Annotated in this window: 210 protein-coding genes, 5 pseudogenes and 1 riboswitch (2 of these 216 only partly in view); of the genes and pseudogenes, 118 read left to right on the top strand and 97 right to left on the bottom strand. The window is 64.1% G+C overall.

What is annotated here, in order from left to right; all coding sequences use genetic code 11:
• From MOE34_RS16505 to MOE34_RS16405, 21 genes are all read left to right on the top strand, one after another.
• Positions 1–549: the 3' portion of an FUSC family protein gene (locus MOE34_RS16505; RefSeq protein WP_009450497.1), read on the top strand. It extends 474 nt beyond the left edge of the window; 549 of the gene's 1,023 nt are visible here — the last part of the coding sequence; the start codon falls outside the window, past its left edge; the stop codon is at positions 547–549.
• A 188-nt stretch (positions 550–737) separates the two neighbouring features.
• The gene (locus MOE34_RS16500; protein ID WP_242218613.1) at positions 738–1,355 is read left to right on the top strand and encodes a TetR family transcriptional regulator; all 618 of its coding nucleotides are present in this window, start codon (positions 738–740) and stop codon (positions 1,353–1,355) included.
• On the top strand, positions 1,352–3,133 hold the full coding sequence (locus tag MOE34_RS16495) for a PHA/PHB synthase family protein (RefSeq protein ID WP_009450495.1): 1,782 nt from the start codon (positions 1,352–1,354) through the stop codon (positions 3,131–3,133). The genes MOE34_RS16500 and MOE34_RS16495 overlap by 4 nt, the downstream gene beginning before the upstream one ends.
• 7 nt (positions 3,134–3,140) lie before the next feature.
• On the top strand, positions 3,141–4,556 hold the full coding sequence (locus MOE34_RS16490) for a bifunctional enoyl-CoA hydratase/phosphate acetyltransferase (RefSeq protein WP_242224101.1): 1,416 nt from the start codon (positions 3,141–3,143) through the stop codon (positions 4,554–4,556).
• Positions 4,553–5,728, top strand: a complete 1,176-nt coding sequence (locus MOE34_RS16485) for an acetate/propionate family kinase (RefSeq protein ID WP_242218611.1) — start codon at positions 4,553–4,555, stop codon at positions 5,726–5,728. The genes MOE34_RS16490 and MOE34_RS16485 overlap by 4 nt, the downstream gene beginning before the upstream one ends.
• 3 nt (positions 5,729–5,731) lie before the next feature.
• Complete coding sequence (gene fabI / locus MOE34_RS16480) at positions 5,732–6,505, top strand: enoyl-ACP reductase FabI (protein ID WP_242218608.1); 774 nt, start codon at positions 5,732–5,734, stop codon at positions 6,503–6,505.
• Positions 6,506–6,758: 253 nt separating this feature from the next.
• Positions 6,759–7,742: an alpha/beta hydrolase gene (locus tag MOE34_RS16475; protein ID WP_242218606.1), complete on the top strand. Its 984-nt coding sequence runs from the start codon at positions 6,759–6,761 to the stop codon at positions 7,740–7,742.
• A 48-nt stretch (positions 7,743–7,790) separates the two neighbouring features.
• A complete protein-coding gene (locus MOE34_RS16470) occupies positions 7,791–8,378 on the top strand; it encodes an HdeD family acid-resistance protein (RefSeq protein WP_009450490.1) in 588 nt (195 codons plus the stop codon).
• A gap of 350 nt (positions 8,379–8,728) precedes the next feature.
• Positions 8,729–9,577, top strand: coding sequence for a universal stress protein (locus MOE34_RS16465; protein WP_009450489.1), 849 nt, complete (start codon positions 8,729–8,731; stop codon positions 9,575–9,577).
• A 76-nt stretch (positions 9,578–9,653) separates the two neighbouring features.
• Positions 9,654–10,184 (top strand): DUF1269 domain-containing protein, encoded by a 531-nt coding sequence (locus MOE34_RS16460; RefSeq protein ID WP_009450488.1) that lies wholly within the window; start codon positions 9,654–9,656, stop codon positions 10,182–10,184.
• A 71-nt stretch (positions 10,185–10,255) separates the two neighbouring features.
• The gene (locus MOE34_RS16455; protein WP_009450487.1) at positions 10,256–11,503 is read left to right on the top strand and encodes a Na+-translocating NADH-quinone reductase subunit A; all 1,248 of its coding nucleotides are present in this window, start codon (positions 10,256–10,258) and stop codon (positions 11,501–11,503) included.
• The gene (locus MOE34_RS16450) at positions 11,500–12,306 is read left to right on the top strand and encodes an RnfABCDGE type electron transport complex subunit D (RefSeq protein WP_009450486.1); all 807 of its coding nucleotides are present in this window, start codon (positions 11,500–11,502) and stop codon (positions 12,304–12,306) included. Before MOE34_RS16455 ends, MOE34_RS16450 begins: the two co-directional genes overlap by 4 nt.
• Positions 12,299–13,117 (top strand): NADH:ubiquinone reductase (Na(+)-transporting) subunit C, encoded by an 819-nt coding sequence (nqrC, locus tag MOE34_RS16445; protein ID WP_009450485.1) that lies wholly within the window; start codon positions 12,299–12,301, stop codon positions 13,115–13,117. Before MOE34_RS16450 ends, nqrC begins: the two co-directional genes overlap by 8 nt.
• Positions 13,114–13,773 (top strand): NADH:ubiquinone reductase (Na(+)-transporting) subunit D, encoded by a 660-nt coding sequence (locus MOE34_RS16440; protein WP_009450484.1) that lies wholly within the window; start codon positions 13,114–13,116, stop codon positions 13,771–13,773. The genes nqrC and MOE34_RS16440 overlap by 4 nt, the downstream gene beginning before the upstream one ends.
• Positions 13,770–14,372 (top strand): NADH:ubiquinone reductase (Na(+)-transporting) subunit E, encoded by a 603-nt coding sequence (gene nqrE, locus MOE34_RS16435; RefSeq protein ID WP_009450483.1) that lies wholly within the window; start codon positions 13,770–13,772, stop codon positions 14,370–14,372. Before MOE34_RS16440 ends, nqrE begins: the two co-directional genes overlap by 4 nt.
• On the top strand, positions 14,369–15,589 hold the full coding sequence (nqrF, locus tag MOE34_RS16430; protein ID WP_009450482.1) for an NADH:ubiquinone reductase (Na(+)-transporting) subunit F: 1,221 nt from the start codon (positions 14,369–14,371) through the stop codon (positions 15,587–15,589). The genes nqrE and nqrF overlap by 4 nt, the downstream gene beginning before the upstream one ends.
• Positions 15,590–15,593: 4 nt before the next feature.
• Positions 15,594–16,568 (top strand): FAD:protein FMN transferase, encoded by a 975-nt coding sequence (locus MOE34_RS16425; RefSeq protein ID WP_009450481.1) that lies wholly within the window; start codon positions 15,594–15,596, stop codon positions 16,566–16,568.
• Between the two features lie 4 nt (positions 16,569–16,572).
• Positions 16,573–16,734 (top strand): hypothetical protein, encoded by a 162-nt coding sequence (locus MOE34_RS16420; RefSeq protein ID WP_167495040.1) that lies wholly within the window; start codon positions 16,573–16,575, stop codon positions 16,732–16,734.
• Entirely contained in the window at positions 16,731–17,126 is a 396-nt protein-coding gene (locus MOE34_RS16415) for a CBS domain-containing protein (RefSeq protein ID WP_009450480.1), read from the top strand. Before MOE34_RS16420 ends, MOE34_RS16415 begins: the two co-directional genes overlap by 4 nt.
• A 31-nt stretch (positions 17,127–17,157) precedes the next feature.
• Positions 17,158–17,820, top strand: a complete 663-nt coding sequence (locus tag MOE34_RS16410; RefSeq protein ID WP_009450479.1) for a nitroreductase family protein — start codon at positions 17,158–17,160, stop codon at positions 17,818–17,820.
• A gap of 70 nt (positions 17,821–17,890) precedes the next feature.
• Entirely contained in the window at positions 17,891–18,859 is a 969-nt protein-coding gene (locus MOE34_RS16405; protein ID WP_009450478.1) for a calcium/sodium antiporter, read from the top strand.
• A gap of 318 nt (positions 18,860–19,177) precedes the next feature.
• Here the strand turns inward: MOE34_RS16405 and MOE34_RS16400 are convergent.
• The 6 genes and pseudogenes from MOE34_RS16400 to MOE34_RS16375 all read right to left on the bottom strand — a co-directional run bounded on the left by MOE34_RS16400 (position 19,178) and on the right by MOE34_RS16375 (position 26,991).
• Positions 19,178–20,287, bottom strand: a pseudogene (locus MOE34_RS16400) (IS3 family transposase).
• 91 nt (positions 20,288–20,378) lie between these two features.
• The gene (locus MOE34_RS16395; RefSeq protein ID WP_242218604.1) at positions 20,379–22,631 is read right to left on the bottom strand and encodes a glycoside hydrolase family 2 protein; all 2,253 of its coding nucleotides are present in this window, start codon (positions 22,629–22,631) and stop codon (positions 20,379–20,381) included.
• A 179-nt stretch (positions 22,632–22,810) separates the two neighbouring features.
• Complete coding sequence (locus tag MOE34_RS16390; protein ID WP_160788203.1) at positions 22,811–23,893, bottom strand: ABC transporter ATP-binding protein; 1,083 nt, start codon at positions 23,891–23,893, stop codon at positions 22,811–22,813.
• Positions 23,894–23,904: 11 nt separating this feature from the next.
• Positions 23,905–24,738 carry a carbohydrate ABC transporter permease gene (locus MOE34_RS16385; protein ID WP_160788202.1) on the bottom strand — a complete coding sequence of 278 codons (834 nt, stop codon included), beginning with the start codon at positions 24,736–24,738 and terminating at the stop codon, positions 23,905–23,907.
• A pseudogene (locus tag MOE34_RS16380) lies at positions 24,735–25,594 on the bottom strand (carbohydrate ABC transporter permease). Before MOE34_RS16380 ends, MOE34_RS16385 begins: the two are co-directional and overlap by 4 nt.
• A gap of 119 nt (positions 25,595–25,713) precedes the next feature.
• The gene (locus MOE34_RS16375) at positions 25,714–26,991 is read right to left on the bottom strand and encodes an ABC transporter substrate-binding protein (protein WP_242218602.1); all 1,278 of its coding nucleotides are present in this window, start codon (positions 26,989–26,991) and stop codon (positions 25,714–25,716) included.
• A gap of 83 nt (positions 26,992–27,074) precedes the next feature.
• Between MOE34_RS16375 and MOE34_RS16370 the strand changes: the two genes are divergently transcribed.
• Together MOE34_RS16370 and MOE34_RS16365 are read left to right on the top strand one after the other, a co-directional pair.
• Positions 27,075–28,013, top strand: a complete 939-nt coding sequence (locus tag MOE34_RS16370; protein ID WP_187593247.1) for a helix-turn-helix domain-containing protein — start codon at positions 27,075–27,077, stop codon at positions 28,011–28,013.
• A gap of 51 nt (positions 28,014–28,064) precedes the next feature.
• Positions 28,065–28,264: pseudogene (locus tag MOE34_RS16365) on the top strand (transposase); the annotation flags it as partial.
• Positions 28,265–28,322: 58 nt separating this feature from the next.
• On the opposite strand, the gene MOE34_RS16360 reads toward MOE34_RS16365, so the two are convergent.
• The 4 genes and pseudogenes from MOE34_RS16360 to istA form a co-directional block, all read right to left on the bottom strand.
• Entirely contained in the window at positions 28,323–28,589 is a 267-nt protein-coding gene (locus MOE34_RS16360) for a conjugal transfer protein TraD (protein ID WP_215281030.1), read from the bottom strand.
• Between the two features lies 1 nt (position 28,590).
• Positions 28,591–28,917 (bottom strand): conjugal transfer protein TraD, encoded by a 327-nt coding sequence (locus tag MOE34_RS16355; RefSeq protein WP_215281027.1) that lies wholly within the window; start codon positions 28,915–28,917, stop codon positions 28,591–28,593.
• Between the two features lie 212 nt (positions 28,918–29,129).
• Complete coding sequence (gene istB / locus MOE34_RS16350; RefSeq protein ID WP_242218600.1) at positions 29,130–29,888, bottom strand: IS21-like element helper ATPase IstB; 759 nt, start codon at positions 29,886–29,888, stop codon at positions 29,130–29,132.
• A pseudogene (istA, locus tag MOE34_RS16345) lies at positions 29,885–31,379 on the bottom strand (IS21 family transposase). Before istA ends, istB begins: the two are co-directional and overlap by 4 nt.
• Positions 31,380–31,426: 47 nt before the next feature.
• Here istA and MOE34_RS16340 point away from each other — a divergent pair.
• On the top strand, positions 31,427–31,666 hold the full coding sequence (locus MOE34_RS16340; protein WP_242218598.1) for a hypothetical protein: 240 nt from the start codon (positions 31,427–31,429) through the stop codon (positions 31,664–31,666).
• Here the strand turns inward: MOE34_RS16340 and arsH are convergent.
• The 5 genes from arsH to MOE34_RS16315 all read right to left on the bottom strand — a co-directional run bounded on the left by arsH (position 31,658) and on the right by MOE34_RS16315 (position 34,793).
• Complete coding sequence (gene arsH, locus MOE34_RS16335; RefSeq protein WP_277955664.1) at positions 31,658–32,386, bottom strand: arsenical resistance protein ArsH; 729 nt, start codon at positions 32,384–32,386, stop codon at positions 31,658–31,660. The genes MOE34_RS16340 and arsH overlap by 9 nt on opposite strands.
• Positions 32,361–32,783: an arsenate reductase (glutaredoxin) gene (gene arsC / locus MOE34_RS16330; protein WP_242218596.1), complete on the bottom strand. Its 423-nt coding sequence runs from the start codon at positions 32,781–32,783 to the stop codon at positions 32,361–32,363. Before arsC ends, arsH begins: the two co-directional genes overlap by 26 nt.
• Positions 32,784–32,785: 2 nt before the next feature.
• Complete coding sequence (gene arsB / locus MOE34_RS16325) at positions 32,786–33,844, bottom strand: ACR3 family arsenite efflux transporter (RefSeq protein ID WP_242218594.1); 1,059 nt, start codon at positions 33,842–33,844, stop codon at positions 32,786–32,788.
• A gap of 158 nt (positions 33,845–34,002) precedes the next feature.
• Positions 34,003–34,443, bottom strand: a complete 441-nt coding sequence (arsN2, locus tag MOE34_RS16320) for an arsenic resistance N-acetyltransferase ArsN2 (protein ID WP_242218592.1) — start codon at positions 34,441–34,443, stop codon at positions 34,003–34,005.
• Between the two features lie 2 nt (positions 34,444–34,445).
• Positions 34,446–34,793, bottom strand: a complete 348-nt coding sequence (locus tag MOE34_RS16315; protein ID WP_242218590.1) for an ArsR/SmtB family transcription factor — start codon at positions 34,791–34,793, stop codon at positions 34,446–34,448.
• A 245-nt stretch (positions 34,794–35,038) separates the two neighbouring features.
• Here MOE34_RS16315 and MOE34_RS16310 point away from each other — a divergent pair, with 245 nt between their 5' ends.
• From MOE34_RS16310 to MOE34_RS16300, 3 genes are all read left to right on the top strand, one after another.
• Positions 35,039–35,869 (top strand): universal stress protein, encoded by an 831-nt coding sequence (locus MOE34_RS16310; protein ID WP_242218589.1) that lies wholly within the window; start codon positions 35,039–35,041, stop codon positions 35,867–35,869.
• Between the two features lie 129 nt (positions 35,870–35,998).
• The gene (locus MOE34_RS16305) at positions 35,999–36,424 is read left to right on the top strand and encodes a sulfocyanin-like copper-binding protein (protein WP_242218587.1); all 426 of its coding nucleotides are present in this window, start codon (positions 35,999–36,001) and stop codon (positions 36,422–36,424) included.
• A gap of 46 nt (positions 36,425–36,470) precedes the next feature.
• Positions 36,471–36,971: a cytochrome b gene (locus MOE34_RS16300; protein ID WP_242218584.1), complete on the top strand. Its 501-nt coding sequence runs from the start codon at positions 36,471–36,473 to the stop codon at positions 36,969–36,971.
• Between the two features lie 46 nt (positions 36,972–37,017).
• On the opposite strand, the gene MOE34_RS16295 is transcribed toward MOE34_RS16300, so the two are convergent.
• Positions 37,018–38,271, bottom strand: coding sequence for an MgtC/SapB family protein (locus MOE34_RS16295; RefSeq protein WP_242218582.1), 1,254 nt, complete (start codon positions 38,269–38,271; stop codon positions 37,018–37,020).
• Between the two features lie 2 nt (positions 38,272–38,273).
• On the opposite strand from MOE34_RS16295, the gene MOE34_RS16290 reads away from it, so the two are divergent.
• A complete protein-coding gene (locus MOE34_RS16290; protein WP_242224097.1) occupies positions 38,274–40,268 on the top strand; it encodes a heavy metal translocating P-type ATPase in 1,995 nt (664 codons plus the stop codon).
• A 27-nt stretch (positions 40,269–40,295) separates the two neighbouring features.
• Here MOE34_RS16290 and MOE34_RS16285 read toward each other — a convergent pair whose 3' ends face one another.
• From MOE34_RS16285 to MOE34_RS16275, 3 genes are all read right to left on the bottom strand, one after another.
• Positions 40,296–40,763 carry a pyridoxamine 5'-phosphate oxidase family protein gene (locus MOE34_RS16285; protein ID WP_242218579.1) on the bottom strand — a complete coding sequence of 156 codons (468 nt, stop codon included), beginning with the start codon at positions 40,761–40,763 and terminating at the stop codon, positions 40,296–40,298.
• Between the two features lie 264 nt (positions 40,764–41,027).
• Positions 41,028–42,209, bottom strand: a complete 1,182-nt coding sequence (locus MOE34_RS16280) for an acetate/propionate family kinase (protein WP_242218577.1) — start codon at positions 42,207–42,209, stop codon at positions 41,028–41,030.
• The gene (locus MOE34_RS16275) at positions 42,206–43,606 is read right to left on the bottom strand and encodes a bifunctional enoyl-CoA hydratase/phosphate acetyltransferase (protein ID WP_242218575.1); all 1,401 of its coding nucleotides are present in this window, start codon (positions 43,604–43,606) and stop codon (positions 42,206–42,208) included. The genes MOE34_RS16280 and MOE34_RS16275 overlap by 4 nt, the downstream gene beginning before the upstream one ends.
• 518 nt (positions 43,607–44,124) lie before the next feature.
• On the opposite strand from MOE34_RS16275, the gene MOE34_RS16270 reads away from it, so the two are divergent.
• Both MOE34_RS16270 and MOE34_RS16265 read left to right on the top strand, forming a co-directional pair.
• A complete protein-coding gene (locus MOE34_RS16270) occupies positions 44,125–46,491 on the top strand; it encodes a phosphoketolase family protein (RefSeq protein ID WP_242218573.1) in 2,367 nt (788 codons plus the stop codon).
• 55 nt (positions 46,492–46,546) lie between these two features.
• Positions 46,547–47,905, top strand: a complete 1,359-nt coding sequence (locus MOE34_RS16265) for an MBL fold metallo-hydrolase RNA specificity domain-containing protein (protein WP_242218572.1) — start codon at positions 46,547–46,549, stop codon at positions 47,903–47,905.
• 15 nt (positions 47,906–47,920) lie between these two features.
• Here MOE34_RS16265 and MOE34_RS25500 read toward each other — a convergent pair whose 3' ends face one another.
• The gene (locus MOE34_RS25500) at positions 47,921–48,262 is read right to left on the bottom strand and encodes a GNAT family N-acetyltransferase (RefSeq protein ID WP_347342763.1); all 342 of its coding nucleotides are present in this window, start codon (positions 48,260–48,262) and stop codon (positions 47,921–47,923) included.
• A gap of 213 nt (positions 48,263–48,475) precedes the next feature.
• Positions 48,476–49,507 (bottom strand): annotated as a pseudogene (locus tag MOE34_RS16260) (zinc-dependent alcohol dehydrogenase family protein); the annotation flags it as partial.
• A 203-nt stretch (positions 49,508–49,710) separates the two neighbouring features.
• On the opposite strand from MOE34_RS16260, the gene arcD reads away from it, so the two are divergent.
• From arcD to MOE34_RS16225, 7 genes are all read left to right on the top strand, one after another.
• Complete coding sequence (gene arcD, locus MOE34_RS16255; protein ID WP_242218570.1) at positions 49,711–51,180, top strand: arginine-ornithine antiporter; 1,470 nt, start codon at positions 49,711–49,713, stop codon at positions 51,178–51,180.
• 20 nt (positions 51,181–51,200) lie between these two features.
• Entirely contained in the window at positions 51,201–52,418 is a 1,218-nt protein-coding gene (locus tag MOE34_RS16250) for an arginine deiminase (RefSeq protein WP_242218569.1), read from the top strand.
• Positions 52,419–52,434: 16 nt separating this feature from the next.
• Positions 52,435–53,436, top strand: a complete 1,002-nt coding sequence (gene argF / locus MOE34_RS16245) for an ornithine carbamoyltransferase (protein WP_242218566.1) — start codon at positions 52,435–52,437, stop codon at positions 53,434–53,436.
• A 1-nt stretch (position 53,437) separates the two neighbouring features.
• Entirely contained in the window at positions 53,438–54,346 is a 909-nt protein-coding gene (gene arcC / locus MOE34_RS16240; protein ID WP_242218563.1) for a carbamate kinase, read from the top strand.
• Between the two features lie 95 nt (positions 54,347–54,441).
• Positions 54,442–55,263, top strand: a complete 822-nt coding sequence (locus MOE34_RS16235; protein WP_242218562.1) for a universal stress protein — start codon at positions 54,442–54,444, stop codon at positions 55,261–55,263.
• A gap of 38 nt (positions 55,264–55,301) precedes the next feature.
• Positions 55,302–57,887, top strand: a complete 2,586-nt coding sequence (gene mgtA, locus MOE34_RS16230; RefSeq protein ID WP_242218561.1) for a magnesium-translocating P-type ATPase — start codon at positions 55,302–55,304, stop codon at positions 57,885–57,887.
• A 59-nt stretch (positions 57,888–57,946) separates the two neighbouring features.
• The gene (locus MOE34_RS16225) at positions 57,947–58,540 is read left to right on the top strand and encodes an NAD(P)H-dependent oxidoreductase (RefSeq protein ID WP_242218559.1); all 594 of its coding nucleotides are present in this window, start codon (positions 57,947–57,949) and stop codon (positions 58,538–58,540) included.
• Positions 58,541–58,551: 11 nt separating this feature from the next.
• On the opposite strand, the gene MOE34_RS16220 is transcribed toward MOE34_RS16225, so the two are convergent.
• The 9 genes from MOE34_RS16220 to MOE34_RS16180 form a co-directional block, all read right to left on the bottom strand.
• Positions 58,552–59,535: a zinc-dependent alcohol dehydrogenase family protein gene (locus tag MOE34_RS16220; protein WP_242218557.1), complete on the bottom strand. Its 984-nt coding sequence runs from the start codon at positions 59,533–59,535 to the stop codon at positions 58,552–58,554.
• Positions 59,536–59,619: 84 nt separating this feature from the next.
• Positions 59,620–60,270: a BON domain-containing protein gene (locus MOE34_RS16215; RefSeq protein WP_242218555.1), complete on the bottom strand. Its 651-nt coding sequence runs from the start codon at positions 60,268–60,270 to the stop codon at positions 59,620–59,622.
• Positions 60,271–60,387: 117 nt separating this feature from the next.
• Positions 60,388–60,591, bottom strand: a complete 204-nt coding sequence (locus MOE34_RS16210; RefSeq protein ID WP_242218553.1) for a hypothetical protein — start codon at positions 60,589–60,591, stop codon at positions 60,388–60,390.
• Positions 60,592–60,626: 35 nt separating this feature from the next.
• Positions 60,627–61,031 (bottom strand): host attachment protein, encoded by a 405-nt coding sequence (locus MOE34_RS16205; RefSeq protein WP_242218550.1) that lies wholly within the window; start codon positions 61,029–61,031, stop codon positions 60,627–60,629.
• 78 nt (positions 61,032–61,109) lie between these two features.
• Entirely contained in the window at positions 61,110–61,697 is a 588-nt protein-coding gene (locus MOE34_RS16200; protein WP_242224095.1) for a helix-turn-helix domain-containing protein, read from the bottom strand.
• 172 nt (positions 61,698–61,869) lie between these two features.
• On the bottom strand, positions 61,870–62,496 hold the full coding sequence (gene fixJ / locus MOE34_RS16195) for a response regulator FixJ (RefSeq protein ID WP_242218548.1): 627 nt from the start codon (positions 62,494–62,496) through the stop codon (positions 61,870–61,872).
• Complete coding sequence (locus MOE34_RS16190; RefSeq protein WP_242218545.1) at positions 62,486–63,994, bottom strand: PAS domain-containing sensor histidine kinase; 1,509 nt, start codon at positions 63,992–63,994, stop codon at positions 62,486–62,488. The genes fixJ and MOE34_RS16190 overlap by 11 nt, the downstream gene beginning before the upstream one ends.
• Positions 63,995–64,140: 146 nt before the next feature.
• Positions 64,141–64,569 (bottom strand): DUF2267 domain-containing protein, encoded by a 429-nt coding sequence (locus tag MOE34_RS16185; RefSeq protein ID WP_242218543.1) that lies wholly within the window; start codon positions 64,567–64,569, stop codon positions 64,141–64,143.
• Between the two features lie 60 nt (positions 64,570–64,629).
• A complete protein-coding gene (locus MOE34_RS16180; RefSeq protein WP_242218541.1) occupies positions 64,630–65,154 on the bottom strand; it encodes an Hsp20/alpha crystallin family protein in 525 nt (174 codons plus the stop codon).
• Positions 65,155–65,503: 349 nt separating this feature from the next.
• Between MOE34_RS16180 and MOE34_RS16175 the strand changes: the two genes are divergently transcribed.
• From MOE34_RS16175 to MOE34_RS16165, 3 genes are read left to right on the top strand one after another with little or no spacing between them, the layout of a single operon-like run.
• Positions 65,504–66,568 (top strand): HlyD family secretion protein, encoded by a 1,065-nt coding sequence (locus MOE34_RS16175; protein WP_242218539.1) that lies wholly within the window; start codon positions 65,504–65,506, stop codon positions 66,566–66,568.
• On the top strand, positions 66,565–69,312 hold the full coding sequence (rbbA, locus tag MOE34_RS16170) for a ribosome-associated ATPase/putative transporter RbbA (RefSeq protein WP_242218537.1): 2,748 nt from the start codon (positions 66,565–66,567) through the stop codon (positions 69,310–69,312). Before MOE34_RS16175 ends, rbbA begins: the two co-directional genes overlap by 4 nt.
• Positions 69,312–70,424 carry an ABC transporter permease gene (locus MOE34_RS16165; protein ID WP_242218535.1) on the top strand — a complete coding sequence of 371 codons (1,113 nt, stop codon included), beginning with the start codon at positions 69,312–69,314 and terminating at the stop codon, positions 70,422–70,424. The genes rbbA and MOE34_RS16165 overlap by 1 nt, the downstream gene beginning before the upstream one ends.
• A gap of 239 nt (positions 70,425–70,663) precedes the next feature.
• On the opposite strand, the gene MOE34_RS16160 is transcribed toward MOE34_RS16165, so the two are convergent.
• The 7 genes from MOE34_RS16160 to MOE34_RS16130 are packed head-to-tail and all read right to left on the bottom strand — an operon-like array spanning position 70,664 to position 77,312.
• Positions 70,664–71,398 carry an ABC transporter ATP-binding protein gene (locus MOE34_RS16160; RefSeq protein WP_242218532.1) on the bottom strand — a complete coding sequence of 245 codons (735 nt, stop codon included), beginning with the start codon at positions 71,396–71,398 and terminating at the stop codon, positions 70,664–70,666.
• Positions 71,395–72,234, bottom strand: coding sequence for an ABC transporter ATP-binding protein (locus tag MOE34_RS16155; RefSeq protein ID WP_242218530.1), 840 nt, complete (start codon positions 72,232–72,234; stop codon positions 71,395–71,397). The genes MOE34_RS16160 and MOE34_RS16155 overlap by 4 nt, the downstream gene beginning before the upstream one ends.
• Positions 72,234–73,130 (bottom strand): ABC transporter permease, encoded by an 897-nt coding sequence (locus MOE34_RS16150; RefSeq protein ID WP_242218528.1) that lies wholly within the window; start codon positions 73,128–73,130, stop codon positions 72,234–72,236. The genes MOE34_RS16155 and MOE34_RS16150 overlap by 1 nt, the downstream gene beginning before the upstream one ends.
• Complete coding sequence (locus MOE34_RS16145) at positions 73,127–74,161, bottom strand: ABC transporter permease (protein ID WP_242218526.1); 1,035 nt, start codon at positions 74,159–74,161, stop codon at positions 73,127–73,129. The genes MOE34_RS16150 and MOE34_RS16145 overlap by 4 nt, the downstream gene beginning before the upstream one ends.
• Positions 74,162–74,165: 4 nt before the next feature.
• Positions 74,166–75,755 carry an ABC transporter substrate-binding protein gene (locus MOE34_RS16140; RefSeq protein ID WP_242218524.1) on the bottom strand — a complete coding sequence of 530 codons (1,590 nt, stop codon included), beginning with the start codon at positions 75,753–75,755 and terminating at the stop codon, positions 74,166–74,168.
• Between the two features lie 52 nt (positions 75,756–75,807).
• Positions 75,808–76,341 (bottom strand): 2-oxo-4-hydroxy-4-carboxy-5-ureidoimidazoline decarboxylase, encoded by a 534-nt coding sequence (gene uraD, locus MOE34_RS16135; RefSeq protein WP_242218521.1) that lies wholly within the window; start codon positions 76,339–76,341, stop codon positions 75,808–75,810.
• A complete protein-coding gene (locus tag MOE34_RS16130) occupies positions 76,338–77,312 on the bottom strand; it encodes an ABC transporter substrate-binding protein (protein ID WP_242218519.1) in 975 nt (324 codons plus the stop codon). The genes uraD and MOE34_RS16130 overlap by 4 nt, the downstream gene beginning before the upstream one ends.
• A 114-nt stretch (positions 77,313–77,426) precedes the next feature.
• Here MOE34_RS16130 and MOE34_RS16125 point away from each other — a divergent pair, with 114 nt between their 5' ends.
• Complete coding sequence (locus MOE34_RS16125) at positions 77,427–78,374, top strand: LysR family transcriptional regulator (protein WP_242218517.1); 948 nt, start codon at positions 77,427–77,429, stop codon at positions 78,372–78,374.
• A 538-nt stretch (positions 78,375–78,912) separates the two neighbouring features.
• On the opposite strand, the gene MOE34_RS16120 is transcribed toward MOE34_RS16125, so the two are convergent.
• The 4 genes from MOE34_RS16120 to MOE34_RS16105 form a co-directional block, all read right to left on the bottom strand.
• Positions 78,913–79,896, bottom strand: coding sequence for an ABC transporter permease (locus MOE34_RS16120; RefSeq protein WP_242218515.1), 984 nt, complete (start codon positions 79,894–79,896; stop codon positions 78,913–78,915).
• An 11-nt stretch (positions 79,897–79,907) separates the two neighbouring features.
• Positions 79,908–80,933, bottom strand: coding sequence for an ABC transporter permease (locus MOE34_RS16115; RefSeq protein ID WP_242218513.1), 1,026 nt, complete (start codon positions 80,931–80,933; stop codon positions 79,908–79,910).
• Between the two features lies 1 nt (position 80,934).
• Complete coding sequence (locus MOE34_RS16110; protein WP_242218511.1) at positions 80,935–82,425, bottom strand: sugar ABC transporter ATP-binding protein; 1,491 nt, start codon at positions 82,423–82,425, stop codon at positions 80,935–80,937.
• 118 nt (positions 82,426–82,543) lie between these two features.
• On the bottom strand, positions 82,544–83,524 hold the full coding sequence (locus tag MOE34_RS16105) for an ABC transporter substrate-binding protein (protein WP_242218509.1): 981 nt from the start codon (positions 83,522–83,524) through the stop codon (positions 82,544–82,546).
• 172 nt (positions 83,525–83,696) lie between these two features.
• Here MOE34_RS16105 and MOE34_RS16100 point away from each other — a divergent pair, with 172 nt between their 5' ends.
• Positions 83,697–84,773 carry a LacI family DNA-binding transcriptional regulator gene (locus tag MOE34_RS16100; RefSeq protein WP_242218507.1) on the top strand — a complete coding sequence of 359 codons (1,077 nt, stop codon included), beginning with the start codon at positions 83,697–83,699 and terminating at the stop codon, positions 84,771–84,773.
• An 8-nt stretch (positions 84,774–84,781) separates the two neighbouring features.
• Here MOE34_RS16100 and MOE34_RS16095 read toward each other — a convergent pair whose 3' ends face one another.
• Positions 84,782–85,483 carry a GntR family transcriptional regulator gene (locus MOE34_RS16095; protein WP_242218505.1) on the bottom strand — a complete coding sequence of 234 codons (702 nt, stop codon included), beginning with the start codon at positions 85,481–85,483 and terminating at the stop codon, positions 84,782–84,784.
• A gap of 124 nt (positions 85,484–85,607) precedes the next feature.
• Between MOE34_RS16095 and MOE34_RS16090 the strand changes: the two genes are divergently transcribed.
• The 13 genes from MOE34_RS16090 to MOE34_RS16030 all read left to right on the top strand — a co-directional run bounded on the left by MOE34_RS16090 (position 85,608) and on the right by MOE34_RS16030 (position 96,107).
• Positions 85,608–87,122, top strand: coding sequence for an aldehyde dehydrogenase family protein (locus tag MOE34_RS16090; RefSeq protein WP_242218503.1), 1,515 nt, complete (start codon positions 85,608–85,610; stop codon positions 87,120–87,122).
• A 123-nt stretch (positions 87,123–87,245) separates the two neighbouring features.
• Positions 87,246–88,196, top strand: coding sequence for a sugar ABC transporter substrate-binding protein (locus MOE34_RS16085; protein ID WP_242218501.1), 951 nt, complete (start codon positions 87,246–87,248; stop codon positions 88,194–88,196).
• Positions 88,197–88,364: 168 nt separating this feature from the next.
• On the top strand, positions 88,365–89,384 hold the full coding sequence (locus MOE34_RS16080) for an ABC transporter permease (protein WP_242218499.1): 1,020 nt from the start codon (positions 88,365–88,367) through the stop codon (positions 89,382–89,384).
• Entirely contained in the window at positions 89,384–90,115 is a 732-nt protein-coding gene (locus MOE34_RS16075) for an ATP-binding cassette domain-containing protein (protein ID WP_242218498.1), read from the top strand. Before MOE34_RS16080 ends, MOE34_RS16075 begins: the two co-directional genes overlap by 1 nt.
• Before the next feature lie 24 nt (positions 90,116–90,139).
• Positions 90,140–90,982: a 5-dehydro-4-deoxy-D-glucuronate isomerase gene (gene kduI, locus MOE34_RS16070; RefSeq protein WP_242218496.1), complete on the top strand. Its 843-nt coding sequence runs from the start codon at positions 90,140–90,142 to the stop codon at positions 90,980–90,982.
• Positions 90,979–91,734: a 2-dehydro-3-deoxy-D-gluconate 5-dehydrogenase KduD gene (kduD, locus tag MOE34_RS16065; protein ID WP_242218494.1), complete on the top strand. Its 756-nt coding sequence runs from the start codon at positions 90,979–90,981 to the stop codon at positions 91,732–91,734. Before kduI ends, kduD begins: the two co-directional genes overlap by 4 nt.
• 8 nt (positions 91,735–91,742) lie before the next feature.
• Positions 91,743–92,069 carry a cupin domain-containing protein gene (locus MOE34_RS16060; protein ID WP_242218492.1) on the top strand — a complete coding sequence of 109 codons (327 nt, stop codon included), beginning with the start codon at positions 91,743–91,745 and terminating at the stop codon, positions 92,067–92,069.
• Between the two features lie 580 nt (positions 92,070–92,649).
• Positions 92,650–92,907 carry a hypothetical protein gene (locus tag MOE34_RS16055; RefSeq protein WP_242218491.1) on the top strand — a complete coding sequence of 86 codons (258 nt, stop codon included), beginning with the start codon at positions 92,650–92,652 and terminating at the stop codon, positions 92,905–92,907.
• A gap of 102 nt (positions 92,908–93,009) precedes the next feature.
• Positions 93,010–93,579, top strand: a complete 570-nt coding sequence (locus MOE34_RS16050; protein ID WP_242218489.1) for a hypothetical protein — start codon at positions 93,010–93,012, stop codon at positions 93,577–93,579.
• 12 nt (positions 93,580–93,591) lie between these two features.
• Entirely contained in the window at positions 93,592–94,374 is a 783-nt protein-coding gene (locus MOE34_RS16045; protein ID WP_242218487.1) for a hypothetical protein, read from the top strand.
• A gap of 22 nt (positions 94,375–94,396) precedes the next feature.
• Positions 94,397–95,053: a hypothetical protein gene (locus MOE34_RS16040; RefSeq protein WP_242218485.1), complete on the top strand. Its 657-nt coding sequence runs from the start codon at positions 94,397–94,399 to the stop codon at positions 95,051–95,053.
• Between the two features lie 65 nt (positions 95,054–95,118).
• A complete protein-coding gene (locus MOE34_RS16035) occupies positions 95,119–95,652 on the top strand; it encodes a hypothetical protein (RefSeq protein ID WP_242218483.1) in 534 nt (177 codons plus the stop codon).
• Positions 95,653–95,654: 2 nt separating this feature from the next.
• Positions 95,655–96,107 carry a hypothetical protein gene (locus MOE34_RS16030; protein WP_242218480.1) on the top strand — a complete coding sequence of 151 codons (453 nt, stop codon included), beginning with the start codon at positions 95,655–95,657 and terminating at the stop codon, positions 96,105–96,107.
• Between the two features lie 81 nt (positions 96,108–96,188).
• Here the strand turns inward: MOE34_RS16030 and MOE34_RS16025 are convergent, their stop codons facing one another.
• Complete coding sequence (locus tag MOE34_RS16025; RefSeq protein ID WP_242218479.1) at positions 96,189–97,208, bottom strand: LacI family DNA-binding transcriptional regulator; 1,020 nt, start codon at positions 97,206–97,208, stop codon at positions 96,189–96,191.
• 280 nt (positions 97,209–97,488) lie between these two features.
• On the opposite strand from MOE34_RS16025, the gene MOE34_RS16020 reads away from it, so the two are divergent.
• From MOE34_RS16020 to MOE34_RS15990, 7 genes are all read left to right on the top strand, one after another.
• Positions 97,489–98,535, top strand: coding sequence for an ABC transporter substrate-binding protein (locus MOE34_RS16020; protein WP_242218477.1), 1,047 nt, complete (start codon positions 97,489–97,491; stop codon positions 98,533–98,535).
• Positions 98,536–98,618: 83 nt separating this feature from the next.
• Positions 98,619–99,437, top strand: a complete 819-nt coding sequence (locus tag MOE34_RS16015; RefSeq protein WP_242218475.1) for an ATP-binding cassette domain-containing protein — start codon at positions 98,619–98,621, stop codon at positions 99,435–99,437.
• A complete protein-coding gene (locus MOE34_RS16010; RefSeq protein WP_242218473.1) occupies positions 99,434–100,678 on the top strand; it encodes a sugar ABC transporter permease in 1,245 nt (414 codons plus the stop codon). Before MOE34_RS16015 ends, MOE34_RS16010 begins: the two co-directional genes overlap by 4 nt.
• Positions 100,679–100,703: 25 nt before the next feature.
• Positions 100,704–101,432 carry an SDR family oxidoreductase gene (locus MOE34_RS16005; protein ID WP_242218471.1) on the top strand — a complete coding sequence of 243 codons (729 nt, stop codon included), beginning with the start codon at positions 100,704–100,706 and terminating at the stop codon, positions 101,430–101,432.
• Between the two features lie 16 nt (positions 101,433–101,448).
• Complete coding sequence (locus tag MOE34_RS16000) at positions 101,449–103,080, top strand: FGGY-family carbohydrate kinase (RefSeq protein WP_242218470.1); 1,632 nt, start codon at positions 101,449–101,451, stop codon at positions 103,078–103,080.
• 429 nt (positions 103,081–103,509) lie between these two features.
• Positions 103,510–104,358: a transporter substrate-binding domain-containing protein gene (locus MOE34_RS15995; RefSeq protein ID WP_242218468.1), complete on the top strand. Its 849-nt coding sequence runs from the start codon at positions 103,510–103,512 to the stop codon at positions 104,356–104,358.
• Positions 104,359–104,443: 85 nt separating this feature from the next.
• Positions 104,444–105,649 carry a M20 metallopeptidase family protein gene (locus tag MOE34_RS15990; RefSeq protein ID WP_242218466.1) on the top strand — a complete coding sequence of 402 codons (1,206 nt, stop codon included), beginning with the start codon at positions 104,444–104,446 and terminating at the stop codon, positions 105,647–105,649.
• A gap of 123 nt (positions 105,650–105,772) precedes the next feature.
• Here the strand turns inward: MOE34_RS15990 and MOE34_RS15985 are convergent, their stop codons facing one another.
• Positions 105,773–106,783 (bottom strand): LacI family DNA-binding transcriptional regulator, encoded by a 1,011-nt coding sequence (locus MOE34_RS15985; RefSeq protein ID WP_242218464.1) that lies wholly within the window; start codon positions 106,781–106,783, stop codon positions 105,773–105,775.
• Positions 106,784–106,962: 179 nt separating this feature from the next.
• On the opposite strand from MOE34_RS15985, the gene MOE34_RS15980 reads away from it, so the two are divergent.
• From MOE34_RS15980 to MOE34_RS15950, 7 genes are all read left to right on the top strand, one after another.
• A complete protein-coding gene (locus MOE34_RS15980; protein WP_242218462.1) occupies positions 106,963–107,505 on the top strand; it encodes a gluconokinase in 543 nt (180 codons plus the stop codon).
• 70 nt (positions 107,506–107,575) lie between these two features.
• Positions 107,576–108,991: an amidase gene (locus tag MOE34_RS15975; protein ID WP_242218459.1), complete on the top strand. Its 1,416-nt coding sequence runs from the start codon at positions 107,576–107,578 to the stop codon at positions 108,989–108,991.
• 201 nt (positions 108,992–109,192) lie between these two features.
• Positions 109,193–110,785 carry an ABC transporter substrate-binding protein gene (locus MOE34_RS15970; RefSeq protein WP_242218457.1) on the top strand — a complete coding sequence of 531 codons (1,593 nt, stop codon included), beginning with the start codon at positions 109,193–109,195 and terminating at the stop codon, positions 110,783–110,785.
• A gap of 84 nt (positions 110,786–110,869) precedes the next feature.
• Complete coding sequence (locus MOE34_RS15965) at positions 110,870–111,805, top strand: ABC transporter permease (protein ID WP_242218454.1); 936 nt, start codon at positions 110,870–110,872, stop codon at positions 111,803–111,805.
• 4 nt (positions 111,806–111,809) lie between these two features.
• Positions 111,810–112,631, top strand: a complete 822-nt coding sequence (locus MOE34_RS15960; RefSeq protein ID WP_242218452.1) for an ABC transporter permease — start codon at positions 111,810–111,812, stop codon at positions 112,629–112,631.
• Positions 112,628–113,539 (top strand): ABC transporter ATP-binding protein, encoded by a 912-nt coding sequence (locus tag MOE34_RS15955; protein WP_242218450.1) that lies wholly within the window; start codon positions 112,628–112,630, stop codon positions 113,537–113,539. Before MOE34_RS15960 ends, MOE34_RS15955 begins: the two co-directional genes overlap by 4 nt.
• Positions 113,536–114,498: an ABC transporter ATP-binding protein gene (locus MOE34_RS15950; RefSeq protein ID WP_242218448.1), complete on the top strand. Its 963-nt coding sequence runs from the start codon at positions 113,536–113,538 to the stop codon at positions 114,496–114,498. The genes MOE34_RS15955 and MOE34_RS15950 overlap by 4 nt, the downstream gene beginning before the upstream one ends.
• 134 nt (positions 114,499–114,632) lie before the next feature.
• On the opposite strand, the gene MOE34_RS15945 is transcribed toward MOE34_RS15950, so the two are convergent.
• The 5 genes from MOE34_RS15945 to lsrA form a co-directional block, all read right to left on the bottom strand.
• Complete coding sequence (locus MOE34_RS15945) at positions 114,633–115,883, bottom strand: class II aldolase (protein ID WP_242218446.1); 1,251 nt, start codon at positions 115,881–115,883, stop codon at positions 114,633–114,635.
• 65 nt (positions 115,884–115,948) lie between these two features.
• Positions 115,949–116,980, bottom strand: coding sequence for an autoinducer 2 ABC transporter substrate-binding protein LsrB (gene lsrB / locus MOE34_RS15940; RefSeq protein ID WP_242218444.1), 1,032 nt, complete (start codon positions 116,978–116,980; stop codon positions 115,949–115,951).
• 2 nt (positions 116,981–116,982) lie between these two features.
• On the bottom strand, positions 116,983–117,996 hold the full coding sequence (locus tag MOE34_RS15935) for an ABC transporter permease subunit (protein WP_242218442.1): 1,014 nt from the start codon (positions 117,994–117,996) through the stop codon (positions 116,983–116,985).
• Positions 117,993–119,024, bottom strand: coding sequence for an ABC transporter permease subunit (locus MOE34_RS15930; protein WP_242218440.1), 1,032 nt, complete (start codon positions 119,022–119,024; stop codon positions 117,993–117,995). The genes MOE34_RS15935 and MOE34_RS15930 overlap by 4 nt, the downstream gene beginning before the upstream one ends.
• A complete protein-coding gene (gene lsrA, locus MOE34_RS15925; RefSeq protein ID WP_242218438.1) occupies positions 119,017–120,519 on the bottom strand; it encodes an autoinducer 2 ABC transporter ATP-binding protein LsrA in 1,503 nt (500 codons plus the stop codon). The genes MOE34_RS15930 and lsrA overlap by 8 nt, the downstream gene beginning before the upstream one ends.
• Before the next feature lie 240 nt (positions 120,520–120,759).
• On the opposite strand from lsrA, the gene MOE34_RS15920 reads away from it, so the two are divergent.
• Genes MOE34_RS15920 through MOE34_RS15910 form a run of 3 tightly spaced genes read left to right on the top strand, consistent with a single transcriptional unit; the run spans position 120,760 to position 123,618 of the window.
• On the top strand, positions 120,760–121,707 hold the full coding sequence (locus tag MOE34_RS15920) for a sugar-binding transcriptional regulator (protein WP_160785049.1): 948 nt from the start codon (positions 120,760–120,762) through the stop codon (positions 121,705–121,707).
• A 4-nt stretch (positions 121,708–121,711) separates the two neighbouring features.
• Positions 121,712–123,274, top strand: coding sequence for an autoinducer-2 kinase (gene lsrK / locus MOE34_RS15915; protein WP_242218436.1), 1,563 nt, complete (start codon positions 121,712–121,714; stop codon positions 123,272–123,274).
• Positions 123,275–123,312: 38 nt separating this feature from the next.
• Positions 123,313–123,618: an antibiotic biosynthesis monooxygenase gene (locus tag MOE34_RS15910; RefSeq protein ID WP_242218433.1), complete on the top strand. Its 306-nt coding sequence runs from the start codon at positions 123,313–123,315 to the stop codon at positions 123,616–123,618.
• 13 nt (positions 123,619–123,631) lie between these two features.
• Here the strand turns inward: MOE34_RS15910 and MOE34_RS15905 are convergent, their stop codons facing one another.
• Positions 123,632–124,537 carry a LysR family transcriptional regulator gene (locus MOE34_RS15905; RefSeq protein WP_242218432.1) on the bottom strand — a complete coding sequence of 302 codons (906 nt, stop codon included), beginning with the start codon at positions 124,535–124,537 and terminating at the stop codon, positions 123,632–123,634.
• 173 nt (positions 124,538–124,710) lie between these two features.
• Here MOE34_RS15905 and MOE34_RS15900 point away from each other — a divergent pair, with 173 nt between their 5' ends.
• Positions 124,711–125,544 carry a transporter substrate-binding domain-containing protein gene (locus tag MOE34_RS15900; RefSeq protein WP_242218430.1) on the top strand — a complete coding sequence of 278 codons (834 nt, stop codon included), beginning with the start codon at positions 124,711–124,713 and terminating at the stop codon, positions 125,542–125,544.
• 127 nt (positions 125,545–125,671) lie between these two features.
• Entirely contained in the window at positions 125,672–127,159 is a 1,488-nt protein-coding gene (locus MOE34_RS15895; RefSeq protein WP_242218428.1) for a M81 family metallopeptidase, read from the top strand.
• 28 nt (positions 127,160–127,187) lie between these two features.
• Here the strand turns inward: MOE34_RS15895 and MOE34_RS15890 are convergent, their stop codons facing one another.
• The 4 genes from MOE34_RS15890 to MOE34_RS15875 form a co-directional block, all read right to left on the bottom strand.
• Positions 127,188–127,880 (bottom strand): DUF899 domain-containing protein, encoded by a 693-nt coding sequence (locus MOE34_RS15890; protein ID WP_242218425.1) that lies wholly within the window; start codon positions 127,878–127,880, stop codon positions 127,188–127,190.
• A 29-nt stretch (positions 127,881–127,909) separates the two neighbouring features.
• Positions 127,910–128,155: a hypothetical protein gene (locus MOE34_RS15885; protein ID WP_242218422.1), complete on the bottom strand. Its 246-nt coding sequence runs from the start codon at positions 128,153–128,155 to the stop codon at positions 127,910–127,912.
• Positions 128,156–128,358: 203 nt separating this feature from the next.
• Positions 128,359–128,910: a DUF3617 domain-containing protein gene (locus tag MOE34_RS15880; RefSeq protein ID WP_242218421.1), complete on the bottom strand. Its 552-nt coding sequence runs from the start codon at positions 128,908–128,910 to the stop codon at positions 128,359–128,361.
• A 149-nt stretch (positions 128,911–129,059) separates the two neighbouring features.
• Complete coding sequence (locus MOE34_RS15875; RefSeq protein ID WP_242218420.1) at positions 129,060–130,028, bottom strand: helix-turn-helix transcriptional regulator; 969 nt, start codon at positions 130,026–130,028, stop codon at positions 129,060–129,062.
• Between the two features lie 153 nt (positions 130,029–130,181).
• Between MOE34_RS15875 and MOE34_RS15870 the strand changes: the two genes are divergently transcribed.
• Genes MOE34_RS15870 through MOE34_RS15860 form a run of 3 tightly spaced genes read left to right on the top strand, consistent with a single transcriptional unit; the run spans position 130,182 to position 134,729 of the window.
• Positions 130,182–132,416 carry a TonB-dependent receptor gene (locus MOE34_RS15870; protein ID WP_242218418.1) on the top strand — a complete coding sequence of 745 codons (2,235 nt, stop codon included), beginning with the start codon at positions 130,182–130,184 and terminating at the stop codon, positions 132,414–132,416.
• A gap of 1 nt (position 132,417) precedes the next feature.
• Entirely contained in the window at positions 132,418–133,680 is a 1,263-nt protein-coding gene (locus tag MOE34_RS15865; RefSeq protein WP_242218416.1) for a RhtX/FptX family siderophore transporter, read from the top strand.
• A complete protein-coding gene (locus MOE34_RS15860) occupies positions 133,677–134,729 on the top strand; it encodes a siderophore-interacting protein (RefSeq protein WP_242218414.1) in 1,053 nt (350 codons plus the stop codon). The genes MOE34_RS15865 and MOE34_RS15860 overlap by 4 nt, the downstream gene beginning before the upstream one ends.
• 79 nt (positions 134,730–134,808) lie before the next feature.
• Here the strand turns inward: MOE34_RS15860 and MOE34_RS15855 are convergent, their stop codons facing one another.
• On the bottom strand, positions 134,809–136,125 hold the full coding sequence (locus MOE34_RS15855; protein WP_242218412.1) for an aspartate aminotransferase family protein: 1,317 nt from the start codon (positions 136,123–136,125) through the stop codon (positions 134,809–134,811).
• Between the two features lie 2 nt (positions 136,126–136,127).
• Positions 136,128–137,192, bottom strand: a complete 1,065-nt coding sequence (locus MOE34_RS15850; protein ID WP_242218410.1) for a phosphotransferase enzyme family protein — start codon at positions 137,190–137,192, stop codon at positions 136,128–136,130.
• 187 nt (positions 137,193–137,379) lie between these two features.
• Here MOE34_RS15850 and MOE34_RS15845 point away from each other — a divergent pair, with 187 nt between their 5' ends.
• The 7 genes from MOE34_RS15845 (at position 137,380) to MOE34_RS15815 (ending at position 145,075) form a co-directional block, all read left to right on the top strand.
• Positions 137,380–138,060 carry a GntR family transcriptional regulator gene (locus MOE34_RS15845; protein WP_242218408.1) on the top strand — a complete coding sequence of 227 codons (681 nt, stop codon included), beginning with the start codon at positions 137,380–137,382 and terminating at the stop codon, positions 138,058–138,060.
• 75 nt (positions 138,061–138,135) lie between these two features.
• Positions 138,136–138,876, top strand: a complete 741-nt coding sequence (locus tag MOE34_RS15840) for an SDR family NAD(P)-dependent oxidoreductase (RefSeq protein ID WP_160785060.1) — start codon at positions 138,136–138,138, stop codon at positions 138,874–138,876.
• A 190-nt stretch (positions 138,877–139,066) separates the two neighbouring features.
• Positions 139,067–140,119: an ABC transporter substrate-binding protein gene (locus tag MOE34_RS15835; RefSeq protein WP_242218406.1), complete on the top strand. Its 1,053-nt coding sequence runs from the start codon at positions 139,067–139,069 to the stop codon at positions 140,117–140,119.
• A gap of 118 nt (positions 140,120–140,237) precedes the next feature.
• The gene (locus MOE34_RS15830; RefSeq protein WP_242218403.1) at positions 140,238–141,305 is read left to right on the top strand and encodes an ABC transporter ATP-binding protein; all 1,068 of its coding nucleotides are present in this window, start codon (positions 140,238–140,240) and stop codon (positions 141,303–141,305) included.
• Complete coding sequence (locus MOE34_RS15825) at positions 141,302–142,480, top strand: ABC transporter permease (protein WP_242218401.1); 1,179 nt, start codon at positions 141,302–141,304, stop codon at positions 142,478–142,480. Before MOE34_RS15830 ends, MOE34_RS15825 begins: the two co-directional genes overlap by 4 nt.
• A 2-nt stretch (positions 142,481–142,482) precedes the next feature.
• On the top strand, positions 142,483–143,265 hold the full coding sequence (locus tag MOE34_RS15820; RefSeq protein WP_242218398.1) for an ABC transporter permease: 783 nt from the start codon (positions 142,483–142,485) through the stop codon (positions 143,263–143,265).
• Between the two features lie 178 nt (positions 143,266–143,443).
• Entirely contained in the window at positions 143,444–145,075 is a 1,632-nt protein-coding gene (locus MOE34_RS15815; RefSeq protein ID WP_242218396.1) for an EAL domain-containing protein, read from the top strand.
• A 610-nt stretch (positions 145,076–145,685) separates the two neighbouring features.
• Here MOE34_RS15815 and MOE34_RS15810 read toward each other — a convergent pair.
• The gene (locus MOE34_RS15810; protein ID WP_242224203.1) at positions 145,686–145,916 is read right to left on the bottom strand and encodes a hypothetical protein; all 231 of its coding nucleotides are present in this window, start codon (positions 145,914–145,916) and stop codon (positions 145,686–145,688) included.
• Between MOE34_RS15810 and MOE34_RS15805 the strand changes: the two genes are divergently transcribed.
• Positions 145,819–147,753: a methyl-accepting chemotaxis protein gene (locus MOE34_RS15805; RefSeq protein WP_242218394.1), complete on the top strand. Its 1,935-nt coding sequence runs from the start codon at positions 145,819–145,821 to the stop codon at positions 147,751–147,753. The genes MOE34_RS15810 and MOE34_RS15805 overlap by 98 nt on opposite strands.
• Positions 147,754–147,876: 123 nt before the next feature.
• Here the strand turns inward: MOE34_RS15805 and MOE34_RS15800 are convergent, their stop codons facing one another.
• Both MOE34_RS15800 and MOE34_RS15795 read right to left on the bottom strand, forming a co-directional pair.
• Positions 147,877–148,140 carry a hypothetical protein gene (locus MOE34_RS15800; protein ID WP_242218391.1) on the bottom strand — a complete coding sequence of 88 codons (264 nt, stop codon included), beginning with the start codon at positions 148,138–148,140 and terminating at the stop codon, positions 147,877–147,879.
• Between the two features lie 698 nt (positions 148,141–148,838).
• The gene (locus tag MOE34_RS15795; RefSeq protein ID WP_242218389.1) at positions 148,839–150,776 is read right to left on the bottom strand and encodes a methyl-accepting chemotaxis protein; all 1,938 of its coding nucleotides are present in this window, start codon (positions 150,774–150,776) and stop codon (positions 148,839–148,841) included.
• Between the two features lie 899 nt (positions 150,777–151,675).
• Here MOE34_RS15795 and MOE34_RS15790 point away from each other — a divergent pair.
• The 3 genes from MOE34_RS15790 to MOE34_RS15780 are packed head-to-tail and all read left to right on the top strand — an operon-like array spanning position 151,676 to position 156,274.
• Positions 151,676–153,793: a putative bifunctional diguanylate cyclase/phosphodiesterase gene (locus MOE34_RS15790; protein WP_242218387.1), complete on the top strand. Its 2,118-nt coding sequence runs from the start codon at positions 151,676–151,678 to the stop codon at positions 153,791–153,793.
• Between the two features lie 22 nt (positions 153,794–153,815).
• A complete protein-coding gene (locus MOE34_RS15785) occupies positions 153,816–154,301 on the top strand; it encodes a hypothetical protein (protein WP_242218386.1) in 486 nt (161 codons plus the stop codon).
• Positions 154,298–156,274 (top strand): GGDEF domain-containing protein, encoded by a 1,977-nt coding sequence (locus tag MOE34_RS15780; protein WP_242218384.1) that lies wholly within the window; start codon positions 154,298–154,300, stop codon positions 156,272–156,274. The genes MOE34_RS15785 and MOE34_RS15780 overlap by 4 nt, the downstream gene beginning before the upstream one ends.
• Before the next feature lie 5 nt (positions 156,275–156,279).
• Here MOE34_RS15780 and MOE34_RS15775 read toward each other — a convergent pair whose 3' ends face one another.
• Positions 156,280–157,146, bottom strand: a complete 867-nt coding sequence (locus tag MOE34_RS15775; protein ID WP_242218381.1) for a LysR substrate-binding domain-containing protein — start codon at positions 157,144–157,146, stop codon at positions 156,280–156,282.
• Positions 157,147–157,426: 280 nt separating this feature from the next.
• Between MOE34_RS15775 and lysA the strand changes: the two genes are divergently transcribed.
• The 4 genes from lysA (at position 157,427) to MOE34_RS15755 (ending at position 160,330) form a co-directional block, all read left to right on the top strand.
• Positions 157,427–158,671: a diaminopimelate decarboxylase gene (lysA, locus tag MOE34_RS15770; RefSeq protein ID WP_242218377.1), complete on the top strand. Its 1,245-nt coding sequence runs from the start codon at positions 157,427–157,429 to the stop codon at positions 158,669–158,671.
• Positions 158,672–158,830: 159 nt separating this feature from the next.
• Positions 158,831–159,310 carry a helix-turn-helix domain-containing protein gene (locus MOE34_RS15765; RefSeq protein ID WP_242218374.1) on the top strand — a complete coding sequence of 160 codons (480 nt, stop codon included), beginning with the start codon at positions 158,831–158,833 and terminating at the stop codon, positions 159,308–159,310.
• A complete protein-coding gene (locus tag MOE34_RS15760; RefSeq protein WP_242218372.1) occupies positions 159,298–159,723 on the top strand; it encodes a hypothetical protein in 426 nt (141 codons plus the stop codon). The genes MOE34_RS15765 and MOE34_RS15760 overlap by 13 nt, the downstream gene beginning before the upstream one ends.
• A 91-nt stretch (positions 159,724–159,814) precedes the next feature.
• Complete coding sequence (locus MOE34_RS15755; RefSeq protein WP_242218369.1) at positions 159,815–160,330, top strand: L,D-transpeptidase family protein; 516 nt, start codon at positions 159,815–159,817, stop codon at positions 160,328–160,330.
• 32 nt (positions 160,331–160,362) lie between these two features.
• On the opposite strand, the gene MOE34_RS15750 is transcribed toward MOE34_RS15755, so the two are convergent.
• From MOE34_RS15750 to MOE34_RS15740, 3 genes are all read right to left on the bottom strand, one after another.
• Positions 160,363–160,794, bottom strand: a complete 432-nt coding sequence (locus MOE34_RS15750) for an ABZJ_00895 family protein (RefSeq protein ID WP_242218366.1) — start codon at positions 160,792–160,794, stop codon at positions 160,363–160,365.
• Positions 160,795–160,917: 123 nt separating this feature from the next.
• The gene (locus tag MOE34_RS15745; RefSeq protein ID WP_242218364.1) at positions 160,918–161,880 is read right to left on the bottom strand and encodes an HD-GYP domain-containing protein; all 963 of its coding nucleotides are present in this window, start codon (positions 161,878–161,880) and stop codon (positions 160,918–160,920) included.
• Between the two features lie 195 nt (positions 161,881–162,075).
• On the bottom strand, positions 162,076–163,173 hold the full coding sequence (locus MOE34_RS15740) for a hypothetical protein (RefSeq protein WP_242218362.1): 1,098 nt from the start codon (positions 163,171–163,173) through the stop codon (positions 162,076–162,078).
• A 185-nt stretch (positions 163,174–163,358) separates the two neighbouring features.
• Here MOE34_RS15740 and MOE34_RS15735 point away from each other — a divergent pair, with 185 nt between their 5' ends.
• The 3 genes from MOE34_RS15735 (at position 163,359) to MOE34_RS15725 (ending at position 165,647) form a co-directional block, all read left to right on the top strand.
• Positions 163,359–163,976, top strand: a complete 618-nt coding sequence (locus MOE34_RS15735) for a TetR/AcrR family transcriptional regulator (RefSeq protein WP_242218359.1) — start codon at positions 163,359–163,361, stop codon at positions 163,974–163,976.
• Positions 163,977–164,005: 29 nt separating this feature from the next.
• Positions 164,006–164,854, top strand: coding sequence for a DUF6920 family protein (locus MOE34_RS15730; protein WP_242218357.1), 849 nt, complete (start codon positions 164,006–164,008; stop codon positions 164,852–164,854).
• A 91-nt stretch (positions 164,855–164,945) separates the two neighbouring features.
• Complete coding sequence (locus MOE34_RS15725; protein ID WP_242218355.1) at positions 164,946–165,647, top strand: META domain-containing protein; 702 nt, start codon at positions 164,946–164,948, stop codon at positions 165,645–165,647.
• 15 nt (positions 165,648–165,662) lie between these two features.
• Here MOE34_RS15725 and MOE34_RS25460 read toward each other — a convergent pair whose 3' ends face one another.
• From MOE34_RS25460 to MOE34_RS15695, 4 genes are all read right to left on the bottom strand, one after another.
• The gene (locus MOE34_RS25460) at positions 165,663–168,359 is read right to left on the bottom strand and encodes a bifunctional diguanylate cyclase/phosphodiesterase (RefSeq protein ID WP_277955654.1); all 2,697 of its coding nucleotides are present in this window, start codon (positions 168,357–168,359) and stop codon (positions 165,663–165,665) included.
• A 31-nt stretch (positions 168,360–168,390) separates the two neighbouring features.
• Positions 168,391–169,491 (bottom strand): TRAP transporter substrate-binding protein, encoded by a 1,101-nt coding sequence (locus tag MOE34_RS15705; RefSeq protein ID WP_242218354.1) that lies wholly within the window; start codon positions 169,489–169,491, stop codon positions 168,391–168,393.
• 163 nt (positions 169,492–169,654) lie between these two features.
• Positions 169,655–170,851, bottom strand: coding sequence for an amidohydrolase family protein (locus MOE34_RS15700; RefSeq protein ID WP_242218352.1), 1,197 nt, complete (start codon positions 170,849–170,851; stop codon positions 169,655–169,657).
• A gap of 23 nt (positions 170,852–170,874) precedes the next feature.
• Positions 170,875–172,242 carry an amidohydrolase family protein gene (locus tag MOE34_RS15695; protein WP_242218350.1) on the bottom strand — a complete coding sequence of 456 codons (1,368 nt, stop codon included), beginning with the start codon at positions 172,240–172,242 and terminating at the stop codon, positions 170,875–170,877.
• Positions 172,243–172,398: 156 nt separating this feature from the next.
• On the opposite strand from MOE34_RS15695, the gene MOE34_RS15690 reads away from it, so the two are divergent.
• The 11 genes from MOE34_RS15690 to MOE34_RS15640 all read left to right on the top strand — a co-directional run bounded on the left by MOE34_RS15690 (position 172,399) and on the right by MOE34_RS15640 (position 186,485).
• On the top strand, positions 172,399–173,973 hold the full coding sequence (locus MOE34_RS15690; protein ID WP_242218349.1) for an ABC transporter substrate-binding protein: 1,575 nt from the start codon (positions 172,399–172,401) through the stop codon (positions 173,971–173,973).
• 156 nt (positions 173,974–174,129) lie between these two features.
• Positions 174,130–175,095 (top strand): ABC transporter permease, encoded by a 966-nt coding sequence (locus MOE34_RS15685; protein ID WP_242218348.1) that lies wholly within the window; start codon positions 174,130–174,132, stop codon positions 175,093–175,095.
• Positions 175,095–175,991 (top strand): ABC transporter permease, encoded by an 897-nt coding sequence (locus MOE34_RS15680; RefSeq protein ID WP_242218346.1) that lies wholly within the window; start codon positions 175,095–175,097, stop codon positions 175,989–175,991. The genes MOE34_RS15685 and MOE34_RS15680 overlap by 1 nt, the downstream gene beginning before the upstream one ends.
• Before the next feature lies 1 nt (position 175,992).
• Complete coding sequence (locus MOE34_RS15675) at positions 175,993–177,711, top strand: dipeptide ABC transporter ATP-binding protein (protein ID WP_242218344.1); 1,719 nt, start codon at positions 175,993–175,995, stop codon at positions 177,709–177,711.
• A gap of 12 nt (positions 177,712–177,723) precedes the next feature.
• On the top strand, positions 177,724–179,166 hold the full coding sequence (locus MOE34_RS15670) for an amidohydrolase family protein (protein WP_242218340.1): 1,443 nt from the start codon (positions 177,724–177,726) through the stop codon (positions 179,164–179,166).
• A 33-nt stretch (positions 179,167–179,199) separates the two neighbouring features.
• Complete coding sequence (locus MOE34_RS15665) at positions 179,200–180,678, top strand: amidohydrolase family protein (RefSeq protein WP_242218338.1); 1,479 nt, start codon at positions 179,200–179,202, stop codon at positions 180,676–180,678.
• 435 nt (positions 180,679–181,113) lie between these two features.
• The gene (locus MOE34_RS15660; RefSeq protein WP_242218337.1) at positions 181,114–182,430 is read left to right on the top strand and encodes an FAD/NAD(P)-binding protein; all 1,317 of its coding nucleotides are present in this window, start codon (positions 181,114–181,116) and stop codon (positions 182,428–182,430) included.
• Between the two features lie 226 nt (positions 182,431–182,656).
• Positions 182,657–183,682 carry a sulfate ABC transporter substrate-binding protein gene (locus MOE34_RS15655; protein WP_242218333.1) on the top strand — a complete coding sequence of 342 codons (1,026 nt, stop codon included), beginning with the start codon at positions 182,657–182,659 and terminating at the stop codon, positions 183,680–183,682.
• Positions 183,683–183,687: 5 nt separating this feature from the next.
• Positions 183,688–184,551, top strand: a complete 864-nt coding sequence (gene cysT, locus MOE34_RS15650) for a sulfate ABC transporter permease subunit CysT (RefSeq protein WP_242218332.1) — start codon at positions 183,688–183,690, stop codon at positions 184,549–184,551.
• Positions 184,541–185,401 carry a sulfate ABC transporter permease subunit CysW gene (cysW, locus tag MOE34_RS15645; RefSeq protein WP_242218329.1) on the top strand — a complete coding sequence of 287 codons (861 nt, stop codon included), beginning with the start codon at positions 184,541–184,543 and terminating at the stop codon, positions 185,399–185,401. Before cysT ends, cysW begins: the two co-directional genes overlap by 11 nt.
• Positions 185,402–185,420: 19 nt before the next feature.
• Positions 185,421–186,485, top strand: a complete 1,065-nt coding sequence (locus tag MOE34_RS15640; RefSeq protein WP_242218328.1) for a sulfate/molybdate ABC transporter ATP-binding protein — start codon at positions 185,421–185,423, stop codon at positions 186,483–186,485.
• A gap of 54 nt (positions 186,486–186,539) precedes the next feature.
• Here MOE34_RS15640 and MOE34_RS15635 read toward each other — a convergent pair whose 3' ends face one another.
• Positions 186,540–187,244, bottom strand: coding sequence for a GntR family transcriptional regulator (locus tag MOE34_RS15635; RefSeq protein WP_242218326.1), 705 nt, complete (start codon positions 187,242–187,244; stop codon positions 186,540–186,542).
• A gap of 216 nt (positions 187,245–187,460) precedes the next feature.
• Here MOE34_RS15635 and MOE34_RS15630 point away from each other — a divergent pair, with 216 nt between their 5' ends.
• Positions 187,461–188,972, top strand: a complete 1,512-nt coding sequence (locus MOE34_RS15630; protein ID WP_242218325.1) for a malonate--CoA ligase — start codon at positions 187,461–187,463, stop codon at positions 188,970–188,972.
• On the opposite strand, the gene MOE34_RS15625 is transcribed toward MOE34_RS15630, so the two are convergent.
• Positions 188,969–189,817, bottom strand: a complete 849-nt coding sequence (locus tag MOE34_RS15625) for a LysR family transcriptional regulator (protein WP_242218323.1) — start codon at positions 189,815–189,817, stop codon at positions 188,969–188,971. The genes MOE34_RS15630 and MOE34_RS15625 overlap by 4 nt on opposite strands.
• A gap of 136 nt (positions 189,818–189,953) precedes the next feature.
• Between MOE34_RS15625 and MOE34_RS15620 the strand changes: the two genes are divergently transcribed.
• A complete protein-coding gene (locus MOE34_RS15620; protein ID WP_242218321.1) occupies positions 189,954–191,144 on the top strand; it encodes a cyanate transporter in 1,191 nt (396 codons plus the stop codon).
• A 63-nt stretch (positions 191,145–191,207) separates the two neighbouring features.
• On the opposite strand, the gene MOE34_RS15615 is transcribed toward MOE34_RS15620, so the two are convergent.
• On the bottom strand, positions 191,208–192,044 hold the full coding sequence (locus tag MOE34_RS15615; RefSeq protein ID WP_242218320.1) for a bifunctional allantoicase/(S)-ureidoglycine aminohydrolase: 837 nt from the start codon (positions 192,042–192,044) through the stop codon (positions 191,208–191,210).
• A gap of 44 nt (positions 192,045–192,088) precedes the next feature.
• A complete protein-coding gene (locus MOE34_RS15610; protein WP_431522445.1) occupies positions 192,089–192,676 on the bottom strand; it encodes an ankyrin repeat domain-containing protein in 588 nt (195 codons plus the stop codon).
• 230 nt (positions 192,677–192,906) lie between these two features.
• Here MOE34_RS15610 and MOE34_RS15605 point away from each other — a divergent pair, with 230 nt between their 5' ends.
• Positions 192,907–193,827: a cation diffusion facilitator family transporter gene (locus MOE34_RS15605; RefSeq protein WP_242224091.1), complete on the top strand. Its 921-nt coding sequence runs from the start codon at positions 192,907–192,909 to the stop codon at positions 193,825–193,827.
• 69 nt (positions 193,828–193,896) lie between these two features.
• Here MOE34_RS15605 and MOE34_RS15600 read toward each other — a convergent pair whose 3' ends face one another.
• The gene (locus tag MOE34_RS15600) at positions 193,897–194,334 is read right to left on the bottom strand and encodes a pseudoazurin (RefSeq protein ID WP_242224089.1); all 438 of its coding nucleotides are present in this window, start codon (positions 194,332–194,334) and stop codon (positions 193,897–193,899) included.
• 140 nt (positions 194,335–194,474) lie between these two features.
• Positions 194,475–195,188: a fumarylacetoacetate hydrolase family protein gene (locus MOE34_RS15595; RefSeq protein ID WP_242218316.1), complete on the bottom strand. Its 714-nt coding sequence runs from the start codon at positions 195,186–195,188 to the stop codon at positions 194,475–194,477.
• A gap of 146 nt (positions 195,189–195,334) precedes the next feature.
• Here MOE34_RS15595 and hpaR point away from each other — a divergent pair, with 146 nt between their 5' ends.
• Complete coding sequence (gene hpaR, locus MOE34_RS15590) at positions 195,335–195,814, top strand: homoprotocatechuate degradation operon regulator HpaR (protein ID WP_242218315.1); 480 nt, start codon at positions 195,335–195,337, stop codon at positions 195,812–195,814.
• A 90-nt stretch (positions 195,815–195,904) separates the two neighbouring features.
• Positions 195,905–196,426 carry a tRNA (N6-threonylcarbamoyladenosine(37)-N6)-methyltransferase TrmO gene (gene tsaA / locus MOE34_RS15585; RefSeq protein WP_242218310.1) on the top strand — a complete coding sequence of 174 codons (522 nt, stop codon included), beginning with the start codon at positions 195,905–195,907 and terminating at the stop codon, positions 196,424–196,426.
• 96 nt (positions 196,427–196,522) lie between these two features.
• Here tsaA and MOE34_RS15580 read toward each other — a convergent pair whose 3' ends face one another.
• Positions 196,523–196,735, bottom strand: coding sequence for a TOBE domain-containing protein (locus MOE34_RS15580; protein ID WP_160785110.1), 213 nt, complete (start codon positions 196,733–196,735; stop codon positions 196,523–196,525).
• A 73-nt stretch (positions 196,736–196,808) separates the two neighbouring features.
• A complete protein-coding gene (locus MOE34_RS15575; protein ID WP_242218306.1) occupies positions 196,809–198,086 on the bottom strand; it encodes an L-fuconate dehydratase in 1,278 nt (425 codons plus the stop codon).
• Between the two features lie 134 nt (positions 198,087–198,220).
• Here MOE34_RS15575 and MOE34_RS15570 point away from each other — a divergent pair, with 134 nt between their 5' ends.
• Complete coding sequence (locus MOE34_RS15570) at positions 198,221–199,015, top strand: IclR family transcriptional regulator (protein ID WP_242218303.1); 795 nt, start codon at positions 198,221–198,223, stop codon at positions 199,013–199,015.
• Positions 199,012–199,857, top strand: a complete 846-nt coding sequence (locus MOE34_RS15565; RefSeq protein ID WP_242218302.1) for an amidohydrolase family protein — start codon at positions 199,012–199,014, stop codon at positions 199,855–199,857. Before MOE34_RS15570 ends, MOE34_RS15565 begins: the two co-directional genes overlap by 4 nt.
• Before the next feature lies 1 nt (position 199,858).
• Here the strand turns inward: MOE34_RS15565 and MOE34_RS15560 are convergent, their stop codons facing one another.
• The 15 genes from MOE34_RS15560 to MOE34_RS15490 form a co-directional block, all read right to left on the bottom strand.
• Positions 199,859–200,464: a thiamine phosphate synthase gene (locus MOE34_RS15560; protein WP_242218300.1), complete on the bottom strand. Its 606-nt coding sequence runs from the start codon at positions 200,462–200,464 to the stop codon at positions 199,859–199,861.
• Entirely contained in the window at positions 200,461–201,234 is a 774-nt protein-coding gene (locus MOE34_RS15555) for a thiazole synthase (RefSeq protein ID WP_242218298.1), read from the bottom strand. Before MOE34_RS15555 ends, MOE34_RS15560 begins: the two co-directional genes overlap by 4 nt.
• Before the next feature lies 1 nt (position 201,235).
• On the bottom strand, positions 201,236–201,433 hold the full coding sequence (gene thiS / locus MOE34_RS15550) for a sulfur carrier protein ThiS (protein WP_242218297.1): 198 nt from the start codon (positions 201,431–201,433) through the stop codon (positions 201,236–201,238).
• On the bottom strand, positions 201,430–202,404 hold the full coding sequence (gene thiO, locus MOE34_RS15545; protein ID WP_242218295.1) for a glycine oxidase ThiO: 975 nt from the start codon (positions 202,402–202,404) through the stop codon (positions 201,430–201,432). The genes thiS and thiO overlap by 4 nt, the downstream gene beginning before the upstream one ends.
• Positions 202,405–202,406: 2 nt before the next feature.
• Positions 202,407–204,218 (bottom strand): phosphomethylpyrimidine synthase ThiC, encoded by a 1,812-nt coding sequence (thiC, locus tag MOE34_RS15540; RefSeq protein WP_242218293.1) that lies wholly within the window; start codon positions 204,216–204,218, stop codon positions 202,407–202,409.
• Between the two features lie 92 nt (positions 204,219–204,310).
• A riboswitch (TPP riboswitch) is annotated at positions 204,311–204,427 on the bottom strand.
• A gap of 134 nt (positions 204,428–204,561) precedes the next feature.
• Positions 204,562–205,278, bottom strand: a complete 717-nt coding sequence (locus MOE34_RS15535; protein WP_242218291.1) for a Bax inhibitor-1/YccA family protein — start codon at positions 205,276–205,278, stop codon at positions 204,562–204,564.
• A 31-nt stretch (positions 205,279–205,309) separates the two neighbouring features.
• Positions 205,310–206,083, bottom strand: coding sequence for an anti-sigma factor family protein (locus MOE34_RS15530; RefSeq protein ID WP_242218289.1), 774 nt, complete (start codon positions 206,081–206,083; stop codon positions 205,310–205,312).
• Entirely contained in the window at positions 206,070–206,633 is a 564-nt protein-coding gene (locus MOE34_RS15525; protein ID WP_242218286.1) for a sigma-70 family RNA polymerase sigma factor, read from the bottom strand. The genes MOE34_RS15530 and MOE34_RS15525 overlap by 14 nt, the downstream gene beginning before the upstream one ends.
• Before the next feature lie 53 nt (positions 206,634–206,686).
• A complete protein-coding gene (locus tag MOE34_RS15520; protein ID WP_242218284.1) occupies positions 206,687–207,124 on the bottom strand; it encodes a YqaA family protein in 438 nt (145 codons plus the stop codon).
• 177 nt (positions 207,125–207,301) lie between these two features.
• Complete coding sequence (locus MOE34_RS15515) at positions 207,302–207,517, bottom strand: hypothetical protein (protein ID WP_242218282.1); 216 nt, start codon at positions 207,515–207,517, stop codon at positions 207,302–207,304.
• Between the two features lie 290 nt (positions 207,518–207,807).
• Positions 207,808–209,616 (bottom strand): hypothetical protein, encoded by a 1,809-nt coding sequence (locus MOE34_RS15510; RefSeq protein WP_242218281.1) that lies wholly within the window; start codon positions 209,614–209,616, stop codon positions 207,808–207,810.
• A 6-nt stretch (positions 209,617–209,622) separates the two neighbouring features.
• On the bottom strand, positions 209,623–210,072 hold the full coding sequence (locus MOE34_RS15505; RefSeq protein ID WP_242218280.1) for a helix-turn-helix domain-containing protein: 450 nt from the start codon (positions 210,070–210,072) through the stop codon (positions 209,623–209,625).
• Between the two features lie 134 nt (positions 210,073–210,206).
• Entirely contained in the window at positions 210,207–210,968 is a 762-nt protein-coding gene (locus MOE34_RS15500) for an amino acid ABC transporter ATP-binding protein (RefSeq protein WP_242218276.1), read from the bottom strand.
• Positions 210,965–211,645: an amino acid ABC transporter permease gene (locus MOE34_RS15495; RefSeq protein WP_242218275.1), complete on the bottom strand. Its 681-nt coding sequence runs from the start codon at positions 211,643–211,645 to the stop codon at positions 210,965–210,967. The genes MOE34_RS15500 and MOE34_RS15495 overlap by 4 nt, the downstream gene beginning before the upstream one ends.
• Before the next feature lie 105 nt (positions 211,646–211,750).
• Positions 211,751–212,524 (bottom strand): amino acid ABC transporter substrate-binding protein, encoded by a 774-nt coding sequence (locus tag MOE34_RS15490; protein ID WP_242218273.1) that lies wholly within the window; start codon positions 212,522–212,524, stop codon positions 211,751–211,753.
• 259 nt (positions 212,525–212,783) lie between these two features.
• Here MOE34_RS15490 and MOE34_RS15485 point away from each other — a divergent pair, with 259 nt between their 5' ends.
• Entirely contained in the window at positions 212,784–213,923 is a 1,140-nt protein-coding gene (locus MOE34_RS15485) for a gluconeogenesis factor YvcK family protein (protein WP_242218272.1), read from the top strand.
• On the opposite strand, the gene MOE34_RS15480 is transcribed toward MOE34_RS15485, so the two are convergent.
• Positions 213,901–216,564 (bottom strand): bifunctional diguanylate cyclase/phosphodiesterase, encoded by a 2,664-nt coding sequence (locus MOE34_RS15480; RefSeq protein WP_242218270.1) that lies wholly within the window; start codon positions 216,562–216,564, stop codon positions 213,901–213,903. The two genes, MOE34_RS15485 and MOE34_RS15480, sit on opposite strands and share 23 nt — an antisense overlap.
• 417 nt (positions 216,565–216,981) lie before the next feature.
• Here MOE34_RS15480 and osmF point away from each other — a divergent pair, with 417 nt between their 5' ends.
• The 4 genes from osmF to MOE34_RS15460 are packed head-to-tail and all read left to right on the top strand — an operon-like array spanning position 216,982 to position 220,782.
• Positions 216,982–217,893 carry a glycine betaine ABC transporter substrate-binding protein OsmF gene (gene osmF / locus MOE34_RS15475; protein WP_242218268.1) on the top strand — a complete coding sequence of 304 codons (912 nt, stop codon included), beginning with the start codon at positions 216,982–216,984 and terminating at the stop codon, positions 217,891–217,893.
• A 53-nt stretch (positions 217,894–217,946) separates the two neighbouring features.
• Positions 217,947–219,107: an ABC transporter permease gene (locus MOE34_RS15470; protein WP_242218266.1), complete on the top strand. Its 1,161-nt coding sequence runs from the start codon at positions 217,947–217,949 to the stop codon at positions 219,105–219,107.
• A complete protein-coding gene (locus MOE34_RS15465) occupies positions 219,104–220,042 on the top strand; it encodes an ABC transporter ATP-binding protein (protein ID WP_242218253.1) in 939 nt (312 codons plus the stop codon). The genes MOE34_RS15470 and MOE34_RS15465 overlap by 4 nt, the downstream gene beginning before the upstream one ends.
• A complete protein-coding gene (locus tag MOE34_RS15460) occupies positions 220,039–220,782 on the top strand; it encodes an ABC transporter permease (protein WP_242218251.1) in 744 nt (247 codons plus the stop codon). Before MOE34_RS15465 ends, MOE34_RS15460 begins: the two co-directional genes overlap by 4 nt.
• Here the strand turns inward: MOE34_RS15460 and MOE34_RS15455 are convergent.
• The 6 genes from MOE34_RS15455 to MOE34_RS15430 form a co-directional block, all read right to left on the bottom strand.
• Positions 220,779–221,096 carry a Dabb family protein gene (locus MOE34_RS15455; RefSeq protein ID WP_242218250.1) on the bottom strand — a complete coding sequence of 106 codons (318 nt, stop codon included), beginning with the start codon at positions 221,094–221,096 and terminating at the stop codon, positions 220,779–220,781. The genes MOE34_RS15460 and MOE34_RS15455 overlap by 4 nt on opposite strands.
• Positions 221,097–221,105: 9 nt before the next feature.
• Positions 221,106–222,761 carry a GMC family oxidoreductase gene (locus MOE34_RS15450; RefSeq protein WP_242218249.1) on the bottom strand — a complete coding sequence of 552 codons (1,656 nt, stop codon included), beginning with the start codon at positions 222,759–222,761 and terminating at the stop codon, positions 221,106–221,108.
• Between the two features lie 158 nt (positions 222,762–222,919).
• Entirely contained in the window at positions 222,920–223,696 is a 777-nt protein-coding gene (locus tag MOE34_RS15445; RefSeq protein WP_242218247.1) for a 3-ketoacyl-ACP reductase, read from the bottom strand.
• The gene (locus MOE34_RS15440) at positions 223,693–225,201 is read right to left on the bottom strand and encodes a GMC oxidoreductase (protein ID WP_242218245.1); all 1,509 of its coding nucleotides are present in this window, start codon (positions 225,199–225,201) and stop codon (positions 223,693–223,695) included. Before MOE34_RS15440 ends, MOE34_RS15445 begins: the two co-directional genes overlap by 4 nt.
• 9 nt (positions 225,202–225,210) lie before the next feature.
• Complete coding sequence (locus MOE34_RS15435) at positions 225,211–226,326, bottom strand: ABC transporter ATP-binding protein (protein ID WP_242218243.1); 1,116 nt, start codon at positions 226,324–226,326, stop codon at positions 225,211–225,213.
• A gap of 5 nt (positions 226,327–226,331) precedes the next feature.
• Positions 226,332–226,518 carry the 3' portion of a carbohydrate ABC transporter permease gene (locus MOE34_RS15430; RefSeq protein ID WP_242218241.1) on the bottom strand. 695 nt of this gene lie beyond the right edge of the window, so the window shows 187 of its 882 coding nt (coding positions 696–882); its start codon lies off the right edge, out of view; its stop codon occupies positions 226,332–226,334.

The raw sequence follows: 226,518 nt of genomic DNA, 5'->3' as shown, positions 1-226,518 counted from the left end.
CCGCCGGCTACCCAGGAGAAAATGATCGACGAATATACGCCCGCACCGGGCAATCACGTGCGATCGGCGCTCATCCGGGCGGTCGTCCTGCTCGGGCTCAGCTTCTGGCTCTACAGCTTCATCGATATGTCCAACATGATGATGGCGATCGCCGCGATATTCGTGCTGTGTTTCCCGACACGCGAGCAGTTGTTTGCAGAGGCCCGGGAACGGATCTTTGCGACGGTGCTAGGTGCATCCGCAGCGGGTGTCGCCCTGTTCCTGATGACCCTGAACGCCCATTTCTTCATGCTGGTCGGTCTGGTCTTTCTCACGGTGCTATATTTCGCCACCATGATGATGATCGGCCGCCATCCTCCGATGGTCTACCAGTTCAGCGCATCGGCCGCTCTGTCACTGATCGTTGGTGCCCTTACCACGCAGGAACCTTCCTATGCAGCGTTAACCCGCCTGGCACTGACCTTCGTCGGAACCGCAGTCGCAGCGCTGATGACGGCGACGCTCGAAAGCATGGCCAATGCGTGGGAACGACCAACCCTGCGGCGCTGAACGAAAGCAAGGGTTTGAACATTTTTAATGACTCGCGATCAAGCGCTCCTCTCTCAAGGTAATTTGGCGCGATTACTCCGAGTTTGTGAAAAAACGCGAAACGAAGAGCACATCACAGCGTCGGTCATCGGCTGTTGACTGCCTTTCGTTGCGCCGATAGACTGGACAACCGTTTATTTGGAGAAATTATGCCCAACCGAATGATCCGGCCCGTCCCGGAAGACACCACCCGTGAGCGCATCCTGAAAGCCGCGATACTTCGCTTCTCCACCCACTCCTATGAGGAAACCGGGTTGCGAGACATTGCCGCCGATGTCGGTGTCGACATGGCCTATGTTCATCGTTCCTTCGGTTCGAAGGAAGAGCTGTTCCGGGCAGCAGTCAAGGCGAAACTTCAACCGGAGGCCTGGCTCGTCGGCGAGGCGAGCGAGTTGCATATGACGCTCGCGCAAGACATCCTCGCTGAGAAGGGCGCCAACGAAATCCGGCCTTTTGACATCCTTGCCCGTTCGTTTTCCAGTCCCGAGGCCTCGCGTGTTTTTCGCGAGCTTATAGACGACGGGTTTGTCAAGCCGTTTGCTTCCAAATGCCTGCTCATGTCCGAGCAGCGCGCGTCCATGGTCGCCGCGTTCCTGGCCGGCGTCAGCATCCTTCGTGACGTCATCGGTACGCCAGCGCTGCAGAGTGGTGGAAATGATCGTGAACTGATGGCTCTGGTCTCCCAGGTCGTCGAGTTCATCATGAACGAAGACAAGGGATGTCAAACCATGACGACCGCCGTGCCGATCAGTCGGGAGCCGCAATGAATGATTTGAGCCGGCGAGACATCAAGGCGGCGGACGCCCGCCACGACACTTTCGACACGGAAACCTACCGCGCAATCGATCGGATGCGCGAGGCGCTGAGCGCGCGGATGACTGGCGGGCTTTCTCCGGCGGCACTGGCGCTGGCCTTGTTCGACTGGTCGATCCATCTGGCCTCGGCGCCTGGAAAGCGTCTGGAACTTACCGACAAGGCCGTGCGGAAAAGCGCCCGGCTGTCGGGTTATCTCTGCGCCGCCAGTCTCGATGACGACACTCCATGCTGCATCGAGCCCTTGCCGGGCGACTACCGCTTCACCGGGGAGGCGTGGAAGGAACTCCCCTATGCGGCCTATGCTCAGGCGTTCCTGCTCGCCCAGCAGTGGTGGCACAATGCGACACGGGAGGTGCCAGGCGTCGCTCCTCACCACGAGGACGTGGTCTCCTTCGCCGCGCGGCAAGTGCTCGACATGTTCTCGCCATCCAACAATCCGTTCACCAATCCCGAGGTGATCAACAAAACCATCGCCACTGGTGGGGCAAACTTCCTCGCGGGGTTTCAGAACTGGTTCGAAGATATCAACAGGCTTGCGGGCGGTCGCCCGCCCGCGGGCACGGAAGGGTTCGTACCGGGGCGGGATGTCGCGGTCACTCCCGGAAAGGTCATCTTCCGAAACCATCTGATCGAACTGATCCAGTACAGTCCCACAACCGACACCGTTATGGCGGAGCCGGTGCTGATCGTGCCTGCCTGGATCATGAAATACTACATCCTTGACCTGTCGCCGGAGAATTCCCTGGTGCGCTATCTGGTCGGGCAGGGGCACACGGTCTTCGCCGTTTCCTGGCGAAACCCTGGGGCAGACGATCGCGATCTCACGCTGGACGATTATCGCCGTTTGGGTGTCATGGCCGCGCTCGACGTGATCGCCGCCATCGTTCCCGACAGCAGGATCCATGCGACGGGCTATTGCCTGGGTGGCACGCTTCTCGCGATCGCGGCGGCTGCGATGGGGCGCGCCGGCGACGGGAGGCTGGCAACGCTCACCCTTTTCGCAGCCCAGACGGATTTTTCCGAACCCGGCGAACTGGCGCTCTTCATCGACCCGAGCCAGATGCATTTCCTCGAAAGCATGATGTGGGATCGGGGTTATCTGTCGGCGGACCAGATGGCGGGTGCCTTTCAGATATTGAAGAGCAACGACCTCGTCTGGTCGCGACTGGTCCACGACTATCTCATGGGCGAACGCACGCGGATGAACGACCTTATGGCGTGGAATGCCGATTCCACGCGCATGCCCTATCGGATGCATGCTGAATATCTGCAACGCCTCTACCTCGACAACGAGCTTGCAACCGGCCGCTTCATGGTCGATGGCCGTCCGGCGGCGCTGCAAAATATCCGCGTGCCGATGTTCGTCGTGGGAACGGAACGCGATCATGTCGCGCCATGGAGATCGGTCTACAAGATCCACCAGCTAGCCGATACCGATGTTACCTTCGTTCTCGCCAGCGGCGGGCACAATGCAGGCATTGTCAGCGAGCCGGGCCATCGCGGTCGCCGTTATCGCATCGCGACCAGACTGGCAGTCGACATCTGCCTTGGCCCCGGCGAATGGGCAGCAGAGGCTGAGGCCCGGAACGGTTCCTGGTGGGAGGCCTGGCTGCCGTGGCTTGCCGCGCACTCAGGTAAGGATCGTGTTGACCCGCCTTCACTCGGTGCCGCCGACAAGGGCTTTCCTGCCATCGCCGAGGCGCCCGGCGCCTACGTATTCCAGAAGTGAGAGGGTGATGACCGACAGCTTGCTGACAAATCATACCTTCGCCGATTTACAGGTCGGCGATACCGCAAGCCTCACACGGGTCGCAGGGGATAACAACATCGATCTGCTGGCGGCGATGGCCGGTGGCAACAGGCTGGCTCCCGGTGACGCGGCAGCGAAGGCAACGACCCTCTTCAACGATATCGTTGCCAACGGGCTTTGGACGGGCGCGCTGGTCTCGCGCGTGATCGGGACAAGGCTTCCGGGGCCTGGGACGATCTATCTGGGACAGGATTTTCGCTTCGTGAAGCCGGTCGCCTCCGGCGACACGATCACGGCAACCGTGCGGGTTGTTCGCAAGAACCCCGAAAACCGGACGGTTGCGCTGGAGACAATCTGCGCCAATCAAAAAGCCGAACATGTCCTAACCGGCACGGCCATGGTGATCGCGCCCGACAAGTCGATCGAATGGACCGAAGCGTCGTCCTCCGTCGCATTGCCGGATACGAAACGTGCAAGCCGCTATGAAGGCTTTGTGGCGGAAGCCCACGGTTTGCCCCCGGTGCGGGCGGCCATCGTTCACCCATGCTCTGCCGGAGCAATCCTGGCTGCGGTCGAGGTCCGCCAACAGGGCCTGTTCGACCCGCTGCTGGTCGGGCCGGAAGCGAAGATCCGCGCCGCGGCCGAAGCCGCAGGGATCGATCTCGGCGACATGGCGATCGAGGATGTTCCCCATAGTCATGCCGCAGCCGCGCGCGCTGTCGAACTCGCGGTCGGCCGTGCGGTATCGGTTCTGGTCAAGGGCAGCCTGCATACCGACGAGCTTCTAGGTGCCGTCATCGCCACCGGGTCCGGTCTCAGGACGGAGCGGCGCATCAGCCACGTCTTCGCGTTCGACGTCCCGGCCTATGGCAAGCCGCTGATCGTCACCGATGCCGCGATCAACATTCAGCCGACGCTCGACCAAAAACGCGACATCTGCCAGAACGCCATCGACCTTCTTCGGACTCTTGGTGTCGATGAGCCGCGCGTGGCGGTGCTCGCAGCGGTCGAGACCGTCAATGCGAAGATGCCGTCCACTCTTGATGCGGCCGCGCTGACGGTCATGGCGGCGCGCGGTCAGATCACGGGCGGGCGTGTGGATGGCCCGCTTGCCTTCGACAATGCCATCGACTTGGATGCGGCGAAGACGAAGGGCATCGTCTCCCCGGTCGCGGGTGAGGCCGACATCCTGCTCGTGCCGGACCTCGAGGCCGGCAACATGCTGGCCAAGCAACTGATCTATTTCGCGGGGGCGACCGCGGCCGGCATCGTGCTCGGCGCGCGCGTGCCGATCGTGCTGACCAGCCGCTCCGATCCGCTGTCGGCGCGCATCGCCTCGGCAACGCTCGCAAGGCTGCTCGTCGCCCGCAACCAGGTGCCTGGAACGGGGTCCACGATATGAGCCAGCAATTGCTTGTCACCTTCAATGCCGGCTCGTCCACGGTCAAGATAGGTCTGTTCGCCGTTGAAGACGGGGGGCTCACACGCATCGGCAAGGGAATGATCGATTTCCGCAAGGCGCCATTGCGCTTCGAGCTTTCCGAAGGCCCGGACCGCTTCGATGTCGAACTGGAAGCCGAAGCAGAAGAAGAGCTGGACGAGGTTTTGCGCGAAGCTTTCGACCGGCTGTCATGGCATTACGATTTGTCCGGCACCGTCGCGATCGGTCACCGCGTGGTGCACGGCGGCGATCTGTTCGACGGGCCAGTGCTCATCGACGATCAGGCGTTGGCACAGATGGAAGCCCTGATAACGCTTGCGCCGCTCCATCAACCCCAGGCGCTGCGCCTTGTCCGGGCGATCACGCGCCTTCGTCCGGAAATCAGACAGACCGCCTCCTTCGACACGGCATTCCATCGCACGCAAGACGAGACCGTACGCCGCTTCGCCCTGCCGCGGCAGCTCTACAAAAAGGGCATCAAACGCTACGGCTTCCACGGCCTTTCCTATCGATCGATTGCCGACCAGCTTCTCAAGAACTGGCCAGAGCAGGCTTCGGGCAAGGTCGTCGTCGCCCATCTCGGCTCCGGCGCCAGCCTTTGCGCGATGGACAACTGCGTCAGCCGTGACACCAGTATGGGTTTTTCGACGCTGGACGGCGTGCCGATGGCGACGCGCTGCGGGGCGCTCGATGCCGGCGTGGTCATACACCTTTTAAAGGCCGGTCGCGATCCCGACGAAATCGAGGATCTCCTTTATCACCGCTCCGGTCTCTTGGGCGTGTCCGGCATCAGCGCCGACAGCCGCGTGCTCCTGGAAAGCGATGAGGGCCAGGCGAAGGAAGCAATCGAGCTGTTCACCTTCAGGATCGCCGGCGAGATCGCCCGGCTTGGCACGACGCTCGGCGGTCTCGACACGCTGGTGTTCACGGCCGGCATCGGCGAGCACCAGCCGGCAATCAGGGCCGATATCTGCACGCGGCTGATGTGGCTGGGCATCGACCTTGATCCTGAAGCAAACGCCGACAACCGGACGGTCATCAGCAGTCCTGCCAGCCGTCTGACCGTCCTCGTGATTCCGACCGATGAGGAGCAGGTGATCGCCACCGAAGCCCTAAGAATCGCGGGAGGCTGAGCGATGGCGGCAATCGTCGATCTGTTCGGAAAGCGTGGCCTCGTGGTTGGCATCGCCAACGATTCCTCTATCGCAGCTGGCTGTGCAGCCGCGTTCAAGGCCGCCGGCGCGGATCTGGCGGTCACCTATCTCAACGACAAGGCGGTTCCGTTCGTGCGCCCGGTCGCCGATGCCCTGGGCGCGTCGCTGTTCATGCCCTGCGACGTTCGCATTGAGGGGCAGCTCGAGGCGGTGTTCGACACGATAGGAGTTGAATGGGGCGGTCTCGATTTTCTGCTTCACTCGATCGCTTTCGCGCCGCGAGAGGACTTGCGGACGAGCATCGTCAACTGCTCGGCCGAAGGCTTTGCCCAGGCCATGGATATATCGTGCCATTCCTTCATCCGGATGGCTCGCCTCGCCGTCCCGCTGATGAAGGAAGGCGGGTCGCTGATAACCGTCAGCTTTTTCGGAGCTGAGCGCGTCGTCGACAACTACAATCTGATGGGACCGGTGAAGGCCGCGCTGGAAGCAAGCGTACGCTACCTGGCCGCGGATCTCGCAGCGCAGGACATCCGCGCCCATTGCCTGTCCACCGGGCCGATCGCCACCAGGGCGTCCTCGGGTATCGAGCGTTTCGACGAGCTCATCGACACGGTGCGGGAGCGCAGGCCATCGCGCCGCCTTGTGAGCATCGCTGAGGTCGGGCGTATCGCCGCCTTCCTGGCAAGCGAGGCGGCAACGCCTCTGTCGGGGTCGGTGGTCTACGCCGATAACGGCTTCCACATCACGGCCTAGCCAGAAGACTGGCTGCCGGCAGACTACATCGACGTCGCCGCTCGCGCGGCGGCAGAACGAACTCTGTCGTACCGAGAGGCGCGATGGTTCCAACGCCTCTCAGAAATTGGTTCAGTCTATGCGTGAATTCAGTCTTCGCCTTACGTTACTTCTTCTCACGAGCCTGCTTGCAGCCTGTGCCGGCCGCCCCGGCCCGGAACTGCTTGCCCAAACGGCCGAGACTCTTCCGGGCGCGAAGCTCACGACGGTCTATGTGGCGACCACGCGAAAGCGTGACGAGAACGGTGTCTATTCGTCCGGGCGGTCCCGCGAGGTCAGCTATATCCGCTACACGATATCCATCCCGCCGGGCCACAAGGCCGGCAATGTGGAATGGCCGAAATCGAAGCCGAACCCGAAGACGGATTTTGTCACCGTCGACCAGCACATTCTCGACGCGGCGACATTCGAGGCGGAAGTCACGCGTAAACACAACGGCAAACCGCCGAGTGTCGGCGTGTTCGTGCATGGCTACAACACCAATTTCACCGAGGCCGTGTATCGCATAGCCCAGATGACAGCTGACGCCGGCGTCGATGCCGCCCCGATCCTGTTTGCCTGGCCGTCCGAAGGCGCTTTGAGCGGCTACGTCGCCGACAAGGACGCGGTGACGTTCTCGCGGGACCAGTTGGCGGATCTGCTCAGCACCCTGGCGCGCAAACAGACCCAGGGTCCCATCACGCTCGTCGGCCACAGCATGGGGGGATGGCTGACGACGGAAGCCGTGCGCCAACTGCGGCTTACCGGCAAGGACGCGGCGATCCGTCGACTGCAGGTCGTGCTTGCGGCGCCCGATATCGATGTCGACGTGTTCCAGGCACAGCTTGCGACGATCGGGACACTGAACCCGCCGATGACAATCCTTGTTTCCAAGGATGACAGGGCGCTGAAGGTCTCGGAATTTCTATCCACAGAACGTCAGCGCCTGGGCAGGATTGACGTGACGGATCCGAAAATCGAGGAGGCGGCGCGCAGGGCGAATGTGCAGGTGATCGATATATCGGATATCGAGGCCTCAGACAGCTTCCGCCACAATCGTTTCGTCGGTCTCGCTGCCTACTATCCGAAGCTTTCGGGCCGGGATGGAACGAGCGACCCCCGAAATCTCAGGCAAGCCGGAGCGTTTGTATTCAATTCGGCTGGCGCGGTCCTTTCCAGCCCGTTTGTCCTTGCCGGCAAGATCGTCGGCGGAAACTGACACGACGCGAAGCAGCTTTCTTCACGCAACTATCGCAGGAGAATACTTATGATATTCAATTACACCGCAAGCCTCGACGCCGCCGACCTGCAACTGTTGCGATCGCGATGGCGATGGCTGCTGGTCGCCGGCATCGTGCTCGTGTTGATAGCTCTTGTCGCCCTCTCCAACCTGTTGCTGGCCACGGTCGTTTCCGTCCTCTTTGTCGGTGTCACGATGCTACTGGCGGGTGCGGCGCATATCGTCTTCGCATTTCAGATGAAGCGATGGGGCCAAACTGTCGGTTTGCTCGTTGTCGGTGTGCTTTATGTCGCGGCCGGTGTGATGACATTCTGGAACCCGGTCCTGGCATCCACTTTCCTGACACTACTGATGGCTCTCAGCATGCTCGTCGCAGGCATTGTCAGGACTGCCGCCGGTCTGGCGATCCGCCCGGCTTCCGGTTGGCTATGGCTCGCGGCGGCCGGCGCCGCGACGGTGCTTGTTGCACTTGTCATCCTTGCGGGCTGGCCGGTCAACAGTTTGTGGATCATCGGCGCACTGCTGGCGATCGACGTCATGGTGACCGGCTGTGCCCTGAGCGCATTGGCGCTCGCGCTGCGACGGTCCCTCAGGATCGACCGCAATCACGAATAAGAACCGGAGGTTGGAAACGACAATGAAGCAAACAACACCGTTCACCGTGGAGGTCCGAAAGAAACGCCGGATGCAACAGCACGAACTCTCTCCAAGCCGCGCCCTGAAAAAGACAGACGAGACCAGATCCGCGCCGGAAGGGGAAAACACAGCCCCGAATGAAATCACGCCTCAGAACGACCCTGCGGCCCACCGTCCCCGCACACGGTAAGGCTGAACGCTGGCCCGCCGGACTCCCTGACACAATCGTGAGGCACAAGAAAAAGGATTTTCGCCCTCTCAATCATCAGCTGTTGACTCACGGAGTATGTTCATTAGGGTAAAGCTGATGTTTGGTGACGAGGGGGGGAATGAAGACGCCAAAAGATATTGTCGTTTATATCGATACAGCCGATGTTTCTGTTTGTCGGGTTTATATTGATTATGCTGTCTCACTCGCAAGCGCATGGGATGCGCATGTCGTTGTGGCCTTCGTGCCGGAAGATTTAATCGCCACTCCCTCCCATGGCTTCGCCCGAGGGCAGGCGATCAACAGCATGATAACCTCCTTCGAAGGGCGCCGGCATGACGCCGAAGAGCAGCTGCGGGGGCTCCTTTCGGATGTAGCGTCCGCTACCGGCGTGAATTGCGAGCTTCGCATATGTTCCGGTGAAACGGGCGAGGCGCTGATGCTGCACGCCCGCCACGCAGCCTTGGCGATCGTCGGAACGGGGCGTGACCCGGACCGCGCTGAGACGGCTCTCACCGTCTCGGAGGATATCATCTTCGCCTCCGGTCGCCCTTCGATCCTTTTGCCCACATTCTGGCAAAGCGATGGCGCCGTGCCCGAGACGATCGTGGTTGGATGGAATGCCAGCCGGGAAGCGGCCCGCGCCATTGCCGATTCGATGGCGTTCCTGGCCACCGCTCGCGCCGTCCACGTCGTCGTTGTTCCCGAGCCCAAGGTCGCGCGGCTTCTGGGGGAGGACCCCGGAAGCGATATCTCTCTCCATCTCGCGCGCCATGGGATCAGGGTGACGCTTGACCGCCTGGAAGGCAGCAATGCCGGTGATCTGATCCTGTCGCGCGCGGAAGAGGTTGGCGCCGACCTGGTGGTCATGGGCGCCTATGGGCAGTCCCGGATCACCGAGTTCGTTTTCGGCAGCGCAACACGCACCATTCTGGCCAATCCGAAAATCCCGATCTTTCTTTCGCGATAAGACGTGATCGTCCAACAGGGTGGGTGGGCCCCGCAGGCCGTCGGCAAAAAGAGATTACAACACAGGAGAAGAAAACATGTCCGATCTGGTCGTCGTCGGTTTCGATACGGTTGATGAAGCCGACAAGGTGCTTCTCAAGCTCGCTGCTCTCAGAAAAGAATATCTGGTCGATCTGGAAGATGCCGTCGTCGTCGTTCGTGACGGCGAAGGCAAGGTCCATCTCAAGCAGAGCCTTAACCTGGCGGCTCTCGGCGCCACATCGGGCCTTCTCTCGGGAACGATCTGGGGCGGCCTTGTGGGCCTGCTCTTTCTCAATCCGCTTGCCGGCATCGCCATTGGCGGCCTGACGGGAGCGGGTGTCGGCGCCTTGTCCGGCTCCCTTGCCGACTATGGCATCGACGATACGTTCATCAAGTCTCTGGGCGAGACCATTCCAAGCAATTCGTCTGCGCTGTTCGTTCTTGTCCGCAAGGTCCAGCCGGAAAAGGTGCTGGCGGAGTTCGAAGGCCTGCGTGGTCGAGTTCTCAAGACGTCCCTGTCGCCAGAGCAGGAAGAGAAGCTGAGGATCGCCTTGTCCGAAAATGTAACCGGGTCAGGCAACGCCTAGGTGGCCACGCCCGGTTGATGTCCGATCGGGAAGGGAAACGTCCAGCATCGCTTACGTGGGAGGGGTATTTTTTGCAGGTACATATCAGGGGCGGGATCGATCTTCGATGGGAAGGCAAGCCGATAGACACGATTGAAGATGCGGTCGTGGCTCGCTCGGTTGCGCTTATGGGAGAAGATTACCCGCGCCTGCGCCCGGTTATCGATGTCGCGATCGGACAAGCCGTGCGAGCCGGCGAGCGGCTGTTTACGGATCGTCACCGCCCTCATCTGACGTTTACAGCCCCTGTTGCTGGAACAATCCGCGCAATCTCGCGCGGCGCGCGTAGAAGCCTCGATTCCATTATTATCGACGTCGAGGACGAAGCCGCCGTCGAATTCGACAGGCCCTCACGGCCAGATCGCATGACCATGCAGTCGCTCCTGCTCCAAAGCGGTTGCTGGCAGTCATTTCGCACCCGGCCATTCGGTCGGCTCGCCGATCCCCGGCAGGCTCCTGATGCGATTTTCGTAACAGCCACCGATACCGCGCCGCTCGCAGGTGATCCGGCCCCCGTCATAAGGCGCTTCGAATCATGGTTTCGTCTCGGCGCGGAGGCGCTGCGTCACCTGACCGACGGTCCCGTTTACGTCTGTCACGGGGCCGATGCCTCCCCGGCCGTTCCCGAAGCCGTCAAGGCTGTCTGTTTCGCGGGCAGGCATCCGGCGGGTCTGGTTGGAACCCATATCCATCATCTCAATCCTGTCGGTGTAAACAGGATGGTTTGGCACATCGGCTATCAGGACGTAATCGCGCTGGGATGCCTGCTCGATACGGGCCGGATATGGACACGGCGCGTCGTTGCGCTGACCGGACCGGGGACGTGCAGTCCGCGCCTCGTTGTCGCTCCCGCAGGCGCGAATCTGAAAGATCTTTTCGGCGCCTCGCTCACCGGTCCCTCGGTTCAGTTGCTTTCGGGCTCTCCGCTCGGCGGAACGGTCGAGCATTTCCTGCGGCGTTATGACGTGCAGGCCACCGCCATCCCACACAGGCATCCGCTCCGGCGCTCCTTTCTCATGCGCTACCTGACCTCATTCAACGAGCAATTTCCGGCGCCGCTCATTCCCAATGCCGTTCATGAACGGGCCGCGCCTTGCGGGATCCTGCCCGCGCCGTTCCTGCGCGCCATCAGCACGGGCGATGTGGAAACCGCCGCGAAACTTGGTGCGCTGGAACTTGTGGAAGAGGATCTGGCGCTCCTGAGCCATGTCGACGGGTCGGGCACGGATTATGGCGCCCTGTTGCGTGCGACGCTCGATGAGTTGGAGGAAGCGATATGATCGCCTTCTTCCATGACCTGCAGGCGGGCCGCGTCGGCCGCACCTTGTTGTCCGACAGCGCCACGCCCGCGCTGCTCGGCGTGATCGTCCCGGTCGTGTCCGCGCTTGTCGCAGATACGGAACAGTTCGCAGCGCGGCTGCTGATCTCTGTCAGCCTGACCCTTGCGTGGCAGCATGTCTTCACACGTGTCCGGGGTCTCAGGCCGGGACTTGACGGTATTGTCGCCGCCACGCTGATCGCCCTTCTTGTCCCGGCCGATGCGCCGCTCTGGCAGCTCGCTTTGGGCGTCAGCTTCGGCGTGGTGATCGCCGAACAGGTGTTCGGTGGGCGCGGGCGCAATTTCGTGCATCCTGCCGTCGCCGCCCTTGCCTTCGTGATGTTCTCCTTCACTGAAATCGACTATCGAGCCGGGCCAAACATTCCTCTGGCGGCATTGCTTCCGGCTTTGGTTCTCCTGCTCCTCAGCGGCCAGGCGTCATGGCGATTGCTGCTTGCGGCCTACTGCACGATGGCCCTCATGGTTTGGGCGCAGGGAAGCGATCCGTCGGTCAACCTGCTTTCGGGTGCGATCGGCTGCGCGATCCTCTTTCTGGCGGCAGATCCTGTATGTTCCTGCACGACAAATCCAGGTCGTTTTGCACAGGGCATTCTGACCGGCGTGCTCATCGGCCTGTTCTCGCAGGCCGGATCGACTTTTGGAGCCGCGATCTTCGCGATCCTGATGAGCAGCATTTTCGCACCATTGATCGATTACGTGGTCGTGGCGATCCATGTAAGGCGGAGGGCAAGGCGACATGGCTGACGCTCGTCCTCCCAGCCCGCGCCCGGGCATGTGGCGCCGCTTTCTGAACCGTCCGAACACCGATGGCGTCAAGACGATCGGCATGTCGCTTCTGGTGGCCATTGGCTGCGGCTTTACCGTCTCCATCGCAGCGGTCGTCCTGCGGCCGATCCAGCAGGCCAATATCGTCGCCCAGCAACAGGGCCGCATGGTGCAGATGCTGGAAAACGTTCCGGGCATCGGGGAGATATTGAAGGAATCTGGCGCAAGCGGCGTCGAAACGCTCGTCATCGACCTCGCAAGCGGAACGGTCGCCGCCGATGTCGATCCGGGAAGCTTCGATCAGCGAGCGGCGGCGGCGGACGCAGAGCGAAGTTCGGCCCTGCCGCGCGCTGACGACCTCGCTGGTCTCAGCCGCCGCGAAAACCACGCGCTTGTCTATCTTCTGCGCCGCGGCGAGGAACTGGCGCTCGTTGTGCTTCCGGTCCGCGGCGCCGGCTACCAGTCGACCATCCGGGCCTATCTGGCGCTGGAGGCCGATCTCGACACCGTTGCCGCCTTCACGGTTTATGAGCAGGGTGAGACGCCCGGCCTCGGCGCCCGCGTCGCCGAGGACGGTTGGCAGGCGCAATGGGCAGGCAAGCGCATCTTCGACGATGGCGATTTCGCCATTTCCGTGGTGCGCGGCAATGCCAGCGGCCCCAATGAAGTCGACGGCATCTCCGGCGCCAGCGTCACGAGCTATGCGATCTCGGACATGCTCGAATTCTGGATGGGCGAGCACGGCTTCGGGCCGTTTCTCGACAGGCTGAAGAAAGGCGAGATCGAATGACTATCCCTTTCCGCAACCTGACAGATCCGCTCATCGACAAGAACCCCGTCACCGTCCATATCCTCGGCATCTGCTCGGCACTGGCGGTCACGACATCGATGTCCACCGCTCTCACCATGTCGATCGCCCTGACCGTCGTGCTCGGCCTGTCGGCAGGCGTCATCAGCGCCATCCGCCGACACATCCCGTCCTCCGTGCGCATCATCCTGCAGATCACCATCATCGCCTCGCTGGTCATCGTCGCCGACCAGATGTTGCAGGCTTTTGCCTATGAGATGAGCCAGCGGCTGACGGTGTTTGTCTCGTTGATTGCCACGAACTGCATCGTGCTCGGGCGCACCGAAGCCTATGCGCTGCACAATCCGGTCGTTCCCAGCATCGTGGATGGCGTCGGCAATGCACTCGGCTACAGCCTGGTGCTGCTCACTGTCGCCGCCATCCGCGAGTTGTTCGGCGCCGGAAGCCTGTTCGGCGTCGGCCTGCTGCCACTCGTGGCCGACGGTGGCTGGTACCAGCCACTCCGTCTTATGCTGCTCGCGCCGAGCGCATTCATCATCCTTGGCCTTCTGGTCTGGGCTGTTCGCAGCCTGCGCCGGGGCCAGAGGGAAGCGCCTGAATTCGAGTTGCGCGAGCAGCAAAGGACGACTGAGACATGATCGAACTGTTCCAGCGCTCCATTTTCGAAGAAAACCTCGCGCTGTCCTTCTTCCTCGGCATGTGCACCTTCCTCGCCGTCTCCAAGCGCGTGGAAACAGCCTTCGGCGTGGGTGTTGCGATGATCGTCGTGCAATCGCTCAGCGTGCCGGTGAACTACCTGCTGCACGCCTATATCCTGAGTGCCGGGGCGCTCGCGTGGATGGGGCTGCCGGATGTCGATCTCGGTTTCATGCGGCTGATCACCTTCATCGGCATCGTCGCGGCGATGGTGCAGATCATCGAGATGCTGCTCGATCGTTACGTGCCCGCCCTCTACGGCGCGCTTGGCATCTACCTGCCGCTGCTCGCCATCAACTGCGCCATTATCGGCGGCAGTCTGTTCATGGTCGAGCGGCAATATGATCTCACTGAAAGCACGGTCTATGGGATCGGCACCGGGATCGGCTGGGCGCTGGCCATCGTCGCGCTCGCGGCGATCCGCGAGAGGCTGCGCTATGCCAATGTCCCCGAAGGATTGCAGGGCCTCGGCATTGCTTTCATCGTCACCGGTCTCCTGTCCATGGCGTTCTCCGCCTTTGTGGGAGTGCGCGTGCTATGACGGAGATCCTGCTCGGCATCGGCTTCATTTCCTTGCTGCTCGTCGCGCTGGCAGCCGTTGTCCATAAGGTTCGGGAGTATCTGCTGCCGTCGCGACCCGTGGCGGTCACCGTTAACGGCGGGCGTGAGATTGGCGCTCTGGCGAATTTCAAGCTTCTCGATATTTTGAATTCCAACGGCATCGCCGTGCCCTCGGGCTGCGCCGGCGCGGGAACGTGCGGCCTGTGCCGCGTCAGCGGCGTCACGGGTACGGGAGAGCCGTTGCCGACGGAACGCGCCCGGCTTTCTCCTGCCGACGTTCGGGCTGGAATGCGGCTCGCCTGCCAGATCGTGGTGCGAAACGACCTCGCCGTCACCGTCCCGGACGAGGTGCTCGGCATCACCACGATGAACTGCCGCGTGGCATCGTCGCGCAGTGTCACGCCTTTGATCAAGGAAATCGTGCTCGCCTTGCCGGAGGGCGCGGAATTCGACTTTCGTGCGGGCAATTTCGTGCAGGTCACCGCACCGGCCTATCGTCTCGACTTCTCCGGCATCGCGCTTGAACCGCAGCATGCCGCCGAATGGAAAAAACTCGGAATTGACAAGCTCTCGTCGCAAAGCCCTCAGCCCGTCTCTCGCGCCTATTCGGTTGCCAGCCGACCCAAGGATGTCGGCATGATCGTGCTCAACATCCGTCTGGCCACGCCACCGCCAGCCAAACCGCATGCACCTCCCGGCATCGTCTCGTCATGGCTGTTCGGTCTGCGCGAGGGCGACCCGATCGAAGTGGCGGGCCCGTATGGTCACTTCGGGGCGCAGGATACCGGGCGCGAGATGGTGTTTATCGGCGGCGGCGTCGGCATGGCGCCCTTGCGCGCCATCATAACGGACATGCTCGAGCGTCAGGGAAGCCGCCGCAAGATCAGCTTCTGGTACGGCGCGCGAAGCCGTGGCGAACTGTTCTACGCCGACGAATTCGACGAGCTTGCCCGGCGTCATGAGAACTTCCGCTGGGTGCCAGCCCTCTCCGAACCAGCCAGAAACGACCCCTGGGACGGTGAGTTAGGCTTTGTCCATGATGTCGTCTTCCGCGCCTATCTGAAGGATCACCCGGCGCCGGAGGACTGCGAATATTATCTGTGCGGCCCTCCGCTCATGATCGAGGCCATCTACGCGATGCTCGATGAATGCGGTGTGGAGAGCGAGAGCATCTTCAATGACGATTTCGGGATCTAGGAGCATGACGACAAGGCGCGAGATCGTATTTGGACTGGGAGCCCTGGCCGGACTGATGTCCTTGCCGTCTTTGGCCCGAGCCGGTGCCGATGATCTCACGCGCATCTCCGGGCGCGCTTTCGGCACACGATGGCAGGTCACCGTTCCGGCCGATGCCGATGCCCGCAAGATTGGCGCGGATCTCCGGCACTTACTGGCCGGGATCGATCATTCGATGAGCCCGTTTCGTGCGGGTTCGGAGCTTTCGCGCTTCAACAGCCGTTCGGAAATCACACCGTTCGCAGCCTCCGAGCCGCTTCGGACGGTTGCTAGCAAGGCACTCGAGATTGCGCGATTGACCGGCGGCGCGTTCGATCCGGCCGTCGGGCCCGCTGTCCATCGTTACGGTTTCGGGCCGATCGCTGCCGGGCGGTCCGGTCGCTACACCGCTTTTGCCGTCAGTGCCGAAGGCCTCTCCAAAGCAGAGCCGGAACTTTCGCTCGATCTGTGCGGCATAGCCAAGGGCTACGCCGTCGACCGGCTTGCAGGACACCTGAGAGATCAAGGGCTGCCGAGTTTCCTGATCGAGGTGGGTGGCGAAGTCTATGGTTTCGGTGCGCGCCCTGACGGCCGTCCATGGCGCGTCGGCATTGCGGACCCGCTTCGCACCGGTGTCCACACGACGCTTCCCCTGACAGGCGTGGCGATGGCGACCTCGGGCGATGCGATCAATGCCTATGAGATCGCGGGCCGCCGCTACAGTCATACGATCGATCCCGCAACCGGAGAGCCGGTTCGCAACAGCGTCGCCTCGGTTTCCGTTCTGGCCCCGACAGCGCTGGAGGCCGACGCGTTTGCGACCGCCCTTCTGGTAATGGGTCCTGAAGGCGGCCTTGCATTCGCCTCCGCCAACCGTCTGCCCGCGCTTTATCTGCTTCGCGAGGCGGGAGGTCTTAAGGCCAGAGCCAACAGGTTGTTCATCGACCAGGGGAGGGCATAAAGCCATGCAGACCATTTTCGCCGCTGTTCTTCTGACCGGGCTTGCCATGCTCGCGCTGGCCGCCGGCCTTTTTGCCGGCCGCGCACCGCTCAAGGGATCGTGCGGCGGCGCGGCCTGCGGCGGCAAATGCCATGCTTGCGAACGATCCGAAGGAAGCGGGACATGAAACTCGACACGGTCGCCGATCATATGCGCACGGACCTGATCACGCTAACGCCGGACATGGAGATAGTACGGGCCGTGTCCGTGCTCATGCAAAACGGCGTGTCGGGTGCATGCGTCATCGACGGCGCCGGCGATCTCGTCGGCGTTCTGTCCAAACGCGATTGCCTGAAGGCCGCACTCAACGCCTCCTACTACAAACAATGGGGTGGCAGTGTCGCCGACTATATGAGCACCGAACTCGAGACGCTCGATGCGGGTATCGACATCGTCGAAGCGTGTGAGCGCTTTGTCGCAAGCTCGTACCGGCGGTTCCCCGTCACCCGCCATGGCCGACTTGTCGGCCAGATCAGCCGTACCGACGTCCTCAACGCCCTTTCACGGCAGTGGACATAACAAAGCCCCGGAAAAGAAAAGGACCGATATCATGACACGACAGCTCTCCAGAAGATTGTTTCTCGCAGGAACCAGTGCGGCAGCGTCCGCAGGTATCGTCGGGACAGCCAATGCGCAGGTGGCCTCCGGCGGCGCTGCAACCGTCTCCGTGCAGGAAGCCCTGAAACAGCGCCGCTCTACCAAGCGCTTCGGGCGTGGTGACGTTGCGCGCGAAAAGGTGCTCGAAGCACTGTGGGCGGCCAATGGTGTCAACCGCGCGGACGGTGATGGACGCACAGCGCCCGCCTGGCACGGTGCGAAGAACGTCGATATCTACGTCGCGCTGGAAGATGGCGTCAGTCTCTACGACCCCGTGGCAAACGCTCTCAACAAAGTGGCCGATACAGATATTCGCGCGGATGTCAGCCCCACGGCTTTCGTACGCAGGGCGCCCGTGGTGCTGATCTATGTCTCTGATGCCGAGAAACTTGCCGCTGCCGCCGGTGACCTGGCCAAGTCTGCGCCCGAAGAACTGGTTATCGCCGCACGCGTCAACTCAGCCATCATGGCCCAGAACGTCTATCTGTTCTGCGCTGCCGAAGGGCTCGGCACATGCCTCCTCGGTACGGTGGACCGCGAAGCTATTAAAACAGCGCTGAAGTTCCCGGATCATCTTTCGGTGACATATATCCAGCCCTTAGGCGAAATCGGCTGATCCGGAGCGTGGTCATAGAGCGGCATGCAGGCCTTGCCGCATATCCGGTGCTTCTGCAGAGACACAAGCCTTGACGGCCGCAATTCTCTGGTGCGCGCTTGGCCTCCTCGCTTTGGTCGGCGGAGCGGATATACTGGTGCGCAGCGGGTCGACGCTCGCGCGCCGGCTGAGCATATCCCCGCTCGTCATCGGGCTCACATTTGTTGCGATCGGGACAAGCACACCTGAGCTGGCGGTGGGCATCAATGCCGCGTTGACGGGAGAAGGAGGGTTGGTCGTCGGGAACATCGCCGGCACCAACACCTTCGGTCTGCTGTTCATCCTTGGACTATGTGCTATCGCTCGGCCCGTTGTTTTGGAACCGGTCTCCGTTGGGCTTGAACTCCCTGCAATGATAGCCGCCGCACTGGCGTTCTGGGTGTTTGCAGCTGATGGTTATCTGTCGAGAGCCGAGGGCCTTGTGTTCCTGCTTGGTGGTATCGGCTATATCGTCCTGGTCGTTCGAAGCGCGCGCTTAAGAAGTTCGCCACCCGACAAAGAGTTGCCAGTCCTGCCACGCCCGATGCGCGACGCTCCGCGGAGCGGATGGTTGAACGTCGCCGTCATGATTGGTGGTATTGCGGTCATCACAATAGGCGCGGATTGGCTCGTATGGGGATCCTCCGATCTTGCTCGCAGGTTGGAGGTCTCCGAAGCTCTTATCGGACTGACCATAGTTGCAATCGGCACATCGAGCCCTGAACTGATCACGACAATCGTCTCGACCGTACGCAATGAGCGCGAGATCGCGGTAGGCAATCTTTTGGGCAGCAGTGTCTATAATATTGCAGTCATTCTTGGGCTGACGATGCTGGTTCCGAGCGAAGCGATCACCGTGGAAAGAACGCTCATCGCCGTCGACATTCCTGTTATGGCTGCGGCAACTGTGCTTTGCGTTCCAGCCTTCCTCACGGGCAGAACTCTGTCGCGGGCCGAAGGGGCAGCATTTGTCGGTTGCTACATAGCTTACTTCGCCTACCTTATGCTCGCTCGGACTTAACTCTGGCGCAGGCAGGGTAATGAAACTGGACGCATCGATTTGCTCCGCGAAGGTTGTCGCTTCCGTTCGAAAAATTGACGGATACAGCGCGCAATAGGTCACCCACGAGTAGGTTATGCAGCTGTTTCGAATAGCAAGTTATGATGGCTGCCCGTCCCCGCAACCATCTTTACTTGCTCGGGCAGCAAGTAAAGATTAGATCCTGCCCCCGCAACCACTTCTGTCATAATTCGCTAGAAATCGAAGTGTAACAACAGCTTACACCGAAATCGGCAAACAACACAAAGCCCCGTGACGTTGCCCCCGATCAGCCCTCGTTCATAACTGGACTCTGTTCTCCTTGTGGTTCGATCTGGACCGGGTTGCAAACTCGTTTGGCGTGAGGCCACGCAGGCTCGTGTGCGGCCGGTGTTCGTTATAGTCGATCCTCCATTGTTCGATGATACGGCGTGCAGCAGCCATGCCGCGGAACAGGTGCTCGTTGAGACATTCGTCGCGGAAGCGGCCGTTCAGGCTCTCGACGAAGCCGTTCTGGGTGGGCTTGCCGGGCGCGATGTAGTGCCACTCGACGCGATGGTCCTCCTGCCACTGCAAGATCGCTCGCGACGTCAGTTCGGTACCGTTGTCGGAGACGATCATCAGCGGCCGACCGCGCGTCTCGACGATGGAGTCCAGTTCCCGCGCCACCCGCATGCCCGACAGTGACGTGTCGACCACGAGCGCCAGGCACTCGCGGGTGAAGTCGTCGACCACCACCAGGATGCGGAAGCGTCTGCCATCGGCGAGCATGTCGCAGACGAAGTCCAGGCTCCACCGCTGGTTCGGTCCCTGCGGCAGCGTCATCGGCGCCCGCGTGCCCAGCGCCCGCTTGCGACCACCGCGCTTCTTCACCGTCGTCAGCCTCTTCCCGGTAGAGCCGGAACAGCTTCTTGTGGTTCAGCTCGATGCCTTCCCGCCGCAGTAGGATGTGCAGCCGCCGATAGCCGAACCGCCGCCGCTCAAGCGCCAGCTCCTTCAGACGCGTCCGCACGGCGGCATCGTCCGGTCGCCGCGACGCATAGCGGTAGGTCTTCGGGTCGAGCCCGATCAGACCGCAGGCACGCCGCTGCGAATAGCACTTCTCTTCGATCGCCCAAGCCACGAAGCGCTTCCTTGTCCTGGGCGTCAGAACCTTCCCAGCGCTTCTTTCAGCGTCGCGACGTCCAACATCGATTCCGCTAGCAGCTTCTTCAGCCTGCGGTTCTCGTCCTCGAGGCTCTTCAGCCGCCGGGCGTCCGACACTTCCATGCCGCCATAGCGGTTACGCCAATTGTAGAAGCTTGCCTCCGAGATCCCGTGCTTGCGGCACAGCTCTGCAGTCGGGATTCCCGCCTGGTGCTCCTTCAGCACGCCGATGATCTGATCTTCCGTGAACCGGCTTCTCTTCATCTCCGTCTCCTTTCGACGGAGTCCAGTTCAAACCGAGGGCATTCAAGGGGCAACGTCACCCGGACAGGAAAGCGCCGGGGTGTTTGCCAAGCTACAGTCCGACGGACACAACACGGATGCGTTCCCCGCCCAAACCCGGCCAGTAAACACCAATATCGATGTCTCCCGGCTCGCCATTCGCCTGTAGCCAGAACCCGACGATGCCACCACGAATGGGAACGATATTCGGTCCAAGAAGTATTGCGGGACCCGCAACATCGACCTCCATCGACCCTTCGAGATACGGCAGGACATTGCCGGTCTGATCGAGAACGCGCGCGATAACGCGCACAGTATCTCTTTCCATTGCGTTCAGACTGGTCTGATCTGCCTCGACCTGCAGCGTCGTCGGCACAGGAGCTGAAGACATCTGAACTGCCTTGACTGCCTCGCCGTTTATGTAGCCAACCAATGTTCCGTCCTGCCAACTCGAACCCCAAAGGCCCATCTCTTCAGGCCGGAAGTGGCGCTCGTCAAAGACAATCGGCGGGTGCGGCAAATGCGGATAGTTCTGGCGATCAGGCCCTGCCCGCTTGGACAACTGGTTGCCGTAGCGAAACTCGATCTCGTCGCAATTGGTCAAAATGATCAACGGCAGCACGCCGCCAATATTGCGCTCTCCTCGCGCCCAATAGGTCACAGGCTTCAAGACGACTTCATCGGAGGGGTCACATTGGCTTATGTAGGCATAGGCCGCGAACTTCGGCTCGCGGAACATGTCCATAACGCCATGATAACAGATGCGATCGCCTGAGCCGAATTCCTGGTGGGTGTTGTAGTCGAACATGCACCAGCCGATGCAACCTGAAACGTTCGGGTCGCCATGCATCGCATCAAGCACACGCAAATGGCGTGAAACATGCTCGGCCTGACGCTGCTCCTGGTCAGTTCGTTTCGTTGGATACATGTGGCCGTTGAATTCGGTCACCAGATAGGGAACCACCTTTGATAGTCCGGTTACCTCGCGCTGGTTGCGCAGCGCGACGTGTGGGCGGTTGTTGCCGGGCAGTTCTTCGGAGCCCTGACTGAAGTCGTTCATCGTATAAACGTCTTCAAGCAACTCGCTTTCATCGATATAGCGAACACCGCCCGTCTGGCGGGTCGGGTCAAGTTCGCGAGCAAGGCGATTGGTCTCGGTATAGAAGTCATGATCGTCCTGCGATTCATTGATGCGAACGCCCCAGATAATGATCGAGGGATGGTTCCAGTCGCGCTCTATCATACGGCGGACATTCTCGACCGACTCCGCCTTCCAGGCGGGGCCGCCAATGTGCTGCCAGCCCGGGATCTCTTCGAACACGAGCAGACCAATGCGGTCGCAATGGTCGAGGAAGTAAGTGGATTGTGGGTAGTGCGAGGTGCGCACGACATTGCACTTCAGCACCCGCTTCACCAGTTCGGCATCCTGTTCCTGTGCTGACCGGCCCATGGCGTAACCAACATAGGGAAATGACTGATGGCGATTGAGTCCCATCAGCTTCAGAGGCTTGCCGTTCAGAAGAAAGCCGTCCGGGGTAAATTCGGCAGTCCTGAAACCAAACTTGCTCGAAATCTGATCGGTGCCGGAGGTTGTCGTAAGTTCGACGGAAATCTCATAGAGAACCGGATTGTCGATATCCCACAGAGCAAGACCGGTCAGGTTATCAAACCGCAACAGCGCCGATGCGCCGTCGAGCGGAGCCGATACGGCAACTATAGCGCTACCCTCTCCATCTTTAAGCGTCGCAACGACAACGCCTTCAAGTGGGAGGTCTTGAGGATTGTCAAACCAGCAGCGAACCGATGCCGACTTGGCCGCTTCAAGCACATTGCCTGTCTCGACCTTCATCTTGGCAATCGAGACTGAGGACCGGATTTCAAGCCACACATCGCGGTAAATGCCAGCATAGGTCAGATAGTCGATCATCCCGCCGAACGGCGGAATTTCCGGGTTCTCGCTGCCGTCGATCTTGACCGTAATCAGATTATCGCCGTTCACCAGCAGGTCAGTCAGCCTGGCCTCGAACGGCGTATAGCCATCTTTATGTGCGGCCACTTGTTTGCCGTTCAGGCAGACGACGGCGTCGGCCATAGCGGCATCGAAACGCAGGACAACTTCCTTACCTTCGAACGCCGTCTGCCATGGCAGCTTCTTCTGATAGATGAATGCGTGCTGATAGCACTTCTCGTCAAAATAGTTGAAGGGAAGTTTCACTGCATTGTGTGGCAATGAAACTGCCTCACCATCCCACAGTTCCGCGATCAATTCAGGAACGAAATGATCGTGGAATACCCAGTCATCAGATATTTTTTGCACCGCACGCATAGTATCTAATTCATCCCTTCATGTTTTTTGCAGACACAAGAGTGCCATGGCAGAACTACTCTGCATGGCAAAGAACGCATTTCGAATAGGTAATGTTTTGATCTTCGTATCTATTATGACAGTGCCATAGTCGATGCGAAAATGCTGGACGATGCCCTGCTCTCTAGGCTCGTCCTTTGTTAGTAGAGGCGCGCGCCATTCTTGGCGAACAATAGAGCGCGTTTCGCCGGGATACCAACCGTGAGGCGCTTATCGTCGACGTAACGGAATTCGTGGCGTTCGATAATCAGCGGCTCTTTTGTTCCCGTGCCAACATAGACATAGCTTGTGGCGCCGAGATGCTCGGCAACATCAACGTTGAGCACGATGTCACAATCACCCGCGCCGGCAGAAGCAAAATGCTCCGGCCGCAGCCCCAAAATTACATCCGTTCCCGGCGTCGGTATGTCCTTCAGAGGCAGGGTCAGGTGTGCGCCGCCTTGGTTGACCAGCTCAACGGTCACAGCGCCGGCAGCCGCATTGACTACTCTCGCGGCAAGGAAGTTCATCTTCGGCGAGCCGACGAAACCGGCAACAAACATGTTGGCCGGATTGTCATAAAGGTCTAGCGGGCGGCCAATCTGCTCTACATTACCACCGCGCAGGACGACGATCTTATCCGCCAGCGTCATCGCTTCGGTCTGGTCGTGGGTAACGTATATCATGGTCGCGCCCAGCTCCTTGTGCAGCCTCGCGATCTCGACGCGCATCTGCACCCTGAGCTCCGCGTCAAGGTTGGACAACGGCTCATCGAACAAGAATACTTGCGGCTCCCGCACGATCGCGCGTCCGATAGCAACTCGTTGGCGCTGGCCACCTGATAGCGCTTTTGGGCGGCGCTCCATTAAGTGACCGATCTGCAATATCTCTGCGGCGTGCTTGACCCGGCGATTGGTGTCTTCTTCCGGGTTACCGTTCATGCGCAGACCGAAGGCGAGATTCTGGCCGACGGTCATATGCGGGTAAAGCGCATAGGACTGGAACACCATGGCTATACCACGGTCGGCCGGCTCGACATCATTGACGACGCGATCGCCGATGCGCATCTCGCCGCTACTAATATCCTCCAGGCCCGCGACCATGCGCAACAGAGTAGACTTGCCGCAGCCAGATGGGCCGACGAAAACAACGAACTCACCAGAGGCGATCTCGATATCGACACCCTTGACTATTTCTATCGCGCCGTAGCGCTTAACGACTGATTTGAGCGAAAGACCAACCATGGTTCCAATCCCTACTTGACCGCGCCTGCAGTGATGCCGGCCACGAAATGACGTTGCAAAAGAAGAAAAACGGCGATCATCGGAGCGGTTAGAAGCACTGCTCCTGCCATGATGCCACCCCAACTGACCTTGCTCGGCCCAATGAGGCTACCCAGTGCGACCGGCGCAGTGAACATGGTACGATCACTGGAGATCAGCAGCGGCCACAGATAGTTGTTCCAGCTGTAGAGGAAGAGGATGATCGACAGCGCCGCCATCGTTGGTCGGGCCAGAGGCAGAGCGACACGGAAAAAGATGCGCCATTCGCTGACACCTTCGACACGAGCTGCGTCGAAAAGCTCGGCGGGCATCATCGTGAAAGCCTGTCGCATGAAAAGAACGCCGAGCGAGTAGAATAGCGGCGGACCGATCAAAGCAAACCAAGTGTTGCCCAGCCCGAAATCGCGCGCAACCATCACAAACTGCGGGATCACGACGACGAAATAGGGCAACGTTATCGTGCCTAGAAGAATGGCCAGTACCAGTGATTTGCCAAAGAACCGGTACCGCACCAGTGCCCACCCGGCCATGGCCGTCAGCATGACTGACAGTATGGTATAGATGATGCCGACGACAATCGATACGAACATGGCGCGCAGAAAATCGGTATCTGCCTGCAGGTTGCTGATATTGTCGAAGAAGCTTGTGCCAAACCACAGAACAATGTTGGGCGAAAAGATCGCGTGGTCGGGCAATGTGGCGAACACTGCCATCATCCATAACGGGAACACCCAGATTAGCGCGAGCGGGATGAGTAGTGCGTGCAGGCCAATGGCCCGCAGTCGCTGTTGTCTAGACTTGCTCATTTCGGTTCCCTAGTCAGCCAAAGTTGAACCATTGAGATCACCACAGCCAACGCAGCGATTGCATACGCGATGGTTGAGGCATAACCAAAGTTGCCCGAGGTGAAGCCTTGCCGATAAAGCAGCACACCGAGCGTTTCGGTCGCTGACCCTGGTCCGCCACGGTCCGTGATCAGGAAAGGTTCGGCAAAGAGCTGCATAGCGCCAATGATCGACATCACAGCGCAGAAGGTGATAATCGGTTTCAGTAGCGGCAGCGTGATATAGAAGAACTGTTTTACCTTGGATATCCGTTCGAGCGTTGCCGCTTCGTAGACGTCTTCAGGAACAGATTGCAGACCAGCAAGGATGATGATCGCGTTATAGCCTGCCCAGCGCCAGGTGACCGCCATAATAATGACAGCCATTGCTGCGGTTGGGCTCGTAAACCAGCTAATGCCGCCGATCCCTACTGTTTCAAGCAGTTTGTTGACGACACCGAAATCGTCGGTGAACATGAGCCTGAAAACAGCCGCATACGCGACTTCACCAACGACGATTGGCGCAAAAAAGCAAAACGGAACAGACCGCGGGCCTTGAGCGCCTGCGAATTCAGCAGCACCGCCATCAACGTCGCCAGCGCGATCATTATCGGAACCTGGATAACCAGGATCAGCAGCGTGTTTTTCAGCGCGTTAAAAAAGTCTGGATCATTGAACAGCCGCGACCAGTTTGCCAGCGGCGCAAACCTCCAAGGGTTCACCCGCGTCACGTGTAGCGAGATAATAAATGAATTGATGATTGGCCAAACCCAGAAAGCCAAGAAGATCAATAGGTAGGGCAGCAGAAATGCGTAAGCTGTGCGGTTGTTGCTGCGCATGTCGTCTCCTTTAGTTTTTTGAGCCCAAAGGTTATTTTCTGCAGCACGCTGCAATCCCGCAAAAATGCGGGATTGCGCGGCTAGGGTCAGGCGGGAGAAGACCTGACTACCCAACAAACCTAGTGGGCGATTTCCAGTCCGGTAGCGGACGAGATCTGCTTGGCCGCATCGTCGAGCGCCGTCTTGGCATCAGGGTATCCGCCTTCAAGATATTTCACCTGAACAGTGCGGTAGGCCGACTTAGCGTCCTGATAGAAAGCCGTGCCGCGCGACGGCCTGATCCTCGGCAGACCGGACAGGATGTCTACCCATATGGCTTGGTCACCCCAATAGGGCTGCTTCTCGTGCACATAAGGATCGTCGAGGGCCGAGATCAACGAAGGCACAAGCCCATAAGCCTTGAGCATGGAGATCTGCCCTTCGTTGGTGCCAAGCGTGTAATTCAGATACGCATAGGCAGCTTCCTTGTTCGCGGAAATCGAGGTGATACCCAGAGCCGATCCACCAACGTTGGCCGCATGCAGGCCATCGGCGGTCACGCTCGGCATGGTATAGACGCCCCACTTGCCCGCCAAATCAGGAGCATTGGTGCGCAACGTGCCCTCATACCAGCCACCATACATTTGGGTGGCCACTTTGCCGGCGACGACCGACTGGATTTTCTCATCCCATTTTGCGGCAGAGATGGTTCCAGTATCCTTGAGCTTTTTTATCGTATCCAGCGTTGAAACACAGGCAGGCTGGTTGATCGTGATTTCGCTCCCGTCATCCGAGAAGTAGTTGCAGCCCTGCTCGTTACCGATCATGCGCATGAATTCGTCGTCGCCATTCAGGTCGGCCTGACTCATCACCACGCCCGGATTGGCTTCAGATATCTTCTTGCCGGCGGCGATAAAATCATCCCAGGTAACGATCGTGGCGGGATCGACACCAGCCTTTTCATAAAGATCGCGCCGGTAGAACATAACGACAGGACCAGTGTCCCACGGCATGGCATAAGCCTTGTCTCCAACTTCCAGTTCGGTCCGCTTGAATTGCGGAAACTTGGCCTGAACCTCAGGCGTATAACCCAAAGCCTTCAGGTCGGTGAAGCAGTCTGGAAACTGGCTCCAGAAGCTTTCCGCGTCGCCATTCTGAATGGTGACGATATCAGGCAAGCCAACACCGCCTGCGGCGCATCCAGCCAGCGTCTTGTCAAAAACCTGCGCGTTGCCATAATCCTCGACGATGATCTTCACGTCTGGATGTTGCTTCATGTACTCGGCTGCGGTCGTTTTCAGCGATGATGCCGCGATATTCCAGCTCCAGATCCTGATTTCCGTTGATTGTGCGAATGCCGTGCTCGCGCTAAAATTGGTCAAAAGTGTCAGCGCGGCACACCCGATGATGGTGCGCATGATTCCTCCCATTTCGATTGCTCTTCCTCTCGGAGCGCCTGAATTTTACGGGATGGGCAACGGCTGTCTTGGCCGAAAGGGCGATAAACTTGTCCAAAGGTAAGGTTAGCGGACGCACCTACTATCAGCTAAACGCCAACAGTGTGGAGGGCACTCCGAGCGTACTGCAGACGTTTCATCACCCGCCGTTGGTTATGCGCCAACCCCATTGGCATGCGCAGGTCGAGGTCAATTTTATCATGCGCGGTTGGGTGCACTATCGCATGGCTGACTATGACCTGCGTCTGGTCGCTGGCGATATGGCGCTGTTTTGGGGCGGACTGCCGCATCATATGGACGACGCTTCCACTGATCCGATCTACGCCGGCGCGCATCTTCCTCTGGTGCATTTTTTCCGGCTGCGTTTGCCAGGCGAAGTCCAACGCCGGCTGATTGCGGGCTCTACCCTGCTCATTAAGGCAACAGACGCTTCAGATGTCGCCAATTTTCCACGCTGGGACCGTTACAATAGATCGGGTGATCCGCTACGAGCGCAACAGGCGGTGAGCGAGTTACTGCTTCGACTGGAGCGGGTGCGTTTCGAACCTTTCCAATTGGTCCCCCGCGTCAAAGATGATATTTCTCCGGCTCAAACTGCGGAGCAATTTTCGTCCCGCAAAATCAGTCTGATGTCTGCTTTCATTGCGGAACATTTCCTCGATAACATCGAATGTAACGACATTGCTGCTGCCGCCGGCCTACATCCGAAATATGCGATGAGCCAGTTCAAGAAGTCGACTGGTATGACATTGAACGATTACTTGAACCTCATGCGCCTTTCTTATGCTCAGGCAAGGCTGCTCAACAAAGACGCCAACATCTTGCATGTCGCTATGGATAGCGGTTTTGGGTCTCTCAGCGCCTTCAACAAAAGCTTCCGCAAAATTGCTGGGATGTCGCCCTCTGATTTCCGCAAGCAAGGAACGGCCTTGGTGCCTCAGCTCTTTGACAAATTAGTGTCTGCTCCAAAAAGAGGTGAGTGATTTCAGCGGGTTGTGATTCTGTCGGATTGCTGAGATTCGACGGAGATCATTATGCCCTGGACCGAAACCGCTCGCCCTCACTATGAACCGCGCTGCCGTCGCTACGCAAGCGACCTGACGGACGCGGAGTGGGCGCTGGTCGAGCCGTTGATGCCGACGCCGAGCGGATCGGCCGCCCCCGCAAGACGGACCTGCGCGAGGTCGTGAATGCGCTGCTTTACATGGCGTCATCGGGCGGAGCATGGCGGCTTGCCGCGCGATGGCGGTCGGCGCTGCGATATGTTGGGTCTCCGCGCCGCCCGCCATCGGTCATGCCCGATCCTGCGGCGGCTGGATTCCGTCATGTGTATCCGCCGGAGGTTCCACCGCGAACGCCTCTTTCCCCTTTTCGGCCCACAGTTCGCGCGCCCGTTCACCGTCCTCGCTGTTGAGCTTTTCGGCCATCCAGATCATCGCGCCGTAGATCATGGCGCGGTCGTCGCCGGTCAGGTCTACGATCCCGGCCTTGACGACAAGGCCGCCGAGTTCGATCAGATGCCGGGTGCGCTTGCGGCGTTCGACCTGCCATGTGCGCATGTCATGTCGCGCCCGCGCCGCCTGATGCCGATTGCGCGCCGCCCGGTTGCGTTTGAGCGCCGCCACTGTCGCGGTCAGGCGCTGATGAAGATCGCCGCGACTTGCCGCGAAAGAAAGCCGCGCCGCGCTTGGCCCACGCCTCCCTCTTCCCGGCGTCCTTGGTTTCGGCCAGCACGACGAGCGCACCGGCCAGTTCATCGGCGGTGAGGGCATCGGCTCCGGTAGCGATCACCAGTTCGCCAAGCCCTGTCACCTTGAGCGCTTTCAATTCCCGCGCCCTGTCTTCCAGCGCCTTCAGTTCCGCGTCATAGTCCCGTGGTTTGCGCATTGCGGCCTCCATCATCCCTACAAGCTGTTGATGCAACGATGATAGTTGCGCGGACAGCAGAAGGCAGTAATGTTGCCGGGTGTCAACGGCGGAGTAAAAACCGGCCACGGGGCGGAGCAAAAGTCGGCCACCTTGGCGCGCGCCTGAGACCGCCGGGAGGGCGTAGCCCGAGCGGGGGTCTCGGGCGCGCGCGGCGATTTTCAGAGAAGGCTTCAGCCGGCCTTTCGGGCGCGGCTTTGGGCGAGACGGTAGCTGTCGCCGTTCATCTCGAGGATGTTGACGTGGTGGGTGATGCGATCGAGCAGGGCGCCGGTCAGACGCTCGGACCCCAGAGTTTCTGTCCATTCGTCAAACGGAAGATTGCTGGTGATCAGAGTGGCGCCGCGCTCGTAGCGCTGGGAGATAAGCTCGAACAGCAACTCCGCTCCGGTCTTCGACAGCGGCACAAAGCCCAGTTCGTCGATGATCAGCAGCTTGTAGGCTGCCATCTGCTTTTGGAAACGGAGCAGACGCCGCTCGTCACGCGCCTCCATCATCTCACTGACCAGGGCGGCGGCCGTGGTGAAGCCGACGGACAGCCCCTTCTGGCAGGCAGCCAGTCCGAGGCCGAGTGCGACATGCGTCTTGCCCGTGCCGCTGGGTCCGAGAGCGATCACGTTCTCGCGGCGGTCGATCCACTCGCAACGTGCCAGCTCCAGCACTTGCATCTTGTTCAGCTTGGGGATGGCTGTGAAGTCGAAGCTGTCGAGGCTTTTGACGACCGGGAATTTGGCCGCCTTGATCCGGCGTTCGACCTTGCGGCGATCGCGTTCGATCATCTCCCGTTCGGCAAGCCGGAACAGGTAGTCGATGTGGTCGATGCCCTCGGTGGCGCATAACCGGGCCAGCTTCTGGTGCTCGCGCTGGAAGGTCGGCAGCTTCAGGGCTTTGAGATAATGGGCGAGTAGGATGTCGGGTGCTTCGGTGCTCATGCCGCTTCTCCCGCATCAGACGACAGAAGGCGCATATATGCCTTCGCCGAGGTCTTCTCGACCGTCGTTCTCGGCAGGTAGGGATAGATCGCCAGGTCCAGCCGCGGCGGCCGGCGCTCGACCCGGCACAGGATCAGATGCTTGACGGCATCGAATCCGATTGCGCCGAGCTGGATTGCCTGCTTCACCGCCGCATGCAGGTCGGCGAGCTCGAAGCTCTCCATCAGGCGCAGAACCTGAACGTATTCCCGCCGACCATGCCTGGCCATGCGGCCTTCCATCAGCCGGCGCAGCGTAGCGAACTCTTCCGGCAGGTCCCAGCCTTGCAGAGGGGCGGCCTGATCCAGGGAATTGATCTTCTGCTCGATCAGCGGCAGGTAGTGGATAGGGTCGAAGACGACGTCTTCCCGATCCCAGCACCGCGGATGGCGAGCAATGATCTCGCCACGGCAGCCGATCACCACCTCGTCGACATAGCCCCGCACCCAGACGTCCTGATGACCGTAGGCGACCGGCACGGAATAGTCGTTGGTCTTGTAGCGCACCAGAGACTGGGCCGTTACGCTTGTGCTGGCCTGATCGCAGGCATCGAAGGGTGATGCCGGCAATGGACGCATGGCCGCCAAATCCCGCTGCAGGCGCTCGCCGATCGTCTCGCTCTCGCCGCGCAGCCTGTCGCGCTGGCGTTTGCGGCACTGCTCCTCCAGAAAGGCGTTGAACGCATCCCATGTCGCAAACTGCGGGATCGGCACCATGAAGTTGCGCCGGGCGTAGCCCACAAGGCCCTCGACATTCCCTTTGTCATTGCCCTTTCCGGGACGGCCATATCGATCGCGGATCAGGTAGTGGGACAGGAAGCCGCTGAACAACGCCGCCCGCTTGCGGGTGCCGTCGGGCAGGATCTTGGCAACAAGGCAGCGATCGTTGTCATAGACGATCGATTGCGGCACGCCCCCGAAGAAGGCGAATGCATGGATGTGACCGTCCACCCAGGCCTCGGCCACCGCCGCCGGATAGGCCCGAACATAGCAGCCATCACTATGCGGAAGATCCAGCACGAAGAAGCGGGCCTTCTGCTCTATACCACCGATCACCACCATCGCCTCGCCGAAATCGGCCTGCGCGTGGCCCGGCGGATGGGCAAGTGGCACGAACACTTCCTGCCGGCGCTGATCCCGCTCGCATGTAGTCCTTGATGATCGTGTAGCCGCCGGTGAACCCGCACTCGTCGCGCAGGCGGTCAAATACCCGCCTGGCGGTATGGCGCTGCTTGCGCGGCACCTTCAGGTCCTCGTCGAGCCAATGCTCGATCGTCGAAACAAACGCATCCAGCTTCGGGCGCCGGATCGGTGATCGCCGCTGGTAACCGGGTGGCGTCGAATACGACACCATCTTCGCCACGCTGTCGCGCGATATGTTGAAATGCTTCGCCGCCTGACGCTGCGTCATCCCTTCCGAAACAGCCAGACGAACCTTCAGATATAGTTCCACGGTGTAGATCCCCTGTCCCTCCTGCGATCATTGCAGAAGGAAGATAGGTGGCCGGTTTTTACTCCGCCCGCAGCAGCATTATGCCGCCGCTACCGTGGCCGACTTTTGCACCGCCGCTCTCAGGCGCTGCGGCCCCCTTCGCGTTCGCGGCAACGATGGAGCGGTTCGGCATAGGCACATCGCTCGTTCTAAGCGCCGCGCTCGGTTCCGTCGGCATTGCGGCGTTTGTCGCGGTGGCGATGGCGACGAAGCGGACCCTCGTCGCCAGCCCAAGGCTGTTAAATTGAGCGCAGCGACACGCGCTTCTCAAGTTCGGCCGCCTGTTCCTTGCGTTCGCTGTAACGGTCGGTGAGATAGGCGGACGCATCCCGCGTCAGGAGGGTGAACTTCACCAGTTCCTCGCACACGTCCACGACCCGGTCGTAATAGGACGAGGGTTTCATCCGGCCATCGGCGTCGAACTCCTGGTAGGCCTTTGCCACGGAGGATTGGTTAGGAATGGTGATCATCCGCATCCAGCGGCCGAGGATACGCATCTGGTTCACGGCGTTGAAGGATTGACTGCCGCCGGAGACCTCCATGACGGCGAGTGTCTTGCCCTGCGTCGGCCGGACCGAACCGACAGAAAGCGGAATCCAGTCGATCTGCGACTTCATGATACCAGTCATCGCGCCGTGGCGTTCCGGACTTACCCAGATTTGCCCCTCCGACCATTGCGATAGTTCACGCAACTCCTGCACCTTCGGGTGACTTGCGGGAGCTTCGTCAGGCAGCGGCAGGCCCTTTGGGTCGAATATGCGAACCTCGCATCCGAGCCGTTCGAGCAGCCGGCGGGCCTCGAATGCAAGCAGGCGGCTATATGAAACATCGCGCAGGGAACCGTAGAGGATCAGAATGCGCGGCTTGTGTGTCGAAAATGCCGGGCGCAGGGCATCGTGATCGGTCGAGTGCAGGTGGTCGTCCTGCAGTGCGGGGAACGTATCAGGCAATGCGCTTTCCTTCTTGATCGAGAACCGGCTCACCGTCTTCCTTGAAGAACGGCCCCTTGAAGTTATCCGGCAGGATGTCGAGCACAGCTTCGGACGGACGGGCGAGCCGGGTGCCGAGCGGTGTCACGACGAAGGGACGGTTGATCAGGATCGGCGTTGCGATCATCGCATCGAGCAACTGCTCGTCGGTGAGGTTCGGATTGTCGAGGCCGAGTTCTGCGTAGGGCGTGCTCTTCTCGCGAACGGCCTCCCGGACCGTCAATCCAGCGTCCGCGATCATCGTCGCGAGCTGCTCGCGTGTCGGGGGATGTCGCAAGTAGTCGATGACAACGGGTTCGATCCCGGCAGCGCGGATGAGCGCCAGCGTGTTGCGGGACGTTCCGCAGGCGGGATTGTGGTAGATGGTGGCGTTCATGGTCAGTGCCTTTCGGTGAGGGTGGTTCGGCAAACGGCAGGGGCGGCCTCGTACCAGTCCTTCGAGCGGTTCACGATCCAGACGACCGACAGCATGACCGGTACTTCGATGAGAACGCCAACGACGGTGGCCAGCGCCGCACCGGACTGGAAGCCGAACAGACTGATGGCGGCGGCGACCGCAAGTTCGAAGAAATTGCTGGCACCGATCAGGGCCGACGGGCCGGCAACGCAATGCCGCTCGCCGGACATCCGGTTGAGCAGATAGGCAAGTCCGGAATTCAGATAGACCTGGATCAGGATCGGCACGGCGAGCAAGCCGATGACGGCCGGCTGGGCGATGATCTGCTCACCTTGAAAGGCGAAGAGAAGAACAAGCGTCGCAAGCAGCGCCACCAGCGAGATCGACTGCAATCTTGCAAGTACGCCATCCAAGGCTCGCGTCGTTCCATCAGCCGTGAGGCGGCGGCGGATGACCTGCGCGATAATGACAGGCACGACGATGTAGAGGGCGACGGAGAGAACCAGCGTAGCCCATGGCACCGTGATGGCGGACAGGCCAAGCAGAAGGCCGACGATCGGCGCGAAGGCGACAACCATGATCGCATCGTTCAGCGCGACCTGCGACAGCGTGAACAAGGGCTCCCCGCGCGTGAGGTTGCTCCAGACGAAGACCATGGCCGTGCAGGGGGCTGCGGCGAGAATGATCAGTCCGGCGATATAGGAATCGATCTGGTCGGCAGGCAGGTAGGGGCGGAACAGCCAGCCGATGAACAGCCAGCCGAGCAGCGCCATGGAGAACGGCTTGACGGCCCAGTTGATGATCAGGGTCACGCCTATGCCGCGCCAGTAGGTGCCGACCTGCGCCAGCGAGCGGAAGTCGATCTTGAGCAGCATCGGGATGATCATCAGCCAGATCAGGATGGCAACGGGAATGTTCACCTTGGCAACCTCGGCCGCGCCAATGATCTGGAATATACCGGGCACGAAATGGCCGAGGGCGACACCCGCAACGATGCACAGGAACACCCAGATGGTCAGATAACGCTCGAATTTGGACATCAGGCGGACTTTCCCTGTAATGAAGTGAAACCTTCCATCGTGCCGATCTGACGAAGCTTCATCAAGCGCCATGCGGTCGATGGATGCCAGCGGCAGGCTGCCGAAAGCTGCGATCCGGTTCTTGAGGAAACGCGCGGCCTCATGGTCGTGGTCCGTGGCTAGGTCGGCGGCGCGGTGAGCCTCATGATGGTCGCAGAGGATTGGCAGATGGTCGAAAGCTGGCGGGTCGCCAGCACTGCCGCGGGCACGCTGTCCCGCTGGACTTCCGAAAATCCGATGCGCGTGAAGAACGACGCTGCACGCGTTGTCGCGAGGTAGACGTCGCTGGCTTGATCGAGGCCCGCCAGCGCCTGCTTGACCAAGGCGATCCCAAGGTGCTGTCCGCGGTGATCAGGAAGCACGACAACCGAACGCAGGAGGACGTCGCCACCGCAGCGCTCGACACCGTAGAAACCCACGATTTGGCCATCCGATGACAGTGCCTTGAAGAAGGTCCGGCCATGATCCTCGATGTCATCGGTTGGAAGATACGCGTCCGTCAAAGCCGCCTTGAGGTCGGCGTCGCTCCCGGCAATTTGCTCCAATCGGATTGCGTTCATGACTACTTCGTCTCCGGGGTGCAGCACGGCATCAATTCTGCGATGAGCGGAGCACAAAGTTCCGTCGAGCCACCGCAGCAGTCCTTCAGAAGGAACAGGGTCAGGTCACGCAGGCCATTGAGGTCTGCCCGATAGATGATCGACCGGCTCTGCCGCTCGTTCGTGACCAGGCCGGCCCGCGAAAGTGTCGCGAGATGCGCCGACATGGTATTTTGCGGCACGTCGATGAGGCGGGCAAGTTCGCCTGCTGGAATGCCATGGGGCTCGTGTCGCACGAGGAGACGGAAAGTCTCCAGCCGCGTGGTCTGCGCCAAGGCCCCGAGCGCCGCTATTGCCGCAGTGTTATCCATATATCCAGATTAACGGATATAATTTGCCTGTCAATTCTCTTGTTTCCGCGCATCTGGCTTATTCATGGTAGATCGCGATCCTACACGTTGGGTGCGCACAAGATTGTCGAACACAATCACGCAACTGGAACCCAGCCATGCCTGAGGAGCCAACTATCCTCTTTTGACGCAGATCATCGCGGCATATGGGTGCCGAGAGCTAGCTTACCTTCACTGCAAGACCATTCTGGTGAAGGAGTTCAGACATGCCGTTCAAGACCATACTCTCGCTCATCGGCACGACAAACACCGATGCGGATATCGATAAGACTGTAACGTTGGCGGTGGAAATCGACGGGCATCTCTCCGTCATGGCGCTGAGAACCGCGATTTCGCCGTTCGGGGCCGACTACCCTGCCGCAGCCGCCTGGCTGAACGAGCGCCAAAAGGAAATCGACGAGGTGGTGGATGTTCGACGCATCGCTGACGAGCGCTGCAGGAAAGGTGGCTTGTCATTCGATGTCGACCATATCTACGATGACCGCTTCATCATCGAAAGCAACATCGGCACCCGCGCGATGTACGCCGATCTGGTCGTCGCCGGGGAAGGAATCCGTTCGGATTCCGAGCTTCGAAAGGCAGCCATCGCGGCGACAGCCTTCAACGCCGGTACGCCTCTGCTCTTGATGCCGAAGGCAGGTCGCGCCACCCTGAAGCCGAAGAACGTCCTTCTGGCCTGGAATTCGCGCCCGCAGGCGGCCAGTGCCGCAAAGGCAGCGCTTGGGATGCTGAAAGGTGCCGATACCGTCCGCCTCGTCATCGTCGATCCGGATTCTTCGTACTTCGAGAATGGCGGGGAGCCGGGCGCGGACATGGCGGCCTTCCTGTCGCGTCATGGCGCAAAGGTCGTGATCGAGCAGATCGCGAGCGGCCAGAGACCGACGGAAGACGTGATCCGCCAGCATGCGCTCGAACTCGGCTGCGATATGATCGTCATGGGGGCCTACGGTCATTCGCGCCTGCGCGAGCGCGTTTTCGGGGGCGTCACCGCTTCGATCCTCGAGACCTGCGACGTGCCTGTCTTCATGGTGCGGTGAGATCTGGAGCGCCCCGATGCGTTGTGAGCATCGGGGCGCATCCTGATCCCTGGTCGTTTTCGCGCCGTTCAGGCACCTGTCAGCATGGCGCCTTATTGCCGGATGCATCTCCAGCAGAAGGAAGCCGACATGAACATCCGTCGCAATATCCTCGCAGCGCTTGCTATCGTTGCAATCACCTCGCCGGCATGGGCCGCGAATACCGTCAAGGTCATCGAAAGTGGCGAAGGCGGTGGTCCGATGACCCTCACGCTCGACCGGCCTACGATAAAGGCCGGTGAGACGACCTTCGTGGTGCACAACAATGCGCTCACGGAAGAGCACGAAATGGTCCTGGTCAAGCTGAAGTCAGCCGATCAGAAGGTCGATGTCGTCGCCTCCAAGCATCGGGTGGACGAGAAACATTTGAAAAGTCTCGGTGAAGTCGCGGATCTGAAGCCGGGCAAGGACGGCCAGATGAAGGCGCGGCTTGCCCCGGGTTCCTATCTCCTGCTCTGCAACATCAAGGGCCACTACGAGGCGGGGATGCACACCCTGCTGACGGTGACGAAGTGATTGCATCCTCCTGATGCCGCCACACGAAAGAAGGCGAAACACGTCCATGGCTACGACCGCATCGCTCTCGTTTTCCCTTCCGCAGCGCATCTTGCACTGGCTCACGGCAGGGCTCGTCTTCTTCAACCTGTTGTTCCCGGACGGCATGAATGCCTGGAACAGGAGCATGAAGCAAACCGGTGCGGCGAGCGCCGAACAGGTCGCAAGTGCCAATATCCACGCCTATGCCGGCATCGCGATCCTTGTTCTCGTCGCCGTTCGACTTCTGCTCCGACAGGTCCAGGGCGTGCCGGCTGCGCCCGCGGGCGAACCAGCGATATTCAGGTCGGTAGCCAAGATATCCGAATGGACGCTCTATCTCCTCCTGCTCGCGATGCCGCTCAGCGGCGCCGCCGCCTATTATCTCGGATACAAGGGCGCAGGCGACCTCCATGCCGACGTTCTCAAAGCCATTCTGTGGGCGGTTGTGGGGCTTCACGTCCTGGGGGCGTTGGCGCATCATTTCTATTGGAAGACGAATGTGCTTCGGCGGATGACGGTCGGCTGATCGTTCCATCCTGCGCTCGCTTGGCCCGCGCCGGTGAAAGTGTTCCTCACTGCATGGGAAGAACGATGTGGGCGGCAAAGGCCGCGGTGCCGGCGGCGACCGTGAGGGCGGTAAACGGCGCGCTGAAAGACGGCGCCCCAAGCAGGATGGTAATGCCGGCGCGGCACAGGGCATTCGTTGCCATGGCGACAAGGATTGCCTTTCCGATGACGTCGAGTGGCAAGACATCCCGGCCCGCTTGCAGGGCGGCCAGTACGGCGACATCCACATCGACCGCGCCCGTCAGGGCGGTCGTGGCCAAAAGTCCGGAGCTGCCGAAATGTGAGACAAGAACCGCGCTGGTGATGGTGGCTGCTGCGAAAATCGCCGCGAAGACCAGCAGCGGGCCTATCTCGAAGGGATTGCTGGTCGGCACGTCCGCGAAGGGTCTGTCTTGCGGCCAGTAGAACAGCGCGAACCCGGAACCGGCGAAGACGACAGCGGCCGTGGCGGCGGCCGGACCGGTGGGAATGACCGCGGCCGGGTCTATCAGCAGGATCAGGCTCATCACGCGCAGGATGGACACGGCCGCACCGAGCGCTGCGGCCCCGGCAAGCGGAAGCGGATCGCCGGAGCCTTTCACGCTTCGCGCCAGAACCATGGTAACGGCCGTGGATGAAACGAGCGAGCCGGCAATCGCGCTCAGGATGAAGCCCTTCCTGGCTCCGAAGATCCTGACGGCAATGTAGCCGAGGAACGAAAGACTTGCGGTCAGGACGGTGAAGAACCAAACCTTCCACGGATTGAGTCCTCCCCAGGGATCTATGGTTTCGTTCGGCAGGATCGGAAGGATAACCGCCGTCATGACAGCCAGCATCAGCGCGGAGCGCAGTTCTACCCAGGTCAAGCGCTTCAGAAAGCGATGCAGGACGTTGCGGCTTGCGAGCGTGGCGGCGAGTGCTGCCCCTCCCGCCGCCGCGGCCTGCGCGTCGCCGGCGACAGCCAGGCCGCCGAGTGCGAAAACGCCAAGACCCGCCATGACGGTGGTCACGCTATAGTCTGAATCCGAACGTGCTTCGCGCAGCTTGAAGATAGCCAGCGTGGCGGCGAAGCCCAGAAACGTGATCGGAAACACCATGGGATAATCGAGGGTATGAGCGACCGCCACCAGCACGCCGCCAAGAAGCCCCGATATCCCGAAGGTTCGTATGCCGGCGGTTCTGCTGCCTTCGGGAGCATCTCGCTCCTGCCAGCCGCGTTCAAGCCCGACCAGAAGGCCGATCGATAGCGCGATACCCAATCTGGTTATGAGTGTGTCCATTGATGGAACCATCGGGAAAGGCCCAGTCGGCACCAGGCGCGGCGGTGTTCATTCCCATTCTAGAGAAAACGACGCTTCCGGAATTGATCCTGCGCAAGGTGGGAGCGGCCGTTTGCGGGCTTATTCAGTGGCATCCTGTCGATAGGGAGGGCAACGTGCCGCAAGCGAGCGAAGGCATCTGGCAGAGACGGTCGAGCATCATCCTGGTCGGTATTGCCGCCGGGGGGCTGGTGATCGGTCTGGTCTTGTCGTGGCAGGGCCCCCGCTACGCCCCTCTTGTCTGGAGTGCGGCGACGCTGACGATTCTCATCAGTCTGTCCATTCAGGTCTTCGGCGCCTTGCGCCGGGGGGATGTCGGGCTTGATATCGTTGCAGCGCTTTCCATGTCGGCCGCGATCGTGTTCGGCGAGCCGCTTGCCGGAAACGTGGTCGGCTTGATGTATGCGGGTGGCCAGCTCCTTGAGGCCTTTGCCGAAGGGCGCGCGCGTCGGGAGATGACGGCCCTGATGGGGCGCATTTCGCATTTTGCCATGCGCCATGGCACGTGCGGACTGGAGGAGATCGCGATCTCCCGGATACAGCCCGGCGACCGGTTGCTGATCCGACAGGGTGAAGTGCTGCCGGTGGATGGGATCGCTTCCGGCGAAGGTGCGGCGCTAGACATGGCGGCCTTGACCGGAGAACCTTTGCCGCAGCCCACTCCGTCTGGAGCCGAGGCGCTGAGCGGTTCGACCTGCGTGGGCGCGCCCTTCGATCTGGTTGCCAGTAGGACTGCCGCCGAAAGCACCTATGCGGGGATCATCAGGCTGGTTGAGGCCGCGCAGGCGAGCAAGGCGCCCATGGTCCGCATGGCAGACCGTTTTGCGGTGGGCTTCCTGGTCCTGACTCTCATTATCGCGGGCGGCGCCTGGTATTTTTCGGAGGATCCGATCCGCGCGCTTGCCGTTCTTGTCGTTGCAACACCCTGTCCCCTGATCCTTGCGGTCCCGGTCGCCATCATTTCCGGCATGTCGAAGGCGGCCGGAATCGGCGTTCTCGTAAAGAACGGCGGCATGCTCGAGATGCTGGGGCGCGTGCAGACCGCGGTTCTCGACAAGACCGGCACGCTCACCCATGGTCAGGCGGCGGTGATCGACATCAGGACGGTATCGCCCTTCACGGCAGAAGCGGTGCTAGGGGCGGCGGCGAGCCTGGATCAGGCTTCCGGCCATGTCGTTGCCGCTGCCCTCATCCGTGCTGCAACCGAAAGCGGCCTGTCTCTGTCGAAGCCGGAGGGTGTGCGGGAAGTGCCCGGCACCGGCATCGAAGGTTATGTCGAGGGACGACGGATTGTTGTCGGCGGGAGTGGCTTTGTGCAACGCATGTCCGGTTGCGAGGACCCGCATGACCTGATCACGCCCGAGATGCGGGCTTCCATGACCGTGGCCGTCGCCATCGATGGAGCGCTCGCGGGCATGATCGTTCTCAAGGACCAGGTGCGTGCAGATGCGATGTCGGTTCTGGCGGATCTTCGGACGTCGGGCATCCGGAGGCTCGTGCTGGCGTCGGGTGATCGCGCGGAGATTGCGCATGTCGTCGGCCAGGCGCTTGGCATGGATGCCGTCCTCGGCGACCTGACGCCGGAAGCCAAGGTCGATGCGGTCAGAAGGGAGACCGGAAACGGCCCGGTGATGATGGTGGGGGACGGCGTCAATGACGCCCCGGCGCTCGCGGCGGCCGATATCGGCGTTGCCATGGGCGCCCGCGGCACGGCCTCGTCTTCTGAAGCCGCGGGCGTGGTGGTCCTTGTCGATGAGCTTGCGCCACTCGCCAAGGCCATTGCAATCGCGCGCCGAAGCCGCAGGATCGCGTTACAGAGCGTATCGGTCGGACTTACGCTTTCAGTCGGGGCAATGGTTGCGGCAGCCTTCGGATATCTCCAGCCGGTCGAAGGGGCGATCCTCCAGGAGGCGATCGACGTGGCTGTGATCCTCAACGCGCTGAGAGCTCTTCGATGACGTGAACCCGTATGCCCGCTAAGGATGTTAGTGCGAGACCTCGCTCATGTCGTTCGTCGCCTCACGCCCGCTCATCGCGAGGATTTCGAGTTCAAAGAATATATGGGGCCAGGTGGTCACCACTGGTTGCGGCTGAGGCTTGAATGCGCCTGGTTCCCACCAGTCGACGTCCTTTGCAAGGAGTGTCCAGGCCCTTAGACGCTCGTCGTGCAGGTCTTCGGTATCGGGAAGTTCATGAAACAGGGCGTCCACGATGACGCACTTCCATCGATGTCTTGTTTCCAAAGCGTCTATGAGCACGCACGCCTTGGGATTGGCGCGCAGGATTTCGAGCTTCTTGCCCGGCATCGAGAAGACAAAAAGCCGGTTTGCCGAATAGGCATAGCAGATCGGGACGACGTAGGGGTTGTTGTTGTCGGCGCAGGCCAGCCGTGCCAGCCGCTGGTCGGCAATCGTCGCGGTGCATTCGTTGTGCGTCATTTCGCGGATCATCATCGGGAACTCCTCCTTCGATCCGTGCGGGATTGGCGATACTTTCTTCCCCTTCAGTTCCCGGCACATTGACGCAAGGCAAAGGAACGGACGGGCCGATCGCTCCGTTATCTTCAGTCAGCGAATGGCGAGAGTCGGCAATAGCGGAGAGCGTTGGGGCGGCTCGTCAGCGCTACGCAGGTCTGCTCTTGCGGTCGACCGTACCCGCTGAAACGGCGGTCGGCTGTGCTGCTGGCAACCGTCTTCCAAGAGTGCTCCTGGGCTCAGTCATTTTCCTGCGCTCCCCAGCAGCGAGACGGTTTCCTCGGCGATCACCTGTTCCTCGTCGGTGGGGATGACGAAGGCGGCCATGCGGCTTTCCGGTGTGCTGATGAGGACCGCGTTCGCGGCATTGGCGATGGGGTTGAGGTCGAGGCCGAGCCAGCCCAGCCGGCCGCAGACATTGGCCCGCAGCTTTGGCTGGTTCTCGCCGACGCCGGCCGTGAAGACGACGGCGTCGAGACCGCCGAGCGTGGCGGCCAGCCGGGCGATCTCGCCGGCGATCCGCAGAGCGAAGAGGTCGATCGCCTCCCTCGCTTCAGGCGCATCGCTCTCCAGAAGATCGCGGCTGTCGGCACTGATGCCGGAAACCCCGAGGAGCCCGGACTTGTGGTAGAGGAGGTCTTCCATCGCACGTAACGCCAGCCCCTCCTGCCCGAGGAGATGCAGCACCACGCCCGGGTCGAGCGCACCGCAGCGCGTCGCCATCGGAATGCCGTCGAGCGTCGAAAAGCCCATGCTGGTGTCGCGGCTGATACCGTTGTCGAGGCCGCAAAGGCTCGCACCGCTGCCAAGATGGGCGACCACTACCTTGCCGCCAGCCTTTTCTGGTGCAAGGCGCGCGAGTTCGCCGGCGATATATTTGTAGGAGAGGCCGTGGAAGCCATACCGCTTGATGCCCCGGTCATGGAGGGCGCGCGGGATGGCGAAGCGGCGCACCAGCGCATCGTTCGTGCGGTGAAAGGCAGTGTCGAAGGAGGCGCCCTGCGGCAGGTCCGGCAGCACGCTGCCGATCGCGCGGATGAGGCGCAGGCTCTGCGGCTGGTGGAGCGGCGCGAGCACCGTCAGCGCCTCGATGGCCGCGATGCTTTCCCTGTCGAGGCGAGCAGGCCCGGCGAAGTGGTCGCCGCCATGTACGACGCGATGCCCGACGGCCGCGACCTCGCCAAGATCGAAATGGCGGCCGAGGACGGCGACGGTCTCCGACAGGATGCCGCTCAGGTCCGCATCCGGCCGTGCATCCAGCGCGACCTCGATCCGCTGCTCCCCCTCGCTCACCCGCAAGGTCAGCGGTTCGTGGCGGAAATCGATCACGCCGCGGGCGAGCCGGACGGGACCGCCCGCGTGAAGCGCAAACAGGCCGATCTTTACGGTGGAAGAGCCGGCATTGAAGGTCAGCAGGGTCTTCATGCGGGCAATCCCTCCACGGGATAGGGTGCGGCGACCATCTTGGCGAGCGCCGCCGAAGCGATGCGGGCCGAGAGCGGATCGGCGCGGCTCGTCAGCACGATGGGCACCCGCGCGCCGAGCACGAGGCCGGCCGCCGTCGCGCCGGCAAAGTAGATGAGCTGCTTGGCCAGCATGTTGCCGGCTTCGAGGTCCGGCACGAGCAGGATGTCGGCCTCGCCCGCGACGGGGGAAACAATGCCCTTCGTGCGGGCGGCGTCGACGCTGATGGCGTTGTCGAAGGCGAGGGGGCCGTCAACGCTCGCGCCGGTTATCTGCCCACGCGCGGCCATTACGGTCAGCGCCGCGGCGTCGAGCGTCGCCGGCATCTTGGGGTTTACGGTTTCCACGGCGGCGAGCACCGCCACCTTCGGCCTCTCCATGCCGAGCCGACGCAGAAGATCGATGGCGTTCTGGCAGATGTCGCGCTTGTGCTCAAGCGTCGGCTGGATGTTGATCGCCGCGTCGGTGACGATGAGCGGCTTGCCGTAGGCGGGGATGTCCATGGCATAGACATGGCTGATGCGCCGTTCGGTGCGAAGGCCGGAGCCGGGCGCGACGACGGCCTCGAGAAGCTCGTCCGTATGAAGGCTGCCTTTGACCAGCACCGAAACGGTCCCAGCAACGGCAAGCTCGACGGCGCGGTCGGCTGCGGCGTGGCTGTGGGCGACGGGAATGATCTCGATACCCTGAAGCGAGACCTGCGCGAGCTCGGCTGCTGCGCGGATCTTGCCTTCCGGCCCGACGAGGACCGGTTCCATGAGGCCTGCCTCGCGTGCTTCGAGTGCGCCAGTGATGGCCGCGACCGAGCAGGGATGCACGACGGCGGCGCGGATCGCCGGTAGATCGCGCGCCTTTTTCACGAAGGCCTCGTAACGGTCGTGCTGTCGGAGCGATGCATCTGGCAGCCGTGTGCGCGGCCACTCGACGCGAGCTTCCGGTGCGATCACGGTCGCCGTCCCCTTCAGCACGGTTTCTCCGTCGCGATTGGTGCAGACCGTGTCCAGCAGGACGATGCGCTTTTGCGGCTGTTTCTCCTTCACCGTGACGGTAGCGGTGATCGTGTCGCCCGGGGCGACGGGCTTGAGGAAAAGGAGGTCCTGTCCGAGATAGATCGTGCCGGGGCCGGGCAGGCGCGTGCCGAGCACAGCCGAGATGAGGGCGGCGGTCCAAATGCCGTGGGCGACCCCATGGCCAAGGGGCCCGGTTTTTGTGCAGGCCGCATCGAGAGGGGCCGGGTTCTGGTCTCCGGAGATGGCGGCGAAGAGGTCGATGTCATCGTCGCCGACCAGCCGCGTGATCGCTTCGGTATCCCCGGGCTTAAGCTCATCGAAAGTCCGGTTACGGAGGAAGTCATCCATCGGCTCTTCACCTTTGCAAAATGTCACCGTCAGGCGTATCGGCAAGCGGCCTGTAGCGGGCAGGCGCGCGGCCATGGTCGGCGGGCCGATCCGTTCGGATGTCGCATGTGCGCAACGCCAGCCCGTCCAGGGCTTCCACCACAATCGGTTTCGCGCCTCCGATATCCTCGCCCATTCGTGCGCGTTGAAGCAAACGCATTCGCATCACGCTCTCCTGGATGGCGGATCGAGCGACACCCTATACAGGGTGGTCTCCGCCTCCGTTGACGCAGATCAAGATTCATTGCGCGAAACCACCTAGAGTAAGGTTATGATCCAAACGGGGTAAGAAATTCGCCATGTCAGCGAACAACGCGATGGATGCGGGCGAATTGCGGCCGTCTTCGCTTCCGTGGGGCCGATCCGCCTCTTTTGGCGCCAGTCAAGATCGGAATGGCGATGTACGGGCACTGGCTGGGAGCGACGTCCCGTCTGCATGGGTGTTGCCGTTCTGAAACCGGCGGCATGGAGTGAAGGATATGGCAAACGAGCCTTATACTGGGAACCTCGCACTGCTCGACCGTTACTGGCGGGCGGCCAACTATCTCTCCGTCGGCCAGATTTACCTGATGGACAATCCGCTTCTGCGCGAACCGCTGAAGGCGGAGCATGTGAAGCCGCGCCTTCTCGGCCACTGGGGTACGACGCCGGGCCTCAATTTTATCTATGTCCATCTCAACCGGATCATCATGGCCCGCGATGCGGACATCCTCTATATCTGCGGCCCCGGCCATGGCGGGCCGGGCATGGTGGCCAACACCTATCTGGAAGGCACCTATTCGGAGATTTATCCGGAAATCGGTGAGCATGAGACAGGGCTGAAGGCTCTGTTCCGGCAGTTCTCCTTCCCCGGCGGTATTCCGAGCCATGCGGCCCCCGAAACGCCGGGATCCATTCATGAGGGCGGCGAACTCGGCTATGCGCTGGTGCATGCCTATGGTGCGGCGTTCGACAATCCTGACCTCGTCGTCGCCTGCGTGGTTGGAGACGGCGAGGCCGAGACCGGCCCACTCGCTGCCGCCTGGCATTCCAATAAATTCCTCAGCCCTGTCAGTGACGGCACAGTGCTGCCGATCCTCCATCTCAACGGCTACAAGATCGCCAATCCCACCGTGCTGGCGCGGCTACCGGACGAAGAACTCGCCCATCTCTTCACCGGCTATGGCTACGATCCGATCTTCGTCGCGGGTCACGAGCCGCAGGCCATGCACCGGGACATGGCGGGGGCGCTCGATCGGGCCTTCGACCGCATCGCGGCCATCCGCGCCGCGGCGAAGGACGATCCCGCCCGCAGGCCGCGCTGGCCGATGATCGTGCTGCGCAGCCCGAAGGGCTGGACGGGGCCTAAGGAGGTCGACGGCAAGGTCGTCGAGAACCATTGGCGCTCGCATCAGGTGCCAGTTTCCGAGTGCCGCACGAACGCTGCCCATCGCGGCATCCTCGAAGCCTGGATGCGCAGCTACGATCCCGAAGACCTCTTCGATACGGATGGCCGCCTGAAGCCGGAGTTGCGGTCGCTGGCGCCGAAAGGCGCGCGCCGCATGGGCGCCAGTCCGCACGCCAATGGCGGCGTCCTTCGCAAGGAGTTGCGCACGCCGGACATCGGCCTCTATGCGGTCGCCGTGGAACGGCCCGGCGCGGTCGAGGCGCAGGCGACGAAGGTTCTCGGCGACTATCTGCGCGATGTGATCCGGCTGAACGCGACCGACCGCAATTTCCGTGTCTTTGGGCCGGACGAGACGGCCTCCAACCGGCTCACAGGTGTCTTCGAGGCGACGGATAGGGTGTGGATGGCCGAGAGACTGCCGACGGACGATCACCTCGCGCCGGAAGGCCGCGTCATGGAAGTGCTCAGCGAGCATCTGTGTCAGGGCTGGCTTGAGGGCTACCTGCTCACCGGACGGCACGGTTTCTTCTCCTGCTACGAGGCCTTCATCCACATCGTCGACTCCATGTTCAACCAGCATGCCAAGTGGCTGAAGGTTGCGCGCGGGCTGTCCTGGCGCAAACCGGTTTCCTCGCTCAACTATCTGCTCACCTCCCATGTCTGGCGGCAGGACCACAACGGCTTCTCGCATCAGGATCCCGGCTTCATCGACCTCGTCGCCAACAAGGGATCGGACATCGTGCGCGTCTACCTGCCGCCAGATGCCAACACGCTGCTCTGGGTCGGCGACCATTGCCTGAAGACCTGGAACCGCATCAACGTCATCGTGGCCGGCAAGCAGCCGGCGCCGCAATGGCTGACGATGGACGAGGCGGCCTCCCATTGCGAGGCCGGACTTGGCATCTGGGACTGGGCGGGCACGGAAGGGGGACTAGATCCGGATGTGGTGATGGCCGCAGCCGGTGACGTACCGACCATGGAGATGCTCGCGGCGGTCGATCTGCTTCGACAGGCGGTGCTGGGGTTGCGCATCCGTGTCGTCAACGTCGTGGACCTGATGGCATTGCAGTCGCCGCAGCACCATCCGCACGGTGTTTCGGACGAGGATTTCGACCGGATTTTTACCCGAGACCGGCCGGTCGTGTTCGCCCATCACGGCTATCCGTATCTTATCCATCGGCTGGTCTACAAACGCACCAACCATCCGAATTTCCACGTCAGGGGCTTTGTCGAGGAGGGCACCACGACCACGCCCTTCGATATGACGGTGATGAACAAGCTCGACCGCTATCACCTCGCCATCGAGGCGATCGAACGCCTGCCGGCTCTTGCCGAGAGGAAACCGGACCTCGTCGCCACGCTCAAGGCGAAGCTCACCGCGCACCATGCCTATGTGCGTGAGCACGGCGAGGACATGCCCGAGATCCGCGACTGGAAATGGCCTTATGTGCGGCAATAGACATATCCGGCCCGGTGGCGACGTGGGCAAATGCGGTCCGTGAGAGGAGGGAACCATGCTGTCACTGAAATCGCTTGGTGCTGCCGGAACCGTTACCGGCTCGAAGCATCTGCTCACCCTGGGGGGACACCGCATCCTGATCGATTGCGGTCTTTTCCAGGGTCTGAAGAACCTGCGTGACCTCAACTGGACGCCCCTGCCGGTGTCACCCCGCGAGATCGACGCGGTGATCCTGACGCATGCACATCTCGATCATTGCGGATATTTGCCGCGCCTGGTGCGCGAGGGCTACCGCGGCAAGATCTATGCGACGCCCGCCACCCGCGATGTCGCCGAGCTGATCCTCATGGACAGCGGCCATCTGCAGGAAAAGGACGCGGAATTCCTCAACCGGCACAAGCTGTCCCGCCACCAGCCGGCTCTTCCACTCTACACCGTCCATGATGCGCAAAACGCCGTGGAGCACTTCTCGACCGTTGCATTCGACCAGACCGTGCGGCTTTCCAATGGAGCATGGTTCCGTTTCCACCGCGCTGGTCACATTCTCGGTGCGGCATGGGTGGAGATGGCCTGGGGTGGGCAGAGGATCGTCTTTTCCGGCGATATCGGCCGATACGGCGATCCGCTGATGCCGGACCCGGCCCGGCCGGTCGAGGCAGACTACGTCATGATCGAATCCACTTACGGCAATCGCATCCACGACAAGACCGACCCCGAAGAGGCCTTGCGGGCGGTCGTGGAGCGCACGATCAGACGTGGTGGGACGCTCGTCGTTCCGGCCTTTGCTGTCGGGCGCGCGCAGGAATTGCTCTATTATTTCTGGAAGCTGAAGCAGGCGGGGGTTCTCGGGGACGTACCCGTGTTCCTCGACAGCCCCATGGCCATCGATGCAACCGGGCTCATGGGCCGGCATCCGAGGGATCATCGGCTTGACCCCGAAAGCTGCAAGAGGGTGTTCGGCATCGCGCACTACACCGATGACGTCGAGGCATCGAAGGCGATCAGTTCAAGCCGGGTTCCGAAGATCGTCATTTCCGCCTCCGGCATGGCGACGGGCGGCCGTGTCCTGCATCATCTGAAAGCCTTCGCGCCGGATGCGCGCAATACGATCCTGCTCGCCGGCTTCCAGGCCGCCGGAACGAGAGGCCGCTCGCTGCAGGACGGCGCGAAGGAACTGAAGATTCATGGCGCCTGGATTCCGGTCAATGCGGAGGTGGCCCATCTCGATATGCTCTCGGCCCATGCCGATGCCGATGAGCTGATGCGCTGGCTTTCCGGCTGCCCGCGTCCGCCACGCAAGGTCTTCATCGTGCACGGCGAGGCCGAAGCATCGGAAGCCTTGCGCGTGCGCATAGGGCGCGAACTCGGTTGGGAGAGCGTGGTACCGCGCCTCGACCAGGAATTCGTGTTATGATTTCGAAACTCCGGTTCAGGCGGACCCAAGGTCCTTGCGGATGAGGACAAGCGTTGGATCGTCGGGGTAGGGGGCGGCGACGAAACCCTGTTCCCGTTCGAGTTCGATGGCCTCGTGGTTTTCGCGGCTTTCCAGCGACTCCAGCGTCTTTGCGCCACGGCTTTGTGCAAAGCGGGCTGCCAAGCGCAGCATCTCCCAGCCGACGCCCTTGTGTTTGTCGTCGGCGCGAACGGAAATCGCCACCTCGGCCTTTGTCGTCGATGGATCGCAGGCCACCATCGCCGCTGCGACGATCGCGTCGCTGCCGCCGGCGAAGGCAAGAAAGTGCTCCGTGGTGGTGTGATCGATCTTCGTCATGGCGAGCAGACGGTCGTGGCTCACTTCCCGGACACCGCCAAGAAACCGGAAGCGCAGGTCTTCCGGCGTCACATGCCGGAAGAATTCCGCCAGAAGCGGTTCGTCCCCCGGCTTGACTGCGCGCACATGCAGCATGAGCCCGGTATGGGTCATGAGGGCGGTACTGAGATTGTTGTCGGTCGTCCTGGCCGGGATCGTTTCCACGGCGTCTGTCTCGATGATCACCTTGAGTGCCCTTGTGTCGGCCGCGTGGGAAAAGGTCTCGTAGGCCTCGGCGATCCGGTCGAGGCTGAACCGATGTGTGATCAGCTTCTTCGGATCGATCTTGCCGGCCTGTACCGTCTTCATGAGCATTGGCGTCGTGACGGTGTCCACCAGCCGCGTCGTGATGGCGATGTTCTGCGACCACAGCTTTTCCAAGTGCAGATCGGCCTTCACCCCATGAACGCCGATATTGGCGATGACGCCGCCGGGTGCGACGATCTCCTGGCAGAGCCCGAAGGTGGCGGGAAGGCCGACCGCCTCGATTGCCGTGTCGACGCCCTTGCCGCCGGTAAGGGAGAGAACCTTGCGCGCCGCCTCCTCGCCGCTTGCCTGGACGGTTTTCGTTGCGCCGAAGCGTTTGGCGACGGAGAGCCGGTTTTCATCGAGGTCGATCATGACAACCTCGGCGGGAGAATAGAACTGCGCCGTCAGCAGCGCCGCGAGCCCGATGGGGCCGGCGCCGACGATGGCGACGGTGCCGCCGGGCTGCACCTTTCCGTTCAGCACGCCGCATTCGAAGCCGGTCGGCAGGATATCGCTCAGCATGACCAGCGCCTCCTCGTCGGCCCCGTCGGGGATCGGATAAAGGCTGGTGTCGGCGTGCGGGATGCGCACATATTCGGCCTGGGTGCCGTCTATCGTGTTGCCGAGAATCCATCCGCCGGTCGTGCAATGGGAATACATGCCGCGCCGGCAATAGTCGCACTTGCCGCAGGAGGAGATACAGGAGATCAGCACGCGGTCGCCCTTGGCGAACTGCGTCACGCCGGCGCCCGTTTCCTCCACCACGCCTACGCCCTCATGGCCAAGGATGCGGCCCGGCTGGCAGCTCGGCACGTCGCCCTTGAGGATATGCAGGTCTGTTCCGCAGATCGTGGTGCGCGTGACCTTGACGATCACGTCCGTCGCCGCTTCGATCCGGGGCCGCGGCCGTTCCATCAGGGATTTCCGTCCCGGACCTTCGTAAACGAGCGCCTTCATCACGTTCTCCTTCATGGGTTCGCAATCATCGTGGATGTGAATGACGATGAGCGGTTTGCGCGCGACAGGCTTTGACCCCCGTCAACGGCGGCGCTTTCCGGCGAGAAATTTCAGGCCCCGGGGGCGCTTTGACGCCGGTCAAGGCGATCCGCGGGGACGGGGTGCAGTCTTTTCCGATGTGTACGAACTCCGGGAGACCAGCCATGACTGCCGCAGATGTTCATTCCGCTTCCACCACCTCCGCTCCGGCGGCAAAGCAAACCAAGCTGCATCTGGGCGCATTGACCGCGCTCGTCATAGGCTCCATGGTCGGTTCGGGCGTCTTCAGCCTGCCGCAGAACATGGCCGCCGGGGCCGGGCCGCTCGCCATCATGATCGGCTGGGCGATCACCGCCGTGGGCATGCTGGCTCTGGTCTTCGTCTACCAGTCGCTGGCCACCCGCAAGCCGGATCTCGATGCCGGACCCTATGCCTATGCCAAGGCCGGGTTCGGACCGTTCATCGGCTTCAACAGCGCCTGGGGTTACTGGATCAGCGCATGGGTGGGCAATGTCTCCTACGCGGTGGTCGTCTTCAGTGCACTGTCCTATTTTGTCCCATCGTTTGGCGACGGCAACACTTGGCAGGCGGTGCTCGGCGCTTCCGCCCTCCTCTGGGTGATCCACTTCCTCATCCTTGCCGGCGTGCGTCAGGCGGCGATCGTCAATCTGGTCGTCACCGTCGCCAAGATCGCGCCCATCGTGCTTTTTGCCGGCCTCGTCGCGGTCGCTTTCAAGGTGGATGTCTTCAACGCCGATTTCACCGGTCTCGGCAATGCTGGCCTCGGTTCGATCATGAACCAGGTGAAGAGCACGATGCTTGTGACGCTCTGGGTGTTCATCGGCATTGAGGGCGCCAGCGTCTTTTCGGCCCGCGCCGAGCGGCGTAAGGATATCGCCACGGCAACCGTTCTTGGCTTCTTCACCTGCCTTGCGCTCTATGCGCTCGTCTCGCTGCTCTCGCTCGGCATCCTGAACCAGCCGGAACTCGCGGCCCTGAAGAACCCGTCCATGGCGGGGGTTCTGGAGGCCGTCGTCGGGCCGTGGGGTGCGGTGCTCATCAATCTGGCACTCGTGGTTTCCGTCATCGGCGCCTTCCTGAGCTGGACGCTGCTTGCCGCCGAGGTTCCGCATGTCGCCGGGCGCGACGGCACCATGCCGAAGTTCTTCGGCCACGAGAACGCACGTGGCGTGCCTTCCACCTCGCTGCTCATCACCAATCTGCTCGTGCAGGTTTTCCTCGTCATCACGCTGTTTGCACAAAGCACCTATCAGGCGCTGTTCTTCATCGCCTCGGCCGCAATCCTCGTTCCCTACATCTTCTCCGGTGCCTATCTGGCAAAGCTTGCGATCACAGGCGAAAGCTATCGCGAGGGCGAGGGCCGGAACGGTCCCATGCTGATCGGCCTTCTGGCGACGGCCTATGGTCTCTGGCTCGTCTATGCGGCCGGCCTCTCCTACCTCTTCATGTGCGCCATCCTCTATGCGCCGGGCATCGTCTTCTTCGTCTGGGCACGGCGGGAAAATGAGGAGCGGGTCTTCCATCCGGTCGAGGCCATGCTCGCCGCTGCGCTGGTCGCGGTGGGGATTTATGCCGCCTACGCCATGTGGACCGGTGCGGTCAGCGCGCTGTGAACCCGTCGAAAGGAATCGTCATGGCCACTCTTGGCGCTCATTCTGAAGTCGGCCGGCTGCGCGAGGTGATCGTGCACCGGCCTGACCTCAGCCTTCGCCGCCTCACTCCGGACAATTGCAGGGCGCTGCTCTTCGATGACGTGCTATGGGTCAAGCGCGCCCGGCAGGAGCATGATGTCTTCGTCGACGCCCTTCGCGAGCGCGGCGTCACCGTGCACCTGTTTGGCGATCTGTTGGCCGAGACGATGGCGCTGCCGGACGCCCGCGACTGGCTGCTCGGCCGGCGTGTCGATGCCTCGGTGGTCGGCTACGACATGGTGAGCGAGCTACGCGGCTGGCTGGACGAGGTGCCGGCCGACAGGCTCGCCACGCTGCTGGTGGGCGGCATCGCCCGCGCCGAACTGCCCTTCCAGCCGGCGGGTCTCACCGGCCGGACGCTTTTGCCGCAGGATTTCGTGCTGCCGCCGTTGCCGAACCAGCTCTTCATGCGCGATAGCTCCTGCTGGATCTACCGTTCGGTATCCGTCAACGCCATGTACTGGGCTGCGCGCAAACCCGAGGCGGCGAATGTCGAAGCGGTCTACCGGTTTCATCCGCGCTTTCGCGACGCGGGCCTGCCTTTCGTCTCGCCGGACAATCCCGGTCCCGGCGTGAGCCTGGAAGGCGGCGACGTCATGCCGGTCGGTGGGGGTGTCGTGCTGGTCGGCATGGGCGAGCGCACGACGCCGCAGGCGGTCGGCGGGCTGGCGCGCCGCCTGTTTTCGGCGGGCGAGGCAACCCATGTCGTCGCCGCCCTGATGCCGCGCGACCGCTCGTTCATGCACCTCGACACCGTTTTCACCTTCTGCGACCGGGATCTCGCGACCATGTATCCGCCGGTCGTCGAGCGGCTGCGGACCTTTTCGCTGCGGCCGGGCGAGGGCGAGGCTGCCGTCGACGTCATCGAGGAGACCAAACCCTTCGTCGAGGTGGTGAAGGAGGCGATGGGATTGAAGACGCTGCGCATCGTTTCAACTGGCGGCGACGCCTATGAATCGGAGCGCGAGCAATGGGACGACGGCAACAATGTCGTCGCCGTCGAGCCGGGCGTGGTCATCGGCTACGACCGCAACGTCTACACAAACACGCTGCTGCGCCGCGCGGGCATCGAGGTCATCACCGTGGAGGGCGCCGAACTCAGCCGAGGGCGTGGCGGTGGCCATTGCATGACCTGCCCCATCGCGCGCGACCCGATCTGACGAAGGAGGAACTGACATGCCCGTAAATCTGCATGGTCGCAATGTGCTGACGATGGACGATTTCTCCGGCGCGGAGATCCGCTACCTGCTGCGTCTTGCGGCCGAACTCAAGGCGGCGAAGCAGGCGGGAACGGAGGTGCAGCGGCTCGTCCGCAAGAACATCGCCCTGATCTTCGAGAAGGATTCGACACGCACCCGCTCAGGCTTCGAAGTCGCCGCTTACGACCAGGGAGCGCATGTCACCTATATTGGTCCTTCCGGCAGCCACATCGGCCACAAGGAAACGATGAAGGACACGGCGCGCGTACTGGGGCGCATGTATGACGCCATCGAGTTCCGGGCCTTCAGTCAGCACCAGGCGGACGAACTGGCCGCCTATGCCGGGGTTCCAGTCTATAACGGGCTGACCGACGAGGCGCACCCGACCCAGGTGCTCGCCGATTTCATGACGATGCGTGAGTTCTCGCACAAGCACCTTTCGGACATGACACTCGTCTTCGTCGGTGAGGGGCGTGACAACGTCGCGACGTCACTGGCGATCGGTGCGGCGAAGGTGGGCATGGATATGAGGATCGCCTCGCCCCGTTCTCTCTGGCCGGATGATGGGTTCTGCGATCACGTCCGCAGCCTGGCCGAAACGAGCGGTGGCAGCTTCCGGCTGGACGAGGACGTGAACGCTGCGGTGCTCGGGGCCGATTTCGTCTACACGGACGTCTGGCTTTCCATGGGCGAGAACGAAAGCGCCTGGCGAGAGCGCATCGAACTTCTGACGCCCTATCGCGTGACCCGCGACCTCATGGCGGCGACGAGAAAGCCGCATGCCAAGTTCATGCATTGCCTGCCCGCCTTCCATAATACGGAGACGGAGGTCGGGCGGGATATCGCCAGCAGCTTCGGTATCGATTGCATGGAAGTCACCAATGAGGTTTTCGAATCCGCCGCATCTGTGGTTTTCGACCAGGCGGAGAACCGCATGCATACGATCAAGGCGATCCTCGTCGCCACCATCGGAGGCTGACATGCGGATCGTCGTCGCTCTCGGCGGCAACGCCCTCCTGCGGCGCGGCGAGCCGATGACGGCAGAAAACCAGCGCGCCAACATTCGCCGTGCGGCGGCGGTGCTGGCGAAGCTGATCGTTGCGGGCCATGCGCTGGTGATCACCCATGGCAACGGGCCGCAGGTCGGGCTGCTGGCGCTCCAGGCGGCAACGACGCCCGATGCGCCCTTTCCCCTGGATGTGCTCGATGCCGAAAGTGCCGGGATGATCGGTTATGTTCTTCAGCAGGAACTCGGCAATGTCGTCCAAGATCGGCTGTTCGCCACGCTTCTGACGCAGGTTCGAGTCGATCCGCGGGATTGTGCCTTTACAACGCCGACGAAGCCCATCGGCCCCGTCTACGACGAGACGACGGCGCGCCGGCTGGCGGCGGAGCGGGGTTGGCAGATCGCGCCCGACAGTGACAGATGGCGCCGCGTCGTCGCCTCGCCGAAACCCCTGGCGATCCTCGAAGCGGAGGTGCTCGGCCTGCTCGTCGAACGCGGTGTCATCGTTATTTGCGCCGGCGGCGGGGGCATCCCCGTCGTGGAACGGGAGGATGGCAGCCTTATCGGCATAGAGGCGGTCATCGACAAGGATTTTGCTTCCGCACTCCTCGCGCGTCAGCTTCATGCCGACTTTCTTCTCATGTTGACCGATGTCGACGCCGTTTATCGTGGCTGGGGCACGGATGCCGCCGTTCCTCTCGGCATCGTGAGGACATCGGATCTTGCACCGGGCGATTTTCCCGCCGGCTCGATGCGGCCGAAGGTCGAGGCAGGCATCGCGTTCGCCAGCGCCGGCAAGCCGGCCGCGATCGGCCGGCTCGAGGATGCCGTGGAGATCATCGCAGGCATACGCGGAACATGGATCGAACCGGTGGATGGGTGAGGCATCGGGAGGGCCACGTTTGACCCGCGTCAAGGTGCCGTGCGTCCAAACGACTATCTTCTCAACAAACAGGCAGCAAGACGGAGGACAGTCCAGTGAGCTACAAATCCATTCTTGTTAATCTGGATGTCGAAGGGCCGATCGTTCCGGTCGTGAAGGCAGCAAGCGAGCTGGCTCAACGTTGGAACGCCAGGTTGACCGGCTTCTGCGCGACCGATGCCTACCTTCCGGTCACGGGGCCGGAAGGTGCGGAACTGGCGGCGGAGGTGTGGCGGCAGATGCGTGACGACGACGAGCGCCGTTTCAAGGACCTGCGCAAGGAGTTTGAGGCGCTGGTTGCCGGTGTTGTCGCGACCGACTGGCGCGTCGCGCAGGAAAGACCGACCTATGCGCTGGCCCAAGCGGCGAGGATCGCCGACATCGTCGTCACCGGAGCTGCCGACGGCGCGGCGACGAAGGATACGGCGCGCCGGGTTGATCCGGGCAGCGCGGTGCTGCAACTGGGCCGGCCCCTCCTGGTGGTCGGGAACGATATGGCTCACCGCGTCGGCCGGAAGATCGTCGTCGCGTGGAAGGATACGCGGGAGGCCCGGCGTGCGGTCGCCGACGCCATGCCGCTGTTGCAGGCGGCCGATGACGTCGTGGTTGCGACGGTGGCTCCGGCCATCGATCAGTGGGCCCGCGAGAGCTTGGGCGATGTGGTATCCTTCCTGGCTGCTCACGGGGTGACCGCACGCAGTGAAACCGTTGAAAGCGGTCGGGAAACCGACAGTCTGATCGAGCTCATCGATCGGCACGACGCCGATCTCGTCGTATCTGGCGCCTATGGGCACAGCCGCCTCAGGGAGTGGGCATTCGGCGGTATGACCCGATCGCTGCTCGACGAGATCCGGATAAGCCGTTTCATGTCGAATTGACGGGGCTGGAACAGGCGACCGCAGGCGGAGACACGAAAATGCAGCCGGAAACGTTGCCGCCGCAGGCCGTGGATTCGGTGCCGGCTTATTGGTCCATTTCTGCCGAGGCTCTCCTTGCCCGGCTGGATACCCGCACAAGCGGGCTTTCGAGTGAGGTCGCGAGGACCCGCCTCGCTCGCGTCGGGGTCAATATGATCAGGGCGGGGCACGAGGGTTCGGCGCTTGCGGCTTTCGCGCGGCAGTTCCGCAGCCCGCTTGTCCTTATCCTCATCTTCGCTGCCATCGTATCGGGTGTCGTCGGTGAGGGCAGTGAGGCGGTCATCATCGGCGTCATCGTGCTGGCGAGCTGCGTTCTTTCCTTCTCGCAGGAGTATGGCGCCTCCCGCGCCATGCAGGCGCTCACCGCCCGCATCGCCCGCAAGGCTCTCGTGCTGCGCGACGGGCGGGAAACCCTGCTTCCCGTCGAGGAGATCGTGCCGGGTGATATCGTCCGGCTTTCGGCGGGAAACCTCGTCCCGGCCGACGGCATTCTCCTGGAGACGCGCGACTTCAATGTCAGCGAGGCGGCGCTGACCGGCGAGACCTTCCCGGTGATCAAGACGGCGGGCATCTGCCCGCCCGAGGCCCGCCTCGGCCAGCGGACGAACGCGGCCTTCACCGGCACCTCCGTGCGCAGTGGCACAGCGACGATGGCGGTCGTGAAGACGGGCGGCGCGACCGAGTTCGCTTCCATCGCCGCGACCATCGCCCATGTCGCGCCGGAGACGGATTTCGCGCGCGGCATTCGCCGCTTCGGCTATCTCATGACGGAGATCATGCTGGTCATCGTCATCCTCGTCTTCTTCGCCAATCTCCTGCTGCATCGCCCGGCGGTGGATTCGCTGCTGTTTTCTCTTGCGCTCGCCGTGGGGCTGACGCCGGAGCTGCTGCCGGCGATCATCAGCGTGACGCTGGCGCGTGGTGCCCGCACGATGGCCGCGAACGGCGTCATCGTGCGTCGGCTCGACGCCATCGAGAACCTCGGCAGCATGGACCTTCTGTGCACGGACAAAACCGGTACCCTGACCGAAGGTGTCATTCATCTCGACGCCTGCCTGGACGTTGCCGGGACCGATGCACCACAGGTGCGGCTTTGGGCGCTGCTGAACGCCACATTGCAGACGGGAATGGCGAACCCGCTGGACGAGGCCATCGCCTCCGGCAAGGACGCGCGGGACGACATTGCCGCCTATGCCAAGGTAGACGAGATCCCCTATGACTTCATCCGCAAGCGGCTCTCGGTCGTCGTCCGCCAGACGGGGGAGCCGGAAGACCTGATGATCTGCAAGGGCGCGGTGCAGACCGTTGTCGCAGCCTGCTCTTCTGTCCTTGCCCGGGGCGCACCGGTGCCGCTCGATGCAGCCGCGGCTGCGGCGATCGACGAGAAGGTGCAGGCTTGGAGCGGACAGGGATATCGTGTCCTCGGGCTTGCTGTGCGCCGCTTCGCGCAGCAGGACAGCTATCGCCGGGAGGACGAGGCCGATCTTGTCCTTGCCGGCTTCCTGTTGCTCTTCGATCCGCCTAAGGCGGGCATGGCGGAAACGCTGAAGGCCCTGGCCGCCCGTGGCATCAAGGTGAAGATCATTACGGGCGACAATCGCTATGTCGCTGCCCATCTTGCCGAAACCGTGGGGCTGCCGAACCGCCGCGTCCTCACAGGAACCGAGGTGAGTCGACTGACGAAGGAGGCACTGGTGCGCCGCGTCTCCCAGAACGATATCTTCGCGGAGATCGATCCGAACCAGAAGGAGCGCATTATCGCGGCGCTGCGCAAGCACGGCCATGTCGTCGGCTATCTCGGCGACGGCATCAACGATGCGCCGGCGCTGCACGAGGCCGATGTCGGCATTTCCGTCGAGGGTGCAGTGGACGTGGCGCGCGAGGCGGCCGACATGATCCTGCTTCAGCGCGACCTCGGCGTGCTGCTGCGCGGGATCGACGACGGACGGAAAACCTTCGCCAACACGATGAAATACATTTCCATCACCACCAGCGCGAATTTCGGCAACATGATCTCGATGGCCTTCGCTTCGCTGGCCTTGCCCTTCCTGCCATTGCTCGCGCCACAAATCCTGCTCAACAACTTCCTGTCGGACGTGCCCTCGCTTGCCATCGCCACCGATAATGTCGATGCCGATCAGGTCCGAACGCCGCGGCGATGGGACATTGCCTTCGTACGCCGCTTCATGGTGACGTTCGGATTGGTCAGCTCGTTCTTCGACGTCATGACCTTCGCCTTCCTGCTCCTTGTCGCCGGAGCGACGGCCTCCGCATTCCAGACGGGATGGTTCGTCGAATCCCTCATCACGGAGCTGGCGATCGTTCTCGTCGTGCGGACCCGCGCGCCCTTCTGGCGCAGCCGTCCGAGCGCGCTGCTTTCCTGGCTGACGCTGGCCGTCGCCGTGTTTGCCATCGCGATCCCCTATCTGCCCGGCGCGGACTGGTTCGGTTTTGTCGCCCTGCCGCTACCGGTCGTCGGTGGCCTGATCGCGATTACGCTTGCCTATCTGGGGGCTTCGGAAACGGCAAAATACTGGTTCTTCGCGCGCGAGCGTCACCGCAGGCAAGCAAGGCGTCGCGTTTGACCCGGGTCAAGGCACCGGCGCGGTAAAGGCGTTTGATGGTGGTTCATCAGGAGATCGCCATGCCGCGCCGCATCCTCGTCATCATCGGCCATCCCGACCCGGAACCGAAACGGCTTTGCCGGGCGCTCGCCGCCAGCTATGCCGATGGAGCCCGTTCGGCTGGACATGAGGTGCAGCTTATCGATGTCGCGGCGCTTGACTTCCCTCTGCTTCGCACGATGGAGGAGTTCGAACGGCGACCCCTTCCAGTGACGCTGGAGGCTGCAGTTGAGGCAATCCGGCATGCCGAGCACATCGTCTTCGTCTTTCCGCTATGGCTCGGCACGATGCCGGCCCTGCTGAAAGCCTTTCTGGAGCAGGTGATGCGCCCCGGCGTCGCATTCGCCTATTCCGAAGCGGGCGGCGGCGGTTTTGCGCGAACGCTGCTCAAGGGGCGTTCCGCGCGGGTCATCGTGACCATGGGCATGCCGGCCTCCTTCTATCGGTTCTGGTATCTCGGCCATGGCGTTGCGGGCCTGCGCCGTAACATCCTGAACTTCGTGGGCATCAGCCCCGTCCGGGAAACGCTGTTCGGCATGGTGGATGGCGCAAGCGCCGAGACGCGCGCAAAATGGCTTGCGAAGATGCGGGCCCTCGGTGCGCGCGCCGGCTGACCGGCAAAGTCTCAAGGCACCAGCACGGCCGCGCCGTTGAGGCGGCCCGCCCTGAGATCCGCGAGAGCTTCGTTGGCGGCGGCGAGGGGATAGGTCGTGGTGTGCGTGCGCACGCCGGCGGCATGCGCCACCGGAAAGAACGTCTCCGCGTCGCGCCGCGTCAGGTTGGCCACGGAGACGAGCTCCCGCTCCCCCCAAAGCGTGGCGTAGGGCATCGCCGGGATGTCGCTCATATGGATGCCGCCGCACACGACGATGCCAGCCTTGCGAACCGCGCGCAGGGCGGCGGGCACAAGGTCTCCGACCGGCGCGAAGATGATCGCGGCGTCGAGCGGGGCGGCCGGCGTCGCGTCCGAGCCGCCGGCCCATACTGCCCCGAGGCTGAGCGCGAAGCGTTGTGCTTGCGTGTCGCCCGGCCGGGTGAAGGCGTGGACGGCGCGCCCCTGCCAGACGCAGACCTGTGCAATGATATGGGCCGCGGCGCCGAAGCCGTAGAGCCCGATGCGTTTTCCGTCGCCTGCCTTGGTCAAGGCGCGCCAGCCGATCAGCCCGGCGCACAGCAAAGGCGCGAGTGCGACCGGATCGGCGTCGGGGTCGAGATCGAAGGCGAAGTTTGCGTCGGCCACCGCATGCGTCGCGAAGCCGCCATCGCGGGTGTAGCCGGTAAATTGCGGCGCGTCGCAGAGGTTTTCAGCGTCGGACCGGCAGTAGGCGCACGATCCGCAAGCATGCCCGAGCCAGGGCACGCCGACGCGCTTTCCGAGGCGCGAGGGCGCGACATCGGGGCCGACGGCATCGACGATGCCGACGATCTCATGTCCCGGCACAAGGGGCAGTCTGGGCTGTGCGAGTTCACCGTCTATGACGTGGAGGTCCGTGCGACACACGGCGCAGGCTTCGACCTCGATCCTTACTTCTCCTGGCCCTGGGACCGGATCGGGGTGCTCGACCGCGACCAGCCTCGTTCCGGGTCTTTCCAGCACCATTGCCCTCATCGCGCCTCTCCTTTACGCAATGCTGAAAAAGCGTGAGGCGGAAGCATTGCTCCCGCCTCATCGGCTGTCGTTGGACGTGTCACATTATCCGACGGAAATGTGGTCCTCGACAGCATGGACGCCGGCGGCGGCCCAGGCGGCCTGTTCGGCGGCACGGCGTTCGGACCACGCATGTACCCGACCGTCCAATCGCACCTTGCCGCCGTCGAGCACCGCGACCTTTATCGCCCGCGCCTCCACCTCTGCATTGCGTTTCAGCGCATCTTCGATCCGTTTCTTCACGTCGAGCGCCGAGACGTGGTGCTTGATCTCGACCTGGTTCGTCACGCCGATGACACCGGCGAGGTCACGCACCGCATTGGCGGCTGCGATCCGCTGATATTGCCAGTCGACCTTGCCGCTCAGCGTGATCCAGCCCTTCTGGACTTTCACCTGCACGGCGTTGTCGGGGACCGATGTGTTCCAGGCGATCGAATTGATGGCGCGCTTGGCGATTTCGTCATCGGCCGTGCGGTTGGTTCCGAACGGCCGTACTTCGATCTCCTGGGCGATGCCCTTTACGCCCTTGACCCGCCCCACGACGTCCTCGATCTTGAGTTTCTGGCTGTAGGTCGGGACATGCCCGGTCAGCGTGATGATGCCGTTTTCCACCGCTACGCCGATATCGGCCGCGTCGATGCTGGGTTCGAAGTCGAGTTCGTCCAGGATATCCTGTCTCAATGTGCTGTCATTCATGACTTTCACCTCGTTCTTCCGGCGGGCACCATTCCCGCCCTGAGCCTGTTCATTCTCTGACGTGAAGGGCCTGCAAGCGTTGACCGGCGTCAAAATCGGCATTTTTTGAACGCTCGCCTACCTGCCGTCGGCAGTTTTCTCGCCATCGTCCCAAGGCCGCCAATGGGTGGGAGACACATCGACACGTTCACGCGTGCCCGATTTCACCCACCCGACCAGCGTGCGCCTGCAGGGAAAGACCAGCGTATGCGTTCCGTCGCGGTCGATGACCGCCAGTTCGATATCCTGATTGTAGGGTGCTGTGGAAACCGGTTGCCACATCAGGCGTATCTACGAGGAGCCGGGTGCGAAGGCGCTCAGGCCGTTCGAACAGCAGCCTCGATCTCCGTTCTGGAGTGTCCGGTCATGTCCTTGACGATTTCGCCAAGCAGTCGTTCCTTCAGGCTCCTGTGAAAGTGTTGGCGCATTTCCCCGAGGGTTCGTGCGTCCGCGATGATGAGCAACTCGGTGATCTCGCCGGCGACAGCCGCCCGGTTGAGCGCGGCGCAAACCGTGGCGGCGAAATCGTCTTCCAGAAGGCGTATCTTGTCCGGGTTGGCGATACTGTTCCTGTGGCGTGCGCCGGAGCCGCCATGTCCTTCTGGCAGGTGGGGCGGGGGCAGGGCGAGGAGTTCGATGCCGGGTTCGTGGGCCATGTTCCTGAAGAGAAGCAATCTGTGGCCGTCAACGACCGCCACTGTCGCGCCATTGGGTAGGATCATCGTGGTTCTCCCTGTTGGCCGTGCCCTTTCTCGTTGTCGGGGCCGGCGGATGGACGACCTGCTCGCGGTCGTTGTGCATCAGGCGGCGAGATCGTGCAGCGCCTGCCTCTTGACGATCTCCACGCCGCGCAGGTTCGGCAGCCGGATGACGCCCTTCTGGCGGAGCCTCGAAAACACGCGGGAAACGGTTTCGATGCTGAGGCCGAGATAATCGCCGATATCGGCGCGCGCCATTTGCAACTCGATCAGCCGCAGGCCGCCCTGGCGCTCCGACATGTCGAGAAGGAAGGCGGCGACGCGTTCCGTCGCGTTCTGCCGGCCGAGTACGAGCAGATGCTCCTGCGCCCGCACGAGGCATTGCAGGGCCATGGGCAGCAGTGCGCCGGCATGATCACCGTGGAGCAGCGTGGTGCGTTGCATCCTTATGCCGGTCGCGCATGTGGCTTCGGCAAAGAAATGGTGGTTGGCGTCGGTCTCGAACCCGAACATCTCCCCGGCAAGGTGAAAGGCGGAAATCTGGCGGCGTCCGTCCGCCAGCAGCCGGTAGACCCGCACGGCTCCGAACTCCACGGTATAGAGGCTGCCGCACTTTTCCCCCTGGGCATAGATTTCCGCGCCGGCGGGAAAGAATGCCGGCGCGTCGATTGCCGAGCGACGATCGGCCATCCCTGGATCGAATGCTGCCCTGCGATGAAACGATGTCAGAATCTCGTCATGAACGGTCATGATCTTCTCCCTGGAGTCGATGGAAGATCATCGCGCAAATCCTGCGAAACGAAATTCGGTCATGTCCGTAGGGGAAAATGCGTAGTGGTCGCCCGGCCGTTGGCCGCTGGCCTCAATGACGGGTGCTGGCGACCTTGAGAGCTATGGCCATTCGCACGAGTTCGGCAAGGCTTTTCGCCTGCATCTTCGACATGATGTTGGCGCGGTGGACCTCCACCGTGCGCGGGCTGATGTCGAGATCGTAGGCGATCGTCTTGTTGGGCAGACCGGAGACGACCGCCGAGAGAACCTGGCGCTCTCGATCCGAAAGGCTGTCCAGGCGTGCCCGCAACGCTCCCGTATCGCTGGAAACCTCGATGGTGTCTTCCAGCCGGCTGGCGGCCCGAATGATTGCGTCGATCAGGGCTTGATCCTCAAACGGCTTCTCGATGAAATCGACCGCGCCTGCCTTCATGGCCGAGACTGCCATCGGCACGTCGCCGTGTCCGGTGATCACGACTGCCGGGGGGAGGGCTTTGATTGCGCCGAGCTTCTCCAGCAGCTCGATGCCGCTCATATCCGGCATACGCAGGTCAGTTACTAGGCAGGCATTGGCGAGCGTTGGTGCGACGGCGAGGAAATGGGTGGCGGACTCGTGCACGCGCACCGTGAAACCTGACATGGTCAGAAGAAAGGCCAGCGACTTGCGCACTGGCTCCTCGTCGTCGACGATATGCACGACATAGCTGTCAGGCTTCATATTCAGCCCCCTGTCCGGCAACCGGCAAGGAGAACCGGAACGTCGTTCCGCCATTCTCGTTGCGCTGCGCCGATATCTCGCCCCGGTGGGCCTCCACGATGCGCTTGGATATGGACAGTCCTATGCCCATGCCGCTTGCCTTGCTGGTGACGAAAGGCTGGAACAGGCGGGCTGCGATCTCGTCGGAAATACCCGGCCCCGTATCGGCAACTTCCACGACGACGTGATCGGCTCCGTCCGGCAGGGTGCGCACGACCAGTTCGCGTCGCCCGCTGTCGCGCATGGCTTCCATGGCATTGCGCATCAGATTGATGAGAACCTGCTGAATCTGGACGCGATCGACAAGCACCGCTTTGGTATTAGGCGAAAAGGCGAAAACCGACCGGACGCCGAGTTCCCTTGAGCCGACAAGGGCGAGCGCCCCGGCTTCCTCGATCAGCTTGCGCATGTCATGCGGCGTTTTTTCCGTTTCTCCGCGCGTGACGAACTCGCGAAGGTGACGGATGATTTCGCCGGCGCGCAGTGATTGCTTCGCGATTTCCTCCAGCGCCTCCCGCATCTGGATGGCCGATTCCTTCGTCATGCCGTCGAGCAGCCGGATGCAGCCCTGGGAATAGTTGGCGATGGTCGCCAGGGGCTGGTTGAGTTCGTGCGCGAGTGTGGAAGCCATTTCCCCCAGTTCGTTGAGACGGGCAAGCCGTGCCAGCTCGTTCTGGACCTCCTGCAGCCGCGCCTCGGACTCCTCGCGTTCCGTCAGGTCGCGGACGAAGCCCGTGAAAAAACGGCCATTCGAAGATTGCACCTCCCCGACCGCGAGCTTCATGGGAAAGGTCGATCCGTCCCGACGAAGGCCCACGACCACGCGGTCCACCCCGATGATCCGCTTCTCACCCGTGCTGACGTAGCGTTCGATGTAGCCGTCATGTTCGCGATGATAGGGTTCCGGCATGAGGATGTTGACGTTTCGGCCGAGCACCTCGGCTTCGGTATAGCCGAACTGTCGAACCGCGGCCGCACTGAAGGAGGTGATGAGGCCTCGCTCGTCGATGACGACCGTCGCATCCGGTACTGTATCGAGGATAGAGCGAAGATGCGCTTCCCGCGTTCTCAAGGCCACTTCGGTCCGGTCAATGGCCCGACGCGCGTGGTGCAGCATCTCGCCCATCCATGTGATGGTCAGCCCGACCAGGGCGAAGATGCCGACCTGGAGCCAGACCGTCCCATTGGGACCGGCAACATAGGTCGCGCTGGCAAGCGAAAGGGCGAGGGCAAGAAGCCCTGGCCCCATGCCACCGGCGATTGCGGCGACGAGGATGACGGGAATGAAGAGAATGAATGTGGCGGTATTGCCGAGCACGCTCTGGAGCAGCCAGCGTAAGCCGAAAACCCCCGCTACGGAAACCAGCGCCAGCAGGTACCCGGCGCTTCCTTCGAAGCGGCGTGAGAAGATTGCCTGCAGGAAGCGCCCCTGCAGTCCGGGTAGGTCGCGCGCCGGCATGGTGTTCCTATCGGGGACGCCAGCCCGGGCGCCATCGGGAAGACAGGTTTAACCAGCGGCGAGAATACAACCGCCCGAGCTTGAAAGGAAGGGCGGTGCGGCGCGGACTCCGCTGGACACCGGCCTCCTGAAGCGGCGCAAGACGGTTACGCCGCCGGCCACAGGTCGCGCAGCGGTTTCTTCATCGAGTTCCTGACCTGCATGATCTCGCCATGGGAAACATGCCTGTCGAGCAGGCGGAAAACGGCGCGTATCGCCTCATCGGGATCGACCAGCATGTCGCCGGCAAAGGCGTCCTCGATGCGGGCAATGAAATCCTCTTTCCTGCGGTCCCATACGGGCGTCTCGAGAGGCTTCCAGTTCTCGAAATAGATACCGCGGACCAGAACGGGCAGTTGCGAGGAGAGGTCCGTCATTTCCTCCGGCGAGAGCCAGTCGCGCAGGGCATGCAGCACGCACCGAAGAAGGTGGTAGGCGCGCGGCTGCGTCCAGTCGAGATCCTCGGCAAGTTCGTTGACCCACTGCTGTGCCTGCTGCGCAGCCTGGGTGAAATGGGTTATCGATGTGCTACTCATCAGGCGTCTCCCTGGAAAATCCGGTGCGCCATCGGGCGCACCGGTGACTGTCGGCTTCGGTCACGCAGCCTTGACCGCGATGGTCTTTTCCGCCTGTCTTGCCTGGGCGGTCTTGGGCAGCTTGATCGTCAGTACGCCCTTGGTGAAGGCGGCGTCGATCTTGTCGGTGTCCACCCCGTCGGGAAGCTGAAAGCTGCGCTGGAACGAGCCGTAGCGGCGCTCGGAGAGGTAGTAGTCCTTCTGCTTCTCTTCTTTTTCTTCCTTCTTCTCGCCCTTGATCGTCAGCGTGTGGTTGGAGAGCTTGATCTCCACGTTCTTCTCGTCGATGCCGGGAAGCTCGGCCGTGATCTCGTAGGCGTCGGTCTTCTCCACGAGGTCCATGGCGGGCAGCACCGGCCATTCCTCGCGCGAGACGCGTGGTAGTTCGAAACCGAGGACGCTCGACGGCAGGCGCCAGTCGAAGGGATGGAAGCTTTCGAAAAGCTGGTCGATCTCGCGCCGCAGGCTTTCGAGCGGGCGGCGCTCGTCGCGCTTGGCAGGGGCAGTCGTCTTCGTGACGGGCATCTTGGTGGCAGCTTCGGCCATGATTGGTCTCCTTCGCGTTGGATAATCGTCTCATTGCAGTCGCCCCGGTTTTTCCATGCAAGCCTCGACACAACGAGGCGAGAGGGCGGCGGCGCTTCCTGCAGGAACGTCGCATGCCGGCGCGCTGCCGCGTCCGGCCCTGCTTCATCCGATTGGCTCGTTCCGGCAGGCATTCCAGCAAACGCCGCCCGCCGTTTTGCCGCATTGACGCGGATCAAGGTCGTGGCGGCGGGCTTCTGATTTTCATTTGAGGGCTTTTAGGATGGAGCGCCGCCATGATCGCATCGCCAGGCATGGGCAATGAATTGAGCGGGCATAGTGCCAACCCGGCGGCTGGGGGAGAGGGGCGATGATCGGTATCGGCCGTCTCTGGCTTGTCGTCGTGCTGGCCGTGCTTGCCATCGCCGGATTTTATGCCTGGCAGCAGGCGGGAAACGGCGCACTGCCGGAAGGGTTTGCGAGCGGCAACGGACGTATAGAGGCCGTCGAGATCGATGTCTCGGCGAAATCGCCGGGGCGGATCAAGGATATCCTTGTCGACGAAGGCGATCTCGTGAAGGCAGATGACATTCTTGCCCGCATGGACACGGCGGAACTGGCGGCCCGTCGCCGGCAGGCAGAGGCGCAGTTGCAGCGCGCGTCCATCGGTGTGGGTACCGCGAAGACGCTGATCGTTCAGCGCGAAGCCGAGAAGACGGCCGCCGCCGCCGTGGTGGCGCAGCGCGAGGCAGAGCATGACGTCGCAAAACGCACGCTGGCGCGCTCTGAACAGCTCGCCGTCAGCAACACCGTCTCGCAGCAGATTCTCGACAACAGCCGCGCCGCCGAACGCAGTGCCGCCGCCGCGGTGGCCGCCGCCGGGGCACAGCTTGCGGCGAGCGAGGCGGCCATCAACGCGGCGCGGGCGATGGTGGTGGATGCGCAGGCCGCCGTCGATGCGGCGCGCGCCGCCATCGAGGCCATCGACACGGAAATCGACGATGCGACGCTGCGGGCGCCGCGTGACGGGCGCGTGCAGTATCGCGTTGCCCAGCCCGGCGAGGTGGTCGGCAGCGGCGGGCGGGTGCTCAGCCTCGTTGATCTCGGTGATGTCTCGATGACGTTCTTCCTCCCCACGGCCGAGGCTGGCCGTGTCGCGATTGGCACGGAGGTCCGCCTCGTGCTCGATGCCGCTCCGCAATATGTCATCCCCGCCCGGGCGACCTTCGTCGCCGATGTGGCGCAGTTCACGCCGAAGACGGTCGAGACCGAGGAGGAGCGCCAGAAGCTGATGTTCCGGATCAAGGCGAAGATCGCGCCGGAACTGCTGCGCAAATATATCCAGCAGGTGAAAACCGGCCTTCCGGGCGTCGCCTATATCCGTCTCGATCCGAAAGCCGAATGGCCTGCCGCCTTGGGAACCGTCCTGCAATGACCCCGGAGGCGACCGCGCAGCGCCGGGCGGCCCGGCTGGAGAATGTCGGGCTCTCCTACGGCCCGACGCGGGCGCTCGACGCCGTCACGCTGGACATTCCGGCCGGTTGCATGGTGGGTCTCATCGGGCCTGATGGCGTCGGTAAATCCAGCCTGCTGTCGCTGATCGCCGGAGCGCGGACGATCCAGGAGGGGCGCATCGACGTGCTCGGCGGCGACATGGCGCGGTCTACGCACAGGCGCCGCGTCTGCCCGCGCATCGCCTATATGCCGCAGGGCCTCGGGCGCAACCTCTACCCGACCCTCTCCGTTTGCGACAACATCGACTTTTTCGGCCGTCTCTTCGGCCATGGGCGGCAGGAGCGGGAGCGCCGCATCGCCGATCTTCTGGACGCTACCGGGCTGGCGCCCTTCGCCGACCGGCCCGTCGCCAAGCTTTCGGGCGGCATGAAGCAGAAGCTTGGCCTCTGCTGCGCGCTGATCCACGATCCCGACCTCCTTATCCTCGACGAACCGACGACCGGCGTCGATCCGCTGGCCCGCCGGCAGTTCTGGCAGTTGATCGAGCGCATCCGCCGCAGCCGCGAGGGCATGAGCGTGATCGTTGCCACAGCCTATATGGAGGAGGCCGCCCGCTTCGACTGGCTGGTGGCCATGGACGGCGGGCGGGTACTGGCCTGCGACGCGCCGGCCGAGCTTCTGCGCCGCACGGTCATGCCCGATCTCGACGCCGCCTTCATCGCCCTGTTGCCCGCCGAAAAGCGCGCGGGGTATCGCCCGGTCGTCATTCCGCCGCGTCCGGCCGGCATGGACGGCGAGATCGTCATCGAGGCCGAGCATCTCAGCCGGTGCTTCGGCGAGTTCATGGCCGTGGACGATGTGAGCTTCCGCATCGCGCGTGGCGAGATATTCGGCTTTCTCGGCTCGAACGGCTGCGGCAAGACGACCACCATGAAGATGCTGACTGGCCTTCTGGAGGCAAGCGGCGGCCGGGCGAGGCTGTTCGGCAAGGAGATCGATCCGCGCGATATCGCGGTGCGGCGGCGCGTCGGCTACATGTCGCAGGGCTTTTCCCTCTATTCGGAACTCACGGTCCGCCAGAATATCGACTTGCACGCGCGCCTCTTCGGTATTCCGGCAGCCGAGATCGCAGCGCGGGCCGCGGAGGCGGCCCGGCAATTCGCGCTTGCCGGCTATATGGACGCGCTGCCCGGCGCCTTGCCGCTTGGCATCCGCCAGCGTTTGTCGCTGGCCGTCGCGACCATCCATTCGCCCGATATCCTGATCCTCGACGAGCCGACCTCCGGTGTCGATCCGGTTGCGCGGGACGGCTTCTGGCGCATCCTCGTCGATCTGTCGCGACGCCAGGGCGTCACGATCTTCGTCTCGACCCATTTCATGAATGAAGCCGAGCGTTGCGACCGCATTGCGTTGATGCATGCCGGAAAGGTTCTTGTCAGCGACACGCCGGCGGCCATCGTCGCCAGCCGCTCCGCCGATACGCTGGAAGCCGCTTTCGTCGGCTATCTGGGCGATGCCGTATCCGTCGAAGCGGTTGCTGCTCCTCCGCCCGACGCACCACCCTTGCAACGCCAAGGCCCCCTGCTGCAGACCCGCTTTTTCGATATCCGGCGGATGTTCGCCTATACGCGGCGCGAAACGCTCGAACTGCTGCGCGACCCGATCCGCGCGATGCTCGCCACCATCGGCAGCCTGATCCTGATGATCGTCATCGGCTATGGCATCAACATGGATGTCGATAACCTTTCCTTCGCCGTGCTCGATCAGGACGACACCGCCATCAGCCGGGACTACGGTCTCCATCTTTCGGGATCGCGCTTCTTCACCGAAAAGCCGCCGCTTGCCGGCTATGCCGACATGGACCGTCGCATGGAAAGCGGAGAGATCAGTCTGGCGCTGGAAATCCCCTCCGGTTTCGGGCGCGATCTTGCTCGGGGCCGGCCGGTCGCCATCGGCGCGTGGATCGACGGTGCGATGCCCACGCGCGCCGAGACCGTCCGCGGCTATGCCGAAGGCATGCATATGGCCTGGCTCACGCAAAAGGCGCGCGAGATCTACGGCAAGAAGGCCGCGGAGGGCGATTTCCGGCTCGAGGTGCGCTACCGCTACAATCCCGATGTGCGCAGTCTCGACGCCATGGTGCCGGCTGTCATTCCCATGCTGTTGCTGATGATCCCGTCCATGCTGGCGGTGCTGAGCGTGGTCCGCGAGAAGGAGCTCGGCTCCATCGTCAATTTCTACGTGACGCCGGTGACGCGGCTGGAATTCCTGGTCGGCAAACAGATCCCTTATGTGCTTGTCGCGATGATGAATTTCATCCTTCTGACGGCCTTCGCCGTCTTCGTCTTCGATGTGCCCTTCACCGGCAGCTTCGCCACCTTCGCGGCGGCGGCCTTCGTCTATGTCGTCGTCGCGACGGCGATGGGGCTGGTCCTCTCCACCTTCCTGAACAGCCAGATCGCGGCGATCTTCGCGACTGCGCTCGTCACCATGCTGCCCGCCTCGCAATATTCCGGCCTCATCGATCCCGTGACGTCGCTTCAGGGGCTGGGCGCCTTCATCGGCCGGATCTACCCCACCACCCATTTCATCACCATCGCGCGCGGTACCTTCTCCAAGGCGCTTGGGTTTTCGGACCTCGCCGGTGCCTTCCTGCCGCTCCTCATCGCCGTTCCAGTCCTGATCGGCCTCGGTGTGATCTTTCTCAGAAAGCAGGCGCGGTGATGCGGGCGGCGAACATCCTCCATCTCGGTATCAAGGAACTGCGCGGCCTCGGGCGCGATCCGGTGCTTCTCATCCTGATCGTCCATGCCTTCACGCTCGCGATCTACACTGCCTCAAAGGCGATGCCGGAAACGCTCAACCGTGCGCCGATCGCCATCGTCGACGAGGACCGCTCGGCCCTGTCGGCGCGCATCTCCGGCGCCTTCTATCCACCCTATTTTCTCGCGCCCTCCCTCATCTCGCAGCAGGAAATGGACAGCCGCATGGATGCCGGTCTCGATACGTTCGCGCTCGACATCCCGCCGAATTTCCAGCGCGATCTTCTCGCCGGCCGTGCGCCGACCCTACAGCTCAATATCGACGCGACCCGCATGTCACAGGCTTTCACCGGCGGTGGCTACGTGCAGGCGATCGTATCGGGCGAGGTAGGGGAATTCCTCGCCGGCCACCGCACGGAGACGATCCTGCCCGCTTCCCTCGACCTGCGCGCCCGCTTCAATCCGGAACTGGACAAGGGTTGGTTCGGCGCGATCAGCGACGTCATCACGTCGATCACCATGCTGTCGATCGTGCTGACCGGCGCGGCGCTCATCCGCGAGCGCGAACACGGCACGATAGAGCACCTTCTTGTGATGCCGGTGACCGCCTTCGAGATCATGGTGAGCAAGGTCTGGTCGATGGGGTTGGTCGTGCTGACAGCATCCGCCCTCAGCGTTGTCTTCGTCGTGGAAGGGCTACTGGCCGTACCCGTCAACGGCTCGCTCGTCCTGTTCCTTGTCGGCGCGGCGCTCGACATCTTCGCCATGACCTGTCTTGGTATCTTCCTCGCCACAGTCGCCGGCTCGATGCCGCAGTTCGGGCTCCTGCTCATGATGGTGCTGATGCCGCTGCAACTGCTATCAGGCGGGGTAACCCCACGCGAAAGCATGCCGGAAGCCATCCAGTTCATCATGCTCGCCGCACCCAACACGCATTTCGTCATGCTGGCGCAGGCCGTGTTGTTTCGAGGCGCCGGACTGGATGTGGTCTGGCCTCAACTTGCCGCCATGTCCTTGATCGGCGGAACTCTGTTCGCCTTCTCCCTGAGCCGCTTTCGGCATTTCCTGCAATAGAGTTCACGTTCGTGATTATGCATGGGGCGGGTCAAGATCGGGTCGATAGTTTAATTCTTTTTAATGCCATCACATTGCAAATCTCGATGGTCATGGGCTCGTGGCTCATTGGCCGGTAACGATGCAACGGTGGCATCGCGGGGAAGCCTCTTTCAGCCTTCAATTCTATCGGGCGCGCGTGGGACAAATCGATATTGCGGACGGTTGCGTTGGCCCCGCAGGCCCCGCAGGGCCAACGCCTAAAGGGAGGCCGACAGCAGTTCCCTGGTATAATCGTCCTTCACGTTCTGGTGGATCAGGTCGTCACTGGTGATTATCTCCCGCACCGTGCCCTTGTGCATGATGGCCAACCGGTCGCACATATGGGCGACGAGCGGCAGGTCGTGGCTGATGATGAAGAGCGTCAGCCCTTTCTCTCGCTGCAGGCGCATGACGAGGTTGACGATTTCCGCCTGGATGGAGACATCGAGCGCCGAGGTCGGCTCGTCGAGCAGCATGACCTGTGGCTCGATGGCGAGGCACCTTGCGATCGCTACGCGCTGGCGCTGGCCGCCGGAGAGTTGGTGCGGGAAGCGGAAGCGATGCTCCGGGCCGAGGCCGACATCCTTCAGCGCCTGCAGGATGCGCTTTTCCGGGTTGTCGAACCTGTGGATGGCAAGCGGCTCGCCGATGATCTGGTCGACGGTGTGCACCGGATTCAGCGAGGCGTAGCAATCCTGCATGACCATCTGCACGCGGCGACGGAAGGCGAGCGACGGGTTCTGCCGCACCTCTTCGCCGGCGATCGTCACGCGCCCGGAACTGGTGGCGGTCAGTCCCATCATGGCGCGCAGCAGCGTCGTCTTGCCGGAGCCGGATTCGCCGACGAGGCCGAAGACACTGCCTTGCGGCACGCTGAGGGAGACCGCGTTCAGCGCGCGGACGGTGCGGGTCCTGGTGTGGAAATCGACGCAGACGGCTTCGATCTCGATCATGACTTTGCCTCCAGCCAGGCGGGATCACGGGTGAAGGTGCGCAGTTCGGGCAGCCGCTCGGTAAGCGAGGGACGGCAGGCGGCGAGCGCGCGCGTATAGGCGTGACGCGGACTGGCGAGATCGGCGGCCGTGCACTCCTCCATCACCTGTCCGCCATACATCACCACCACCCGGTCGCAGAAATTGGAGACGAGGTGCAGGTCGTGGCTGATCAGGATCAGCGACATGCCGCGTTCCTTGATGATCTGGTCGAGCAGGCCGAGGAAGCTGGTGCGCACCGAGGCGTCGAGCGCCGAGGTCGGCTCGTCGGCGATCAGCAGCTCCGGCTCGCCGGCAAGGGCGATGGCGATCATCACGCGCTGGCCCATGCCGCCCGACACCTGATGCGGGTACTGGTCGTAGACCATGCCGGGATCGTTGATGCGCACGGCGGCGAGCAGGTCGAGCGCCTTGGCTTTCGCCGCCCTGCCGACGATGCCGTGATGCAGCTTGAAGCATTCGGCGATCTGGGCGCCGACCGTCATGACGGGGTTCAGCGCATAGCGCGGATCCTGCATGATCATGCCGATGCGCCGGCCGCGCATCGCCCGTTTCTGGGCGGGCGATGCCTTGAGCATGTCCTGGCCGGCAAATTCGAAGCGCCGCGCCGTGACCGAGGCGGTCGCGGGCAGAAGGCCCATGATGGCGCGGCCCATGGTGGATTTGCCCGAGCCGCTTTCGCCGACGATGCCGAGCCGGCCTCCGTCGACCGACAGGTCGATGCCACGCAGCGCGGGAACCGGGCCGGTGCGGCTGGCGAAGGAAACGCGCAGACCTTCTATATCGAGCCGGGACATTACGAGGACCTCGCATCGAAGACATCGCGCAGGCCGTCGCCGAGAAGGTTGAAGCCGAGGCTGGCGATGAAGATGGCAATGCCGGGAATGGTGGCGACCCACCACTGGTCGAGCACATATTGCCGGCCGGCGGCAACCATCAGGCCCCATTCCGGTTGCGGCGGCTGCGCGCCGAGGCCAAGGAAGCCGAGGCCGGCGGCGACCAGGATCGTCCCGGACATGTCGAAGGTGAGACGGACCACGACCGAGGCGAAGCAGAGTGGCGCGATATGGTTGAAGAGGACACGCAGCGTCGAGGCGCCCTGCAACTGGGCCATGCGGACGAAATCGCTGTTGCGGATGCTGAGCGTCTCGGCGCGGGCAAGGCGGGCATAGGGCGGCCAGCTCGTCACCGCGATGGCGATGATGGCATTGTTGATGCCGGTACCCAGCGCCGCGACGAAGGCGAGCGCCAGCACGAGCCGGGGCAGCGACAGGAAGATATCGGTGATACGCATCAGTACCGCATCTACCCAGCCGCCGAAATAACCGGAGACGATGCCGATCGTCAGTCCCACCGGGCCGACGATCAGTGAGACCATGAGGACGATGCGCACGGTGATCTGCGAGCCGTGCACGACGCGCGCAAGAATGTCGCGACCAAGCTCGTCCGTGCCGAACCAGTGGGCGGCGCTCGGCGGCAGCAGGCGGTTCGCCAGCACCTGCTCGGTCGGCGAGCCGACGAAGAGCGGGCCGATAAGCGCCATGACGACAAGCGCCATGACGACGAGGAGGCCGACGAGTGCCAGCCGGTTGGCGACGAGCGCGCGGAACGAGAGGGTGAGGCGGACGAGCCGGGCCTGCGCGCGGCTGGCGGGCCGGTCGGTGGTCAGCCATTGGGCAAAGGTGGTGCTCATGCTGTCCTCGGATCTGCGAAGCGGTAGACGATATCCGCCAGCGCGTTGAGTATGATGAAGACGGCGCCGATCAGGATCGTGCCGCCGATGACGGCGTTGAGATCGGCATTGAAAAGCGCATTGGTCATGTAGAGACCGAGGCCCGGCCAGGAGAACACCGTTTCCGTCAGCACCGCGCCCTCGAGCAGGAAGCCGTAGGAGAGGAAGCAGACGGTGATGATCTGCACGCGGGCGTTCTTCAGCGCGTGACGCCAGATCACCGTGCGTTCGGATGCGCCCTTGGCGCGGGCGAGGGTGACATATTCCTGGCTGAGCTGCGTCAGCATGAAGCTGCGCGTCATGCGGGCGATATAGGCGAGCGAGGAAAGCCCGAGCAGTGTCGCTGGTAGGATCATGTGCGACAGCGCGTTGTAGAAGACGTCCATGTCGCCGGCGCGCAGCGCATCGATGGTGAGAATGCCCGACCATTCCTCGACGAGACCGTCATAGGCGATATCGATGCGTCCCGGCCCGGCCACCCAGTCGAGCTGGCCGTAGAAGATGAGAAGCAGCACGATGCCGAGCCAGAAGACCGGCACCGAATAGCCGGTGAGACTGAGCACGCGCACCACCTGGTCCGGCCAGCGTCCGCTGTTGGCGGCCGCGATCACGCCGAGCGGCACGCCGAGCAGTACGCCGATCAGGATGCCGATGGTCGCAAGCTCCAGCGTCGCTGGAAAGACGCTCGCAAGATCCTGGACCACCGGATGGCCGGTGAAAGCTGAATCGCCGAAATCGCCATGGGCGACCTTGCCGACATAGGTGAAGAACTGTTCGTAGACCGGCCTGTCGAGGCCGAGTTCCTTGTAGACCTTGTCGTAGACGTCCTGCGGGGCCTTCTCGCCGATGACGGCTACGACCGGGTCGATCGGAATCAGCCGGCCAACCGCGAAGGTGACGAAGATCAGGCCGACGAGGGTGAGCGCGATCGAAATCGCGCTTCCCGTCGCAAGGCGCAGGGCGGTGTAGAACCGTTTGGCCGGGCTGTGCATGGGACTACTTCCGGACCAGCCGGTAGAAGATCGTCGCCGGGCCGACCGTATAGCCCTCCACATTGCTGCGCATGGCCGTCTGGCGGATGCGCTGCACGAGGCCGATATAGGGGCCGTCGGCCAGCACCTTGCGCTGCAGTTCCTTGTACATGTCCGTGCGCTTGGCCTCGTCGGGTTCCTTCACCGCCGCTTCCGTCAGCGCGTTGACCGCATCGTCCTTCCAGCTATTGCGCCAGGCCACGGTCTTGTTGCTCGCGTCCGGGCCGTTGTCGGGGTTGAAGGCGAAGGTCGCCGCGTTGGCGTGCGGATCGAGGAAGTCCGGTTCCCAGGTGCCGAGCACCGCCTCGAACTGGCGGCCGCGATAGGCGGTGATGAACTGTTTCTGGTCGGTCTGCACGATATCCATCTTGACGCCGGCTGCCGACATGGATTGCTGCACCGCCTGGGCCATGTCGATGGCCGGGCTGACATTGCGCACCGAGAGCTTGAAGGAGAAGCCGTCCTTGTAGCCGGCTTCCGCCAGCAGCGCCTTGGCCTTCTCGACATCGTAGGTATAGGGATTCTCGCCGAGCGAGGCGTCGAAGCCGGCGGGCCAGAAGGATTGCAGCACGGTGAACTCGCCCTTCAGTAGCGATTCCGTCATGCCCTTGTAATCGACAAGGTATTTCAGCGCCTCGCGCACCTTCGGCTTGGTGAACGGCTCGACCGTCTGGCTGAGACCGATATAGAGGTTGCGGGCCGTGGTGTCGCGCTGGACGGTGATGTCGGGGTTGCTCTCCACCGCCTTGATCTGGTCGCCCGGCAGGTTGTCGGCGATGTCGACGTCGCCCTTTTCGAGCAGCAGGCGCTGCGAGGCGGCTTCCGGCACATGGCGCAGGATCACCCGCTTCATCGCCGGCTCGCCCTGGCGATAGGCCGGATTGGCCTGCATGACGATCGTCTGGTTCGGTTTCCAGGTCTTCAGCACGAAGGGACCGGAGCCTTCTGACTTGTCCTTCAGGTAGGCAAGGCCGAAATCGCCGTCCTTCTCGTTCGCCATGACGGTCTTGGAATCGACCACCGAGGCATTGATGGACGAGAGGATGTTCAGGACGAGCGACGGCGCGTAGTCGACGGCGATCTTCATCTCGAAGGTCCCGTCGTCGACGGCCTTGACCATGCTGTCGATATTTTCGGCCGTCCAGCCGAACTGTTTGAGCAGGAAGGCCGGCGACTTGCCCGCCTTGACGACGCGGGTGAAGGAATAGACGATGTCGCTGGCGGTCAGCGGATTGCCCGAGGCGAAGGTCTGGCCGGAGCGTAGCTTAAAGGTGGCCGTACGGTTGTCGTCGCTGAAGCTCCAGCTTTCGGCGATGAGGCCGGTCATCCTGGACATGTCGGTCGCATCGTTGCCGACGAGGGTCTCGTAGACATTGTGCAGCACTTCCGTTCCGGTATCCTCATAGGACTCGGCCGGGTCGAACGAAATGGCGTCGTCGATCACCCTGGCGATGACCAGGGTATCGGCGGGCGTTTCGGCGAACGCCATGCCGCCCGTCATGCTCATGAAAAGCGCTGCCGCGGCCACGCTTCCAAGGAACTGTCTTCTTTTCATTTCGCTCTCCTCCCGTAGAGCCTGGTCCACCAGGTCGGTTACGTCGTCGCTACTACAATCCTGCAAATCCGTGATCGGCCACTCGCGCGGCAAGCCGGTAGCGGGTGATCCAGGTGATTTCCTGCAACGCGGCATCCAGCTCGCCGTCGCGTGTACCGTTCATGCGCGTGCGGATGGCTGCCAGCGCCGAGGCCTGGTCGTGCCGGCGCACGCACAGGATGAAGGGGAAGCCGAAGCGGGCCTTGTAGGCGGCGTTCAGTTCGTCCCATTCGGCGATCTGCGCGACGGTTAGCGCGTTGAGGCGGATCGAACCCTGTTCGGCATCCGACTCGGCCGTCACCCGGCCGGCGCGCACATCGGCCCCGCCAAGGTCGGGATGGCGGTTGAGGAAGGCGAGAAGCTCGTCTTCCGGCAGCGCCTTGACCAGTGCCAGCATCGCATCGTGCAGGGCGGCCGCCGACATGAAGGGTCGGTCGCGCGATACCTTCTCCGCCACCCAGTCGGCATTTTCCCAGACGGGCGCCAACGCGGCTGCGAAATCCCCCGGCGGTAGCGCGTTGAGGTCTGCGATCGGCCGCGTGTTCATGCGTTTTTCGCCAGGCTGGTGACGCGCTCGCCGAGCGGCGGCAGGAAGCTGCGATCGAACACCTCGCTGGGCGCCGGCACGCGGGGCAGGCCCTTGGCCTTGGCGATCAGCGCGGCGCCGGCGACGATGCGTGCATCATCCGCATCGCCGATGCCGATGCGCCCACCCTCTTCGCCCGCCATTTCCAGGCCGAGCGTGCCGACGAGGCGCGCATGGTTAGCCTTGATATCGACCTGCGGATTACGCCGGGCGACAGCCGCGATAGCCGCGTCCGGATCGGCGATCGCATCCTTGAGGCCGCAATTGATCGCATCAAGCAGGCCGCGCACCGCTTGCGGATGCCTTGCGGCGAAATCGCGGGTGACCATGACAGCGCCGCCATAGAGTTCCGGCAGATAATGACGGAATTCGAGATGGCGTAGCACCTTGTCCGGGTCGAGGCCAGCTTCGATCGTGTGGGCGCGCACGGTGTTGACGAAGCCGAAAATGCCTTCCCAACGGCCGGTGTCGCGCATGATCGGGACCATTTCCTCATGGCCGAGGTCGGATGCCTCCACATCGACCGTCGAGATGTCGAGGCCGGTGGCGATGCCGAATTCCTTGAAAAGCTTCCAGGCGGCGTCTTCCGGATGGGAGACCAGCTTGCGGCCGGCAAGATCGGCGGGGCTGTGGATCGGGCCGTCCGCATCGACGGCGATCGTATAGGGCGAGCGGTTGTGCATCGCCCAGACGGCGAGCGGCGAGCTGTCCGGATCGACCGATTTCATCTCGATCAGCGTGTTCATGTCGCCATAGGCGACATCATAGCCGCCGCCGGCCAGAACCGGCACAGACCATGCGAGGGACGCGCCCTCGGTGAATTCGACCTCTATGCCATGGCGCGAGAAATGCCCGTTGTCGGCCGCCAGGAAGAAGGGCGCCTGCGGCCCCGAGAAAAAGCTGTTCAGGAAGAATTTTACTTGCTGGACCACGCCATCGCCCCCTGTTGGTTGGTTTGCCTGCGAATAATGTGCGCCCCGAATGCATTGCCGTCTATATCAAACTATGAAACAAGCTATTGCCGAAATTAGAATGGTGAGGCCCGCATGTCCCGTTCGCTGATCCCCGCCGCCCTGCATTATTTCGACCGCGTCGCCTCGACCGGCTCCATCCAGGCTGCCGCCCGCGCGCAGAACATCGCGGCCTCGGCCATCGATCGACAGATCATCGGGCTGGAGGAGCGCCTGGGCGTGAAGCTTTTCGACCGGGTGCCGAAGGGCATGCGGCTGACGGCGGCCGGCGAAACCCTCGTACGCCTCGTCCACCGCTGGCGGGCGGAGGAGCGCAATGCCGTGGCCGAGATATTCCAATTGCAGGGCGTGCAGCAGGGCCAGGTGAACATCTTCGCCATGGACAGCCACGCCACGACCATCCTGCCGCAACTGGTGCAGGACATCGCCGCCGCCCATCCGCTGATCGGCCTTTCCATCCAGATCGGCTCGACGGACGAGGCGGTCGCCGCCCTGCTGTCCGGCCAGGCCGACCTTATCGTCGCCTTCAACCTGCCACAGCGCAGCGACATGCGTACGATCTGGAGCCTGCCGCTACCCTTCGGCTGTATCGTCGCCCCGCATCATCCGCTGCTGACGCGGCCTGACGTGAAATTCCAGGACGTGGTGACCTATCCCATTGCCCTGCAAAGCCGTTCGCTGCTGATCCGCCGTTTTCTGGAAGTGCAATATAGCTGGCTTTTCGCCGAGCCGCACGGTCGCGTCGAGACCAACTCGCTGCACCTCGTCAAGAACCTCGCCCGCAGTGGCAACTACGTCGCCTTCACCTCCGAGCTGGACGCAGCGACCGAGCTTGCCGAAGGTACTCTGCGCTTCCTCCCTTTGACCGAGATCGACGCCCTTCCCCAATCGTCGGACATCGCGATCGACGCATCCAAGCCCCTCAACACCCTCGTCCAGATCGTCGCCGACACCGCGTCACGCATCATCGAATCCGTCCTGGAGTCAACGCGGATGAATGCTTATCCTTCGCCCATCCGGTGAGTTGCCGGCAGAAACAACCGATGCCTGATCCCATTGGCGTGACACCACCCCTTTTCGCCTATCATCGATGGCGGCGTGTAGCGGGCGCAATAAACCTGTGCCATGAGTTGAATCCGGCTGGCCTTACGGGAAGAAAGACGACTTTTTGGAGATTTCGCCATGTCGTCCACGAAGGTCGCCCTGCCGGCAGCGCTCGGCGTCGGTAATGACGCTTTGTCCTGTTCAATTCGCAGGACGGCTTATCAGCCAGCGACAATATTTCCCTGACCTTCGTGCCCAGCGAGGAATTCACGATCCTCTCCGACAAGCCGGGGGTATTATCACCAACGGATTGGTCATCAGGATCTCCGAAGATGCCATCGAACTCGCCGGTCCGGGTCCATACTGCGACGATGTCAGGGCGCTTGCAGCGCAGATGCCGTGGGTGAAGGGCGTTACATGTGACGTTGAAGCCAAGTGACAGGCCTTGCGGCCCGTACGAAGCCGTTCCTCACGACGGTCGCCTGCATGGGCGCACGAATGGTGAAGCCAGGCCCATTCAGGTGCCGCGATGCCGTGCCATCAATTTTGCCTGCAGTACGACGACGACAAGCAGGAAGGTGCCGCGGATGACGGATTGCCAGTAGGCGGAAAGCGAGATCCAGCCGAGGCCGTTTTCGAAGTTGAGGATGTTGAAGACCATGGCGAGCAGCAGGGCGCCGGCGAGCGTTGCGCCGACGGAACCCGAGCCGCCGGTCAGCAGCGTGCCGCCCACGACGACGGAGGCGATGGCGAACAGTTCCCAGCCCACACCCTCCGTCGGCTGGCCCGCGCCGAACTGCGAAGCGAGGATGACGCCGGCAAGGCCGGCGAGCGTGCCGGAGGCGAGATAGACGGCGGCCAGCGTCCGTTCGACCTTGAGGCCCATCAGGCCCGCTGTGGCTTCACCGTCGCCGATGGCGAGGATATGCCGGCCGACAGGAAGCTTTTCCAGCACCAGCCAGCCAAGGACATAGGCGCCAAGGCCGATCCACGCGGGGATGGGGAAGCCGAGGAAATCGTCCTGGCCTATGACGGTGAAGCCGGTGTCGTAGGAGACGGAGACGGACTGGTTGTCCGCAAGCAGCAATCCCGTGCCGTAGGCCGCCAGCATCGTCGCAAGCGTGGCGATGAAGGGCTGGATGCGCATTTTCGTGATGATGAAGCCGTTCAGCGCGCCGATGGCGAAACCGGCCGCCATGCCACCGAGAAGCCCGGCGGCCCAGTGATAGGGCGAGAGCAGAGCGGCGACCACGCTTGCCATCGCCGCCGTGCCGCCGACCGAGAGATCGATGCCCCCGGTGATGATGACGAAGGCCATGCCGAGCGCGATCAGCGCGAACATGGAGTTGTAGCGCAGGAAGCTCAGGATGTTGAACGGTGAGAGGAAGTTGTCGTAGCGCAGGGCGCCGAACAGGATGAGTCCTGCGAGCGCGAGGATGACGCCGGCGCGGGCGAGATCGCCCGAGGACTTGATGGCGAAGGGGCGGAGGAGGGTATGCATATCGGATCTCCTCAATGCCTGTCGGCGCGCTGCTGGATGAAGACGGCAAGCACGATCAGCCCCGCCTTGACGATGAGGGCGGCGGCATCCGGCACGCCATTGGCAAGCAGCGTGTAGCGCACAAGCTGGATGACGAAGGCACCGAGCACGGTGCCGATGATGTTGGCCCGCCCGCCGGTCAGCAGCGTTCCCCCGACGGCGGCGGCGGCGATGGCGTCGAGCTCCATGCCGAGGCCGACGAGATTGGCGTCGCTCGCGGAATTGCGCGCGACCACGACGAGACCGGCAATACCGGCGAGCGCCCCGCTGATCATGTAGACGAGCAGCTTGACGCGCCTGACCGGGATACCCGTCAGCCGCGCCGCCTTCTCGTTGCCGCCGACGGCGATGATCTGGCGTCCGATGACGGTATAGCGGATCATCGCCGAGGCGAGGATGACGATGACGATCATCAGCACGACCTGCGCCGGAATGCCGGCGATCCGGCCCATGGCGATGAACTGGAAGCCCTCGTTCTTGAAGACCTGCAGATTGCCGTTGGTCATGACCTGCGCGATTCCGCGTCCGGCGATGAAGAGCACGAGCGTCGCGATGATCGGCTGGATTGAAAAGCGCGTTACGAGGAAGCCGTTGAAGAGGCCGAAGAGGCTGGCGACGAATATGGGGACAAGCAAGGCGAGCAGCACGGCAAATGCCATGTTCTCAACCTGCCAGAACTGGCCCATGAAGATCATGGGAGCCAGCGCGCCCGCGATTGCCATTAGCGAGCCGACCGACAGGTCGATGCCACCGGTGGCGATGACCAGCGTCATGCCGGTGGCGACGATGACGATCGTGGCCACCTGCGTGAGGTTTACGTTGAGCGTTTGCCAGGACAGGAAATTCGGCGTCACCGCGATATTGAAGACGACAAGCGCCAGGAAGGCGACGAGGGTGCCGTAGCGGCTCGCCAGCGTGAACAGCCGGCTGCCGGAGGACAGCGTGCCGGAGGACAGTGTGCCGGAGGGCTGCGGGGCGGGGGTCTCGACCGTCGTCATGTCATTCTACCTGATGGGCCATGGCGGAAAGGAGGGCCGCCTCGTTCAGATCCTTTCGCGGCAGGGTCGCGACCGATGTGCCGTCGCTGAGAACCGTCACGCGGTCGGCGGCGGCGAGAAGCTCTTCCAGCTCGGAGGAGATCATCAGGACACTCAGCCCTTCATCGGCAAGGCTGCGCAGCAGCTTGAGGATTTCCGATTTCGCACCGATATCGATGCCACGGGTCGGCTCGTCGATGATGAGGACGCGCGGATCCGTGGCGAGCCAGCGGGCGAGCAACACCTTCTGCTGGTTGCCGCCGGACAGCTCCTTGATCGGCTGGTCGGGTGAGGCGCATTTGATGCCGAGCGCGCGGATGTAGCGCGTGACGATCTCGTCCTGTCTGGCACGGTCGACGATGCCGGCCTTTTTCAGCTTCGGCAGCAGCGCCAGCGTCATGTTCTCGCGAATGCTCATGTCCGGCACGATGCCGTCGATCTTGCGATCCTCGGAAACGAGACCGATGCCATCGGCAATCGCGTCCGCCGGTTCGCGATAGGTGCGCTCCTTGCCATCCATCCGGATCGTACCGCGCTGCATCCGGTCCGCGCCGAAGACGAGGCGGGCGGTTTCGGTGCGGCCGGAGCCGAGAAGGCCGGCAAGGCCGGAGATTTCGCCCTCGCGCACGTCGAGGCTGACATCGCGCACGCGCACCCCCGCGCCCGCATGCCGGACGGCAAGGCGTTCGCGGCGTTCAGGTATGTCCCGATCGGGCGCCATGGCCTGGAAGGCGGCGAGTTCCTTGCCGAGCATATGGCGCACCAGCGCCATTTTGGGCATGTCGGCCATCGGGCTCTTGGCGACAGTCTGGCCATCCCGCATGATCGTCACGCGGTCGCAGATCGCATAGAGTTCGTCCAGCCGATGGCCGATGAAGATGACGGCGACGCCGGAGCGTTTCAGCGTACGGATCGTCTCGAAAAGGACGGCGACCTCGCGTTCGTCGAGCGATGAGGTCGGCTCGTCCATGATGACCAGGCGGGCCTTCTGGGTCACGGCGCGGGCGATTGCCACCATCTGCCGGGTCGCGGCATCGAAATGCGCGACGGGACGGTCGACATCGATGGAGAGATTGAAGGTTTGCAGGACGGCCGCCGCGCCGCGCCGCATGGCGGCGTGATCGATCATGCCGAAGCGTTTCGGCTCGCGGGAGAGGTAGATGTTCTCCGCCACGGAGCGCTGCGGGGCGAGGTTGATTTCCTGGTAGATCGTCGCGATGCCGGCGCTCTGCGCCTCGGCGGGCATGGTGAAGTCCACTTGCCTGCCGTCAAGGGCGATACTTCCCTCGTCCCGGCGATAGACGCCCGTCAGGATCTTGATCAGCGTCGACTTGCCCGCGCCGTTCTGGCCGACAAGCGCCATGACCTCCGCCGGCTCGACCTCCAGCGAGACGGATTTCAGCGCGGCGACACCGGCAAAAGCCTTGGAAATGCCCTGCATGGACAGAAGCATCGGGTTTCTCCTTTATCCCACCCGCATGACGAGCCTACACCCGCACCGGACGGAGGTCGTTCAAAAACGGCCGAGACGGCGGTGCCGCCCCGGCCGCAAAGGGCTTGGGAGTCTTGCGTCAGTAAGCGTTGGCGAGTTCGGCGGCCGCGTTGGACGCGTCGTAGAACTTGTCTTCGTTCACGAGGGTCGGCTCGATCTTCTCGCCCTTGGCATGGCGCTGCATCGTTTCGAAGGCCTTCGGCCCGAAGCGCGGGTTGCATTCGACGACCGCCGCGATCTTTCCGTCGACCACCGCCTGCACGGCCTCCTTGCCGCCGTCGATGGAGAGCACGAGCACATCCTTGCCCGGCACCTTGCCGGCCGCTTCCAGCGCTGCGATAGCGCCCATCGCCATCTCGTCGTTGTGGGCGTAGATGATGTCGGCATCCGGATGCGCCTGAAGGAGGGCCTCCGCGACCTGACGGCCCTTGTCGCGGGCAAAGTCGCCGGTCTGCGAGGCGACGATCTCGAAGCCGCCGGCGGCCTGGATCGCCTCGTCGAAGCCCTTCTTGCGGTCGTTGGCAGGCGAGGAGCCGGTCGTGCCTTCCAGCTCGATGATCTTCGACTTGCCGTTTGCGTTCTTCGCCAGCCATTCGGCGACGCGCTTGCCTTCCTCGACGAAATTGGAGCCGATGAAGGTCAGGTAGTCCTCGCCGGCCTTGGCGAGCGACGGATCGACCGAGCGGTCGAGCAGGATGACCGGGATGCCGGCCTTCTTGGCGGCCATGACGGCGGGGATCAGCGGCTTTTCCTCGCGCGGCGCGAGGAAGATGACGTCGACGCCCTGGGCGATCATCGAGTTGACGTCGGCGACCTGCTTGGCGGCCGAGCCGGCGGCATCGGTGTAGACCAGCTGATAGCCGAGCTTTTCAGCCTCGGCCTTCATGCTGTTCGTCTGGGCGATGCGCCACGGATTGTTGGATTCGGTCTGCGCGAAGCCGACCTTGTAGGTGTCTTTCTGCTCAAGCTTCGGCACTTCGGCAATGGCGACACCGGTGACGGCAAGAGCGCCGATGGCCGTTGCCGCAAGCATGAAGGCGCGACGGGAAATGGTGGTCATGAGCGGGTTCTCCTCCCTGGTTCTGGCCGGTACTCCTCTACCGGACGTGAGCAAATTCCTGCTTCACATGTGCAAATCTTGCGCTAATAATATTAGCAGTCAAGAGCCAAAATTATGAGCACTTGCAAAAAATCGCGTGCGGTGCAAAGCATGTCGGGGCGAGGAATGATGCATGGCCAAGGGAAACGGGCGCAATACGGGCAAAGAGGGCAGTGGACGCCCGACAATGACGGATATCGCCCGCATAGCCGGCGTATCCCAATCCAGCGTTTCGCTCGTGCTCAACGAAATGTCCGGTTCGCGCATTTCGGCGGAGACGCAGCAGAAGGTGCGTGAGGCTGCTCATAAAATTGGTTATAAATTACCCGCGACGCGCAGCCCCGTCGCCGCTACCCCAACGGTCGAGAAGGATACGATCGCCTTCATCGTCGATGAAATCTCCACCAGCCCCCATCCGGTCGTCAGCCTCGACGGCATCCGCGACTACGCTTTCGAACAGGGGCTGCTGGTCTCTGCCCATGCGACGCGCTCCAATCCGGACCTCGAGGAGGCGGTGCTGCGCTCCGTGCTGCGCGACCCGTCGATTGCCGGCGTCATCTATGCGACGATCTTCACGCGAAAGGTCTCGGTTCCGAAGGCGCTGAAATCCATCCCGACCGTCCTGCTCAACTGCTACTGCGAGCCGCGCCAGCATGTGGCCATCGTGCCCGGCGAAGTGGCGGGCGGTTTTACGGCAACGGCGCATCTGACGGCGCTCGGTCACAAGCGCATCGGCTTCATCAACGGCGAGCCGTGGATGGATGCGGCGATCGATCGCCTCAAGGGCTACAAGCAGGCGCTCGCCACCGCCGATATCGCCTTCGACGAGACCCTGGTGCGCGACGGGGACTGGTTGCCGCTGCGCGGTTACGAGGCAGGGCTGGACCTCCTTTCCATGGACAATCCGCCGACCGCGATCTTCTGCGGCAACGACCTGATGGCCATCGGCGTCATGGAAGCGGCACAGGAGAAGGGGCTGCGCGTGCCGCACGATCTTTCCGTCATGGGCTACGACGACCAGGAGCTGGCCCGCTACACCCATCCCCCGCTCTCGACGCTGGTGCTGCCGAACTATGAGATGGGCCAGAAGGCAGCCGAAATCCTTATCGACATGGCAATCCACGGCAAGCAGACGCGCGCGATGACCATCAAGGTCGATGGCCCTCTTGTCGTGCGGGACACGACGGCGGTGAAGACGGCGCCTCTCTAGATCATGCGCTACTCGAAGAGGTCGGGATTGGCGGCCTCGATCTGCGGCAGGTCCGTGAGGATGCCGTTGAGGTGGCGGCGCATGGCGGCTTCGGCGGTATCGGCGTTGCGCGTGTCTATGGCGTTGATGATCGCTTCGTGCTCGGCGACCAGCCGCGTCATGGAATCGGGGTGGCGGAGCTGCAGATTGCAGACGCGGTCCATATGCGCCTTGATGTCGGAGATCGCGTTCCAGGCGAGGCCGCAACCGGCGCCCTCGGCGATGGCGATGTGAAACTGCTCGTCCTCGCGGCGGAAGGCGTTGTGGTCGTCCGCGTCCCGCGCGGCAATCTGGCGGGCGAGGATCGCATCGATCTTGCGGCGGGTCCAACTGTCGAAGGATTCGCTCGCGCGGCGGGCGACGGCGGTCTCTATCGCCTCGCGCACGAAGCGGGCTTCCATCATCTGGCGCGCCGAAATGCGCACGACGACCGTGCCGCGGTTCGGGCGGATATCGACCAGCTTCGACTTGCCGAGGGCGATCAGCGCCTCGCGCACCGGCTGGCGCGACACGCCCATGCGGGTCGCGATCTCCTGCTCGGAAAGCCGCATGCCGGGAGCGAGTTCCAGTCGGATGATGGATTCACGCAGGTCCCGTTCCACCTGTGCTGCGGCGGTTTCGCCGGTATCGATTTTCAGGGATTCAAGGTTCACGTCTTTTCCCGCCGTCATGCGTTGACATCCAATAAGAGCCACCATACAGTACCATACAATTCATGCGCAACAGAAATCCGGCGGCTTGAAAACCGGAACAACAGGGAGCGGCTGGCGCCACATTGCCGGCCGGAAGACGATATTGCTGTCCAATTTTATAGCACCCGACGCCCATGATCCCCGGCTGAATATTAAATCCCGCTATCGGATGCTTGTCGATGGCAAGTCGGTCGATGCGGCATCGGGAAAGACCATCGACCGTATAAGCCCCGGCCATGCCGGCGCCTTGGTCGGCACCTGGCCGGAGGCCTCGGCGGATGACGTGCGTCTGGCGATCGCGGCGGCACGCCGCGCCTTCGACACGGGCCCCTGGCCGCGCATGTCGGGCGCTGAGCGCTCGCGCCTGATGTTCAAGGTGGCGGACCTTATCCTTGTCCATCAGGAGGAACTGGCGCTCGCCGAGAGCCTGGAGGTCGGCAAGCCGATCGCGCAGGCGCGCGGCGAGATCGGTTTCTGCGCCGACCTCTGGTCCTACGCGGCCGGGCAGGCCCGCGCGCTGGAGGGCCAGAGCCACAATAATATCGGCGACGACCGCCTCGGCCTCGTGCTGCGCGAGCCGGTCGGTGTCGTCGGCATCGTCACGCCCTGGAACTTCCCCTTCATCATCGCTTCCGAACGCGTGCCGTGGGCCATCGGCGCCGGCTGCACGGTGGTGCTGAAGCCCTCGGAGTTCACCTCGGGCACCTCCATCCGCATGGCCGAACTGGCGCGCGAGGCGGGCATTCCGGATGGCGTCTTCAATGTCGTCACCGGCTATGGCGATCCCGCCGGACAGGTGCTGGCCGAGGATCCCGGCGTCGATATGGTGGCCTTCACCGGCTCCGTTCGCGTCGGCACGAAGCTCGGCGAGATCGCGGCACGCAGCGTCAAGCGCGTCGGGCTGGAACTCGGCGGCAAGGGGCCGCAGATCGTCTTTGCCGATGCGGATCTGGAAGCGGCCGCAGACGGCATCGCCTATGGCGTCTATCACAATGCCGGCCAGTGCTGCATTTCCGGCAGTCGCCTGCTGGTCGAGGAAAGCATCCGCGATGCATTGATGGAGCGGCTGCTGGATATCTCCCGCAGGGTCACATTCGGCGACCCCTTGAATGAGCGCACGAAGATCGGCGCGATGATCTCCGAGGCGCATGCGCAGAAGGTGCATTCCTATGTGGAGGCCGGCGTCGCCTCCGGCGCGAAGCTTCTGCTCGGCGGTGAAAGGGTTGGCAGGGAAGCCGGCCTCTATTACGCGCCGACGGTCTTTGCCGGCGTCACGCCCGGCATGTCGATTGCCCGCGAGGAGATCTTCGGTCCCGTGCTTTCGACACTGACCTTCAGGACGGCGGACGAGGCTGTGGCGATGGCCAATGCCACGGAATTCGGTCTGTCGGCCTCCGTCTGGTCCAGCAATCTCGAAAACGCCCTGCAGAGCATCCGCCGCATTCGCGCCGGCCGCTGCTGGATCAACAGCGTGATCGACGGCACCCCGGAGCTGCCGATCGGCGGCTACAAGAAGAGCGGCCTCGGCCGCGAGCTCGGTCGCTACGGTTTCGACGAATATTCGCAGTTCAAGGGCGTGCATGTCACGCTCGGGCGCCCGGCGCCCTGGTTCGCATAATCCGCTGCTTTCGTGGCGCGAGGAGGAAAATCTCGGCTGGCGTGATCTTTGGTCGGAGCCCGCCAGCCGAGACTTGTTGGGTCTTTTGGACCCGCATTGCACATCCAAAGGGAGGATACGCAAATGAAATTGACCAGGTTGAAAGCCGCGGCGATGGCCGCGGGCGTTGCTACCATGATGGCGTCGACGGCGCTTGCCGCGGACGTCAAGGCCACGATGATCATCTACCTCGATCCGAGTGTCCAGTTCTTTAATCCGGTGGTGAAGGGCGCGCAAGACGCCGCCGCCCAGTTCGGCGTCGATCTCGACGTGCAATATGCCAACAACGATCCGGTGCGCCAGAACGACCTGATCGAAAGCGCGACCGCAAGCGGCGTGGACGGCATTGCCGTTGCGATCTCCTCGTCGGACGCCTTCGACGAGAGCATCTGCGCGGCCGTCAAGGCCGGCATCATTGTCATCGGCTTCAACAACGATGACCTCGACGGCGCCAAGGGCAATTGCCGCCAGGCCTATGTCGGCATGGACGAATTCGCCTCCGGTTATGAGCTCGGCAACCGGATGATCAAGGAATTCGGCCTGAAATCCGGCGATGTCGTCTTCAACCCGCGTGAAATTCCGGAGGCGAGCTTCGCCGTCGCCCGTGGCGGCGGCATCGAGAAGGCGATGACGGAAAGCGGCATCAAGGTGGAGACGGTGCGCGCCGGCCTCGATCCGGCCGAAGCGCAAAACATCATTGCGCAGTTCCTCATCGCCAATCCGAATGTAAAGGCGTTGTTCGGCACGGGTTCCGTCACCTCGACGGTCGGGGCGGGTGCGATCAAGGATGCCGGCGTCGATATCCCGTTCGGCGGCTTCGACCTTGCCGTCGAGATCGTCAATGCGGTGGAATCGGGGGCGATGTTCGCCACGATGGACCAGCAGCCCTACCTGCAGGGCTACTACCCGATCGCCCAGATCGCGCTTGCCAAGAAATACGGACTGACCCCGACGGACGTCGATACGGGGCAGGGCGCCTTCCTCGACAAGTCGCGCATCAGCTCGGTCAAGCCGCTGATCGGCAGCTTCCGCTGACCGGACCTGCGGGAGCCTGCCGGCACGTTCCGGCGGGTTCCCCATTCCCGGGAGCGGCTCCACCTTTCCGGGAATGGAAAGGCCGCTCCAGCTCCTTGTTTTTACGCATTTCAGCAAGGCGCCCTTCGCGCTCTTGCCGGAAATGCTCCAGCGATCGAGTGCCAGACCGTGACACCCATCCTTGCCGACAGTGCCGCGCCCCGTTCGCGCACGAAAAGACAATCCATCCTCAAACAGATCATGGGCATGCCCGCCGGTGCGATCTTCCTCGTCTTCATGGCGTTGCAGATCGCCTGCATCCTGGGCGCGCTGCTCTATCCCGATGAGTTCCGCTATCTCTCACCCCAGAATCTGACGATCCTGATGAAGGCCGTACCGGTGCTCGGCTGCCTGGCGCTCGGCGCCGGCGTGCTGATGATCGCGGGTGAGTTCGACCTGTCCATCGGTTCCGTCTACACCTTCACCGCCGTGTTGATGGCGAGCCTCGTCGGTGCCGGCGTCAGCGCCTTCGTCGCCGCTCCGCTCGGTATTCTTGCGGGTGTCCTGATCGGCCTTCTCAACGGCCAGATCACGATCCGCTTCGGCCTGCCGTCCTTCATCGTCACGCTGGGTGGCCTGTTGTTCTGGCGCGGGGCCGTGCTTCTCTACAACGGCGCGGTGCAGGTGCGCTTCGATCCCGAACCGATCTTCACCAGCCTCTTCGCCGGCACGGTCTTCGGCATCAACGCCGCCTTCGTCTGGATCGTGCTTTTCGTCGTCGGCTTCCATTTCCTGTTGCACCGCCATCGCTTCGGCAATCATGTCTTCGCGACGGGGGGCAACCGGGGCGCCGCCGAGGCGATCGGCATCAACACGAACCGAGTCAAGCTCATCGCCTTCGCCATTGCCGGCGGCATGGCCGCCATGGCGGGCATTCTTGCCACGGCGCGGGTCGGCAGCGTGCAGCCGGGGCAGGGTGCCGGCCTCGAGTTGCAGGCGATCGCCGCCTGCGTCATCGGCGGCCTGTCGCTGCGCGGTGGACGCGGCTCGATCGTCGGCATCTTCCTTGGCGTGCTGCTGATCCACACCATCACCGACGTGCTGCTTCTCCTGCGTGCACCCGGCTTCTATCTCGACATGTTCATCGCGACGCTGATCGTGCTGGCCGCCATCTTCAACCATCTCATCGAGCGGCGAGGCGTGGCGTGATGTCCAATCTTCTCGAACTGCACAATATTTCCAAAAGCTTCGGCGCGCTTACGGCGCTGCGCAATCTCAGTTTCCATATCGGTGAAGGCGAGGTGGTGGGCCTGCTCGGCGATAACGGCGCCGGCAAGTCGACGACGGTCAACCTGATCTCCGGTATTCACAAGCCGACGGACGGCTATCTCAGCGTCGATGGCAGGAAGACGCTTTTCACCTGCCGCTCGGATTCGGCCGATGCCGGCATCGAGACGATCTACCAGCACACCGCGCTGGTCGACAGCCTCTCCATCACCCGCAACATTTTCATGGGCCGCGAACTGACGGACCGTTTCGGCTTCCTTCGGCAGGGCGAGATGCGCGACATCGCCATGGAGGTGTTGCAGAACGCCGTGCATATCTCGGGCATCGATTCCCCGGATACGCTGGTCGGCAATCTCTCGGGCGGGCAGAAGCAGGCCGTCGCCATCGCGCGCGCCGTCTATTTCAAGAAGCGGGTGCTGCTGCTCGACGAGCCGACCTCGGCGCTCTCCGTGCGCGAAACGGAGGCGCTGCTGAACCAGGTGCTGAAGCTGAAGGCGGAGAACGTCTCCAGCGTGCTGGTGACGCACAACATCTACCACGCCTACCAGGTCTGCGACCGCTTCGTGATCATGAGCCACGGCACCAAGGTCTTCGATGTCGCCAAGGCCGACACGACGATCAACCAGCTCACCGAATATGTCGTGCTCACCTGAATTCCATTCGAGAAAGGCAATGCCGTGACCATTTCCGTATCTGTACGCCAGGTCGTAGGACCCGAGGACGCCGCGAAGCGCAACACACAGGGCCTTCGCGATGGCTTCGTCATCGAGGGGATGTTCCAGCCCGGCCGGGTCAATCTCACCTATAGCCATCTCGACCGCATGATCGTCGGCGGCGTGGTGCCGACGGACGATAAACTCGAGATCGGTCACATAGCCGAAACCGGAACCGATCGCTTCCTCGAGCGCCGCGAGGCAGCGATCATCAATATCGGCGGTGCCGGCGTGGCAAGCATCGGCGGCAAGGATTATCCCCTCGGCTTTCAAGAGGCGGTCTATGTTGGCATGGGGGAGGGGATGCTCGGTTTTACGAGCGACGATCCGACCACTCCCGCGCTGTTTTATGTCCTGAGCGCACCGGCGCACCGGACATGCCCGACGGTGCACATCACCCGTGACATGGCCAAGAAGGTGCATGTCGGCTCGGCGGAGGAATCCAACCACCGGACCATCAACCAGTATGTGCATCCGGATGTCTGCGAGAGTTGCCAGCTGCTCGTCGGCCTCACCATGTTCGAGCCGGGTTCCGTCTGGAACACCATGCCGGCGCATGTGCATGACAGGCGCATGGAGGTCTATCTGTATTTCGGCATGCAGGAGGCGACGCGCATCTTCCACTTCATGGGCGAACCCGGCGAGACGCGCCATGTCGTCTTGAAGAACCATGAGGCCGTGCTTTCCCCCGGCTGGTCGATTCATTCGGGTGCTGGTACCGGGTGCTACGCCTTCATCTGGGCCATGGCGGGCGACAACATGAGCTTTACCGATATGGACAAGGTGCCGATGGAAACGCTGCGATGAGCCTGTTCGATCTCTCCGGCCGCTGGGCGGTCGTCACGGGCGCCAATACCGGTATCGGCCGGGCAATCGCGCTCGGACTTGCCGAGGCCGGTGCCGATATCGTCGGCGTCGGTCGCTCGGCCATGACGGAAACCGCAGCGGATGTGAAGGCTGCTGGCCGGCGGTTTGTCGCCATTGCAGCGGATCTTTCCCAGGCCGGCAGCGCCGCGGCCGTCATCGGCAAGGCTCTGGCGGCCGGTGCGTTGCCGGATATCCTCGTCAACAATGCCGGCACCATCCGCCGGGCGGATTCGCTGGATTTCACGGAGGAAGACTGGGATGCGGTGCTCGACACGAACCTGAAATCGGTTTTCTTCCTCTGCCAGGCTTTTGCAAGGGCCGCGCTTGCGGCGGAACGGCGGGCGAAGATCATCAATATCGCCTCCATGCTCTCTTTCCAGGGCGGCGTCCGGGTTCCATCCTATACGGCGGCGAAGAGCGGCCTTGCCGGCATCACCAGGCTCCTGGCGAATGAATGGGCGGCGCGAGGTATCAATGTGAACGCCATCGCGCCGGGCTATGTCGAAACCAACAATACCGCCGCGCTCCGCTCCGATGTTGAACGCAATGCCGATATCCTCAAACGCATTCCGGCGGGCCGTTGGGCGCGACCGGAGGATATGGCCGGGGCGGCGGTTTTCCTTGCGAGCCCGGCATCCGATTACGTACATGGCGCCATCCTGCCCGTCGACGGCGGCTGGCTTGCCCGATGAGAGGTCTCATGAAGCACTATACCTTGCCCGAAGACACCGTCTGGACCGAGGTCGCCCCCGGCAGCCATCGCGCGGTGTTGAGCCACCGCCCCGAAATGATGCTCGTCGCCTTCCGTTTCGAGGAAGGTGCCATCGGCGCCCTGCATTCCCATCCCCATACACAGGTCAGCTATGTCGCCGAAGGCGCATTCGACGTAACCGTGGACGGCGTGACGACCCGTCTCGAGCAGGGAAGCAGCTTCATCGTCGCGCCCGATCTCCTGCATGGGGTGGTCGCGTTGAGGAAGGGCATGCTGATCGACACGTTCACACCGCGGCGCGACGACTTCCTATGAGGGCATGGCGCCATTGATCGCTGCCCAAGCGCCGCTTCGTTGCCGCTTTATTCGCGCATCCCTGCCTCTCGCAATGAGGTCTGTCTCATTGGCGGAGGAGAGGAAAATGGGCTGTATCCGTCATCTGTCGCTTGCCGCGACCGCTACTTTGCTCGCCACCGGCGTGCACACCGCCGATACCCGGAACGAAGAGCTTCAATAAGTCTCCGTGCGCTCAGGTACTTCGCAACCAAATCAAAAAATGCGGACAGAAATGTCGCGAGGCTTTTCGTGACGGAAGCAGCATGCCGATCATGCTGCAGGCAAGGAGCGCGAAGAAGCCTTCCTTGACGTTGAGGTAGAGCCGCCAGCTTTGCCGAGAGTGTGCGACCGGAAGGGTCGGGATAGATGGAAACGTGCTGCAAGGCAGCCTCCAGCGTCTGCCGCACAGCGGGAGCAGGGCCGAGTGGGTTCTCGTTGAGTCGAGTTTGGCGACCCGCCACGGAACCTGTTGGACGGTCGGGGAGAGGGCTTGCCTTTATGAGGATTTTCTGAAATTCTTCTCAAAAATATAATTTATTAATAGACAAGGAATTTTCAGGTGACCCTTTCCGAGAGCCGCCCCACGTCCGCAATATTTCTGACCGGAATTTATGCGGCGCTCTTTCTCTTCGGCTGCGTGGTGTTTCTGACGATCAATCATTTTTTCCCGTCATTTGATCACTCCGTCTCCGGCATCATCGTCATGGTGGTTGCCGCCATGATGCTCATGCTGATCCTGGGTCTGCTCGTGCTGGCCCTCGACCTTGTCATCGCCCGGCTTTCGATCTCGCTCGGCCCCAAGTTCAAGTTCATCTGATTGCCGGGAAGGCAGTCTTGCCTGAATCCCGCACCGTCGAGAGACGAGGGTGAAGTCGGGATTCCGACCCCCAGGGGCATGGCATCGAGAAGACGAGTACACATGTCCATTACGCAGAACATATTGTCCCCCGGGATCATCGCCCAGCTCGCCGCCCCCCGCGACCTTTACCATTCATGGCCGAAGCTGCTGGTACGAACGCTGTTTGCCGCCGTTTTCGCGGCGTTGTTCTGCTGGGCGGCGTGGAAGCTGACCGTCATCGACCCGGCCGATGAGGACAGGATCGGCTACTGGGCCGGCGTCGTGGCCGGTCTGTCCTTGAGCTGCCTCAGCATCATTCCCGCTCTGCCGGGTTTGCGCGCTGGCGGTCGGCCTGCCGTGACGATATCCAAGGCAGGGCTTGCCTTTACCGGCCAACCGCTGGTTCCCTGGGCCATGATCGCCGAAACCTCCTGGCATACGGTAACGTTCCTCGGGTTCCTGCCGATCATGTCCGCTATCCGGCTCCACGGCGCGGATGATGGCCCCATCCCTGTTTTGGGGAAGATCAACTACACGTCGATCGGCGGCCGCTTCCACTCCTTCGACAGCTCCTGCCTCGCCTTCGGCAGCAAGGCATTTCTGGATTACTGCAACCTCTATGAGGCTGCCGGGCGGCAAGAAGCGGCCTGAAGGAGCACTGTCATGCTCTCCATCCCAACCGCAGAACCTGGCGGGCCGAACGGGCCAGCCGAAGCGATGGAGATACGCAGCCGCCCGCCTTGGGCAGCGCTTGCATGGTTGGCGGGCGGCGGGCTGGCCGTCCTCGGCGCAGGTGTGCTGTTTGCGCTGTATCGGCTCGCCTTACGGGACGCTCTTGACAGCCTGCCTGTCGATAAGAGGCTGATTGCTCTTGCGTCTTTCCTGCCCCTGCTGGCCATTCTCCAGCTTCCGACGATCTGGGCCTGGATGACCGGCCCGAGCGCTCTCGTGCTCGGGCCGGCGACCTTCAGCCTGGACGCACGCACAGTCCCCTACGAACACGTCGCCTGTTTGCGCCATGATCACGGCAGGCACCTGACCGATATCGTGCTGCGGGCCGGCCGGCCTATCCGTCTTCACTGGTCGATTTGGCCATGCCACGAACAATGGATCGCCCTGCTGTCCGATCGCACGGCCGGACGACTTCTGTCCGACGCCCGACAAAGGCTTCGGCGGGGCGAGGAACTGGAATTCGGCAGGGCGCTACGTCTCAACCTGCAGGTTCTGACCATCAAGGGACGCCCTATGCCGGTACGCGATATCGCCTTCGTGCACAGTCTCACCGGCTCGGCGGGCAGCGACTGCCGGCATATTCGCATCGGAACACTGGAAAAGACGGCCGAACTCAACATGAGCAAGGTCACCAATCCGCACGTCTTCTTCGCGTTGATGCAGGAACTCGTCGGCGTGGGCGACCCGCCCCAGCGGAACGCAGCACATGGATAATGGAGTAAATATGATGACACCCATGAAGAAGAATACGGCAGGACACTTGGCTAGCCTGTGCCTGGCATCCGCGTTGCTGTCTTCGTCCGGTGCGCGCGCCGATTGCGCGGGCGACTTCGCGCGCGACAACGCCTTCAAGCCGGAAGCCGGCGCCGTTCGGATACTTGAGCGCAAGCTGCCGATGTCTCTGTTGGACGATGGCCGCTGGGTTCCGACATTGAAGCAGGAGACCGTGAACACGGTGTCCGAACTGGTGCCTCCGAATGCGGTGCGCATCTCGTCCGATGCGCTCATTGGCATGGTGGGCCTGGTCGTTCTTGGCGACAAGGGCTGGATCCAGGACGGCAGGGATAGCCCCTGGGAAGCGCTTGATGCTGCACAGAGCAAGGAAGTGGCGGCCGGAGCGTTCAAGACCTACCTGAACACCGATGGCATGAGCGACCTGACATGTTCAAAGCAGGAGCGGGACGGCAAGCCGGTTCGCGTCTATCGCTACAAGACGCCGGGCGACGGTTTCAGCAGCAGCATCAGCACGGTGACCGCCTATTTCGACGACGAGACCGGCCTGCTGCTGGGCGCCGATATCGAAGGCAGCCTAAAAAAGTCGAAGGTGACGCAGACCCTCACAGTCACATTTGATGGCGCCATCAGGATTCAGCCGCCCGCAGGCATCGACTAGGCCGGGCCGCGGCAGAACCGCATTCGTTTTGCTTAAATACAGTCAATTTCAGGAGAACCTTATCGATGGCCGCCGCCGCACCTCAAATTTCCCGCAGAACCGCGTTTCTGATTTTTCTGGCCATGGTGATTGTCGCCGCGCCGGTTCTTTATGCCTACATCGCTTTCTCGGGCCGCTTCTTCACCGCATCACCGGATTGGTGGGCAAAATGGCTGGTCCCGACGGCGATCGCCGCCGCTGTGCTGGCCCTTGCCTCCATTCCTCTCTTTCGCAAGCTTGGCGCGCCCTGGGCGGCGACGTTCGGCGGGTTTCTGTGCGTCATGGGCGTGATCGCGGGCCTCATGCTGTGGTATGTGCCGATGATGCTGACCTTCATGGTGCGCGACGATGTGAGCTGGCCCGCGACCGTGGCGAGCACCGAACGGAGCGGCAAGGACATCAAATGCGACTATCCTTTCTCGATCGACGAAATCTCGCAGAGCTTCTGCGCCGCGAGCGCGGAAGCCTATGCCGAGCTGCGCATAGGCCGGAAAATCGAGATCATCGGGCAGGGGAGCCGGTACGGGATGTTCATAGAGGGGTATAGGCTGGCGGAATAGCATTGCCGCAGCTTGCGTCAGGCGACATGGGGCGAGAAAAGTCGTTGAGTTTGCAACACAAGAGAAGCCTGGCATTCGGGGGCTTGATCGGTCCGCTGGTTGTACCGCTGGGTATGCTGCCCATCATGATTATCGGTGAGCTTTCGACCGCTGATCCGACCGGCCCGCATCTTGCCATGATTTTCGTGGCCCTGCTCGTTTTCGCGTTACCCTTCACCTATGCGGTCACGTGGGTGCTTGTCGTGCCCGCCGCGATTTGGCTGCGGCGCAGACAGGCATTGTCCGCCTTCGGGTTATGCGCATGGTGCGCCCTGATCGATCCCGTCACGGCAAATGTTTACTTACGGCCCTTGCCGGTGAAATCGGAAGCGTCGAGCCTGTTACCTACCTCATATGGGCCAGCTTCGGGCTGGTGTCAGGCGCCGCTTTCTGCCTGGCCTCCGGCATCCCGTTGACGGCGCGGAAATCCTGACGTCCGAGATGGCGCGGCTTGCCGAAATGCCAGCCTTTCCGTTTTTCCTGTCACGCCCCGGCGTTCAGCCGACCTTCTCCATGATCGGCGGCACCTGCACGATCCTGAGGTCCGTCGCGCCGGAATCGATGATATCGAAAACGGCTTCGAGCATTTTCGGCACATCCTGCCGCACCATCTCGATATGGTCGCCGAGCATGGCGACGAAGGGATCCCAGTCGAAGCATCCGAGATGCGGCATGCGCTCCGCATAGTGGCCCGAACGGCGGATCCACCGCATCACGCCTTCCAGCGAGATCGTGGAATTGACGAACATGCCGCGTGGCAGGTCGCTCGTTCGCTCGGCAAGCTGCCGCATCGCGCTTTCCGCCTTTTCCGGTGCGTAGCCACAGGTCTGCACCAGGGCCTCATCGACCGCGATGCCGGCCTGCGCGTGAGCGTCGCGGAAACCGCGCACGCGTTCCATCGTGTTGTGATCCGTGCCGCGGCCGCCGACGAAGAGGAGAGGGGCCTTCACGCCGTATTCCCGTTCGCAGTTGGCCAGCACCCGCCGCGTCAGCTCCAGGGCGCCGCCATAGTTGTCGGAAATGACCGAGGGGGCGCGGGACCCCGGCAGGTCGAGATTGATGGTGCGCACGCCGGCAGCGGCGCAGAGGTCGACGATGCGGTCGGGGTCCGTCGCACCCGTCGCGATCAGGCAGTCGACCTGGTAGGAGAGCATGGCGCGCGCCGCCTCCACCTCCAGCGCCGGATCACGCCGCGTGCAGGTGATGATGGGGAAAAGGCCGCGCTCGCGCGCCAGATTTTCGAACTGTTCGACGATGGAGCCGAAATAGCGGTTGTCGTATTTCGGCACGAGCATGCCGATGATTTTCGAGCGCTCGCGGCGCAGCACGCTCGCCTGCATGTTGAGCGCGTAGCCCTGCTCCTCGGCGAGTTTCGTGATCTTTTCCGCAAGCTTGGCGCTGATGCGCCGCTTCTTCCAGTTGCCGTTGAGGACGGCGCTCACGGCGCTGGCCGAGGTGCCCGCCAGTTGCGCCAGATCATAGATGGTCGTCCTTTTCGTGGGCGTCGTTCTATTCACATGCAGTCTCCGTTTCGAAAGCCACCTTGACACCAATGGGGATTGGTGGCAATTCTTGCTTCATCGATTGAGCAGATGTGCTCAATCGATGAAGTTGCCTGAACAGCAAGGCTGACCCAAGGGAGGAGTCAGACGGAGCATCGACGAACCGGACGTTGTGGCCTCGCCGCAGCGAGCGATGATCCGTGCGCTCATGGCGTGCGGAGGCGGTCGAGCCTGTCGCCCTTGGCGGCTTGAGGTCGCCGGCGAATGAACTGAAATTCAACCGTGGAGGAACCCAATGAAGACGCTTACCATCCTGCTCGCATCGACCGGTCTTGCCCTGTCGCTCGGCAGCGCCGCTTTTGCCCAGGAAAACGCGACCGTCGCCTTCCTGATGCCCGACCAGGCTTCGACCCGCTACGAGCAGCATGACTACCCCGGCTTCAAGGCGGAGATGGAAAAGCTCTGCCCGAGCTGCACGGTCATCTACCAGAACGCCAATGCAGATGTGGCGCTCCAGCAGCAGCAGTTCAACTCGGTGATCGCGCAGGGCGCCAAGGTCATCGTGCTCGACCCGGTCGATTCCGCCGCCGCCGCCGCGCTTGTCGAAATCGCGCAGTCGCAGGACGTCAAGGTCATCGCCTATGACCGTCCGATCCCGGACAAGCCGGCCGACTACTACGTCTCCTTCGACAACCAGGGCATCGGCAAGGCCATTGCGCAGTCGCTGGTCGATCATCTGAAGGCCAAGGGCGTTCCCGATGGCGCCGGCGTGCTCCAGATCAACGGCTCGCCGACCGATGCGGCCGCGGGCCTCATCCGCGACGGCATCCACGAGGCACTTTCCGCTTCGCCCTACAAGACGCTCGCAGAATTCGATACGCCGGACTGGGCGCCGCCGAAGGCGCAGGAATGGGCCGCCGGCCAGATCACCCGCTTCGGCGACGAGATCAAGGGTATCGTGGCTGCCAACGACGGTACGGGCGGTGGCGCGATCGCTGCGCTCAAGGCCGCCGGCGTGAAGGAAATGCCGCCGGTGACGGGCAATGACGCGACGATCGCGGCGCTGCAGCTCATCATCTCGGGCGACCAGTACAACACGATCTCCAAGCCGTCCGAAATCGTGGCGGCGGCTGCGGCGAACGTTGCGGTCAAGCTGCTCAAGGGCGAAGCCCCGGAGGCGACCCACAAGCTCTACGAAACGCCTTCGCAGCTTTTCGTTCCGGCGGTCGTGACGGCGGAGAACATCAAGGCCGAGATCTTCGACAAGGGCATCAACAAGCCGGAAGAAGTCTGCACGGGCGAGTATGTTGAAGGTTGCCGCAAACTCGGCATCATCAACTAATTCAGCCCATCGTGTCCGGCCGTGGCCTCCCGCGGCCGGACACTTCGATCCGTCGTAAGGTCTTTCTGAAGGTTCTAGGGGCCATGACAGCCACGCATAGTCTGCCCGCCAAGGGGCAATCGGTGATACGTCTCAGCGGCGTATCCAAGAATTTCGGGGCCGTGTCCGCGTTGACGGATATCGAGCTGGACGTGAAAGCCGGCGAGGTCGTCGCGCTGGTCGGCGATAACGGCGCCGGCAAGTCGACGCTGGTCAAGGTGCTCGCCGGCGTGCATCAGCCGTCGTCCGGCACCATCGAGTTCTGCGGCCGGCAGGTCTCGCTCGACAGCCCCGCCAAGGCGCTGGACATGGGCATCGCCACCGTCTTCCAGGATCTCGCGCTCTGCGAGAACCTCGATGTCGTCGCCAATCTCTTCCTCGGCCATGAAATGTCGCCCTGGGCGCTCGACGAAGTGGCGATGGAAGTGCGCGCCTGGACGCTGCTGCGCGAGCTTGCCGCGCGCATCCCCTCGGTTCGCGAACCCATCGCCTCGCTTTCCGGCGGCCAGCGCCAGACCGTCGCCATCGCCCGCTCGCTGCTGCTCAATCCAAAGCTCATCATGCTGGACGAGCCGACCGCCGCCCTCGGCGTGGCGCAGACGGCCGAGGTGCTGAACCTCATAGAGCGCGTGCGCGATCGCGGCCTCGGCGTCATCATCATCAGCCACAACATGGAGGACGTGCGCGCCGTAGCGGACCGCATCGTCGTGCTGCGGCTTGGCAAGAACAACGGCGTCTTCACGCCTGAATCGTCCAACCAGGACCTCATTTCCGCCATTACCGGCGCCACGGACAACTCCGTCTCGCGCCGCGCCGACCGCAAGGCCGGTGAAGCACAGGAACATCACGGGGGCGCCGCATGAGCCAGAATTCCTCCCAGCCGATGCTTGACCGCAGCGATGAGCGCGTGCGCCACGACGACAGCCTCGCCGCGATGGCGAGAGGCTTTGTCGACCGCGTGCGCTCCGGCGACCTCGGCATGCTGCCCGTCGCCGTCGGCCTTGTCGTCATTTCCATCGTCTTTTCCGCGCTGAACCCGATCTTCCTCGCGCCGAATAACCTCGTGAACCTCCTCTTCGACTGCGCCACCGTCGGCGTCATCTCGCTCGGCATCGTCTGCGTGCTGGTGCTCGGCGAGATCGACCTGTCGGTCGGTTCGATGAGCGGTCTGGCCTCGGCCATGGTCGGCGTGCTGTGGGTCAACCAGGGCTGGCCCATCGTCGGCGCCATCCTCGCCGCCCTCGTCGTCGGCGCAGGCGTCGGCCTGCTCTATGCGACGCTCTATAATCGCCTGGGCATGCCGAGTTTCGTCGCCACGCTTGCCGGCCTGCTCGCCCTGCTCGGCATGCAGCTTTACATCCTGGGTCCCACCGGATCGATCAACCTGCCCTACGCTTCCGCGCTGGTGCGCTTCGGCCAGATCCTGATCATGCCCGACTGGCTGTCCTACTCGCTGGCCCTGGTGCCCGGCCTGGTGATGGTCGGCCGCGGCCTTCGTACCCGCAGCCAGCGGCTCGCCGCCAATCTGTCGGCCCAGCCGATGCGCGCGCTGATCCTCAAGGCGGCCGTGCTGACGGCCGCGCTGGAGGCCGCCATCTTCTATCTCAATCTTGGCCGCGGCATTCCGTGGATGTTCGCCCTCTTCGTCGCGCTCGCCGTCATTCTCAACTATGCGCTGACGCGCACGAAGTGGGGCCGCTCGATGTTCGCCGTCGGCGGCAACAAGGAGGCGGCGCGCCGCTCGGGCATCAATGTACGCCGTATCTACATGAGCGCCTTCATGCTGTGCTCGACGCTGGCGGCGCTCGGCGGCATCCTGTCGGCCTCGCGCCTTGCCTCCTCCAGCCAGCAGGCCGGTACGGGCGACGTCAACCTCAACGCCATCGCCGCAGCCGTCATCGGCGGCACCAGCCTCTTCGGCGGACGCGGCAGCGCCTATTCGGCGCTCCTCGGCATCATCGTCATCCAGGCGATCTCGAACGGCCTGACCCTGCTCAACCTCTCGTCCTCGCTGCGCTACATGATCACGGGCGGGGTCCTTGCCATCGCCGTGATCGTCGACTCGCTCGCCCGCCGCTCGCGCGTCAGCCACGGCCGCGCCTAACAACACTGGAATGGAGTTTTCGACCATGGCTGACCTCATGAAGGGAAAGATCGCCGCCATCACCGGCGCCGCCTCCGGCATCGGTCTCGAATGTGCAAGGACGCTGCTGGCCGAAGGCGCGAAGGTGGTGCTCGTCGACCGTGCGCAGGACAGGCTGGAGCAGCTCTGCGCGGAACTCGGCCCCAATGCCCTGCCGCTCGTCGTCGACCTCTTGAAACCGTCCGAAGTCTCCGGAATGCTGCCGCGCATCCTCGAGATCGCCGGCGGTCTGGATGTCTTCCATGCCAATGCCGGCGCCTATATCGGCGGGCCGGTGGCGGAGGGCGACCCGGACGCCTGGGACCGCATGCTGAACCTCAACATCAACGCGGCCTTCCGCTCGGTCCATGCGGTGCTGCCCTACATGATCGGGAAGAAGACGGGCGACATTCTCTTCACGTCGTCGATCGCCGGCGTCGTGCCCGTCGTCTGGGAGCCGATCTATACGGCCTCGAAATTCGCCGTGCAGGCCTTCGTGCATTCGACGCGCCGGCAGGTGGCGCAGCATGGCGTGCGCGTCGGCGCCGTCCTGCCGGGACCGGTCGTCACGGCGCTGCTCGACGACTGGCCGAAGGAGAAGATGGACGAGGCGCTGGCGAACGGCAGCCTGATGCAGCCGAAGGAAGTGGCCGATGCCGTGCTCTTCATGCTGACCCGGCCGCGCAACGTCACCATCCGCGACCTCGTCATCCTGCCCAACAGCGTTGATCTCTAAACGAGCGGGGAGACCCATGAACACGCCTTCCTCCGCACGCCCCGCGGGCGGCGACCGCTACCTCGTCGGCGTCGATGTCGGCACGGGCAGCGCAAGAGCCGGCCTTTTCGATCTCTCGGGCCACATGCTGGCCTCGGCGAAACGCGATATTTCGCTGTTTCGCGAACCGGGCGCGATGGTCGAGCAATCCAGCACGGAGATCTGGGCCGCCGTCTGCGCTTCGGTGCGCGAGGCTGTCGGGAAGGCAAATATCGCGCCGGATCAGGTGGCCGGAATCGGCTTCGATGCAACCTGCTCGCTGGTCGTGCTCGGGGAAGGGGGCAGGCCATTGCCGGTCGGCCCTTCGGAAGACCCGGCGCGCGATATCATCGTTTGGATGGATCACCGTGCGGTGGAACAGGTCGAGCGCATCAATGCCGGTGGCTATGACGTGCTGCGCTATGTCGGCGGCATTATCTCGCCGGAGATGGAGACGCCGAAGCTGCTGTGGCTGAAGGAAAACCGTCCCGCGGTCTTCGATGCCGCCTGGCAGTTCTTCGATCTCGCCGATTTCCTGACCTGGCGCTCGACGGGCGACCTTGCCCGCTCCACCTGCACCGTCACCTGCAAATGGACCTATCTGGCGCATGAGAGGCGTTGGGACCCGAGTTATTTCCACGGTATCGGCCTTGGTATCCTCGCCGATGAGGGGTTTGTCCGCATCGGTCAGCGTGTCGTCGAACCCGGCACGCCCCTAGGCAAGGGCCTGACCGAACAGGCGGCCGCGGAGCTCGGCCTTGCCGTCGGCACGCCCGTGGCCGCCGGCATGATCGACGCGCATGCGGGCGGGATCGGCACCGTCGGTGTGGACGGGCCGCCGGAAAACAGCCTTGGCTACGTTTTCGGCACGTCCTCCTGCACCATGACGTCGACCCGCGAACCGGTCTTCGTGCCCGGTGTCTGGGGGCCGTATTTCTCCGCCATGGTGCCGGGCATGTGGCTCAACGAGGGCGGCCAGTCGGCGGCAGGCGCGGCCATCGAGCAGCTCCTGTCCTTCCATCCCGCCGCAGGCGAGGCCGCCGCGCTGGCGAAGGCGCGGGGCCTTGCGCTGCCGGTGCTGCTGGCGAAGCTTGCCGAGGAGAAGGCAAAGACGCTTTCGGACGTGGCGGCGCTGGCCGAGGGCCTGCATGTCGTGCCGGAATTCCTCGGCAATCGCGCGCCCTTTGCCGATCCCCATGCCCGCGCCGCCATCGTCGGCCTCGGTATGGAGCGCGATCTCGACAATCTCGTCGCGCTCTATATCGCCGGCCTTTGCGGCATCGGCTATGGCTTGCGCCAGATCATCGATGCGCAGGCTTCGGTCGGCGCATCCATCGACAAGATCGTCATCAGCGGCGGTGCCGGCCAGCTCGATCTGGTGCGCCAGCTCCTCGCCGATGCCACCGGCAAGCCGCTGCTTGCCACGCGTGCCGAAGAGCCTGTCCTTCTCGGCGCCGCCATTCTCGGCAGCGTCGCCGGCGGTGCGTTCCCGGATGTGGGGGCGGCCATGGCGGCTCTCTCGGCGACCGACCGCACTTACCAACCCGCCGGTGCCGAAACTGCCGCGCTGCACGCCAGGCGCTATGATGCCTTCCGGCGGCTGCAGAGCCTTGCGCGCGAAATCCGTTAGCCGTTGAAGGCACCGGTGCGCCGGTTGTTTTCCGGTGTGGATCCTGCCCTGCCGGGCGTTCTCGAGATCGGTGACCGCCGAGGCACAGCCTCGCCAGTGTGCCATCAGCGCAGTTACCGCTGAGGCCGATTGACAATTCCCGTTACTTGATGCTTCATACATGAAAGCGCTTGCATTGTATGACTTCCGGAGAAAATTGTCCGAATGTCATAAATGTGCCCGCAAATGTGCACTCCTGTTCAGGATGATTGGTGAAGCGACGTGCGGCGCGACGAAAAAGTAGCGCTTTCATGCGATTTACCCTTGATGCGGACAGGCGCCATTGCAGGCGGTCTCTCGGTCAAGGCGCGGAAGTGATACAGCTCGCGGACCGCAATGGCGGGAGCGTGGATTTCAAGTGAAGATGAGTAACTCTCAAAGGAAGAGATCATGCGGAAATGGGTAAGTGGGGTTGCGGCTTTTGCGTTGGCGCTGTCGGCGGCCGCATTCGCGAATGCCGAGGAAAAGACGCTGACGATTGCGACGGAAGGCGCCTTCCCGCCCTTCAACATGACGCGATCGGACGGCACGCTGGACGGTTATGAAATCGATCTTGCCAAGGATCTGTGCGCCCGCATGGAAGTGAAGTGCGAGATCGTCACCCAGGATTGGGATGGCGCTATTCCCGCCTTGCTGGCGCGCAAGTTCGACGTGCTCATGGCCGCCATGTCGATCACCCCGGAACGGGAAAAGATGGTCGATTTCTCCATTCCCTACCAGCTTGGCCTGATGGGCTTCGGCGTCATGGCCGGTACGCCGCTCGCCGATCTGCCGGGCACTGGCGAGGCCGTCAACATCGGCTCCAACCCGGAAAAGTTCGCTGAAGTCATCGAGAAGTGGAAGCCGCTTCTTCAGGACAAGATCATCGGCGTGCAGAGCGGCAGCAGCAACTCGATTTTCCTGGAAAAGTATCTGAAGGATGTCGTCGAGGTCCGTGAATATCCCTCGACCGAGGAACATGACCTCGATCTTCTGGCGGGACGCGTCGATGCGGTCTTCGCGGCATATCCCGTGCTGATGGGCGATATGGAGAAGCCGGAATTCAAGGATATGAAAATCGTCGGCACGGGCGTACGCGGCGACGTGTTCGGCAAGGGCGCGGCGGCCGCCTTCCACAAGGGCGATACCGAGCTGAAGGCGAAGTTCGACAAGGCCATTCAGGCCGCTATCGACGACGGCACGATCAAGGCGCTCAGCATCAAGTGGTTCAAGAGCGACCAGACGCCTTCGAACAACTGATCGACGGCGCAACAGAGCAGGACAGAAGCCCGGTATTTGCATATGCCGGGCTTCATCTTTGAAAACACCCGCAGGATTTCCCTCCATGTCCACGCATATCAACGACACCGACCGCCTTATTGCTGACCTCGCAGCGAGGGAAGAGCCGCATCTGATCGGAATCCGGCGGGACATCCACGCCCATCCCGAAATCGGCTTCGATGTCGAGCGCACGGCGGGTGTGGTGGCGCGGGAGCTTTCGCGCCTTGGTATCGACCACGAGACCGGCGTCGGCCGGACCGGCGTCATGGGCATCATCGATGGCGGCCGGCCCGGCCCGACGCTTCTGCTGCGCGCGGACATGGATGCCCTGCCGATTCTTGAGGAAACCGGCCTGCCCTATGCCAGCACGATCGAGGGGCGGATGCATGCGTGCGGCCACGATCTCCACACCTCGACGCTGATCGGCGTGGCGGCCGTGCTGAAGGAAATCGCCCCGCGCCTTTCCGGCAGGGTTAAGCTGATGTTCCAGCCAGCGGAGGAGACGCCGGAAAGCGGCGCCAAAGCGATGATCGAGGATGGTATTCTGGAAGGCGTCGACATGGCGCTCGGCTTTCACAATCATCCGGACGAGCCGACCGGCATGTTCAGCTATATCGATGGCAACGCGAACGGCTCGTGCGATGAATTCGAGATCACCGTCCATGGCCGCTCCGGCCATGCGGCTCACCCCGACCAGGCGGTGGACCCGGTCGTGGCCTCGGCGCATCTCGTGCTCGCACTGCAGACCATCGTGTCGCGCGAAACCAATCCGATGCATCCCGCGGTGCTGACGATCGGCGCCATCCACGGAGGCGACGCATTCAATGTCATCCCTGAAAGCTGCCGGTTGAGCGGCACGGTGCGGTGCCAGGACCGGGCGGTGCGCGTTGCCATCGACGAGGCGATTCATCGCCAGTGCCGGGGGCTGGAAGATCTGTTGCGCGTAAAATGCAGCGTGAACTACATGCGCAACCTGCCGTCGCTTCATCACGACGACAGGATCGTCTCGACCGCCATGGCGGCCATTGCCGATCATTTCGGCAAGGATGCGATCATGAGGCGCGCGCCGAGCCTCGGTGCCGAGGATTTCTCGCTTGTCGGTGAGAGGGTGCCGGCGTTCCAGCTCGGTATCGGCTCACAGGCCAGGGGGCGGAACGATTTTCTGCACAACGGGGATTATCAGCCGGATGAGGCCTGTATCCGCCTTGGCGTCGTGGCGCTCTCCTGCGCCGCCGTCCGCCTGCTCGACGATGCGGGTGCAAGGGGGTAGACGCGGCTCTTGGGGCCGGCAGATGCCGACTGGCCCTGGAGGATGCTCTGCCGTCTCGAAGTGAAGGCCGAAGCGGGGGATGACGTCCGCGCTTCGGTTCCTGACATGCCGTGCGCGAGGGCGCTATTGGCGGCGTGAGCTTCGCCGCTTGATCAGGTCGAAACCGATGTCCACCCGGGTAACGCTCGGCCGCTTCCCGGCGATCGTGTCCAGCAGCATCTGCACGGCCTGCGCGCCCATCTCGTGCCGGAAGGTTCTTACGCTGCTGATCGGCGGGTTCGTGACGCTCATTATCTCCAGGTCGTTGAACCCGCAGATGCCCAGCCGGTTTGGTACGTCGATATGCCGGCGCTGGCTCTCGAAGAGGACGCCGAGCGCCAGGTCGTCGTTGTTGCAGAACACGGCATCGACATCCGGCGCTATCGAGAGCAACTCGCTGAACAGTACGCAGCCAAGCCCGACCGTCGAGGGCTGCGGGGTCGTTACGATCAGCTGCTCTTCGTAAATCCCGGCTTCCTTGAGCGCGTCGGCGAAGCCATCCAGACGCCGCTGGGTACGCGGGTCCATGCGTGCGCCGATAAAGGCGATCTTTCTATATCCCTGCTCGATCAGGTGGGTGGCCGTGGCTCTGGCGCCCGCCCAGTGGGAAAACCCGACCATCATGTCCACGGGATCGTCGTCGATCTCCATGATCTGCACGATGGGGCACCTGGCGCGCTCGAGCAGCTTGCGCGCGGCGGGGGACTGGTCGATGCCCGTGACGATCAGGCCGGCGGGACGCTGGCTGAGGAAGACCCGCAGGAGCTTTTCCTCCTGCAGCGGCGAATAGTGGGTATTGGCCAGCTGCACGTCCATGGAGGAGTTGCGCAGCACGGAATAGATGCCGCGCAGCACATCGGAAAAGACGTTGTTGGTGACGGACGGGATGAGGACGCCGATCACGTTCGTCGCGGCGGAGGCGAGCGCCCGCGCCGCCGGGTTGGGAACGTAGCCGAGCTGGTCGATGACCTCCTGAATCCGGCCGCGCAATTCGGCGGAAACCAGATCGGGCGCGCTCAGCGCACGCGATACCGTCGCCGTGCTGACGCCCGCCAGCTTGGCGACATCCGCCAGCGTCGCGTTGCGTTCTCCCACGCGCTCCCCCTGTCGATGCGGTTTGTCCAAATCAGTCCGCCCTGTGTGTCCAATTTCGCGGCAAGAGTCCATGGTGCTTCGCTCAAAAGTATTTTGCATTGACAAGGCCGCATGCTTGCGACATTAAATGTAAGCGCTTCCATTTGGGAGGGCGAAGATATTTTCATGCGGGGCCAGGTATGACGCAGGTTGGGAGAGTCGGTCGTCGTTTCGACCATATCCTGGTCATGGGGGTGAGTGGTTCCGGGAAAACGTCTGTTTCTCAGGCTATTGCCGCAAGGCTTGGTGGTGTTTTCGTCGAGGCTGACGACTATCACCCGCAGAGCAATGTCGCCCTCATGTCTTCGGGGCGCCCGCTGACGGATGCACATCGCTGGCCTTGGCTGGAAGCGGTTTCAGGCGCGGCTGCGGATGCGCTGGCGATGTCGCGGGGGCCTGTCGTCGTGGCCTGTTCCGCGTTGAAGCGGGCCTATCGCGACCACCTGCGTTCGGTCCTCGGTCCATTGACGATCGTGCATCTCGACGGACCGGCCGATCTCATCGGCCGCAGGCTGGAATCGCGGCACGGGCACTTCATGTCCGCGAGCCTGCTGCCGAGCCAGTTTGCCACGCTGGAGGCGCTCGGAGAGGACGAGACGGGTGTCGTCGTTTCTACCGACGAGCCGGTCGAGAGGATCGTTGACCGGGTCGTCGCATGGCTGGCCGAAGGGCGTGCGGCCTGACGCGTATCGAATAACGGGTGCTGCGCGCACCCTGGCAGGAATGATCGGCCCGAGGGGCCAGGAGGATACTATGAGTGGGGAACTCTGGACGTGGACGGCCACGCAGATGGCGGCGGCTATTCAGGCGCGGCAGGTCTCGTCCGTGGAATGCGTCGAAAGCTGCATCGGGCGCATCGAAGCCGTCAATCCGTCGGTGAACGCGATCGTCGATCCGCTTTATGACGAGGCGCGGCGCGGCGCCGAGGCCGCCGACAAGGCGCTTGCCCTCGGTGAGGGCGTCGGGCCGCTGCATGGCGTTCCCGCCACCATCAAGATCAATATCGACTATGCGGGGCGGCCGACCACCAATGGCGTGGCGCAGTTCCTGGAGCGTATTCCGGCGGCCGACGCGCCGCTCGTGCGGAAATGGCGCGAGGCGGGCGCGGTCATCCTCGGCCGCACCAATGTGCCGGCCATGTCCTTCGGCCTCTATACCAACAACAAGCTCTACGGCCGCACTTACAATCCGTGGGATCGCGACGTCGGTCCCGGTGGGTCCAGCGGCGGCGCGGCCGTATCCGTCGCCACCGGCATGGTGCCGCTGGCGCACGGCAACGACAGCGGCGGCTCCATTCGCTACCCCGCCTACTGCTGCGGCGTCTTCGGCATGCGTCCGACTTTCGGCCGCGTTCCCCACTACAGCAGCACCGCGCCCAGCGAGTCGGCGATCATGTCGCAGCTTGCCGTCTGCAATGGTCCTTTCGCCCGCTCCGTCGATGACCTGCGCATCGCGCTGAACGCCATGTCCGGTCACGATCCGCGCGATCCCTGGTCGTCCTTCGCGCCGATCCCGGAGAAGGCGGCGTTCGAGCCGTGCCGGGTCGCCGTCCTGGCGGAGCTTCCCGGCGTGAAGAGCGATCCGGAAGTCGTGGCCGCTGTCCGGCAGGCCGCGGGCTGGCTGGCCGACGCCGGCTACGAGGTCGAGGAATGCGCGCCGCCGCACTACGCCGAGGCCTCTGTGCTGCGCGACAAGCTGCTTATCCACGAGCTGCGCATCCACAGCCTGCCGATGATCGAGGCCAGCGCGCCGCCGGAGGAAGTCAACGAGGCGCGGGCGCTGCTGGCCGCGACGCCGACCGTCGATTTCGAGGAGTTCCGCACCGGGCTCGCCCGTCGCACGACCATCCTGCGCGAGTGGCTCGCCTTCATGCAGACCTATCCCATCGTGCTGACGCCGACGACCTGGCGCAAGCCGCAGCCGCTCGGCCTCTATGACAACCCGGTGACGATGACGCCCGAAGAGGTGCTGGAGCTGTCGCCGCTGCATGTGGTGCCGCTGCTCGGCCTGCCGACGCTGGCGGCTCCCACCGGATTGGTCGACGGCGTGCCGATGGGCGTCCAGCTCATGGGGTCGCTCTACCAGGAGGAGCGCGTGTTCGCCGCCGGCCAGGTGCTGGAGCGGCACTGCCTTGGCATGATGCCGACCGATCCCGTTTCGAGCCGGTGACCGTCGGCGCGGGTAGCTCGATTTTCGAGACAACGACCGGACCCCGGAGGAGGGGTTCCATGCATGCGACGGCGGTACGTCCGCCGGAGCGCTCAAATTCACTGCAGGTGAACAGGGACTGGAACAGGCGCCGTCAGTGACGACGGTTCCGGAAAGACCAGTCTAAACGGAGCCGGAAACGGCAGGAGAGAGGGAACGAGAATGCTGAAAAAACTGACACTGGCCGCAATGCTCAGCCTTGGCGTGGCCACCGGGGCGCTGGCTGCGGGCGAAATCCACGGCGGAACGCTCGTCTTCACCGCGCCTTACGGATCGAGCTTCGCGACGCTCGACGTGCATGCAAGCGCGAACACGCAGGAAGAGTTCATCACGCAGGCCATCCACCGCGCGCTCTATAGCTGGAACTCCATCGAGAACAAGCCGGTGCTGGAGCTGGCGGATTCGGAGGACGTTTCCGAGGACGGCCTCGTCCACACCTATCATCTGCGCAAGAACGCCGTGTTCCACAACGGCAAGCCGCTGACGGCCGACGACATCATCTACAGCTACAAGCGCATCGCCAATCCGAAGAACGCCTATGCGGGCGCAAGCGTCATCGCGACGATCAAGGGTGCGGACGACTATATCGCCGGCAAGGCCGACGAGATCTCCGGCCTCAGGAAAATCGACGACAACACGCTCGAAATCACCCTGGCCGCTCCGGTCAATCCCGGCTTCCCGCTGATGCAGAACACGACGGTCATCTATCCGTCGAATGTCGAGGACGAATCCGTCTTCGGCAAGACCCCGATCGGTCTCGGCGCCTTCGCCTTCAAGGAATATGTGCCGGGTTCGCAGGTCGTCGTCGAGAAGTTCGACAAGTATTACGAGGAGGGCAAGCCCTATCTCGACCGCATCAACATCGTGCTGATGGGCGAGGACGCCGCCCGCGACGTCGCCTTCCGCAACAAGGAAATCGACGTCTCCATTCTCGGGCCGGCACAGTACCAGGCGTACCAGGCCGAAGAAGGGCTGAAGGACCACCTCCTCGAGGTCGCCGAGGTCTTCACCCGCCATATCGGCCTCAACCCGAATTTCGAGCCTTTCAAGGACAAGCGCGTGCGCCAGGCGATCAATCACGCCATCAACACGCCGCTGATCATCGAGCGCCTCGTCAAGAACAAGGCCTATCCGGCGGTGGGCTGGCTGCCGATCTCCTCGACGGCCTTCGACAAGAACAAGGCCGCCTATGCCTATGACCCGGAAAAGGCAAAGGCCCTGCTGGCCGAGGCCGGCTATCCCGACGGCTTCGAGTTCGAGGTGACCGCGACCTCCAACGAGAGCTGGGGCGTGCCGATCGTCGAGGCCATCCTGCCGATGCTGAAGAAGGTGGGCATCACCATCAAGCCGAAGCCGGTGGAAAGCTCCGCGCTCATCGAGGCGGTGACGACCGACAACTTCCAGGCTTACATCCTGTCGAACCTGACCGGCCCCGATCCGCTGAACACCATGCGTTGCTTCCATTCCAAGACGACGCAGGCGGCCTGCAACTATACGAAATATGCAAGCCCGGACTTCGACAAGCTCTACGAAGCGGCCCGGCAGGAGCGTGATCCGGCCAAGCAGATCGAACTGCTGCGCCAGGCCAACAACCTCGTGCAGGACGACGCGCCGGTCTGGTTCTTCAACTACAACAAGGCGGTCATGGCCTATCAGCCTTGGGTGCACGGCCTCGTGCCGAACGCGACGGAACTCGCGGTCCAGCCCTATGACGAGATCTGGCTCGACGAGAGTGCGCCGGACTCGCGCAAGTAAGCCCTGAAAGGTGCGGAGGCGGCGTCACGGCGCCGCCTCCGCATCGATTGCCATGCCCGAAGGGCGACCGGAACGGAACCGCTCATGCTTCGATTTACCCTGCGCCGTATCCTGCAGATCATACCCACGGTCATCGTGGTGGCGCTGCTCATCTTCGTCATCTTCTCCGTGGTGCCCGGCACTTTCGCGGCGAGCCTCTTCGCCGACGGCAAGCGCGCCGCCGACCCGCAGTTGATCGCCCGCCTCAATGAGGAATTCGGCCTCGACAAGCCGCTGATGGGACGCTTCGTGAGCTATGTCGTGGATCTTGCGCATTTCGATCTCGGCACGTCCTTCCGCACCCGCCAGCCGGTGCTCGACCTCATCAACGACCGCATGTGGGCCTCGCTGCAACTGGCGGTCGCCGCCATGGCCTTCGCCCTCCTCATCGGCGTGCCACTCGGCTTCCTCGCCGCACTGCGGCCCGGTTCGCGGCTCGATACGGTGACGATGATCGGCGCCGTTTCCGGCCTCTCCATGCCGCAGTTCTGGCTCGGCCTCCTGCTGATGTATCTCTTCGCCCTGCAACTGAACTGGCTGCCGAGCTTCGGTTATGGCGACGGCTCGTTCCAGAACCTCATCCTGCCCGCCGTGACCCTCGGCGTGACGCCGCTCGCGCTTCTGGCGCGCACGACGCGCGCGGGCGTACTTGACGTCCTGAACGCCGATTTCATCCGTACCGCCCACTCCAAGGGTATGAGCGAGGCGAAGGTCGTGCGCTGGCACGTGGCGCGCAACGCGCTGGTGCTGATCGTCACCACGGTCGGCCTGCAATTCGGCTCGCTGATCGGCCAGGCCGTCGTCATCGAGAAGCTCTTCGCCTGGCCGGGCATCGGTTCGCTGCTCGTCGACAGTGCGGCGATGCGCGATATTCCCGTGGTACAGGGCACGATCCTCGTCATCGTGCTCTGGTTCCTCGTCATCAACACCGCCGTCGATCTGATCTATGCCGCGATCGACCCGCGCATCAAGCAGGAGTGACGCGATGCGCCTCGGTTTCAATTTCTGGCTTGGCGCGGGGCTGACGATGCTGGTCATCCTCGCCGGCATCCTCGCTCCCTGGATCGCGCCCTTCGACCCCGTGCTCGACGCGGACCTGATGAATTCCGAACTGCCGCCGGACGCCACCTTCTGGCTCGGCACGGACGGGCAGGGGCGGGATATCTACTCCCGCATCCTCTACGGCGCGCAAATCTCGCTGACGGTCGGCATCGTCTCGCAGGTGATCAATTCGATCATCGGCGTCACGCTCGGCATGACAGCCGGCTATTGGGGCGGCTGGTGGGACGACCTCGTCAACGGCCTCACCAACGTCATGCTCGCCATTCCCTCGCTGATCTTCGCGCTCGCGGTGATGGCGGTGCTCGGCCCGGGCCTGCCTTCGCTTCTCATCGCGCTCGGCTTCACCAACTGGAGCTGGACCTGCCGCATTGCCCGCTCCTCCACGCTGTCCCTGAAATCGCAGGGCTACGTGCAGGCGGCGCAGACACTCGGCTACGGGGACCTGCGCATCATGTTCACGCAGATCCTGCCCAACATGATGGGGCCGATCCTCGTCATGGCGACGCTCGGCATGGGATCGGCCGTGCTGTCGGAAGCCGCTCTCTCCTTCCTCGGCCTTGGCATCCAGCCGCCGTTCCCAAGCTGGGGTTCGATGCTGACGGATGCGCGCCAGCTCATCCAGCTCGCGCCCTGGGTGGCGCTCTTCCCCGGCCTCGCCATCTTCCTGTCCGTGCTGGGCTTCAACCTTCTGGGCGATGGCCTGCGCGACAGCCTCGACCCGCATATGAGGACACGCAAGCCATGACCGCCCCGCTGCTCGATATCAGGGATCTGCGTCTCGGCGTCGCTGCCGGCGGCGCGGCGCCCCGCCCGCTGCTCAAGGGCGTCTCCTTCCAGATCATGCCGGGGGAAGCCTACGGGCTGGTTGGCGAAAGCGGCTCCGGCAAGTCGCTGACGTCGCTTGCCGTCATGGGGCTTTTGAAGAAGCCGCTCGCCGTCTCCGGCGGGGAGATTCTGTTCAAGGGGCAGAACCTGTTCGCCTTGCCCAAGCGCGAGATGCGGCGCCTGCGCGGCAACCGCATCGCCATGATCTTCCAGGAGCCGATGACGGCGCTGAACCCGCTTTCAACCGTCGGCCGGCAGATCGCCGAAATGTTCGTGCTGCACCAGGGGAAAAGCTGGGACGAGGCGCAGAAGCTGGCGGTCGATGCGCTCGCCAGCGTGCGGGTGCCCAATCCCGACCGGCGGGCGAAGAACTATCCGCACCAGATGTCGGGCGGTCTTCGCCAGCGCGTGATGATCGCCATGGCGCTCGCCTGCAACCCCGACCTCCTGATCGCCGACGAGCCGACCACCGCGCTCGACGTGACGGTGCAGGCCGAGGTGCTGCGCCTCATCAAGGAGCTTTGCGCCGAGCGCGGTACGGCCGTGCTCTTCATCAGCCACGATCTCGGCGTCATCGCCGGCACCTGCCAGCGCGTCGGCGTCATGTATGGCGGGTGCCTCGTGGAAGAGAACGAGACGCAGGCGCTGTTTGCGAACCCCCGCCACGAATATACCCGCGGCCTGCTCGGCGCCCTGCCGCGCCTCGGCAGCCGCAGCCAGCACGGCCGACAGCGGCTGGTCGATATCGACAGCATCATAGCCGACCGTTCGAAACTGACCGAGACCCGCTTCATTGCGCCGCGCGGCGCGGAAGGGAGCCAGCCATGACCGCCCCTCTGTTGCAGGTGGACGACCTGCATGTGCGCTTTCCGATTTCCGGCGGCGGCTTCTTCGGCGCGGGCAAGCGCATGCTGCATGCCGTCAACGGCGTCAGCTTCACGCTCGAGAAGGGCGAATGCCTGTCCATCGTCGGCGAATCCGGTTGCGGCAAGTCCACGACCGCGCTTTCCATCCTCGGCCTTCAGGAGCCGATGGAAGGCACGATCCGCTATCGTGGCCAGCCCCTTTCAGGCCCCGGCGGGCCGGGCCGCATGCAGCGCGCCAAGGCGGTGCAGATGGTCTTCCAGGATCCCTATGCCTCGCTCAATCCGCGCCAGTCCGTGCGCACCTCGCTTGCCGCGCCGCTGCGCCTGCACGGCATCACCGCGTCCTCGGAGATCGAGGGCCGCATCGAGGCGATGCTGAAGAATGTCGGCCTGACGCCCGAGCAGGCGAGCCGCTACCCGCACGAATTCTCCGGCGGCCAGCGCCAGCGCGTCGGCATCGCCCGGGCGCTCATCCTCGAGCCGGAGATCGTCGTGCTGGATGAGCCGGTCTCCGCGCTCGACGTGTCGATCCGCGCGCAGATCATCAACCTGCTGCTCGACCTTCAGGAAAAGCTCGGCCTTTCCTATCTCATGATCAGCCACGACCTCAGCGTGGTCGAGCATATGAGTGACCGGGTGCTGGTGATGTACTTCGGTCAGGTCGTGGAGGAGGGCGGCTGGCGGGAGATCTTCGAAGCGCCGACCCACCCCTATACCCGCCGCCTGATCGCTGCCATTCCCGATCCCGATGCCGCGCTGAACCCGTCGGCGGCGGAGGATCGTTCTGCCGACATGCCCCCGCTTGCCGGCCACCGCTTCGTCTCCGACGGCAGCACGGCGCCGGATGTCTTCACGGTGCCGGCCGCGTCAGAGTTGGTCGAGATCGCGCCGCGGCATCGCGTCAGGCTCGCACGGGCCTGACCGGGGGGCCGGACTGGCCCCTAGTTCTCCGCGCCGCTCGCCTTCCTCGAAGGTGATTAAGTCGAGCGGGCGGAACACAGCGCAAGGCTTGAAGGTGGGGCAGGGTACCCCGCCTGCTCTGGGACGGTCGTGGGCTACGAAGCGCCGACGGCCAGTTTGGCCTGTTCCAGCGACCAGTATTCCATGTCGAAGAGATCGGCCTCGCCGATGGGCGTGAAGCGGCCGTAGGCTTCGGCGGCGTTGATGGCCCGTGTCGCCTGTTCGCAGAGGTCGCCGCCGATCTTCGCCGCCTTCGCGGTCGCCCCAATGGCGTAGACGCCCTTGCCGAGGACCAGAACGACGCGCGGATAGACGTCCAGCATGCGCTTCGGCTCGTTGGTGCGCGCGGCATTTCGCGTGAAGTAGGCCTTGTAGCGGTCGGCATAGGCGGCGAGGGCCGCGGCAATGGCGTCGCCGTCCGCCTCCGGGCCGACAACCATCGGCCAGGGTTTGATGCGGATGACGTGGTCCGGCGTCACCGTGCCGCGCAGGCTGATGGCCTCGACATTGCTTTTGGCGGCATGCTCGCGGATTGCGGCGGTGGAGCGGTAGTCGAGGAAGACGCCTTTGGCGAAGGGGGAGCCGTCGCGGGCAAGGGCCGTTTCCAGCCGAGCACGGAGCGCCACGTCCTCCACACCGTCGCTTTGCTGCGGGCCGGTGAGTGCGACGCCGGCGCGCGCAAGCTCGTCTTCCGCCATGGTGACGAACTCGATCATCAGCTCATAGGAGGCGCGGGCGTCGTTGGCGAAGGTGAAGAGGCCGTGGTTCTCCAGCCAGAGGCCCTCGCAGCCGGGATGGTCGCGGTAGATGCGGTCGGCGACGATGGAAAGGTCGAAGCCGGGCATAACATAGGGCACATAGGCAAGGCGGTCGCCGTAGATGCGCTTGATCGTGTCGCGCATGTCGGGCTGGTCGGCGAGCGCCAGGATAGCGGTTGCGTGGGTATGGTCGACGAAGGCGAAGGGCAGGAAGGCGTGTAGCAGCGCTTCGACCGACGGATTCGGCGCATCCGCCTCGATGAGGCTGGCGCGCAGCAGGGCGACCATGTCCGGGTCGGAAAGTTTCGGCCCGTCGCGGGCCTCGAGCAGCGGGGCAAGGCGCACGGCCGGCAGGCCCGGCGCCTCGATCGTGTCGAGGTCCCAGCCGCTACCCTTGATGTGCATGAGCGCTTCGCCGTCCGCCGTCACCTTGACGGAGGTGTTGCCGCCGCCGTGCAGGACGAGGTCCGGGTCGCCGCCGATGATGCGGGAGGTATAGATGCGAAGGCCGAGGGCTTCGCTCTGTCCGGCCGCGCGCGCGGCCTCCACGTAACGGGCTGCGTCCTCGTCGTTCCAGCGGCTTTTCATGCGGATTGTCCTGTTCTTGAAGTGAAAGCGGCGGGCAGCCGGAGCCGCCCGCCGTTCGTGCGTTATCAGAAGTCGAAGTTGGCGATGTTGTCCTTGGTGAAGACGGTGCGCTCCGGCAGCAGGATGATGCCGTTGCCATCGGCTTCGTAGTCGTAGCCCTGTACCTTGTTGGCCGAGACCTCGACGGTGCCGACGCCGGGGATTTCCAGCTTGTCGCCGACCTTCATCGGGCCGTTCTTCAGGACGTGATCGGCGACGTAGACCGAGATCTTGCCCTGCTGCGTGACGTCCCACAGGCCGAAGCGCTGGATCGTGCCGCGTTCGATATAGGGGCGCATGACGTTCGGCGTGGAGAAGCCGACGATGGTGACGCCCTCGGCGCGCTTCAGGTTTTCCGCTGCCTGCGCTGCGGCCGGCAGGGCGTTGGCGTCGGGCGCGATGATCGCGTCGAGGTCCGGATAGGTCTGGAGGATGCTTTCAGCCGTCTGCAACGACTTCTGCGCATCGTTGTAGCCGTACTGGGTGGTGACGATCTCCCAGCCCGGATGCTCCTTGGCGATCTTCGCCTTGGCCGCTTCCGCCCAGGCGTTCTGGTCGGTCACGGTGGGGCTGGAATAGAAGAAGGCGACCTTGGCCTTTTCCTTCGTCACGCCTTCCGCCGCCATGTCGACCAGCAGGCCGCCGAGCTGCTCGGGCGTGCCCTGGTTGATGTAGTAGCTGCGGCAATCGGGGTTGACATCGCTATCCCAGGTCATGACGAGCACGCCGCGCTCCATGGCGCGCTTGAGCGCCGGGCACAGACCGTCCGGCGAGACGGAGGAGACGATGAGGGCGTTGTAGCCCTGGTTGACGAAGTTGTTGATGAACTGCACCTGGGCGGAGACGCTGGGCTCCGTCGGGCCGTCATAGGTTACCTTCGCGCCGAGCTCTTCGCCGGCCTTCGTCGCGCCGGCACCGCCGGACGTGAAGAAGCCGACGCCCACCAGCTTGGGGATGAAGGCGATCTGATTTTCGGCATGGGCCGTGCCCGAGGCGAGCATGGTGCCGGCGAGAAGCGCCGCGGCGACGGCGCCGGATTTCATGATGTTCTTGATCATTCTCATTCTCCTCCTGAAGTGACTGCCACCCGGTTCTGTCTTCTTTGCCGGGCGACGGCGATGAAATCGGCCAGCATTGCGCTTCCGTGGCGCAATGCGACCGCGATAACCAGCAACCCTCCCGAAAGTGCGCTGGAAATCTGGCTGGGTACGCCGGCCGCCTGCAAACCCTGTTGCAGGTAGCCGATGACGAAGGTGGCGATCAGGGTGCCGAGGATGGATCCCTGGCCGCCATAGATGGAGGCGCCGCCGAGCACTGCCGCCGTGACGGCGGGCAGCAGCGTCGCCGAGCCGAGGTCGACACGGGCCGAGCCGAAATAGGCCGACATGACGAGGCCGGCGATGGCGGCCGCGGCGCCCGTGATGACATAGGTGACAGTCTGCACGCGGGCGACCGGGATGCCGGCGAAGCGCGCCGCGCTTTCCGACTGGCCCGAAAGGAACACGGCGCGGCCGAAGCGGGTGAAGTGCAGGAGCACGACCAGCACGAAGGCGAGCGCGAGGAACAGCGCGAACGGGGCCGGAAGACCGAGGACTTCCGCATAGCCGAAGGCGTTGAAGGCTTCCGGGAAGTTGCCGATGCCCTCGTAGCCGCCTGCGCCGACGAGGCCGGAGGCGACTGTCGCCGTACCCTGGAAGAGATAGAGGCTGCCGAGCGTGACGACGAGCGGCTGGATCTTCGACAGGTGAATGACGGTGGCGTTAAGAAGGCCGCAGAGCGCGCCGGAAACGAGCGCCAGCGCGATCGAGAGCGGCAGCGGTACGCCGTAGAAGGTGGCGACGCCGAAGACGATGGCGGCAAGGCCGATCACCGAGGCGAAGGAGACGTCGATGCCGCCGGCGATGATGACGAGGGTCAGCGGCAGGGCAACGATGCCGATCTGCACGAAATCCGAGGTGCCGTAGATCAGGTTCGCGACATTGAGGAAGCGCGGATTGACGATGCCGAAGATGGCAAGTTCGGCGACGAGCATGGCAAGGAGCGCCGTTTCCCAGCGGAAGATGAGCTTCTTCATCGGCCGGCCTCCACGGTGCGCGCCGTTGTCGTTTCAGCGGATTGGGCGGGGCCGCGCTCGTGCACGGCATAGCGGCGGGCGCGGATGCGGCGGTCGATGATCTGGCGGATGCGCCCGTCGAGCAGCAGCACCGAGAGCAGGATCGCGCCGGCGATGAAGTCGTTCCAGTAGGCGGGGATTTTCAGGAAGACGAGCGCGCTGTCGATGGAGGTGATGAAGATGACCGCGGAAAAGACGCCCGCGACCGAGCCGGTGCCGCCGAGCAGGCTGACCCCGCCGAGCACGTTGACGGCGATGGCCTTCAGCTCGATGCCGTTGCCGGCCTGGTTGGGAATGAAGCCGATCTGCGCGGCGAAGACGAGACCGGCGAGCGCGGCACAGATGCCGGTCGCGACGAAGGCGGTGAACTGCACGCGCTTCACCGGTACGCCGAGATGGTGCGCGGCGGCGCGGTTGTCGCCGACGGCGTAGAAATAGCGGCCGAAGCGCGTTTTGCGCAGCACGAGCCATGCAAGCACGACGAGAACGAGCACGACGACGGTGAGCGCGGAGAAGCCGGGGCCGAGATTGCCGGCCAGCGCCTTGAGGTTCTGCGGCAGGTCCTCGATCCAGCGCCCACCGGTCAGAACGAGCATGATGCCGCGATAGAGGCCGAGCGTGCCGAGCGTGGCGACGATGGAGGGAATGCCGAGATAGGCGACCATCAGCCCGTTGAAGGCGCCGGCTGCGGCCCCCGTCATGAGGCAGAAGACGATGGCGAGCGGCAGGCCGAGGCCGGCATTGAGCGAGAGGCCGAGCACGGCGGCGCTGAGGCCGAGCACCGAGCCGCTGGAAACGTCGATATTGCGCGTCAGGATGACGATCATCGTGCCGAGCGAGATCAGCATCAGCACGAGGCTGTTGGAGAGGACGACCGAGGCCGTCGCGCCGGAGAGATAGCCCGGCGCTGCCGCGCCGATGGCGGCATAGGCGACGACGAGAACGGCAATGAGCGTTGCGACGCGGTTGCGCGCGAAAAGGTCAAGCATGGCGGGCCTCCGAGGCGCCGAAGGCAAGGCGCGCGATGGCGTCCACCGAGATGTCGTCCGTCAGTTCCCCGCCGGACTGGCCGAAGGCCATGACCTCGACGCGGTCGGCGAGCTGTTCGATCTCGTCGAAGTCCGAGGAGATGAGGACGATGGCGACGCCCTCGGCGGCGAGCTTGCGGATGAGGTCATAGATGTCGTTGCGGGCCGCGACGTCGACGCCGCGCGTCGGCTCGTCGAGGATCAGCACCTTCGGCCGGGCGGACAGGCACTTGGCCAGCAGCACCTTCTGCTGGTTGCCGCCCGAAAGGCCGCGCGCCTCCTGGCCGGGACCGGTGCACTTGATGCCCATGCTGGAGCGGAAGTCGTCGAACGCCTTCCGTTCCGCGCCGGGGCGCAGGAAGAAGGGCAGGCGGTGCACGAGATAGGAAGAGACGTTCCAGAAGAGCGGGGCTTCGAGGAAGAGGCCATGCTGCTGGCGGTCTTCCGGCAGGTAGACGAGGCCGCGATCGATGCAGATGCGCGGCGAGCGCTTCTTCAGTTCCGCGCCGTCGAAGACGACGCTGCCCGCCGTCTGGGGGCGCAGGCCGAAGAGCGTTTCGGCGAATTCCGTGCGCCCCGCGCCGACGACGCCGGCAAGGCCGAGGATCTCGCCGGCCCTGACGTCGAGGCTGATATTGCGGAAGCCCTCGCCGCTGAGGCCGCGTACGCTGAGGCGCGGCTGGCCGATCTGCGAGACCTTGCGGCCGGAGCGATCCTTGCCCGAGGTCTCCGTGATCTGCACGCGGCTCATCGCGTCGATGATCTCGGCGTCGCTGTAGCTGTCGAGCGGGCCGGAGAGCACGATCACGCCATCGCGCAGCACGCTGATCGTGCCGCAGATCTCGCGGATCTCGCGCAGCTTGTGCGAGATGAAGAAGATGCCGACGCCCTGCGCCTGCAATTTGCGCACGCGCTGGAAGAGCGCGCTCGTCTCGAAGGGGGTAAGCGCCGAGGTCGGTTCGTCGAGGATCAGCACGCGTGCATCGCGCACGAGGCCGCGCAGGATCTCGACGATCTGCCGCTCGGCGATTTCGAGGGCAGCGGCCTGGGCGTCGAGGTCGAGCGAGACGGAGAGCTCGGCGACGAGCTGCTCGACGCGCGGGCGCAGGGCCTTGGGCGAGGCGGCAAGGCCGAGGCAGATGTTCTCGAGGACGCTCTGGTTGGGCAGGATATGGGCTTCCTGCGGAACCAGATAGAGGCCGAGTTCTTGGGCATGGGCGGGGGAGGCGTGGGTGAGCGGCCGGCCATTGATCTCGATGGCGCCGGAATTGGCCGGGATGACGCCGGACATGATCTTCATGAGGCTCGACTTGCCGGCGCCGTTGCCGCCGAGAAGCGCGTGCACTTCCCCGGCCTGCAAGGCGAGCGAAACGCCCTTCAGCACCGGAACGGCGCCGTAGGACTTCCAGATGTCCGTCAGCTTCGCGACCCTCCCGGCCGCCGGGCTACCCGTCATTCTGCACCTGTTCATATGTAATTCGTGCCAATCATGTGATCATAGTGATGCGAGGCCGTCAATATGCTCAAATCACACGATGCGGCCGCACAAGGCCGATATTGCGCTGCAAAATATGATTTATCTGCGGAAGTCAAGGAATTGCGGCCGCAAAGAATTTTTCGCCGCTCGGATACGTTGACGTATCAAAAGTTTTTTTGTTATTCAAATGATCAGAAATCGACCGAAAGGGCCGCTTGCATGGCGACGGACAACGGGGAATGGAGCTACGCCGATACGGATGAGGAGATTCTCACCCGTATCGCCTGGTATTACTACAACGACGGGCTGACGCAGAACGAGATCGGCGAAAAGCTCAACATGTCGCGCATCAAGGTCTCGCGACTGCTCGAAAGCGGCCGGCGCTCGGGCATCATCCAGGTGCGCATCAATTCGCGCTACCAGGGGTGCCTTGCCTTGGAGCGGCAGATCAAGGAGCGCTACGGGCTGCTCGAGGCCTATGTTGTGCCGCAGCTTCCCGATCAGGACCCGAGCGACCGGCTGGGGCAGGCGGCCGCGCAGTTCCTCATGCAGCGGCTGCAGACGGACGACCTTCTGGCGGTCGGCTGGGGCGCTACCGTATCCAACACCATCCAGCGGCTCGGCCATCTCGCCAACGAGCGCAATATCGGCCTCGTCAGCCTTACCGGTGGCGTGGGCACCTATGTCGACGGCATGCGCACGGCCAATTGGGGCAGCGGCGTGCATCTGGTGCCCGCGCCGCTCGTCGTGCGCGACCCGGACGTGGCGCGCAACCTCTCCTCGGAGCCGGCCGTCGCCAATCTCCTGGACATGGCGCTCAACGCTACCTACCAGCTCGTCGGCATCGGCGAGCTTTCCGCCGCCTCCACTGTCGTGCGCTCCGGCTATGTCAGCCCCGACGAGGTGGAGCCGCTGCGCCGCAAGGGCGCGGTCGGCGATATCCTCTGCCAGTTCTACAACGAGCGTGGCGAACCGCTCGACCTGCCGCTGCACGACCGGGTGATCGGCGTGAAGCTCGCGGCGCTGTCGCGCGCGGAAAAGGTCGTGGCGGCGGCGGGCGGCATCCAGAAGGTGCAGGCCATCCATGCGGCGCTGCGCGGAAAATTCGTCGGCATCCTCATCACCGACGAGACGACGGCCGCCGGCCTCATCGAGATCAAGGACTGAACCCATGACGACTTCCTATCTGCTGGCCGTCGACGCCGGCACCGGCAGCGGCCGCGCCGTCATCTTCGACGAGAACGGCAACCAGATCGCCAGCGCCCAGCACGAATGGTGGCACAAGGCCGATCCGCGCTTTCCCGGCTCCATGGATTTCGACGTGGAAGGCAATTGGTCGCTGCTCTCGCGGGCGATCCGGCAGGCGATGGCCGAGGCCGGCATTTCGGCTGCTGACATCCGCGCAGTCAGCGCCACCAGCATGCGCGAGGCCATCGTCGCCTACGACCGTGCCGGGAGAGAGATCTGGGCCTGCGCCAATGTCGACAGCCGCGCCGTCAGCGAGGTGCGCGACCTCAAACGCGAGTTCCCCGGCCTCGAACGCGACCTCTATGCCGAGAGCGGTCAAACCTTTGCGCTCGGCGCCCTGCCGCGCCTTCTCTGGCTGAAGCGCAACCTGCCGGACGTCTATGCCCGCATCGACAAGATCAGCATGCTCTCCGACTGGGTGCTGGCGCGCCTTTCCGGTGTCATTGCCAGCGACCCCTCCAATGCCGGCACGACCGGCCTCTATAGTCTGACCAAGCGCGACTGGCTGCCGGAGGCCATGGCGAAGGCCGGCATGCGCGACGACATCTTCCCCGAAAGCGTCGAGCCGGGCACGGTCATCGGCCGCGTCACGGAAAAGGCGGCGGACGAGACCGGCCTTGCCGCCGGCACGCCCGTCGTCATGGGCGGCGGCGACTGCCAGAGCGGGGCTGCGGCCATCGGCGTCGTCAACGAGGGCGACTGCGCGGTGCTCGGCGGCACCTTCTGGCAGCAGGTGGTCAATGTCGGCCCCTCCGTCTCCGACCCGTCGATGGACCTGCGCATCAACCCGCATGTCGTGACCGGTCTCAACCAAGCCGAGGCGATCAGCTTCTTCGTCGGCATCGTCATGCGCTGGTTTCGCGACAGTTTTGGCGCGGAGGAGGTGCTTGCCGCGGGACCGGGCGGCGATGCCTACCGGCTGCTGGAGGAGAAGGCGGCGGGCGTGCCCGTCGGCGCCTACGGCATCATCCCGGTCTTTTCCGATGTCATGCATTACGGCAACTGGTATCACGCGGCCCCGTCGCTCCTGAACCTGTCCATCGACCCGGAGAAATCCGGCAAGGCCGCGATCTTCCGCGCCTTGCAGGAAAACGCCGCCATCGTCGCGGCCCGCAACCTTTCGGCCATCTTCAAGCTCTCCGGCAAGACACCGGACAAGATCGTCTTCGCTGCCGGCGCGTCGAAATCGGCCCACTGGTCGCAGATCCTGTCCGACGCGACGGGCCTTCCGGTCGTTACGCCCGTCGTCAAGGAAGCGACGGCGCTCGGCTGCGCGGCCGCCGCCGCCATCGGCATCGGCCTTCGCCGCGATTTCGTCGAGGCGGCCGAGGGCTGGGTACGCTGGGACAGGCGCTTCGAACCGAACGTCGATCACAAGGCCGTCTACGACGAGGCCGGCGAGCGCTGGGCACGCGCCTATGCGCTGCAGCGCCAGCTCGTCGACGAGGGCGTCACCACGGCGATGTGGAAAGCGCCAGGCCTCTAACCTTTTCATCCGAGATTTAACACAGCAGGGATCAAGACATGCTCATCCAGATGGTCAGCATCAACGTCAAGCCGGGCCATGCCGCCGAGTTCCTGGAGGCATTCCGCATCAACTATGAGGGCACGCGCCAGGAGCCGGGCAACCTGCGCTTCGACGTGCTGCGCAACCCGGAAGACGAGCACAGCTTCGTCATCTACGAAGTCTTCAAATCGCCGGAAGCGCTCGACGACCACCGCAAGACCGCGCACTATCAGGAATGTGTGCGCCGCATCGATCCGATCCTCGCCGGCCCGCGCACCAAGACCTTCTACAATGTCGAGATGGCGGACTTCCTCGGCGCCTGACGGCTAGACGGCGCTAGCGTATGGCCGCCACCTCTTCGAGCAGCCAGTCGCAGAAGCGCGCGAGGGCTGGATTGGTGGCCATGCTCTCCTTCGGGCAGATGAACATGTAGCATTCCTCCGGCTGGAACATATCCTCGGACAGGACGCAGAGTGTGCCGCGCGCGATATCCGCCTCCACGAAGGCGCGGTGCGAGAAGCCGATGCCATGGCCGGACCGGGCCGCGGCGAGCAGCGTGTGCTGGTCGTCGAAGAAGAGGTTCGCGTTGGTGCGCGTTTCCTGCAGGTTGTTGTGGGTGAGCCAGTTCTTCCAGTCGCTGGCATTGCGATAGTGAAGGCGCGCGACGCTCTGGCTGAACAGGAGGTCCTCGCCGCGCGCGACGCTTGCCAGCAAAGCCGGGCTGCACACCGGCACGAGGCGTTCACGCAGAATCTCGATCGCATAGTGGCCCGCCGGCGGGTGGAGGCAGTACTTGATCTGCGCATCCTCCCGCTCCTGTCCGCCGCTGCGTTCCTCCAGATTGCTGAGATGAAGCTGGATGCCGGGATTGCGCTCCAGGAAGCCGGCCATGCGGGGCACAAGCACCTCCATCGCGAAGAAGGGGCCGGTGCGGATGCGCAGGATCTGTGTTCCGTTCTCCTGCCCGATCAGCGACAGGGCGCCCGCGATCTCCTCGAAAGCGCGCGCGCAGACATCCAGAAGGAGGCTGCCCTCTGAGGTAAGCCCGACGCCGCGCGCATTGCGCTCGAGCAGGCGCCGGCCGAGCCGTTCCTCGAGCTGCTTGATTTGGTGGCTCACGGCGCCCTGGCTGACGGCCAGCTCGTTCGCCGCCGCCGTGAAGCTGCGGTGATGGCCCACGGCCTCGAAGGCCCGCAGGGCGCGCAGGTTCGCTAGAAGCTTTCGGCGTTGGCGATCGGTCATGGCATCATGAGGAAAACTAATAATCAGCAATATATCTTTTGCATTGTTGCGCCGCGCCCTCAACAGTAATCCTATCGGTGCAGAATGAAAAACCGGGTGTCCCGTCCGCTGCGATCCAGGAAATTCAAGGTTCTTTCCGATTCCGGCGCCTTGCACGCCGGACGGTGCGTGCGATGGGCAAGCTCGAAATGAACAGCAACGAGGGAACGACGATGAGAAAAATTGCGCTTTATGCATGCGCCGCGATGACGCTTGTCCTTGCCGGCACCGTTTCGGTGAAGGCGGAGACGATCCGCATGGGCGCGGAGGGCGCCTATCCGCCCTTCAACTACGTCGCCGAGGATGGCGAACTCAAGGGCTTCGACATCGATATCGGCAATGCGATCTGCGCCGAGCTGAAGGCCGAGTGCGAATGGAGCGTTAACGAGTGGAGCGGGATCATTCCGGGGCTTCTGGCGAGCAAGTTCGATATCATCGCCTCCTCCATGGCGATAACGGAAGCGCGCATGGAGAAGGTCAGTTTCTCCGATCCCTACTATTTCAACGCCATGCGCTTCGTCGCGTCGAAGGAGCTGGGGCTTGCCGATATCAAGCCGGACCTCGTGAAGGGGCTGGTCATCGGCACGCAGTCCGGCTCCATCGCCGTCGACATGCTCAAGCAGTTCTTCCCCGATAATGAGGTCAAGCTTTACCCGACGCTCGGCGAAGCGTTTCTGGACATGCAGAACAGCCGCCTCGATCTTCTCGTCGAATCCAAGATCGCGAGCGCCGACTGGCTTGCGCAAGGCGAGGAATGCTGCGCCTTCGTCGGTGAGGAGTTCCTTCAGGACGGTACGCTCGGTGCAGGCCTCGCCTTCCGGAAGGAGGATGACGCTCTGCGCGAGCGCGTGAACGCGGCGCTCGCCAAGATCGTCAGCGACGGCACCTACGATACGATCCGCAAGAAATACTTCGACTTCGATATCCGCCAGAAGCCGAGCAATGCGAGCGCGCTTTTCGGCAAGTAGCCGATCCGGCCTGGAAGGGCGCGACGGCAAGGCCCTGTTGCCGGGTCTTGCCGTCGGCGTTTTCGCCGGGTCTGGCTTTCGTGTCGTTTCCGTTGTCGTCCGCCCCCAGGGGCAGGGAAGAATCCGCATGTCCTATCGCGTTGCCATCATCGAGTTCATCAACGAGTCCAATACCTTCACCCTGAAGCGGACCGGCATCGGCGATTTCCATGCGTCGCACTATTTCAAGGGCGACGAGATACCGCGCAATTTCGAGGGGACCGGCTCGGAAGTCGGCGGAGCCATCGAGGTCGCGCGTGCGAAGGGCTGGACGCCGGTCTACATCGTGGCGGCCCATGCCGAGCCGAACGGCATCGTTCGCGAGGAGGCGCGGGCGGAGATCACCGAGGCATGCCTGCACGGCCTCCGTGAGGGCGGTCCTTTTGACGGGGTCTTCGTCGCGCTGCACGGCGCGATGGTCACGGAGACGGACGAGGACGGTGACTGCCAGTTCCTGCGCGCGGTTCGCTCCGTCGTCGGAAACGAGGTCCCGGTGGCCATCACCCTCGATCTCCACGCCAATGTCTTCGACGAGCTTGCCGGCCTTGCGCAGATCTCCATCTCGTTCCGCACCTATCCGCATGTCGATATGCGCGAGGTGGGCATCCGGGCCTGCGAATTGCTGCACGAGACGATGGCTGGGGCGATTGCGCCGAGGCTCGCTCTTTCGCGTCCCCCCATGCTGCTCGGCTGCGACGACGGGCGCACCACCGACAATGGCCCGATGTGCCGCCTGCTGGAGATCGCGGATGCGGAAGCTGTCGCCCCCGGCATCCTCAATGTCTCGATCAATGCAGGCTTTACCGATGCCGATGTCTGGGCGGCGGGACCGAGCGTCGTCGTCACCTATGACGCGGCCGTTGCGCCGGCGGCCCTCGCGGAGGGTATCGGCGGGCGGCTGTGCGACGCCATCTGGTCGTACCGCCACAACTGGGCGCAGCCGGTGCCGCTTGCCGAGTGCATCGCCGCGCTGAAAACCGCCGATCCGGCGGACGGTATCGTCGTGGTGGCCGATTTTTCCGACAATCCCGGCTCGGGTGCCTATAGCGATTGCACCGCCCTGATCGCCGCCCTGCTGGAGGCGGGGGTTGCCAATGCCGCGGCCGGAGCGCTGCTCGATCCCGAGGCCGTGGCCGAGATCGCCGCGGCCGGCGTCGGTGCGGAGGTGACGGTGACGATCGGCGGGCGAACCGACCCGGGGGTCGGCGGCGGGCCGCTGACGGTGACGGGCACGGTGATGGCCGTCAGCGACGGCCGGTTCGTCTTCGAGGGGCCGATGTTCACGGGCCTGCCGGGCACCTGCGGCCGGAGCGTCTGCCTGCGTGTCGGCGGTCTCGATATCATGATCGTTTCCGAGCGCATGCAGATGCTGGACAAGAACATCTTTCGCGCCGTAGGCATCGAGCCGACCGACAAGGTGATCCTTGCGGTGAAATCCATGCAGCATTTCAAGGGCGCATTCGGCCCGATCGCGGCGCGCATGATCGTCACGGATGCCGGCGGCCTCAGCTCGCCCGACCTGACGCGCCGCGACTATCTTCGCCTTCGCCGGCCCGTCTATCCGCTCGATTGCTGACGGGCCGGCTCGTTCCTCCACACCCGCTTCAATATTGGTCGTGCAGCTTCACCCAGCTCATGGTGCCGTTCTCGTTGCGGCCCTTGGGGGCGAGGTCCAGCCAGTTGAAGGCGCCCATCAGCAGCTCGGTGCCGCGATGATAGGTCGAGTAGGTGTGGAAGATGTCGCCCTCGTCATCCCGCGTGAAGACGCTGAGGCCGAACATGTCGGAGGCGTTGCGGATCGTCGTCAGTCCGTAATTGTACGCCGCGCGCCCGGCGGCGCGGTCTTCGGGGGTGAAGGACACGCCGAAATCGTAATTGAAGTCGCGGTCGCCCGCCGAGACCCATGGAAACGTCCAGCCCATGCGCTGCCGGACCTCTTCGATGCGCCGGATGGGGGCGCGCGAGACCGCGACGAAGGCGAGGTCCGCCTGCTCGAAATGCTGCCGGGCCGCATCGGCGTGATCGACCGTGAACGCGCACCCCGGGCAGATATGGTCCGAACCCGGCGTCAGCATGAAGTGGTAAAGGGCAAGCTGGCTGCGATCCCCGAATAGGTCGCCCAGCGTGCATTCGCCCTCCGGGCCGTCGAAGATATAGGGCTTGTCGATCTTCACCCAGGGCAGTTGCCGGCGCTCGGCACGAAGCGCGTCGAGCTGGTGGGTGATGGCGCGCTCCTTGGCGAAAAGCCCCTTGCGGGCCGTGAGCCATTCGTCGCGTGAAACGATGGTGTGTTCCATGGTCAGTCTCCTTGGGTTTGTGTGCGGGGTCAATGAGCGGCCGCATGGCGGCGGGACGCGAGCCTCAGCCAGGGCGGCAGATGAAAGAGGCTCATCAGCAGGTACATCCAGGCCATGCCGTCCATGGGAAGCATGCCGGCGTCCGATACGCAGATCGCCGCCGGGGCGTCCGCCATGACCCATGCCATGGCGGCAAAGGTCGGTGCGGCGGCAAGGGCGAGCCAATCGCCGATATGGCCTGTCTGTGTATCCTTGGTCTTGGCGAGCGTTGCCATCCTTGTGCTCCCGGTCATGTGCGGCGGCTACAAGGCAAAGCTAGATCGGAACGCGCGCGACTTGGGAGTGACAAATGTGACGGGATTCCGGTGTGCGTGCCGGTCACGGCCAGGGCGCCTGCGAAGGCGGGCCGCCAGCGTGCAGGAGTTCAGGCAGGATCGAGAGGCTGGGAGAGACAGCGTCGATAGCCCGGCCGTCGCACCTAACGTCCGATCAGCACGGAGGTTTTGAGCATGTCGTTCATCGTCGACTCGTCGCCGTCGGCATATCCGTCCGGGCAGTTCGGCGCGATCAGCTTTGCGGTGCGTCTGGCGTGGTCGCCCGCCGGGCTGATGTCCTTCACCTCGTCCATTGTGTAGGCCGTGGCGATGTCGCCCGTCAGCGTTCCCTTGGTCGTGACGCTGTCCATGCCCGGAACGCCGCAGACGGTCGTGTAGGCGTAGCCCTCCGCGGTTTTCTCGAAGCGCTTGCTGCTGCACGAGGAGCCGGAAATCTGGTCGAACGCGGAATAGACGGCTTCCGACTTGTCGCCGACGCATAGATGGGTCTTGGTCAGTTCGTCGCCATTCTGCGCCACGTCGGTGAATTCCCACCAGCCGGCGTTCCGTTTCGGCCCGGCGATATGGGCCGTCAGCATGTCGCCCGTCTCGGAAGAGGCTGAGAGCACTTCCTGCGCCATCGCGGGCGCTGCCGCCGCGCACCCGGCGAGAAGAATAACGGCGATACGGGAAACTGCCCATGCCTTCGAAGTCATCGTCCGTTCCTCCTGCGGGGTGCCATCGTCTTTCCGCAAGACTAGCGCGCGCCCGGCTTCGCCGCCAGCCCCGATTCCGGCGCGAGCGTCGCCCGGGAACGGGCGATGGGGAGGGGCACTCCCTATGGCCTCGCTTGGTGTCGAAGGCGCTACGGGAATGTCGCGGCGGCGTTGGCGCTGCGGGCCGACTGCCTGAGTTCGCTGGGGCGCAAGCCATAGCGCTTGCGGAAGACCCGGCTGAAATAGGCGGGATCGTCGAAGCCGAAATCGTAGGCGAGCTGGGTGATCGACGCTTCTCCCTGGCGCAGCATCAAGGCGTCCTTGGCCGCGTCCAGCCTGCGTTCGAGGAGATAGCGGGAGAAGGTCGTGCCGGTGCGCTGGAGGCGTTTCTGGATCGCCCGGGGGGACACGCCCTGGAGGCGGGCCACGTCGGCGATCGAAAAGGTGTTGTTCGACAGGTTGGCGGCGATTGCGGCCTTGATCGCGGCCAGCCGGTCCGGGCTGTCGGCGCGCGCCGCGTCGGCGGCCAGTTCGGCGACGAGGACAGGCAGCAACTGATAGAAGTGGCGGACCATCATGTCGGCGTGGGTGTCGTTCTGCCGCTGCTGCTGCAGCATGTATCCGGCATAGGTGATGAGAAGCTGCAACGGCAGGCAGGTTTGCGAGATCGGCCGCATGAGGACGGCGGCAAGCTGTTTTGCCGACATGTTGAGGACATGCGCCGGCAGATAGGCGCAGTCCAGCCGGCCGCCTTGCGGCAGCGCGATCGTCAGGGATGAATCCGCCGTTGCGAAGATCACGTCTCCCGCGGATGCCTCGGTGCGCCGTTGCCGCTGCTCGACGACAAGGGGGCCTTCCATGGCGCGCATGATGGCAAGGCCGGGATCGACGAGGCCGTTCGTCCAGAAGCGGACAGGCATCGCCGGCAGATAGAGCGTCGTCAGGGAAAGGCCGAGGCGCGCGAAGAAAAGCCCGGGCGTGTCGCTGAGCGTGCCGTCACAGGCAAGCTCGACATCTCCCAGCATTTCCCGAAGGACGAGCCGCCACAACTCCTTCGGGTTTTCCTTGTCCGTCTTCGCGCCGAATTTGAGGGGCGTGATTTCCTGGTTGCGCTGCACTGTGCAAAAAACCTGTTCCGTTCGTTTTCGTCCAGGTCAGGTTCGCCTCAATCTGTGCGCCCGGACCTCTGCCCCTATAAACATGACTAAATTAATCCTGTTTGACAACGGGTCCGAATGTATGCAGGCGGTCAGCGACTTGGGGGTAGAATCATGCGTTTGGAACTTCGGCTCGGTGTATCCCTGCTCGCTTTGACGGCGGCGGTTTCCGCTCACGCTCAGGAACCGGAGAATGGGACGGAAGCGACCCGGCAGGCGCCGGCCCGGGGGGCGACCGTTCTGGAGGCCGTCACGGTGACGGGCAGCCGCGCGCCGCAGCAGATTTCCGAAACGGCAAGAACGATCCATGTCGTGCGGGGCGAGGACATTCAAGCGCGGGCGCGAGCCGGGGAGAACCTGCAGCAGATCCTCGCCCAGGAGATCCCGAGCTTCGATGCGGCCAGTTTCGGCGCTCGGACATCCTACGGGCAGAACCTGCGCGGGCGCACGGCGCTCGTGTTGATCGACGGCGTATCGCTGAATTCGGCGCGTGCCGTCAGCCGCCAGTTCGATTCGATCGATCCCTTCAATATCGAGCGTGTGGAGGTTCTTTCCGGTGCTACCGCGATCTACGGCGGCAATGCGACGGGCGGCATCATCAACATCATCACCAAGAAGGGCAAGCATGCCGAGGAAGGCCTGCACGCCGAGGTCATGGCGGGCGCCAGGAGCGGCTTCAACGGCGACGGCGACTTCGACAAGAACGGCACCGCCGCCGTGACCTACCGCAGCGACGACTGGGACGCGCGGTTCGCCGTTGCGGGCCTTGGCACCGGTACGTTCTACGACGGGCGCGGCAACCAGTTGATGCCGGACATCACGCAGACCTCCACTGCCGACAACCGCAGCCTCGACATCATGGGCTCGCTCGGCTTCCAGATCGACGCCACCCGGCGGCTGGAGGTCAGCGGCCAGCATTTCGATAGCCGGCAGGATACGGACCATGGCATCTATTTCGGGCCGTTCCTGTCCGCTCTCGCCAATCCGAGCCTTTTCGAGGTGCGCAGCGGTTATCGCTCGGATTTCAATCCGGAAACGAGCCGGACGATGCTGAACGCGACCTATACGGACGACGACGTTTTCGGCCAGAGCCTGCTCCTGCAGGCGTTCTACCGCTCGGAAGCCGTTCAGTTCCACCCGTTCCCTGCCTCGACCTATTTCTACGGCAGCTCTCAGGAAACGGATTACTACGGCCTCAAGGCGGCGATGGTCGCCGAGCCGACCGACAGCCTGCGCATCACCTACGGCATCGACGCCGACCGCGATTCCTTTTCGTCCCGGCAGAACATCTTCGACCGCATGAAGGCGCTGACATCGGGTGCGATGGAGTTCGAAACGGTCGGAATCACCGGCCTCTATCCTGCCATCGACGTCAGCACGGTGGCGGGCTTCGTGGAAGCGTCCTACGAGATGACCGACGCACTGACGCTGAACGGCGGCGTTCGCTATCAGTATGTCGACACGCAAGTGGGGGACTTCGTTGGCGCCCAGCAGCAGATCGCGATCCTGCAGGGCCTTGCCACCTCGGCCGACGTCATCCCGGGCGGTTCCGTCAACTATGATGCGTTTCTGCTCAATGCCGGCGCCACCTACAGCATAACGGACACGCAGCAGGTCTATGCGAATTTCAGCCAGGGCTTCGAGCTGCCTGACCCGGCGAAGTATTACGGCCTCGGCGCCTATACGCTCGCCGGCGGCCATTTCACGCTGATCAACAGCGTTAACGTCGCCCAGTCCGCCCTGGAGGCGATCAAGACGAACTCCTTCGAAATCGGCTACCGCCAGGACGAAGGCGACTACACCTTCGACACCGCGGCCTTCTATTCGATTTCGGATCGCTCGATCACCCTCAACCGGACGACGCTCGCCGTCGAGATGCAGGATCAGGAACGGCGTGTCTACGGTATCGAAAGCAAGGTCGGTGTCGAACTCGCCTACGGCTTCGATGTCGGCGCGCTCGGGCAGTGGGTCCGCACCGAGGTCAAGACGCCGGCCGGCTGGGATACCGACAGCGTCGGGGCCGCCAGCACATCGAAGCTCGGCGGGCATATCGGCTGGCGGGGCGAGGCGCTGAGCGTGCGCCTGCAGGGGCAGCACGTCTTCGACCTCACCGACAAGGACGACTACAGGATCGAGGGCTATACGCTCTTCGACCTCGTCGGCGCCTATCGCTTCGAGGATGCGAATGCCACCTTGAACTTCGGCATCCACAATCTGTTCGACAAGGACTACACGACGATCTGGGGTTCGCGCGCCAAGGCCCTCTATGGCGCCCTCGCGAGTGAAACGATCTTCGACTACAAGGGCCGTGGCCGGACCTTCGCCGTCTCCCTGACGAAGTCCTTCTGAGATGGCGGGGGATGCGAAGGTGCTTGCCGGCGCGCCGGCGCCGGCAACGGATGCGCGGGGACGGCTCTATGCCGTCCTCGGCGGGCTTTATCTCGCCCAGGGGATTCCAACCTACCTGCTTCTCGTCGCCCTGCCGCCGCTGATGCGGGAGGCGGGGGCGTCGCGTACGGCCATCGGCCTGTTCTACCTGCTCATGCTGCCGATGATCCTGAAGTTCGTCGCCGCGCCGTTCGTCGATCGCTTCTCTCCTTTCGCCCGGCTGGGGCACCGGCGCGGCTGGGTCATTCCCACGCAGGTCCTGGTCAGCGCCCTTATCGCGGCGATGGCATTGTTCGATCCGTCGCGCGCCGTGCCGCTTTTCGTGCTCGGTCTTGCGATAGCGGTCCTCTCCTCGCTGCAGGACATCGCGACGGACGGCTATGCCGTGCGTCACCTCGATGACAGGTCGCGCCCATTCGGCAATGCGATCCAGGCCGGCGCGGTCGCCCTCGGCGTCATCCTCGGCGGCACGCTGGCCCTCGTCCTGTTCGAGAGGATCGGCTGGAGGCCGACCATCCTGATCGTGGCGGCATTGTCGCTGCTGCCCGTGGCGGCCGCCCTGTGGATGTGGGAGGATGCGGAGCGGGCGACGGGCAAGCCCCGGGCGACGTTGCGGGGGTTCTTCGCCCGTCCGAATGCCTGGATCGTGCTCGGCTTCGCCCTGACATACCGCGCCAGCGAGGGGCTGGTGCGCGGCATGGAGGGCGCCTATCTCGTCGATATCGGCCTGCCGGTCGCCTGGATCGGCTATTTGAGCGGCGGTGCCGCCGCGACGGCGGGACTGCTCGGCGCCGTGATCTGTGCATTCCTCATCCGCAAGGTTGGATTGACGGTCGCCCTCGTCCTGCTCGGGCTTCTCAGAACGGCCTGCTTCCTCATCTTCGCGCTCAACGCGGCGCAGATATTGCCCGGCACCGCGATCGCCATGGGAGCTTCCGCCTTCCAGGCGCTCATCCGCTACATGGAACTGGTCGCCATCTATTCGCTGTTCATGAAGGCCTCGTCCAAGGATCAGCCCGGAACGGACTTCACCATCCTGACATGCGCCGAACTGATCGTGTATCTGATCGGCTCTTCCATCGCCGGCCTGCTGGCGGATCATCTCGGCTATGCGTCGCTGTTCGGCATAGCCACGCTGGTCTCCGTTCTCGGCATCCTGCTTGCCTATCGCCAGCTCACATGGCTGGATCGGTCGGAGGCGGCGGCTGGAGAAGCCGTATCATGAAGCCGTCGTTCCAGGCCACGGCGAGCGTGCATCTGGCCGATCCCGCCCCCTTCGTCGCCGCCCTGCTGGATCATCTGGAAACCCACGCAGAGATCGAGCGCGGGCCGGATGGCGCGACGATCCTCAGTCCCTACGGGAGGGTGCGGTTGCGTCACAAGCCGTGGGGGGTGGAGGTGGCCGCGGCCTCCGGCTCGGTAGAAGCGCTGGCGACCGTCAAGACATTCATCGCGGATCATGTCTTCGAATTCGCCGAGGACGCGCGGATCGACTGGTCCGGACATGGGGCAGGGGATACCGTTCCTCCGCATTTTCAAAAGATGACCGTCGTCGATGCGTTTGCCGTGGCGCCCAGGATGCGGCGCGTCGTTTTTCGCTGCGACAACGTTTCCGCCCTTGCCACGGCGCATCATCACCATATCCGGCTGCTCATTCCGCCGCCGGCGCGCGCGCCGCGCTGGCCGCGCCTTTCGGCCGATGGCCGGATGACCTGGCCGCAGGGCGAGGATGCCCTTGCCAGCCGCGTCTATACGGTCCGCTCAGCCGATTTGCAGGCTGGAACCTTTGCCGTCGATTTCGTGCTGCACCATGAACAGGCGGCCGGTCCCGGGGTGGCTTTCGCCCGCCGGGCAACGCGCGGTTCCGTCGCCGGCCTTCTCGGACCCGGCGGCGGCGGGATGCCGGGCGCGCGCAACCTTCTCCTGCTTGGCGATGAGACGGCCCTCCCCGCGATTGCGCGGATAGCCGAAACCGCGGATGCGCAGACCCGCGTCACGGCAATCGTCGAGATCGAGGACGCGGCGGAGCGCGCCTATCTCGATCCAAGGCCGGGTTTTGAAATCAACTGGCTCTGTCGAAGCGGGAGCCGGGCCGGGGATTCCGGGCCGCTCGCGCAGGCGCTGGATTCCCATCTGGCCGACGAGGACGCCGAGCTGGTTGTGTGGGCGGGCTGCGAGCTGGCTGTCGCCGCCGAGCTGCGCAAGCGCCTTGCGTCCCGCGGCGGGATGCCTGCGAAATCCCAGATCACGGCCTACTGGAAACGCGCTACCTGATATCGCCCTGGCGTATCGGGGTAGGACCGGGCCTCCTCGACGAGGCCCGGACGATGATTGCTATCGGACGGATCCCTTCCTAGAGCGTCTTCAACACATCGGCGAGCGCATCCACCAGCATGTCGGCATTCTCGCGGGAAAAGACGAGCGGCGGGCGGATTTTCAGCACGTTGGCGCGCGGGCCGGAGGCGCTGATCAGGATGCGGCGGTCGCGCAGGCCGTTGACGATACGGGTGGTGCGTGCGGCGTCCGGGCTTTTCTCGGCGGGGTCTGCGACGATCTCGACGCCGATGAAGAGGCCGGAACCGCGCACGTCGCCGATAGCGGGGTAGCTGGAGGAAAGCTGTTTCAGGCCGTCCATCAGATAGCGGCCGACATCGAGCGCGTTCTGCTGCAGGCCTTCGGTGCGGATCGCGTCGAGCACCGCCTTGCCGGCGGCCGCGGCGACAGGGTTGCCGCCGAACGTATTGAAATAGCGTGCCTTCGGGCCGAATTCGGCGATGACCTCCGGCCGCAGCACGATGCCGGCCATCGGGTAGCCGTTGCCCATCGGCTTGCCGGTCGTCACCATGTCGGGGGCGACGCCGTGGCGTTCGAAGCCCCACATGGTCTCGCCCGTGCGGCCGAAGCCGGGCTGCACCTCGTCGGCGACGAAGAGGCCGCCGGCCTCGTGGATCGCATCCACGGCCGGCTTCAGGAAGCCCTTCGGGCCGGCGAAGATGCCGTCGCTGGAGAAGATCGTGTCGGTGATCAGCATGGCTGGCTTGATGCCGTGCCGCTTGAGATCGGCGATGGCGGCGCGGACATCACGGCCGAATTTCTCCATCATCTCTTCCGGCGAATGGCGATAGCTGTCCGGCGCGGGGACGGTGCGCACATGCGGGCCGAGCGTCACGGATTCGCCGAGCGAGGGCGAGAATTCGGCGACCGCGCTCGTGAGGCCGTGGTAGGCAAGCTCGGTGGCGATGATGCCCGTGCCGCCGGTGACGAAGCGGGCGATGCGCACCGCAAGGTCGTTCGCCTCGCTGCCGGTGCAGGTGAACATCGCCTGGCTGAGCGCCTCCGGGAAGGTCGCCGTCAGCGTCTCGGCATAGTCGACGATGCCTTCGTGCAGGTAGCGCGTATGGGTGTTGAGCACGGCGGTCTGGCGGGTGATCGCTTCCACCACGCGCGGATGGCAATGGCCGAGCGAGGCGACGTTGTTGTAGGCGTCGAGGTAACGCTCGCCCGCCGTGTCGTAGAGGAAGACGCCTTCGCCGCGCACCAGATGCAGCGGCTTTTCGTAGAACAGGCGATAGGCCGGGCCGAGCACCTTTTCACGCCGGGCGATCAGCGCCCGCTCGCTCTCGCCCAGCCGTTCGAAATCCTCGCGCGAAAACGCATTCACCATCGACATGATCAGCCCTCGGTCAAGTTGGGCGCGAGCCGTTTCAGCCCGGCCGCAGTAAGATCGGCAATGTTTTGCAGGCCGCCCCAGGCGGCGGCGTGGTTGCGCATGATATAGGCCCGGTTCTCCGGGAAGCGCGCGGACCGCCACTCCGCGATGATGATGGACATGGCGAGGCGGCAGCGCATCAGAAGCGGCAGCAGTTCGATCTCCTCCGGCTTCAGCGTGCGTGCCGATACGAACCCGTCGAGGAAAGCGCCGGCGCGGGCCGCCCAGTTCCCGGTGGCGAGGTGATAGGAGATGCCGACGGCGAGATCGTTGATCAGGGGGGCATGCACCATGTCGCCGAAATCGATGATGCCGGCGACCCTTGTCGGCTCGGCGGGGTCGAGCAGGATGTTGTGCGGGTTGAAATCGTTGTGGATGATCTGCCGGCGCTCGAGCGCGGCGATGGCCGGCAGGGAGCGCTCGAATTCGCCGAGAACGGCTTCCGCCTGCGCGCGGCGCTCTTCGGCGACGTCGCCGACGACGGCCGCAAGATCGAGGGTATGGGAGATATCCCACATCAGCTTGCCCTCGGGCGGGCGGCCGTCATAGTGCTCGAGGCCGAGCCCGAGTTCGGCCAGCGCCCGGCCGACATTGCGGCTCTGCGCTTCCGAGGCCGGCGTGCGATATTGCAATTCGCCGTCGAGGAAGGTGAGCAGGCGCATGATGCGCGGTCCGTCGATTGTCGACAGCGTGTGGCTCGGTTCGCCCGACTGTGTCGGCACAAGCCGCGGCACGGGTACGGCCGGGGCGGCGGCTTCGAGATGCAGCAGGGCGCCGTCCTGGAATTCGAGGGCGGCCGGATCCTCGGCGGGATTGGCGATTTTCAGAATGAAATCGGTGCCGTCGGTCCGGGTAAAGAGGAAGGTCTCGTCCCGCTCGCTGGAAAGGCGCTTCACGACGCCCGCAAGCCCATAGACATCGGCGACGGCGACCTGCGCATCCTCGATGGCGGTCATGCTCCATGTCGCCGACATCGAGTCCGGCTTCGGGGAGTCCGGTTTCGGGGCGGCGGGCGCTGGCTCCGTCATGCTTGCTCCGTTCTGGCGGTCTCCCGCGGCGGTGTCGAGGAAGGCTTCGGCGCTGTTGACAGCGCTTCGACCGGCATTGCCATGGCCGTGCCTTCCCCAGAAGATGCCGTCGATGGCCGGCGATACTTGAAACACGTCAAAAAAGATGCATCAAGTATCTTGTTACTCGATTTTGCGGATCAGTTCCATGCCTGAATTTACGACACTGGAACACGAGAACCTCAACAGCGTGGTCTATGGCGCGCTGTGCGACGCGCTGATGCAGGGGCGTTTCCAGCCGGGTGACCGGCTGAAGATCCGCGACCTCGCCGAGCAGTTCGGCACCAGCGTGACGCCGATCCGCGATGCGATCCTGCGCCTTGCCAACGACGAGGCGATCACCTTCCGCTCTCCACGCGACATCCGCATATCCGGTCTCAGCCAGGACCGATACCGGGAGATCCGCACGATCCGCGTCCGTTTGGAGGGGCTTGCGGCGGAAACCGCCGCGCAGATGGCGACGGGCGCCGATATCCATGAAATGGAGCGGATTCTCACGGAAAACGAGGCGGCAATCGCGGCGGGCGACCGACTGAAAGGCACCCAGCTCAACCAGGCGTTCCATTTCATGTTGCCGCGGATCGCCGGGCTTCCCGTGCTCACCACCATCCTGCGCCGCCTCTGGCTGCAGATGGGGCCGCATATTTCCGATGCCTATCTTGCCGGCGGACGCGCGATGATCGATCATCATTATCCGGTCGTCGAGGCATTGAAGCGGCACGATTCCGCCGCCGCCGCCATGGCCATCATCGATGATATCCTGCTCGGTGGAAAGCCGATCCTCGACCGTATCGAGCATGGCGCGGAGGGGAAAACGCGCCGGGCCTGACATGCCTGCGAACGGGGCTTGCAATTCATTCACCGCAGATTACGATGTATCAAGCATCAATGGAGATTGCTCCGCATGACCGAAGAACGCCGCTACATGTTGCTGACGGGAGCGAGCCGCGGCATCGGCCATGCGACGGTCAAGCTCTTCCAGTCGAAGGGCTGGCGCATCTTCACCGTCTCGCGCCAGGCTTTTTCCGAGGAATGCGCCTGGCCGTCCGCCCGGGAAAGCCACATCCAGGCCGACCTTGCCGACCTCACGCAGATCGACCGCCTTGCCGCCACCGTGCGCGAGCGCCTGCCGAACGGCAAGCTGCACGCGCTGGTCAACAATGCCGGCATCTCGCCGAAGGGGCCGGGCAAGAGCCGCCTCGGCGTGCTGGGCACCGATGCGGATGTCTGGACGCAGGTGCTGAACGTCAATCTCGTCTCGACCGCGTTGATCGCCCGCGCGCTGATGCCGGAGCTGGAGGCGGCGAAAGGCTCGATCGTGAACGTCACGTCGATTGCCGGCTCGCGCGTGCATCCCTTCGCCGGTGTCGCCTATGCGGCCTCCAAGGCGGCGCTCGCGGCGCTGACGCGCGAGATGGCGCATGAATTCGGCCGGCGCGGCGTGCGCGCCAACGCCATAGCGCCGGGCGAGATCGAGACCTCGATCCTCTCGCCGGGAACGGACGCGCTGGTGGCGGCGGAAGTGCCGATGGGACGGCTGGGCGAACCGCGCGAAGTCGCGGAGACCATCCATTTCCTCTGCACGGAGCAATCGTCCTACATCAACGGCGCGGAAATCCACATCAACGGAGGGCAGCACGTCTGACAACGGTCAAGAAGCGGGAAAAACCCGTTGACCGGCAATGACTGGAATGCATCAATCGGCTGAAACGCCCAGGGGAAAGGGCGCGGCGGCCGGAAGCCGCAGCCGCTGCCGCAAAGGCGGGGCAGGCGGCCCGCATCAATCGTCATCGGAGCCGTACGGCTCCTTCATAAACGAAGAAAAGGGGAGTGCCATGAAGTCAATTCTGAAATCGGGTGTCCTGGCGGCTGCCGCCATCGTGCTGACGGCCGGCATCGCCGCGCCGACATTCGCGCGGGACCTGACCGTCGTGTCCTGGGGCGGCAACTATCAGGACGCCCAGCGCAATATCTACTTCAAGCCGTTTGCCGAAAAGACCGGCAAGCCGGTGCTCGACGAGGCCTGGGACGGCGGCATCGGCGTCATCCAGTCGAAGGTCAAGGCCGGCGCGCCGAACTGGGACGCCGTGCAGGTGGAAGCCGAGGAACTGGCGCTCGGCTGTGCCGATGGCCTCTACGAGAAGATCGACTGGGACAAGATGGGCGGCAAGGACAAGTTCCTCGACAGCGCGGTCAATGACTGCGGCGTCGGCGCCATCGTCTGGTCGACGGCCATCGCCTATGACGGCGACAAGCTGAAGGAAGGCCCGGCCTCCTGGGCGGACTTCTGGAATGTCGAGAAATTCCCCGGCAAGCGCTCGCTGCGCAAGGGACCGAAATACACGCTGGAATTCGCCCTGCTCGCCGATGGCGTCTCCAAGGACGAGATCTATGACGTGCTCGGCACCGAGGAGGGCGTCGCGCGCGCCTTCAAGAAGCTCGACGAGCTGAAGCCGAACATCGTCTGGTGGGAGTCGGGCGCCCAGCCGCTGCAGTTCCTCGCCTCCGGCGAAGTCGCCATGACCTCGGCCTATAACGGGCGCATCACCGGCATCAACCGCTCGGAAGGCAAGAACTTCAAGGTCGTCTTCCCGGGCAGCATCTATGCCGTCGATAGCTGGGTCGTGCTGAAGGACGCCGAGAACAAGGATGCCGCGCAGGACTTCATCGCCTTCGCCAGCCTGCCGGAAAACCAGGCCAAGCTGCCGGAATTCGTCGCCTACGGCCTGCCAAACAAGGATGCCGCCTCCAAGGTGCCGGCGGAATTCTCCAAGGACCTGCCGACCGATCCGGCCAACATGACGGACTCGATCCCGCTCAACGTCGATTTCTGGATCGACAACGCGGAAACGCTGACGGCGCGCTTCAACGCCTGGCTGGCGCAGTAACGCGGATATGGTGAGGGGCGGGTTCGCCCCTCATCCCGTTTGGCGGCCTTCTCCCGGTCGGGGAGAAGGCTTCGCCGGGGCAATCCCGCCGCTGCGACCCTTGCGTTGGAGTCCTCACTTGGCCGAATTCATCCGCTTCGACCGCATCACCAAATTCTACGGCCCGCTCTGCGTGGTCGAGAATCTCGATCTTTCCATCGACAAGGGCGAGTTCGTCAGCCTGCTCGGCCCGTCCGGCTCCGGCAAGACGACGCTCCTGATGATGCTGGCTGGCTTCGAGCAGCCGACCTCCGGCAACATCCTGCTCGACGGGACCGCCATCAACGCCGTGCCCACCCACAGGCGCGACATGGGCGTCGTCTTCCAGAGCTACGCGCTCTTTCCGCACATGTCCGTCGGCGATAACATCGCCTTTCCGCTGCAGATGCGCGGCATCGCCAAGGCGGAGATCGGTGCGCGCGTCAAGCGGGCGCTCGACATGGTGCAGCTCTCGGCCCTCGTCGACCGCCGCCCCTCGCAGCTTTCCGGCGGCCAGCAGCAGCGCGTGGCGCTCGCCCGCGCGCTGGTCTTCGAGCCGCGCGTGGTGCTGATGGACGAGCCGCTTGGCGCGCTCGACAAGCAACTTCGCGAACAGATGCAGCTCGATATCCGCGATTTGCACCGTCGCCTCGGCCTCACCATCGTTTTCGTCACGCATGACCAGTCCGAAGCGCTCACCATGTCGGACCGGGTCGCCGTCTTCAACAAGGGCAAGATCGAGCAGATCGGCACGCCTCGTCAGGTTTACGATGAGCCGGCGACGCGTTTCGTCGCCGAGTTCATCGGCGAGACCAATCTTGTCGAGGGTGTCGTGGAGGCCGTGCAGGGCGCGGAAGCGACCGTCCGCCTTGCCTCCGGCGCGCAGATCGTGTCCGCCGTGTCCGGCACCGTCGCCTCCGGCCAGCCCGTCTTCCTATCCATCCGGCCGGAACGCGTCGATCTCAGCGAGACGCGCGGCGACGCGCGCAACGTGCTCGAAACGGAGGTCACCGACAGCGTCTACCAGGGCGATCATCTGCGCGTACAGCTGCAGAACGCCACCCATCCGCTGATCGCCAAGCTCGGCCGCCGGTCGCGGGAGTTTCCGCCGGGCACCAGGGTCTTCGCCGCCTTTTCGGCCGGCGACTGCCGGGTCATCGCGCCATGAGCGCGGCGTCATCGCGCACCGGGCGGTCGCTTCTCCTGCTGGCGCCGCTGCTCCTCTTTCTCGTCGGCTTCTTCGTCTGGCCGCTCTTCAGCATGATGTCGCAGGCCGTCTCGGATCCGGCCGTGCTCCGGCTCCTGCCGCGCAGCGCCGAGGTGCTGAGGGACTGGGACCGCACGTCCCCGCCGACCATCCCCATGCAGGCGGCGCTGATGGAAGACCTGAGGGCGGTCGACGATGACCAGGCGCTCGGCGACATGGTGCGCCGGCTCAATAGTGCCCGCTCCGGCTTCCGCACCCTGATGGGCAAGACGACGAGCGCGCTCGCCGACACCGACAACCCGCCCGCCGACCTCGTCTCCATCGACAAGCGCTGGGAGAAGCCGGAATTCTGGCTTGCCATCGCCGATGCGCTCTCGCCCTATACCGACCGCAACCTGCTCGCCGCCCTCGATCTCGGCCGCAATGCGGCGGGCAGCATCGAGCATTTGCCGCCGGACCAGTCCGTCAACCGGGTGATCCTCGTGCGCACCTTCTGGATCGCCGCGCTGGTCACCTTCGCCTGCGCCTGCATCGGCTATCCCTATGCCATCATCGCCGCCTCGCTGTCCGGCTGGAAACGCGACCTGATGCTCGGCGCGGTGCTGCTGCCGCTCTGGACGTCGCTCCTGGTGCGCACCGCGGCCTGGTTCATCCTCCTGCAGGAGCAGGGGCTTATCAACGATCTCCTGCGCGGCATCGGCCTCATCGATGCGCCGCTGGCGCTGATCTTCAACCGCACCGGCGTCATCATCGCCATGACCCATGTGCTTCTGCCCTTCATGGTGCTGCCGATTTATTCCGTGCTGATCACCATTCCGAAGAACCTGATGCCGGCCGCCGCCTCGCTCGGCGCCCATCCGCTGCGCGCGTTCCTGCGCGTTCTCTTACCGCTCAGCCTGCGTGGCGTCGCTTCCGGCAGCCTGCTCGTCTTCATCTCGGCCATCGGCTACTACATCACGCCGGCGCTGATCGGCGGGCCGGGCGACCAGATGATCTCCTCGATCATCGCCTTCTATGCGACCGGCTCGGCGAACTGGGGCATGGCCGGCGCGCTCGGCGTCGTGCTGCTGGTGGCGACGCTCCTGCTCTACAGCGTCTATGCCCGCCTCTCCAGCGACGAACCGGGGAGGCGCTGACCATGCCGATGAAAATCGCCAAGGCCACCTTCGCCACGCTGACGATCCTCTTCCTCGTCGCGCCGCTCATCGCCATCCTGCCGCTCGCCTTCACATCGAGCGTCATCCTGACCTATCCGATCCCGTCCTGGTCGCTGCGCTGGTTTGAGGAGCTGTTCTTCGCCGACGCCTGGCGGCGGGCGATCGTCAACAGCCTGATCATCGGCACCGGCACGACTCTGCTGGCGACCGTGCTCGGCACCGCCGCCTCGCTCGGCCTGCGCAACCGGCTCATCCTCTTCCGCGGTACGGTGCGCACGCTCTTCCTGCTGCCCATGGTCGTGCCGGCCGTGGTGCTGGGGGTCGGCATGCAGGTTTTGCTGGCCCGTTTCGGCCTGACGAACAGCTATCTGGGCGTGATCATCGCCCATACGGTCGTCGCCGTGCCCTTCGTGGTGGTGAGCGTCACCGGGGCGCTGGCCGGCATCGACGAGCGCGTGGAGCTTGCCGCCCAGAGCCTCGGCGCTTCGCCGACGACGGTCTTCCGGCGCATCACCTTGCCGCTCGCCATGCCCGGCGTGCTTTCCGGCGCCGTGCTGGCGTTCGCGACCTCGCTCGACGAAGTGGTTCTGACGCTTTTCGTCGCCGGCCCCAACCAGCGCACGCTGGCGCGGCAGATGTTCTCCAGCATCCGTGAGAATATCAGCCCCGCCATCGCCGCCGCGGCCTTCCTCTTCATCGTCGCAACGGTCGCCATCGGCCTCGTGGTCGTGCTATCGCGCTCGATGCTGGCGAAACGTCGCTAGGAGAGACGCCGCCGCGGTGGTCCCGCGTGTGAGCCGGTTGCGCCTTAATGTCGGGTAGCCGCTGGGCTGACACGCGCGCCAAGCGACGCTCCTGCGATGGCATCCATCTGCTAATATGACGCACCTTCACAGCAACGTTAGATCAACCTTGAGCAACTAAGATGACTCCAGTTCGGCTATGGTGACAGGCAAAAGGGGCTGGAAGGGGTTGAAAAAGGGATTGGCAAAGCGAAGGCAAGGGGCAGGATGGGCGATGCCGAGTCGGGAGGGAAAAGCCCGCGGCCCTCTGGTTGTGCTGCTGTTCGGGATATTGCCCCTGCTTCTGGGGTTGCCTTTCCTGATCTTGCAAGCCCGACAGTCCCTCGACGACGAGGCGGCGGCCATTCAGGAATTCGTGGTCGAGCGGATCGACGCCATCCTTGGGCATGCGAGCAATGCCGCCGTGGAAGTGGCGGGCCTTGTCGGTAGTCCATGCCCTTCCGCCGGCTTTGACCTGCGGCGGGGAGTGACGGCTCATCCCTTCGTCCGCTCGTTGAACCTTACCGAAAACGGCAGGATTTATTGCTCTTCCCTTGAGGGGACGGTGGACTATGCCGAGGATAGTGCGGCCTATGCGGACGGCCGCCTGCAATTGATGTTCGGGAACCTCGTCACGCCGAACCGGGCGCTGCTCGTCTACCGGCATGCCACGGCATCCGGCTCGGTACTGGTCGGCATCGACGGGCAGCATGTCTTCGACGTGCTCAGCCTCGGTGCCGAGGCATTCAGGGTAGAGATCGGGATCGGGCAGAACTGGGTCGGGAAGGAGGGAACGGTCACCGATGCCTTCTCGGAACCCGGCAATGCCATTGCGAGCCTTGCCCCTTCCGCAGCCTATCCGTTCACTGTCGGCGTGGCCTATAGCCACGGCCTTGTCTGGCGGCACCTCGTTTTCAATTATTGGCCGTCCTGGTTGCTTCTCGCCTTGCTCGGGCTTCTGTCGGGCTATGCGGCCCGTCGGTTCCTTTCCCAGCGCAACTCCTTGACAGCCGAGCTGCGGCGCGCGGTCGACGCCGGTGAGTTCGTGCCTTTCTATCAGCCTGTCGTGCTTGGAGAATCCGGCGAGCTGGCCGGCGCCGAAGTTCTTGTTCGGTGGATGCACCCGATCGAGGGTATCATCCCCCCGAACCAGTTCATCCCGCTTGCCGAAAGCTCGGGCCTGATCGTGAAGATGACCTATCAGCTCATGGACCGCGTCCAGGCAGAGCTGCTCGGGCAACTGCCGAGCCTTCCGGGACGCTTCCACATCGGGTTCAATATTTCGGCGGCGCATTGCACCAGCATGGAACTGCTCGACCGGTGCCGCGCCTTTCTGAAGCCGTTTCCGCCGGAATCCGTCGTCCTCTTCCTGGAACTCACGGAGCGCGAGGCGATCCCCGCGACGCCAATGACCGACGAGCTTTTCCGGCAACTTGACGAGATGGGCGTTCAAGTTGCCCTGGATGACTTCGGAACGGGCAACTCCAGTCTCGAGTATCTGCAGCGGTTCACGGTCAATGCGCTGAAAATCGATCAGAGCTTCGTCGCCAAGGCGGGCACGGAGACGCTCTCCAGCCACATCCTCGACATCATCGTGGATCTTGCATCGAGGCTGGAGCTTTTCGTTGTCGCGGAAGGCGTGGAGACCGCGATGCAGCGCGAATATCTGAACAAGCTCGGCGTCGAATATATGCAGGGATACCTGTTCGGTCGGCCGGTTCCCTTTACGGAGTTCGCCGCGACGCACCTTCCCCCGGCGTCGAATGGGGCCGGCGACCGTACGCCGATTTGACGAAGGCCAGGCGGCCCATGACCACGTCGGCCCTGACCGATCCGTCTCGCCCGCGCCGGAAATGAAAAGGCGTCCGCCGGAGTAGGTACAGCATCCGGCATATGTCTCAGTTCGGAAATCGCAGGCCGGCCGCAAAAGGTCGCCAGGCGCGATATTCAGCCTATTGCAGCAGAGACGATAGAAAGACGCCGATGATGGTTGCCGGCGCTGCGGCGTCGCTTGTGCAAACGCCAGCCCGACTTTCGTTCAGCCAAGCCAATGAGCGCTGGCGCGTGCCGTGCATGCGGGAGGCTGCGCCGGAATATTGTCCTTGAGTTTGCGCTGCGCATATGGTTAACGATCTGCTTCAGATAAAGTAATTATCGCGATATTTTCCGCTACATAGAGAATGATATTGTTCTGTATCGATACGTTTACTTGTATCATGCTCGAATGCCCGAGAATATTTCGGGATTTTTATGTGACCTAATTATTCATCTCATGTAAATTAGTGACATTTTAAGCAAATATTCCCAGAATTTGTATCGACGGAACTGGTTTTTCCCGTGTCGGGAGACCCGTGCGCCAGGATGGCGGTTGCTCTGTCATGTTTCCTGAATGTTGACACTCGTTACCAGGCGAGGCCCTTGAAGGCGTCAAGGCGCCGCATCGTGAAACCGTAGGGTTTCGGCGCGGCCGAAGGCATGCCTTCTTCCCGGGCGACCAGCCAGACAGCGATGCGTCGTTTATCCGTGGAGCCGGGTATGTCCTTTCTTACCAATGCCAGGATCAGAACGAAGATTCTCGCGCCCCTCATCGGCATTTGCGCCGTTGCGGTTGCGGGCATGTCGATCATGGCCATGCAGTTCAAAAAAACCGACGATCTCTATTCGGAGTTCGTGGCGCGAGACAATGCAGCGGTCGCGCGCATGAACAACCTGCGCGGCGGGGTCAATGTCGCCGCCTACAAGGCGTATATTGCCGCCACGGCCGATGCTGCGACCATGGCCGATGGCGAGATCGTCCGGAGCTACGAGCGCACGCGGCAGGCGGTGAAGGAGGGGTTCGGCGAGATCAGGTCGTTCCTGCCCGCCGCCTCCCCGGAGTTGGATGCGTTCGAGAGGCGTTTCGACGATATTCTTGTCATCACGGACGAAGCCGTGGCGCTTTCCAAGAAGGGTGAGTTTGCAGCGGCAGTGGCGCGCAATGTCGGTTCGGACGATCCTGTTCGCGTGCTCGGCGATGAAATGGGGGCATGGAGCGCGAAGCTGGCCGAGCGCGTTGCGGCCCGGAGCGACGAGCTGAGCGCCGCCACCGCCTCGACGATCTTCTATTCCCTCCTCGTTCTCGGCCTTGCGATCGTCGCCGGCATGGCTGGTTCTCTTCTGATCGCCTCGCGCGGCATCACCACGCCGATCGCGACGTTGCGCTCGCGGATGGAAACGCTTGCGGCAGGACAGACCGAGGAAGCGGTTGCCGGCATGGAGCGCCGTGACGAAGTCGGGCAGATGGCCGCTGCCGTCGCCGTCTTCAGGGACAACGCCATCGAGCGCCTCCGCCTCGAGCAGGAGGCGGAGAATGGCCGCAGCCTGTCTGAACGGGAGCGCCGGGAGCGCGAGGCGCAGAAGGCCCGCGAGGCCGCCGAGATCCAGCATGCCGTCGACGCGCTTGGAACCGGTCTGACCCATCTTTCCGACGGCGATGTCTCCTACCAGATCGTGACGCCCTTTGCCGCGCATCTCGACAGTCTTCGCGAGAACTTCAACCAGTCCGTCGGCAAGCTGCAGGCGACCCTCCGGTCGGTCGGGGAAAATGCCAATGCCATCGATGCCGGCGCGAGCGAAGTGCGCGCTGCCGCCGACGATCTTTCCAAGCGGACCGAGCAGCAGGCGGCGTCCGTGGAAGAGACAGCGGCCGCGCTGGAAGAGATCACCACGACGGTCCGGGATGCGGCCAAGCGCGCGGAAGAGGCCGGCCAGCTCGTGGCGCGGACCCGCGCCGGCGCCGAGAAGTCAGGGGAGGTCGTGCGCCGCGCGGTCGAGGCGATGCGCGAGATCGAGCGGTCCTCCGGCGAGATCACCAACATCATCGGCGTCATCGACGATATCGCCTTCCAGACGAACCTCCTCGCCTTGAATGCCGGCGTGGAGGCCGCACGTGCCGGCGAGGCCGGCAAGGGTTTTGCCGTGGTCGCCCAGGAAGTGCGCGAGCTGGCCCAGCGCTCGGCGCAGGCCGCCAAGGAGATCAAGGGCCTCATCACGGCATCCAGCTCGCAGGTGCAGGCCGGCGTGGCACTGGTCGGCGAGACCGGCGCGGCGCTGCAGACCATCGTGACGGAGGTGCAGGACATCAACGCGAACGTCAATGCGATCGTTGAATCCGCCCGCGAACAGTCGGTCGGCCTCGGCGAGATCAACCAGGCGGTCAACACGATGGACCAAGGCACGCAGCAGAACGCCGCGATGGTCGAGCAATCGACCGCGGCCAGCCACAGCCTTGCGAAGGAGGCGTCGTCGCTGAAGCAGCTTCTCGCCCAGTTCACCCTCGGCAACGGCAGCGTCGGACATGCGCCGGTGCGCCTTGCCGGCCCGGCATCCGCGCCTGTTGTCTCTCCCGCCCGTGGTCTTGGCCGTAAGGTCGCATCCGCCCTCGGCGGTGCCGCCGCGGCCACGGCAGCGCAGGATTGGGAGGAGTTCTGATCGTCGCGGCCACCTCTGCGGGCAAATGAAAAAAAGCGCGCCCCGGCCCCGGGGCGCGCTTCCGTCATGATCCGTTCGGCGGGACGCGCCATCGTGGGCGCGTAGGCCGCAGGGCCGAGCGCATTATTCCTTGATGGAGGCCAGAAGCTCGTCGATCGCCTTGCAGGCTTCCTTTTCGTCCGCATTGGCGTATTTCGTCGTCATTTCCTGCATCTTCGTCAGGGCCGCCGCGCCCTTGGTCGGGTCCTTCGTCACGATTTCCTGAATGGTCTTGGTCAGCTCCTCGGTCTTCTTCTGGGCAAGCTCCGGGGTGCATTCCTCGCTCTTTCCGCAAGCGCCGAGCGCCAGCAGCGGAACCATCGCAACCGCGACAAGAATCTTTCTCATTTCATTCTCCATATCGTTTGGGCAGGGCGTGAGCGCGCCCCCTGGCTCCGGGGGCGCACTCTTCTCGAAGGAAAGGCGGGGATGGGGGGAGCCTTTCCGGTTAAGCGGCTCATGGGGGAAGGCCGCTATCTCGGGTATGACGGAACCGGGGAATCCTTCGCTGCCGTTGCCGGCGCGGTTGCAGATTCATCCGTCTGTTCAGGAGATGCCGGCGCGGCGCTCCATACGTTGTCCGCGCCATCGATCCGGTATTCGGAGGGGTCGCCGCTGCGCGCCGGCGAGCCTCTAGCCATAGGGTTACGCTAGGTCAATCGACCGGCGCCTTCCGTAACGATACGTTCGGGATGCCTGATCTATTCGCTGACCGTGAGGAACCGGCGATCCGGGGACGCTTCCCCGCTCCCGCCGTCTCGTCGGCCGCCTCGCCGAGGCGTTCGGCGCCGGCAGCGCCGCCTGCGTGACTTCGGCGTGACGGAGTCAAATACGACACGTGATTGCGTAAACGTTTCTTTTTGCCCGACTTTATTTTAGTCATAGTGAACATGTTCGATGCAGCTGGCGTCCCCCCGGCGTCAGTTCCTCTGCATCGGCATTTTCTCTGGCTCATGAGGCCAGACGTTGGAAAGCCCCGGTTTGCGCCGGGGCTTTTTTGTTTTCGGCCAGTGGCCAGGGGAGGGATGGCGTGCCGGGCCGGTGGCTCAGAACTCCTCCCAGCTATCCGCCTTGGAGGCGGCGCTGCCGGCGCCGAGCGCCGAGGTGATGCGGCCGACGAGACGCCGGGCGGGCGAGGGAACGGAGGTCCGGTCGGCCGAGGCCGCGACGGGTGCGGAACGGCTCTCATCCCGGCCGCCATACTGGAAGCCCGAGACGAGGTGACGCAGCGTTTCGGCTTCCGAGGCGAGCGAGGCGCTCGCGGCCGTCGCTTCCTCGACCATGGCGGCGTTCTGCTGGGTCACCTGGTCCATCTGGTTCACCGCCACATTGACCTCGCTAAGCCCGACGGACTGCTCCTTGGCCGAGACGGCAATGGCGTCGAGCTGGCTGTTGATCGAAACGACATGCATCTCGATGACCTTCAGGGCCTCTCCCGTCTCCGTCACCAGCTTCACGCCGCTTTCGACTTCATCGGCGGAGGTGCGGATGAGGTCCTTGATCTCCTTGGCGGCCTGTGCCGAGCGCTGCGCCAGCTCGCGCACTTCCTGCGCCACGACGGCGAAGCCCTTGCCGGCTTCACCGGCGCGCGCCGCTTCCACGCCGGCGTTCAGCGCCAGCAGGTTGGTCTGGAAGGCGATCTCGTCGATCACGCCGATGATGTTGGAGATCTGGCTCGACGACTGCTCGATACGCTGCATGGCGCTGACGGCGCGGGCAACGACCATGCCGGATTTCTGCGCCGACTGGTTCGCCTCGATGGCGACCGAACGGGCTTCCTCGGTGCGCTGGGTCGAGTTGGCGACATTGCTGGTGATCTGGTCGAGGGCGGCGGCGGTTTCCTCGAGGGAGGCGGCCTGCTGTTCGGTCCTCCGGGACAGGTCGTTCGCACTCTGGCTCAGCTCGCGTGCGCCGCTGTCGATCGCGCTGGTCGAGGCGGCGACGGAGGCGATGGTTTCGCGCAAGGTCGAGACGGCGGCGTTGAAGTCGCTGCGCAGCCCCTCGAAGTCGGCGGCGAACGGCTTGGTGAGTTGGGAACTCAGGTCCCCGCCGGACAGGCGCTTGAGGCCTTCGGCAAGCCCGGCCGTCGCCTCGCTCATTTCGGCGGCGCGCTGGCGGTCGAGTTCGGCGACGCGGGCGCGCTCCGTCTCGCTCTGCGCGCGCGCGTTTTCCGCCTCGCCTTCCAGCTGGCGCGCCTTGAGGCCGTTCGTCTTGAAGATCTCGACGGCACGCGCCATCACGCCGACTTCGTCGCGGCGGTCCGTGCCGTCGATGGTGGCGGTGAGGTCACCGTTGGCCAGTGTCTCCATCGTGTCGGCAAGGCCCCGGATGGGACGGGCCAGCCAGGAGCGGATCGCCACATAGCCGACGGACAGGACGACAAGGAAGCCCGCCACGACCGCGACGACCGAAATGATGGCGATCGAATTGCTGCGCTCCGTCAGTATGTCGCTCAGCTTCAGATTGCCCTCGTTGATCGCATTGGCCGTTTCGGCGAAGCGTGTGGTCACGCCGTTGAAGACCGGCCGGCATTCGGTATTGAAGATCTTCTGCGATGCGGTGACGCCGGCGGGATCGAGCGCCACGCGGCCGAGGTCGATCGCGCCCTTGCAGTCCTTGTCGAAAAGCGCCAGGCCATCGGCCTTCAGCGCCGGAAGGCGCGTGTCGGACGGCAGCAGCGATATTGTCTTGTCCATCAGGGCGGCGTAGTCGGCCTTGATCGCCTTCATTTCGGCGTCTGCGGATTCGGTGTCTTCCCTGGTGGCGGCCATGACCATGTCGGCGATCGCGGCGCGCCCGTTCTGCAGTGCCCTGCCGGCATTGACGAGGATAAGCGCAGCGCTGCTCTCATTGGCAAGAACGTCGCTATACGCCGTGTCCACGCTCTTGATCTGCATGGCGGAGTATGCGGCTATCGCCAGGGCAAAGACGCCGAACAGCGCGAAGATCGCCAGGAATTTTCCAATAATTGGAACGTGCTTCATTATCTGTCCCCAAAGGATGAAAGGTTGAACCCCCATCATAGGGTCGATGAAACCGCCTCATGCGATTACGATGAGATGCCCGCCGTTTCATGTTTGCGGGCCGGGATTTTGTCTTCAGCCAGCAAGATGGCCCGGTGGCTGATGTATTCGGTGCGGGCTTGCGGGAACTCTCCGTCCCGGCAAACTATTTTCCGGGCGTCTGACCCAGCTCGGTCTGCGTGATCGTTGATTCCTGCCGTGCGTTTTCGCGCAATACATCAAGCATTCGTTCGAGTTGCTGGGTGACGACCGCCATCGAGCGCAGGACTGTATCGGCATCTCTGCCCTCTTGGTCTCCGCCGATGGGTGGCTCCTTACGTGTAAATTTCAATATATTCTGCATCGTCCGGCCTGTTGCTGGAGTTATTACGCATAATACTCGAATAGAACGAGATATTTTGGTTAATTATGAATTAATTATAAAGTTTCCCCTGAATATGTATTGATAATAAATGCTACAAGGGCCATTTAACATTGATAAATTAGCGGTCGCTTCTGGATTTGCTTGGATTTTTTACCTCATGTTAATGTCCGCCACCGACGATCGGCCTCACTTGCCGGACGTGACCCAGTGCACCGGCGGCAGAGCAGGCGGGAATGAGCTTCCGCCCCAACCAACACCTTTGCTTCATGATGGCGCGAGGTGCGTCTTGCGATCGCAAGGGGCGCGCCGTTCCCGGACCGGCAACCCCAGGCGACCAGCGGAATGCCCCGGCGGATGCAGGCGGATGAACGCCGGCAGAACGGTTCCCGCCCGGCATCCGCCGATCGAGTGGAGCCTTGTAGATGTGGAATAAGCAGCTCTTCATCGCCGTCTCCCGCCGCAGGCGCGTTCCCGAACCGGCAGGGAGAATTTGAGCGTGCGCGTGAAAACAACGGAAGCGAGCCGTCCGCAGGACATCGAGTTCGCAGAGGCCGGGCTACTCGACCAGATCGTCAGTGTCTTTCGCCGGACGAGCGAACAGGGCGAGCGCGAGGAGCTGGCCATCGCCCAGTACCAGTCGCTCAGGAAGCAGATTCCGCTTCTCTATCTGATCCTGCTCGCAAATGCCTGGATGGTCGCCTATTCCTACATGGACGTGGAGCCGCGGCTGCTGACGATCTACGTTCCCGGCGTCTTCACCCTGCTCTGCTCGTTTCGCTTCATCAAATGGATTCGGCGGGCGGGTACGGTGCCGACCTATGCCGAGGCCCGGCGGATGCTGGCAGGCACCACGCTGCTTGCCGGTCTGCTTGCGGCGGTCTTCGTCTTCTGGGGGCTGGCGCTCTATTCCTACGGGACGGCGCATATGCAGGGCCAGGTTGCCTTCTTCATCGGCATCACGGTGATCGGCTGTATCTTCTGCCTCATGCACCTGCCGCGCGCGGCGCTCCTGGTGTCGGCCGTCGTCAATATCCCCTTCGTCCTTTTCTTCGCCGATAGCGGCAACCGCTCCTTCATGGCGATCGCGGTGAACGTCGCCCTCGTCTCGCTCATCATGATGATCATCCTGGCCATCAACTACGCGGCCTTCGCCAGCCTCATCCGCTCCCGGCGCAGCATCCTCGACAAGCAGGCTGCGATGGAGGTGCTCGATGCGCACAATCTCTGGCTCGCCAACCATGACACGCTGACCAAGCTGCCTAATCGCCACAGCTTCCTCGTGGAAATCGAGAGCCGCTTTCGCGACCTTGAGCAAGGCGCCGGCGATCTCTTCATCGGCGTGCTCGACCTCGACGGCTTCCATGTCGTCAACGACGCCTTCGGTCATCGCGGGGGCGACCAGGTCCTGATCGAGGTGGCGCGGCGGTTGCTGGAGGGCGCGGGGGAAAGCTTCGCTGTCTTCCGTCTGGCCGGCGACGAATTCGGCCTCGTCGGTGTCGCGCCCTGGGCCGCAAGCGCCGGGATGCTCGAGCGGTCCGAGGCGATCTGCGCCGCGCTCGAGGCGCCTTACTGCGTCAATGGCGTGACGGCCCATATCACCGCGACCATCGGCCTTGCCTCGTCGGCCACCGTTTCCGGCGGCGCGCAGCAGATCCACGAAGCGGCCGAATATGCGCTGATCAGCGCCAAGCAGAGCCAGCGGCGCGGCCATACCAACCTCTTCTCCTTCGCCCATCAGGATACGATCCGCCGGCACTCGCTCGTCGAGCAGGAGCTGCAGACGGCCGACCTGGAGGAGGAACTGAGCCTGGTGTTCCAGCCCATCGTCGCCGTCGCGACCGGCACGCCTATCGGCTTCGAGGCGCTGGCGCGATGGAACAACCGGCAGCTCGGGCGCGTCAGCCCGGTGGAGTTCATCCAGATTGCGGAGCGGGCGGGGCTGGCCAACCGTCTGACCTGCGTGCTGCTCTCCAAGGCGCTCGCCGCCGCGGTGGCCTGGCCGCCGCAACTGCGCCTCTCCTTCAACCTGTCCATGCAGGACATCTGTTCGCCGGACAATGTCCTGCGGCTTGTCGGCATCCTCAACAACAGCCCGCTGGATCCCAAGCGCATCGATTTCGAGATCACGGAAACCGCCGTCGTCGGCGATTTCGACCAGCTCGTCACGGCCGTCACGACGCTGAAGGCCCTCGGCGCCGGAATCTCGCTCGACGACTTCGGGACGGGCTATTCGACGCTGTCGCAGGTCAACAAGCTGCCGCTCGACAAGATCAAGATCGACCGCAGCTTCGTCAGCAATATCAGCACCGTGTCGACCGGCTACAAGATCGTCAAGTCGGTCATCGCGCTCTGCCGTGACATGAAGATCAGTTGCATCATCGAGGGCGTCGAGACGCAGGATGAACTGAACACGCTACGCAAGCTCGATTGCAACCTCGTGCAAGGCTACTTCTACTCCAAGCCGCTGCTGGCCGACGAGATCACCGACTATATCGAGAAAGCCGGCGCGCAGGCCCTTTACGATGCCGTTGCCGCCGCTCCCGTCGTTCCCTTCGAGACACCGCGTCGCCGCTCGTCCGGCGAACGGAAAACCGCGCGGCACGCCGCGACATGATCCCCCAACCCAGGAGAAACGCATGCTTTCCATGACCAAGTCCCTTGCGGCCCTTGCCGTCGGCCTGGCGCTGACCTGTACGACCGCCCTTGCAAATGAGCCGTATTTCACGATCCGCTCGGCCGATGGCGCCAAGACGGTCGAGATCACCGCCGAGGCCATCGAGAAGGCCGGCAGCGTGACCTTCAAGACCACCTTGCCCGGCACGGACGGCGAGGAGCTGCATGAGGTGCGCGGCCCGCTGATGCAGTCGCTGCTCGACCAGGCGGGCTTCGCCTCGGCGGAATATGTCGCCGTCGCGCTCGACAATTACGAGATCGACGTGCCGGCCGAGGATTTTGCGACGCTCGGCGCCATCGCCGCGGTGGAGGTCGACGGCAAGCCGCTGACCGTGCGCGACAAGGGGCCGACCTGGATCGTCTATCCGCGCAGCGACAACGCGGCGCTGACCGACCCGATCTATGAATCGCGTAGTGTCTGGCAACTGAAAGAACTCGTCGCAAAATGAACCTGCTCGGCAAGGTCTTGGGAAGGCTGCCCCTGCTGCGCTTCCCGATCATCCTATCGCTGTTCCTGATCATGCTTCCCGTCAGCTATCTGAGCCTTGCGCAGATATCGGACGGGATCAACGACCGGCTCCACTTCTCCGCCCGATTGGAGGAGGCGAGCCGGCTCGAACTGGAGGCGAACACGCTCTTCAGCAAGGCGGAGCTTTTCGCGCGGGGCGATCCGCGCGTCGCGGCCAAGGACGTGCAACTGGCGCTGGACCTCCTGTGGTCCCGCGTCAATGTCATGGGCACGAAGAGCTACCGGAAGGTTCAGGCGGATGACGACCTTGACGAGGCGCTGATCGGCGAGCTGCTCGGCGCCATGCCGCGGCTGGAGGCTGCGGTCAACACCTTGCAGCCCGGCGTCGCCGGCAGCTATCGCGGCGTCGATCTCTTCGCCACGCAATATCGCGAGCGCGTCATCGCCTTCAGTGACGCGGCGAACAAGGCGCGCCGCCAGCGGCTCAACATGGCGGTGCAGACCCAGTTGCAAAGCGTCACCAACCTCAAGCGCATCCAGATCGCCTATGTGGCGCTCGGCGTCATCGCCGTCGTCTATGTGCTGGTCGAGCTTTTCCTCACGCGCCGGCTTAACCGCCGGCTCAACGAGAGCATCGAGGAGAAGCATGAGCTGCTGTGCACGGATCACCTGACCGGCATCGGCAACCGCGCCAGTTTCGAGGACATGCTGCGCACGCTGAAGGCGATCTCCGGCGCGGATTTCGCCGTCATCTATTTCGACCTCGACGGCTTCAAGCAGGTCAACGACACGCTCGGCCACGGCATGGGCGACATGTTGTTGAAGCACGTCGCGGCGATCCTCCTGGCGGTGCGCCAGAGCGACCACGCCTTCGCCTTCCGCTTCGGCGGCGACGAATTCGCCGTGGTGCTCACCGGCAACCGCGAGACCGCACGCCACTATGCCGCCCGCGCCGTGCAGAAGATCGCCGCGCCGGCGACGCTCGACGCCAATGTCGTTCAGGTCTCGGCGAGCGCCGGCTATTCGCATGTCGAGGACCTGCGCTCCGTCGAACCGGTCGACGCGCTGATGCGCAATGCGGATCTTGCGCTCTACGCGGCCAAGTCCGCGGGGCGCAATTGCGTCCAGTCGTTCAATGCCGGCCTCCTGATCGAATACGAGCGGCGAACCTATCTAGAGGATGCGCTTTCCCACGCCATTGTCGAGGGAGCCGTCGAGGCCTCCTTCCAGCCGGTGTTCGATCTGCAGTCGCGCCGGCTGTGTGCGGTGAAGGTCGTGCCGCGCTGGTCGCACAATGCCTATGGCGCCATCGCACCTGCGGAGGTGATGGAGGTCGCCGACAGCATCAACCAGGGCGCGGCGCTTCTGCTCTCCCTGCTGCGCTCGACCTTCAACCTGCTCGGCCGCCTCACGACGCAGGCCGAACTGCGGATCTATGCCGAGGCCTCCGAAAACCTGTTCTCCCAGCCCGGTTTCGCCCAGTCGCTGTTCGAGCTGCTGGAACGCCACAGGGTTGGCCCCGGCCATCTGCAGATCGAGCTGACGGGCAAGCGCAGCGCCACCTATGGCGAGGCGTTCCTCGTCAGCATCCGCTCGCTGCGCGATGCCGGGGTCATCTTCGCGACCAGCGATGTCAGCCGCGCGATCGACAGCCGCAACCGCCTCGCCAATCTCGATTTCGGCACGCTGAAGCTGGAGCGCACGCTGGTGGAGGAGGCGACGCGCAGCGAGCGCAGCCGTGGCATCATCCAGGGCCTCAGCGCGATGGCGGTGAAGATGGGCGCAGAGGTGATCGCCGAGGGTGTCGACCGGCGCGAGGACGTGGAACGCTTGCAAAGGCTCGGCATCGCGCTCGGTCAGGGCGATGCGCTCGCCCCGGCCATGACGCCGGATGATCTCCTGCGCTACCTTGCCGGTTGGGCCGGCCCTTCGGTCGTCGCCTTCCGACGCTGATGGGGCTAGCTGTGGAGCAGCGCCTCGCGGACCTTCGCCCTGATCTCCTCAAGGGCGGTCTCCAGGTCCTTGGTAAAGCGCGTGGCGAAGGTCGCGCGCGGCGCCTTGGCGGTCCGCCAGAGATGGATGCGGTACGGGATCGGCACGGAGAACTTGCGAACCACCAAGCCACGATTGAGGTTGTGTGCGGCGGTCAGCGGGTTGACGATGGAAATGCCGGCGCCGCGCGCGACCATCGCGCAGACGCTTGACGCCGTGGTCGTCTCGACGATGAAGCGCCGTGTGACGCCCGCCTTGTCGAAGACGTCGTCGAGCTTGCGCCTGTAGGGATCGTCCTTCGAGAAGTAGACGAATTCCCTGTCCTCGAAATCGGCTGGTGTGAGGACCTGCTTTGCCGCCAGCGGATGGCCCGCCGGCAGGATGCACACGACCTCGCCCGCATCGATCGCCTCGGTGGCGACATCGCCGAACTGCTGTTCCTGCTCGACAAGCCCCAGATCGAACATCGCCGCGGTCAGTTCGTTCTGCAGGGCCGTCTCCTCGATCGAATGGATCGAGATCAACGCGCCGGGATGCACCTTGAGGAAGGCCTCGACGGCGACGGGCAACACGGTGTCGCCATAGGCCGGCAGGGATGCGATGCGCAGGTTCGCCATGCTGCGCCCGCCGATCGCCGTCGCCGCGCGGCTGATTTCCTCCAGCCCTACGAAGGAGCGGTGAATGACCGTATAGAGTTCCTGCCCCTTTTCGGTCGGCGTGATGCGCTTGCCGAAACGGTGGAACAGGTCGTAGCCGAGATATTTCTCAAGATCGCGCAACTCACGGCTGATCGTCGGCTGGGAGGTGCGCAGCGCCGCGGCCGCGGCCGTCACGCTTTTCTCCATCATGACGGCATGGAAAATTTCGATCTGTCTCTGATTCAGCCGCATCTTGCCCGCTTCGGTTCATATCGATTTCGAATAAAACAATTCTCTAATGGATTTCACAGTTACAAGTGTACATGCGATGTTACTTATCAAGGTAGCAGGCTGCTACATGGGTATGGAGTGGTTGACCGCCATGAACAAGCACATCGATGTAAAGAACCCTCGGGTCCGTGGCGCCGGTTCGGCAAAGAACACAGAGATTGAACTTGATACGGATTGTATATCTATGGTGGCGGACGCCGTCGGCACGCCGTTCTATTGCTATTCGCCGGAAGTAATCGCGCAGGCCTATGAAGAATTGTCCACCGCGCTTGCGCCGGTCGGTGCATCCATCTGTTACGCGGTGAAAGCTAATGGGAACCTTTCCATTCTTCAACTGCTTTCCCGTCTGGGATGCGGGATGGATATCGTCTCCGGCGGCGAGATGGAGCGCGCGCTGGAAGCGGGCGTACCGGCCTCCAGAATCATCTTTTCCGGCGTCGGCAAGTCGCCGAGCGAGATCGCCAAGGCCCTGATCGAGGGCGTTCACCAGATCAATGTCGAATCGCCCGCCGAATTCCATCTCGTCGCCGACATCGCCGCCTCGCTGCGGTTGCGCGCGCCGGTCGCATTGCGGGTCAATCCGGATGTCGACGCGCAGACCCATGCGAAAATCTCCACCGGCAAGAAGGGCGACAAGTTCGGCGTCGCGCTCGACGATGTCGCCGGTCTCTTCGAGGTGGCGGCCGGGCGGCCGGAAATCGAGATGGTGGGCCTTGCCGTCCATATCGGCTCGCAGATCCTCGACCTTTCCCCCTATCGCAGCGCTTATGGCGTGCTTGCGGCCCTCGTTCGCGATCTTCGGGCGAAGGGGCATGCGGTGCAGCGCCTCGATCTCGGCGGCGGTATCGGTATCGCCTATGGCGACCAGCACGCGCCCTCGGTGTCGGAGCTTGCCGCGATCATCGCCGAAACGGTCGGTGGCCTGGGCTGTGCGCTGACGGTCGAACCGGGACGCTGGCTGGTCGGCCGCGCGGGCGCGCTCGTCACGACGGTCCTCTACACCAAGGAGGCGGGCGAGCGCACACTGGCGATCGTCGATGCCGGGATGAACGATCTCGTTCGTCCGGCGCTCTACGGTGCCGTTCATCCGCTGGGCGTGGTGCGCAGCGCGCTCGGCGGGGAGGGGCGATCCTACGGCGTCGTCGGCCCCGTCTGCGAAAGCTCGGATATCTTCGGCGTCTATGCGGGCCTGCCGCAGCTATCGTCCGGTGACCTCGTCGCCTTCCTGTGCGCCGGCGCCTATTCGGCCTCTATGGCCTCCACCTACAATGCCCGCGATCTCGTTCCCGAAGTCTTCGTGAGCAATGGTCGCTTCCGTATCGTCCGGCGTCGTCAGACCACGAGGGAACTCATGGCGCTGGAGAAGGATGCCGTCTGGCAGGATATCCAATCCGGCCGGATGCCTGAAAACCGCAGAGGAGCTGCATGAGGTAACTCCCCGCGTCGATGGCCGACCGCTCTTACGACCGGCAGGAAATCCCTGTTCCCAGTGAGTATCCGTCCCATGGCGCATCCGCGCCGGGGCGGCGGCGTATACCTGCATGCCTCCAGAGCGAAACGACAGAGCGCGAGAAGCGACATGAACATAATGGCTAAACCCGAGTTTGCGATACGGGAGCGCGTCCTGACGACGCTCGATTCCGTATGTGCCTCCGAGGCGCTGCGCAAGTCGAAGCGCATGCGTGAACTGCTGCGTTACCTTGTACAGGAATCCATCGAGCGGCCGGGCGAGCCCGTCACCGCCGAGGCGATCGCCGCCAGCGTCTTCAACCGGACGAACGGCTTCGACGCGATCGACGATCCCATCGTGCGCACCACCGTCAGCCGCCTGCGCGCGGCGCTTGCCACCTACTACGAACAGGAAGCCTGCGAGGACGAGATCGAGATCCGCATCCCGCGCGGGGGCTACATGCCCGAGTTCCTGCCGCGAATGGCCAAGCCGCCCAAGCGTGATCGCTGGGAGTGGCTGCGCGCAAATCTCTGGATCCTGAATGTGGCCAGCGCCGTCGTTGCGCTTGCCGCGCTTGCCATTGCCCTCTCCCTGGGGACGGATGCATGCAGACCGTGACCGCAAGGCAGGTTCTCGACGTGCATCCCGCCAGGCCCGTCGCTGTCCGCTATCTCGACGACGACGATAGCGAGGCTCTTTCTACCTTCTCATCGCTGGCGGTTGCCCTGCTGGCGTTGTGCTACGACGCGGGTGTCCGGCGCGTGCTGGCGGTGACCGTTCATGCGACGGACGGTCCTCTCGCCCTGGCGAGGCATGAGATCGATCTCCTGATGGAGAAGCTCTACGCCCCGCAGGGTGACGGCGCAGCCAGCGACAATGGATTCCCCGATCTGGGGAGCCTGGCGGACCATGTCGCGACACTTGCGCGTAGCCCCGATCTCGCCCGGTCCCTGATCGTTCCTGTCGGCGGGACATGTGTTGCGCCACCGGACAGCGCAGAAATCTGGCGCGGCGCCAGCAGGCGCGCATAGCGGCTCGTGCCGGGAGCGGTTTCGCCTTGCAAGCCCGTGCCGTCCTTATACGATGCCCGGTATCTGCCGCTGGATTTGCAAGGAAGAAACGTTGATAGACTTGATCGTAACCGCCGCCGGCAATGGCTGGCAGGCGCACCATGGAGACCGGAGCTGGCGTGCGGCCGTCGGGCGCGGCGGCATAAGGATGGAGAAGGCGGAAGGCGACGGAGTCAGCCCCGTCGGTCGCTGGCCGATCCGCACGGTGTATTACCGCGCCGACCGCATCGGAAAGCCGGCTTCCCCTTTCCCGACCAGGGTGATCGGCGAGCTGGACGGCTGGTGCGACGATCCGGCCCATACCGACTACAACCGTCCCGTCACCCGCCCGTTCCCGGCGAGCCACGAGGAGATGTGGCGGGAGGACGACCTTTACGACATCGTTGTCGTGCTCGGCCATAACGACGATCCGCCGGTGCCCGGTGCCGGCAGCGCCATCTTCCTGCATATCGCGCGACCGGATTACGCGCCGACGGAAGGCTGTGCGGCTCTCGCCAAGGAGGACCTGCTGGCCTTTCTTGCGGATGCGCAGCCCGGAACGCATCTCGAGTTCCGGGCGTCGGCCTGAGAGGTTGACAACGCTCGCCGTCGCGGGTCCGGTCAGAGGCGCTTTGCGGCAGACCGGCCGGTCATCCACAGGCCGAGACGGATGACGAGGAAATTCAGTGCGAAGATCCCGAGGGCAACGACGCCGATCATCAGGGCGCCTTCGTTGGCGAGGTCCTGGAACACCATGCCCTCGGCCTGCAGGACGAGGGTGGCGACGGCGGCCATGATGGCGGTCGTGACCACCGCGCAGAGCGCTGCGACCTGCCAGGCCCGGCCGAAGGGCGGCGCTGCCCGCTCGCGTGAGACCCAGATCTGCGCCATGCCGGAAGCGGCGGCAAAGGCGATGATGAGGCCCATCGCCGAGTTCTCGAAGTTCAGGAAAAGCGTCACCAGCAGCGCCAGGACGGCAAGGCCGACATAAAGTCCGCTATAGATGCCGACGAGCTTAAGGGTTGATATGGGGCGGGCGACGGTCTCGGCCATGGTGGTTCCGGTGCTTGTTGATATCGATTGTCCGTGGCGATACATCAGCGCGCGTTGACGGGAAGTTAAGTATCGATACGCCTGCCGGATTACCGGGGGCCGCCGCCTTTGCGCACCGCAGGGCTATTGTAGGCTTCCCTTGACGACGAGCTGCGAAACGAAGCGCTTCAAGAGGTCCCGGTCGAAGTGTCCATGCGAGTTCAGCATCATCTCGACGGTCTGGGCCTGCGACCAGCCGCGCTTGTAGGGGCGGATCGTCACCATGGCGTCGTAGACGTCGCAGATCGCGGCGATGCGCGCGGCCAGCGGGATCCCGTCTTCCTTCAGGCCGAACGGATAGCCGGTGCCGTCCAGTTTCTCGTGGTGATAGAGGCAGACATCCAGCACGGTCTGCGGCAGGTCGCAGGCCCCGCGCAGCAGTGCCGCCCCGCGAGCCGGATGCTGCCGCACCAGGGCAAACTCGGCGGGCGAAAGCTTGCCCGGCTTGTTGAGGACGGCGTGGGGAACGGTGGCCTTGCCGAGATCGTGCACCAGGCCGCCCAGCCCGAGATCGCGGATCGTCTCTTCGCCGAGACCGAGGCTCCGGCCGAAGGCGATCATCAGCGCGCTGACGGCGAGACAATGCAGGAAGGTGCCTTCATCGCGATCCTTGAGCTTGGTCATGGCGATCAGGGCGCCGGCGCTCTCCAGCGCATCCGACATGACAGCCTCGACGATCCCGTGCGCGCCGTCGAAATCGAAGCTTCCGTCCCGGTGCGCACTGGAAAGCATCTGCCGGATCATGGGCCGCGTGGATTCGATGCATTCGCGTGCCTGCCTGATTTCGCCCGCATGGAAGGAGGATTCCAGCTCGGCCTCGAAGCGGGCGCGTATCAGCTCCCAGGACGGATCGGCAGCCTCGCAGACATCCTTGCCTTTCGCCGTGTCGATGATGGCGCTCATCGCGTTGCTGGCCAATATGATGCGAAGCTCGGCCTGGGACGTGATGAGGAGGCGGCGCTTGTCAAAGCCGTTTATCGAGCTGTCCTCAAGCTCTTCTATGTACATCCCCACGCAAATGTTGCTGAGATGAATCCTCTTTTTCATCTGCCTCGCGCCTTCCGACCGAATATATACTCGCATGGGAGATGGTTGCTTAGGAATATTAAGCATTCCTGATGATCGCCACGTATCTCGCGATAAATATCGTGTTGTATCGGGTGTGCCCGGATCGGTGGGATTGCACGTGCAGCCGGCCTAGAAGGCCCATGGCGGCGTGTTCTGCCGCCATGGAGGGCGGCGTCATTTCCAGCTCTGGTAATCGGCCGCCACGCAGCCATAGGGCGCGCGGTCGTCGCCGAAGCGCTTCTTCAACTGTTCGCAGCCCCAGCGGTTCAGGGATTCCGGCATCGCGGCGTTGATGTCCATCGCCGGCGCGGTGAATGCCGAGGACGCGCTGGTCACGTACCAGAGCCAATAGCCGAAATACGCCGCGACGACGAGAAGGCCGATCAGCAGCGCAAGGCCGATCCGCCGCGCGAGCGAGGGGCCGGCCTTCGCCACTTCGGGCACCAGCGGCGCCTGTCGGTCCTCGGGGGCCATCGCCGCTTCCAGGGGTGCGAGGGCGTCGGCGCGCTCCTTCGCTGTCATGTCGATCCGCATCAGCCGGCTGTCGAGGAGGACGGGCAGGGTCGCATCGCCATGCCAGACCGCCAGCGCGACCGCATTGCCGCCGGTCCTGCCGACGATGAGCGGTTCCTCGCCCTGCGCGAAGCGTGTGTGGGCCGTCCGTCCGGTTTTGCGCTCGCTCAGCGTATCGGCATAGGTGGCCGACAGGCGCCTTCCCTTGTTCTCCATGGCGGTGATTTCCACCGGCACGGGCGTGAGACGCGCCGGACGGGCGAACTGTCCGCGAGCGCGCAGCACGCGGATCGCCTGGAAGATCGGCGCCAGGAACAGGCCGGTAAACGCGACCGTAAAGGCCGCGAAGATGAAGATGCGGCTCCAGAGCTTGTCCAAGGCAAGGCTGATCGTGGCGAGCTCGGGCTGGTCGGCGGAAATGACGAGATCGGTCTCGTAGTCGCCGCTGTGCATGTCGACGAACATCACGTCGATGTTCTTCTCATATCGCTGGCCGTCATAGTCATAGGTGAGGGTGGCCTCGCAGGAGGTGACCACGGCCTTGCGGGTCTGGCACTCGCCGTCGATGTTGCCGTCTATCGTGAGAGGATTCTGGCTGATCTTGTAGTCCTGCAGGATGCCGGGGCCTTGCATGACGATGAGGAAGACCGCGACGAAGAGCATGATCGGTGCGGTGAGAAAATGGATTCGCGGTATCGAGAGAACGCCGCGCGCAAGCGCGAGGGCGCGGGAGGGAAGCGTGATTGTGGGGAAAGTCATGATGTGCCTGATTGATTTCGAAAAGCGGTCGCCCGCATTGCAGAAACGGTGCAGCAGAGCCGAAAATTCGATCCGGCGGCCGATTTGCCGTGGGTGACGCCCGGCGCATTCGCCTGCTTGATTATTTAAATTAATTGATTTAAATTAATTCCATTAAATATTTTGCGCCTTCTCATCGAGTTCCCATGGCCCGACCGCGAAAAGACCAGCAGATCGATATCCGGCCCGTCGCCATCGCGCAGACGATGCATCTGCTCGATAGCCGGGATGCCGCCGACATCACCATGTCGGATGTCGCCGATGCGGTCGGCTGCCGGGCGCCGGCGCTCTATGCCTATTTCGCCGGCAGGGATGCGCTGCTGCGCGCCGTGCATGACGAAGGGTTCCGCCTCATGCTGGAGGAGAAGATCGCCGTCGCGGCGCGCAATGCGGACGATGCGGTCGAGAGGTTGCGGGCCGGCGGCCTTGCCTATCTTCGTTTCGCCTTCGAGCGTCCGGGCCTCTATCGGCTGATGTTCTCGCCGCCACCGCTCGAAGGCCTTCCGGCCAATCCCTTCGCGGCCGATCCGGCCGGAAAATGCCTCGCTATGTTGCGGGGCGCGGTCGAAGCCTGCCAGGCGGACGGCTATCTGCCGGATGTGGAACCCGGGCAGGTCGCCTTCATGCTGTGGTCGGCCGTCCATGGCGCCGCCGCGCTGGCCTTGCGAGGGTGCGCGCCGCTTCAGGCCGGACACGATCCCCGGGCCGCCGCCGTCGCGACGGTCGAGACCCTCATGGGCTTCATTTACGCCACGCGCCCGTAATGCTCCTCCCTCCTTGTGAAAGGCACTTCATGCGTCGCCGCCTACGCCTTACCCTTGTCGTCTTTGTGCTGTCGCTCGCCGGCCTTGCTGCATGGGTCGGGATATCGTCGATCCGGACGGAACGGGAAATCGCCGGCCATGCCGGGACGGTGCGCCGCATTGCCGGCGCACATCCCTCCGTCGTCGTGGACCCGGCTGCGATTGCCGCTCTGCCCGCGCCGGTGCGGCGCTATCTCGCCTTCGCCCTGCCGGATTCGAAGGTCCGCTATCGCACCGTGACCCTCACGCAGGAGGGCGACTTCCGCCGTCCGCTGAAGGAGGATTTTGCGCCGACGACCGCCACGCAGACCGTCGCCGCCGGCACGCCCGCCATGATGTTTGCCGCCACCACGCCCATCGTCCCGGGGCTGTGGGCGAGAGCCTACGACTTCTTCGCGGAGGACCGGATGGAGATGCGTGCCAAGATTGCCTCGACCCTGACGGTCGTGGATGAAAGCGCCACCGAAGCGTTGAACCGCACCTCGCTTCGCCGCTGGCTTCTGGAAAGCCCGCTCTATCCCGTGGCGCTCCTGCCCGGCGGCCCGGTGCGCTGGGAAGCGATGGACGATAACCATGCCCGCGCGACCGTTACCGGCTTCGGCCTTCAGGCGTCGCTTGTCGCGACATTCCGGCCGGACGGGAGCCTCGAGAGTTTCCATGCGGAGGAAGACGGCGATCTCGCCACGCCTTATCACGGCTCTGGCGAGCACGCCCTTCGCGGCGACTACCGCCCGGTTTCCGGCATGATGATCCCGCATGAATTCGTGATATCCCGTGCCGCCGGCGGCAGGATCTTCCCGTTCTGGAAGGGTCGCGTCACGGCGCTCGCCTATGAGTGAGACGGCTTGCGGCGGGCACGGCAGGCTGTTGCATCGGTGCGGTCCCTGCCTTAGTCCATACAGGCAGCTATTCGTCCGGAGGCAAAGAACCATGAGCAAGACCGCCCTGACCCCGCGCATTCTCGGCATGAGCGCGGCTTTCGTCCTGAGCTTTTCCGCTGTGCAGGCAGCGCGGGCGGAAAGCTTCAGCGCCCGGGGCAACGAGCCGGGTTGGCACCTGGAGATGACGGAAAAGGCCATCACCTTCCGCACCCAGGAGGGCGAGACCCTTTCCGTCGAGCCGGTGCCGGCGGCGCAGGAGACGGAGGCCGGGCGGACCTATTCCGCCGTCGCCGGCGGCAAGCCTTTCACGCTGACGATTGCCGACAGGATTTGTTCAGACACGATGGCGGACATGCCGTTTCCGAAGACCGTCTCCCTGGTTGTCGGCGAGCGCACTCTTTCGGGCTGCGGCGGCGATCCGGCGAGCCTTCTGCATGGAGACTGGAAGATCGATGCCATTGGCGGCAAGCCAATCGTCGAGAAATCCGAGCCGACGCTGGCCTTCGCCCCGGATGGCAGCATTCACGGCAACGGTTCCTGCAACCGCTTCTTCGGCGGTTTCACGCTGTCCGGGGAAGGGCTGAAGCTTTCGCAGGTCGGCGCGTCGATGATGCTGTGCGATCAGCTCGTGATGGAGCAGGAGCATGCGCTTCTGGCCACCTTCGAGGGTATCACGCATTTCGAGATCGTGTCGCCAACACAGATCCGGCTCATGGGTGCGAGCGGCGTTCTGGTGAGCCTGCGGAAATAACGCTTCGGGTTACCGTCACGACGATGGCTGGCGTGCCCTCGCTGTCTTGAGCCGTTTGCTGAAGAACGTGCTCGAAGCTGCCCGGAGGATTGGCTGGGGCTTGCCAAGCAGGTAGCCCTGCGCCTCCGTGCAGCCGGCCCGGCCGACGGCTTCCAGTTGCTCCAGGGTCTCGATGCCCTCCGCTGTGGTCGCCAGGCCAAGCTCGCCGGCAAGCGCCGCGATGGCGGAGACGATGGACGCGCTGTCGCGGCGGGCGGTGATGTCCCGGACGAAGGAACGGTCGATTTTCACCTTGTCCAGCGGGGCGAGGCGCAGGTGGCTGAGGCTCGAATATCCCGTGCCGAAATCGTCGAGCACGATGCGCACGCCCAGCTTTTTCAGGCTTCGCAGCGCCGCGAGGGTCCGGTTGTCGTCGTCGAACAGCGCGGTCTCGGTGATCTCCAGTTCCAGCCGGGCGGGATCGAGGCCCGTCTCGTGCAGGATGTCCTCGACGGTAGCCACCGTGTCGCCGAAGGCGAGTTGCACCGGCGACAGGTTCACGGCGATCCGCGGGCTTCCCGGAAGCTGCACGGCGTCCCGGCAGGCCCGCCGCAGGACCCATGCGCCGATCTCGACGATCAGTCGGGTCTCCTCGGCAAGCGGAATGAAGTCTCCCGGGCCGACGACGCCCCGTTGCGGGTGCTGCCAGCGCACCAGTGCCTCGAAGCCGCAGAGCTGCTCGGATTCAAGGTTGTAGATCGGCTGATAGGCCAGCTCGAACTGCTCCTCGGCGATCGCGTGCCGCAGGTCCGCCTCCAGCGCGATGCGCTCACGCAGCCGCTCGTCCATTTCCGGCGTGAAGATGCAGAAGGTGCCGCGCCCCATGGACTTGGACTGGTAGAGCGCCAGGTCCGCCTGCTTGAGCAGCGCGTCGGCATCTCCGCCCGCGCCCTCGGCCACGGCGATGCCGATGCTGGTCGATATGGAGATCGTCCGCCCCTGGATGACATAGGGCCGCCCCAGCACCTCGATGATGCGGTTGCTCAGCGCCTCGGCGGATTGCGGCTGGTCCCGGTCGAGGCACAGGACCGCGAATTCGTCGCCGCCGAGCCGGGCGACGCCGTCCGTCTTGCGCACGCAGCCTGCCAGCCGCCTGGCCACCTCGCGCAGGAGCTGGTCGCCTACGGGATGGCCGAGCGTATCGTTGATGTCCTTGAAGCGGTCGAGGTCGAGGAACAGGAGGGCGATCCGGTCGCTATCGCCTTCGGCGCCCAGCAGGGCGTCGGCGATCTGGGTGCGGAAGGCCAGGCGGTTCTGGAGGCCCGTCAGGTCGTCGTGATGCGCCAGGAAGCGGATGCGGCTTTCCTGCCGGGTGAGGGCCGTGTTCTGCCGCCGGGCTTCTTCCACCGCCGCATTCGCGCGGGTGTGTGCGGCGGCGAGCTCGGCATGCGCGGTCTTGAGTGCGGTAATGTCGGTGCGGATGCCGACCCGGCCGCCATCGGCGGTCTTGCGCTCGCTGATCAGGAGCCAGCGTCCGTCCGGCAGCAGGCGCTCGATCGTTCCGCTGTCTTCCTGCCGCCAGGCGGCGAGATTGTCGACGAAGGCATCGATGTCGCCGGTGATCTGCGGATATTGCCCGCGCTTCGCCCCCTCCCGGACGATGTCCTCGAAGTGCGCGCCGGGCTGGATGAAATCGGCGCTGAGCGCGTAGAGTTCGCGGTAGCGCTTGTTGCAGGTGACCAGACGGTCGCTCTCGTCCCACATCACGAAGCCGTCGGACATGGCGTCGATGGCGTTATCGAGGACGGCGGCGGCGCGCTCGCGCGCGGCACTGGCCTTTTCGCGCTGGCGGATGGCGACGAGGATCGCCGCGGCGAAGGCCAGGACGAACAGTGAGGTGATCGCGGCGGCCAGGACGAGGCGGTCGCGGGTGTCGCGCCATTCGGCGAACAGGGCCGCCTTCTTCGCCACCAGCACCACCTGGATATCGCCGTAGAGCGATTGCCTGACGACGGTGAGGGCGCCGTCGTCCATCCCGTCGCCGCCTGTCGCGAAGGCGACGCCGTTTGCCGCCGCCTGCTGGTCGCCCGACTGCTGGACCTTGCCGACCAGAAGCTCGTTATGCGGCAGCGATGCGATCACCGTGCCGTCGGCCCGTTTCAGGAAGATCTGTACGCCCGTCCCGACATTGGCTTCCGATACCAGCTTCATCAACGTTTGCAGCGGCACCTCGGCAATCGGCACGATGCCGACCCATCCGGCGATCGTGCGCGCGACATAGAGGGACCAGTCGCCGGTGACGGGATTGCGGAGCGGGCCGATCAGGGTCGTAGGGTTGCGGCCGACAAGCGCGACGTCCACCGGCAGGGAGTGGCGTGCGGCGCGCGATTGGGCGGAGGCGGCGACGCTGCCGTCGGGCGCGACCAGCATGAGATCGCGGAAGGCCATCGTCTGGAAGCTGAGGCCGTTGAGCAACTGGCTGGCGGGGCCGGACTGGCCGGGCGCGATGCGCGCCGCCTTGAAGAGTGCCGGAAGGCTCGCAAGCGCCCCGTCGACCTGCAGCAATTGCCGGTCGAGGGCGTTTTCCACCGCCTTGGCGGCGCTTTCCAGGGCGTGCCGGGCGGTCTGCCAGGCGATCCGCTCCGTCCGCTCGACGACGTTGACCGTGCCGAGGGCGATTATCGTCAGGATGGCCGCCGTGCCGGCGCCGATCACGATCTTGAGACGATGCATCACTGGGGGCCACCCCGACAGTTTACAGTCATCATGGAGCGTGCGGCTCCGTCGCGAAAAGCGGCTTGAGGTAGATGTTCCAGGTTCGTTCGCATTCCCGGCCGCAGCGTGTGAACCAGCGGGGCAGCACGACGTCCGTCAGGAGCTTGCGCCGGCGGATCTCGTCCTCCGGCGATGTCGGTACGACGGTCATGGCCTTGCGGGCCTTGCCGGAGCAGTCCGCGGCGCCGGCATTGCAGGCCAGGCCCCGCTGCGTATCGGTCCCGGCCTGCGACCAGATCCGCTTCTCCAGCGTGAGAACGCCGCTGCGGATGGTCTCGCGCGCATCGGCGGGCAGGTTTTCCCAATAGGGGCGGTTGACGGCGAAGATCGACACCCCCCAGCTCAGCGCCATGGCATGGACATAGGACGTCACGTCCGGCAGGCCGATTTCGTAGCCGCTGAGGGTTCCCGTGATCGCGCAATCGACGACGTCGTCGCGCAGGCTCGGCATGATGTCGGCAAAGGGAATGCTGACCGGCACCGCGCCCAGCGCCGTCATCAGTTCGGACTGCGCGACCGAGGAGGTGCGGATGCGGCGGCCGTCGAGATCGTTCAGCCCGGTGAACGGCTTGACGCAGAACAGCACCTGCGCCGGATAGGCGTAGACGCCGAGAAGCTGGATATCGTAGCGATCCCGCAGCACCGCTTCCAGATGGGGCCGGTACGCGCCGACCGTGCGCCGCAGCGTCGCCACGTCGGGGTTCAATGCCGGCAGGTCCACGGCGCTCAGTTCCGGCTCGTCGCCGGCGGTGACGCTGAGCAGCACGGTGCCGAAGGAGACGACACCGAGTCGCAGGAGCTGGAGCATTTCCTGGGTGCGCAATCCGCCGGCATCCAGCGGCCGGATGGTTGCGCTGATCCGGCCCTGCGAGAGCTGCCCGATCTCGGTTTCCCAGAAGGGTCGCTCGATCTTGTTGAACTGGGTCACGCCGGCCAGCCCGCCGATGATCTGGAGCCGGACCGGCTCTTCGTCGGTTTGCTGGGCGAAGGCGTTGCCGGCAAGGCCGAAGGCGGCGGCAAGCAGGACGCCCGCCAGCCGTGCAGGAGAGAAGCGGCGCGCGGCAGCGCTCCCACAAATTCGCCCGCTCATTCGTGATCCTCCGGTCGGGGCCTCTCCCCGCGGAAAATCTTCCACTACAGAAGTTAACGGACTTTATGCCGTTTCAGTAGAATGGCATCCGAAACCGTTTCACGGATATAGCGACACTTCTTGATGAACGTCCAATTTCGCGGCAAGAAGGGCGCGGCCGGCGTCACGCTATCGCTGACAGGTCTTCGCTGAGCGTCCCGTCGCGCACGAGAACGCGGCCACGGCGGATCACGGTGCGCTTGTGCGGCGTCAGGGCCACGGCCTCGGCCAGCGTGCGCGCCGGCACCAGCACGAGGTCGCCGAAATCGCCTTCGGCAAGACCGTAGCCGGCAAGGCCGATCCCCTCCGCGCCGCCATAGGTGCAGATACGCGCGGTTTCCATGAGGTCGGCGTCGTTGGTCATGCCGTTGCGCTGAGCGAGATATTTCGCCCGCTCCAGCATGTCGCCGTTGCCCCAGGGTTCCCAGGTGTTCTGTATACCATCCGAACCCGAGGCGACCGTCAGGCCGCATTGCCGCATCAGGCGGAGCGGCAGCGCGGGGGCGGCGGGGCTGCCGACGGTCATCACCGCGATGCGCTCGGCCGCCATGGCTTCGACCAGTCCCTGTTGGCGTGCCGGCTCCAGCATGCCGAGGCAATAGGCGTGGCTGACCATCACGCGGCCCTGCAGGGAGAGGGCGCGGGTGCGCTCGACGATAAGTTCCAGGCAGAAGGCGCCAAGCTCTCCGAGTTCGTGGAGGTGGATGTCGATGGGTTTTTCATGACGGTCGGCAAGGGCGAAGATCGCGTCGAGGTGGCGTACCGGGTCGCGGTCGATGGTGGCCGGGTCGATGCCGCCGACGATATCGGCCCCCGCCCGCATCGCCGCGTCCATTAGGTCGAGGGTGCCCTGGCGGGGCAGCATGCCGCTCTGCGGAAAGGCGACGATCTGGATATCCGCGATCCCGCGCAGCGCCTCGCGGGTTTCGAGCACGCCTTCGATATTGGCTATGCCGATTTCCGTATCGACGTCGACATGGCTGCGGATGTGCAGCACGCCATAGGAAAGTGTCTGCAGGACCTGCCGCGCCGATTGCCGGCGCGCGTCGATGCCGAGTTCGCGCTTGGCCTTGCGGTCGGCGAGGATCCGGTGATTGCGCGTCGGGCCGACGCGGTTCTCGAACCAGTCCATGCCGATCAGCGTCTTGTCGAGATGGGTATGCGCCTCGATGAGGCCCGGCAGCGCGATCTGTCCGGCGGCGTCGATTTCACACGCCGGACGATCGCTGCCGCGCGGGGTGAAGCGTCCGTCGCGAATGAGGAGATCCACGGGAGCGCCGCCCATGGGCCGGGCATTGCGGATAAGAATGTCTGCGGTCATGGCCTTCTCCCGTTCCTTGTTTCTCATGCCAGCCCGGCGCGCTGCATCGCCAGGCGGAAGGCCTTTTCGGCGCGGTCGAGGATGGCGCCCTCGTCGTGTCCGGTCAGCTTGCGTCCCCGCATCAGCACGCGCCCGCCGACGATGGTCGTGTCCACGTCCGCGCCGTTGGCGAAGCGGGCGAGGCGCTGCACCGGATCGACCGGCGGCCACAGATGCGGCTGGCGCATGTTGACGAGCAGGATATCGGCGCGCTTGCCGGCTTCGAGCGAGCCGATCTCGCCTTCCATGGACAGGGCGCGCGCGCCCTCGATGGTCGCCATCTCCAGGAGCTGGAGTGGCGGCAGGACGGTGTCGTCGCGGAAATGGCGGGCGTGGTAGCGATGGGCCTGGAACATGTTGCGGAACATGTCGAAGGAACGGTCGGGCGCGGCGGCATCGGTGCCGAGCGAGACGGTGACGCCTTCGGCCATCAGTTCCGGCGCGGGGCAGCGGGCGGAAACGGACATCAGCGCGCTCGGATTGTGCGCCACCTTCGCGCCCGTGCGCTTCAGCACGGCGCGGTCCGCTTCGGTGAGATCGACGCAATGGGCCAGCAGCGAGTGGCCGTCGAAGAGGTCGAGGCTGGCGTCGTTCGCCGCGACGGAGCCGTCGCGGTGGCCGTCCTGCACGAGGAGCACGCCCTTTTCCCGCGCCAGCCGCCGTGCCGCCCGGCAGAGGTCGAGCACCTGCGCATCTTCCAGTTCCACGGCGTTGAAGACGGGGAGGGAGATGGCAAGGCGGAGCCGGTCGTCGCGCCCCGCCCAGGCATCGATCAGCGCGGCACTGACGGTAAGCTGTTCTGTGGGCGAGACGACGATTTCCTTATACGATCCGTCCTCGTGGGCGCGGTAGACGCTTTCGGCCGAGGGGCGGTTCGGGCCGACCGCGAGTATCTCGCGCACGCCCATCGCGGCGATGGCGGCAAGATGGGCCTCCGCCGCTTCCGCCGCTTCAGTGCGCATGATATCCGGCCCGCCGCCGAACAGCAGGCAGGCGGTGGTCGTGCCGCAGCGGATGCGCTCGGCTGCCGAGAGTGCGGCTTCCGCCGCCCAGAATTCCGGGTCGGCCGCCTCGGCGTAGATGCGGCCGGTGACATTCATCCAGTCCTCGGAATCGTCGCCAAGTCCCTTCGTCAGCATGTGGCCGGCATGGGCGTGGGTGTCGATCAGGCCCGGGATCACCACCATGCCGGTCGCGTCGATGCGCTCGGCGGCGGGAAAGGCCCCGGGCGTTCCCGCGCCGATGGCGGCGATCCGGCCGTTCTCCACCAGCACGTAGCCGTCTTCGAGAATGCGGCGCTCCGCGTCCATGGTGAGGATCGTGCCGTTTTCGATCAACAGGGCCTTCGTCATCCATCTCTCCCGTTATGATTGCATACACCGTTGGCCGGGTAATGCGTGCGAATTCCGATTCCGGTGTCTTGATATTATATGTACGTTATGTACATTCATATTGAAATAATCGTATGCATATTATCGGGAACACGCATACAAATTAGGGAGAGCCTTGTGAAGACCTATATGAAGACCCTCTTGGCGGGCCTTGCCGTGCTGGCGCCGCTATCCACGCCGGCGCTGGCCGAGACGTTCCGCTGGGCGGCCTCCGGCGACGTCATCACCTACGACCCGAACGCCCAGGTCGACAGCTTCACCCAGAGCGTCCAGCATATGGTCTTCGATCCGCTGGTGCGCCGCAACAAGGAGCTGAAGCTGGAGCCGGCGCTCGCCACATCCTGGGAGGTCGTCGAGCCGACCCGTTGGCGCTTCAAGCTGCGCCAGGGCGTGAAGTTCCACGAAGGCCAGCCCTTCAACGCCGACGACGTCGTGGCGACGATCCAGCGCCAGATCGATCCCGGCGCGCGCAACCGCGAGAACCTTTCCGCCGTCACCGGCGTCGAGAAGGTGGACGACTACACGGTCGACCTCATCCTGCGCGGTCCCTATCCGCTGCTTCTCAACGACCTTGCCGCGATCTACATCATGAGCAAGCCGTGGATGACGGAGCATGACGCGCTGAAGCCGGGCAACACGGCGACCGGTGTCGTCACCTACGCCAACAACCACGCCAACGGCACCGGCCCCTTCAAGCTGAAGAGCTACGAGCCGGATTCGCGCTCGGTCTTCGAAGTCAACAAGGAATGGTGGGACACGCCACAGCATAACCTGACGGAAGTGGAATTCCGCCCGATCGCCTCCGACGCGACCCGCGTTGCGGCGCTCCTGTCCGGCGAAGTCGACATGATCGCCCCGGTTCCGCTGCAGGACGTCGACCGCATCGCCGCGACCGAGGGCCTGAAGGTCGTGCAGGATCCGTCGCTGCGCACCATCATGCTGGCGCTCAACTTCAAGAAGGAATTGCATGCCGCGCCCGGCGTGCCGAACCCGATGCTGAACGTGAAGGTGCGTCAGGCGCTCTGGCACGCCATCGATCTCAACACGATCCAGAAGCGTCTGATGCGCGGCAAGTCGCGCGTCGCCGGCATGCTCGTCGCCCCGGCCGTCACCGGTCATGACGACGCCATCGACGTGCCGCTGGAATACGATGTCGACAAGGCGAAGGCGCTGCTGGCGGAAGCGGGCTACCCAGACGGCTTCAAGACGGGCCTTGCCTGCTCGAACGACCGTTACATCGCCGACGAGCAGATCTGCCTCGCCATCTCCTCCATGTGGGCGAAGATCGGCGTGCAGGTCGACCTCAGCGTCGAAAGCAAGACGACCTACTTCCCACGCATGGATAATGGCGAACTCGACGTCTACATGCTCGGCTGGGCCTCGCTTCCGGCCATGGACGGCTATAGCGTCCTCCAGGCGCTGCTCGCCACCAATGACGGTACCTATGGCGGCTCCAATCCGAACGGCCTCTCCGATCCGCGCATCGACGCGCTCACCCGCTCGGCTTCCGTCGAGCTGGATGAGACCAAGCGCGTCGACATGCTGAAGGAAGCCTTCCGCATCACCCATGACGAGGCACTGTTCATTCCGCTGCACCAGCAGCCGGTCGCCTGGGCGATGAGCAACAAGGTCGATATCCCGCAGTTCCCGGACGAATACGTTCGTCCCTGGTTCGCGCAGATCAAGAAGTAAGGGTTTCTCCCGAGGCATGGTCCCGGCTGGCGCGAGCTGGTCGGGACCATCCGCAATCCGGCCGACCCCTGCTGCCCGTGGTGCAGGGAAGATGGAGCGAACGGCCCGGTTTTCCTCCCTTTCGGGCTTGAACGCTCCCTTGCAAGGACCATTGCGATGCTCAGACTTTTCTCGGTGCGGCTGCTCCAGGCCATCCTCGTGATGATCGCCGTGACGGCCATCGCCTTCATCATGTTCCGCTTCGTCGGCGATCCCGTCTCCGCCATGGTGCGCGAAGGCGCCACGCAGGCGGAAAAGGATGCGCTGCGCCTGGCGCTCGGCCTCGACAAGCCGATCCTCGTGCAGTTCTTCGATTTTGTCGGCAAGGTGCTGACGGGTGATTTCGGCACGAGCTTCCGCTACCAGCAGCCTGTCGCCGGCCTGTTGATGAGCCGCCTTCCCGCAACGCTGGAGCTTGTGATCGTCGCCACCGTGATGGCGCTTTCGATCGGCATCCCGCTCGGCGTCCTCTGCGCGCTGAAGCCGAATTCCTTCCTCTCGCGGCTCACCCAGGCGACGACGCTGGTCGGCGTTTCGATGCCCACCTTCGTCACCGGCCTGCTGCTCATCCTCGTCTTCGCGGTCAACCTGCGCTGGCTGCCGTCCTCCGGGCGCGGCGACCTCGTGGACCTCGGCCTCTGGCAGACGGGCTTCCTTACCGTCTCCGGCCTGAAATCGCTGATTCTGCCGTCGATCACGCTGGCGCTCTTCCAGCTCACGCTGATCATGCGGCTGGTGCGCTCGGAGATGATCGACGTGCTGTCGTCGGACTACATCCGCTTCGCCTTCGCCCGCGGCCTGCCGCGCGCCTATATCTACGGCCGCCTTGCGCTGCGCAACGCGCTGATGCCGGTCGTTACCGTCACGGGCCTGCAGATCGGCCAGCTCGTCGCCTTCGCGATCGTCACCGAGACCGTGTTCCAGTGGCCGGGCATGGGCCTGCTCTTCACCAATGCCGTCGGCTATCCCGACGTGCCGGTGCTGGCCGCCTATCTCCTCTTCGTCGGCTTCCTCTTCGTGATGATCAACATGATCGTCGATATTCTCTACACTCTCATCGATCCGCGCCTGAGGACACGATAATGGCCACGCAATCCCTGATGCGCCGGCTTCCGCCGGTTTCCGTGATGATCTCCGGGCTGGTGCTCGCCATCATGCTCGTGCTCGTCGTCTTCGCGCCGCTGATCGCGCCGATGGACCCGCGCGACGTCTCCTCCTATTCGCTCATCGACATGGAGATTCCGCCGGTCTTTATGGAGGGCGGCGATCCGCGCTTCCTGCTCGGCACCGACAACCAGGGCCGCGACCTTGTCTCGGTCATCCTGTTCGGCCTGCGCATCTCCGTCGTCATCGGCCTCGGCGCGGTGTTCTTCGCCGCCGCGCTCGGCGTGATCCTCGGTCTCGTCGCCGGCTTCTTCGGCGGTCTTGTCGACAGCGTCGTCATGCGCATCGCCGATGTGCTCGTCAGCTTCCCGACCATTCTCGTCGCTTTGCTGATCAGCGGCATCGCCCGCGCGCAGCTCAGCGCCGATGCGATGCTCGCCTGGGCGCCGCTGGTCCTCATCTTCTCCATCGCCGTCAACGAGTGGGTACAATATGCCCGCACGGTTCGCGCCTCGACCATGGTGGAAGTGGCGCGTGATTATGTGCGTGCCGCCAAGGTGATCGGCCTGCCCTCCGGCCGCATCATGGGCCGGCACATCCTGCCGAACGTCATGAGCTCGGTCATGGTCATCGCCACGATCAACCTTGCGGGTGCGATCCTGACGGAAGCGACGCTGTCCTTCCTCGGTGCCGGCATGCCGCCGACCTATCCCTCGCTCGGCACGCTCATCCGCATCGGCAACCAGTTCCTGTTCTCCGGCCTCTGGTGGATCGCCGTGATGCCGGCGGCCGTGCTCGTCATCCTCGTGCTCGCCGTCAACATCATCGGCGACTATCTGCGCGACCGCTTCAACCCGAAACTGATGGCCCGCTGAGATGACCGAAACAAAGACCCCCGTTCTCGACATCCGCAAGCTGCGCGTCGAATATCCGCTCGCCAATGGCGGCACGCTGACCGCCGTCAAGGACATCGACCTCCTGATCCGCCCCGGCGAGATCCATGCCCTCGTCGGTGAATCCGGCGCCGGCAAGACCACCGTCGGCAATGCGCTGATGGGCCTTCTCCAGGCCCCGGGCAAGATCGTTTCCGGTTCCATCGAGATCGCCGGCAAGCCGATCGACCTGCGCACCGGCCGCACCGAGGGCATCGTGCCCGGCCGCGATGTCGGCGCGATCTTCCAGGACCCGATGACGAGCCTCAACCCGCTCTTCACCGTGGAAAGTCAGCTTTGCGAAGGCATGCTCGCCCATCTGAAGCTCTCCTCAAGGGAAGCGAAGGCGCGTGCGCTGGAGCTGATGAAGGCCGTCGGTATTCCCGAGCCGGAACGCAGGCTCGGCTCTTATCCGCACCAGCTTTCCGGCGGCCAGCGCCAGCGTGTCGTCATCGCGACGGCACTCGCCTGTAATCCGCAGCTTATCGTCGCCGACGAACCGACCACGGCGCTCGACGTGTCCGTGCAGGCGCAGATCCTCAAGCTGATCCGTGACCTTGCCGACCAGCGCGGCGTCGGCGTGCTGCTCGTCACGCACAATATGGGCGTCGTCGCCGAGATCGCAGACCGCGTCACGATCATGCTGAACGGTGCGGTGGTGGAAAGCGGCTCGGCGCGTGACGTGCTGACCAATCCGCAGGCGCCCTACGCCCGTACGCTGATCGCCGCCGTGCCGCCGATCGAGACGCGGCTCGAGCGCCTGCCGGTGCCGAGCGAGGAAACGAAGGTGACGCTCGATGCGCGCGCCAGCGTGCGCGCCAAGAGCACCAGGAGCGAGACGGGCAGCAAGGACGATGTGGTTCTCTCCGTGCGCGACCTTGCGGTGGAATATGGCGGCCGCTCGATCCTTCCCGGCCGCAAGTCCGCCGTCTTCCGGGCAGTGAAGAGCGTTTCCTTCGATGTTCGCCGCGGCGAGATCTTCGGTCTCGTCGGTGAATCCGGTTGCGGCAAGACCACCGTCGCCAACACCATCGCCGGTCTCGTCACCCAGAGTTCCGGCACCATCGATTTCCAGGGCACGGCGCTTGGTGCGAAACGCGAGAAATCCGTTCGCCAGTCCTTGCAGATGGTGTTCCAGGATCCCTATTCGGCGCTCAACCCGCGCCTGCGCATCAATTCCGCCATTGCCGAGCCGATCCTGTTCTACAAGCTCGCCTCCAACGCGGAAGAAGCCCGGCAGGATGCGAAGACGCTGCTCGAGGCGGTGGGCCTGCCCGCCGATGCGGGCGCGCGCTTCTCGCATGCCTTCTCCGGCGGCCAGCGCCAGCGTATCGCCATCGCCCGCGCGCTCGGCCCGCGCCCGTCGCTGCTGATCTGCGACGAGCCGACTTCGGCGCTGGACGTGTCGGTACAGGCGCAGCTTCTCAACCTGCTCAAGGACCTGCGCGACCTTGCCGGCCTCTCCATGCTGTTCATCAGCCACGATCTCGCGGTAATCCGTCAGATGTGCGACCGCATCGCGGTCATGAAGTCGGGCGAGATCGTGGAGTTGGCGGAGACCGAGACATTGTTCACGGCGCCGAAGCACGAGTACACCAAGGAACTGCTGCGGCTCGCGCCCTCGCTCGACCGCATCCTTTCGCGGCAGACCGCTGCGGAGTGACAGGAGACAGCCATGGCCGACATCCTCATCAAGAACGGCACCGTTATCGCCATCGATCCGGAACGCCGGATCATCGCCGACGGGGCGGTCGCCATCACCGGTGACCGCATCGTCGCCGTCGGCCCGACCGCGGAGGTGGAGGCGGCCCATCCGGCCGGCGAGGTCATCGATGCGCGCGGCATGGCGATCATGCCGGGCTTCGTCGATGCGCATGCCCATGCCGGCCATGGCCTGATCAAGACGCTGGGCGGCGGCAAGAGCGACCCGTGGTATCAGGCGTGCCGCGGCGCCTACACGGTCGGCTCCACGCCGGAATTCTGGTTTGCCGAGGCGCAGCTTGCCGCGCTGGAACGCCTGCGCTTCGGCGTCACGACAGGCGTCTCGCTGCTCGGCGGCGGCGATTCCATCATGCGCACGGACGAGCCGGTCTATGGCGATGCGCATATGGAGGGCGTGCTCGGCATCGGCACACGCTCCGTGGTCGCCGTCGGCACCACGCGCCCGCCGCACCCGCTGACCTATGCCCGCTGGGATGGCGAAACGCGGACCGACTATCCGGTTTCCTTCGACCAGCAGTTCGCCACCTGCAAGACGCTTATCGACCGCTGGCACGGCAGTCATGACGGCCGCCTGCACCTTGCCCTGCTGACGCCGACGCTGCATCGCGGGTATCGGGATGCGGCAGGTGCGGATGAGGCCGTCGAGCAGTCACGCGCGGTCAAGCAGTTCGCGGAAGAACGTGGCCTCGTCTTCACGCAGGACGGTCATACGAAAGGCAGCGTCCGCATCGCGAACGAGATCGGCATTCTCGGCCCGCGCACGCTGCTGTCGCATGCAACGGGGCTGGACGAGGAGGAGATCGCGATCTGCGCCGAGACCGGCACGACCATCGTGCACAATCCGAGCGCTGTCGCCGCCATCCTCGCGCGCTGCCCGGTGACGGAGCTGATCGATGCAGGCGTCACCGTCGTCATCGGTTCGGATGCGACCGCGCCGGATCGTTCGGCGGACATGTTCCGGCACATGCAGCAATGCATGCACTACCACCGCACCCATTTCCACGATCCGAGCTGGCTGCCGCCGGGCAAGGCGCTGGAAATGTGCACCATCGACGCCGCCCGCGTGCTCGGCCTCGAAAGTGAGATCGGTTCGCTGGAGCCGGGCAAGAAGGCCGATGTCATCCTCGTCGACCTGCGCCGCCCGCATCTCTATCCGGTCCATATGCCGGAATTCCGCGTCACCTATTTCGCCAACGGCAACGACGTGCACACGGTCCTCGTCGGCGGCAAGGTGCTGCTGCGTGACCGCAAGCCGCTCCATGTCGATCAGGATGCGGTGCTCGATGCCGCCCAGCGCGAGGCCGATCTGATGATCGACCGTCTGGGCCTGCGTTATGCGCTGGAGACGCCCCGCATGTTCTGGGGCCATAGCCGCGATCTCGACGTTATTGAGTAGTTCCAAATCCGATTGCCAAGACTGGATAGACCCATGACCCTTTCCGACCTCGTCCTCGGCCGCCGCCCGGAAGGCCGCACCGCCCTTTCCGCCCGCTGGATCGTCGCCCATGAAAACGGCCGTCACCGGCTTCTGACCGATGGCGAGATCGTCATCGAGGGGCAGGAGGTCATCTATGTCGGCCCGCGCTTCCCCGGCGAGGTGGCGCGGCGCATCGAGCTTGGTGATACGCTCGTTTCGCCCGGCTTCGTCGATCTCGACGCCCTTTCGGACCTCGACACCACGCTGCTGATGGTCGATTACGGTCCCGGCTGGGCGACGGGTCGCGTTTGGCCGCGCAGCTATGTCGAGCGTGGCCCCTACGAGATGTACACGCCCGAACAGCTCGTCTTCCAGAAGCGCTTCGCCTTCGCGCAACTCCTCCTGAACGGCATCACCTCGGCGCTGCCCATCGCCTCGCTGTTCTACCGCCAATGGGCGGAGACCGTTGCCGAATTCGAAGGCGCGGCGGACGCTGCCGGCGATCTCGGCCTTCGCGTCTGGCTCGGCCCGGCCTACCGTTCCGGCGGCATGATCTGCGAGGCGCCTGGCGTTCTGGAGCCGGTCTTCGACGAGGCGCGCGGCCTCAAGGGGCTTGAGGACGCCATCGCCTTTGCCGGCCGCATCGCCGGTCGTCATGAGGGGCTGGTGCAGGGCATGCTCGCGCCGGACCGGGTGGAGACCTCGACGCTGGCGCTTCTCCAGCGCACCATGGCCGCGTCCGCCGAAATGAGCCTGCCGGTGCGTCTGCACATGGCGCAGGGCAAGATGGAGCGCCAGACCGTCGCCCGCCTGCATGGCACCACGTCGCCTCAATGGATGGCGCGGCACGGTCTGCTCAACGAGCGGCTGATCGCGCCCCATGCGGTGGAGGCCGAGCCGGAAGACCTCGACCTCTACGCCAAGCATGGCGTGACCATCGCCCATTGCCCGCTGGTCTATGCCCGCGGCGGCGAATATCTCAACTCCTTCCGCCGCTGCCGCGATCTCGGCATCCGCATCGGCATGGGCACCGACACGACCCCGCCGGACATGGTGCTCAACATGGCCGTCGCGCTGATGACCGGCCGCATCGCTTCCGGTGAGACGGGCCTTTCCACGGCGGAAGTCTTCGATGCGGCGACACTCGGCGGTGCCGATGCGCTGGGCCGCTCGGATATCGGCCGCCTGCAAGCCGGCTCCAAGGCCGATATCGCGATCTTCGATCTGTCCGATCCGCGCTTCGCGCCCACGGTGGACCCGGTGCAGTCGCTGATCTTCGGCGCGAGCGGGCGGGTGACGCGCGCCGTCTTCGTCGACGGGCGGCTTTCCATGCGCGACGGCGAGGTGGCCGGCATCGATATCAAGGCCGCGCGGCGAGAGGCGCAGGCGCAGTTCGAAGGTCTCCTCGCCAAATATCCGGAGCGCACCTGGGGCCATCCCTCCGTTGAGACGATGTTCCCGCCGACCTATCCGCACCTGAAGGCCGAGTGAGTGAGGAAGCGGTGCAGCATTTGCATAGCTGCATTGCACAATAAATGTTTTCCATCCGATCAAGAAATAGGCATATTGCATACAGCTGATGCACATGGCGGCTTCTCCTCCCAGTGCCGCTGCACCAGCTGTTCCCCTCTGGAGGTTTTTACCTTCACACCTATATGGGCCGCGGTTTTCGCAGGCCCATTTTTTTTGCCTTCCCTACAGGAACAGTGCGCGATAGCTGCGGGGCGACATGCCCGTGCAGGCCGGAGACGACGAGGGCGGCGGTTTTCAGTGCGTGCCCTGTCTCTTCGAGCATTTAGAGGCATGGGCGAGGCGCGGCTGCCGGGATCGTGTCAATAAATAGACCACTAAAAAGGTAGAAAATTATACGCGCCTGCGTTATTCTCTCTCCGGCTTCTCGCTCCGCCTAGAGGGAAAGGACATCGCATGTTCTTCGAAAGGGTCGTAAGGGAAGATGCCTTGCTTGCCGGGGCGCTGCCGATGATACGGATCGCGGTGATCGGTGCCGGACCGTCGGGCCTTGCCACCGTGATCGCCCTGATGCGCCGCTTCCATCATCCTTTCGAGGCGTGGATGATCGATGCCGGCGACGCGCCGGGCGCATTCGGCGATGGGCCTGCGGGCAAGGCTTTCACCACGGAGCCGGCGCGGGACCTTTCCGTCTTCCCGGACCGGCCGGACGATTTCTCCCGCTGGCTGAAGGACGGCTTTCTGGCGGACGGTGCTGTCGCGGCGCTGCGCGGCCCGCAGGACATGCATGTGCCGCGCGCCCTCTTTCGCGACTATGTGATGGCCCGTTTCGGTGAGGCGCTCGCGCGGCGCAAGGATGTGCGCCTTCGCACGCTCTGCGGGGTCGCACACCGTATCGACGGCGAGGGTGAGCGCGTGCGCATCGGTTTCGGTGATGGAGAAACCGCGGTCTTCGACCATGTCTTCGTCGCCACCGGCTTCGGGGTCGTGCAGCGCGAGGCGGCCTCCTGGGATGAGGCGGTTGTGGCCGCGGCGCGGCTCGTGCAGCAGGAGCGGCCGTCGCCCCTGACCCTCATCGGCAACGGGCCGCGGCTTGCCGCCATCCTGCTCGATCTGCGGGCGCGTGGATTCTTCGGCGCGATCCATATTGCTTCGGCAAGCGGCGGGTTGCCGCAACCGCATGGCCGGACGCATGACGGCGTGCGTTTCGGCGAGCCGCCAGCCGGGCGCTCGCTCCGGGATGCCTTCCGATACATCCGGCGGGAATGTAGCATCGCGGAAGCGCGGGACGGCGGCCAATGGCAGACCGTCGTCGATGCCGCTTCCGCCCGCCTTTCGGTGGTCTGGCGCAATCTGCCCCAGGCCGAGCGCAACCAGTATCGCCGCCACCTCCTGCGCCTGCACCGGCATTTCTCCATCCGCATCGCAGGCGATATCCACCGCCGTCTCATGGCGGAATTCGAGACCGGCCGAACCCGCTTCGTGCGTCCGCGCGACCTGAAGCCCGCCGACGAGAACACCATCGACTGCCGCGAAGCACCGTCCGCCCATGCCCTTGCCGGCATGCTCGGTTGCGATGTCGCGGCGCTCTCCGTCGACGATTGCGGTCATCTTCTGCGGCATGGCGAACCCCTGCAGGGCCTCTCCATCGTCGGGGCTATTGCCTCCGGCCTGCGACCGGGCCCGTTCGTCTTCGCCGAGACGGTCCGTCAGGTCTATCGCAGCGTCCTGTCCGCTCCCCTCAGCGGTCTGGCGCGGGTGTCGCGCGGTTGAAAAAAAGTTTCGGCGCGGGGCTGGAAAGGATGATTTTCCGCGGATGCATTTTGCGTTTCCGTGGCCATTTCGGAGATGAACTATGCGCTTCCTGCCGGGCCGGGCAGTTCGCGTATTGCGCCGTTTCGACCCGTTTTAAACCCGTTTTGCGAACTATCCGGCTGTTGTTGACTAAGTCTACTAATTCTCTAGGCTTTTCGGCGAGGCAGTGACCAGGAGGTTGGAAATGTCTGGATTTACGAAGCGGCTCGGGGCGATTGCCCTTGGTGTGGGACTGGTGTTCGGCGGGGTCTCGGGGGCGCTGGCGCAGACGGCGCTGCTCAATGTCTCCTATGACCCGACGCGCGAACTCTACAAGGACTACAATGCGGCCTTTGCCGCGCACTGGAAGGCAGAGACCGGCGAGGACGTGACGATCCAGCAGTCGCATGGCGGCTCGGGCAAGCAGGCGCGCGCCGTCATCGACGGCCTTGAGGCCGATGTGGTGACGCTGGCGCTGGAAAGCGACATCAACGCCATCGTCGAGAAGACCGGCAAGATCGCCAAGGACTGGCGCACGCGCTTGCCGAACAACTCGGCGCCCTATACGTCGACCATCGTCTTCCTCGTGCGCAAGGGCAATCCGAAGGGCATCCATAACTGGGGCGACCTCGTGAAGGGCGACGTGCAGATCGTCACCCCGAACCCGAAGACCTCGGGCGGTGCGCGCTGGAACTATCTGGCAGCCTGGGCCTGGGCCAACCAGGAATTCGGCGGCAACCAGGACAAGATCAAGGCCTACATCGCCGAACTCTACAAGCGGGCGCCGGTTCTCGATACGGGTGCGCGTGGTTCGCTGACCACCTTCGCCCAACGCCAGATCGGCGACGTCCTGCTCGCCTGGGAGAACGAGGCCTATCTCGCCGGTGCCGAATTCGGCGCGGACTCCTTCGACATCGTCGCACCGCCGATCTCGATCCTCGCCGAGCCGCCGGTCGCTGTTGTCGACGGCAATGTCGATGCCAAGGGCACGCGCAAACAGGCGGAAGCCTATCTCGAATATCTCTACTCGGAAGAAGGCCAGAACATCGCGGCCAAGCACTTCTACCGTCCCTCCAAACGCGAGGTGGTGAAGCCCGAGTTGCTGCAACAGCTTCCCGAGATTAAGCTGGTGACGATCGACGACCCGATCTTCGGCGGCTGGGCGAAGGCACAGCCCGAGCACTTCGGCGACGGCGGCGTCTTCGACCAGATCTACAAGCCGGGGAACTGAGCAACGTGACGACTTCTGCCGCCGCTTCCGTGCGGTGGCGACTGAGACAGCCAAGCGTCATTCCGGGCTTCGGACTGACGCTTGGCTTTTCGCTCGCCTACCTCACGCTCATCATCCTGATCCCGCTCGCCGGCCTCGTCTGGCGTTCCGCCTCGCTGTCGGGAGCCGAGTTTCTCGCCATCCTCGCCGACGAGCGCACGCTGAATGCGCTCAAGGTCTCCTTCGGCACCGCCTTCCTCGCCGCCCTCATCAATGTCGTCTTCGGCGTCATCGTCGCCTGGGTCATCGTGCGCTACGAGTTTCCCGGCCGGCGCATCGTCGATGCGGTCGTGGATCTGCCCTTCGCCCTGCCGACGGCGGTCGCCGGCATCGCGCTTGCCGCGCTCTATGCGCCGAACGGCTGGGTCGGGCAGGTGCTGAACGTTTTCGGCATCAAGGCCGCCTTCAACCCGACCGGCATCGTCATCGCCCTCGTCTTCATCGGCCTGCCCTTCGTCGTGCGCACGGTGCAGCCGATCATGGAGGAGATCGACAGTGAGGTCGAAGAAGCGGCTGCGACGCTCGGGGCAAACCGCTTCCAGACGGTCTTCCGCGTGCTGTTGCCGGGCCTTGCGCCGGCGATCCTGACGGGCTTCGCGCTCGCCTTCGCCCGCGGTGTCGGCGAATATGGCTCGGTCATCTTCATTGCCGGCAATATCCCCTATGTCTCGGAGATCGCGCCGCTGCTCATCGTCATCCGGCTGGAGGAGTTCAACTACGGTGCGGCGACGGCCATCGCCACGATCATGCTGGCGCTGTCCTTCGCCATGCTGCTCGTCATCAACCTGATCCAGGCCTGGAGCCGCAGGAGGTACGGTCATGGCGCATAAGCCCCGTTCCCTCCGCTCGCCGACGACGGAATCGCCGGCCGCCCGCTATACGCTGATGGCGGTCGCCTTCCTGTTCCTCGCGCTCTTCCTCCTCCTGCCGCTGGCCGCCGTCTTCGTCGAGGCGTTCCGCAAGGGGCCCGGGGAGTTCCTCACTGCCTTCGGCGACCCCGACACGCTGGCCGCCATCCGCCTCACGCTGCTGGTCGCGGGCATCGCAGTCCCGCTCAACCTCGTCTTCGGCGTGGCGGCGGCCTGGGCCATCGCCAAGTTCGAATTCAAGGGCAAGGTGTTCCTCACGACCCTGATTGACCTGCCGTTCTCGGTCTCGCCGGTCATTTCCGGCCTTGTCTACGTGCTGCTCTTCGGCGCGGGAAGCGTACTCGGACCGTGGCTGAAGAGCCATGGCGTCGAAATCCTTTTCGCCGTGCCGGGCATCGTGCTCGCCACGGTCTTCGTCACCTTCCCCTTCGTCGCGCGCGAGCTGATCCCGCTGATGCAGGAACAGGGAACGGGCGACGAGGAGGCGGCGCTGTCGCTCGGGGCGTCCGGCTGGCAGACCTTCTGGTACGTGACGCTGCCCAATATCAAATGGGGGCTGCTCTATGGCGTGCTGCTCTGCAATGCCCGCGCCATGGGCGAGTTCGGGGCGGTCTCGGTGGTATCGGGCCATATCCGTGGCCTCACCAACACCATGCCGCTGCATGTCGAGATCCTCTACAACGAGTATAATTTCGTTGCCGCCTTCGCCGTGGCCTCGCTGCTCGCCGCGCTCGCGCTCGTCACGCTGATCGTCAAGACGGTTCTCGAACTTCACTACGGCGCGGAAATCGCTGCCGGCCGCAAGCATTGAATTGAAAGGCACGCCCTCGATGGACGTCAGTGTAAAAAACATCCGCAAGGAATTCGACCGATACCCGGCGCTGAACGATGTATCGCTCGACATACGCTCGGGCGAACTGATCGCGCTTCTCGGCCCATCCGGTTCGGGCAAGACGACGCTCCTGCGCCTCATCGCCGGGCTGGAGCAGCCGACGCGCGGCAGTATCCATTTCGGCGCGGAGGATGCCTCGCACAAGACCGTGCAGGAGCGTCATGTCGGCTTCGTCTTCCAGCATTATGCGCTGTTCCGTCATATGACGGTGGCCGACAACATCGCCTTCGGCCTCACCGTGCGCCCGCGCGGGGAGCGCCCGCCCAAGGCCGAGATCCGCCGCCGCGTCGGCGAGCTTCTGGAGATGGTGCAGCTTTCCGGCCTTGAGAAACGCTATCCGAACCAGCTTTCCGGCGGCCAGCGCCAGCGCGTCGCGCTCGCCCGCGCCATGGCCATCGAGCCGAAGGTGCTGCTGCTCGACGAGCCTTTCGGCGCGCTCGACGCCAAGGTGCGCAAGGAGCTGCGCCGCTGGCTGCGCGAGTTCCATGACCGCACCGGCCACACGACCGTCTTCGTCACGCATGACCAGGAGGAGGCGCTGGAACTGGCCGACCGCGTCGTCGTCATGAGCCAGGGCAAGATCGAGCAGGTCGGCTCGTCCGACGACGTCTACGACAGGCCGAATTCGCCTTTCGTCTTCTCCTTCATCGGCGACAGCGCCAGCGTGCCTGTGACCGTGGAAGAGGGAGGCGTCCGCTTCCAGGGCGCGCCCATCGGAATTGCACCGGGCGGTGGCGATGCGGGCGAGGGGGCGGGTACGCTCTTCTTCCGCCCGCAGGATGTCGTGCTCGTTACGGATACCGCGACGCCCGCGCTGGAAGGCCGCATCGCCACGTCCCGCCGCCTTGCCGGCACGCGTATTGCGGATATCGACATCGGCCGGCCCGGCGAGGCGCACCATGTCGAAATCGAAATCCCGCTCGACGCGCAGGCCGCGAACGGTGCGATGCTGCGGTTCAGGCCGACGCGCTGGAAGCTGTTCGCAGGCGAGGCTGCATCCTAGCGGGGCCGCGCATTTCCGAACGCAAAGCCGCGCCGCACCGTTGCCGGCAAGGCTTCAGACGAGGCCTTCCGCGACGGCATAGGCCGAGAGCACGTCCTTGATGTTCCGGTCGTCCTCTTTCGGCAGCAGGGCGCGGGTGGTGATCGAATCCAGATGATGCGTCATCAGCTTGACCGCGGCCTCGGTCTTGCCGGCAATCAGGTGGTTGAGCAGGTCGCGGTGCTCTGATACGGCGCATTCGGAGGAATGCGGCCGCCCGTAGAGGGCGAGGATGAGGGAGCTGCGGGCGACGGTCTCGTTCACGTAGCGGATGAGGGTGGCGTTGTTCGTCATCTGCGCGAGCAGCGTATGGAACTCGCCGGCGAGGCGGATCGACTGGGCGTGTTCCGTGCGTGCGGCATCCTCCGCGTCGATATGGGCCGAGAGCGTGTCGATCTGCTCCTTGGCGAGCTTGCCCGACAGGGTCTCGACGACGAGCCGCTCGAGCGCCACGCGCGTGAGGAAGAGGTTGCGCCCCTCCTCCAGTGTCGGCCGCGCCACCGTCGCGCCCTTGTTGGGGCGCAGGTCGACCAGCCCCTCCTCGCTGAGCCGGACCAGCGCCTCGCGCACCAGCGTGCGGCTGACGCCCAGGCGCTCGCCGATGGAATCCTCCGGCAGTTTCGCGCCGGGTGAAAGGGCCTGGTCGAGGATTGCGCGTTTCAGCGCACGGTGGACGGCATGCGAGCGCCCGCGAACCGAATCGCCCGTTTTCTGTGCCATGCGGTGTTCTCCCGTTCCGCAATTTGTTTGCGGCAAATTGCATGCAAAGGGTGAGTCTGTCCACCCGTTCGTGACAGCCGCAATGATGGTTCCGCTGAATTGTATGCGATCCTCGCCGCCGCCGGCTGAAAGCGGGCCGCCCGGCTGCGTTTCCCTCTGGCGCCGCTGCCCGGCGGTGTGACAATGTGCGGGTCGCCACGGAAAAGGAGACCCCTCATGGCCAACCATCTTTTCGACGCGATCCGCGCCGCCGCTCCGTCGGAGGCGCCGTTCATCGAGACTGCCGAGGGGCGGCGCTGGACCTATGGCGAGATGATCGCCTTTTCCGGCCGGCTGGCGGGCGCTCTGCGGCAGCTCGGCGTCCTGCCGGGAGAGCGGGTGGCTGTGCAGGTGGAGAAAAGCGCGGAAGCGCTGATGCTCTATCTCGCCTGCCTGAGGGTCGGGGCCGTCTACCTGCCGCTCAACACGGCCTATACGCTGGCGGAACTCGACTATTTCCTGGGGGATGCGACGCCGCGGCTGGTGGTTGTCGATCCGAAGCACGGCGAGAGCGTCGAAGGCATCGCGAAGGCGTGCGGCGGCGCGGTCGCCACGATGGATGCGGCGGGCGGCGGCAGCCTGCTCGATCTTGCCGCCGGGCTGGAGGCGGATTTCGACGATGCCGGGCGCGCGCCGGACGATCTTGCCGCGATCCTCTATACCTCCGGTACGACCGGCCGGTCCAAGGGGGCGATGCTGACCCACGACAACCTGCTTTCGAACGCGCTGACGCTGCGCGACCAGTGGCGCTTTACCGGCGCGGACCGGCTGATCCATGCCCTGCCGATCTTTCACACGCACGGTCTTTTCGTCGCCTCCAATGTCACGCTGCTGTCGGGCGCGTCGATGTTCTTCCTGTCCCGGTTCGACGCCGGCGAAGCCCTGCGGCTGATGGAACGTGCCACGGTTATGATGGGTGTGCCGACCTTCTATGTCCGGCTGCTGCAGCATCCGGGCCTGACGCGCGAGGCGACCGCCCATATGCGGCTGTTCGTGTCCGGCTCCGCGCCGCTGCTTGCCGAAACCCATCGCAGCTTCTCGAAAAGGACCGGCCACGCCATTCTCGAGCGCTACGGCATGACCGAGACCAACATGAACACCTCGAATCCCTATGACGGCGACCGGGTGGCGGGCACGGTGGGTTTCCCGCTGCCGGGCGTCCTGCTGCGCGTTGTCGATCCGGAGACCGGCAAGCCCCTGCCGGACGGCGAGACGGGCATGATCGAGGTGAAGGGGCCGAACGTCTTCAAGGGCTACTGGCGCATGCCGGAAAAGACGGCCGCCGAATTCCGCATGGACGGCTTCTTCATCACGGGCGATCTCGGCAAGATCGACGCGCGCGGCTATGTGCATATTGTCGGCCGCGGCAAGGACCTCGTGATCTCGGGCGGCTACAATATCTACCCGAAGGAAGTGGAGATGGAGATCGACGCCATGCCCGGTGTCGTGGAAAGCGCGGTCATCGGCGTGCCGCATCCCGATTTCGGCGAGGGGGTGACGGCTGTCGTGGTGCGCGCGGCAGGGGCGACGCTTGACGAGCCGGCGGTGCTCGCCGCGCTACAGGACCGGCTGGCGCGCTACAAGCAGCCCAAGCGCGTGCTCTTCGTCGACGACCTGCCGCGCAACACGATGGGCAAGGTGCAGAAGAACGTGCTGCGCGAGACCTATGGGGATCTCTACAAGAGCTAGATGCGCGCGAAATGCCGCTTGAGGATGTCGAGCACCTCGTCGGCCAGTTCCCCGACGAAGCCGCTTTGCTCCCAGGAATAGAGCGAGGCGAAGACCGGCGGCTCGTCCGCGAAGCCGGCAAGCGGCTCGATGCGCCAGCCCTTCGTGGCGTCGACCGGCAGCAGCGAGAGGCCGAGGCCCGCTTCCACGGCCATCAGCACGTTGCGCAGGCTGGCGGAGGTGAAGGCGATGTACCAGCGGCGGCGCTCGCGTTCCAGCCGCTCGAACATGGCGTCGCGGTAAAGCCCGCCAGGTGGGAAGGTGACGAGCGGCACCGGGTCGGGCAGGCTTCCGGCCGCGCCGGGCGCGGCGAACCAGGCGATCGGCTCCTCGAAGCTCGCCAGACTGTCCTCTCCCGGCGCATCCTCCTTCAGCACCACGATATCGAGTTCGCCGGAACGGTAGCGGCGTGCAAGGTCCGAGCGCAGGCCCGTGGTGACGTCGAGGCGGGCCTCCTTGTGACGGCGCGTGAAGGCGGCGAAGGCGCGGGCCATCTCGGGCGTCGCGATGTCGTCGGGCATGCCGATCCGGACGGATGTGGTGCCGGAGGTTTCCGCCACCAGCGTCAGCGCCTCGTCCTGCAACGCGAGGATGCGCCGGGCGTGGCCGAGCAGGCGTTCGCCGGTCACCGTCAGGCGCACCGGGCGGGCGGCGCGGTCGACAAGCGCGCGGCCGATCGCATCCTCCAGGCGGGCGATCTGCTGGCTCATGGTCGACTGGGTCATGTGCAGGCGATCGGCGGCGGCGGTGAAGCTGCCGGCGTCGGCAATCGCCACGAAGGCTCGGAGCAGGCGCGGGTCGAGCACGATCCCTCCATCCAAATTCGGAATGATGGCTATCTAAACATCTAATTTGCGCATGATTCAAGCGAGTGATAGCCATAGGCTCATGATCGCCGGGCGTTGCATCCGCGCGAACGGGTATTTTCAGCACGAGAGAAGCATGATGACGGATATGCGCCCCGGCCGCGATTGGGCAATGCTCGCACTGGTCGTTCTGGTCGGCCTCAATCTCCGGCCCTTCCTAGCCGCGCCGGCGCCCATTCTTACTGAGATTGTCGCCGATACCGGCCTCGGTTACGGCGGGATCGCCATGCTGACGCTGCTGCCGATGTTTCTGATGGGAGTCGGCGCCTTCGTGGCGCCCGGCCTACAGGTGCGGCTCGGCACGCGGCGCGGCCTGCTGGCCGCGCTCGCCGTTTTGCTCGCCGGCTCGGCACTGCGTCTCTTCGCCCATGACGGGCTGACGCTGATCGCGACGGCGGCGCTCTGCGGCATCGGCGTCGCCTTCATCCAGGCGGCCTTTCCGGGCATCATCAAGGCGCGTTTCCCGACAAGCGTGCCGGTCGTCACGGGGCTTTACTCTGGCGTCATGATGGCCGGCGGGGCCTTCGGCGCTCGCCTGATGCCGGTGCTTGTGCATGCGGGCTTCAGCTGGCGCGCGGCGCTCGCCTGGCTGGCCCTGCCGGTGGCACTGGCGCTGGCAGCCGCCTGGCGTATCCTTTCCGATGTCGAGGCTAAGAAGCCGGACGGCACGCTGACCCGCCGGCTGCTGCGGCGTCCGCGCACGTGGGCGCTGATGGCGGCCTTCGGTCTGGTCAATGCCGGTTACAGTTCCATGATCGCCTGGCTCGCTCCCTATTACCAGGCGCAGGGCTGGACGAGCGCCGACGGCAGCGGCCTCGTCGCGGTCATGGCGGCCTGTCAGGCCGCCGCGGCGCTGGGCCTGCCGTTCCTCGCCCGCGGCAATATCGACCGTCGCCGCTGGCTCTGGCTGACCATCGCCTTCCAGATCGTCGGCTTCTTCGGTCTCGCGCGCGCTCCCGAGCTGGCGCCGGCTGTCTGGGCCGGCCTCTGTGGCGCAGGCCTCGGCGGCAGCTTCGCGCTTGCCATCGTCACCGCGCTCGACCACCTGCCGCGGCCCGAACAGGCCGGCGCGCTCGCCGCGCTGATGCAGGGTGGCGGGTTCCTCATCGCGGCTATCGGCCCCTATGCGATGGCGCTGCTGCACGACTGGACGGGCGGCTTTGCCGCCGGCTGGTATCTGCATCTCGGCTGCGTGCTGGTGACCGCGCTGCTCTACCTGCGCTTCGACCCGCGCTCCTATCCGGTGGCGATGCCGGCAACCGGCTGAACGATACGCAACGAAAAACCCGCGCCGGGAAGGCGCGGGTTTCATGGTGACCGGGCGATCCGCTCAGCGGCGCGCGCCGAAGGGTCTCAGCGCCATGTGGCGGTTGACGTCCTTGTAGAGCAGGTAGCGGAACGGGCCGGGGCCGCCGGCATAGCAGGCCTGCGGGCAGAAGGCGCGCAGCCACATGAAGTCCCCGGCTTCCACTTCCACCCAGTCCTGGTTGAGGCGGTAGACGGCCTTGCCCTGCAACACGTAGAGGCCGTGTTCCATGACGTGGGTCTCGGCGAAGGGAATGACGGCGCCGGGCATCAGCGTGACGATGGTCACGTGCATGTCGTGGCGAAGGTCGTTCGGGTCGACGAAGCGGGTCGTCGCCCAGCCGCCGTCCGTATCGGGCATGACGGAAGGGGTGATGTCCTTCTCGTTGAGGATCAGCGGCTCGGGATGATCGAGACCGTCCACGGCCTCATAGGCCTTGCGGATCCAGTGGAAGCGGGTATGGGCGCCAGAGCGGTTGCGCAGCGACCACTTCAGGCTCGGCGGCAGGAAGGCGTAGCCGCCCGGCGAAAGCGTGTGCTTGCCGGTCGGCAGCGTCAGCTCCACCTCGCCGTCGACGACGAAGAGCACGCCTTCGGCCTCCGGGTCCTGCTCCGGCCGGTCGCTGCCGCCGCCGGGAGTGACTTCCATGACATACTGCGAGAAGGTCTCGGCAAAGCCCGAGAGCGGGCGGGCGATGACCCAGCAGCGCGTGTTTTCCCAGAACGGCAGGAAGCTGGTGACGATGTCCTGCATCGTGCCCTTGGGCAGCACCGCATAGGCCTCCGTGAAAACGGCGCGGCCGGTCAGCAGGTCGGTCTGCGGCGGGTGGCCGCCGAGGGAGGAGTAGTAGCTTCTTTGCATCGTCTCAGGCCCTTTGTCTTGAGTGTTTCCAGTCTTGTATTCCGTCATTTCGCCCCTGCTTTTTCGAGCAGGGCGGCGATCTCGTCGAAGCCGCGGTCGCGGGCATGCCGAAGCGGCGTCACGCCTTCGTTGTCGGCAAGGTTCACATTGGCGCCGGCCGCGATCAGAAGGCCGACGATCTCCTGGTGGCGCTTGCCCCCGTCGCCGAGGATGATCGCCTCCAGAAGCGCCGTCCAGCCGAGCCGGTTGACGTGGTCGACGGCGACGCCCGCCTTGATCAGCGTGTCCACCGTCTCGACGAGGCCGCGCTCGGAGGCCGGGATCAGCGAGGTGCCGCCGTAGCGGTTGATGCTCGCAAGGTCCGCGCCATGGGCGAGCGTGAGCTTGAGGATATCGAGATGGCCGCGTGCGCCGGCATAGAGATAGGGACTGTCCTGGATGTCGTCCTTGGCGTTGACGTTCGCGCCCGCCTCGATCAGCGCGCGGGCCGCTTCCACCTTGTTGGCGTGGGTGGCGACGAGCAGCGCGGTCGCCCCGCGGGCGTCCCGCGCCTCGATATCCGCGCCCTCGGCGAGCAGGGTCCGGATGGCGGCGGTGTCGCCGGCGGCTGCGGCCTTGTGCAACTGGGTCATCGTATTTTCGGCGGCAAGGAGGGGAAGGGAGGGGATCGCAAGGAGGAGCCAGGTCGAAAGCAGGGCAAGTTTCAGCATGGGCCATCCTGTGAGCGTGTGGGGATGAAATTAACAGGCGGCCGCACCATTAGAAAATTAAATGTGTAAATCCGTATCATGCAGAAGATGGAATTTAATGCGATGGGCCGCTATAACGGGCGAAATCTCGATCGGGAAAGGGCTGCCTCATGATGAAAACGGAACAGGGACTGCTGCGTGTCTCGATTGCCGTTACCATCCTCCTGGCCGGTGTCGGCATCCTGTTCGGCATCCTCTCCGGTTCCTTCGCCATCATCTTCGACGGTATCTACGCGATGACGGACGCCTCGATGACCGTGCTGGCGCTCGTGGTCTCCAACCTTATCGCCTCCTCGGCGACCGACGAGAAGAACCCGCTCGTCAAGCATTTCACCATGGGCTTCTGGCACCTGGAGCCGATGGTGCTGGGCCTCAACGGTATCCTGCTTACCGGTGCGGCGATCTACGCGCTGATCAATGCCGTCAGCAGCATCATGAACGGCGGCCGGCTGTTCGATTTCGGCGCGGCGATCACCTATTCCGTCGTGACGCTGGTGATCACGATCAGCATGGCCGTCGTCAGCGCACGGGCGAACCGCACCATCCAGTCGGAATTCGTCGCGCTCGACGTCAAGTCCTGGATCATGTCGTCCGGTCTTACCGGCGCGCTGCTCGTCGCCTTCCTGGGCGGCGCCCTGATCCAGGGCACCGAGCATGAATGGCTGTCGCCCTATATCGACCCGGTCGCGCTGGCGCTCGTCTGCCTCGTCATCATCCCCATCCCGGCCGGCACGATCCGTCGGGCGCTCACCGATATCCTGCTCGTCACCCCCGCGGACCTGAAGAGCCATGTCGATGCCGTGGCGGAAGCCGTCGTCCAGCGGCACGGCTTTCTCTCCTACCGGGCCTATGTCGCCCGTGTCGGTCGCGGCCGGCAGATCGAGCTTTACTTCATCGTTCCGGGGAACTTCCCCGCGCGCAAGCTGCAGGACTGGGATGCCATCCGCGACGAGGTTGGCCTGGCCATCGGCAACGAGGGGCCGGACCGCTGGCTGACCATCGCCTTCACCACCGATCCCGAATGGGCGGATTGACAAAGAAAACCCGGAGCGGATCGCTCCGCCCCGGGTTTTCGGCCCCCGCCCGTAAGGACGTGTCTCGTATCAGAGACCGGCTGCCGCGATGGCGGCGTCCATGCGCTCGCGTGCCTTCTTCGGCAGCTTGCCGGTCTTGACGGCATCGAGGTTGGCCGGTGCATCGCCGACCACGACGACGCCCACCATGCCCATGCCGACATGCGGCGTGCACTTCACGCCATAGGCGCCGGCCTTGTCGAAGGTGACCTTGTAGGTCTCGTTCATCTTGCTCTTGAAGGCTTCCGCACCCTCGGGGATCATGTCCTTGATCGTCTCGACATTGTGGCCCTTGTCGGTGGGGATGAAGGTTACGGTATCGCCGGGGGCAACCTTCACGAAGGCCGGCTCGAACACCATGGCGCCTTCGGCGCCCTTGTTCAGCATATGCACTTCAAAATCCGCCGCCGCTGCCGGAAGCGCGAGGGCCAGAATGACTGCTGCCGCGCCGACGATGCTCTTTGCCATGGTACGCACTGGAATTCTCCTTCTGACGAACGTCAATCGTTCATGAGCCAAGAAGTAGGCCCGCGAAGGGCTTCGTTCTTTGACATTGATCAAACAAGGCGGGGAATGTGCGTGGCGTCCTGTCGCAGGGAACCACGCCTTCAGGTGACCGTCACGACGATGCCGTCCAGCCCGTCGATACGGGCTTCCATCACGTCGCCCCGCTGGATCGCGCCCACGCCTGCGGGTGTGCCGGCGAAGATCAGGTCGCCCGGCGCGAGAACGAAGAGGCGGGAGAGATGGGCGATCATCTCTGGCACCTTCCAGATCATCTGGCCGAGGTCGCCGTCCTGGCGGACCGCGCCGTTGACGGCAAGCCGGATCGCACCGCGCGCCGGATGGCCGATCTCGGCTGCCGGGTGGATCGGGCCGCAGGGAGCGGAATGCTCGAAGGCCTTGGCGATCTCCCAGGGACGACCGAGCTTCTTGGCCTCGGCCTGCAGGTCGCGGCGCGTCATGTCCAGCCCGACGGCATAGCCGTAGACGCAATCAAGCGCGCTTTCCGCCGGAATGTCGCTGCCGCCGCTCTTCAGCGCCACGACCAGCTCGACCTCGTGATGCACGTCGCCGGTTGCGGAAGGATAGGGAAAGCCGTTGTCAGGTGCGGTGAGCGTATCCGGGTTCTTCTGGAAGAAGAAGGGTGGCTCCCTCGCCGGGTCGTGCCCCATCTCGATCGCGTGGTCGGCGAAATTTCGGCCGACGCAATAGATGCGGTGCACCGGAAAGAGTGCGGACGCGCCCCTGACCGGCAGGGCGGGAACGGCGGGCGGTGCGAAGATATAGGTGGGGCCGGGCGTGGCGTTTGCGGCTGTCATGGCGTGCTGCGCTTTCGATAGGCTGTTTGCGGCCCGGACGCTAGCATGCCGGCCGGCGGCAAGCGAACCGTTCTTACCGGCTTTCCATTGCGCGGGCCGGGAAAATCGCGGATAGAGGCAGGACGATGAACGGTGCGCCTTCGGACATGAGCAATTCCGACAAGACGAACGACGGGTCTCCGCGTGAACGCCGGCGCTCGCTGGCGATCGGCCTTCTGAAGGCGCGTGAGGCGGTGATGAGCCATTTCCGGCCGATCCTCGCCGACCATGACGTCACCGAGCAGCAATGGCGCGTGCTGCGTGTTCTGGCGGAGGCCGGCATGCTCGACGCGTCGGAGCTTGCTGAAAAGGCCTTCATCCTCGCGCCGAGCCTTACGCGCATGCTGCGCTCGCTGGAGGAGCGCAACCTGATCCTGCGCCACAAGGACAAGGACGACGGCCGCCGCGTGCTGTTGCAGCTCGCGCCGGCGGGCCAAGCGGTGATCGACGAGGTGATGCCGGATTCCCGCCGCGTCTATGCGGATATCGATGCGCGCTTCGGGACGCAGCGGGTGGACGCGCTTCTCGACATGCTGGAGGAGCTTGCCGCCCTCAAGCTCGACGGCAAGGCCGGCGGCGAGGAATAGGCCGCCGCCTGTTATCGGATTTCCCATCTTTCAAAAGGGCCTTTCGACCGCTATCGTCATATTCAAAGGGATATAGCGATGGAGATGGGCATGGTCCGACTGAATGAAATCCGCACGAACGAGGTGGCGATCGCGCCGCCGCAGGCTGAGGATGCCGCGCTCGTCTTCATCGGCCGGATTTCGACGCCCTGGACCTCGCGTCTGGAAACACCCCGGCAGGGCCGGCCGGACGGGCCGGTCTGCACCATCGAGATCTTCGAGCCATGGGTGGCGGCGCTGAAGGGGGTGGAGCGGTTCGAACGGCTGGAAGTGCTGTACTGGCTGCATCACTCGCGGCGCGACCTCGTACTGCAAAGCCCGGCCTCGAACGGCGAGGTGCATGGCACCTTCTCCATCCGCTCGCCCGTCAGGCCCAATCCGATCGGCACGTCCATCGTCGTTCTGGAGAAGATCGAGGGCAATCGCCTCTTCGTGCGCGGTCTCGATTGCCTCGACGGCACACCGCTGATCGACCTGAAGCCGGATCGGGCGCTCTTCAAGCCAATTGCGCCGCCCCAGCAGGGCGATTTCGAGACCGGCCAGGTGCATATGTGCAAGAAGATCGAGGGTTAGAGCGCTTCCGCTTTTCTCTGAATCGCGAAAACGCCCTATCCTCTTATTTTGCGCAATTGCGGACGCTAGACCGCTGCGCACTTTGCCGGAATTGCTTCAGTCGTCGATGGCGACCATCACGTCGGAAGCCTTGACGACGGCATAGGCTTCCTGCCCGGCGGCAAGGCCCAGCTCGTTCACCGCTTCGTTGGTGATCGCGGCGGTGATGATCGAGCCGCCGCCGACATCGATGCGCACATGGGCGGTCGTCGCGCCGAGGATGACTTCGACGATCTTGCCCTTGAGGCGGTTGCGAGCGCTGATTTTCATGGGAATTCTCCTGTGTTTGAGCGGAGAAACTAGCAGCCCGGCACAGGATTTGGAAGCTGCGCCGCCCGCTCTCCTATGGCCGGAACGTATAGGCCTCAATCGATTCCGGCTTCATCTCGATGGAGAAGCCGGGCCGCGTCGGTGGCATGTAGGCGGCGTTCTCGATGCGGCAGGGATCGAGGAAATGTTCGTGCAGGTGGTCGACATACTCGATCACCCTGCCATCCTTCGTGCCAGAGACGGCCACGTAGTCGATCATCGAGAGATGCTGCACATATTCGCAAAGCCCGACGCCGCCGGCATGGGGCCAGACGGGCAGGCCGTATTTCGCCGCCATCAGCAGCACGGCCAGCACTTCGTTGAGGCCGCCCATGCGGCAACTGTCGATCTGCACGATATCGATGGCGCCGCCGGCGATCATCTGCTTGAAGACGATGCGGTTCTGGCACATCTCCCCCGTCGCCACCTTGACCGGATGGATCGCCTCGCGGATCGCCTTGTGGCCGGCAATGTCGTCGGGGCTGGTCGGCTCCTCGATGAAGAAGGGTTTGTAGGGCTGCAGCGCCTTCACCCAGTCGATCGCCTGCCCCACCTCCCATACCTGATTGGCGTCGATCATCAGGAAGCGCTCGTCGCCGATCTCCTCGCGGGTGATGCGCAGGCGGCGCTTGTCGTCTTCAAGATCGCGGCCGACCTTCATCTTGATATGGGTGAAGCCCTCTTCGACCGCCTCCCGGCAGAGCCGCCGCAGCTTCTCGTCGTCATAGCCGAGCCAGCCGGCCGAGGTCGTATAGCAGGCATAGCCTTCCTTCTCGAGCGTCGCGATGCGCTCCGCCTTGCCGGTCTCCGCCTTCTTCAGGATGGCCAGCGCCTCCTCGGGCGTCAGCGCATCCGTCAGGTAGCGGAAGTCCACGATGGAAAGGATGTCCTCCGCGCTCATCTCGGCCACGAGACGCCAGACGGGCTTGCCGGCCTCCTTGGCGAGAAGGTCCCAGACGGCATTGACCACCGCGCCGGTGGCAAGATGCATCGCGCCCTTGTCCGGGCCGATCCAGCGAAGCTGGCTGTCGCTCGTCACATGCCGCCAGAAGCGGCCGGGATTCTCGCGGATCCAGTCGAGGTCGAGGCCGACGACGAGATGCCGCATCGCGTCGATGGCCGCGCAGCAGATTTCGTTGCCGCGACCGATGGTGAAGGTGAGGCCGTGGCCTTCCAGCCCTGCCGCATCCGTGCCGAGCACGACATAGGCGGCCGAATAGTCCGGGTCGGGGTTCATCGCGTCCGAACCGTCCAGCTTCTGCGAGGTGGGGAAGCGCAGGTCTATCGAGCGGAGGCTGGTGATCCTGGTCATGATGTCCCTGACGATATCGACTATTGCTCATTAATAAGCAGATCATTTATATACAAGGCAACAAGACGGTTTCGTCAAGCCCAATCCCGTTCCGGGTCTTGCCGTGCCGAAGCTGCTTATTGCGAGGAGAGACCGTGTCGGACGAGGAAAACGATCGCTACCGGGCACCGGCGCTCGACAAGGGGCTGGATATCCTGGAGCTTCTGGCCGGGGTGGATGGCGGCCTCACGCAGGCCGACATCGCCAAACGGCTCGGCCGCAGTCCCAACGAGTTCTACCGCATGCTCGACCGCCTCGTGAAGCGCGGCTATGTCACCCGCATCGACGGCGACCGCTTCTCGCTGACGCTGAAACTCTTCGGCCTCGCCCAGCTTCACGCGCCGCCGCGCCGCCTCGCTTCTTTCGCGGTGCCTGTCATGCGCGAGCTTGCCGAAGCCTCCCGCCAGGCGAACCAGCTCGTCGTCTTCGACCGCGGCAACCCGGTCGTCATCGCCCAGCAGGAAGCCCCGGGTTACTGGGGCATTTCTATCCGCGTCGGCTCGCGCATCGGCCTGTTCGATACCGGTTCGGGTCATGTGCTTCTGGCCTTCCGCACGCCGCCGGAGCGCGAGCGCATGATCGCCGAGCATCTCGGCGACGGCGACGCGGACGGGCGGGTGACGCCGGAATTCCTGGCGCGCCTCGATCTCATCCGCGCCCGCGGCTATGAGATGATGCCGAGCGCCCAGACCGCCGGTGTCGTCAACCTTTCCGCCCCGGTGCTCGGGGCGGACGGAACCGCCATTGCGGCGCTGACCGTGCCCTACATCGCGCTGATCAACGCGTCCGCGGCCCCCGACATGTCCGCGACGATCCAACTCGTCGTCGAGGCGACGGCCCGGCTATCGGAGATGACCGGCGCAGGGTTCACCAGTGAGGACGCATCATGATCGTCGATACGCACCTGCATCTCATTTACCGGGGCCGGCTGTCCTATCCCTGGCTGGCGAATGTCCCGCCGCTCGATGCCGATTTCACCCATGAGGCCTATGCGCGCGAGGCACGCCGGCTCGGTATCGTCGCGGCGCTGCATATGGAAGTGGATGTCGCGCCCGACGATATGGCCCGCGAGACCGCGATGGTCGAGGCGCTGGCCGGGGAGGTGGGTAGTCTGCTCGTCGGCGCCATCGCCGCTTGCCGGCCGGAATCGCCCGATTTTCCCGCCTATCTCGAACGGACGCTGGCCGACCCCTTCGTGCGCGGCTTTCGCCGGGTGTTACATGTTGTGCCCGACGATGTTTCCGAAGGCGCGCTGTTCCGGGAGAATATCGGCCGGCTGGCCGGGACCGGTCTCAACTTCGATCTCTGCGTGCTGCCGCATCAGATCGAGAAGGCGATTGCGCTTGCCGATCTCGCCCCCGATGTTTCCTTCGTACTCGACCATTGCGGCGTACCAGACATCAAGGGCGGCGGTTTCGATCTGTGGAAGGAGCCGGTCGCGGAGATCGCCCGCCGGCCGAACGTCACGGTCAAACTATCAGGCATCCCCGCCTATGGCGCGGATGACTGGACGCTGGAGGACCTGAAGCCCTATTTCGCCCATGTCGCGGCATGCTTCGGTTTCGAGCGCATGGTCTGGGGCAGCGACTGGCCGGTCTGCACGCTCGGCGGCGGCCTTTCCACCTGGATCGGCGCGAGCCAGGCATTGCTTTCCGGCGTCAGCCTTGAGGACAGGCAGCGCGTCTTCTCCGGGAATGCCAGACGGCTCTGGAAGATCGCGCCGAAAGCCTGATCTATCGCCAGCGCGCCGTATGGGCGATCCATTCTCGGGTGCGCGCTTCGGGGTCTGCGTTCAGCGTGATGTCGGTCACGACCGCGGCGCTGTCGGCGCCGTTCTCGAAGACGGCCGGCAGGCGCTCCGGGTTGAGGCCGCCGATGGCGACGAGGGGGAGCGGGGCAATGCGCGCCTTCCAGTCCGCCAGCCGCTCGACACCCTGCGGCGCCCATCTCATCTTCTTCAGGATCGTCGGCCAGATAGGGCCGAGCGCCACGTAATCCGGCTTTGCGGCCAGCGCCGTTTCCAGTTCCGCCTCGTCATGGGTGGAAAGGCCGAGCTTCATGCCAGCGGCGCGGATGGCGCCCACGTCGGCCGTGGCAAGGTCTTCCTGCCCGAGATGCACGAAGTCGCAGCCCCCCTCGATGGCGAGCCGCCAGTAATCGTTGACGATGAGCTGGCAGCCGTGCTGGGCGCAGACGGTTTTCGCCCGGCGGATTTCCGCGCGCAGCCGGTCTTCCGGCAGATCCTTCATGCGAAGCTGTACGAGTTTGACGCCAATGGGCACCAGCCGTTCGATCCAGCCGGCGCTGTCGACGATGAGATAGAAGGGATCGAGCTTCATGAAAAGACGGCCTTTCCGATGACGGGTGTGGAGGGAACGGCCATGTCGCGCGGTTCGAGCGGCACGGCCCGGTGCGCCATGCGGCCGGCTTCGATGGCATGGGCGAAGGCCTCTGCCATGGCGGCGGGATCGCCGGCCCCGGCGACCGCGGTGTTGAGCAGCACGGCGTCGTAGCCGAGTTCCATGACGCTCGCGGCATGCGAGGGACGACCGATACCGGCATCGACGATCAGCGGAATTTCCGGGAAATGGGCGCGGAAGGTGCGCAGCGCCATCGGGTTGACCGGCCCCATGGCCGAGCCGATGGGCGCGCACCAGGGCATCAGCACGCGGCAACCGGCCTCCAGCAGCCGTTCCGCCACGACGAGATCGTCGGTCGTATAGGGGAAGACCTGAAAACCCTCGCCGGTGAGGATGCGCGCCGCCTCGACAAGGCCGAAGACGTCGGGCTGGAGCGTGTCGTGATGGCCGATCACCTCCAGCTTGATCCAGTCGGTACGGAAGACCTCGTGCGCCATCTGCGCCGTCAGAACAGCCTCCCTGACGCTGTGGCAGCCGGCGGTGTTGGGCAGGACGCGCACGCCGAGGTCGCGGATCACCCCGAAGAAGGCCCCGCCCGCCTCGCTCCCCGCGCTTTCCCGGCGCAGAGAAACGGTGACGACCTCGGTTCTCGAGCGCCGCACCGCTTCCGCGAGAACGGCCGGGGAAGGGTAGCGCGCGGTGCCGAGCAGCAGGCGTGAGCCGACCTCGGCGTCGTAGAGTTTCAGCATGTCAGCCTCCCTGCATGGGCGAAAGGATCTCGATGCGGTCGCGCGCGCCGAGCGTGAAGGCGTCGCGATCCTCGCGGTGCACCAGCTCGCCGTTGACCGCCGTCGCCAGCCAGTCGCCGTCATAGTCGAGCGCGGTCAGCAGGTCGGCGAGCGTTGCGGCGGAGACCTCCTGTTCCTCGCCGTTGATGATGAAGGTCATGAGGCTTTCCTTTCCGGTTGCCGCTCACGCAGGAGGATGCGGGCGACCTCTCCCGCCATGGCGGGCGCAAGCAGGAAGCCGTGGCGATAGAGGCCGTTGACGTGGATGGTGTCGCCATCCTCCGTCACGCGCGGCAGGTTGTCGGGATAGGCCGGGCGGATGCCCGCGCCGGTTTCGATGACCCGGGCCTCACCGAAGGCCGGGTGCAGGGCATAGGCGGCGTTCAGCAGCTCCATCAGCGAGCGGGCGGTGACAGGGCCTTCGTCGCCGCTTTCGATCATGGTCGCGCCGACCATGAAGCGATTGCCGTCCCGTGGCACGATGTAGAGCGGGTGGCGGGGATGTAGCAGGCGGACGGGCCGGGACAGGCGGATTTCGTCGGTTTCGAGGTGAAGCATCTCGCCGCGAACACCGCGAAGCGCCGGCAGATGGCCGATGCGGGCCGCGCCGGTGCAGTCGATCACCCTGTCGTACCCGCCCTTGTCCCTGGCGCCGAGAAGGAACCGCATGCGCGCCTCCTCCAGCCCGGCGGCAAGGGCCGAAAGGGCAAGGCGCGGATCGAGATGGGCTTCCTGCCGGAAGAACAGGGCTTTCTGGAAGCGTCCCGCAAGGTCCGGTTCCAGCGCGGCGATGCCTTCTGCGTCCAGCCATTCCCAGCCGCTCGTCCGGCCGGCGAAGCGGTCGAGTTCGCCGGCATCGCGGCCGGCGGCAACGACCAGCGTGCCCTTGCGGTGCACATGGCCGGGCAGGGCTGCCTCCCACCAGTCGGCGGCGGTGCGGCCGAGCGTCAGCACCGGCTCCTCGGCGCTTTCCCGCTCGCACCATGGGGCGAGCATGCCGCCGGCAAGGCCGGAAGCCCCGCTCGCCACCTTTGGCGCGCGATCCGTGATCGTGACGTCGAAGCCGTGGCGGTAGAGTTGCCAGGCGGTGGCGAGGCCGGCGACGCCGGCGCCTTTGACGAGGATGCGCATGGTCATTCTCCCGAAAGCGGCATGTAGAGATCGCCGCCCTCACGGAATTTCGCCGCCATGGCCTCAAGCCCCTCCTTCTGCGCCTCGGCGCGGATATCGTGGGAGATGCGCATGGAGCAGAATTTCGGGCCGCACATGGAGCAGAAATGCGCCACCTTGTGCGCCTCCTTGGGCAGCGTCTCGTCATGGAAGGCGCGGGCCGTTTCCGGGTCGAGCGAGAGGTTGAACTGGTCCTCCCAGCGGAACTCGAAGCGGGCGCGCGACAGCGCATCGTCGCGGATTTTTGCCGCCGGATGTCCCTTTGCAAGATCGGCGGCATGGGCGGCGATCTTGTAGGTGATGACGCCGACCTTCACGTCGTTGCGGTCCGGCAGGCCGAGATGTTCCTTGGGCGTGACGTAGCAGAGCATGGCCGTGCCGAACCAGCCGATCATCGCCGCGCCGATGCCCGAGGTGATGTGGTCGTAGCCGGGGGCGATGTCCGTCGTCAGCGGGCCGAGCGTGTAGAAGGGGGCCTCGCCGCAGGTGGCAAGCTGCTTGTCCATGTTCTCCTTGATCTTGTGCATCGGCACATGGCCGGGGCCTTCGATCATAACCTGGCAGTCCTTCCGCCAGGCGATCTGCGTCAGTTCGCCGAGCGTTTCCAGTTCGGCGAATTGCGCGGCGTCGTTGGCGTCGGCGATGGAGCCGGGGCGCAGGCCGTCGCCGAGAGAGAAGGTGACGTCATAGGCGCGGGCGATGTCACAGATTTCCTCAAAATGCTCGTAGAGGAAGCTCTCGCGGTGGTGATGCAGACACCACTTGGCCATGATCGAGCCGCCGCGCGAGACGATGCCAGTAACGCGGTTTACGGTGAGCGGGATGTAGTGCAGCCGCACGCCGGCATGGATGGTGAAATAGTCGACGCCCTGTTCTGCCTGCTCGATCAGCGTATCGCGGTAGACTTCCCAGGTCAGGTCCTCGGCGATGCCGTTCACCTTCTCCAGCGCCTGGTAGAGCGGCACGGTGCCGATGGGGACCGGCGAATTGCGGATGATCCATTCGCGGATATTGTGGATGTTGCGGCCGGTCGAAAGGTCCATGACCGTATCGGCGCCCCAGCGGATCGCCCAGACCATCTTCTCGACCTCCTCCGCCATGGAGGAGGTGACGGCGGAATTGCCGATATTGGCGTTGATCTTCACAAGGAAGTTCCGGCCGATGATCATCGGCTCGGCTTCGGGGTGGTTGATATTGGCGGGGATGACCGCCCTGCCGCTCGCCACTTCCTGTCGTACAAATTCCGGCGTCACGAAATCGGGAATATGTGCGCCAAAACTTTCGCCGTCACGGGCAAGCGCTTCCTTCGTTGCCTTGCGACCGAGGTTTTCGCGGATGGCGATGAATTCCATCTCGGGCGTGACGATGCCGGCGCGGGCATAGGCGAGCTGCGTCACGGCCCTGCCGTCGGTCGCCCTGCGCGGGCGGCTCAGCACCGGGAATTCCGGCGTCAGCCGCTCGCCGGTGGCAAAGCCGTTGTCTTCCGGGCGGATGCGACGGCCCTCATAGGCTTGCGTGTCGCCGCGCGCGGCAACCCAGCTTTCGCGAAGACGAGGCAGGCCGCCCTCGATGGAAACGACATGGGTGGGATCGGTATAGGGGCCGGAAGCGTCATAGACCGTGACCGGCGGCTCACCGGAGGTCGGGTGCAGCGCGATTTCGCGCATCGGCACGCGGATTTCCGGGTGCATCGCGCCGGAAATGTGGATCTTTCGCGAGGCCGGCAGGGCGCCCGTCGTGACGGTGGGGGTGAGTTTCTGGGCGGCAATATTCATCGTGAGGCTCCAAGTTGCGGTTGGAGACCCAGTCCTAGAGCCGGAATGATGTAAGGACGCGGGAGACGGAATCCGGGTCGCGGATTTCCTGCCACACAGCGCTTGCACCGTCCCTACGCCAGTATGAACTGGATCAGGTTCAACGGGTCACTGCGCTGCGAAAGCCAGCAGTATCTCAGCCCCTTGTCGGGACCCCCCTGGTGAATGCTTCAAGCAAAGACGCTGCGGGGAGATTTGTCAACGGGGTAATTTATGTAAGTAAATACTTACCATTTATTGCAATGCGCGCAAAAGAAAACGGCGGGACAATGCCCGCCGTTCCCATTGAAATCGCCTGCGAAAACTACTCGCGCTCGCCCGTGAAATTCAGCAGGAGCTGGAAGATGTTGACGAAGTTGAGGTAGAGCGACAGCGCGCCGAAGACGGCCATCTTCTGCTGCGACTCGTGGCCGATATTTTCGGCATACTGTTCCTTGATGTTCTGCGTGTCCCAGGCGGTGAGGCCGACGAAGACGACGATACCGATCACGGAAATCGCGAACTGCAGGGCGCTGGAGCCGAGGAAGATATTGACGATGGAGGCGATGACGACGCCGATGAGGCCCATCATCAGGAACGAGCCGAACTTGGAGAGGTCACGCTTCGTCACATAGCCGTAGAGGCTCGTTGCGCCGAACATGGTGGCGGCGATGAAGAAGGTGCGGGCGATGCTCATGCCGGTGAAGACGAGGAACACCGAGGCGAGCGACAGGCCCATGACGGCGCAGAAGGCCCAGAAGGTCAGCTGCGCGGTGCTGGCCGACATCGTCTGGATCTTGAACGAGAAGAAGAAGACGAAGGCGAGCGGCGCCAGCATCACCACCCACTTCAGCGGGGAGGAGAAGATCGGCACATAGAGGGCCGGCGTCGAGCCGACAACGAAGGCGATGAGGCCGGTGATGACGAGGCCGGCGCCCATGTAGTTGTAAACGCGCAGCATGTGCTGGCGCAGGCCCTCGTCGAAGAGGGCGGCCGACTGCGCCTGCGCGCCATAGCCGAAACGCTGTTGTACGGGTTCCATCGAGAATCTCCTTCGGTATGGAAGCGGTTGATCAGTAGAGCGTGCGGGACAGGTCCCGCGCGGTGTCCGCCAGGTCGTCGGCCTTGCGGCTTTCCGACACCAGCGCATAGGCGACATCGCCGATCTGCCAGTAGGCGGCCCGGGCATTGTCGGCGTGGAAGACGAGGGCGTGCTGCACGGCGAAGGAGCCGGGCCGTACGGCAAAGAGCGACAGGCGCTCACCCTTCACCGGTTCGAGCACCAGTTCGACGCTCGGGCCATAGGCGGAGGGGAAGACCTGCGCGTCGATGACGCTCCAGCCTTTCGGCAGGTCCGGCAGCACGATGGCCGTCGCGGAGCGGATTTCGGCCGGGTCGAAGGTCTCGGTTTCCGGCTGCGAGGTCATGCTGTCGCGCAGCAGCGTGGTGCGGTGCGCGCGCACGGCCTCTTCCACGAAGGCCGGCGGTGGCGTGGAGGCCACGACCTCCGTCGCACCGAAGGGGCCGAGCACGGCATGGGCCGTCCAGCCGGCCGCAACGAAGAGCGCGATGGTCGCGGCGCGGCGGAAGAGCGAGAAGATGCGGCGGCGCGAAAGCGAGCGTTCCAGCAGGCGCGCGGCTTCCCGCGTTTCCTGCCGTGTCACCGTGCGGTGGTCGGCAAGCGCAAGCCGCAGTTCGTCGCGCACGCGCAGATCCTGCATGACCTGCGCGGCGACGTCCGGTCGCTCCGAAAGATAGGCCTCGACCTCGATGCGCCGTCCGACGGCCAGCTGGTCGTCGACATAGGCGTTGAGGTCGTTTTCGAGAATGGGGTCATTGCTTGTCATCGCCGGTGCCTCCGACAATCTTGAGATGCGTGACGGGCCTGAGATGGGTGCCGGATGCGGCATCGCCGCCCTGTTCGAAACTGCGCAGCCGCTGGCGGGCGCGGGCGACGCGCGACATCAGCGTGCCGACCGGAATGCCGAGCGCTTCGGCCGCTTCCTGATAGGAAAGCTCCTCGATGGCGACGAGATGCAGCGCCGCGCGCTGCTCTTCCGGCAGGTCGAAGAAGGCGTTGCGAAGCTGCGTCAGGCGCACGGAATGGTCCTGGTTCGCCGCGACCGAGGTGTCGGCGATCTCCGCCGCCGCATCGTGGCGGCGCTCCTGCGAGCGGCGCTGGCGCAGGCGGTCGATATGGGCGTTGTGCAGGATCGACATCAGCCAGTTGCGCACATTGGCGCCAGTGCGGAAGGTCGATTGCCGCTCATAGGCCTTCACCAGCGCGTCATGCACGAGATCCTCGGCCTCGTCCGGATTGCGGACGAGCGACAGCGCATAGCGCCTGAGCGCCGCAAGCTGTCCGATCACGTTGAAGCCGGGTATCTTTGCGTTCATGCCCCAATATACGAGAGCCGGGCGGTGCTCATTCCATCTCTCCTGAAAAAATTTCAGGTCCAGGAAAGGACGAGGGCGGCAAGGGCAATGTAGCGGCCGAACTTGGCGATGGAAACGACGAGCAGGAAGCGGGCGAACGGTTCGCGCATGACGCCCGCTGCCACCGTCAGCGGGTCGCCGATGACAGGCGCCCAGCTCAGCAGCAGGCTCCACCAGCCGTATTTCCGATACCAGCGTCCCGCCCGATCGAGCTGCCTTTCGCTGACGGGAAACCAGCGCGCGCCGCGAAATCGCTCGATGCCGCGGCCGAGCAGCCAGTTGACGACCGAGCCGAGGACATTGCCGGTGCCGGCGACGAGGATCAGCAGGGCCGGGGCATGGCTGCCCGTCGCCAGCAGGCCAGCGAGCGCCGCCTCCGATTGGGCGGGCAGAATGGTCGCGGCGACGAAGGCGGCGAGGAAAAGGCCGCCATAGGCGGCAAGCGCGCTCATCCGCGCATGACCCGACCGCCGGCGGGCCGTTGCCGGCCTGTGCGCTCGCTCATATCGTTCTTTGCCCTGATTCCGGCTTGGCTGTCATGCCTCTCCGCTATCCGTTGTCGCGGCGGCAGGAAAGCCCCCGCTGCCGTTTCCGGCGGCGGGGCGGCGGAAAATGCCGGCTGCCCGTGCTCAGCAGATGGGCGAGCGGTTCATCAGCGTGATGTCTTTTGCCGTCAGCATCATGCGCGCGGGTTCGTCGATCTCGTCGAGCACCGCCCGCAGCGCCTTGTCCAGACAGAATTCGACGACTTCGGTGTCAAGTGATTTCGCGGATTCCAGCGCGAAGGCGACAAGACGCGCCAATGCCAGCAGTTCAGTGCCCCGCTCGTCGGTTTCGGTTTTCATAACCCCATGCCCCCAGAAATTAGCCCCAGCCCAATATAGGCGTGACTCCCCGACTTCGCGCGTGACTTGAGCGTGACACACGTGCAATGGGAAATTCCTTAGATTTCTGCGTTGCCGGTTGCCTTGCCGCGATAGGCCTTGGGGCATGATCGGAATGCAGGATTCCCGGCCTTTCAGGATTCTGCGGTGGTGGAATGGCGAGGGCGCGCTTCCAGTCGTCGTGGCGGTTACAGGGACAGGTTGCGGAGGCTGGAGACAACCTGGCCGTCTGGCGGCCGGTTTGCTGGCCGTCAAAAGCCGGCGCGCTTGAGGCCTTCGTAGTAATGCTGCCGCTGCCAGTCTTCCTTGAAGGGAACGATCGTCATCCAGGCTTCGAGATCGAAGTTGGGATTGCTTTCATAGGTGCGGCGCATGAACAGGCGGGCCTTCCTGGTGTCTCCCAGCATGGCCCAGCATGCCGCCGACAGCCGGTGGACCGGCTCCTTGTCCTTCATCCGGGCAATGTAGGCCAATGCTTCCTCATAGCTGCCCAGCGCGTAGGCAGCCCCGGCGGCGGTCCAGAAATATTCGTCGGGCGGCAGCGGGTTTAGGTCGATTGCGTGCTTGATCTTCTCCAGGCCGACATCCGGGCGCGACGCCTGCACCAATGTATCGGCATGGCTGGCGATCACGTTGGCATAGTGCGGACTCAGTGCCTCGGCGCGGTCGAGATAGGCCAGGCTCTCATCGAACTGCCGGGCATAGAGCTTGACCACACCGAGTTCGCGATAGCCGGTGGGCAGGTGCTCGTCGGCCTGGATGGCCGTTTCGGCGTGGTGCTGGGCCTGGTGCAACAGGTCGCCGTCGCCTCTTGCCGTCACCAGCCATTCGAGGAAATAGCTGCGGGCAAGGCCGCCCATGGCCGGCGCGAAGCCGGCGCTCGCCTGCAGGGCGTCACGGAAACTCTTGCGGGCGCGGCGGATGTCGCGCAGATCGAGGTTCTTGAGCTGCCCCTGGCCGATGAGGAAGCTGTGATAGGCGACGGCATCCCGCTCGTAGTCGTGGCGGACCAGTTCGTTGCGCTCGATTTCGGTAGCGAGGGCGCCGGTGATCTGGCGGGCTATCACCTGCCTTGATCGCGCCAGCCCCTCGGTCGACAGGGGAAAACGCTCGGCCCAGATGACCTCGTCGCCGCCGAAGAAGAGGAGCTGGGCGAAAAGCGAGTGCCGGTCGCCTTCGTCGCGCAGGCGCGTTTCCAGGATATAGCTGATCTTGTGTCGTGCGTAGGTGGCGGCGCGGTCTGCCTGGAGCGAGATCTGTGCGGCCGTATGCGGAGCGATGATCGAGATCGAGCGCAGGGCGCAAAGCCCGATCGTGACATCCTCGATCAGTGCTTCGGAAAAGCGCGCGGCAACGCGCGACGCGTGGGTGGCGGCTGGCGGCAGCAGCAGGAGGCGCGGCAGGCTGTGCCGCGGGAGCATGGCGTCCATGGGCAGCGGCGAGACAGCCTCCGCCGGACGGCGAGATACGAGTGCCGTAGGGACGACTGGCTGGCCGGTCAGCACGGCGCGCACCTCCTCGTCCTCGGGATTGGTCTCCAGAAGGCGAAGCGCGGCGGCCGAGCGGGCCTGCCGCGCGCCGGTGCCGCCCTGCACCGAGTCCTGGAGCAGGGTGCGGCGCAGGAGAGCGACGTGTGCGGTGCGCTGTAGTGCGATCCAGCCCGCAAGAGCGGGCTTGCCCGGCCTGACATGCTTCAGGAACTCGTCGGCAAGCAGGTCGGCCAGAACCTCGAGGCCGGCGTCCTCGCGTACCAGCTCGACATCGCTCTCGACGCGGTCCGGTCCGAGCGCAATATCGGTGTCGGTGAAGGTCAGATAGGTCTGGCCGAGATCCCGCTGGCGCTTCTGCACGCGCGATACGGTCTGCCGGAGGCTGGCATAGGCCGCCGCCGTGTTCGCGTCGTCCCAGAAGAGGCCCGCCGCGTCGGCCCGCGACATGCTCGACAGGCCACGGGTACGCAGATAGCAGAGGATGAGAAGCGCCTTCTCGGGAAAGGCGATGTCGCCGCCGCTCTCATCGAGCAGGCGCAGGTGCCCGAATGACTGCAGCCGCGCCTGCATTGGGCGTCAGATCCGCAGTTCCGTCGCGCTTTCGGCCCGGTCACCGGCTTCGGAGGCGGCGTTGGCGCCGGCCTTGGACAGTGCGGTGGCGAGCGCGATGATCGACTTGCGGACGCTGGCGTCCTCGATCTTCAGGAAGGCGCGGTTGAGATCGAGGCCCTCCTTGGAGGAAACGAAGGTGGAGACGTCGCCGGTCTCATGGGCGACACCGGTCGCCGATGCCGCATTGTCGTCGTCCTGGAAGAAGAAGCTCGGCGGAACGCGGAAGACGTCGGAGATCGCCTGAAGGCGGCTGGCGCTGATGCGGTTGGTGCCCTTCTCGTATTTCTGAACCTGCTGGAATGTCACGCCGAGACGGTCGGCAAGCGCTTCCTGGCTCATGCCCACCATGAGGCGGCGCAGGCGGACGCGGGAACCGACGAAAACGTCGATCGGGTTCGGTGTTTTCTTGTTCATGGGACTTTCTCCCCTGTTGGACATGCCGGGGCATGGCGAGATGCGAATATCGCCTCATTTTGCTTGAATCGCCGGTTTGATGCAACTGCCGAGGGGGCGAATTCCCTGCCCTTTGGGCGTGTGGCGGCGTGTGTCTAGATGTCGTAGCTGTGCGGCGCGCTGAGTGAGGCGATGAACTTTTTCGTGCGCTCGCGCTCCGGGGCGGAGAAGACGGTTCGGGGCGGTCCCTGTTCCACGACGACGCCGCCATCGAGGAAAACCACGGTGTCGGCGACCCGTGAGGCGAGGCGCAGGTCGTGCGTCGCCATGACCATCGTCGTGCCCTCGCGAGCAAGCCGGCTCAGCACCTCGACAACCTCCTCGGAAAGCTCCGGATCGAGCGCCGAAGTCGGCTCGTCGCAGAGAAGGACACGCGGCGAGGGGGCGAGCGCCCGGGCGATGGCGACGCGCTGCTGCTGGCCGCCGGAAAGGGTCGCGGGCCAGGCATCGGCCTTGTGCGCCATGCCGACTTTCTCGAGCAGTTCGAGCGCGCGGGCGCGGGCCTTGTCGGCCGGCCATTTCAGCACGGTGACGAGGCCTTCCATGACATTGGCGATGGCCGTCTGGTGCGGGAAGAGCTGGAAATTCTGGAAGACCATGCCGGTCTGGCGGCGCAGTTTCTGGATCGCATCCCAGCCGACCTTGCGGCCGGGTGCGAATTCGATGGTCTCCTCCCCGAGCCGGATCGTGCCGGAGGTTGGGGTTTCCAGGAGGTTGATGCAGCGCAGCAGCGTGCTCTTGCCGCCGCCGGACGGGCCGACCAGTGCCGTGACCGAGCCTTCGGCGAGCCGCAGGCTGATGTCGCGCAGGACGTGGTTGTCGCCGAAGCGCTTTTCGATATGGGACAGTTCGATCATGTGCGGGCCTCCAGGAAGCCGCCATAGCGGGAGAAGCGCTTTTCGAGCCGGACCTGAAGGGCCGAGAGCACGGAGCTGAGCGCCAGATAGATCAGCGCCGCCTCGATGTAGAGGATCAGCGGTTCATAGGTGGTGGCGACGATGCGCTGCGCGGTCTGGAACAGTTCCGGGACGGTGACGGCTGCTGCGAGCGAGGTGTCCTTCACCAGCGAGATGAAGGTGTTGGACAGCGGCGGCACGGCGACGCGCGCCGCCTGCGGCAGGATGGTGCGGCGCATGGCCTGCGACCAGCTCATACCGATCGAATAGGCTGCTTCCCACTGGCCGCGCGGCACGGAGGCGATGACGGCGCGGATGATCTCCGACGTATAGGCCCCGACATTCAGCGTGAAGCCGATGAGAGCCGCCGGGAAGGCGTCGAGCAGGATGCCGACGCTCGGCAGGCCATAGAAGATGACGAAGAGCTGCACCAGCAGCGGCGTGCCGCGGATCACCCAGACGTAGAAGCGTGCGACGGCGGAAAACGGCCGCGGGCCGAACAGCCGCACGACGGCAGTGACGAGGCCGAGCGCAAGGCCGAGCACGAAGGAGGCGAGGGTGAGCGGAATGGTGAAGACGAGCGCGGCCCAGAGCAGGGGGGCAAGCGAATCCAGCATCAGTTGAAGCCACGGCGGCACGGGGAGCATCCTCCGAAATGCGGCTGGCCGGGGAGAGGCCCGGCCAGTTCTCACGGATATTTATAGGCGAGGAAAGGGCCGGCGCGAAGCCGGCCCGGACAGGACTTACTTGGAGACGTCCTGGCCGAAATACTTGTCCGAGATCGCCTGGTAGGTGCCGTCGGCCTTGATGTCGACGAGCGCCTTGTTGATCGCTTCCAGAAGCTCCGGCTCGCCCTTGCGGATGATGACGCCGGAATAGTCGGCGTTTTCCTGCTCGGCGACGATCTTCACATTGGCGTCGGGCTTGTGCTTCTTGAAGTCGAGGAAGGACAGGCTGTCATTGATGGTCGCGTCGGCGCGGCCGGTCAGCACGAGCTGGATCGACTGGTCGAAGCCGTCGGTGCCGACGAGCTCGGCGCCGGCTCCTTCCGCGATCTTGCCGAAGTTGCTGGTCAGCGACTGGGCGGATTTCTTGCCCTTGAGATCGGCGAAGCCCTTGATGCTCTCGTCGTCGGCGCGCACGATCAGCACGGCCTTGGATGCGATATAGGGCTCGGAGAAATCGTATTTCTGCTTGCGCGCCTCGGTGATGCCGACCTGGTTGATCACGGCGTCGTAGCGGTTGGCGTCGAGGCCGGCGATCAGGCCGTCCCACTTGCCTTCGAGGAACTCGGCCTTGACGCCAAGCTTCTTGGCGATCGCCTCGCCGATCTCCACGTCGAAGCCGACCAGCTTGCCGTCCGCATCGTGGTAGGTGAAGGGTGCATAGGTGCCCTCGGTGCCGATCTTCAGCGCGCCGGCCGCCTTGACGGCGGAAAGGTTCTCGCCGGCATGGGCGGGGGCGAGAACGGCTGCCTGGAGAGCGGCGGCGGTGGCGAGGGTCTTCAACCAGTTCATCTTGGGACTCCGTTTCTGGCTTATATGTTCGATGGGCGATCAATCGCAGAAATCGGCGCGAAACGATGGGCAGAAAACTGCGATTTGTTCATGCAAACGCGAATATTTTTCTCAGCTTCGCGCGTTCGCGGATTTTCGGGGAGTATGTGCAGGCCGTAACGGATGCCATTTTCAGCGCGCCCCGGGAGGACTATACAGGAACCCTGATCGCCGCCGCCCGGAATGCGCGGCTGCGAGCCAGGGGGATTCTGGAGGACGGATGGCTGAGAGCCGCTTGCCGCATATCGTGCTTTTCTCGGGCGGCAGCGCCTGTCGCTCGACCAATCTGGCGCTGCTGTCCAAGCCCGTGCGGCTGACCCGCATCGTCCCCGCCTGGGACAGCGGCGGCAGCTCCAAGGTGATCCGCGAGAATCTCGGCGTTCTGGCCGTCGGTGATATCCGGCAGGCGCTGATGACCATGGCGCACGGCGAGGGCCGGGCGGGCGATGTGGTGAAGGTCTGCAATGCGCGCCTGACCAGCGGCAGTAGGACCGATGCCGAGGCCGAGTTCGCGCTTTACGCCGAGGCGCGGCACCCGCTTCTCGAACGCATGGAGCCGGGTCTGCGCGGCGCGATCCTCAACTACCTGCGCATCTTCCGCGCGGCCATCGGGCCGGATTTCGACTTCCGCAACGGCAGCATCGGCAATTTCATCCTCACGGGCGCGCATCTTGCCCATGACGGCGATATCAACACCGCCATCTTCGTCTTCCGGAAGCTTTGCGACATTGCCGGCCATGTCTGGCCGTCGACGGAGGCCGCCGGGGTCACGCTTTCAGCCGTGCTGAACGACGATACGCGCATCGAGGGCCAGCATCGCGTGACGACGCTGGAGGAGGGGCCGGGCCGTGTGGGCATAAAGGAGATCGCGCTTTCGGCGGGGGATGGGGGCGTGCCCGCCAACGACGCCGCACTCGAAAGCCTGGAGAGCGCCGACGCCATCGTGTTCGGCCCGGGCAGCTTCTTCACCAGCGTGCTGCCGCACCTGCTTGTGGACGGTATCGTGCCGGCCATCGCGCGCAATGTCCATGCCCGCCGGGTCTTCATCGGCAATATCCTGCAATGCCGGGAGACCCGCGGGGTCGATCTTGCGCGCATGCTCGATATTGCCGCCGGCCTCTGGCAGGAACGCGGGGGGGCGGGCGCGCGACCCTTCACCCATGTGCTGGCGAACCGCCAACTCCTGCCCTTCGAGAAGACCGTAGGCGCCTTCGCCTATCTCGGCAACGGGGCGCTGGAGGAGGCCTGCGCGCGCATCGGCGCGGAGGCGGTGATCGGTGAGTTCGAAGACCCCTGGCAGCGCGGTCACCATGACGGCCGGGCCGTTGCCGACGTGCTCAGCTCGCTCTTGCCGTCGTGAGCTTTCCGGCCGGCAGCCAGGTGCGGGCCTTGGCGAAGGCGAGCATGTCGTCCGCAGGCATCGGCCGCGCCAGCGCATAGCCCTGCAGGATGTGACAACCGAGGCGGCGCAGCAGCTCGGCATGCGCCATCGTCTCGACCCCTTCCGCGACGATCTCGATGTCGCGCATCTTGCCGATATCGATGATGGAGCGCACGAGATTTTGCTGTGCGGTCGATTCGAGCAGCGGCTGCACGAGCCGGCGGTCGATCTTCAACCGCTTGGGCGACAGTTCCAGAAGGCTGACGATGGAGGCGTGGCCGCTGCCGAAATCGTCGATCTCGATATCGATGCCGAGCGCTTTGATCTCCTCGATGGCCTGCTTCAGGCCCTCGTCGGCCGTATCGAAGGAGATGGATTCCAGAAGCTCGAAGGTGAGCAGGCCCGGCCGGATGGCCATCGCCTTCAGCTTGGCGATGAGGTTCTCGTCACGCAGCCGCTGGCACGAGACATTGACGGAAACGCGCGCCACGTCGAGGCCCTGGCCCTGCCAGCGGACGATCTGGAACAACGCCTGATCGAGGATCGCCTCGTCGATCTGCGCCACCACGTTCAGGCTTTCGGCAACGGGCAGGAAGATGTCCGGCATGATGAAGCCGCGAGTGGGGTGCTCCCAGCGGGCCAGCGCCTCCACGCCCACGATTTCCAGTGTCTCGGCATCGAACTGGGGCTGGAAGAAGGGGCGGAATTCCTGGCGCTCGAGGCCGCGCAGGATCTCGTCGCTGAGCCGTTTCATCTCGACCGTGCGCTGGCGCAGGTCGTCGTTGAAGGCCTCCACGCGGTTTCGGCCATGGCGCTTGGCCTCGTAGAGCGCGATATCGGCGTTGACGAGAAGCTGCTCGGCGGATTCCTCCGCATCGTTGCGCGTGGCGATGCCGATGCTCGCCCCGATGCGGCAATCGTGGCCTTCTATCGTCATCGGCTCGCTGATCGCGTCGACGAGACGGGCGGAAAGAGCTGCGAAATCGGCTATGGCCGGGTCGCGGTGTGAGAGCAGCACGAATTCGTCGCCGCCGATGCGGGCGATGAAGTCTTCCGCCGGCACATGGGCGCGCAGCACGCCGGCGGCCTGTTTCAGCACCTGGTCGCCGGCGGCGTGGCCTAGCGTATCGTTGATGTCCTTGAAGCGGTCGAGGTCGATATGGAGGAGCGTCAGCGGGCGGCCGCTGTCTCCGGCAAGGGCGAGCTGCTGGTCGAGGAAGCGGCGGTTGGGCAGGCGCGTCAGCGCGTCGTGCAGGGAGTTATGCTCCATGGCGCGGCGGGCGTCTTCCAGCGCCCGGTTCTGCGCCTCGGCCGTTAGCTTGGCCTTCAGCAGTTCGTCCTGGAGCTGGAGGTCCTTCGTCACGTCCCAGTTGGCGCCGACGATGCGCTTTGCGCCGGATGCGGTGCGGTAGGTCATGCCGTGGGCACGGACATGGCGAACGCTGCCGCTCCTGGTCAGCACGCGGAACTCCGTGATGTAGGGCTTTTCCGTCTCGATGGCGACGGCGAAGATCCGCTCGGCCTCCTCCACATCCTCGGGATGCAGGGCGGTGCGCCAGTCCTCGTAGCCGCAGATCCGCCGCGCGGCGGGCACGTTGTAGAGTTCGCGCATGCCTGCGTCCCAGGAGAGGGTGCCGGTTCCCGGATCGTATTCGAAGACGCCGACCCTTGAGGCGTCGAGCGCGAGCTGAAGGCGCTGCGAGACGGCTTCGAGCTGTTCTTCCCGGTCCTGCAGGGCCAGGATGTGCCGATGGCGGTCCTTCATCAGGTAGCCGACCCAGAACATCGGCACGAGGATGATGACGGAGAGCGCCGCAAGGCCCGTGCGGAAGACGCCGAGATCGGCGGACGGCTGGCGCCAGCCCTTCAGCGGTGCGGCCGACATGGTCCAGACCTCGTGGCCGATATCGATGGACATGACCACCGGGTCTGCATCGACTGGTGTCGCGGTGCTGAAGACGGGCTTGGCCTCACCGCCATCATGCGCGCGGCTGGAAATCGAGACCGCGATCCTGAGATCGCTCTTGAAGCCGCTGCCCTTCAGCAGCGTGTCGAGGTCGATCACCGCCGAGGCGATGCCGAAGAAGGTGTTGTCCGCGCCGGCGTGGAGCGGATAGCGTGCGATCAGGCCGCGGCCGCCCTGCACGAGATCGATGGGACCGGTGACGATCATCCGGTCGCGTTCGCGGACCTGGAAGGCGGCGGCGCGCTGCCGGTCGTTCTTGCGGTAGTCGAGGCCGAGGCTGCGCTCGTTGCCCTCCAGGGGATAGACCAGGGAAACGACGAAATCCGGTGCGATGGCGAGGCTGCGGAGCTGGTTGTCCTCGCTGAATATGCGGCTGGCGAGGGTGGCGTAGCGCTCCTGCGACATGTGCGGTTCGGTCGAGACTGTCGCGATGAGACCCTGTGCCAGCTTGATGTTGCCGAGGATGTTGCCCTGCAGCCGCGAGCGCAGGATGCCGAGCTGCTCCGTCGTATAGGAGCGCAGATACTCCTCCTCCAGCCGGCGCTTCTGCACATCGGCGAGGAAGGCCGCGATCAGCACGGCGACGGCCACGACGATAGCGGGAGCGTAGTACCCCAATCCCCGGAACGAAAGCTGTGCATGCCGATAGTTCATCACGGTCCGTTCGTCTGCGCGCACTTGCGCCTTGGCCGGATCGGAATCCGGGTGCGGTTGCCGGCAGACGATGGCAGACGCAGCTTAACATTTACTGACGAGACAGGGGCCTATTCCTGCGGTTGCAGGCCCGCCATCACGGGAACCTGTCCCGGCGTGAGCCTGCGGCATTTGCGACCGCCGCCGCTCGCGCCGGACGGGGCCGACGATCGCAATGCGCTTCTATTGCCAAGCCCGCGCTCTTCGCGCAATCTCGCAAGCGCTTTGAAGGAAGCAACAAACCGCATGCGCCCAGTCGCCGGTGCGGTCTATTTTTTGCGATTGCCTGCCATATATGAAACGCTTTGCCAGGACGGGCTTTCCCAAACGTGGTGAAAATGCCGCCACGGGTTCCCGCACAGAACGAAAGGTTATCTCATGCGCCCAGTCGTCAAATTCCTCGGAGCAGCTCTGGCCCTCGGCCTTGCAGCCGGCGCCGCCCAGGCCCAGGTCGTCGTCTCCTCGAAGATCGACACGGAGGGCGGCGTGCTCGGCAATATCATCCTGTCCGTGCTGAACGCCAATGACATCAAGACCACGGATCGCGTGCAGCTTGGCGCGACGCCGGTCGTGCGCAAGGCGCTCATCGCCGGTGAGATCGACATCTATCCGGAATATACCGGCAATGCCGCCTTCTTCTTTGAAAAGGCCGACGATCCGGCGTGGAAGGATGCGGGCAAGGCCTACGAGCTTGCCAAGACGCTCGATTTCGATGCCAACAAGATCGTCTGGCTGACGCCGTCGCCGGCCAACAACACCTGGGCGATCGCGTTGCGCAAGGATGTCGCCGAGCAGAACAAGCTCGCGACGCTCACGGACTTCGGCAAGTATGTTTCCGGCGGCGGGCAGGTGGTGCTTGCCGCTTCCTCCGAGTTCGTGAATTCGGCGGCGGCCCTGCCGGCCTTCCAGACGACCTACGGCTTCACGCTGAAGCCGGAACAGCTCATCACCCTTTCGGGCGGTGACACCGCCGCGACCATCGCCGCTGCCGCCAACCAGACGAACGGCGCGAACGCTGCCATGGTCTACGGCACGGATGGCGGCATTGCTCCTTCGGGTCTCGTTGTTCTGGAAGACGACAAGGGCGTGCAGCCGGTCTATCAGCCGGCGCCGATCATCCGCGAGGCGGTGCTGAAAGCCAATCCGCAGATTGAGGAGATATTGAAGCCGGTCTTCGAAAAACTCGACCTCGTGACGCTGCAGGACCTCAACGGCCGCGTCCAGGTCGGCGGCGAACCGGCCAAGGCCGTCGCGGAAGACTTCCTCAAGAAGAACGGCTTCATCAAGTAGGCCGTCCCGGCCTTCCGCCTATCCGGCGGAGGGCCTCTCCCCGAAAGGCGTTCATGACAGTACGGATCGACAAGCTGGGCGTGGTGATCGCCGTATTGCTGGCCTACGGCGCCTATCTGGTGCCGTTCGCCAATTTCCGGGCCAACCGTATCGTGCCCGGCGAGGCACGGTCCATCCTCGACGCGCTGCCCTTCGGCCTCGGCATGGCGCTGCTTGCCTTCATCGCCGTTTCCATCGTCCTTATCGTGTTGAAGACGCCGACCATGCTGCGGCTGCTACTCGGTCTGGCGGCGCTGTCCGCCCTTGCCGTTCTCATCGGCCTTTCCGCCGGCCATCTGACGCCGCCGGAAAATACCTATGCCCGCGTTTCGCCGGCTTCCGGTTTCTGGCTGGCGAGCTTCGCCTTCGCGCTGCTCACGGCCGATGCACTGGCGCGGCTGAAGCCGCCGCCGCTCGTCCGGGTCGCGCTGCTTGCCGCCGTCGCGGCGGCGGCCGCGCTGCTTCTCCTGTTCGGCGCGTGGGACGGGCTATCGATCCTCAAGGAATACGGCAGCCGCGCCGAGACCTTCTGGCTGGAGGCGGGACGGCATGTGGTGCTCGCGCTCGGCTCGCTGGCTGCGGCCACCCTCGTCGGACTGCCGCTCGGCATTCTCTGCCATCGGGTGGAGCGGGTGAGGGCCGGCGTGCTCAACGTGCTGAACATCATCCAGACCATCCCCTCCATCGCCCTTTTCGGCCTGCTGATTGCGCCGCTCGGCTGGATCGCGCTGCATGTGCCGGGAGCGGCGGCCATCGGCATTCGCGGTATCGGCGCCGCACCCGCCTTCGTCGCGCTCTTCCTCTATTCGCTGCTGCCGGTCGTCGCCAACACGGTGGTCGGTCTTGCCGGCGTGCCGCGCGATGCCAATGATGCGGCGCGCGGCATCGGCATGACGGATCGCCAGCGTCTCTTCGGTGTCGAGCTGCCCTTGGCCTTCCCCGTCATCCTCACCGGCATCCGCATCGTGCTCGTGCAGAATATCGGCCTTGCCACCATCGCCGCGCTTATCGGCGGCGGCGGTTTCGGCGTCTTCGTCTTCCAGGGCATTGGCCAGACGGCCATGGATCTCGTGCTGCTTGGCGCGGTGCCCACCGTCGCGCTCGCCTTCGCCGCGGCCATCGTGCTCGATGCCGCGACGGAACTCACCAATTCCAAACCCGGCAGGGCCGCATGATCGAGATCGACAGCATCACCAAGCGCTACGGCGATACGGCCGTCGTCGACAATGTCTCGATGACCATCGCGCCGCACACGATCACCGTCATCGTCGGCACCTCCGGCTCGGGCAAGACGACGCTGATGCGCATGATCAACCGCCTCGTCGAGCCGACCTCGGGCGAAATCCGCATCGACGGCGAGCCGAATAGTGTGATCCCCGGATATGAGCTGCGTCGCCGTATCGGCTACGCCATCCAGGGCCACGGCCTCTTCCCGCATCGCACGGTGGCCGAGAACATCGCCACGGTGCCGACGCTGCTCGGCTGGCAGAAAAGCCGCATCGACGGGAAGGTCGAGGAGTTGCTCTCGCTCTTCCAGCTCGATCCCGCCGCCTTCGGTCCGCGCTATCCGCACGAGCTTTCCGGCGGCCAGCAGCAGCGCGTGGGTGTTGCCCGGGCGCTCGCTGCCGAGCCGAACATCCTGCTGATGGACGAACCCTTCGGCGCGCTCGATCCTGTCATCCGCGCCAAGGCGCAGGAGGACCTGCTGGCGATCCAGAAGCACTTCGGCACGACCATCGTGCTCGTCACCCACGACATGGAGGAGGCGTTCCATCTGGCGGACAAGATCGCCGTGATGGACAAGGGTCGGATCGTGCAATACGCCGCGCCCGAGGAGATGCTGGTAAACCCCGCCACCGATTTCGTGGAAACGCTGATCGGTTCCGGTGAGCGGCCATTCCGGCTCCTTTCCATCGGCACGGTGGGCGACGCCACGGAAAACGGCACTGCCGAAGGCGAGCCGCTCGCCGCCGAGGCGAGCCAGCGCGACGCGCTCTCTGCGCTGCTCTGGTCCGGCCGCGAGGCGCTGCCCGTTGTCGGCGCCGATGGCGCACCTATCGGCCGCGTCACGCTTGCCGGCCTCGCCCGCCGCGCCGCGAGGCCGCAATGAGGCGTCTGCTGCCCCATCTGCTGCGGTTCACGGCGTTTATCGTGCTGGTCACCTTCCTCGTCCAGCCCATGCTGTTCGAGCCGCTGCTGAAGCCGCTGGTGCAGGCCAATGCCCCGGCGATCTACAATCAGGGCAGCCTCCTGTCGCTGACGCTGTCGCATCTCGCCACGGTCTTCATCGCGACCTTTGCCGCGGCTGTCGTTGCGGTCGGCCTTGCCATCCTCGTCACGCGGCCGGTCGGGGCGGAATTCCTGCCGCTCTCGCGCAGTCTCGTGAATATCGGCCAGACCTTTCCGCCCGTTGCGGTGCTGGCGCTTGCCGTCCCGGTCGTCGGTTTCGGCGAGAAGCCGACGCTGATCGCGCTTTTCCTTTATGGCCTGCTGCCGATCTTCGAAAACTCCATGACGGGCCTCTCCACCCTGCCGCCCGCCATCGTCGCGGCGGCGCGCGGCACGGGCATGACGGCCCGGCAGCGGCTGACCAAGGTGGAGCTGCCGCTCGCTTTGCCGGTCATTCTCGCCGGCATCCGTCTTTCTGTGACGATCAGCCTCGCGACGGCCACCATCGGCTCGACTGTGGCGGCGCGCACGCTCGGCGAGGTCATCATCGCCGGCCTGCAATCCAACAATCTCGCCTTCGTGCTGCAGGGCGGCCTCGTGGTCGCGGTGCTGGCGGTGCTGATCTACGATGCCTTCTCCGCGCTCGAGCGCGTTCTTTCGCGGCGGGTAGGCCGCGTCTAGTCGTCGGTTTCTAGATCGTAGACGAGGATGCCGGCAATGCCGCCTTCCGCCGCGGCGACGAGGCGGGCGCCGGTCTCCCTGTGCTCCGGGTCCTCCAGATAGGCGTCACGCGAAAAACTGTCGGCGAAATCGACGATGAAGCCGTCGCTGAAGCCCTTGTCCATGCCCGTTTCCGGGCTGACATTGGTGCCGATATGCACGGCGACCATGCCCGGCAGGCGGTCCTTCAGGGCGTCGATCTCGTTGAAGAGTTCGGTCTTGTAGGCGACGGAGATGGTCGGCTTGAAGCGGATGAAGACGCAGTGGCGGATCATGGCAACCCCCTAACGGATATCGGCGCGGGCACGCGGGCGCGTGTCGTTGCGCTCATATGAAAAGACCTGCGCCGGCAACGCCGGCAGGCCGCGGATGATGTCGGCGCCCTTCTCGCCCACCATGATGGTCGGCGCATTGGTATTGCAGGAGGGAACGCGCGGCATGACGGAACTGTCGCAGACGCGCAAACCTTCAAGCCCGTGCACCTTCAGGTCCAGCCCGACGACCGCATCGGCGCCCGTACCCATCTTGCAGGTGCCGACCGGGTGGTGGTCCGTCTTGGCATTGGCGCAGCCGTATTCGAACAGGTCCTCGTCGGTGGCGAATTTCGGTCCGGGCAGGCGCTCGGCCATGACATAGGGTTTTAGCGCGGCCTGTTGCATGATTTCGCGGGCAATCTTCAGCCCCTCGATCGACATCTTCCGGTCGTGCGGGTCTTCCCAGTAGTTCGGGTCGATCAGCGGCGCGGCCGAGGGATCGGCGGAGGCAAGGCGCACCGTGCCTTTCGAGCGGGGGTGGAGATAGGCGGAATTCAGTGTCACGCCGGCATTCTTCAGCCGCTCCACACCCGCCTCGATGCCGGAGCCGAGGCCGAGATGGAACTGGATGTCCGGCGAGCGGGCCTGTGGGTCGGCATACCAGAAGCCGCCCGTCTCGAAGAGCGAGGAGGCGACGGGGCCGGAGCGGAAGAGTACATATTGCAGGCCGGCCCAGAGCGTGCGGTGCAGCTTCGCGACGCCGTCATAGGTGTGGTCGCCGGTGCATTCGCAGATGACGAAGAGGTCGAGATGGTCCTGCATGTTCGAGCCGACGCCCGGCAGGTCATGCTTCACCTCGACGCCGACCGATCGCAGATGATCGGCCGGGCCGATACCGGATTGCTGCAGCAGCTTGGGCGAGCCGATGGCGCCCGACGTGACGAGCACCTCGCGTTCCGCCCGGATCGTCTCGACGCTATTGCCCGTTACAACTTCGACGCCGACGGCGCGGGTTCCCTCCAGCACGATGCGGGCCACGCGGGCGCCGGTGCGGATGGTGAGGTTCTTCCGATCCCTGATCGGCGAAAGATAGGAAAGCGAGGCGGAGGAGCGGCGTCGGTTGCGCTGGGTGAGCTGGTAGAAGCCGACGCCGGCCTGCTGGCTTCCGTTGAAATCGTGGTTGTAGGGAATGCCGAGTTCCTGGCCGGCGCGGATATAGGCGTCGCAGATCGGCAGGGCCGAGACAGGCATGGAAACGCCGAGCGGCCCGCCATAGGCATGGTAGTCGTCGGCGAAGCGCTGGTTATCCTCGGCGCGCTTGAAATAGGGCAGGATCTCCCGGTAGCTCCAGCCCTCGCAGCCGTCCTCGCTGGCCCAGAGATCGTAGTCCGCCGCATTCCCCCGCGTATAGAGCTGGGCGTTGATCGAGGAGCCGCCGCCGATGACCTTGGCCTGCGTATAACGCAGCACGCGGCCCTTCATGTGCTTCTGCGGCACGGTCTCCCAGCCCCAGCTCGCCACGCCCTTGGTCATCTTGGCAAAGCCGGCGGGCATGTGGAACAGCGGGTTCCGGTCCCCGCCGCCGGCTTCCAGCAGCAGTACGCGGACATCAGGGTCTTCCGAGAGCCGGTTCGCCAGCACGCAGCCGGCGGGTCCCGCGCCGGTGATGATATAATCGTAGGTCATGCTCTGTCCTCAGGATTTCGGTGCCGTTGGCCGGAGGGCTCGCCCCTCATCCGCCTGCCGGCACCTTCTCCCCGCAGGCAGGGAGAAGGAAATTTGCCGCGCCCTCTCGTCTCCCTCGCCCCGCTTGCGGGGAGAGGGCGGGGTGAGGGGCACCCCCGTCAAAGCCGCCCGATGGCGAGGCCACCGTCGAGATTGATTACCGAGCCGGTGGCGAAGGCGAACTTGCCGGCGGCGAGCGCCGCCGCGGCGTTGCCGATATCGCCAGGCTCGCCCCACCGTTTCATCGGCACGAGGCCGCTTTCGATGAGCGCGTCGTATTTCGCCGAGACGCCGGCCGTCATTTCGGACCGGATGATGCCGGGGCGGATCTCGAAGACCGAGATGCCGGTCTCCGCAAGCCGCAGTGCCAGACCCTGGCTGAAGGCGGCCAGTCCCGCCTTGGTCATGCAATAGTCGAGCCGTTCGGGCGAGGTGAGGCCGGCCGAAATCGAGGTGATGTTGATGATGGAACGCGGGCCGGTCGCCTGTTTCGAATGCAGCATCGCCTTCAGCACGGCCTGGGTGAAAAAGACGGTGCCGCGCAGGTTCGTCGCGACGATGGTGTCGAAATTGTCGGGCGCGAGATCGAGGAAATCGCCGCGCACGACGGAGGCGATGCCGGCATTGTTGACGAGGCAGCCGATGGCGCCAAGCCGGTCTTCGATGCTTGCTACGGTCGCCGCATGGCCGGAAACGTCGGCGAGGTCGCCTTTTAGGTAGATCGCCCGGGCGCCGAGCGCGCCAAGTTCGGCCAGCATGGCGTCGGTCACGGCATCGGCTTCGCCGATGCCGGTAATGGCGATATCGAAGCCTTCGGCGGCAAGGGCCTTGGCGATACCGAGGCCGATGCCGCGGCGGCCGCCGGTGACGATGGCGACGGAGCGGGATGCGGTCATGCGGCAAGGTCCCTCGATTGGATGTGGTTCGCCACCCGCAGCGCCTGCGCGGCGACCGTCAGCGCGGGGTTCACCGCGGCCGAGGTCGGCAGATAGGAAGCATCGACCACGAAGAGGTTCGGATGGTCATGGGCGCGGCACCAGATGTCGAGCGGCGCGTCCGCCGGATCGTTGCCGATGCGCACGGTGCCGCATTGATGCGAGGGCGTGCGTTTGTCGAAGGCGCGCGCGAGTACGATCGGGAAGCCCGCCTTTTTCAGCGCGCCCTTCAATTTCGCCACGAGGTCGAGATGGGCCTGCCAGTTGGTGCGGGTCCATTTCATGACGATGCGGTCGCGGTCGACCATGATGCGGCTTTCGGGATGCGGCAGGTCCTCGCTCATCGCGTAGAAATCGATGGCGCGGCCTGCCACCTGCTCCAGCAGCCATTCCGGCACGGAGGGCATGTTGGCCTTCAGGATTTTTCCCGAGACGCGGCCGAGAAGCTGCACATTGCCGAGCGGCGGGCCGCCATTGCCGTCCGAGAGGTAGTAGTCGTTGAACCCAAAACTCTTCTGATAGACGGACGTGTTGCGGTAGAAGGGCGAGAGGCCGATCACGGCGCTCGAATTGTGGTTCATGAAGTTGCGGCCGACCTGATCGGAGCTGTTGGCAAGCCCCTTCGGAAAGGCCTCCGAGGCCGAGCGCAGTAGGAGCACGGCCGATTGCACCGCGCCGGCTGAAAGGATCACCAGCTTCGGCGAAAGGCTTTCCGTCGTGTCGCCACGCTTGTAGTGCACGGTCGAGATGGTGCGGCCGTGCGGAGCGGTGGCAAGCCGTGTCACCCGGCAATTGGTGCGCAGCTCGACATTCGGATGTTTCAGCGCTTCGGCAAGCGCCGTGCTTTCCGCATCCATCTTGCCGTCATTGCAGTTCGGGTGCGCATCCCATGGCGTCTTCGCCTTTGCGAGCCAGCGGTCGATATCGACGCCGAGCGGCAGGGAATAGGGATGCAGCCCGTTCGCCCTCATCTTCGCGCGGACTTTCGCGATGGCCGGCTCGTCCGGCACGGGCGAGAAGGGGTAGGGGGCGGAATGGTGCGGCTCGGTCGGGTCTTCGCCGAGCGTGCCGCGCACGTTGTAGAGCTTTTCCGCGGCCGAATACCACGGCTCCAGCTCCTCGTAGGGGAAGGGCCAGGCGGGGGAGATGCCTTCGCGATGGCGCATCTCCTCGAAATCTTCCTTCCGGTAGCGCACGAGAACTGCGCCATAGAATTTTGAATTGCCGCCGACATTGTAGTAGTTGCCGGGGTTGAAGGCGGTGCCGTCGGCCTCGTACCACATCTCCTTCGGGCGAAAATGGCCGCGCTGGAAGATCGCGCGCTGGTCGCGGTTCTCCGGGCGGTCGGGCAGGTGGTCGCCCGCCTCGAGGATGACGATCCTCGCGCCCGTCGGGGCGAGTGCGGCGGCCATGGTGGAGCCGCCGATGCCCGATCCGATGATGACGATGTCCGGCTGCGTGGTCATGGAAAGTTCTCAGGCGATGCGAAGCTGGCTGGCGGGGTCGAAGAACACCGCCTTGTCGAGGTTGAAGGCAAGGCGCGCGGTCTGGCCGGCGGATATCCGCACATCGGCGCGAAGCCGCGCGACGATCTCCTTGCCGCCGAGCTGGGTGACGGCGAAGGTATCGGCGCCGGCCGGCTCCACCACTTCGATCAGGCAGTCGCCCTCGGCCACGGTGCGTGCATTGCGGTCCGCGCCATCAGGGTCGGTCAGCGCTTCCGGGCGGATACCGAAGATGATTTCCTTGCCGCCATAGGCCGAAAGGCTGGCCGGGGCATTCGGCACCGAGAGCACCAGCGGTTCGGCCTGATGGCGGGCGAGCGAGACGGCAAGGCCGGAGCCGTTGTTCTCGACCTTGCCCTTGAGCAGGTTCATCGCGGGCGAGCCCATGAAATCGGCGACGAAGGTGTTGGCCGGGTTGTTGTAGATTTCCGCCGGCGTGCCGAACTGCTGCAGCACGCCGTCCTTCAGCACGGCGATCTTGGTGGCGAGCGTCATCGCCTCGATCTGGTCATGCGTAACGTAGACGATGGTCGTTTTCATGCGGTGGTGCAGGCGCTTGATTTCCGTGCGCATGTCGACGCGCAGCTTGGCGTCGAGGTTCGACAGCGGCTCGTCGAACAGGAAGAGCTTCGGGTCACGCACTAGCGCCCGGCCCATGGCGACGCGCTGGCGCTGGCCGCCCGAGAGCTGGCCGGGCTTGCGCTCCAGCAGATGGCCGATCTGCAGCATGTCGGCGACCTGCTTGATCGCCTTGTCGCGCTCTTCCTTCGGAACACCTCGGATTTCCATGCCGAAGGCGATGTTCCCGGCGACCGTCATGTTCGGATAGAGCGCGTAGGACTGGAACACCATGGCGATGTCGCGCTTGGACGGGTGCAGGCCTGCGACCGAGCGCCCGTCGATGGCGATGTCGCCCGAGGAGATCGGCTCCAGCCCGGCGATGGTGTTGAGCAGCGTGGACTTGCCGCAGCCGGAGGGGCCGACGAGCACGAGGAAGCCGCCCTGCTCGATCTCCAGGTTGATGTCCTTCAGGATTTCCAGCGCACCGTAGGACTTGCGCAGATTGCTGATCTTGAGGAACGACATGAGCGTTATCCTTTCACGGCGCCGGACATCAGGCCGCGCACGAAATAGCGTCCGGAGACGATGTAGACGATGAGGGTGGGCAGGGCCGCGAGGATCGCGCCGGCAAAGTGCACGTTGTATTCCTTCACGCCCGTCGAGGAGGAGACGAGGTTGTTGAGCGCCACCGTCATCGGCGTCGTGTCCGCGCCGGAG

Source organism: Shinella zoogloeoides (assembly GCF_022682305.1).
In the GTDB taxonomy this organism is placed as follows: domain Bacteria; phylum Pseudomonadota; class Alphaproteobacteria; order Rhizobiales; family Rhizobiaceae; genus Shinella; species Shinella zoogloeoides_B.
Note: the sequence above shows the minus strand (reverse complement) of the source record. Positions and strands in the feature narration are given on the sequence as shown.

What these genes read in the sequence shown, in the direction of transcription:
- MOE34_RS16110 (WP_242218511.1), bottom strand. Translation starts at nt 82,425, where the DNA reads ATGCTTCTGTCCATGCAGGGCATTTCCAAGGCTTTTGCCGGTGTCGCC.
- MOE34_RS15435 (WP_242218243.1), bottom strand. Translation starts at nt 226,326, where the DNA reads ATGTCGTTCCTCAAGATCAGCAATCTGCGCAAGTCCTACGGTGCGCTG.
- MOE34_RS16185 (WP_242218543.1), bottom strand. Translation starts at nt 64,569, where the DNA reads ATGAGTAGCACATCGATAACCCATTTCACCCAGGCTGCGCAGCAGGCA.
- MOE34_RS15990 (WP_242218466.1), top strand. Translation starts at nt 104,444, where the DNA reads ATGTCCACGCATATCAACGACACCGACCGCCTTATTGCTGACCTCGCA.
- MOE34_RS16265 (WP_242218572.1), top strand. Translation starts at nt 46,547, where the DNA reads ATGCTGTCACTGAAATCGCTTGGTGCTGCCGGAACCGTTACCGGCTCG.
- MOE34_RS15895 (WP_242218428.1), top strand. Translation starts at nt 125,672, where the DNA reads ATGTCCTATCGCGTTGCCATCATCGAGTTCATCAACGAGTCCAATACC.
- MOE34_RS15665 (WP_242218338.1), top strand. Translation starts at nt 179,200, where the DNA reads ATGACCCTTTCCGACCTCGTCCTCGGCCGCCGCCCGGAAGGCCGCACC.
- argF (WP_242218566.1), top strand. Translation starts at nt 52,435, where the DNA reads ATGCCCGTAAATCTGCATGGTCGCAATGTGCTGACGATGGACGATTTC.
- MOE34_RS25500 (WP_347342763.1), bottom strand. Translation starts at nt 48,262, where the DNA reads ATGACGAAGATCGATCACACCACCACGGAGCACTTTCTTGCCTTCGCC.
- MOE34_RS16190 (WP_242218545.1), bottom strand. Translation starts at nt 63,994, where the DNA reads ATGCCGGCGCGCGACCTACCCGGACTGCAGGGGCGCTTCCTGCAGGCA.
- cysW (WP_242218329.1), top strand. Translation starts at nt 184,541, where the DNA reads ATGGCGCATAAGCCCCGTTCCCTCCGCTCGCCGACGACGGAATCGCCG.
- MOE34_RS15905 (WP_242218432.1), bottom strand. Translation starts at nt 124,537, where the DNA reads ATGACCGATCGCCAACGCCGAAAGCTTCTAGCGAACCTGCGCGCCCTG.
- MOE34_RS16000 (WP_242218470.1), top strand. Translation starts at nt 101,449, where the DNA reads ATGAACACGCCTTCCTCCGCACGCCCCGCGGGCGGCGACCGCTACCTC.
- MOE34_RS16040 (WP_242218485.1), top strand. Translation starts at nt 94,397, where the DNA reads ATGAAGAAGAATACGGCAGGACACTTGGCTAGCCTGTGCCTGGCATCC.
- MOE34_RS15910 (WP_242218433.1), top strand. Translation starts at nt 123,313, where the DNA reads ATGCTCATCCAGATGGTCAGCATCAACGTCAAGCCGGGCCATGCCGCC.
- MOE34_RS15530 (WP_242218289.1), bottom strand. Translation starts at nt 206,083, where the DNA reads ATGACAAGCAATGACCCCATTCTCGAAAACGACCTCAACGCCTATGTC.
- MOE34_RS16490 (WP_242224101.1), top strand. Translation starts at nt 3,141, where the DNA reads ATGACCGACAGCTTGCTGACAAATCATACCTTCGCCGATTTACAGGTC.
- MOE34_RS15865 (WP_242218416.1), top strand. Translation starts at nt 132,418, where the DNA reads ATGGCGGGGGATGCGAAGGTGCTTGCCGGCGCGCCGGCGCCGGCAACG.
- MOE34_RS15460 (WP_242218251.1), top strand. Translation starts at nt 220,039, where the DNA reads ATGAGGCGTCTGCTGCCCCATCTGCTGCGGTTCACGGCGTTTATCGTG.
- thiO (WP_242218295.1), bottom strand. Translation starts at nt 202,404, where the DNA reads ATGCGCATCCTCGTCAAAGGCGCCGGCGTCGCCGGCCTCGCCACCGCC.
- mgtA (WP_242218561.1), top strand. Translation starts at nt 55,302, where the DNA reads ATGCAGCCGGAAACGTTGCCGCCGCAGGCCGTGGATTCGGTGCCGGCT.
- kduD (WP_242218494.1), top strand. Translation starts at nt 90,979, where the DNA reads ATGAGCCTGTTCGATCTCTCCGGCCGCTGGGCGGTCGTCACGGGCGCC.
- MOE34_RS15945 (WP_242218446.1), bottom strand. Translation starts at nt 115,883, where the DNA reads ATGAAAAGCCGCTGGAACGACGAGGACGCAGCCCGTTACGTGGAGGCC.
- MOE34_RS16045 (WP_242218487.1), top strand. Translation starts at nt 93,592, where the DNA reads ATGCTCTCCATCCCAACCGCAGAACCTGGCGGGCCGAACGGGCCAGCC.
- MOE34_RS15660 (WP_242218337.1), top strand. Translation starts at nt 181,114, where the DNA reads ATGTTCTTCGAAAGGGTCGTAAGGGAAGATGCCTTGCTTGCCGGGGCG.
- MOE34_RS16485 (WP_242218611.1), top strand. Translation starts at nt 4,553, where the DNA reads ATGAGCCAGCAATTGCTTGTCACCTTCAATGCCGGCTCGTCCACGGTC.
- MOE34_RS15575 (WP_242218306.1), bottom strand. Translation starts at nt 198,086, where the DNA reads ATGACCAGGATCACCAGCCTCCGCTCGATAGACCTGCGCTTCCCCACC.
- MOE34_RS15955 (WP_242218450.1), top strand. Translation starts at nt 112,628, where the DNA reads ATGACCGCCCCGCTGCTCGATATCAGGGATCTGCGTCTCGGCGTCGCT.
- MOE34_RS16250 (WP_242218569.1), top strand. Translation starts at nt 51,201, where the DNA reads ATGGCCACTCTTGGCGCTCATTCTGAAGTCGGCCGGCTGCGCGAGGTG.
- MOE34_RS15680 (WP_242218346.1), top strand. Translation starts at nt 175,095, where the DNA reads ATGGCCACGCAATCCCTGATGCGCCGGCTTCCGCCGGTTTCCGTGATG.
- MOE34_RS16155 (WP_242218530.1), bottom strand. Translation starts at nt 72,234, where the DNA reads ATGTCCCGGCTCGATATAGAAGGTCTGCGCGTTTCCTTCGCCAGCCGC.
- nqrC (WP_009450485.1), top strand. Translation starts at nt 12,299, where the DNA reads ATGGCTGACGCTCGTCCTCCCAGCCCGCGCCCGGGCATGTGGCGCCGC.
- MOE34_RS25460 (WP_277955654.1), bottom strand. Translation starts at nt 168,359, where the DNA reads ATGCATCGTCTCAAGATCGTGATCGGCGCCGGCACGGCGGCCATCCTG.
- MOE34_RS16015 (WP_242218475.1), top strand. Translation starts at nt 98,619, where the DNA reads ATGACAGCCACGCATAGTCTGCCCGCCAAGGGGCAATCGGTGATACGT.
- MOE34_RS15565 (WP_242218302.1), top strand. Translation starts at nt 199,012, where the DNA reads ATGATCGTCGATACGCACCTGCATCTCATTTACCGGGGCCGGCTGTCC.
- MOE34_RS15700 (WP_242218352.1), bottom strand. Translation starts at nt 170,851, where the DNA reads ATGACCGCAGACATTCTTATCCGCAATGCCCGGCCCATGGGCGGCGCT.
- MOE34_RS15635 (WP_242218326.1), bottom strand. Translation starts at nt 187,244, where the DNA reads ATGGCACAGAAAACGGGCGATTCGGTTCGCGGGCGCTCGCATGCCGTC.
- MOE34_RS15820 (WP_242218398.1), top strand. Translation starts at nt 142,483, where the DNA reads ATGCCGATGAAAATCGCCAAGGCCACCTTCGCCACGCTGACGATCCTC.
- MOE34_RS15615 (WP_242218320.1), bottom strand. Translation starts at nt 192,044, where the DNA reads ATGCAAAGAAGCTACTACTCCTCCCTCGGCGGCCACCCGCCGCAGACC.
- MOE34_RS15800 (WP_242218391.1), bottom strand. Translation starts at nt 148,140, where the DNA reads ATGAGAAAGATTCTTGTCGCGGTTGCGATGGTTCCGCTGCTGGCGCTC.
- MOE34_RS16180 (WP_242218541.1), bottom strand. Translation starts at nt 65,154, where the DNA reads ATGGCCGAAGCTGCCACCAAGATGCCCGTCACGAAGACGACTGCCCCT.
- lsrB (WP_242218444.1), bottom strand. Translation starts at nt 116,980, where the DNA reads ATGATCAAGAACATCATGAAATCCGGCGCCGTCGCCGCGGCGCTTCTC.
- MOE34_RS16270 (WP_242218573.1), top strand. Translation starts at nt 44,125, where the DNA reads ATGGCAAACGAGCCTTATACTGGGAACCTCGCACTGCTCGACCGTTAC.
- MOE34_RS15610 (WP_431522445.1), bottom strand. Translation starts at nt 192,676, where the DNA reads ATGACCCAGTTGCACAAGGCCGCAGCCGCCGGCGACACCGCCGCCATC.
- MOE34_RS16020 (WP_242218477.1), top strand. Translation starts at nt 97,489, where the DNA reads ATGAAGACGCTTACCATCCTGCTCGCATCGACCGGTCTTGCCCTGTCG.
- MOE34_RS15510 (WP_242218281.1), bottom strand. Translation starts at nt 209,616, where the DNA reads ATGCAGGCGCGGCTGCAGTCATTCGGGCACCTGCGCCTGCTCGATGAG.
- MOE34_RS15885 (WP_242218422.1), bottom strand. Translation starts at nt 128,155, where the DNA reads ATGGCAACGCTCGCCAAGACCAAGGATACACAGACAGGCCATATCGGC.
- lsrK (WP_242218436.1), top strand. Translation starts at nt 121,712, where the DNA reads ATGACGACTTCCTATCTGCTGGCCGTCGACGCCGGCACCGGCAGCGGC.
- MOE34_RS15525 (WP_242218286.1), bottom strand. Translation starts at nt 206,633, where the DNA reads ATGAACGCAAAGATACCCGGCTTCAACGTGATCGGACAGCTTGCGGCG.
- MOE34_RS15890 (WP_242218425.1), bottom strand. Translation starts at nt 127,880, where the DNA reads ATGGAACACACCATCGTTTCACGCGACGAATGGCTCACGGCCCGCAAG.
- istB (WP_242218600.1), bottom strand. Translation starts at nt 29,888, where the DNA reads ATGAGCACCGAAGCACCCGACATCCTACTCGCCCATTATCTCAAAGCC.
- MOE34_RS16175 (WP_242218539.1), top strand. Translation starts at nt 65,504, where the DNA reads ATGATCGGTATCGGCCGTCTCTGGCTTGTCGTCGTGCTGGCCGTGCTT.
- MOE34_RS16375 (WP_242218602.1), bottom strand. Translation starts at nt 26,991, where the DNA reads ATGCGCACCATCATCGGGTGTGCCGCGCTGACACTTTTGACCAATTTT.
- MOE34_RS16500 (WP_242218613.1), top strand. Translation starts at nt 738, where the DNA reads ATGCCCAACCGAATGATCCGGCCCGTCCCGGAAGACACCACCCGTGAG.
- MOE34_RS15485 (WP_242218272.1), top strand. Translation starts at nt 212,784, where the DNA reads ATGGCTGAGAGCCGCTTGCCGCATATCGTGCTTTTCTCGGGCGGCAGC.
- arsB (WP_242218594.1), bottom strand. Translation starts at nt 33,844, where the DNA reads ATGTCCAAATTCGAGCGTTATCTGACCATCTGGGTGTTCCTGTGCATC.
- MOE34_RS16395 (WP_242218604.1), bottom strand. Translation starts at nt 22,631, where the DNA reads ATGCGTGCGGTGCAAAAAATATCTGATGACTGGGTATTCCACGATCAT.
- MOE34_RS16355 (WP_215281027.1), bottom strand. Translation starts at nt 28,917, where the DNA reads ATGCGCAAACCACGGGACTATGACGCGGAACTGAAGGCGCTGGAAGAC.
- MOE34_RS15900 (WP_242218430.1), top strand. Translation starts at nt 124,711, where the DNA reads ATGGGCAAGCTCGAAATGAACAGCAACGAGGGAACGACGATGAGAAAA.
- MOE34_RS16290 (WP_242224097.1), top strand. Translation starts at nt 38,274, where the DNA reads ATGGAACCATCGGGAAAGGCCCAGTCGGCACCAGGCGCGGCGGTGTTC.
- MOE34_RS15930 (WP_242218440.1), bottom strand. Translation starts at nt 119,024, where the DNA reads ATGCTTGACCTTTTCGCGCGCAACCGCGTCGCAACGCTCATTGCCGTT.
- MOE34_RS16125 (WP_242218517.1), top strand. Translation starts at nt 77,427, where the DNA reads ATGTCCCGTTCGCTGATCCCCGCCGCCCTGCATTATTTCGACCGCGTC.
- MOE34_RS15785 (WP_242218386.1), top strand. Translation starts at nt 153,816, where the DNA reads ATGCTTTCCATGACCAAGTCCCTTGCGGCCCTTGCCGTCGGCCTGGCG.
- MOE34_RS15655 (WP_242218333.1), top strand. Translation starts at nt 182,657, where the DNA reads ATGTCTGGATTTACGAAGCGGCTCGGGGCGATTGCCCTTGGTGTGGGA.
- MOE34_RS16470 (WP_009450490.1), top strand. Translation starts at nt 7,791, where the DNA reads ATGATATTCAATTACACCGCAAGCCTCGACGCCGCCGACCTGCAACTG.
- MOE34_RS15705 (WP_242218354.1), bottom strand. Translation starts at nt 169,491, where the DNA reads ATGAGCGGGCGAATTTGTGGGAGCGCTGCCGCGCGCCGCTTCTCTCCT.
- MOE34_RS16120 (WP_242218515.1), bottom strand. Translation starts at nt 79,896, where the DNA reads ATGCATACCCTCCTCCGCCCCTTCGCCATCAAGTCCTCGGGCGATCTC.
- MOE34_RS16285 (WP_242218579.1), bottom strand. Translation starts at nt 40,763, where the DNA reads ATGATGATCCGCGAAATGACGCACAACGAATGCACCGCGACGATTGCC.
- tsaA (WP_242218310.1), top strand. Translation starts at nt 195,905, where the DNA reads ATGGTCCGACTGAATGAAATCCGCACGAACGAGGTGGCGATCGCGCCG.
- MOE34_RS15760 (WP_242218372.1), top strand. Translation starts at nt 159,298, where the DNA reads ATGCAGACCGTGACCGCAAGGCAGGTTCTCGACGTGCATCCCGCCAGG.
- MOE34_RS16105 (WP_242218509.1), bottom strand. Translation starts at nt 83,524, where the DNA reads ATGACCACCATTTCCCGTCGCGCCTTCATGCTTGCGGCAACGGCCATC.
- MOE34_RS16215 (WP_242218555.1), bottom strand. Translation starts at nt 60,270, where the DNA reads ATGAATGACAGCACATTGAGACAGGATATCCTGGACGAACTCGACTTC.
- MOE34_RS16075 (WP_242218498.1), top strand. Translation starts at nt 89,384, where the DNA reads ATGTCCAATCTTCTCGAACTGCACAATATTTCCAAAAGCTTCGGCGCG.
- MOE34_RS16280 (WP_242218577.1), bottom strand. Translation starts at nt 42,209, where the DNA reads ATGAAGACCCTGCTGACCTTCAATGCCGGCTCTTCCACCGTAAAGATC.
- MOE34_RS15555 (WP_242218298.1), bottom strand. Translation starts at nt 201,234, where the DNA reads ATGCTGAAACTCTACGACGCCGAGGTCGGCTCACGCCTGCTGCTCGGC.
- MOE34_RS15935 (WP_242218442.1), bottom strand. Translation starts at nt 117,996, where the DNA reads ATGAAGAAGCTCATCTTCCGCTGGGAAACGGCGCTCCTTGCCATGCTC.
- MOE34_RS15840 (WP_160785060.1), top strand. Translation starts at nt 138,136, where the DNA reads ATGACCGAAGAACGCCGCTACATGTTGCTGACGGGAGCGAGCCGCGGC.
- MOE34_RS15870 (WP_242218418.1), top strand. Translation starts at nt 130,182, where the DNA reads ATGCGTTTGGAACTTCGGCTCGGTGTATCCCTGCTCGCTTTGACGGCG.
- MOE34_RS16450 (WP_009450486.1), top strand. Translation starts at nt 11,500, where the DNA reads ATGATCGCCTTCTTCCATGACCTGCAGGCGGGCCGCGTCGGCCGCACC.
- arcC (WP_242218563.1), top strand. Translation starts at nt 53,438, where the DNA reads ATGCGGATCGTCGTCGCTCTCGGCGGCAACGCCCTCCTGCGGCGCGGC.
- MOE34_RS15860 (WP_242218414.1), top strand. Translation starts at nt 133,677, where the DNA reads ATGAAGCCGTCGTTCCAGGCCACGGCGAGCGTGCATCTGGCCGATCCC.
- MOE34_RS15470 (WP_242218266.1), top strand. Translation starts at nt 217,947, where the DNA reads ATGACAGTACGGATCGACAAGCTGGGCGTGGTGATCGCCGTATTGCTG.
- MOE34_RS16425 (WP_009450481.1), top strand. Translation starts at nt 15,594, where the DNA reads ATGACGACAAGGCGCGAGATCGTATTTGGACTGGGAGCCCTGGCCGGA.
- MOE34_RS15695 (WP_242218350.1), bottom strand. Translation starts at nt 172,242, where the DNA reads ATGACGAAGGCCCTGTTGATCGAAAACGGCACGATCCTCACCATGGAC.
- MOE34_RS15500 (WP_242218276.1), bottom strand. Translation starts at nt 210,968, where the DNA reads ATGATCGAACTGTCCCATATCGAAAAGCGCTTCGGCGACAACCACGTC.
- thiS (WP_242218297.1), bottom strand. Translation starts at nt 201,433, where the DNA reads ATGACCTTCATCATCAACGGCGAGGAACAGGAGGTCTCCGCCGCAACG.
- MOE34_RS15560 (WP_242218300.1), bottom strand. Translation starts at nt 200,464, where the DNA reads ATGAAGCTCGATCCCTTCTATCTCATCGTCGACAGCGCCGGCTGGATC.
- MOE34_RS16300 (WP_242218584.1), top strand. Translation starts at nt 36,471, where the DNA reads ATGGCTACGACCGCATCGCTCTCGTTTTCCCTTCCGCAGCGCATCTTG.
- MOE34_RS15815 (WP_242218396.1), top strand. Translation starts at nt 143,444, where the DNA reads ATGGTGACAGGCAAAAGGGGCTGGAAGGGGTTGAAAAAGGGATTGGCA.
- MOE34_RS15505 (WP_242218280.1), bottom strand. Translation starts at nt 210,072, where the DNA reads ATGAACAAGAAAACACCGAACCCGATCGACGTTTTCGTCGGTTCCCGC.
- MOE34_RS15745 (WP_242218364.1), bottom strand. Translation starts at nt 161,880, where the DNA reads ATGAAAAAGAGGATTCATCTCAGCAACATTTGCGTGGGGATGTACATA.
- MOE34_RS15735 (WP_242218359.1), top strand. Translation starts at nt 163,359, where the DNA reads ATGGCCCGACCGCGAAAAGACCAGCAGATCGATATCCGGCCCGTCGCC.
- MOE34_RS16225 (WP_242218559.1), top strand. Translation starts at nt 57,947, where the DNA reads ATGCCGCGCCGCATCCTCGTCATCATCGGCCATCCCGACCCGGAACCG.
- MOE34_RS16415 (WP_009450480.1), top strand. Translation starts at nt 16,731, where the DNA reads ATGAAACTCGACACGGTCGCCGATCATATGCGCACGGACCTGATCACG.
- MOE34_RS16095 (WP_242218505.1), bottom strand. Translation starts at nt 85,483, where the DNA reads ATGACGGCGGGAAAAGACGTGAACCTTGAATCCCTGAAAATCGATACC.
- arsC (WP_242218596.1), bottom strand. Translation starts at nt 32,783, where the DNA reads ATGAACGCCACCATCTACCACAATCCCGCCTGCGGAACGTCCCGCAAC.
- MOE34_RS15855 (WP_242218412.1), bottom strand. Translation starts at nt 136,125, where the DNA reads ATGTCGATGGTGAATGCGTTTTCGCGCGAGGATTTCGAACGGCTGGGC.
- MOE34_RS16460 (WP_009450488.1), top strand. Translation starts at nt 9,654, where the DNA reads ATGTCCGATCTGGTCGTCGTCGGTTTCGATACGGTTGATGAAGCCGAC.
- MOE34_RS16310 (WP_242218589.1), top strand. Translation starts at nt 35,039, where the DNA reads ATGCCGTTCAAGACCATACTCTCGCTCATCGGCACGACAAACACCGAT.
- MOE34_RS15535 (WP_242218291.1), bottom strand. Translation starts at nt 205,278, where the DNA reads ATGGAACCCGTACAACAGCGTTTCGGCTATGGCGCGCAGGCGCAGTCG.
- MOE34_RS15810 (WP_242224203.1), bottom strand. Translation starts at nt 145,916, where the DNA reads ATGGCCATGATCGACATGCCCGCAACCGCAACGGCGCAAATGCCGATG.
- MOE34_RS15730 (WP_242218357.1), top strand. Translation starts at nt 164,006, where the DNA reads ATGCGTCGCCGCCTACGCCTTACCCTTGTCGTCTTTGTGCTGTCGCTC.
- MOE34_RS15975 (WP_242218459.1), top strand. Translation starts at nt 107,576, where the DNA reads ATGAGTGGGGAACTCTGGACGTGGACGGCCACGCAGATGGCGGCGGCT.
- rbbA (WP_242218537.1), top strand. Translation starts at nt 66,565, where the DNA reads ATGACCCCGGAGGCGACCGCGCAGCGCCGGGCGGCCCGGCTGGAGAAT.
- MOE34_RS16050 (WP_242218489.1), top strand. Translation starts at nt 93,010, where the DNA reads ATGTCCATTACGCAGAACATATTGTCCCCCGGGATCATCGCCCAGCTC.
- MOE34_RS16360 (WP_215281030.1), bottom strand. Translation starts at nt 28,589, where the DNA reads ATGCGCACATGGCAGGTCGAACGCCGCAAGCGCACCCGGCATCTGATC.
- MOE34_RS16115 (WP_242218513.1), bottom strand. Translation starts at nt 80,933, where the DNA reads ATGACGACGGTCGAGACCCCCGCCCCGCAGCCCTCCGGCACACTGTCC.
- MOE34_RS15850 (WP_242218410.1), bottom strand. Translation starts at nt 137,192, where the DNA reads ATGACGGAGCCAGCGCCCGCCGCCCCGAAACCGGACTCCCCGAAGCCG.
- MOE34_RS15445 (WP_242218247.1), bottom strand. Translation starts at nt 223,696, where the DNA reads ATGACCGCATCCCGCTCCGTCGCCATCGTCACCGGCGGCCGCCGCGGC.
- MOE34_RS16390 (WP_160788203.1), bottom strand. Translation starts at nt 23,893, where the DNA reads ATGGTTGGTCTTTCGCTCAAATCAGTCGTTAAGCGCTACGGCGCGATA.
- fixJ (WP_242218548.1), bottom strand. Translation starts at nt 62,496, where the DNA reads ATGAAGCCTGACAGCTATGTCGTGCATATCGTCGACGACGAGGAGCCA.
- MOE34_RS16205 (WP_242218550.1), bottom strand. Translation starts at nt 61,031, where the DNA reads ATGATCCTACCCAATGGCGCGACAGTGGCGGTCGTTGACGGCCACAGA.
- MOE34_RS15795 (WP_242218389.1), bottom strand. Translation starts at nt 150,776, where the DNA reads ATGAAGCACGTTCCAATTATTGGAAAATTCCTGGCGATCTTCGCGCTG.
- lysA (WP_242218377.1), top strand. Translation starts at nt 157,427, where the DNA reads ATGGTGGCGGACGCCGTCGGCACGCCGTTCTATTGCTATTCGCCGGAA.
- MOE34_RS16010 (WP_242218473.1), top strand. Translation starts at nt 99,434, where the DNA reads ATGAGCCAGAATTCCTCCCAGCCGATGCTTGACCGCAGCGATGAGCGC.
- MOE34_RS15960 (WP_242218452.1), top strand. Translation starts at nt 111,810, where the DNA reads ATGCGCCTCGGTTTCAATTTCTGGCTTGGCGCGGGGCTGACGATGCTG.
- MOE34_RS15675 (WP_242218344.1), top strand. Translation starts at nt 175,993, where the DNA reads ATGACCGAAACAAAGACCCCCGTTCTCGACATCCGCAAGCTGCGCGTC.
- MOE34_RS16140 (WP_242218524.1), bottom strand. Translation starts at nt 75,755, where the DNA reads ATGAAAAGAAGACAGTTCCTTGGAAGCGTGGCCGCGGCAGCGCTTTTC.
- MOE34_RS15995 (WP_242218468.1), top strand. Translation starts at nt 103,510, where the DNA reads ATGCGGAAATGGGTAAGTGGGGTTGCGGCTTTTGCGTTGGCGCTGTCG.
- MOE34_RS15980 (WP_242218462.1), top strand. Translation starts at nt 106,963, where the DNA reads ATGACGCAGGTTGGGAGAGTCGGTCGTCGTTTCGACCATATCCTGGTC.
- MOE34_RS15920 (WP_160785049.1), top strand. Translation starts at nt 120,760, where the DNA reads ATGGCGACGGACAACGGGGAATGGAGCTACGCCGATACGGATGAGGAG.
- MOE34_RS16275 (WP_242218575.1), bottom strand. Translation starts at nt 43,606, where the DNA reads ATGGATGACTTCCTCCGTAACCGGACTTTCGATGAGCTTAAGCCCGGG.
- uraD (WP_242218521.1), bottom strand. Translation starts at nt 76,341, where the DNA reads ATGAACACGCGGCCGATCGCAGACCTCAACGCGCTACCGCCGGGGGAT.
- MOE34_RS16200 (WP_242224095.1), bottom strand. Translation starts at nt 61,697, where the DNA reads ATGGCCGATCGTCGCTCGGCAATCGACGCGCCGGCATTCTTTCCCGCC.
- lsrA (WP_242218438.1), bottom strand. Translation starts at nt 120,519, where the DNA reads ATGACGGGTAGCCCGGCGGCCGGGAGGGTCGCGAAGCTGACGGACATC.
- MOE34_RS16495 (WP_009450495.1), top strand. Translation starts at nt 1,352, where the DNA reads ATGAATGATTTGAGCCGGCGAGACATCAAGGCGGCGGACGCCCGCCAC.
- MOE34_RS15465 (WP_242218253.1), top strand. Translation starts at nt 219,104, where the DNA reads ATGATCGAGATCGACAGCATCACCAAGCGCTACGGCGATACGGCCGTC.
- MOE34_RS16410 (WP_009450479.1), top strand. Translation starts at nt 17,158, where the DNA reads ATGACACGACAGCTCTCCAGAAGATTGTTTCTCGCAGGAACCAGTGCG.
- MOE34_RS16440 (WP_009450484.1), top strand. Translation starts at nt 13,114, where the DNA reads ATGACTATCCCTTTCCGCAACCTGACAGATCCGCTCATCGACAAGAAC.
- MOE34_RS15580 (WP_160785110.1), bottom strand. Translation starts at nt 196,735, where the DNA reads ATGAAAATCAGCGCTCGCAACCGCCTCAAGGGCAAGATCGTCGAAGTC.
- MOE34_RS16150 (WP_242218528.1), bottom strand. Translation starts at nt 73,130, where the DNA reads ATGAGCACCACCTTTGCCCAATGGCTGACCACCGACCGGCCCGCCAGC.
- MOE34_RS15970 (WP_242218457.1), top strand. Translation starts at nt 109,193, where the DNA reads ATGCTGAAAAAACTGACACTGGCCGCAATGCTCAGCCTTGGCGTGGCC.
- MOE34_RS16295 (WP_242218582.1), bottom strand. Translation starts at nt 38,271, where the DNA reads ATGGACACACTCATAACCAGATTGGGTATCGCGCTATCGATCGGCCTT.
- MOE34_RS15595 (WP_242218316.1), bottom strand. Translation starts at nt 195,188, where the DNA reads ATGACAGCCGCAAACGCCACGCCCGGCCCCACCTATATCTTCGCACCG.
- MOE34_RS15725 (WP_242218355.1), top strand. Translation starts at nt 164,946, where the DNA reads ATGAGCAAGACCGCCCTGACCCCGCGCATTCTCGGCATGAGCGCGGCT.
- MOE34_RS15805 (WP_242218394.1), top strand. Translation starts at nt 145,819, where the DNA reads ATGTCCTTTCTTACCAATGCCAGGATCAGAACGAAGATTCTCGCGCCC.
- MOE34_RS16220 (WP_242218557.1), bottom strand. Translation starts at nt 59,535, where the DNA reads ATGAGGGCAATGGTGCTGGAAAGACCCGGAACGAGGCTGGTCGCGGTC.
- MOE34_RS15520 (WP_242218284.1), bottom strand. Translation starts at nt 207,124, where the DNA reads ATGAGCGCGCTTGCCGCCTATGGCGGCCTTTTCCTCGCCGCCTTCGTC.
- MOE34_RS15640 (WP_242218328.1), top strand. Translation starts at nt 185,421, where the DNA reads ATGGACGTCAGTGTAAAAAACATCCGCAAGGAATTCGACCGATACCCG.
- nqrE (WP_009450483.1), top strand. Translation starts at nt 13,770, where the DNA reads ATGATCGAACTGTTCCAGCGCTCCATTTTCGAAGAAAACCTCGCGCTG.
- MOE34_RS15950 (WP_242218448.1), top strand. Translation starts at nt 113,536, where the DNA reads ATGACCGCCCCTCTGTTGCAGGTGGACGACCTGCATGTGCGCTTTCCG.
- MOE34_RS16005 (WP_242218471.1), top strand. Translation starts at nt 100,704, where the DNA reads ATGGCTGACCTCATGAAGGGAAAGATCGCCGCCATCACCGGCGCCGCC.
- MOE34_RS15825 (WP_242218401.1), top strand. Translation starts at nt 141,302, where the DNA reads ATGAGCGCGGCGTCATCGCGCACCGGGCGGTCGCTTCTCCTGCTGGCG.
- MOE34_RS15685 (WP_242218348.1), top strand. Translation starts at nt 174,130, where the DNA reads ATGCTCAGACTTTTCTCGGTGCGGCTGCTCCAGGCCATCCTCGTGATG.
- MOE34_RS15750 (WP_242218366.1), bottom strand. Translation starts at nt 160,794, where the DNA reads ATGGCCGAGACCGTCGCCCGCCCCATATCAACCCTTAAGCTCGTCGGC.
- fabI (WP_242218608.1), top strand. Translation starts at nt 5,732, where the DNA reads ATGGCGGCAATCGTCGATCTGTTCGGAAAGCGTGGCCTCGTGGTTGGC.
- thiC (WP_242218293.1), bottom strand. Translation starts at nt 204,218, where the DNA reads ATGAATATTGCCGCCCAGAAACTCACCCCCACCGTCACGACGGGCGCC.
- MOE34_RS15630 (WP_242218325.1), top strand. Translation starts at nt 187,461, where the DNA reads ATGGCCAACCATCTTTTCGACGCGATCCGCGCCGCCGCTCCGTCGGAG.
- arcD (WP_242218570.1), top strand. Translation starts at nt 49,711, where the DNA reads ATGACTGCCGCAGATGTTCATTCCGCTTCCACCACCTCCGCTCCGGCG.
- MOE34_RS15780 (WP_242218384.1), top strand. Translation starts at nt 154,298, where the DNA reads ATGAACCTGCTCGGCAAGGTCTTGGGAAGGCTGCCCCTGCTGCGCTTC.
- MOE34_RS16315 (WP_242218590.1), bottom strand. Translation starts at nt 34,793, where the DNA reads ATGGATAACACTGCGGCAATAGCGGCGCTCGGGGCCTTGGCGCAGACC.
- MOE34_RS16100 (WP_242218507.1), top strand. Translation starts at nt 83,697, where the DNA reads ATGGCCAAGGGAAACGGGCGCAATACGGGCAAAGAGGGCAGTGGACGC.
- MOE34_RS16165 (WP_242218535.1), top strand. Translation starts at nt 69,312, where the DNA reads ATGCGGGCGGCGAACATCCTCCATCTCGGTATCAAGGAACTGCGCGGC.
- MOE34_RS16060 (WP_242218492.1), top strand. Translation starts at nt 91,743, where the DNA reads ATGAAGCACTATACCTTGCCCGAAGACACCGTCTGGACCGAGGTCGCC.
- osmF (WP_242218268.1), top strand. Translation starts at nt 216,982, where the DNA reads ATGCGCCCAGTCGTCAAATTCCTCGGAGCAGCTCTGGCCCTCGGCCTT.
- MOE34_RS16160 (WP_242218532.1), bottom strand. Translation starts at nt 71,398, where the DNA reads ATGATCGAGATCGAAGCCGTCTGCGTCGATTTCCACACCAGGACCCGC.
- MOE34_RS16385 (WP_160788202.1), bottom strand. Translation starts at nt 24,738, where the DNA reads ATGAGCAAGTCTAGACAACAGCGACTGCGGGCCATTGGCCTGCACGCA.
- MOE34_RS15670 (WP_242218340.1), top strand. Translation starts at nt 177,724, where the DNA reads ATGGCCGACATCCTCATCAAGAACGGCACCGTTATCGCCATCGATCCG.
- MOE34_RS16035 (WP_242218483.1), top strand. Translation starts at nt 95,119, where the DNA reads ATGGCCGCCGCCGCACCTCAAATTTCCCGCAGAACCGCGTTTCTGATT.
- MOE34_RS15600 (WP_242224089.1), bottom strand. Translation starts at nt 194,334, where the DNA reads ATGGCAAAGAGCATCGTCGGCGCGGCAGCAGTCATTCTGGCCCTCGCG.
- hpaR (WP_242218315.1), top strand. Translation starts at nt 195,335, where the DNA reads ATGAGCAATTCCGACAAGACGAACGACGGGTCTCCGCGTGAACGCCGG.
- MOE34_RS15620 (WP_242218321.1), top strand. Translation starts at nt 189,954, where the DNA reads ATGATGACGGATATGCGCCCCGGCCGCGATTGGGCAATGCTCGCACTG.
- MOE34_RS15765 (WP_242218374.1), top strand. Translation starts at nt 158,831, where the DNA reads ATGGCTAAACCCGAGTTTGCGATACGGGAGCGCGTCCTGACGACGCTC.
- MOE34_RS15450 (WP_242218249.1), bottom strand. Translation starts at nt 222,761, where the DNA reads ATGACCTACGATTATATCATCACCGGCGCGGGACCCGCCGGCTGCGTG.
- MOE34_RS15440 (WP_242218245.1), bottom strand. Translation starts at nt 225,201, where the DNA reads ATGACCACGCAGCCGGACATCGTCATCATCGGATCGGGCATCGGCGGC.
- MOE34_RS15455 (WP_242218250.1), bottom strand. Translation starts at nt 221,096, where the DNA reads ATGATCCGCCACTGCGTCTTCATCCGCTTCAAGCCGACCATCTCCGTC.
- MOE34_RS16420 (WP_167495040.1), top strand. Translation starts at nt 16,573, where the DNA reads ATGCAGACCATTTTCGCCGCTGTTCTTCTGACCGGGCTTGCCATGCTC.
- MOE34_RS16210 (WP_242218553.1), bottom strand. Translation starts at nt 60,591, where the DNA reads ATGTGGCAACCGGTTTCCACAGCACCCTACAATCAGGATATCGAACTG.
- MOE34_RS16465 (WP_009450489.1), top strand. Translation starts at nt 8,729, where the DNA reads ATGAAGACGCCAAAAGATATTGTCGTTTATATCGATACAGCCGATGTT.
- arsN2 (WP_242218592.1), bottom strand. Translation starts at nt 34,443, where the DNA reads ATGAACGCAATCCGATTGGAGCAAATTGCCGGGAGCGACGCCGACCTC.
- MOE34_RS15835 (WP_242218406.1), top strand. Translation starts at nt 139,067, where the DNA reads ATGAAGTCAATTCTGAAATCGGGTGTCCTGGCGGCTGCCGCCATCGTG.
- MOE34_RS15490 (WP_242218273.1), bottom strand. Translation starts at nt 212,524, where the DNA reads ATGAACTGGTTGAAGACCCTCGCCACCGCCGCCGCTCTCCAGGCAGCC.
- nqrF (WP_009450482.1), top strand. Translation starts at nt 14,369, where the DNA reads ATGACGGAGATCCTGCTCGGCATCGGCTTCATTTCCTTGCTGCTCGTC.
- MOE34_RS15605 (WP_242224091.1), top strand. Translation starts at nt 192,907, where the DNA reads ATGAAAACGGAACAGGGACTGCTGCGTGTCTCGATTGCCGTTACCATC.
- MOE34_RS15740 (WP_242218362.1), bottom strand. Translation starts at nt 163,173, where the DNA reads ATGACTTTCCCCACAATCACGCTTCCCTCCCGCGCCCTCGCGCTTGCG.
- MOE34_RS15845 (WP_242218408.1), top strand. Translation starts at nt 137,380, where the DNA reads ATGCCTGAATTTACGACACTGGAACACGAGAACCTCAACAGCGTGGTC.
- MOE34_RS15880 (WP_242218421.1), bottom strand. Translation starts at nt 128,910, where the DNA reads ATGACTTCGAAGGCATGGGCAGTTTCCCGTATCGCCGTTATTCTTCTC.
- MOE34_RS16145 (WP_242218526.1), bottom strand. Translation starts at nt 74,161, where the DNA reads ATGCACAGCCCGGCCAAACGGTTCTACACCGCCCTGCGCCTTGCGACG.
- MOE34_RS16305 (WP_242218587.1), top strand. Translation starts at nt 35,999, where the DNA reads ATGAACATCCGTCGCAATATCCTCGCAGCGCTTGCTATCGTTGCAATC.
- MOE34_RS15965 (WP_242218454.1), top strand. Translation starts at nt 110,870, where the DNA reads ATGCTTCGATTTACCCTGCGCCGTATCCTGCAGATCATACCCACGGTC.
- MOE34_RS16085 (WP_242218501.1), top strand. Translation starts at nt 87,246, where the DNA reads ATGAAATTGACCAGGTTGAAAGCCGCGGCGATGGCCGCGGGCGTTGCT.
- MOE34_RS15480 (WP_242218270.1), bottom strand. Translation starts at nt 216,564, where the DNA reads ATGAACTATCGGCATGCACAGCTTTCGTTCCGGGGATTGGGGTACTAC.
- MOE34_RS15515 (WP_242218282.1), bottom strand. Translation starts at nt 207,517, where the DNA reads ATGAAAACCGAAACCGACGAGCGGGGCACTGAACTGCTGGCATTGGCG.